This is a genomic window from Paenibacillus sp. NPDC057886 (genome assembly GCF_042796655.1).
GTDB lineage: Bacteria > Bacillota > Bacilli > Paenibacillales > Paenibacillaceae > Paenibacillus.
This window is the reverse complement of sequence record NZ_JBHVMZ010000004.1, coordinates 1-229212: the sequence shown is the minus strand read 5'-3', so window position 1 is coordinate 229212 and position 229212 is coordinate 1. Positions and strand designations below refer to the sequence as shown.

At 37.9% G+C, this 229212-nt stretch carries 297 protein-coding genes, 3 pseudogenes and 1 other annotated feature (1 of these 301 only partly in view); of the genes and pseudogenes, 239 read left to right on the top strand and 61 right to left on the bottom strand.

The window, feature by feature from the left end; all coding sequences use genetic code 11:
- The 5 genes from ACFVQB_RS15265 to tyrS all read left to right on the top strand — a co-directional run.
- Positions 1–161, top strand: the 3' portion of a protein-coding gene (locus tag ACFVQB_RS15265) for a PadR family transcriptional regulator (RefSeq protein ID WP_379440557.1). Its footprint begins 385 nt before the window's first position; only the last 161 of its 546 coding nucleotides appear in the window; the start codon falls outside the window, past its left edge; it ends in the stop codon at positions 159–161.
- A 33-nt stretch (positions 162–194) separates the two neighbouring features.
- Positions 195–494 carry a Dabb family protein gene (locus tag ACFVQB_RS15260; RefSeq protein WP_379440555.1) on the top strand — a complete coding sequence of 100 codons (300 nt, stop codon included), beginning with the start codon at positions 195–197 and terminating at the stop codon, positions 492–494.
- A gap of 349 nt (positions 495–843) precedes the next feature.
- Positions 844–2160 (top strand): nucleobase:cation symporter-2 family protein, encoded by a 1317-nt coding sequence (locus ACFVQB_RS15255; protein WP_379440552.1) that lies wholly within the window; start codon positions 844–846, stop codon positions 2158–2160.
- 475 nt (positions 2161–2635) lie between these two features.
- Entirely contained in the window at positions 2636–4108 is a 1473-nt protein-coding gene (locus ACFVQB_RS15250) for a protein adenylyltransferase SelO (protein WP_379440549.1), read from the top strand.
- Positions 4109–4376: 268 nt separating this feature from the next.
- Positions 4377–4598: a binding site (T-box leader), on the top strand.
- A gap of 120 nt (positions 4599–4718) precedes the next feature.
- Positions 4719–5978: a tyrosine--tRNA ligase gene (tyrS, locus tag ACFVQB_RS15245; RefSeq protein ID WP_063563092.1), complete on the top strand. Its 1260-nt coding sequence runs from the start codon at positions 4719–4721 to the stop codon at positions 5976–5978.
- Positions 5979–6073: 95 nt separating this feature from the next.
- Here the strand turns inward: tyrS and ACFVQB_RS15240 are convergent, their stop codons facing one another.
- From ACFVQB_RS15240 to ACFVQB_RS15225, 4 genes are all read right to left on the bottom strand, one after another.
- Positions 6074–6352 (bottom strand): YxcD family protein, encoded by a 279-nt coding sequence (locus ACFVQB_RS15240; protein ID WP_024630486.1) that lies wholly within the window; start codon positions 6350–6352, stop codon positions 6074–6076.
- Between the two features lie 5 nt (positions 6353–6357).
- Positions 6358–6864 (bottom strand): hypothetical protein, encoded by a 507-nt coding sequence (locus ACFVQB_RS15235; protein WP_090900138.1) that lies wholly within the window; start codon positions 6862–6864, stop codon positions 6358–6360.
- Positions 6865–6963: 99 nt separating this feature from the next.
- The gene (locus tag ACFVQB_RS15230; RefSeq protein ID WP_379440544.1) at positions 6964–7530 is read right to left on the bottom strand and encodes a PadR family transcriptional regulator; all 567 of its coding nucleotides are present in this window, start codon (positions 7528–7530) and stop codon (positions 6964–6966) included.
- Between the two features lie 174 nt (positions 7531–7704).
- A complete protein-coding gene (locus tag ACFVQB_RS15225) occupies positions 7705–8280 on the bottom strand; it encodes a beta-class carbonic anhydrase (protein WP_379440541.1) in 576 nt (191 codons plus the stop codon).
- 225 nt (positions 8281–8505) lie between these two features.
- On the opposite strand from ACFVQB_RS15225, the gene ACFVQB_RS15220 reads away from it, so the two are divergent.
- The 16 genes and pseudogenes from ACFVQB_RS15220 to ACFVQB_RS15145 all read left to right on the top strand — a co-directional run.
- Positions 8506–10020 (top strand): carboxypeptidase M32, encoded by a 1515-nt coding sequence (locus tag ACFVQB_RS15220; protein ID WP_379440538.1) that lies wholly within the window; start codon positions 8506–8508, stop codon positions 10018–10020.
- Positions 10021–10167: 147 nt separating this feature from the next.
- Positions 10168–11172 carry an ABC transporter substrate-binding protein gene (locus ACFVQB_RS15215; RefSeq protein WP_379440535.1) on the top strand — a complete coding sequence of 335 codons (1005 nt, stop codon included), beginning with the start codon at positions 10168–10170 and terminating at the stop codon, positions 11170–11172.
- Between the two features lie 30 nt (positions 11173–11202).
- Positions 11203–11997 (top strand): ABC transporter ATP-binding protein, encoded by a 795-nt coding sequence (locus tag ACFVQB_RS15210; RefSeq protein WP_379440532.1) that lies wholly within the window; start codon positions 11203–11205, stop codon positions 11995–11997.
- Positions 11998–12035: 38 nt separating this feature from the next.
- The gene (locus ACFVQB_RS15205) at positions 12036–12827 is read left to right on the top strand and encodes an ABC transporter permease (RefSeq protein WP_371121628.1); all 792 of its coding nucleotides are present in this window, start codon (positions 12036–12038) and stop codon (positions 12825–12827) included.
- Between the two features lie 454 nt (positions 12828–13281).
- The gene (locus tag ACFVQB_RS15200; protein WP_379440529.1) at positions 13282–14259 is read left to right on the top strand and encodes an aromatic acid exporter family protein; all 978 of its coding nucleotides are present in this window, start codon (positions 13282–13284) and stop codon (positions 14257–14259) included.
- A 75-nt stretch (positions 14260–14334) separates the two neighbouring features.
- A complete protein-coding gene (locus ACFVQB_RS15195) occupies positions 14335–14895 on the top strand; it encodes an outer spore coat protein CotE (protein ID WP_379440526.1) in 561 nt (186 codons plus the stop codon).
- 112 nt (positions 14896–15007) lie between these two features.
- Positions 15008–16255 carry a putative amidoligase domain-containing protein gene (locus ACFVQB_RS15190; RefSeq protein ID WP_379440523.1) on the top strand — a complete coding sequence of 416 codons (1248 nt, stop codon included), beginning with the start codon at positions 15008–15010 and terminating at the stop codon, positions 16253–16255.
- A gap of 199 nt (positions 16256–16454) precedes the next feature.
- Positions 16455–19256 (top strand): DNA mismatch repair protein MutS, encoded by a 2802-nt coding sequence (gene mutS, locus ACFVQB_RS15185; RefSeq protein WP_379440520.1) that lies wholly within the window; start codon positions 16455–16457, stop codon positions 19254–19256.
- A 20-nt stretch (positions 19257–19276) separates the two neighbouring features.
- A complete protein-coding gene (gene mutL / locus ACFVQB_RS15180) occupies positions 19277–21487 on the top strand; it encodes a DNA mismatch repair endonuclease MutL (protein ID WP_379440517.1) in 2211 nt (736 codons plus the stop codon).
- A gap of 17 nt (positions 21488–21504) precedes the next feature.
- Positions 21505–22290, top strand: a complete 786-nt coding sequence (locus tag ACFVQB_RS15175) for a class I SAM-dependent methyltransferase (protein WP_379440515.1) — start codon at positions 21505–21507, stop codon at positions 22288–22290.
- Positions 22274–23221, top strand: coding sequence for a tRNA (adenosine(37)-N6)-dimethylallyltransferase MiaA (gene miaA / locus ACFVQB_RS15170; protein ID WP_379441374.1), 948 nt, complete (start codon positions 22274–22276; stop codon positions 23219–23221). The genes ACFVQB_RS15175 and miaA overlap by 17 nt, the downstream gene beginning before the upstream one ends.
- Before the next feature lie 240 nt (positions 23222–23461).
- A complete protein-coding gene (locus ACFVQB_RS15165) occupies positions 23462–23683 on the top strand; it encodes a hypothetical protein (RefSeq protein WP_379440512.1) in 222 nt (73 codons plus the stop codon).
- Between the two features lie 233 nt (positions 23684–23916).
- Positions 23917–24159 (top strand): RNA chaperone Hfq, encoded by a 243-nt coding sequence (gene hfq, locus ACFVQB_RS15160; RefSeq protein ID WP_017687918.1) that lies wholly within the window; start codon positions 23917–23919, stop codon positions 24157–24159.
- Positions 24160–24327: 168 nt separating this feature from the next.
- A complete protein-coding gene (locus tag ACFVQB_RS15155) occupies positions 24328–26985 on the top strand; it encodes a PBP1A family penicillin-binding protein (protein WP_379440509.1) in 2658 nt (885 codons plus the stop codon).
- Positions 26986–27269: 284 nt separating this feature from the next.
- The gene (locus ACFVQB_RS15150; protein ID WP_076289087.1) at positions 27270–27833 is read left to right on the top strand and encodes a ribonuclease FAU-1 family protein; all 564 of its coding nucleotides are present in this window, start codon (positions 27270–27272) and stop codon (positions 27831–27833) included.
- Positions 27834–27942: 109 nt separating this feature from the next.
- Positions 27943–28515 (top strand): annotated as a pseudogene (locus ACFVQB_RS15145) (AAA family ATPase); the annotation flags it as partial.
- Positions 28516–28962: 447 nt separating this feature from the next.
- On the opposite strand, the gene ACFVQB_RS15140 reads toward ACFVQB_RS15145, so the two are convergent.
- The 50 genes from ACFVQB_RS15140 to ACFVQB_RS14895 all read right to left on the bottom strand — a co-directional run bounded on the left by ACFVQB_RS15140 (position 28963) and on the right by ACFVQB_RS14895 (position 81954).
- Positions 28963–29349, bottom strand: a complete 387-nt coding sequence (locus tag ACFVQB_RS15140; RefSeq protein WP_379440506.1) for a hypothetical protein — start codon at positions 29347–29349, stop codon at positions 28963–28965.
- 37 nt (positions 29350–29386) lie between these two features.
- Positions 29387–30295 (bottom strand): peptidoglycan recognition protein family protein, encoded by a 909-nt coding sequence (locus ACFVQB_RS15135; protein ID WP_379440503.1) that lies wholly within the window; start codon positions 30293–30295, stop codon positions 29387–29389.
- A gap of 4 nt (positions 30296–30299) precedes the next feature.
- Complete coding sequence (locus ACFVQB_RS15130; protein ID WP_379440500.1) at positions 30300–31067, bottom strand: hypothetical protein; 768 nt, start codon at positions 31065–31067, stop codon at positions 30300–30302.
- Between the two features lie 318 nt (positions 31068–31385).
- A complete protein-coding gene (locus tag ACFVQB_RS15125) occupies positions 31386–31910 on the bottom strand; it encodes a phage holin family protein (protein WP_379440497.1) in 525 nt (174 codons plus the stop codon).
- A 40-nt stretch (positions 31911–31950) separates the two neighbouring features.
- On the bottom strand, positions 31951–33885 hold the full coding sequence (locus ACFVQB_RS15120) for a DNRLRE domain-containing protein (RefSeq protein ID WP_379440494.1): 1935 nt from the start codon (positions 33883–33885) through the stop codon (positions 31951–31953).
- Positions 33886–33917: 32 nt separating this feature from the next.
- Positions 33918–36014, bottom strand: a complete 2097-nt coding sequence (locus ACFVQB_RS15115) for an SPRY domain-containing protein (RefSeq protein ID WP_379440492.1) — start codon at positions 36012–36014, stop codon at positions 33918–33920.
- A 48-nt stretch (positions 36015–36062) separates the two neighbouring features.
- Positions 36063–37250, bottom strand: a complete 1188-nt coding sequence (locus ACFVQB_RS15110) for a galactose-binding domain-containing protein (RefSeq protein ID WP_379440489.1) — start codon at positions 37248–37250, stop codon at positions 36063–36065.
- A 27-nt stretch (positions 37251–37277) separates the two neighbouring features.
- Positions 37278–38474 carry a discoidin domain-containing protein gene (locus ACFVQB_RS15105; RefSeq protein ID WP_379440486.1) on the bottom strand — a complete coding sequence of 399 codons (1197 nt, stop codon included), beginning with the start codon at positions 38472–38474 and terminating at the stop codon, positions 37278–37280.
- Between the two features lie 302 nt (positions 38475–38776).
- Positions 38777–39343 (bottom strand): hypothetical protein, encoded by a 567-nt coding sequence (locus ACFVQB_RS15100; RefSeq protein ID WP_379440483.1) that lies wholly within the window; start codon positions 39341–39343, stop codon positions 38777–38779.
- A 1-nt stretch (position 39344) separates the two neighbouring features.
- Complete coding sequence (locus ACFVQB_RS15095) at positions 39345–39956, bottom strand: hypothetical protein (protein ID WP_379440480.1); 612 nt, start codon at positions 39954–39956, stop codon at positions 39345–39347.
- Positions 39957–40030: 74 nt separating this feature from the next.
- Entirely contained in the window at positions 40031–40570 is a 540-nt protein-coding gene (locus ACFVQB_RS15090) for a hypothetical protein (protein WP_379440477.1), read from the bottom strand.
- A 25-nt stretch (positions 40571–40595) separates the two neighbouring features.
- Positions 40596–41750 (bottom strand): hypothetical protein, encoded by a 1155-nt coding sequence (locus ACFVQB_RS15085; RefSeq protein ID WP_379440475.1) that lies wholly within the window; start codon positions 41748–41750, stop codon positions 40596–40598.
- A 12-nt stretch (positions 41751–41762) separates the two neighbouring features.
- On the bottom strand, positions 41763–42236 hold the full coding sequence (locus ACFVQB_RS15080) for a hypothetical protein (protein WP_379440472.1): 474 nt from the start codon (positions 42234–42236) through the stop codon (positions 41763–41765).
- 8 nt (positions 42237–42244) lie between these two features.
- Positions 42245–42883, bottom strand: coding sequence for a hypothetical protein (locus tag ACFVQB_RS15075; protein ID WP_379440470.1), 639 nt, complete (start codon positions 42881–42883; stop codon positions 42245–42247).
- Positions 42884–42891: 8 nt separating this feature from the next.
- Positions 42892–43527 carry a hypothetical protein gene (locus ACFVQB_RS15070; protein WP_379440467.1) on the bottom strand — a complete coding sequence of 212 codons (636 nt, stop codon included), beginning with the start codon at positions 43525–43527 and terminating at the stop codon, positions 42892–42894.
- 15 nt (positions 43528–43542) lie between these two features.
- On the bottom strand, positions 43543–44079 hold the full coding sequence (locus tag ACFVQB_RS15065) for a phage tail protein (RefSeq protein ID WP_483874951.1): 537 nt from the start codon (positions 44077–44079) through the stop codon (positions 43543–43545).
- Between the two features lie 171 nt (positions 44080–44250).
- Positions 44251–44832, bottom strand: coding sequence for a hypothetical protein (locus ACFVQB_RS15060; protein ID WP_379440464.1), 582 nt, complete (start codon positions 44830–44832; stop codon positions 44251–44253).
- Positions 44829–45005: a hypothetical protein gene (locus ACFVQB_RS15055; protein WP_379440461.1), complete on the bottom strand. Its 177-nt coding sequence runs from the start codon at positions 45003–45005 to the stop codon at positions 44829–44831. Before ACFVQB_RS15055 ends, ACFVQB_RS15060 begins: the two co-directional genes overlap by 4 nt.
- A 305-nt stretch (positions 45006–45310) precedes the next feature.
- On the bottom strand, positions 45311–45988 hold the full coding sequence (locus ACFVQB_RS15050; protein ID WP_379440458.1) for a hypothetical protein: 678 nt from the start codon (positions 45986–45988) through the stop codon (positions 45311–45313).
- Between the two features lie 21 nt (positions 45989–46009).
- Entirely contained in the window at positions 46010–46753 is a 744-nt protein-coding gene (locus tag ACFVQB_RS15045; RefSeq protein ID WP_379440455.1) for an ankyrin repeat domain-containing protein, read from the bottom strand.
- Positions 46754–46839: 86 nt separating this feature from the next.
- Complete coding sequence (locus ACFVQB_RS15040) at positions 46840–50298, bottom strand: phage tail spike protein (protein ID WP_379440452.1); 3459 nt, start codon at positions 50296–50298, stop codon at positions 46840–46842.
- 47 nt (positions 50299–50345) lie between these two features.
- Positions 50346–55331 carry an NlpC/P60 family protein gene (locus tag ACFVQB_RS15035; protein ID WP_379440449.1) on the bottom strand — a complete coding sequence of 1662 codons (4986 nt, stop codon included), beginning with the start codon at positions 55329–55331 and terminating at the stop codon, positions 50346–50348.
- A gap of 416 nt (positions 55332–55747) precedes the next feature.
- Entirely contained in the window at positions 55748–57529 is a 1782-nt protein-coding gene (locus tag ACFVQB_RS15030; protein ID WP_379440446.1) for a phage tail tape measure protein, read from the bottom strand.
- A gap of 82 nt (positions 57530–57611) precedes the next feature.
- Positions 57612–58025 carry a hypothetical protein gene (locus ACFVQB_RS15025; protein ID WP_379440443.1) on the bottom strand — a complete coding sequence of 138 codons (414 nt, stop codon included), beginning with the start codon at positions 58023–58025 and terminating at the stop codon, positions 57612–57614.
- Between the two features lie 50 nt (positions 58026–58075).
- Positions 58076–59077 carry a tyrosine-type recombinase/integrase gene (locus ACFVQB_RS15020; protein WP_379440440.1) on the bottom strand — a complete coding sequence of 334 codons (1002 nt, stop codon included), beginning with the start codon at positions 59075–59077 and terminating at the stop codon, positions 58076–58078.
- A 69-nt stretch (positions 59078–59146) separates the two neighbouring features.
- Positions 59147–59587, bottom strand: coding sequence for a hypothetical protein (locus ACFVQB_RS15015; protein WP_379440437.1), 441 nt, complete (start codon positions 59585–59587; stop codon positions 59147–59149).
- Entirely contained in the window at positions 59577–60059 is a 483-nt protein-coding gene (locus tag ACFVQB_RS15010; protein ID WP_379440435.1) for a hypothetical protein, read from the bottom strand. Before ACFVQB_RS15010 ends, ACFVQB_RS15015 begins: the two co-directional genes overlap by 11 nt.
- Before the next feature lie 12 nt (positions 60060–60071).
- On the bottom strand, positions 60072–61043 hold the full coding sequence (locus ACFVQB_RS15005) for a CgeB family protein (protein ID WP_379440432.1): 972 nt from the start codon (positions 61041–61043) through the stop codon (positions 60072–60074).
- A complete protein-coding gene (locus ACFVQB_RS15000) occupies positions 61033–62046 on the bottom strand; it encodes a glycosyltransferase family protein (protein WP_379440429.1) in 1014 nt (337 codons plus the stop codon). Before ACFVQB_RS15000 ends, ACFVQB_RS15005 begins: the two co-directional genes overlap by 11 nt.
- 4 nt (positions 62047–62050) lie before the next feature.
- The gene (locus tag ACFVQB_RS14995) at positions 62051–62797 is read right to left on the bottom strand and encodes a glycosyltransferase family protein (RefSeq protein ID WP_379440426.1); all 747 of its coding nucleotides are present in this window, start codon (positions 62795–62797) and stop codon (positions 62051–62053) included.
- Positions 62798–62850: 53 nt separating this feature from the next.
- Entirely contained in the window at positions 62851–63588 is a 738-nt protein-coding gene (locus tag ACFVQB_RS14990; RefSeq protein WP_379440423.1) for a hypothetical protein, read from the bottom strand.
- A gap of 28 nt (positions 63589–63616) precedes the next feature.
- The gene (locus ACFVQB_RS14985) at positions 63617–64333 is read right to left on the bottom strand and encodes a hypothetical protein (protein ID WP_379440420.1); all 717 of its coding nucleotides are present in this window, start codon (positions 64331–64333) and stop codon (positions 63617–63619) included.
- Positions 64333–64803 (bottom strand): hypothetical protein, encoded by a 471-nt coding sequence (locus ACFVQB_RS14980; protein ID WP_379440417.1) that lies wholly within the window; start codon positions 64801–64803, stop codon positions 64333–64335. The genes ACFVQB_RS14985 and ACFVQB_RS14980 overlap by 1 nt, the downstream gene beginning before the upstream one ends.
- Before the next feature lie 18 nt (positions 64804–64821).
- Positions 64822–65331, bottom strand: coding sequence for a hypothetical protein (locus ACFVQB_RS14975; protein ID WP_379440415.1), 510 nt, complete (start codon positions 65329–65331; stop codon positions 64822–64824).
- Between the two features lie 11 nt (positions 65332–65342).
- Complete coding sequence (locus ACFVQB_RS14970) at positions 65343–66554, bottom strand: hypothetical protein (protein WP_379440412.1); 1212 nt, start codon at positions 66552–66554, stop codon at positions 65343–65345.
- 12 nt (positions 66555–66566) lie between these two features.
- Positions 66567–66971, bottom strand: coding sequence for a hypothetical protein (locus tag ACFVQB_RS14965; RefSeq protein ID WP_379440409.1), 405 nt, complete (start codon positions 66969–66971; stop codon positions 66567–66569).
- An 8-nt stretch (positions 66972–66979) separates the two neighbouring features.
- Positions 66980–67417, bottom strand: a complete 438-nt coding sequence (locus tag ACFVQB_RS14960) for a hypothetical protein (protein WP_379440406.1) — start codon at positions 67415–67417, stop codon at positions 66980–66982.
- Between the two features lie 72 nt (positions 67418–67489).
- Entirely contained in the window at positions 67490–68482 is a 993-nt protein-coding gene (locus ACFVQB_RS14955; protein ID WP_379440403.1) for a hypothetical protein, read from the bottom strand.
- A 30-nt stretch (positions 68483–68512) separates the two neighbouring features.
- A complete protein-coding gene (locus ACFVQB_RS14950) occupies positions 68513–68965 on the bottom strand; it encodes a hypothetical protein (RefSeq protein ID WP_379440401.1) in 453 nt (150 codons plus the stop codon).
- 25 nt (positions 68966–68990) lie between these two features.
- Positions 68991–70394: a hypothetical protein gene (locus ACFVQB_RS14945; protein ID WP_379440398.1), complete on the bottom strand. Its 1404-nt coding sequence runs from the start codon at positions 70392–70394 to the stop codon at positions 68991–68993.
- A 109-nt stretch (positions 70395–70503) separates the two neighbouring features.
- The gene (locus ACFVQB_RS14940) at positions 70504–72015 is read right to left on the bottom strand and encodes a hypothetical protein (RefSeq protein ID WP_379440396.1); all 1512 of its coding nucleotides are present in this window, start codon (positions 72013–72015) and stop codon (positions 70504–70506) included.
- A gap of 24 nt (positions 72016–72039) precedes the next feature.
- Positions 72040–73821, bottom strand: a complete 1782-nt coding sequence (locus tag ACFVQB_RS14935; RefSeq protein ID WP_379440393.1) for a terminase large subunit domain-containing protein — start codon at positions 73819–73821, stop codon at positions 72040–72042.
- Positions 73818–74672 carry a hypothetical protein gene (locus tag ACFVQB_RS14930; RefSeq protein WP_379440375.1) on the bottom strand — a complete coding sequence of 285 codons (855 nt, stop codon included), beginning with the start codon at positions 74670–74672 and terminating at the stop codon, positions 73818–73820. Before ACFVQB_RS14930 ends, ACFVQB_RS14935 begins: the two co-directional genes overlap by 4 nt.
- 217 nt (positions 74673–74889) lie before the next feature.
- Positions 74890–76104 (bottom strand): metallophosphoesterase, encoded by a 1215-nt coding sequence (locus ACFVQB_RS14925; protein ID WP_379440372.1) that lies wholly within the window; start codon positions 76102–76104, stop codon positions 74890–74892.
- An 11-nt stretch (positions 76105–76115) separates the two neighbouring features.
- Positions 76116–76310 (bottom strand): YonK family protein, encoded by a 195-nt coding sequence (locus tag ACFVQB_RS14920; protein ID WP_379440370.1) that lies wholly within the window; start codon positions 76308–76310, stop codon positions 76116–76118.
- A gap of 132 nt (positions 76311–76442) precedes the next feature.
- A complete protein-coding gene (locus tag ACFVQB_RS14915) occupies positions 76443–76718 on the bottom strand; it encodes an HU family DNA-binding protein (protein WP_379440368.1) in 276 nt (91 codons plus the stop codon).
- Positions 76719–76847: 129 nt separating this feature from the next.
- Positions 76848–77663 (bottom strand): hypothetical protein, encoded by an 816-nt coding sequence (locus ACFVQB_RS14910; protein WP_379440365.1) that lies wholly within the window; start codon positions 77661–77663, stop codon positions 76848–76850.
- Positions 77660–80413: a hypothetical protein gene (locus ACFVQB_RS14905; protein ID WP_379440362.1), complete on the bottom strand. Its 2754-nt coding sequence runs from the start codon at positions 80411–80413 to the stop codon at positions 77660–77662. The genes ACFVQB_RS14910 and ACFVQB_RS14905 overlap by 4 nt, the downstream gene beginning before the upstream one ends.
- Before the next feature lie 28 nt (positions 80414–80441).
- A complete protein-coding gene (locus ACFVQB_RS14900; protein WP_379440359.1) occupies positions 80442–81728 on the bottom strand; it encodes a hypothetical protein in 1287 nt (428 codons plus the stop codon).
- Positions 81729–81762: 34 nt separating this feature from the next.
- Positions 81763–81954 (bottom strand): hypothetical protein, encoded by a 192-nt coding sequence (locus ACFVQB_RS14895; protein WP_379440356.1) that lies wholly within the window; start codon positions 81952–81954, stop codon positions 81763–81765.
- 140 nt (positions 81955–82094) lie between these two features.
- On the opposite strand from ACFVQB_RS14895, the gene ACFVQB_RS14890 reads away from it, so the two are divergent.
- From ACFVQB_RS14890 to ACFVQB_RS14640, 51 genes and pseudogenes are all read left to right on the top strand, one after another.
- Positions 82095–83129 carry a tyrosine-type recombinase/integrase gene (locus ACFVQB_RS14890; protein WP_379440354.1) on the top strand — a complete coding sequence of 345 codons (1035 nt, stop codon included), beginning with the start codon at positions 82095–82097 and terminating at the stop codon, positions 83127–83129.
- Positions 83130–85370 carry an AAA family ATPase gene (locus ACFVQB_RS14885; RefSeq protein WP_379440351.1) on the top strand — a complete coding sequence of 747 codons (2241 nt, stop codon included), beginning with the start codon at positions 83130–83132 and terminating at the stop codon, positions 85368–85370.
- A 1069-nt stretch (positions 85371–86439) separates the two neighbouring features.
- Positions 86440–86580: a hypothetical protein gene (locus ACFVQB_RS14880; protein WP_379440349.1), complete on the top strand. Its 141-nt coding sequence runs from the start codon at positions 86440–86442 to the stop codon at positions 86578–86580.
- A 279-nt stretch (positions 86581–86859) separates the two neighbouring features.
- Positions 86860–87063, top strand: a complete 204-nt coding sequence (locus ACFVQB_RS14875) for a helix-turn-helix domain-containing protein (protein WP_379440346.1) — start codon at positions 86860–86862, stop codon at positions 87061–87063.
- A 517-nt stretch (positions 87064–87580) separates the two neighbouring features.
- Positions 87581–87829 (top strand): hypothetical protein, encoded by a 249-nt coding sequence (locus ACFVQB_RS14870; protein ID WP_379440343.1) that lies wholly within the window; start codon positions 87581–87583, stop codon positions 87827–87829.
- A gap of 114 nt (positions 87830–87943) precedes the next feature.
- Positions 87944–89089 carry a hypothetical protein gene (locus ACFVQB_RS14865; RefSeq protein ID WP_379440340.1) on the top strand — a complete coding sequence of 382 codons (1146 nt, stop codon included), beginning with the start codon at positions 87944–87946 and terminating at the stop codon, positions 89087–89089.
- Positions 89090–89564: 475 nt separating this feature from the next.
- Entirely contained in the window at positions 89565–89882 is a 318-nt protein-coding gene (locus ACFVQB_RS14860) for a hypothetical protein (RefSeq protein WP_379440337.1), read from the top strand.
- 57 nt (positions 89883–89939) lie between these two features.
- Positions 89940–90626 carry a hypothetical protein gene (locus ACFVQB_RS14855; RefSeq protein ID WP_379440334.1) on the top strand — a complete coding sequence of 229 codons (687 nt, stop codon included), beginning with the start codon at positions 89940–89942 and terminating at the stop codon, positions 90624–90626.
- Between the two features lie 188 nt (positions 90627–90814).
- Positions 90815–91156, top strand: a complete 342-nt coding sequence (locus ACFVQB_RS14850; protein WP_379440331.1) for a hypothetical protein — start codon at positions 90815–90817, stop codon at positions 91154–91156.
- Positions 91157–91274: 118 nt separating this feature from the next.
- The gene (locus ACFVQB_RS14845) at positions 91275–93221 is read left to right on the top strand and encodes a hypothetical protein (protein ID WP_379440329.1); all 1947 of its coding nucleotides are present in this window, start codon (positions 91275–91277) and stop codon (positions 93219–93221) included.
- A 29-nt stretch (positions 93222–93250) separates the two neighbouring features.
- Entirely contained in the window at positions 93251–96283 is a 3033-nt protein-coding gene (locus ACFVQB_RS14840; RefSeq protein ID WP_379440327.1) for an N-6 DNA methylase, read from the top strand.
- A gap of 100 nt (positions 96284–96383) precedes the next feature.
- Positions 96384–96536, top strand: a complete 153-nt coding sequence (locus ACFVQB_RS14835) for a hypothetical protein (RefSeq protein WP_379440325.1) — start codon at positions 96384–96386, stop codon at positions 96534–96536.
- Positions 96537–96558: 22 nt separating this feature from the next.
- Positions 96559–96774, top strand: coding sequence for a hypothetical protein (locus ACFVQB_RS14830; protein WP_379440323.1), 216 nt, complete (start codon positions 96559–96561; stop codon positions 96772–96774).
- Between the two features lie 55 nt (positions 96775–96829).
- Positions 96830–97108 (top strand): hypothetical protein, encoded by a 279-nt coding sequence (locus ACFVQB_RS14825; protein ID WP_379440320.1) that lies wholly within the window; start codon positions 96830–96832, stop codon positions 97106–97108.
- A 131-nt stretch (positions 97109–97239) separates the two neighbouring features.
- Positions 97240–97467 (top strand): hypothetical protein, encoded by a 228-nt coding sequence (locus ACFVQB_RS14820; RefSeq protein WP_379440318.1) that lies wholly within the window; start codon positions 97240–97242, stop codon positions 97465–97467.
- A gap of 25 nt (positions 97468–97492) precedes the next feature.
- Positions 97493–97675 carry a hypothetical protein gene (locus ACFVQB_RS14815; RefSeq protein ID WP_379440315.1) on the top strand — a complete coding sequence of 61 codons (183 nt, stop codon included), beginning with the start codon at positions 97493–97495 and terminating at the stop codon, positions 97673–97675.
- Positions 97662–98051, top strand: coding sequence for a DNA cytosine methyltransferase (locus ACFVQB_RS14810; RefSeq protein WP_379440313.1), 390 nt, complete (start codon positions 97662–97664; stop codon positions 98049–98051). Before ACFVQB_RS14815 ends, ACFVQB_RS14810 begins: the two co-directional genes overlap by 14 nt.
- Positions 98052–98421: 370 nt before the next feature.
- Complete coding sequence (locus tag ACFVQB_RS14805; RefSeq protein WP_379440310.1) at positions 98422–98601, top strand: hypothetical protein; 180 nt, start codon at positions 98422–98424, stop codon at positions 98599–98601.
- Between the two features lie 24 nt (positions 98602–98625).
- Positions 98626–99675, top strand: coding sequence for a hypothetical protein (locus tag ACFVQB_RS14800; RefSeq protein WP_379440308.1), 1050 nt, complete (start codon positions 98626–98628; stop codon positions 99673–99675).
- Positions 99676–99824: 149 nt separating this feature from the next.
- A complete protein-coding gene (locus ACFVQB_RS14795) occupies positions 99825–100424 on the top strand; it encodes an HNH endonuclease (protein ID WP_379440305.1) in 600 nt (199 codons plus the stop codon).
- A 78-nt stretch (positions 100425–100502) separates the two neighbouring features.
- Complete coding sequence (locus tag ACFVQB_RS14790) at positions 100503–100919, top strand: hypothetical protein (RefSeq protein ID WP_379440302.1); 417 nt, start codon at positions 100503–100505, stop codon at positions 100917–100919.
- 243 nt (positions 100920–101162) lie between these two features.
- Entirely contained in the window at positions 101163–101753 is a 591-nt protein-coding gene (locus ACFVQB_RS14785) for a hypothetical protein (protein ID WP_379440299.1), read from the top strand.
- A gap of 68 nt (positions 101754–101821) precedes the next feature.
- Positions 101822–102277, top strand: coding sequence for a hypothetical protein (locus tag ACFVQB_RS14780; RefSeq protein WP_379440296.1), 456 nt, complete (start codon positions 101822–101824; stop codon positions 102275–102277).
- Positions 102278–102588: 311 nt separating this feature from the next.
- Positions 102589–102906, top strand: a complete 318-nt coding sequence (locus ACFVQB_RS14775) for a hypothetical protein (RefSeq protein ID WP_379440293.1) — start codon at positions 102589–102591, stop codon at positions 102904–102906.
- A 44-nt stretch (positions 102907–102950) separates the two neighbouring features.
- Positions 102951–103376 carry a hypothetical protein gene (locus tag ACFVQB_RS14770; RefSeq protein ID WP_379440290.1) on the top strand — a complete coding sequence of 142 codons (426 nt, stop codon included), beginning with the start codon at positions 102951–102953 and terminating at the stop codon, positions 103374–103376.
- Between the two features lie 704 nt (positions 103377–104080).
- Positions 104081–104455, top strand: coding sequence for a hypothetical protein (locus ACFVQB_RS14765; RefSeq protein WP_379440288.1), 375 nt, complete (start codon positions 104081–104083; stop codon positions 104453–104455).
- Between the two features lie 45 nt (positions 104456–104500).
- The gene (locus ACFVQB_RS14760) at positions 104501–104857 is read left to right on the top strand and encodes a hypothetical protein (RefSeq protein WP_379440285.1); all 357 of its coding nucleotides are present in this window, start codon (positions 104501–104503) and stop codon (positions 104855–104857) included.
- Positions 104858–104902: 45 nt separating this feature from the next.
- Complete coding sequence (locus ACFVQB_RS14755) at positions 104903–105472, top strand: hypothetical protein (protein ID WP_379440282.1); 570 nt, start codon at positions 104903–104905, stop codon at positions 105470–105472.
- A gap of 95 nt (positions 105473–105567) precedes the next feature.
- Positions 105568–105942 carry a hypothetical protein gene (locus ACFVQB_RS14750; protein ID WP_379440279.1) on the top strand — a complete coding sequence of 125 codons (375 nt, stop codon included), beginning with the start codon at positions 105568–105570 and terminating at the stop codon, positions 105940–105942.
- Between the two features lie 31 nt (positions 105943–105973).
- Positions 105974–106201: a hypothetical protein gene (locus ACFVQB_RS14745; RefSeq protein WP_379440276.1), complete on the top strand. Its 228-nt coding sequence runs from the start codon at positions 105974–105976 to the stop codon at positions 106199–106201.
- Between the two features lie 101 nt (positions 106202–106302).
- Positions 106303–106446, top strand: a pseudogene (locus tag ACFVQB_RS14740) (ClpX C4-type zinc finger protein); the annotation flags it as partial.
- A 37-nt stretch (positions 106447–106483) separates the two neighbouring features.
- A complete protein-coding gene (locus ACFVQB_RS14735) occupies positions 106484–106645 on the top strand; it encodes a hypothetical protein (protein ID WP_379440273.1) in 162 nt (53 codons plus the stop codon).
- 62 nt (positions 106646–106707) lie between these two features.
- The gene (locus ACFVQB_RS14730) at positions 106708–106923 is read left to right on the top strand and encodes a hypothetical protein (protein ID WP_379440270.1); all 216 of its coding nucleotides are present in this window, start codon (positions 106708–106710) and stop codon (positions 106921–106923) included.
- Between the two features lie 498 nt (positions 106924–107421).
- A complete protein-coding gene (locus tag ACFVQB_RS14725) occupies positions 107422–107583 on the top strand; it encodes a hypothetical protein (RefSeq protein ID WP_379440268.1) in 162 nt (53 codons plus the stop codon).
- 37 nt (positions 107584–107620) lie between these two features.
- Complete coding sequence (locus ACFVQB_RS14720; protein WP_379440265.1) at positions 107621–107866, top strand: hypothetical protein; 246 nt, start codon at positions 107621–107623, stop codon at positions 107864–107866.
- Positions 107867–107893: 27 nt separating this feature from the next.
- The gene (locus ACFVQB_RS14715) at positions 107894–108061 is read left to right on the top strand and encodes a hypothetical protein (protein ID WP_379440262.1); all 168 of its coding nucleotides are present in this window, start codon (positions 107894–107896) and stop codon (positions 108059–108061) included.
- A 59-nt stretch (positions 108062–108120) separates the two neighbouring features.
- The gene (locus ACFVQB_RS14710) at positions 108121–108465 is read left to right on the top strand and encodes a beta barrel domain-containing protein (protein WP_379440259.1); all 345 of its coding nucleotides are present in this window, start codon (positions 108121–108123) and stop codon (positions 108463–108465) included.
- Between the two features lie 29 nt (positions 108466–108494).
- Complete coding sequence (locus ACFVQB_RS14705) at positions 108495–108833, top strand: hypothetical protein (RefSeq protein WP_379440257.1); 339 nt, start codon at positions 108495–108497, stop codon at positions 108831–108833.
- Positions 108834–108867: 34 nt separating this feature from the next.
- Positions 108868–109173 (top strand): hypothetical protein, encoded by a 306-nt coding sequence (locus tag ACFVQB_RS14700; RefSeq protein WP_379440255.1) that lies wholly within the window; start codon positions 108868–108870, stop codon positions 109171–109173.
- Between the two features lie 36 nt (positions 109174–109209).
- Entirely contained in the window at positions 109210–109671 is a 462-nt protein-coding gene (locus tag ACFVQB_RS14695; protein WP_379440252.1) for a hypothetical protein, read from the top strand.
- A 34-nt stretch (positions 109672–109705) separates the two neighbouring features.
- Complete coding sequence (locus tag ACFVQB_RS14690) at positions 109706–110014, top strand: hypothetical protein (protein WP_379440250.1); 309 nt, start codon at positions 109706–109708, stop codon at positions 110012–110014.
- Between the two features lie 27 nt (positions 110015–110041).
- A complete protein-coding gene (locus tag ACFVQB_RS14685; protein ID WP_379440247.1) occupies positions 110042–110230 on the top strand; it encodes a hypothetical protein in 189 nt (62 codons plus the stop codon).
- 49 nt (positions 110231–110279) lie between these two features.
- Positions 110280–110462 carry a hypothetical protein gene (locus tag ACFVQB_RS14680; protein ID WP_379440245.1) on the top strand — a complete coding sequence of 61 codons (183 nt, stop codon included), beginning with the start codon at positions 110280–110282 and terminating at the stop codon, positions 110460–110462.
- A gap of 265 nt (positions 110463–110727) precedes the next feature.
- On the top strand, positions 110728–111063 hold the full coding sequence (locus tag ACFVQB_RS14675; protein WP_379440242.1) for a LytTR family transcriptional regulator DNA-binding domain-containing protein: 336 nt from the start codon (positions 110728–110730) through the stop codon (positions 111061–111063).
- 112 nt (positions 111064–111175) lie between these two features.
- The gene (locus ACFVQB_RS14670; protein WP_379440239.1) at positions 111176–111601 is read left to right on the top strand and encodes a hypothetical protein; all 426 of its coding nucleotides are present in this window, start codon (positions 111176–111178) and stop codon (positions 111599–111601) included.
- A gap of 428 nt (positions 111602–112029) precedes the next feature.
- A complete protein-coding gene (locus tag ACFVQB_RS14665; RefSeq protein WP_379440237.1) occupies positions 112030–112236 on the top strand; it encodes a hypothetical protein in 207 nt (68 codons plus the stop codon).
- A 52-nt stretch (positions 112237–112288) separates the two neighbouring features.
- Positions 112289–112654: a hypothetical protein gene (locus tag ACFVQB_RS14660; protein WP_379440235.1), complete on the top strand. Its 366-nt coding sequence runs from the start codon at positions 112289–112291 to the stop codon at positions 112652–112654.
- Between the two features lie 688 nt (positions 112655–113342).
- Entirely contained in the window at positions 113343–114158 is an 816-nt protein-coding gene (locus ACFVQB_RS14655) for a zinc-ribbon domain-containing protein (RefSeq protein WP_379440233.1), read from the top strand.
- 24 nt (positions 114159–114182) lie between these two features.
- Positions 114183–114542 (top strand): cyclic-phosphate processing receiver domain-containing protein, encoded by a 360-nt coding sequence (locus ACFVQB_RS14650; RefSeq protein WP_379440230.1) that lies wholly within the window; start codon positions 114183–114185, stop codon positions 114540–114542.
- A 482-nt stretch (positions 114543–115024) separates the two neighbouring features.
- Positions 115025–115222, top strand: coding sequence for a hypothetical protein (locus tag ACFVQB_RS14645; RefSeq protein WP_379440227.1), 198 nt, complete (start codon positions 115025–115027; stop codon positions 115220–115222).
- A 40-nt stretch (positions 115223–115262) separates the two neighbouring features.
- Positions 115263–116456, top strand: coding sequence for an RNA-guided endonuclease InsQ/TnpB family protein (locus ACFVQB_RS14640; RefSeq protein WP_379441366.1), 1194 nt, complete (start codon positions 115263–115265; stop codon positions 116454–116456).
- Positions 116457–116589: 133 nt separating this feature from the next.
- Here the strand turns inward: ACFVQB_RS14640 and ACFVQB_RS14635 are convergent, their stop codons facing one another.
- Complete coding sequence (locus tag ACFVQB_RS14635; protein WP_379440225.1) at positions 116590–117078, bottom strand: hypothetical protein; 489 nt, start codon at positions 117076–117078, stop codon at positions 116590–116592.
- 223 nt (positions 117079–117301) lie between these two features.
- On the opposite strand from ACFVQB_RS14635, the gene ACFVQB_RS14630 reads away from it, so the two are divergent.
- Positions 117302–117670, top strand: a complete 369-nt coding sequence (locus tag ACFVQB_RS14630) for a type II toxin-antitoxin system PemK/MazF family toxin (protein WP_379440223.1) — start codon at positions 117302–117304, stop codon at positions 117668–117670.
- A 4-nt stretch (positions 117671–117674) separates the two neighbouring features.
- Here ACFVQB_RS14630 and ACFVQB_RS14625 read toward each other — a convergent pair whose 3' ends face one another.
- Positions 117675–117902 (bottom strand): helix-turn-helix domain-containing protein, encoded by a 228-nt coding sequence (locus tag ACFVQB_RS14625; RefSeq protein ID WP_379440220.1) that lies wholly within the window; start codon positions 117900–117902, stop codon positions 117675–117677.
- A gap of 574 nt (positions 117903–118476) precedes the next feature.
- On the opposite strand from ACFVQB_RS14625, the gene ACFVQB_RS14620 reads away from it, so the two are divergent.
- From ACFVQB_RS14620 to ACFVQB_RS14400, 45 genes are all read left to right on the top strand, one after another.
- Positions 118477–119790, top strand: a complete 1314-nt coding sequence (locus ACFVQB_RS14620) for a DNA sulfur modification protein DndB (RefSeq protein ID WP_379440218.1) — start codon at positions 118477–118479, stop codon at positions 119788–119790.
- A gap of 1 nt (position 119791) precedes the next feature.
- On the top strand, positions 119792–120811 hold the full coding sequence (locus ACFVQB_RS14615; protein ID WP_379440215.1) for a phage lytic cycle repressor MrpR family protein: 1020 nt from the start codon (positions 119792–119794) through the stop codon (positions 120809–120811).
- A gap of 115 nt (positions 120812–120926) precedes the next feature.
- Complete coding sequence (locus tag ACFVQB_RS14610) at positions 120927–121571, top strand: hypothetical protein (protein WP_379440213.1); 645 nt, start codon at positions 120927–120929, stop codon at positions 121569–121571.
- The gene (locus ACFVQB_RS14605) at positions 121568–122101 is read left to right on the top strand and encodes an accessory gene regulator B family protein (protein WP_379440210.1); all 534 of its coding nucleotides are present in this window, start codon (positions 121568–121570) and stop codon (positions 122099–122101) included. Before ACFVQB_RS14610 ends, ACFVQB_RS14605 begins: the two co-directional genes overlap by 4 nt.
- Positions 122094–122228 (top strand): cyclic lactone autoinducer peptide, encoded by a 135-nt coding sequence (locus ACFVQB_RS14600; RefSeq protein ID WP_379440207.1) that lies wholly within the window; start codon positions 122094–122096, stop codon positions 122226–122228. Before ACFVQB_RS14605 ends, ACFVQB_RS14600 begins: the two co-directional genes overlap by 8 nt.
- Before the next feature lie 63 nt (positions 122229–122291).
- Complete coding sequence (locus ACFVQB_RS14595; protein ID WP_379440204.1) at positions 122292–122675, top strand: hypothetical protein; 384 nt, start codon at positions 122292–122294, stop codon at positions 122673–122675.
- A gap of 291 nt (positions 122676–122966) precedes the next feature.
- Positions 122967–123335 carry a hypothetical protein gene (locus ACFVQB_RS14590; RefSeq protein WP_379440201.1) on the top strand — a complete coding sequence of 123 codons (369 nt, stop codon included), beginning with the start codon at positions 122967–122969 and terminating at the stop codon, positions 123333–123335.
- A 265-nt stretch (positions 123336–123600) separates the two neighbouring features.
- Complete coding sequence (locus ACFVQB_RS14585; protein ID WP_379440199.1) at positions 123601–124491, top strand: hypothetical protein; 891 nt, start codon at positions 123601–123603, stop codon at positions 124489–124491.
- A gap of 115 nt (positions 124492–124606) precedes the next feature.
- Entirely contained in the window at positions 124607–125638 is a 1032-nt protein-coding gene (locus tag ACFVQB_RS14580; RefSeq protein ID WP_379440196.1) for a single stranded DNA-binding domain-containing protein, read from the top strand.
- A gap of 102 nt (positions 125639–125740) precedes the next feature.
- Positions 125741–126727: an ATP-binding protein gene (locus tag ACFVQB_RS14575; protein WP_379440194.1), complete on the top strand. Its 987-nt coding sequence runs from the start codon at positions 125741–125743 to the stop codon at positions 126725–126727.
- 111 nt (positions 126728–126838) lie between these two features.
- Positions 126839–127711, top strand: a complete 873-nt coding sequence (locus ACFVQB_RS14570) for a hypothetical protein (protein ID WP_379440191.1) — start codon at positions 126839–126841, stop codon at positions 127709–127711.
- 78 nt (positions 127712–127789) lie between these two features.
- On the top strand, positions 127790–128305 hold the full coding sequence (locus ACFVQB_RS14565) for a 3D domain-containing protein (RefSeq protein WP_379440188.1): 516 nt from the start codon (positions 127790–127792) through the stop codon (positions 128303–128305).
- A 13-nt stretch (positions 128306–128318) separates the two neighbouring features.
- The gene (locus ACFVQB_RS14560) at positions 128319–128597 is read left to right on the top strand and encodes a nucleotide modification associated domain-containing protein (protein ID WP_379440185.1); all 279 of its coding nucleotides are present in this window, start codon (positions 128319–128321) and stop codon (positions 128595–128597) included.
- A 207-nt stretch (positions 128598–128804) separates the two neighbouring features.
- Positions 128805–129080: a DUF6440 family protein gene (locus tag ACFVQB_RS14555; RefSeq protein WP_379440182.1), complete on the top strand. Its 276-nt coding sequence runs from the start codon at positions 128805–128807 to the stop codon at positions 129078–129080.
- On the top strand, positions 129081–129356 hold the full coding sequence (locus ACFVQB_RS14550) for a hypothetical protein (protein WP_379440180.1): 276 nt from the start codon (positions 129081–129083) through the stop codon (positions 129354–129356).
- Complete coding sequence (locus tag ACFVQB_RS14545; RefSeq protein ID WP_379440178.1) at positions 129349–129684, top strand: hypothetical protein; 336 nt, start codon at positions 129349–129351, stop codon at positions 129682–129684. The genes ACFVQB_RS14550 and ACFVQB_RS14545 overlap by 8 nt, the downstream gene beginning before the upstream one ends.
- Positions 129674–129907, top strand: coding sequence for a hypothetical protein (locus ACFVQB_RS14540; protein ID WP_379440175.1), 234 nt, complete (start codon positions 129674–129676; stop codon positions 129905–129907). The genes ACFVQB_RS14545 and ACFVQB_RS14540 overlap by 11 nt, the downstream gene beginning before the upstream one ends.
- A 230-nt stretch (positions 129908–130137) precedes the next feature.
- On the top strand, positions 130138–130395 hold the full coding sequence (locus tag ACFVQB_RS14535) for a hypothetical protein (protein ID WP_379440173.1): 258 nt from the start codon (positions 130138–130140) through the stop codon (positions 130393–130395).
- Between the two features lie 34 nt (positions 130396–130429).
- On the top strand, positions 130430–130705 hold the full coding sequence (locus ACFVQB_RS14530) for a hypothetical protein (protein ID WP_379440171.1): 276 nt from the start codon (positions 130430–130432) through the stop codon (positions 130703–130705).
- A gap of 31 nt (positions 130706–130736) precedes the next feature.
- A complete protein-coding gene (locus tag ACFVQB_RS14525) occupies positions 130737–130931 on the top strand; it encodes a hypothetical protein (RefSeq protein ID WP_379440168.1) in 195 nt (64 codons plus the stop codon).
- Between the two features lie 42 nt (positions 130932–130973).
- Positions 130974–131285 (top strand): hypothetical protein, encoded by a 312-nt coding sequence (locus ACFVQB_RS14520; RefSeq protein ID WP_379440166.1) that lies wholly within the window; start codon positions 130974–130976, stop codon positions 131283–131285.
- Between the two features lie 44 nt (positions 131286–131329).
- Positions 131330–131509 carry a hypothetical protein gene (locus ACFVQB_RS14515; RefSeq protein WP_379440163.1) on the top strand — a complete coding sequence of 60 codons (180 nt, stop codon included), beginning with the start codon at positions 131330–131332 and terminating at the stop codon, positions 131507–131509.
- 217 nt (positions 131510–131726) lie between these two features.
- Positions 131727–132266 (top strand): PH domain-containing protein, encoded by a 540-nt coding sequence (locus ACFVQB_RS14510; RefSeq protein ID WP_379440160.1) that lies wholly within the window; start codon positions 131727–131729, stop codon positions 132264–132266.
- Positions 132263–132430 (top strand): hypothetical protein, encoded by a 168-nt coding sequence (locus ACFVQB_RS14505; RefSeq protein WP_379440158.1) that lies wholly within the window; start codon positions 132263–132265, stop codon positions 132428–132430. The genes ACFVQB_RS14510 and ACFVQB_RS14505 overlap by 4 nt, the downstream gene beginning before the upstream one ends.
- A 31-nt stretch (positions 132431–132461) precedes the next feature.
- Positions 132462–132710 carry a hypothetical protein gene (locus ACFVQB_RS14500; RefSeq protein ID WP_379440155.1) on the top strand — a complete coding sequence of 83 codons (249 nt, stop codon included), beginning with the start codon at positions 132462–132464 and terminating at the stop codon, positions 132708–132710.
- A gap of 3 nt (positions 132711–132713) precedes the next feature.
- Positions 132714–133082, top strand: a complete 369-nt coding sequence (locus ACFVQB_RS14495; protein WP_379440152.1) for a hypothetical protein — start codon at positions 132714–132716, stop codon at positions 133080–133082.
- Positions 133083–133115: 33 nt separating this feature from the next.
- Positions 133116–133703: a hypothetical protein gene (locus ACFVQB_RS14490; protein WP_379440150.1), complete on the top strand. Its 588-nt coding sequence runs from the start codon at positions 133116–133118 to the stop codon at positions 133701–133703.
- A gap of 53 nt (positions 133704–133756) precedes the next feature.
- Positions 133757–134470: a Gabija anti-defense Gad2 family protein gene (locus ACFVQB_RS14485; protein WP_379440148.1), complete on the top strand. Its 714-nt coding sequence runs from the start codon at positions 133757–133759 to the stop codon at positions 134468–134470.
- Positions 134471–134479: 9 nt separating this feature from the next.
- Complete coding sequence (locus tag ACFVQB_RS14480) at positions 134480–134926, top strand: hypothetical protein (RefSeq protein WP_379440145.1); 447 nt, start codon at positions 134480–134482, stop codon at positions 134924–134926.
- A gap of 723 nt (positions 134927–135649) precedes the next feature.
- Positions 135650–135820: a hypothetical protein gene (locus ACFVQB_RS14475; protein ID WP_379440142.1), complete on the top strand. Its 171-nt coding sequence runs from the start codon at positions 135650–135652 to the stop codon at positions 135818–135820.
- Between the two features lie 44 nt (positions 135821–135864).
- Positions 135865–136140 carry a hypothetical protein gene (locus ACFVQB_RS14470; protein ID WP_379440139.1) on the top strand — a complete coding sequence of 92 codons (276 nt, stop codon included), beginning with the start codon at positions 135865–135867 and terminating at the stop codon, positions 136138–136140.
- 31 nt (positions 136141–136171) lie between these two features.
- On the top strand, positions 136172–136582 hold the full coding sequence (locus ACFVQB_RS14465) for a hypothetical protein (protein ID WP_379440137.1): 411 nt from the start codon (positions 136172–136174) through the stop codon (positions 136580–136582).
- Between the two features lie 22 nt (positions 136583–136604).
- Positions 136605–136892: a hypothetical protein gene (locus tag ACFVQB_RS14460; RefSeq protein WP_379440134.1), complete on the top strand. Its 288-nt coding sequence runs from the start codon at positions 136605–136607 to the stop codon at positions 136890–136892.
- A 21-nt stretch (positions 136893–136913) separates the two neighbouring features.
- Entirely contained in the window at positions 136914–137945 is a 1032-nt protein-coding gene (locus ACFVQB_RS14455) for a hypothetical protein (protein WP_379440131.1), read from the top strand.
- A gap of 77 nt (positions 137946–138022) precedes the next feature.
- Positions 138023–138535 (top strand): siphovirus Gp157 family protein, encoded by a 513-nt coding sequence (locus tag ACFVQB_RS14450; RefSeq protein WP_379440129.1) that lies wholly within the window; start codon positions 138023–138025, stop codon positions 138533–138535.
- A 95-nt stretch (positions 138536–138630) separates the two neighbouring features.
- A complete protein-coding gene (locus ACFVQB_RS14445) occupies positions 138631–138843 on the top strand; it encodes a hypothetical protein (RefSeq protein ID WP_379440126.1) in 213 nt (70 codons plus the stop codon).
- A complete protein-coding gene (locus tag ACFVQB_RS14440; RefSeq protein ID WP_379440123.1) occupies positions 138840–139076 on the top strand; it encodes a hypothetical protein in 237 nt (78 codons plus the stop codon). The genes ACFVQB_RS14445 and ACFVQB_RS14440 overlap by 4 nt, the downstream gene beginning before the upstream one ends.
- 54 nt (positions 139077–139130) lie before the next feature.
- The gene (locus ACFVQB_RS14435; RefSeq protein WP_379440120.1) at positions 139131–139409 is read left to right on the top strand and encodes a hypothetical protein; all 279 of its coding nucleotides are present in this window, start codon (positions 139131–139133) and stop codon (positions 139407–139409) included.
- Positions 139410–139661: 252 nt separating this feature from the next.
- The gene (locus ACFVQB_RS14430; protein ID WP_379440117.1) at positions 139662–140111 is read left to right on the top strand and encodes a macro domain-containing protein; all 450 of its coding nucleotides are present in this window, start codon (positions 139662–139664) and stop codon (positions 140109–140111) included.
- Positions 140112–140122: 11 nt separating this feature from the next.
- Positions 140123–140386 carry a hypothetical protein gene (locus ACFVQB_RS14425; protein WP_379440114.1) on the top strand — a complete coding sequence of 88 codons (264 nt, stop codon included), beginning with the start codon at positions 140123–140125 and terminating at the stop codon, positions 140384–140386.
- Positions 140387–140435: 49 nt separating this feature from the next.
- Positions 140436–140741: a hypothetical protein gene (locus ACFVQB_RS14420; RefSeq protein ID WP_379440111.1), complete on the top strand. Its 306-nt coding sequence runs from the start codon at positions 140436–140438 to the stop codon at positions 140739–140741.
- Positions 140742–140842: 101 nt separating this feature from the next.
- Entirely contained in the window at positions 140843–141025 is a 183-nt protein-coding gene (locus ACFVQB_RS14415) for a hypothetical protein (RefSeq protein ID WP_379440109.1), read from the top strand.
- 19 nt (positions 141026–141044) lie between these two features.
- Positions 141045–141632 carry a hypothetical protein gene (locus tag ACFVQB_RS14410; RefSeq protein ID WP_379440106.1) on the top strand — a complete coding sequence of 196 codons (588 nt, stop codon included), beginning with the start codon at positions 141045–141047 and terminating at the stop codon, positions 141630–141632.
- Positions 141625–142029 (top strand): hypothetical protein, encoded by a 405-nt coding sequence (locus tag ACFVQB_RS14405; protein WP_379440103.1) that lies wholly within the window; start codon positions 141625–141627, stop codon positions 142027–142029. Before ACFVQB_RS14410 ends, ACFVQB_RS14405 begins: the two co-directional genes overlap by 8 nt.
- Before the next feature lie 199 nt (positions 142030–142228).
- Positions 142229–142840, top strand: a complete 612-nt coding sequence (locus tag ACFVQB_RS14400; protein ID WP_379440101.1) for a DNA-processing protein DprA — start codon at positions 142229–142231, stop codon at positions 142838–142840.
- A gap of 301 nt (positions 142841–143141) precedes the next feature.
- Here ACFVQB_RS14400 and ACFVQB_RS14395 read toward each other — a convergent pair whose 3' ends face one another.
- Positions 143142–143435 carry a hypothetical protein gene (locus ACFVQB_RS14395; RefSeq protein ID WP_379440098.1) on the bottom strand — a complete coding sequence of 98 codons (294 nt, stop codon included), beginning with the start codon at positions 143433–143435 and terminating at the stop codon, positions 143142–143144.
- A 190-nt stretch (positions 143436–143625) separates the two neighbouring features.
- Here ACFVQB_RS14395 and ACFVQB_RS14390 point away from each other — a divergent pair, with 190 nt between their 5' ends.
- From ACFVQB_RS14390 to ACFVQB_RS14025, 74 genes are all read left to right on the top strand, one after another.
- Positions 143626–144867: a DNA polymerase IV gene (locus ACFVQB_RS14390; protein ID WP_379440095.1), complete on the top strand. Its 1242-nt coding sequence runs from the start codon at positions 143626–143628 to the stop codon at positions 144865–144867.
- Positions 144864–145214: a YolD-like family protein gene (locus tag ACFVQB_RS14385; RefSeq protein WP_379440092.1), complete on the top strand. Its 351-nt coding sequence runs from the start codon at positions 144864–144866 to the stop codon at positions 145212–145214. The genes ACFVQB_RS14390 and ACFVQB_RS14385 overlap by 4 nt, the downstream gene beginning before the upstream one ends.
- Positions 145214–145576, top strand: a complete 363-nt coding sequence (locus tag ACFVQB_RS14380; protein ID WP_379440090.1) for a YhjD family protein — start codon at positions 145214–145216, stop codon at positions 145574–145576. The genes ACFVQB_RS14385 and ACFVQB_RS14380 overlap by 1 nt, the downstream gene beginning before the upstream one ends.
- A gap of 194 nt (positions 145577–145770) precedes the next feature.
- Positions 145771–146010, top strand: coding sequence for a hypothetical protein (locus ACFVQB_RS14375; RefSeq protein ID WP_379440086.1), 240 nt, complete (start codon positions 145771–145773; stop codon positions 146008–146010).
- 25 nt (positions 146011–146035) lie between these two features.
- The gene (locus ACFVQB_RS14370) at positions 146036–146260 is read left to right on the top strand and encodes a hypothetical protein (RefSeq protein ID WP_379440084.1); all 225 of its coding nucleotides are present in this window, start codon (positions 146036–146038) and stop codon (positions 146258–146260) included.
- Between the two features lie 77 nt (positions 146261–146337).
- Positions 146338–146520 carry a hypothetical protein gene (locus ACFVQB_RS14365; protein ID WP_379440081.1) on the top strand — a complete coding sequence of 61 codons (183 nt, stop codon included), beginning with the start codon at positions 146338–146340 and terminating at the stop codon, positions 146518–146520.
- A gap of 41 nt (positions 146521–146561) precedes the next feature.
- Positions 146562–146774, top strand: coding sequence for a hypothetical protein (locus ACFVQB_RS14360; RefSeq protein WP_379440078.1), 213 nt, complete (start codon positions 146562–146564; stop codon positions 146772–146774).
- Positions 146775–146816: 42 nt separating this feature from the next.
- Positions 146817–146999, top strand: coding sequence for a hypothetical protein (locus tag ACFVQB_RS14355; protein WP_379440075.1), 183 nt, complete (start codon positions 146817–146819; stop codon positions 146997–146999).
- Positions 147000–147214: 215 nt separating this feature from the next.
- The gene (locus tag ACFVQB_RS14350; RefSeq protein WP_379440072.1) at positions 147215–147517 is read left to right on the top strand and encodes a hypothetical protein; all 303 of its coding nucleotides are present in this window, start codon (positions 147215–147217) and stop codon (positions 147515–147517) included.
- 303 nt (positions 147518–147820) lie between these two features.
- Positions 147821–148054 carry a hypothetical protein gene (locus ACFVQB_RS14345; protein ID WP_379440070.1) on the top strand — a complete coding sequence of 78 codons (234 nt, stop codon included), beginning with the start codon at positions 147821–147823 and terminating at the stop codon, positions 148052–148054.
- A gap of 33 nt (positions 148055–148087) precedes the next feature.
- On the top strand, positions 148088–148297 hold the full coding sequence (locus tag ACFVQB_RS14340; protein WP_379440068.1) for a hypothetical protein: 210 nt from the start codon (positions 148088–148090) through the stop codon (positions 148295–148297).
- Positions 148298–148339: 42 nt separating this feature from the next.
- On the top strand, positions 148340–148528 hold the full coding sequence (locus ACFVQB_RS14335) for a hypothetical protein (protein WP_379440065.1): 189 nt from the start codon (positions 148340–148342) through the stop codon (positions 148526–148528).
- Between the two features lie 34 nt (positions 148529–148562).
- Positions 148563–148784 (top strand): hypothetical protein, encoded by a 222-nt coding sequence (locus ACFVQB_RS14330; protein WP_379440063.1) that lies wholly within the window; start codon positions 148563–148565, stop codon positions 148782–148784.
- 33 nt (positions 148785–148817) lie between these two features.
- Positions 148818–149585, top strand: a complete 768-nt coding sequence (locus ACFVQB_RS14325; RefSeq protein WP_379440060.1) for a SprT-like domain-containing protein — start codon at positions 148818–148820, stop codon at positions 149583–149585.
- 38 nt (positions 149586–149623) lie between these two features.
- Positions 149624–149977: a hypothetical protein gene (locus tag ACFVQB_RS14320; protein ID WP_379440057.1), complete on the top strand. Its 354-nt coding sequence runs from the start codon at positions 149624–149626 to the stop codon at positions 149975–149977.
- Between the two features lie 28 nt (positions 149978–150005).
- Complete coding sequence (locus tag ACFVQB_RS14315) at positions 150006–150218, top strand: hypothetical protein (RefSeq protein WP_379440055.1); 213 nt, start codon at positions 150006–150008, stop codon at positions 150216–150218.
- Positions 150219–150252: 34 nt separating this feature from the next.
- Entirely contained in the window at positions 150253–150534 is a 282-nt protein-coding gene (locus tag ACFVQB_RS14310; protein WP_379440052.1) for a hypothetical protein, read from the top strand.
- A 23-nt stretch (positions 150535–150557) separates the two neighbouring features.
- Positions 150558–151004 (top strand): hypothetical protein, encoded by a 447-nt coding sequence (locus ACFVQB_RS14305; protein ID WP_379440050.1) that lies wholly within the window; start codon positions 150558–150560, stop codon positions 151002–151004.
- Between the two features lie 12 nt (positions 151005–151016).
- Complete coding sequence (locus ACFVQB_RS14300) at positions 151017–151187, top strand: hypothetical protein (RefSeq protein WP_379440047.1); 171 nt, start codon at positions 151017–151019, stop codon at positions 151185–151187.
- A 56-nt stretch (positions 151188–151243) separates the two neighbouring features.
- Positions 151244–151534, top strand: coding sequence for a helix-turn-helix domain-containing protein (locus tag ACFVQB_RS14295; protein WP_379440044.1), 291 nt, complete (start codon positions 151244–151246; stop codon positions 151532–151534).
- 60 nt (positions 151535–151594) lie between these two features.
- Complete coding sequence (locus ACFVQB_RS14290) at positions 151595–152431, top strand: Gabija anti-defense Gad2 family protein (protein ID WP_379440041.1); 837 nt, start codon at positions 151595–151597, stop codon at positions 152429–152431.
- Between the two features lie 65 nt (positions 152432–152496).
- Entirely contained in the window at positions 152497–152715 is a 219-nt protein-coding gene (locus ACFVQB_RS14285; protein WP_379440038.1) for a hypothetical protein, read from the top strand.
- Positions 152716–152743: 28 nt separating this feature from the next.
- Entirely contained in the window at positions 152744–152965 is a 222-nt protein-coding gene (locus ACFVQB_RS14280; protein WP_379440035.1) for a DUF1653 domain-containing protein, read from the top strand.
- A gap of 186 nt (positions 152966–153151) precedes the next feature.
- Positions 153152–153991: an ATP-dependent DNA ligase gene (locus ACFVQB_RS14275; protein ID WP_379440033.1), complete on the top strand. Its 840-nt coding sequence runs from the start codon at positions 153152–153154 to the stop codon at positions 153989–153991.
- A gap of 67 nt (positions 153992–154058) precedes the next feature.
- The gene (locus ACFVQB_RS14270) at positions 154059–154601 is read left to right on the top strand and encodes a hypothetical protein (RefSeq protein WP_379440030.1); all 543 of its coding nucleotides are present in this window, start codon (positions 154059–154061) and stop codon (positions 154599–154601) included.
- A 58-nt stretch (positions 154602–154659) separates the two neighbouring features.
- Entirely contained in the window at positions 154660–156147 is a 1488-nt protein-coding gene (locus ACFVQB_RS14265; RefSeq protein ID WP_379440027.1) for a hypothetical protein, read from the top strand.
- A gap of 192 nt (positions 156148–156339) precedes the next feature.
- Complete coding sequence (locus ACFVQB_RS14260) at positions 156340–157191, top strand: hypothetical protein (protein WP_379440025.1); 852 nt, start codon at positions 156340–156342, stop codon at positions 157189–157191.
- A gap of 14 nt (positions 157192–157205) precedes the next feature.
- A complete protein-coding gene (locus ACFVQB_RS14255; RefSeq protein WP_379440023.1) occupies positions 157206–157361 on the top strand; it encodes a hypothetical protein in 156 nt (51 codons plus the stop codon).
- A gap of 107 nt (positions 157362–157468) precedes the next feature.
- Positions 157469–157711: a hypothetical protein gene (locus ACFVQB_RS14250; protein WP_379440021.1), complete on the top strand. Its 243-nt coding sequence runs from the start codon at positions 157469–157471 to the stop codon at positions 157709–157711.
- Positions 157712–157802: 91 nt separating this feature from the next.
- Positions 157803–158066 (top strand): hypothetical protein, encoded by a 264-nt coding sequence (locus tag ACFVQB_RS14245; RefSeq protein WP_379440018.1) that lies wholly within the window; start codon positions 157803–157805, stop codon positions 158064–158066.
- Between the two features lie 18 nt (positions 158067–158084).
- Positions 158085–158258, top strand: coding sequence for a hypothetical protein (locus ACFVQB_RS14240; RefSeq protein WP_379440015.1), 174 nt, complete (start codon positions 158085–158087; stop codon positions 158256–158258).
- Positions 158259–158286: 28 nt separating this feature from the next.
- Positions 158287–158439: a hypothetical protein gene (locus tag ACFVQB_RS14235; protein ID WP_379440013.1), complete on the top strand. Its 153-nt coding sequence runs from the start codon at positions 158287–158289 to the stop codon at positions 158437–158439.
- 55 nt (positions 158440–158494) lie between these two features.
- Positions 158495–159400: an RNA ligase family protein gene (locus tag ACFVQB_RS14230; RefSeq protein WP_379440010.1), complete on the top strand. Its 906-nt coding sequence runs from the start codon at positions 158495–158497 to the stop codon at positions 159398–159400.
- Between the two features lie 30 nt (positions 159401–159430).
- Entirely contained in the window at positions 159431–159664 is a 234-nt protein-coding gene (locus tag ACFVQB_RS14225) for a hypothetical protein (protein ID WP_379440008.1), read from the top strand.
- A gap of 19 nt (positions 159665–159683) precedes the next feature.
- The gene (locus tag ACFVQB_RS14220; protein WP_379440005.1) at positions 159684–159818 is read left to right on the top strand and encodes a hypothetical protein; all 135 of its coding nucleotides are present in this window, start codon (positions 159684–159686) and stop codon (positions 159816–159818) included.
- A 26-nt stretch (positions 159819–159844) separates the two neighbouring features.
- A complete protein-coding gene (locus ACFVQB_RS14215) occupies positions 159845–160198 on the top strand; it encodes a hypothetical protein (protein WP_379440003.1) in 354 nt (117 codons plus the stop codon).
- Between the two features lie 37 nt (positions 160199–160235).
- Positions 160236–160481: a hypothetical protein gene (locus ACFVQB_RS14210; protein ID WP_379440000.1), complete on the top strand. Its 246-nt coding sequence runs from the start codon at positions 160236–160238 to the stop codon at positions 160479–160481.
- A gap of 45 nt (positions 160482–160526) precedes the next feature.
- Positions 160527–160853, top strand: coding sequence for a hypothetical protein (locus ACFVQB_RS14205; protein WP_379439998.1), 327 nt, complete (start codon positions 160527–160529; stop codon positions 160851–160853).
- Positions 160854–160879: 26 nt separating this feature from the next.
- Positions 160880–161413 (top strand): hypothetical protein, encoded by a 534-nt coding sequence (locus tag ACFVQB_RS14200; protein WP_379439995.1) that lies wholly within the window; start codon positions 160880–160882, stop codon positions 161411–161413.
- 21 nt (positions 161414–161434) lie between these two features.
- Entirely contained in the window at positions 161435–161608 is a 174-nt protein-coding gene (locus ACFVQB_RS14195) for a hypothetical protein (RefSeq protein WP_379439993.1), read from the top strand.
- A gap of 35 nt (positions 161609–161643) precedes the next feature.
- On the top strand, positions 161644–162057 hold the full coding sequence (locus ACFVQB_RS14190; protein WP_379439990.1) for a hypothetical protein: 414 nt from the start codon (positions 161644–161646) through the stop codon (positions 162055–162057).
- A gap of 26 nt (positions 162058–162083) precedes the next feature.
- Positions 162084–162206, top strand: coding sequence for a hypothetical protein (locus ACFVQB_RS14185; protein ID WP_379439988.1), 123 nt, complete (start codon positions 162084–162086; stop codon positions 162204–162206).
- 165 nt (positions 162207–162371) lie between these two features.
- Entirely contained in the window at positions 162372–163868 is a 1497-nt protein-coding gene (locus tag ACFVQB_RS14180) for a DHH family phosphoesterase (RefSeq protein ID WP_379439985.1), read from the top strand.
- 39 nt (positions 163869–163907) lie between these two features.
- On the top strand, positions 163908–164129 hold the full coding sequence (locus ACFVQB_RS14175; protein WP_379439982.1) for a hypothetical protein: 222 nt from the start codon (positions 163908–163910) through the stop codon (positions 164127–164129).
- 5 nt (positions 164130–164134) lie between these two features.
- Positions 164135–164785: a hypothetical protein gene (locus tag ACFVQB_RS14170; protein ID WP_379439980.1), complete on the top strand. Its 651-nt coding sequence runs from the start codon at positions 164135–164137 to the stop codon at positions 164783–164785.
- Positions 164786–164797: 12 nt separating this feature from the next.
- Positions 164798–165043 (top strand): hypothetical protein, encoded by a 246-nt coding sequence (locus tag ACFVQB_RS14165; protein WP_379439977.1) that lies wholly within the window; start codon positions 164798–164800, stop codon positions 165041–165043.
- Between the two features lie 278 nt (positions 165044–165321).
- Positions 165322–165555: a hypothetical protein gene (locus ACFVQB_RS14160; RefSeq protein ID WP_379439975.1), complete on the top strand. Its 234-nt coding sequence runs from the start codon at positions 165322–165324 to the stop codon at positions 165553–165555.
- Positions 165556–165591: 36 nt separating this feature from the next.
- Positions 165592–165885: a hypothetical protein gene (locus ACFVQB_RS14155; protein WP_379439973.1), complete on the top strand. Its 294-nt coding sequence runs from the start codon at positions 165592–165594 to the stop codon at positions 165883–165885.
- A 157-nt stretch (positions 165886–166042) separates the two neighbouring features.
- Complete coding sequence (locus ACFVQB_RS14150; RefSeq protein WP_379439971.1) at positions 166043–166240, top strand: hypothetical protein; 198 nt, start codon at positions 166043–166045, stop codon at positions 166238–166240.
- 17 nt (positions 166241–166257) lie between these two features.
- Positions 166258–166425 (top strand): hypothetical protein, encoded by a 168-nt coding sequence (locus tag ACFVQB_RS14145; RefSeq protein WP_379439969.1) that lies wholly within the window; start codon positions 166258–166260, stop codon positions 166423–166425.
- A 2-nt stretch (positions 166426–166427) separates the two neighbouring features.
- A complete protein-coding gene (locus tag ACFVQB_RS14140; RefSeq protein WP_379439967.1) occupies positions 166428–166613 on the top strand; it encodes a hypothetical protein in 186 nt (61 codons plus the stop codon).
- 24 nt (positions 166614–166637) lie between these two features.
- Positions 166638–167093 carry a hypothetical protein gene (locus tag ACFVQB_RS14135; RefSeq protein ID WP_379439964.1) on the top strand — a complete coding sequence of 152 codons (456 nt, stop codon included), beginning with the start codon at positions 166638–166640 and terminating at the stop codon, positions 167091–167093.
- Positions 167094–167129: 36 nt separating this feature from the next.
- A complete protein-coding gene (locus ACFVQB_RS14130; RefSeq protein ID WP_379439961.1) occupies positions 167130–167513 on the top strand; it encodes a hypothetical protein in 384 nt (127 codons plus the stop codon).
- Between the two features lie 33 nt (positions 167514–167546).
- Positions 167547–167870, top strand: a complete 324-nt coding sequence (locus tag ACFVQB_RS14125; protein ID WP_379439959.1) for a hypothetical protein — start codon at positions 167547–167549, stop codon at positions 167868–167870.
- Between the two features lie 41 nt (positions 167871–167911).
- On the top strand, positions 167912–168208 hold the full coding sequence (locus ACFVQB_RS14120) for a hypothetical protein (protein WP_379439956.1): 297 nt from the start codon (positions 167912–167914) through the stop codon (positions 168206–168208).
- 95 nt (positions 168209–168303) lie between these two features.
- Complete coding sequence (locus ACFVQB_RS14115; protein ID WP_379439953.1) at positions 168304–169356, top strand: hypothetical protein; 1053 nt, start codon at positions 168304–168306, stop codon at positions 169354–169356.
- Position 169357: 1 nt separating this feature from the next.
- Entirely contained in the window at positions 169358–169771 is a 414-nt protein-coding gene (locus ACFVQB_RS14110; protein ID WP_379439950.1) for a hypothetical protein, read from the top strand.
- Positions 169772–170068: 297 nt separating this feature from the next.
- A complete protein-coding gene (locus tag ACFVQB_RS14105; protein WP_379439947.1) occupies positions 170069–170710 on the top strand; it encodes a hypothetical protein in 642 nt (213 codons plus the stop codon).
- Positions 170711–170764: 54 nt separating this feature from the next.
- Positions 170765–171142, top strand: a complete 378-nt coding sequence (locus ACFVQB_RS14100) for a hypothetical protein (protein ID WP_379439944.1) — start codon at positions 170765–170767, stop codon at positions 171140–171142.
- Positions 171143–171224: 82 nt separating this feature from the next.
- The gene (locus tag ACFVQB_RS14095) at positions 171225–171434 is read left to right on the top strand and encodes a hypothetical protein (RefSeq protein ID WP_379439941.1); all 210 of its coding nucleotides are present in this window, start codon (positions 171225–171227) and stop codon (positions 171432–171434) included.
- A gap of 13 nt (positions 171435–171447) precedes the next feature.
- The gene (locus ACFVQB_RS14090; protein ID WP_379439939.1) at positions 171448–171657 is read left to right on the top strand and encodes a hypothetical protein; all 210 of its coding nucleotides are present in this window, start codon (positions 171448–171450) and stop codon (positions 171655–171657) included.
- Between the two features lie 238 nt (positions 171658–171895).
- Complete coding sequence (locus ACFVQB_RS14085; protein WP_379439936.1) at positions 171896–172120, top strand: hypothetical protein; 225 nt, start codon at positions 171896–171898, stop codon at positions 172118–172120.
- Positions 172121–172200: 80 nt separating this feature from the next.
- Positions 172201–174531 (top strand): ribonucleoside-diphosphate reductase subunit alpha, encoded by a 2331-nt coding sequence (locus ACFVQB_RS14080; RefSeq protein WP_379439933.1) that lies wholly within the window; start codon positions 172201–172203, stop codon positions 174529–174531.
- A gap of 18 nt (positions 174532–174549) precedes the next feature.
- Positions 174550–175581, top strand: coding sequence for a ribonucleotide-diphosphate reductase subunit beta (locus tag ACFVQB_RS14075; RefSeq protein WP_379439930.1), 1032 nt, complete (start codon positions 174550–174552; stop codon positions 175579–175581).
- Between the two features lie 22 nt (positions 175582–175603).
- On the top strand, positions 175604–176047 hold the full coding sequence (locus ACFVQB_RS14070) for a dUTP diphosphatase (RefSeq protein WP_379439928.1): 444 nt from the start codon (positions 175604–175606) through the stop codon (positions 176045–176047).
- 59 nt (positions 176048–176106) lie between these two features.
- Positions 176107–176877 carry an FAD-dependent thymidylate synthase gene (gene thyX, locus ACFVQB_RS14065; RefSeq protein ID WP_379439925.1) on the top strand — a complete coding sequence of 257 codons (771 nt, stop codon included), beginning with the start codon at positions 176107–176109 and terminating at the stop codon, positions 176875–176877.
- Positions 176878–176995: 118 nt separating this feature from the next.
- Positions 176996–177499 (top strand): CPBP family intramembrane glutamic endopeptidase, encoded by a 504-nt coding sequence (locus ACFVQB_RS14060; protein WP_379439923.1) that lies wholly within the window; start codon positions 176996–176998, stop codon positions 177497–177499.
- Between the two features lie 181 nt (positions 177500–177680).
- Complete coding sequence (locus tag ACFVQB_RS14055) at positions 177681–177968, top strand: hypothetical protein (protein WP_379439920.1); 288 nt, start codon at positions 177681–177683, stop codon at positions 177966–177968.
- A 74-nt stretch (positions 177969–178042) separates the two neighbouring features.
- The gene (locus tag ACFVQB_RS14050; protein ID WP_379439917.1) at positions 178043–178609 is read left to right on the top strand and encodes a hypothetical protein; all 567 of its coding nucleotides are present in this window, start codon (positions 178043–178045) and stop codon (positions 178607–178609) included.
- A 13-nt stretch (positions 178610–178622) separates the two neighbouring features.
- On the top strand, positions 178623–178823 hold the full coding sequence (locus ACFVQB_RS14045; RefSeq protein ID WP_379439915.1) for a hypothetical protein: 201 nt from the start codon (positions 178623–178625) through the stop codon (positions 178821–178823).
- A gap of 1 nt (position 178824) precedes the next feature.
- Entirely contained in the window at positions 178825–179133 is a 309-nt protein-coding gene (locus tag ACFVQB_RS14040) for a hypothetical protein (protein WP_379439912.1), read from the top strand.
- 221 nt (positions 179134–179354) lie between these two features.
- Positions 179355–179705 carry a hypothetical protein gene (locus ACFVQB_RS14035; RefSeq protein ID WP_379439910.1) on the top strand — a complete coding sequence of 117 codons (351 nt, stop codon included), beginning with the start codon at positions 179355–179357 and terminating at the stop codon, positions 179703–179705.
- Positions 179706–179719: 14 nt separating this feature from the next.
- A complete protein-coding gene (locus ACFVQB_RS14030) occupies positions 179720–179944 on the top strand; it encodes a hypothetical protein (RefSeq protein ID WP_379439907.1) in 225 nt (74 codons plus the stop codon).
- A gap of 28 nt (positions 179945–179972) precedes the next feature.
- Positions 179973–180329: a beta barrel domain-containing protein gene (locus ACFVQB_RS14025; protein WP_379439905.1), complete on the top strand. Its 357-nt coding sequence runs from the start codon at positions 179973–179975 to the stop codon at positions 180327–180329.
- Between the two features lie 139 nt (positions 180330–180468).
- Here ACFVQB_RS14025 and ACFVQB_RS14020 read toward each other — a convergent pair whose 3' ends face one another.
- Complete coding sequence (locus ACFVQB_RS14020) at positions 180469–180717, bottom strand: hypothetical protein (protein ID WP_379439902.1); 249 nt, start codon at positions 180715–180717, stop codon at positions 180469–180471.
- Between the two features lie 195 nt (positions 180718–180912).
- On the opposite strand from ACFVQB_RS14020, the gene ACFVQB_RS14015 reads away from it, so the two are divergent.
- The 20 genes and pseudogenes from ACFVQB_RS14015 (at position 180913) to glnA (ending at position 198099) form a co-directional block, all read left to right on the top strand.
- On the top strand, positions 180913–181257 hold the full coding sequence (locus ACFVQB_RS14015; protein ID WP_379439900.1) for a hypothetical protein: 345 nt from the start codon (positions 180913–180915) through the stop codon (positions 181255–181257).
- 222 nt (positions 181258–181479) lie between these two features.
- Entirely contained in the window at positions 181480–182121 is a 642-nt protein-coding gene (locus ACFVQB_RS14010) for a sigma-70 family RNA polymerase sigma factor (protein WP_379439897.1), read from the top strand.
- A 57-nt stretch (positions 182122–182178) separates the two neighbouring features.
- A complete protein-coding gene (locus ACFVQB_RS14005) occupies positions 182179–182427 on the top strand; it encodes a hypothetical protein (RefSeq protein ID WP_379439894.1) in 249 nt (82 codons plus the stop codon).
- Positions 182420–182908: a hypothetical protein gene (locus tag ACFVQB_RS14000; protein WP_379439891.1), complete on the top strand. Its 489-nt coding sequence runs from the start codon at positions 182420–182422 to the stop codon at positions 182906–182908. Before ACFVQB_RS14005 ends, ACFVQB_RS14000 begins: the two co-directional genes overlap by 8 nt.
- Before the next feature lie 42 nt (positions 182909–182950).
- Positions 182951–183202: a hypothetical protein gene (locus ACFVQB_RS13995; protein WP_379439889.1), complete on the top strand. Its 252-nt coding sequence runs from the start codon at positions 182951–182953 to the stop codon at positions 183200–183202.
- A gap of 231 nt (positions 183203–183433) precedes the next feature.
- The gene (locus ACFVQB_RS13990; RefSeq protein WP_379439886.1) at positions 183434–183991 is read left to right on the top strand and encodes a hypothetical protein; all 558 of its coding nucleotides are present in this window, start codon (positions 183434–183436) and stop codon (positions 183989–183991) included.
- 183 nt (positions 183992–184174) lie between these two features.
- Complete coding sequence (locus ACFVQB_RS13985) at positions 184175–184666, top strand: hypothetical protein (RefSeq protein ID WP_379439883.1); 492 nt, start codon at positions 184175–184177, stop codon at positions 184664–184666.
- 174 nt (positions 184667–184840) lie between these two features.
- Entirely contained in the window at positions 184841–185785 is a 945-nt protein-coding gene (locus tag ACFVQB_RS13980) for a ParM/StbA family protein (protein ID WP_379439881.1), read from the top strand.
- Positions 185776–186051, top strand: coding sequence for a hypothetical protein (locus ACFVQB_RS13975; RefSeq protein WP_379439879.1), 276 nt, complete (start codon positions 185776–185778; stop codon positions 186049–186051). Before ACFVQB_RS13980 ends, ACFVQB_RS13975 begins: the two co-directional genes overlap by 10 nt.
- A gap of 94 nt (positions 186052–186145) precedes the next feature.
- Positions 186146–187126, top strand: a complete 981-nt coding sequence (locus ACFVQB_RS13970) for an AAA family ATPase (RefSeq protein WP_379439877.1) — start codon at positions 186146–186148, stop codon at positions 187124–187126.
- A 93-nt stretch (positions 187127–187219) separates the two neighbouring features.
- A complete protein-coding gene (locus ACFVQB_RS13965) occupies positions 187220–190423 on the top strand; it encodes a PHP domain-containing protein (RefSeq protein WP_379441362.1) in 3204 nt (1067 codons plus the stop codon).
- Positions 190424–190552, top strand: a complete 129-nt coding sequence (locus ACFVQB_RS13960) for a hypothetical protein (RefSeq protein WP_379439875.1) — start codon at positions 190424–190426, stop codon at positions 190550–190552.
- A gap of 15 nt (positions 190553–190567) precedes the next feature.
- Positions 190568–191143 carry a hypothetical protein gene (locus ACFVQB_RS13955; protein WP_379439872.1) on the top strand — a complete coding sequence of 192 codons (576 nt, stop codon included), beginning with the start codon at positions 190568–190570 and terminating at the stop codon, positions 191141–191143.
- Entirely contained in the window at positions 191133–191294 is a 162-nt protein-coding gene (locus ACFVQB_RS13950) for a hypothetical protein (protein ID WP_379439869.1), read from the top strand. The genes ACFVQB_RS13955 and ACFVQB_RS13950 overlap by 11 nt, the downstream gene beginning before the upstream one ends.
- Before the next feature lie 54 nt (positions 191295–191348).
- Positions 191349–193013, top strand: a complete 1665-nt coding sequence (locus ACFVQB_RS13945) for a recombinase family protein (RefSeq protein WP_379439866.1) — start codon at positions 191349–191351, stop codon at positions 193011–193013.
- Positions 192988–193404 (top strand): annotated as a pseudogene (locus ACFVQB_RS13940) (AAA family ATPase); the annotation flags it as partial. The gene ACFVQB_RS13945 and the pseudogene ACFVQB_RS13940, both read left to right, overlap by 26 nt.
- Before the next feature lie 115 nt (positions 193405–193519).
- Positions 193520–194806: a GTPase HflX gene (hflX, locus tag ACFVQB_RS13935; RefSeq protein ID WP_379439863.1), complete on the top strand. Its 1287-nt coding sequence runs from the start codon at positions 193520–193522 to the stop codon at positions 194804–194806.
- An 84-nt stretch (positions 194807–194890) separates the two neighbouring features.
- The gene (locus ACFVQB_RS13930; RefSeq protein WP_379439860.1) at positions 194891–196144 is read left to right on the top strand and encodes a methionine gamma-lyase family protein; all 1254 of its coding nucleotides are present in this window, start codon (positions 194891–194893) and stop codon (positions 196142–196144) included.
- Positions 196145–196227: 83 nt separating this feature from the next.
- Complete coding sequence (locus ACFVQB_RS13925) at positions 196228–196638, top strand: MerR family transcriptional regulator (protein ID WP_379441338.1); 411 nt, start codon at positions 196228–196230, stop codon at positions 196636–196638.
- A 132-nt stretch (positions 196639–196770) separates the two neighbouring features.
- Positions 196771–198099, top strand: a complete 1329-nt coding sequence (glnA, locus tag ACFVQB_RS13920; RefSeq protein WP_063562869.1) for a type I glutamate--ammonia ligase — start codon at positions 196771–196773, stop codon at positions 198097–198099.
- Between the two features lie 112 nt (positions 198100–198211).
- On the opposite strand, the gene ACFVQB_RS13915 is transcribed toward glnA, so the two are convergent.
- Positions 198212–198871 (bottom strand): CatB-related O-acetyltransferase, encoded by a 660-nt coding sequence (locus ACFVQB_RS13915; protein ID WP_379439856.1) that lies wholly within the window; start codon positions 198869–198871, stop codon positions 198212–198214.
- Positions 198872–199419: 548 nt separating this feature from the next.
- On the opposite strand from ACFVQB_RS13915, the gene ACFVQB_RS13910 reads away from it, so the two are divergent.
- Positions 199420–200721, top strand: a complete 1302-nt coding sequence (locus tag ACFVQB_RS13910) for an aldehyde dehydrogenase (RefSeq protein WP_379439854.1) — start codon at positions 199420–199422, stop codon at positions 200719–200721.
- Positions 200722–200832: 111 nt separating this feature from the next.
- Here ACFVQB_RS13910 and lexA read toward each other — a convergent pair whose 3' ends face one another.
- Complete coding sequence (gene lexA, locus ACFVQB_RS13905; RefSeq protein WP_024630400.1) at positions 200833–201459, bottom strand: transcriptional repressor LexA; 627 nt, start codon at positions 201457–201459, stop codon at positions 200833–200835.
- Positions 201460–201764: 305 nt separating this feature from the next.
- Between lexA and ACFVQB_RS13900 the strand changes: the two genes are divergently transcribed.
- The 8 genes from ACFVQB_RS13900 to ACFVQB_RS13865 all read left to right on the top strand — a co-directional run bounded on the left by ACFVQB_RS13900 (position 201765) and on the right by ACFVQB_RS13865 (position 208799).
- Positions 201765–202142 carry a LysM peptidoglycan-binding domain-containing protein gene (locus ACFVQB_RS13900; protein ID WP_379439850.1) on the top strand — a complete coding sequence of 126 codons (378 nt, stop codon included), beginning with the start codon at positions 201765–201767 and terminating at the stop codon, positions 202140–202142.
- A 97-nt stretch (positions 202143–202239) separates the two neighbouring features.
- Positions 202240–202449: a DUF896 domain-containing protein gene (locus tag ACFVQB_RS13895; protein ID WP_062325454.1), complete on the top strand. Its 210-nt coding sequence runs from the start codon at positions 202240–202242 to the stop codon at positions 202447–202449.
- A gap of 126 nt (positions 202450–202575) precedes the next feature.
- Positions 202576–203088 carry a hypothetical protein gene (locus ACFVQB_RS13890; protein WP_113052104.1) on the top strand — a complete coding sequence of 171 codons (513 nt, stop codon included), beginning with the start codon at positions 202576–202578 and terminating at the stop codon, positions 203086–203088.
- A gap of 28 nt (positions 203089–203116) precedes the next feature.
- Positions 203117–203923 carry an HAD family hydrolase gene (locus ACFVQB_RS13885; protein WP_379439846.1) on the top strand — a complete coding sequence of 269 codons (807 nt, stop codon included), beginning with the start codon at positions 203117–203119 and terminating at the stop codon, positions 203921–203923.
- 584 nt (positions 203924–204507) lie between these two features.
- A complete protein-coding gene (locus ACFVQB_RS13880) occupies positions 204508–205437 on the top strand; it encodes an ABC transporter permease (protein WP_379441335.1) in 930 nt (309 codons plus the stop codon).
- 12 nt (positions 205438–205449) lie between these two features.
- Positions 205450–206319: a carbohydrate ABC transporter permease gene (locus tag ACFVQB_RS13875; protein WP_024630394.1), complete on the top strand. Its 870-nt coding sequence runs from the start codon at positions 205450–205452 to the stop codon at positions 206317–206319.
- Positions 206320–206388: 69 nt separating this feature from the next.
- The gene (locus ACFVQB_RS13870; RefSeq protein ID WP_379439834.1) at positions 206389–208017 is read left to right on the top strand and encodes an ABC transporter substrate-binding protein; all 1629 of its coding nucleotides are present in this window, start codon (positions 206389–206391) and stop codon (positions 208015–208017) included.
- A 107-nt stretch (positions 208018–208124) separates the two neighbouring features.
- The gene (locus ACFVQB_RS13865; RefSeq protein WP_379439832.1) at positions 208125–208799 is read left to right on the top strand and encodes a GntR family transcriptional regulator; all 675 of its coding nucleotides are present in this window, start codon (positions 208125–208127) and stop codon (positions 208797–208799) included.
- 89 nt (positions 208800–208888) lie between these two features.
- On the opposite strand, the gene ACFVQB_RS13860 is transcribed toward ACFVQB_RS13865, so the two are convergent.
- Positions 208889–209434, bottom strand: a complete 546-nt coding sequence (locus ACFVQB_RS13860) for a cupin domain-containing protein (protein WP_163760002.1) — start codon at positions 209432–209434, stop codon at positions 208889–208891.
- A gap of 178 nt (positions 209435–209612) precedes the next feature.
- On the opposite strand from ACFVQB_RS13860, the gene metH reads away from it, so the two are divergent.
- The 18 genes from metH to ACFVQB_RS13770 all read left to right on the top strand — a co-directional run bounded on the left by metH (position 209613) and on the right by ACFVQB_RS13770 (position 229123).
- Positions 209613–213053, top strand: coding sequence for a methionine synthase (metH, locus tag ACFVQB_RS13855; RefSeq protein WP_379439828.1), 3441 nt, complete (start codon positions 209613–209615; stop codon positions 213051–213053).
- Between the two features lie 74 nt (positions 213054–213127).
- Positions 213128–214066: a ribonuclease Z gene (rnz, locus tag ACFVQB_RS13850; RefSeq protein WP_379439825.1), complete on the top strand. Its 939-nt coding sequence runs from the start codon at positions 213128–213130 to the stop codon at positions 214064–214066.
- A 355-nt stretch (positions 214067–214421) separates the two neighbouring features.
- Positions 214422–215231 carry a TIGR01457 family HAD-type hydrolase gene (locus ACFVQB_RS13845; protein WP_379439822.1) on the top strand — a complete coding sequence of 270 codons (810 nt, stop codon included), beginning with the start codon at positions 214422–214424 and terminating at the stop codon, positions 215229–215231.
- Between the two features lie 7 nt (positions 215232–215238).
- Positions 215239–216060: an Fpg/Nei family DNA glycosylase gene (locus ACFVQB_RS13840; RefSeq protein WP_063562854.1), complete on the top strand. Its 822-nt coding sequence runs from the start codon at positions 215239–215241 to the stop codon at positions 216058–216060.
- Positions 216050–216898 (top strand): deoxyribonuclease IV, encoded by an 849-nt coding sequence (locus ACFVQB_RS13835; protein ID WP_379439819.1) that lies wholly within the window; start codon positions 216050–216052, stop codon positions 216896–216898. Before ACFVQB_RS13840 ends, ACFVQB_RS13835 begins: the two co-directional genes overlap by 11 nt.
- Before the next feature lie 21 nt (positions 216899–216919).
- A complete protein-coding gene (locus tag ACFVQB_RS13830; protein WP_379439816.1) occupies positions 216920–217258 on the top strand; it encodes a cyclic-phosphate processing receiver domain-containing protein in 339 nt (112 codons plus the stop codon).
- Positions 217258–217575 (top strand): thioredoxin family protein, encoded by a 318-nt coding sequence (locus tag ACFVQB_RS13825; protein ID WP_379439813.1) that lies wholly within the window; start codon positions 217258–217260, stop codon positions 217573–217575. Before ACFVQB_RS13830 ends, ACFVQB_RS13825 begins: the two co-directional genes overlap by 1 nt.
- A complete protein-coding gene (locus ACFVQB_RS13820) occupies positions 217572–218351 on the top strand; it encodes an ABC transporter ATP-binding protein (protein WP_379439810.1) in 780 nt (259 codons plus the stop codon). The genes ACFVQB_RS13825 and ACFVQB_RS13820 overlap by 4 nt, the downstream gene beginning before the upstream one ends.
- Positions 218352–218357: 6 nt before the next feature.
- A complete protein-coding gene (locus ACFVQB_RS13815) occupies positions 218358–219407 on the top strand; it encodes an SAM-dependent methyltransferase (RefSeq protein ID WP_379439807.1) in 1050 nt (349 codons plus the stop codon).
- Between the two features lie 179 nt (positions 219408–219586).
- Entirely contained in the window at positions 219587–221065 is a 1479-nt protein-coding gene (locus ACFVQB_RS13810) for a serine/threonine protein kinase (RefSeq protein ID WP_379439805.1), read from the top strand.
- A 26-nt stretch (positions 221066–221091) separates the two neighbouring features.
- Positions 221092–222114, top strand: coding sequence for an SAF domain-containing protein (locus ACFVQB_RS13805; RefSeq protein WP_379439802.1), 1023 nt, complete (start codon positions 221092–221094; stop codon positions 222112–222114).
- Between the two features lie 69 nt (positions 222115–222183).
- Complete coding sequence (locus ACFVQB_RS13800) at positions 222184–222897, top strand: hypothetical protein (protein WP_379439799.1); 714 nt, start codon at positions 222184–222186, stop codon at positions 222895–222897.
- Positions 222894–223724 carry a CpaE/TadZ family protein gene (locus tag ACFVQB_RS13795; protein ID WP_379439796.1) on the top strand — a complete coding sequence of 277 codons (831 nt, stop codon included), beginning with the start codon at positions 222894–222896 and terminating at the stop codon, positions 223722–223724. Before ACFVQB_RS13800 ends, ACFVQB_RS13795 begins: the two co-directional genes overlap by 4 nt.
- 7 nt (positions 223725–223731) lie before the next feature.
- Entirely contained in the window at positions 223732–225558 is a 1827-nt protein-coding gene (locus ACFVQB_RS13790; RefSeq protein ID WP_379439793.1) for an ATPase, T2SS/T4P/T4SS family, read from the top strand.
- Positions 225548–227614, top strand: a complete 2067-nt coding sequence (locus ACFVQB_RS13785) for a hypothetical protein (RefSeq protein WP_379439790.1) — start codon at positions 225548–225550, stop codon at positions 227612–227614. The genes ACFVQB_RS13790 and ACFVQB_RS13785 overlap by 11 nt, the downstream gene beginning before the upstream one ends.
- Before the next feature lie 57 nt (positions 227615–227671).
- Positions 227672–228157, top strand: a complete 486-nt coding sequence (locus tag ACFVQB_RS13780; protein ID WP_111619553.1) for an ABC transporter permease — start codon at positions 227672–227674, stop codon at positions 228155–228157.
- Positions 228158–228173: 16 nt separating this feature from the next.
- Positions 228174–228572, top strand: a complete 399-nt coding sequence (locus ACFVQB_RS13775) for a hypothetical protein (RefSeq protein WP_379439786.1) — start codon at positions 228174–228176, stop codon at positions 228570–228572.
- On the top strand, positions 228569–229123 hold the full coding sequence (locus ACFVQB_RS13770; RefSeq protein WP_379441415.1) for a hypothetical protein: 555 nt from the start codon (positions 228569–228571) through the stop codon (positions 229121–229123). The genes ACFVQB_RS13775 and ACFVQB_RS13770 overlap by 4 nt, the downstream gene beginning before the upstream one ends.
- The last annotated feature ends 89 nt before the right edge of the window (positions 229124–229212 follow it).

Genomic DNA, 229212 nt, shown 5'->3' with positions numbered 1-229212 from the left:
AATATATTGATTCTCATACACCTCAGGAGATTGATGTGCAGGAGGATCTGAAAGATGCACTGTTGTTGATGCGAGATCACGCTTACCACTCGATTCAGAGTGATATGATCTGGCTTCAGAAGCTGCTGCATCATGTTCAGAGCAGAGTATTAGAAAGCTAAATAACTCGTTAATGGAATGAGGATGAGAAGATAATGTATGAACATTTGGTCGTATTCAAATTAAACGATACAATCACTCCGGTCAAACAGCAGGAATTGGTGGCTCAATTGCTCGCGTTACAGGAACAGATTCCTGGAATTGTGGATCTCACCGCAGGTATTAATGTAACAGAGGAGACAGATCATATTCAGGGCTTCACACTTGGCCTGAGAGTGACGTTTGAAGATCAGGAAGCGCTGCGTGCTTATGGCCCGCATCCTGCTCATCAGGCTTTTGTAGCTTCCTTGAATGAGTGGGTGGAAAATGTGATTGTGGTCGATTATCCGATCTGAGTCTGCGCCATTGTCCATAACCAATTATGCATGTGAAGTTGCCATTCGGTGACTTTCAAATGATCAGGTTAGCCAGAATTTTCTGGCTGGCCTTTTTTATGTTTTCGATTGGGATGGAATCGGGAGAAGCGAAGCTATGATTTTTTTATGTGAGATAATATAACAAGTGAAGGAGTTGTGCTCATTCCTTTTTGTACAAAATGCCCAACATAATGAGTTCTCTTTATAACCTGCAACAATTCTATGTTATGAATCATGGAACTTCCTCCAATTGTTTATATAATGTGAATCAACATAACATGATTTTTGCAGCAGTAAAGTAATTCTAAATTACAGGGGGCAGGTAGGGATGAGAGAAACCAAGAAAATGAGGGTTTTTTCACTGGGAATTCAGCACATATTGGCGATGTATGCCGGGGCGATTTTGGTTCCACTGCTTGTGGGAAGGGCGTTAAACCTGACAGCAGAACAATTGGCGTATCTGGTATCGATTGACCTGTTAACCTGTGGTATCGCGACATGGCTTCAAGCACGCAAAGGGAAATATTTGGGGATTGGCTTGCCAGCGGTTCTTGGAAGCTCATTTGTTGCTGTGACTCCCATGATTGCGATTGGATCACAATATGGAATTCCGGCTATTTATGGTTCCATTATTGCAGCAGGCATATTCATCGTTATATGTGCTGTCTTCTTTAGTAAAATCGTCAAACTGTTTCCTCCTGTCGTGATTGGAACAGTCGTAACGATTATTGGTCTGGCGCTGATTCCAACGGGCATCAAGAACATGGCAGGTGGAGCAAACAGCGAGAATTTCGGAAGTCTGGACAATCTGGCTCTCTCATTCGGGGTATTGCTTTTTATACTAGTGTTGAATCGATATGCTCGCGGCTTTGTCAAATCCCTCGCAGTTCTCCTCGGTATTATTGTGGATATCCTCGTTGCAGCCCTTATGGGGAAAGTGAATTTCAGCTCTGTATCGGAAGCCTCCTGGTTCCATTTGCCCCAGCCCTTTTACTTTGGATGGCCTACCTTCGAGATCGGTCCTATCATTACAATGATTATTGTCGGCACGGTTGTCATTATTGAGTCTACAGGTGTGTTTATGGCCTTGAGCAAAATCTGCGATCAGCCGATTAACGAAAAGGATCTGGCACGAGGATATCGTGCAGAAGGTCTGGCGTTTGTGCTTGGTGGAATCTTCAATGCTTTTCCTTATAACACATTTGCCCAGAATGTCGGTTTGGTTCAGCTCTCCAAGGTGAAAACGACCAATGTGGTTGTTGCAGCCGGAGGTATTCTGATTTTTCTCGGACTCATCCCCAAAGTTGCGGCATTCGCAACGATTATCCCCAGCGCGGTACTCGGCGGGGCAACGGTGGTTCTGTTCGGCATGGTGGTCTCATCCGGGATTAAAATGCTGCAACATGTGGATTTCAGCAAGCAATCCAATCTGTTAATCGTTGCTTGTTCGGTTTCACTCGGTCTTGGCGTCACGGCTGTGCCTGATCTGTTTGCCCAGCTGCCTCAAAGTATCCGCATTATTGTTGGTGATGGTATTATCACAGGCAGTCTGTGCGCCATCCTGCTCAATGTTTTCTTTAACCTCGGATTTAAAGAGGAGAGTCTGCCCGTACAGCCCGTACAGGCTCAGGAAGCACATACGTAAGATTGTCTGATTAACAGGCATATAATCTGAATAAATGAAACAGACCCAAGATGGTATTGATTGAGGTGGAATGATCGGAATGACTCCCCCTCGCCAATGAACCTCTTGGGTTTTTATGTTGGGTTGAACTGCTGAGAAGCAGTGGAGTGCTTTACACAACATGCCCCGGAAGCTTTTCACCTGTAATGAGTTCGAAAAGTTTTGCAGATTTCTGCTTAGTTAATTGAACATAAGTAGGCTGGCTTTCTCAATCTGATCCCCCCTTGAAACTTAAACAGTGCCCCGGGTATGAAAGTTACAGCAGGATGAATGCAAAAGGCATATAAATATGCTAAAGTTTCATCATGAACATGCTACATGTTCTTTCCGTTGAATTTCCATGCGACTACATAAATGAGCATTGGTTCACAAGGCTAAAATAAAAACGAAGGGATATCCTGATATCGCTTGGTTACAGAAAAGGAGTTGTGATCACATGCAACAAGACACACGAATAGAAGGATGGCATTTTGACAACAGTTATGCACGATTGCCGCAAACCTTTTTTACGAGTCAGGGAGCTGAGCCAGTTCAATCACCGAAGATGATTATCTTCAATACGTTGCTTGCTGCCAGCCTGGGCCTGAATGTTGAGGCTCTCAACAGTGATGAAGGAGCGGAGGTCTTTGCAGGTAACCTGATTCCGGAAGGAGCCGAGCCTCTGGCTCAGGCATATGCGGGTCATCAGTTCGGCAATTTTAACATGCTTGGTGATGGACGGGCTTTGCTGCTGGGAGAACAGATCACGCCACAAGGCGAGCGGGTGGATATCCAGCTGAAAGGTTCGGGGAGAACGCCATATTCCCGCGCAGGCGATGGACGTGCTGCTGTTGGACCCATGCTGCGTGAATACATTATTAGTGAAGCGATGTATGCACTGAGTATCCCAACGACACGAAGTCTGGCAGTGGTTTCTACCGGAGAAAGCATTATACGAGAAACAGAACGGCCGGGTGCAATCTTGACGCGAGTCGCCTCCAGTCACTTGCGTGTTGCAACCTTTCAATATGCAGCCAGTGGTGCATCAAAGGATGATCTCCGGGCACTGGCTGACTATACACTGAAACGTCATTTTCCCGATATTGCCGAAGCCGACAATCGCTATCTCCAGTTGCTTCAGGAAGTCATTCGGCGGCAGGCTTCACTTATCGCTAAGTGGCAACAGGTTGGTTTCATTCATGGCGTAATGAACACGGATAATATGGCTATTAGTGGTGAGACGATTGATTATGGACCATGTGCATTTATGGATGCCTACGATCCTTCGACGGTATTTAGCTCCATTGATACACAAGGTCGGTATGCCTATGGCAATCAGCCTTATATAGGCGGCTGGAATTTGGCCCGGTTTGCCGAGACGCTTCTGCCATTACTGCATGAGAATGAAGAAGAGGCGGTGCAAATCGCCCAGGATGCAATTGCACAATTTTCTGAATGGTATCACCACCACTGGCTCTCTGGTATGCGGAGCAAGCTGGGTCTGTTTAATGAAGAGGTTGAGGATGAAGCGCTTATCAGGGATCTTCTTGAACTGATGGAGAAACATCGTGCGGATTATACGAATACGTTTCTGGCGCTGACCTTTGATACACCGCTCAAGGGATCACCGTTGTTGGATACTCCAGAGTTTGCGGAGTGGAATGAGCGTCGCCAGGCAAGATTGGGCAGACAGCAGGAAGGGAAAGAAGAATCGCAGCAATTGATGAAATCTAACAACCCGGCGGTGATTCCTCGTAATCATCGGGTGGAAGAAGCACTGGACCGAGCGGAGAATCACGGAGATCTTAGTGTGATGGAGAAACTTCTTGCTGTCCTATCCAACCCGTTTGCACATTCTCCCGAACAGGCTGAGTACGCGGAACTGCCTGCACAGTGCAATACCTCCTACCAGACTTTCTGTGGAACCTGATTTAAAAGTGTTGTGAAGAGGCTGCCATTGGCAGCTTTTTCATTATCATGCCCACAGGAGCTTGAACAGCTGTATACACTGGATCAGCAATTTTGGAACAATGAAGATCAGATCGCAGAAAAGGCTTAAGCATATTATTATGAAAAGTTGAACATGATGTCTTTATAAACTTTGGCGCAGGCACTCATCTCTTGTTCTATCTGAAGATTAAATACTTGGCCTTGCAATGATATTAACGTTCGGCTATACTGGCTATAAATTGAATACATGATTTACGTTGATAGAGCGCAGTAGCGGCTTTGTCCCTGTTACAGAAAGTCAGGGGTTGATGGAACCTGATACATACAAGGGCTGCGAATTACACTCTGGAGTACTTGGGTAATGCCAAGCGGAATGGCAAACGATATTTTGCCGAAAGCGGTATGGACAGCGTATGAATTGTTGTCTGTGCAAGTTGGGTGGTACCACGGTTATGATAATCGTCCCTATGTCTATTGAAGACAAGGCGGCGATTTTTTTGTGTCCAAAAAAAGCCTCACCTGGCTTAGCTCCTTGTGAATTAACGTAGATCATGGCCTAATACCAATGCATTGAGAAGGGGTTGTTTGTTTTGAATATTATTGATGAACTGGAATGGCGCGACGCCATTAATCAACAGACGGATGCGGAGGGTCTGCGTGAGCTGACTGAGACAACGTCGGTTTCCTTGTACTGCGGGGTTGACCCTACAGGAGACAGCATGCATATCGGACATTTGATTCCGTTCATGATGCTGAAACGTTTCCAACTCGCTGGCCACCGTCCAGTGATTCTAATTGGTGGGGCAACAGGAACTATTGGTGACCCAAGTGGTCGTCAATCGGAACGTTCTCTGCAAACGTTGGAAGAGGTACAGGCCAATGTGGACGCTCTGACTGCACAAATGAAAAAGCTTTTCGTTACGGATGGCGACAATCAGGTACGTATGGTCAACAACTATGATTGGACACACAAAATCAATGTGATTGAATTTTTGCGTGACTACGGTAAAAACTTTAACCTCAACACAATGCTGGCTAAAGATGTCGTTGCGAGCAGACTGGAAGACGGAATTTCGTTTACCGAGTTTTCCTACCAGATTCTGCAATCGCTCGATTACCTGCACCTGTTCCAACACGAGGATGTACAGCTGCAAATCGGCGGTTCCGATCAATGGGGCAATATTACAAGCGGTCTGGACCTGATCCGTAAAAAAGAAGGACCAGAAGCTAAAGCTTACGGTCTAACGATCCCGCTTATGCTCAAATCCGACGGAACGAAATTCGGTAAATCTGCAGGCGGGTCCATCTGGCTTGATGCGAATAAAACGACTCCATTCGAATTCTACCAGTTCTGGGCGAACACCGATGATCGTGATGTAATCAAATACCTGAAATACTTCACATTCCTAAGCAAAGAAGAGATTGAAGCTTTGGCTGAAAAGGTAGAAACGGAGCCACATAAGCGTGAAGCACAAAAGGCACTCGCTGAAGAAATGACGAAATTTGTTCACGGTGACGATATGCTGGAGCAGGCCAAACGCATTACCGCAGCACTGTTCAGCGGAGACATTCGTTCACTTACAGCAGACGAAATCGAGCAGGGCTTCAAAGAAATGCCGACCTTCGAAACGGATGGTGAAGCGAAAAATATTGTAGACTGGCTCGTGGATCTGGGCCTGGAGCCATCCAAACGTCAGGCGCGTGAGGATGTCACCAAAGGGGCTATCTCCATGAATGGTGAGAAAGTTACGGAGCTGGAATTCACGGTCTCTGCAGAGCACGCCATCGGCGGTAAATTCATCATTATCCGCAAAGGCAAGAAAAACTACAGTCTGGTGAAATTGAAGTAGCAACAACACAAAAGGACCTTCCCCAATCATGTCAATGACATTATGGAGACGGTCCTTTTTACATTCCATCCGCAAATGGATTATGAGTTATTAATTTATTGATTCACAATCGCTGTGATCTCTTCATCCAGATCCAGTCTTACATTCTCACGGTAAGCCCGAATGTCGTATTCACTGTGCAGGTAGCGCAGGATCGCTTCAATCATGTTGGATTCGACCAGGTACTGACTGCGGCCCTGAATCCATACTTCAGCGGAATATCCCGTATCTTCTTCCCAGCTCAGTTCCACATTGACATCGGTTGGGCGAACACCCTTGCGTTCAGCCATGTGAATACAGATCGCGTTGACAATTTCATCCATGCTTAGAACCATAGAGATTAGTACCGTCCGTTTCTGTTACGGTCATCATCATCACGATCATTACGGCGGTCATAACGACCATCTGCTGCTGGTTTACGGCGATTCGTAATGGCTCTGAACAGGGCCATCGCGAGCATCACGATCAGCATGATTGCAGCCACGTTTACGAGCAATCCAAGAATGTTACCCAGAGCGCCCATGCCACCGAACAATCCGCCGAACATCATACCAGCAAGACCGCCCAGCATCATACCTTTCATAAATCCACCGCCACCGCCGAAGAATCCGCCACGGTTTGTTGTTGCTGCTCCATTGCTGGAGTTGTTATTCGTATTCGATTTGCTCACATTGCTGTTGGAATCGGATTTCTTAGGTGTGTTGGTATAGCTTTTTGTTCCCGATTTGAAACCGCCACCACGTCTAGCATCAGCAGAATCTGGATTTGCGACTCCGACTGTTGCAAACAGCAATGTAAAGGCCATGAAAACCATCATGAGATGTTTAATTCCGAATTTTTTCTTCATTGTAAAGATCGTAACCCCCCGATTAATTTGTTTGATTACCCCAAAAATGGGCCTTACTCAAGTAATACGGTCAACTTACAGGAACGTTTCAAATTTTGTTTAATTTTCTGAAATACTTGGACAAGGGTCCTGAATTGCCGCTTGACCATCGAGTAATTGGGTTACCCAGTTACACCATTCGATGCCCGTTTGTGCGTTCATTAACCCTTTTTGTACCAGAATGTAACTTCCGAATTCCCGACTGCCTACTCGCAAATTATCCTGAGGGATACGGGACTTCAACTCCTCGAAATAACGGATGCGTTCCATGAACCAATTTTTGCGCTCATTCAGAATACGTCTCATGCTTCCGTCTTCCGCAATGCCGACACATAAAATACGCAGATTGAACTCGTCACGTGTAACCGGAGCGGTAACGGGAGTGATCATCCATCCCAGCAGTTTTTCAATACCTTTTTCCGTGACTGCATACATTTTTTTGTCCGGTTTGTCAGACTGTTGCACCCAGCGGGAGGCTAAAAGCTCATCGTTTTCCATTTTGGAGAGGAGGGGATAGATCTGACTGTGCTTAGCCTGCCAATGGGGCTGGATCTTCAGCATTAGATCATAACCTGATGACTCCTCGCGGGTAAGAAGCCCGAGCAATCCGTAGGAAAGTATGTTCATGCACATGTCTCCTTAATATTAGGGCTGGGCCAGCGAAAACAATAAAAATTGCTTTCTTTGACCGCTTTCATAAAAGTGTACACTGAAACTGTATGGTTTGACAACCTGACAGAACAACTGCCTCAATTTAGACAAAAAAAGAGTGCGGACCTCGAGGTCCGCACCCAAAACCATTTAGAGAGATGTCTGTTGCCCATACCCCTCTGCGACAAGATCAAGTTCACCTGTGTAGGAGTCGATGACCATGCCGTGGACGGGTACATTGGGCGGGAGCAATGGATGTTTCTTGATCACTTCCACAGTATGTTTTACCCCTTCCTCAACGCTGTCAAACCCGCGTAGCCACTTTTGTAAACGTATGCCCGAGTTCTCCAGTGTACTCATGACTTCCTCGGATACACCCCGTTCGACCATATGTCCAATCATGGTCTCCGCGTGTAGGGAAGCCATACCGCATTCCGTGTGTCCAACAACCAGTACTTCGTCGGCACCAAGCTCATAAATGGCGACAAGAACACTACGCATAACAGACCCGAAAGGTTGAGAGATGATTGCGCCAGCGTTTTTGATAATTTTCACATCGCCATTCTTCAGGTTCATGGCCTTGGGCAGCATTTCCACTAGACGGGTATCCATACAAGTGATGATGACCATCTTTTTGGTTGGAAACTTGCCAGCCGTATACTTTTCGTATTCTTTGGTCTTGACAAATGTCTTGTTGTAAGCCAGAATCTCTTGAATGTTGTTCATGTCCATTGCCTCCTGTTATCCAATACGATGAGCACAGCCACTTACATCATATGCAGCTTGTCCTACGCCCTTTGGTTTCATTTATTATAACACGGTCAGCAAACGGCATTATTCCGCAGTTTGGAGGAATAATGCAATTTGCATCTGTTAAAAGTTGATTATACGCATTGCAAAAAGTATCATCAATAGGGAATCTAACATTTTTTGAAGAGGTGAACGTTAACAATGGAACAACAAACACAGCAACAGCTGGAATCCTTCCGTAATCTGGCTCGCAAAATTAAGAGTTATCATGAAGCCATTGGTTTGCTTCACTGGGATCTGCGCACAGGTGCGCCCAAAAAAGGAGTACCGACACGTTCGGAAACACTTGGGATGCTGTCGACCGAAGCATTCAAACTGCAAACCTCAGCTGAGATGAAATCCTACCTGGATACATTAACAAGTCCAGCGGTGTTGGAACAGCTGGAAGATATCGACCGTCGTCAAGTGGAAGATTGCCAGAAAGAATACAATCGCAGTCAGTCCGTACCACCGGAAAAAGTACAAGCGTATACCGTACTTACCGCCAAATCGGAAACGGCTTGGGAAGATGCCAAGCACAATAGTGATTTTGCAGGTTTTTCCCCCTACCTCACCGATATTGTGAAGCTTAAACAAGAGTTCATTGACTACTGGGGTGTGAAAGATACTCGTTATGATACCCTTCTGGACATGTATGAGCCGGAACTGACGGTAGAAAAGGTGGATGCGGTATTTGCCCGTCTCAAAGCCCGGTTGGTTCCACTGCAGGAAAAAATCAATGCTTCGGCGAACAAGCCAAACACGGAGTTCCTGAATCAGCTGTTTGACAAGGATCAACAGGAAAAATTCAGTCTGTTTATTCTGGGACAAATGGGTTATGACTTTGAAGCCGGCAGACTCGATGAGAGTGTTCACCCATTCGCAACAGGTCTGAATCCAGGTGATGTGCGGATCACGACGAACTATTTGCAGGATGATGTGACGAGTGCGGTATTCAGTTCACTACACGAAGGCGGACACGCCCTGTATGAGCAAAATATTGACGACAGCCTGGCTGGTACGCTTCTTGCCGAAGGAACGTCCATGGGTATCCACGAATCCCAGTCGCGTCTTTGGGAAAATATGATTGGCCGCAGTCTTCCTTTCTGGACGCGCTATTATAAAGATTTGCAACAACATTTCCCTCAATTAAGCGAGGTTGAGTTGGAAGACTTTTACCGGGCAATTAACCGGGTTGAAAGCTCTCTGATCCGGATTGAAGCCGATGAGCTGACCTACAATTTGCACATCATCATTCGTTATGAAATTGAGAAAATGCTGTTTAACGAAGGTCTGGAAGTCAAGGACCTGCCGGAGACCTGGAATGCTAAATACAAGGAATATCTTGGCGTTGTGCCGCCGAATGATGGTATGGGTGTGCTACAGGATGTTCACTGGTCGGGTGGTGACTTTGGTTACTTCGCATCATACTCGCTCGGCAATATGTATGCTGCACAGATTCTACATACACTGCGCAAAGAAATGCCGGATTTCGATGCCCATATTGCCGAAGGTAACCTGATTCCTATCAAGGAATGGTTGACTGACAAAATTTATCGTTATGGCAAAAGCCGTACACCTTCCGAACTGATTGTGGCTGTAACGGGTGAAGAGTTGAACCCGGACTATTTGGCCAATTACCTGGAAGCGAAATATACCGAGATTTACAAGCTGTAGGACAGCTATAACATCATCATCAAACTCTTGAAGAGCGGGGCATCATTGCCCGGCTCTTCTTTTGCATGCAAGTTCTTAACCTTTTGCTGGGCATCAGCATATCCATAGTAGAGAGAACAGTTGAAACCAGTGAAGGAGGGAAATATCATGAAATACACGCCCTGGTTCATCCGGGCCATCGTCATTTTGCTCATTATCATAGTGGCTCTCACCAGCTGCAATAAAGATAAGGATGAAACCAAAATTACGATTGGTGAGGTCACACGTTCAGTGTTTTACGCACCTCAGTATGTGGCCGTGGCCCAAGGTTTTTTTGAGGAACAGGGGCTTGATGTGGACATTCAGACGACGGCTGGTGGAGACAAAACGATGGCTGCATTGCTTGCAGGTTCAGTAGACATCGCATTAGTCGGTGCCGAGACGTCTATTTATGTCTATCAACAAGGCGCAGAAGATCCGGTCATTAACTTTGCCCAGCTTACACAGACGGACGGAACGTTTCTGTTTGCCCGCAATCCCGAAGGTGAATTCAATTGGGATCAACTGAAACAGAGTACATTCCTTGGACAAAGAAAAGGCGGCATGCCTCAAATGGCAGGCGAATTCACGCTGAAGAAACATGGCATTGATCCGCAGAATGATCTGGAATTGATTCAAAATGTGGATTTTGCCAACATCGCTTCTGCATTTGCTTCAGGTACAGGGGATTATGTGCAGCTGTTTGAACCTCAGGCGTCCATCTTTGAGAAAGAGGGTCGCGGCAAGGTTGTAGCCTCGTTTGGAACGGAAAGTGGGCATCTGCCTTATACAGTCTTCATGACCAAACAAAGCTATATCAACGACAATAAGGACATCGTTCAGAAGTTCACTAACGGCTTGCACAAAGCGCAAGCTTGGGTGGATTCCCACACCGCTGAAGAGATTGCAGAAGTCATCAAGCCCTATTTTAAAGATATCGATCCAGCCATTATGGTAAGCAGTGTGAACCGTTACAAGGAACAGGGCACATATGCAACCGATCCAATCATTGATGAGGACGAATGGAATAACTTGCTGGACGTTATGAGTGCTGCGGGAGAATTGAAACAGCGTGTCGATTCTCAAACGATTGTCGATAATTCCTATGCAGAACAAGCAGCATCATCGAAGTAACCAGGTATTCAGGAAAGGACGTGAGCAAGTATGCCTGAATCCGAAACGGTGATCAGACTGGAAGGGATATCGCAAGTCTATGTCAGCGAGCGTGAAGCATCACTGGTTATCGAAAATTTGAATCTTCAGGTCGAGCAAGGGGAATTCGTTAGTCTTGTTGGCCCAAGCGGATGTGGTAAAACGACATTGCTGTCGATCATCGCCGGGCTGCTCACACCGACCGCAGGCGAGGTCAAGGTTAAAGGGAAACGCATCGAAGGTCCGTCTGCCCAGATCGGCTATATGCTGCAACAGGATTATCTGTTTCCATGGCGTACCATTTTGGATAATGCCCTAATTGGACTTGAACTGACAGGTGCGCTCAATGAACAGAGTCGTGCGCGTACGCGTGAGCTGCTGGCAGGTATGGGTCTGGCTGGCACCGAAAGCCAGTATCCTTCCGAGCTATCCGGGGGCATGAAGCAACGGGTGGCTTTGGTACGTACACTGGCTACGGATCCGGGAATACTGTTGCTGGATGAACCCTTTTCCGCACTCGATTATCAAACCAAGCTGCAGCTGGAGGATCTGGTCTCGGACACATTGAAGAAATCCGGCAAAACTTCGGTGCTTGTTACCCATGATCTGTCTGAAGCTATTGCCGTTAGTGACCGCGTCATTGTGCTTGATCGCAATCCGGGTCGCATTCGGCGGGAGTTTATCATTCCCGAAGATCTGCGGAACGCTCAGCCTTTTCACGCGAGGGAGCAGCCAGGGTTCAATGAGCTTTTTCAGGCGTTATGGAGTGAACTGGATCAGTCCGGAGGAGGTGAGAAAAACGGGTGAATCAGACGAACCAGAAGCAGGAAATGCGTGATGATTGGATGAGACAGCTGCACCAAAGTCATATTCAGCAGGTTGCCAGATGGCGACATAAAGTGCTGGCGGTGCAGCTGTCCATGCTGGTGTTTATGTTTTTGCTGTGGGAACTGGCGGGAAGGCTGCGCTGGATTGATGTGCTCTTATTCAGTTACCCCAGCAAAATTTTCAATCAGATCTGGAAGGACATCGTCAGTGGAGAACTATGGGCGCATGTTGGGGTAACCGTAGGGGAAACGGCAGTTGGCTTTTTGCTGGGGACACTCGTCGGAACACTGCTTGCGGTTCTGATCTGGTGGTCTCCTTTTTTGTCCAAAGTGCTTGATCCTTATATGGTTGTGTTCAACAGCATGCCCAAAGTAGCGCTGGGTCCAATCTTTATCGTTATGTTTGGTGCAGGATTTACGGCTATTGTCATGACGACTTTGTCAATCACAGTCATTATTACTACACTTGTCGTGTATAACAGTTTTAATGAAGTAGATCAGAACTATATTAAGGTGATCCGTACGTTTGGTGGTGATCGCTCCGAGATTTTCAGCAAAGTCGTATTGCCCGCTTCCTTTCCCGCCATTGTCTCTACCTTAAAAGTAAACGTGGGCATGGCCTGGGTCGGTGTGATCGTGGGTGAATTTCTGGTCGCCAAGCAGGGATTGGGTTATCTGATCATCTATGGATTTCAAGTGTTCAACTTTACCCTTGTTTTATCGAGCTTGTTGATTATTGCGGCTGTAGCTACAGCGATGTACCAACTCGTTGTTTATGTAGAACGTAAGCTGCTGGCAGGACGCAGGTAATTTTGTAAAGCATGCGTGTGCAAAATAGAATGCTTCATGATATGTATACAATTTCACAAGAGGTGTCACGTTGCCCGAACCCGTAAAATCAAGTACCATACTAATACGAATATTCCGCGCAGTCCGGAATGAATGCGACGATTGGAGAAGAGGGCTTAGAGGCTTCCGTCGCATCAATCAAATTGCCAGCGTCCCTCATCCGGGGCGCGTTATTGTGACCGACATGCACATGCATGTCGGTTGATGCCGTTTATGAGTTTAGCAGCGAAATACGATATGCGATTCTTCCAGAATGATTCTTTTGATTAGATAAGAAATGGTTTTTGGCAGGATGTGTAATACTAGGGATATGATATATGACGGTACACGCTGTCAGGCATTGGACAGGTGTTCACCTGGATAGGCAGGGCTCGCTGGCTTTGACATTTTTGCAGCTTAGAGGAGAGGGAGTTAGATGGGTTTTAGGGTAATTAAAACCGCAATAGCCGCGCTGATGGCCGTGCTGATTGCGGACTGGTGCGGCTTGCCTGGACCAACGTCGGCGGGCTTGCTAGCCATACTTGGCGTTGATGTGACACGAAAAAGAAGTATTCGCACCATATCTGCCAGATTTTTCGCTTCCGTAGTGGGGCTTTTATTTGCAAGTGTACTTTTTCACTTTCTCGGCTTCCATTACTGGGTACTGGCGGTCTACATACTGATTGCGTTTCCGGTAATAGTTCGGGCCGGATTCAAGGAAGGCATTGTGACGGGTTCTGTCGTGGTGTTCCGGGTATTTGGCGGCGGTGAAATGGACGTACATGTGGTTTTGATCCAAATTGGACTGCTACTGATTGGTCTCGGTTCCGCGATGGTTGTCAATCTGGCCTATATGCCGGCTGCGGACCCGCAGATGCTGCGTATTCGTAAAAGAATTGATGAATTATTCTCGGTCATCTTCAAGGAGTTTGCAGCCACGCTGCGCAATCCAAATGAAGTGTGGGCCGGGAAAGAGCTGATCGAAGCCGACAAGGCTGTACTGGGCGGCATTGAAGCGGCCAAACGTTCATTGGAGAATCAGGTCATCCACCCGAACGAGGGATGGAGTGTTTACTTTTATATGCGCAAAACACAGCTGGATTCCATCCAGCATATGATGCATCTGGTATCCCAGATCTATCAGAAGATGCCGCATGCGGAAATGGTATCGGAGCTGTTCGACCAGCTCAGTCAGGATGTACTCACTGAATCTTACACCGGACGTACAGAAAAACTTCTCGCAGATGTGCAAGAAGAATTCAAGCGAATGGAGTTGCCGGATACAAGGGAAGAATTCGAGATTCGTTCCGCGATTCTCCAGCTATGCCGGGAACTCGCGCTGTATCTGAAAATAGCCAAGAAGGACAAAGCACCGTCTCCGGTATCGGACCGGTCCCAATCTACAAATGAATAATAGAAAATAGTTGTCACCCTAGACGGATGCCCTGCATACACTTGTAAAGAATGATTGTATGGAGGAGGTTTAAAGATGTCATTGAGTCATAAACATCAATGTAGAGAGATCATCACGAAGGCGATCTGCGGCAAAGGTCGTAAGTTCTCTACCGTAACACATACCGTGACTCCGCCACATGGTCCGACCAGTATTTTGGGGGCTTGGATTATCAACCACCAATATGAAGCCGTATCAGCGGGGGACGGAATTGAAGTTATTGGTACTTACGATATCAACATTTGGTATTCCTATGACAAAAATTCACAGACAGATGTAGCCAAAGAAACGGTGTCGTATGTAGAACATGTGCCTTTGTCCTATCTGGACCCGAAACACCGGGCCACCACTGTAGAGGTATCTGCGGATGCAACGCAGGAACCAAGCTGTGTGGAAGCCACGGTGTCGGCAGGTGGAGGCAGCGTAATTATCCGGGTAGAGCGGGAATTCGCTGTTGAATTGGTCGCCGAGACCAAAGTATGTGTGAAAGTGTGCACGGATGGCTGTGGAGATTACGAAGACAAGGATTATGACTTCGGCAGTAGCGATGGAGATTATGATGATCTCGATCCCGACCTGCTTGACGATGAGCTGTAAGCTCAGCGATCTGGATTCATAAACTTAAGGTATCATATGCGCCGCAAGCGGCATTGAAGAGGGCGTAAGCCCTCTTTTTTTATTTTGGGCTAGAATCGGGAGGAGGGACAGGATGAATGTGATAGATGAGGCCGAGGAGGCGGTGCGCCGATATGAACGCATGCTCCCTCGTGAACGGGCAGATCGCCTGAAACGATCCGGAATTGAAGTGCTGGCATCGCAAGGCAGGAACCGGGAGTTGGGTCTGCGTGTACGTTACGATGTGGAGATATGCTGTCTGCAAGCGATTCGCATCAAACGTCGGGACACCAGTGGCATGGGTGGAGCGCAAGAAAGTGTGCTGGATCCTGAAGCGGCATCAACGTTATTCAAACGCATTGAACGGCTTGCCACCAAAACATTGTATACGGTTGGACTGGATCACGGCGCTGTAAGACTGGAAGCGTCAGGAAAGAGCGGTTGTGCTGTCATCTCGATTGATCCAAGGCCATGGAAGGGCATGACTGATCTCTCTGCCATGTACCGTGCAGGCTGGAAACAGCTTCAGTCCGAACTGGATGAAGAGCGACATCGTAATACAGCCCCCATACTTGGAATGGACCCCGAGTTCCTGCTTGTGCAGATGCCAGAGTCCAAAATCGTGCCCGCCTCTAGATTTCTCGAACGAACAGGCGTTGCCGGCTGTGATTCGGTGACGATCGGTGGACGACGAATATATCCGGTAGCCGAACTGCGACCTGCCCCCAGCTCTGAGCCACGCGAACTGCTGGCTCATCTGATGAGAGCCTTTGCGGCCGCATCCCGCAGCATTAGTGATCATTCGCTGATCTGGCAGGCAGGGGGAATGCCCCAGCGCGGATTGCCACTCGGCGGACATGTTCATTTCAGTGGCGTTACGTTAAACGGGGAACTGCTGCGTGCACTTGACAATTATCTGGCATTGCCGCTTGCCGTTCTTCAAGACCCACGAGGTTCAGGCCGGCGTCCACGTTATGGGGCATTGGGTGATTTTCGACTGAAATCTTACGGTGGATTCGAATACCGTACTTTACCCAGTTTTCTAGTATCTCCTCTGGTTGCCAAAGGAGTTGTTGCTCTGGCTGGTCTTATCGCGAGAGGCTATCATCAGCTGCGTCAACGTCCTTTGGCGAAGGCTGCTATTCATACTGCTTTTTATGAAGGAAACCGTGAGGTGATGCAGGCGCATATTCCGGCACTGCTGGATGACCTGACGCAAATGGATGGTTATGAACGTTATGAACGTTACGCTGCTCCATTAATTAGCCAGCTAAGACAGGGTAGGACATGGGACGAGAGTCGGGATATACGTAAACTCTGGAATATTCGAGCAGGTTCATGAAGATTGGGCACTTTTTTGGTATAATGAGAAATAAGTCGATTTTGATCATCGTTACGAAGAAATGGAACAGCAACCTGTGAGGGAAGCGGCGGATGGCCGAAACATGAGGCGGTGGCACGAATAAGGTGCCTGACCGCCTTATTGCTCCTTTCCGTACAGCTTCTCTTCCTGACAACATTGGAACGGATGGAGGATACTCATGGCTCAGTATACGCCAATGATTCAACAATATTTGCAAGTGAAGGCCGAAGCGCAGGACGCTTTTCTTTTTTTTAGATTAGGTGATTTCTATGAAATGTTTTTTGAGGATGCGGTCAATGCTTCCCGTGAGCTAGAAATTACATTAACAGCACGCGCAGGAGGGGGAGAAGATAAAATCCCGATGTGTGGTGTGCCTTATCATTCGGCTGACAATTACATACAGCGCTTGATTGAAAAAGGATACAAAGTAGCCATCTGCGAACAGATGGAAGATCCAACGGTAACCAAAGGCATGGTGCGGCGTGAAATTGTACGAGTTATAACACCCGGAACGGTAATGGAAGGTAAGACATTGGGGGACAAGTCCAACAACTATATGGTTTGCCTGACAGGGAACCAGAACACACTAGCACTGGCTGCCTGTGACTTGTCCACAGGGGAGCTCTACGTGACTTCTGTTCCATACTCTCAAGAGTGGCTCAAGGATGAAATCGGGATCTATGAACCTTCGGAGCTGGTGGGGGATGCTGCGTTGCTGGATACGGTGGCAACCCAGGCATCTCCAATTGGTCGGCCTGTGGTGTATACACCATGGACGAAGAGCAAGGAAGATTTGGTGCGTCAGCAATTTGGCGAAGCGGTATGGGCCCGTCTGGAGCCTGAACGTCAAGCCTGTATAGCGCGTCTTTTCTCCTATTTAAGTGAGACACAGAAACGTTCACTTGGCCAATTGACACAGGTTTCAACGTATGAGCCGGATCACTTTATGATTTTGGACCCCTTTACTCGGCGTAACCTGGAACTGGTAGAAACCGTACGTGAGCGTTCAAAAAAAGGTTCGCTGCTCTGGCTGCTGGACCGCACAGAGACGTCCATGGGTGCTCGCATGCTGCGTCGTTGGGTTGATAAACCCTTGCTGCAAAAAGGCAAAATCAATGAACGTCTGGAAGCGGTAGATACGCTGTATAACCAGTTTATATTACGGGAAGATCTGCGTTCAGAACTCAAAGACATCTATGATCTGGAACGCCTGGTGGGTCGAATTGCCTTTGGTAACGCCAACGGTCGGGATCTGAATGCCCTGAAGATGTCACTGGACAAAATTCCGGGGCTACGTCAGTATTGTGCAGGTTCGCCTTCCACAACGCTGCAGCACATTGCAGGCGTTATGGATGATTGCAGTGATTTGCGTGATGCAATCGGTCAGGCAATCGTTGATGAGCCGCCCGTGTCGGTGCGTGATGGCGGCTTAATTCGTGAAGGATACCATGAGCGGTTGGATGAGCTCCGGGAAGCATCGGTAAATGGTAAGCAGTGGATTGCAGAGCTGGAAGCCAGAGAGCGTGAAGCAACCGGAATTCGCTCGCTGAAAATCGGTTACAACAAAGTATTTGGGTACTATATAGAAATTACCAAGTCGAATCTGGCTTCTTTGCCAGAAGGCCGCTACGAGCGGAAGCAGACCCTTGCCAATGCCGAGCGTTATATTACACCGGAGCTGAAAGAAAAAGAGACACTAATTCTCGAAGCACAGGACAAAATGGTCGATATTGAGTACGGTTTGTTTGCGGAATTGCGGGAACGCCTCAATCAGGAGATCGCCAGGCTACAGAAGCTGGCTGAGCTGGTCGCGGAGATTGATGTGTATCAATCCTTTGCTGTCATCAGCGCAGAGCGCAATTTCGTACGGCCTACTTTGACCGATGGATACGATCTGATCGTGGAACAGGGGCGCCATCCGGTGGTTGAAGCGGTGATGCGGGATGGTGCTTTCATTGCCAACAATACTGCGATGCAGAAGGAAGAGGCGCGCATTCTGCTGATTACCGGTCCGAATATGGCGGGGAAAAGTACGTATATGCGGCAGGTGGCGCTGATTTCGATTCTGGCGCAGATCGGCTGTTTTGTGCCGGCGGGACAAGCTGAAGTACCGATTATGGATCGTATTTTCACACGGATTGGTGCGGCAGATGATCTCATCGGCGGACAAAGTACATTTATGGTGGAAATGGCCGACATTCAGGTCATGACGGATAAAGCCACACCGCGCAGTCTGATTATTATCGATGAGTTGGGCCGGGGAACGTCTACCAGTGAGGGGATGGCGATTGCGCAGTCCGTCATTGAATATGTGCACGATATTATTGGGTGTAAAGCACTTGTATCGACTCATTTCCATGAGCTTGCTCATCTGGAAGAAAGTCTGGACAAGTTGGCGAATTACTCTATGGCCGTGCAAGAGAGCGGGGACAAGGTTAATTTCCTGCGCAAATTGATTGCAGGTGCTGCCAGCAGCAGCTACGGAATCTATTGCGCACGGCTTGCAGGTCTGCCGGACAGCATCATTGAGCGGGCGAATGGCTTGCTGCACGGTTTTGAGCATGCGGCGGCACAGGTTGCGGTTGGAAGCGAATTTGGCGGGAATGACAAGCAGCAATCGGGTGGTTATGTTCAGGGCGTGGAGTTCCAGGCAACAGATCATTCGTCATTGATTCGGGAGCAGGAATCTACCGAACCGGTTGAACTCATTGTTGCGACTGAAGATCCAGCACGGAAACCACAGGACAAAAAACAAAATGGTAAGCAGCATTCAGGCTCCAAACATGCTGATGTGGTTCAACTGTCCATCTTTGGGGATGAAGAGCCAAGTGTATCTCCCAAACCGGAGGTAGTTGCCCTTGACAAGCCTGCCCGGGAGTTTATTCGTAATATGAAAGATATTGATGTAATGAACATGACGCCGCTTCAGGCAATGCAAATACTGAATGATCTCAAATTGAAGGCACAGCAATTATCCTGAGTATAGGGGAGGGGAAACCTGTGGCGAAAATTCATGTGCTTGATGAACATATTGCCAACCAGATTGCGGCAGGTGAGGTGGTCGAACGGCCTGCTTCAGTCGTTAAGGAGTTGCTCGAAAACTCGGTGGATGCAGGCGCCTCCAAGATTGATGTTACGGTGGAGGAGGGCGGTCTGCTCCGTATTCGGGTCAAAGACAATGGTTCCGGTATCGAGCCGGAGGATATGGAAAAGGCCTTCTATCGTCATGCAACCAGTAAAATAGCTCATGGCCGCGATCTGTTCCAGATCACAAGTCTTGGATTTCGGGGAGAGGCTTTGGCGAGTATTGCCGCTGTCTCCAAGGTGGAAGTGTTGTCGGCCAGCGGGAATGACGGCCGAGGGCGCCGAATCGTGATTGAGGGCGGCAAACTCCTCTCACATGAGGATGAAACCTCACCCCAAGGCACGGACTTTGAGGTGAAAGAACTATTTTTCAATACGCCAGCCAGGCTTAAATATATGAAAACGATCCAGACCGAGCTGGGACATATCTCGGATGTTCTCTATCGTATGGCCATGTCCCATCCTAACATCTCGTTCACGCTGCGACATAATGAAAATACGCTGCTTCAGACGCTGGGCAATGGGGATCTGCTGCAAGTGGTTGCAGCGATCTATGGAACCAGTGCCGCCAAAGCGATGCTTCCCATTGAGGGGGAAAGTCTGGACTATCGTGTCAGCGGGCTAATCAGTTTGCCGGAATGGACTCGTGCCAATCGTGGCGGCATGTCGACCATTGTGAATGGACGATTTATTCGGAATTACGGGCTCAATCAGGCTATTCTGAAGGCGTATCATACGCTGTTGCCCATTAATCGGTTCCCACTTGTCGTGGTGCAATTGGAGATGCATCCGTCCTTGGTCGATGTGAACGTGCATCCGGCGAAGCTGGAGGTTCGTTTCAGCAAGGAAGCGGAGCTGTACGAGTTTGTGGAAACGACACTGCGTGGAATCTTGCGGAAGGAAGTGCTCATTCCACAGGTAACCAAGCAGCAAATCAGACGTGGAGATAACAGTTCCTTTATCCAGGAACAATTTCTGTTCCCCAGAGGTCCTCTAAAGGACGAACCGGAATCCGCAGGTTATGGGCAACAGGGTCCATTAGGGAAAAATGCTGGACTCGCTAAAATGATTTCGGAGGACGACGATCTGGACCTGGATGCTCCGGCTGATGTGCAATCAGCTCCTGATGGAAACGGTGAGGGTCAGACGCTGCCGTTGCCTGAAGCTCCACCCGAGATACCACCATCCTATGATCCATTTGGGATGTTGAGCGGGGACCTAGGATCTAATGTTATGAAGCAAAATTATAGTCATGACGAAAATTCTCATCGCGAACCAGCTTCTGCTGTGAGTGGAAGTACCGGTGCTACTACAGATCGTGCTGCGCAAGATGCAATACCTTCAACTGAGGATAAGGGGCCATCGACTTCACAGGCTCAGGCTTCTGTCTATCGTTCAAATTCGGTGAATTCTCCGGTTAGAGAAGGCCGTTCAACTTATAACCCATCTGCGGCGGGTGCAAAAGGAGAGCGAAGCTGGAAGGCTCCAAGTTTACCGGACCCGGCAAGGCTGGCTTCCGCCGTTAAGTCGGATGTCTCCATGCCTGCGTTTCCCGAACTAAGCCTGATTGGGCAGCATCACGGGACGTACTTGATTGCACAAAATCAAGATGGTTTATATCTGATTGATCAGCATGCTGCCCATGAACGAGTGAATTATGAGTATTACTACGAGCAGTTTGGCAACCCGGCTCAGGCTTCGCAGGAGCTGCTGCTGCCCATTACGCTGGAGTTTACACCATCCGAGACCGAAAAGCTCAAAACAAGACTGGCTTGGTTCGAGCAGGCAGGTGTTTACTTGGAACATTTCGGAGGGCAGACCTTCCGGGTGCGTTCCCACCCATTCTGGTTCCCCAAGGGGGATGAGAAAGACATTATTGAAGAGATGTCAGAATGGGTGCTGAGTGAACGTAGTATTGATGTTGCCAAGATGCGAGAAGCGGCGTCCATTATGTGCTCTTGCAAAGCTTCCATTAAAGCCAATCAGAAATTGACGGATCAGGAGGCGGAAGTATTGATTCAGCGTCTTGGTTATTGCCGTCAACCGTATACTTGTCCACACGGGAGACCGATTGTGGTGTCATTTTCAACCTATGATCTGGAGAAATTGTTCAAACGGGTCATGTAGCTGTTTAGGAGGAAGTTATGTATATTACAACCGGTGAAAAGGAAGCAGGCCACCTTGTGGAACGTGCACGAAACCTTGCGGAAACAACGGGAGGGATCTATGTACCGCGCAAAAAAATGTCTTTGCCTGCACTGGTCGCACATTATGGGATCGATGAGATTGTAGTTGTGCTTCAGGGTAAAGTTCGTTTGTTTCGTCCGGATTCACCGCTGCTTGAGTTTCACCCCAGTATGGGATTTGTTCGGGCCAAACGTGTGTTAAATGGAGAAGCTGATCCGATGCTGGAGGCGGGGGCGATTCTTGAAGGGGATACCGTTATCGATTGTACAGCAGGATTGGGCACCGATGCATTGGTATTCTCGGTTGCTGTAGGCAAAAGTGGTCGGGTCATCGCATGTGAAAGCTCCCTCCCACTGTACACGCTATTAGTAGAAGGGATGTCTCAATACGAAAGCATTAAGCCTGCGGTAAACGAAGCTTTCCGGCGCATTGAGCTGCGTCATGCGAATCATCTCGATTTGCTGCGTTCCTTGCCAGACCGAAGCTGTGACACGGTTTATTTCGATCCGATGTTCCGTGAACCGATGCTCGATTCAAGCGCCATCCAGCCTTTGCGAGATTATGCGAATCCAAGCGCACTGGATGAACAGAGTATTATTGAAGCGAAAAGAGTTGCCCGTAAGCGGGTAGTTATGAAAGAGAAGCGCGGCAGCGCGGAATTTACGAGACTCGGTTTTGAAGTACACGACCGGGGCAATGCAAAAACACTGTACGGAGTGATTAATGTTGAAAGCGGAAGTTAAACCGAAGCTGCTTGTGCTGGTTGGACCAACAGCTGTAGGCAAAACAAGAATGAGTATTGAGCTTGCACAGGCGTTTAATTGCGAGATTATTTCCGGGGATTCGATGCAGGTATATCGCGAAATGGATATCGGAACAGCCAAAATTACACGCGATGAAATGAAGGGTGTGCCCCATCACCTCATCGACATCCATGAACCAGAATACCCCTATTCCGTGGCGGAATTTCAGGAGAGCTGCACACGTCTGATTGGGGAAATCCATGAGCGCGGCAAGTTGCCTTTTATTGTTGGTGGCACCGGTCTGTATGTGGAATCGGTATGTTACGGCTTTCAATTCTCGGACAGCGGCTCGGATGAAGCGTTCCGGGATGAACAGTTTCGTTATGCTGAGAAACATGGCCCGCAGGCGTTACATGATAAGCTGAAGGTCATCGACCCGGTTAGTGCAGAACGACTGCATCCGAATGACCAGCGTCGAATTGTTCGTGCACTGGAGATCTATCACCTCACAGGTGAGAAGTTATCCGAGCAGCTGGCTTCCCAGAAAAAAGAGTCTCCATATGACCTGCTCATTGTGGGTTTGACGATGGATCGTCAGAAGCTGTATGCCCGAGTGGAAGAACGAATTGATCTTATGATCGAGCAGGGTCTGGTAGATGAGGTCAAGTCTTTACTGGAGCGCGGCGTAGCGAGAGGGCATATCTCCATGCAGGGACTCGGTTATAAGGAAATTGCGGCTTATCTTCAGGGTGAAGTAAGCTGGGAGGCTGCGGTAGAGTGGCTTAAAAGGGATACACGCCGTTTTGCCAAGCGGCAATTGTCCTGGTTCCGTCATATGAAGGACATTGAATGGGTGGATATGACGGATACCGAAGATTTTGCAGGGAATTATGCCCATGTATGTGAGATGATCAAAAGCAAGTTTGACTGAATATAGAAGGTGGATTTTGCCACCTATGTAGGACTTTAGAACCTCTATCTTTTAGAAATAAAAGGTAGAGGTTTTTACTTTTTAATGTGAAATGATGTCTTAAAACAGGAAATAATCGGAGGCGTACGCAGATTTAAGCAGAAAAATTCATTGTAAAAAAATAACATAAATATTAAAATGTATTCACATGACAGGCTATTTGATTTTGTTACTAAGGTGAATTGGAAAGGGGGAAATTTAATGATTGCAGAACCGAGCGGAGTGGCAAGTTTATACCTCTTTTTCTCAGGATTATTTGGAATTGGTTTCGCCATTGGAGGTCTTGTCGCCTTAATTTGGTTAATTATCGTTTTAATTAATACCAATACATACCTGAAACTCTTAATCAATGATAGAAAAATTCGGCATAATAGTACGTTAGTCAAAGAAGAAGGGAAACCGTATACAGACCCGGAAAAGTAGAAGGGAAACGTGAGAAAAGGTGGAATTTGTCCCTCTTTTGCAATTCTGACAAGCGGTGTATAATGGATAAGTCTTCTAGTTGCAAGCGAAGCTCAGGCATAGGTGCAAAATAGCAGGCAAGGGGTTTTTGTGGATTATATGAATCCGTTCATGATATAATAGCACGAAAGCTACTCAGCGATATTGAATATTACTTAAACACGAATTCAAATGAACCAATGGGGGTACGGCTAATGAACAAGTCCATCAACATCCAAGATACGTTCTTGAACCAACTGCGGAAAGAAAACATTCCAGCTACGGTCTATCTGACCAATGGCTTTCAAATCCGCGGAACGATCAAGGCATTTGACAATTTTACGATCGTCATTGACAGCGACGGACGCCAGCAAATGGTCTACAAGCACGCCATCTCCACGTTCACGCCTCAACGCAGCGTATCGCTGATGCAGCAAGATAATAGCGGCGAAGCTTAAAAAATTACGAAACCTTTTTATCAACCATTTCGTCTACAAGTATAGGAATTGAAACAGAGCAACCTGAATAAGGGTTGTTCTTTTCATTCCGGGCAAAATAAGCTCAATAGGAGCTTGAGCCAACAGACGAATAGAAATTATGCAACCGAAAGGGAGTCAGGAGGTAACATGCCAAACGATCCGTTGTCGAGGTCTAACAATCGCAACAGCAATAACAAGTCAACCAAAAAAGCGAAGCCAAAGACCTCTAAAAAGAAAAAAATTACGGGTAAACGCGTTGGATGGACACTGTTTTTCACCATGGCAATCGCCATATTCTGTGCACTGGGTGGATATTTATTTATTATGGTGAGTGGCGAAAATCTGCTCAAAGCCAACAAGGACAAAACAACAATCAACGAGACTTCAAAAGTATATGATCGTAACGGACAGTTAATGGGCGAATTGTCCATTCAAAAGCTGGAGCCTGTCAAAGAAGAAGATATTCCGGATTTAGTGAAGGAAGCCTTTGTTGCTACGGAGGACAAACGATTCTATGAGCATCAGGGCGTGGATATCTGGTCCATCGGACGGGCGGCAGTAAAAGATGTCATGGCCCGCTCCATGGTGGAGGGTGGCAGTACGCTGACCCAGCAGCTTGCGAAAAATATGTTCTTGTCCCGTGACAAGACCTTCTTCCGTAAAGCGACAGAAGTTTCCATTGCAATGGCATTGGAGCGCAAGTACTCAAAAGACGAAATTCTGACGATGTATCTGAACCGTATTTTCTTTGGTCATCAGCGTTATGGAATTAAGGCTGCGTCTGAATTTTATTTTGGGGTGTCTGACCTTAACAAATTAAAAATTTGGCAAATTGCCACGCTGGCAGCGATGCCTAAAGGGCCTTCTGCTTATAACCCGCTGAGCAATCCCAACGATTCCAAGGCACGTCGTGCTGTGGTATTGCAGCTGATGTATGAGCAAGGTTACATCACCAAGGCGGAAATGGATGAAGCCAAAGAAGTAGATTATAACTATACACCGCCTGAGAAAGAGCAGAAGTATCAAGCCTTTATCGATTATGTTCTTCGTGAAGCGGAAAAAGTGACTGGTAAAACGGAGGATGATCTGAATATCGGCGGGTACAAAATTTACACGACGATGGATGCTCAGGCTCAAACAGCCATGGAGAGTGCGTTCGCGGATGATAGCTTGTTTGAGTCAAGCAAAGATGATCAACCAGTTCAAGGCTCCATGGTAATTATGAATCATGAAAATGGCAGTCTCGTCGCCTTGCTGGGCGGTCGGGATTATCAAACGAAGGGCTATAGCCGGGTAACACAGAGTCGTAGACAGCCTGGATCGGCATTTAAACCGATTGTAACTTATGCACCTGCATTAGAATCAGGCGATTACAATGCAAACTCTCCGCTCAGTAATGAAAAGCAATGCTTTGGCAACTACTGTCCGGGTAACCTGCATGGGTATTCTTCTACCATTAGCATGACGAATGCCATTACAAAATCGGAGAACATTCCGGCAGTATGGCTCCTAAACAAAATTGGTGTGAATACAGGTGTTCAGTTTGCAAAAAGCGTAGGGATTCAGCTTACGGATGAAGACAAAAACCTGGCGATTGCGCTGGGTGGTCTTAGCAAAGGTACGAATACGTTGGAAATGGCGCAAGCCTATAGTGCATTCGCCAATCTGGGTGAGTACCAGCAGGCTTATGCCATTAAGGAAATTAAGGATAGTGCCGGAAAAACGACTTATAAACACGATAAATCGGATACAACTCGTGTCATGAGTGAGCAAAATGCTTATTCCCTGACTCAGATGCTGCAAAACGTAGTGAATGACGGTACAGGACGTTCAGCACGTCTGGATCGACCGGTTGCTGGTAAGACGGGAACCGTTCAAAGCGGTATTTCCGGCAACAGCGCCAACCGTGATGTTTGGTTCGTCGGATACACGCCAGAATGGACTGCTGCAGTATGGATGGGTTATGACAATCCGGATGCAACCCACATGCTCAAGAATAGTAGTAAGCTGTCAGCAGCGTTCTTTGCGAAAGTTATGGGGGATGCGCTGAAAGGAGTTCCTGTGAAGGACTTCAAAGCTCCAGCAGGATCCCAGACACCTCCGCCGGAAAAAGAACCAGAGCAACCATCGCTTTCCGTTAGTGGGTTGAATGGTTCTTATGATCCATCTACACAAACGGTGTCGCTGAACTGGACTGCAACGGGCGATTCGTCAACACAGTATCGGATTTATCGGAAAGAATCTTCCGAAGGACAGTTCACCCATCTCATTGATGCTGTAGGTTCGACCAGTGCGCAGGATCTAAGTGCGCTCCCTGGTCTCACTTATGAGTATTATGTGACAGCCTATGATCTGGCATCTGGACAGGAGACAGATCCGTCCAACATCATATCGCTGATGATTGAAGCGGAGGAATTGAAACCGGAACAGCCAGATACGGGCACGGAGCCAGGAACGGAACCGGGCACAGAACAGCCAGGAACAGAAAATCCAGACAACGGTTCGCCGGGGAATGGAAGTTCTGAGGGTAACAATGGCAACGGAAATGAAAATGGCAACAATGGTAACGGGAATAATGGAAACAACGGCGGGACAGGTCAAGGGAATGGACAGACCGGAGAAGGAAACACACCACCTGGACAGGGAACAACAGAACCTGGAGGTACGGGTGAGGGTTCCAATGATGGGGCTGTAACGACACCGGGCGAAGTAGTCACGCCACCAGATAGTGGAAACAACGGAAACAACGGTAACAGCGGAGAAACGAATGCACCGACAGATTCTCAAGCTGGAACTGGCGGTTAACAAGAAGAAGCCGCAATAAATAATTACAACCCAAAACCTGCTCTCCTCATATTGGGGAAGCAGGTTTTTTGGTTTGTATAACGTTTGGAGTGGAACCATAGCTCTAGAATAGATGGGGCAAAGCTTGATTTTGAGTGTATAACTTAAATATGGTAAGCTGTAACTATTCGTAATACGTTGTGCAAAGCGGATTCAGGGACTTGTAGAATCGGTAATGCGGACGTTATTCGCTGTTCACCAATATCAGCAGGTCACGGACCTGTGGTCGGCAAAGAGGGGTTCGTATGAAACGGAAATTCGGGGACCGCGCGAACTGGCGCCGGATTACGAACCGACAATTTACATGCCGGTTCGTTCAATCCAAAATTTTTACGGGTTACATTACGTTGTATACGATACAAGATTTGAAAGAGCCTTTGTGGAAAACCTATGGAGGAAGTACCTTCTGCATAGCGGATAAAGGTTATTCCTGGTTGCAGTATTATCCGAAAGGAGAGCACTTTGTTGTTACGGCCATGTTTGACGATCAGGAGCGGATCGTTGAATGGTACATTGACACATGCCGCAGTCAGGGCATAACCGATCAGGGTGTTCCTTGGTTTGATGACTTGTATCTGGATGTCGTTGTCCTGAAGGATGGAGAAATATTTTTGCTGGACGAGGATGAACTGGAAGATGCTCTTTCACGTAAGCACATTACGACGGGGGATTATGATCTGGCTAACCGGACAGCAAAGGAATTGTTGCATGCCATTGATGCACATGTGTTTCCATATTTCCAACTGTCTCTGAAGCATAGACAAACCCTGTTTGAGAATGGGGAGTTCAGAAAAAATATTCAGATTTGAGTCATGGAAAAGTCGTAGAATTCTTCGCCATCCTTCTAATATTAGAGCACCTGATAGAATACATTAATAATCAGGAGAGTTCAGCCCGATAAAATAGAGGTGATGGCGAATGAACGGACGGGTCATGGCTGCAGGAGGGCAACCGGGAGGCAGACCATCCAGACAAATTAATGTTGTTTTGCGTAACCAGGAACCTCAGATGCTGGTCAAAGAAGAAGAGACGGCAATACAGGCAGCAAAAGGCTTAGCCAAGCATGCGCATTTTCAGGAGATTCAAGGTGAATTGGAGCAGCTGGTTGGGCTCGAAAATATCAAGGATTTAGTATTTGAAATCTATGCTTTCTTACAGATTGCCCAGATGCGTACCGAAGCTGGACTCATAAGTGGGGCGCACGTGTATCATATGATTTTTAAAGGCAATCCGGGAACCGGAAAAACAACGGTAGCACGAATTGTAGCGAAGCTGTTTCAGAAGATGGGGGTATTGAGTAAGGGTCATTTGATTGAAGTGGAACGTGCAGACTTGGTCGGGGAATACATTGGGCATACGGCACAGAAAACGAGGGATTTGGTCAAGAAGGCATTGGGCGGAATCTTGTTTATTGACGAGGCATACAGTCTGGCTCGCGGAGGCGAGAAGGATTTTGGGAAGGAAGCTATCGACACACTTGTAAAATCAATGGTTTGGAATATTATGTGTTTGATTCACTCAGCTTTGATAAGCCAAAGTGGGGAGGTGAAACCTTTACCCACAAATGGAGCGAGATTGAACCTTTGTTCCCTGTGATGTTGGACAAGTATCAAAAGGACTTGCTTAGCTTTGAACAAATAGCAGAAGCCACTGAGACTGATTGGTGGACAATCAAGGAAATGTTTAAAGCAAAAGGGGTAATACTCGAATCAACTAAAGAAAGAGCCAAGAAGAGGCGTTCACGCGACTTTGAGAGGATATACAATCTTCACTATGTTGATGGACTATCTTTTACCAAGATCTACAAGCAATATGGTCTAAGCCCAACTTACTGTAAACAAGTACTCTCAGAAAACATACACAAGTTAAAAAAATGAAAAAAATACCCCTCAAGAGGAATTGCTTAGCCTCAAGAGGGGTATAGTTATATCTAATTCATTATTTAATCTGTTCTGATCGCTTCAAAGCTGCATCGATAATAATCTCAATAAGTTGTCTCTCCGAATCTGTTGGTATGACTGCGTTTTTCGCCAGTAAATCATCAATAATTCTAAGTGAAATTGCCCTTTTATCAACATTGTCATCCATATGTAAATCTACATATTTAACAACCAACTCAGCGATATCTATTGCAAATGATGCCTTATTCTTGTTTAGCCCTCTGACATTCATCACATCTAAAACAAGTCGAGTCACGATTAAAGCTTGTTGTAATCCATCAGTTTTATCTTTGTTGATCCAACCCTTTTTCTTAGCAAAGGGAATGAGAAATAACCCTCCCGCAACAGCAGCAAGGATGATACCAATAATATATACGTTATCCATTTAATCTAATCTCCTTTTATGTGTGATTACTACTTAATTACTTGCTTACTTTGATGTTATTATATTTACGGTAGTTAATCACAAGTTGCCTCCAGAAGTCATAGCTACCTGTGGTGTCAGAAATATAATCTTTGTAATACTCATATGCATCTTTAGCCCAAGATGGACACTCCATATTTGCCTTAACTTTCTCAGCTTTAATCCATTCAGATTGTGATTTTACTGTGTTCTCAAGTGTAGTCATTTGTAGTTTTTCTGCCTCAGTCATTGGTTCATCATCCTTTGGTTTTGTAGTTGTAATTGGATTCGTAATTCCACTTCTTAAACGTTCTAGTTCTGCTTTGACTTGAGGAATAAAGTTTTTATTGGCAGCAGCAATTGTATTACCATCGCCGAAATATGCTGTACCCGGACATGACTTGGAAGACTTACCAGGCGTGTAGTCTGAAAGTCGAGTACCGGACGCAGTAAACCAAGCGTGGTAAACAATCTTATCTGTATTGACAGGCACATAAAACTTCTCACACAATACAGCATACAAATGGATTGCAGCTTCCTTCTGAACAGCAGTCATTGTGTCTACACCCTTATCAAAACACCCAATAATCTCGATACCGACATAACCAGCATTGTTGTTATAGATACAAGCAGGGGTCATATTTAAATCTCTATCCAAAGATACCCCAACCTTGCCATCTTCGAACAAAGTTAGGTGTTGTCCAGTAGCTTTCCATTTATTCGTATTGATATGGAAATCACGCATGCCCTCTAAGCATTTAAAATGGTCTTGTTGTGCGATTCCATTAACCATTTTACGTGTAGTGTAGTTGGGAGCACCTGTATGATGTACTTGTAATCCTTTGATGCTTCTTGTTGCCTTTTGCTTTTGTAGCCAAGGCCTAAACTCTGATATCTCTAAAAGAAGGAAATTTCCTTTTTGAATCATTTAATCACTCCTTATTCTTATTTTGTTTAACCATGTAAATCTCTTCAAATTCTTTAAATTGCTCAATCGTATTATTTGTTCTACCGTATCTTGAGTGGAATTCATTATGTATTTTTTGATGTAGTGGTATCCCTAAACCATATTTGTAGTGATCTTCTAATAATTCATTGCCCATATCTTTAAGTAGAAGGGAGTCTATATTACCAATACTTTCTTTCCAACTGAGATTGTGTTTATTGACGATTCTCTTAGCTAAAGTTGAAAAATTAATATTTGCATGATGCACATGTAAGTCTTCTGTTTTTCTTGAAATTGCGCATTTAAAATCATACTTTGATAATGAGTCCAAAACCCACTGCCTTACTGACCCTATTAAATAAAGGTAAATAGGGGATGATCCGTATTCCCATAAATAATGATTTTCTCTGCTTCGTTTCTCTACGCCACATATCCAACATCCATGACCTTTAAGATAATTTCCAAGAATTGTTTTTGTAAGATGTCCTTCTGAGCAAACATAGTCAAGATGGTGATCTACAGATTTAAATTCTGTACTTAAAAGAGTTGCTCCATCACTATCAAATAGCTCTTTGATTTCTTCAATTTTGTATTTTCTAAGTTTGGAAGCTATCTTCTTCATTTTACAAGAAGGGCACGAAGCTCCTTTTTTAAAAGATTTCCAAGTCATCGTTTGGATACCATTTTCCTTGTGATGATTACAAATATAGTAGAGAGGCTGTAAATTGTTTGTATATATCTGATTTGCTATCAATTCCATATTCCTCTTGGTGAACAATGATGCCAATTCAATTTCATCTTTAAATCCTCGTTGCTGTTTTGAGGATTCTTCTGATGCGCATTTACTACACAGATACTTGCGTCTTTTTCTAAACATTTCATTTAGGTCAGTAGATATTGTGTCTTGTAAATGTAAATTGCATTTATAGTAACACTTCTTACTTTGATGATCATATGAGATGAAAGTACATTTAAAACTAGAAACTCTTCATTGATTTCTTCTACAGTATATTTGCCTTGTTTCAAACTTCTTCTCCTCTAAACAAAAAGGACAGATATATAAGCCTGTCCTTTACTGATTGTTTATATCGCTTTTATTATTTGTTTCACTTTTTGATTGAAAAACTGTGACTGCTTGCTTAAGTTGCTTGGGCAGAGGTACATCAAGCCTAACTAGGTTCTCAATAAAGCTAACTAATTCATTTCCTATATAAAAAAATAAGCCCCCCAACATAAATCCAAGGGAACCATCTAATCCCAACAGCAGATCTATACGGTGTAGAGTTGCTATCACCAAGAACATTAGTGATTTTTTAAAAATCCCCCAAAATCCTTTATTCGAACTTAACCCTTTCGTGGGATCTGTGGGAAACTTATTGCCCTCATATATAGAGGCTGCCATTCCTGTTATGTAATCAACAACACATAATATTGCCAACAATATTAATCCGTCTGACCATCCTCCGAACAGGTACGCACCAATGGTAACAACTGAACCCACCATAAATTTTTGAAAATTCTCCATTAGCGACATTGGAATGTCACCCCCACAATAAAATTTAAAAATTTGTCTGACACATCTTTTTCCTTCTCTCAAATGAAATAAAGACTCCCCAAAATGGAGAGCCCTGTAAAACTTACAATATGTAATAATAAGCGCCTGAAGATGCACCTCTAATAATTAGAGTGGAATTCATATCACTAACATCGCGTTTACGGATACTCACTAATCCTTCAATATCGTGCAACCCACTAACTCTTGGATACAAGAATCCACCAAGTTCAGGCTTAGATATGACTACTTCTGAATCAATCTCCGTAAATTGCTTAATCAAGATAGTCGATTCCAGATCGCTAAACTGTCTAATGTCAATTATGCTGTCTAGATACACTCTATCCTTGATATAGATGGCTCCATCTTGATCAGACACATATTTAACTTCAAGCATCGAATACATATCCGGTCTTGATATCGCCACATCAGAATCAAAATCCTCAAATGCTGGAACATCAATAAATGAGTCCACATCAGAATAGCCAACTTCCTTGACTATAAAGAATCCATCAATATCAGGACGTGATACTGAAATAGCGCCATCCTGAATATCAAATGTTGGGATGTCTATTGTTCCATCAATATCAGAATAGCCATTACCGCGAATAACTAAAAATCCTGATGTATCGGGCTTAGAAATTGTAATAAAAGATTCTAAATCCTCGTAATACTCATTTCTAATTGATAATTCAGAATCCATATCATTTCTAGTACGAGTATAGTTAGAAACGTTAATGAATGAAGAGAGATCGGGGTTGGAGATAACAATGCTGCTCGTTAAATCATCAAACATTCGATTAGCAATTGAAATTTCAGAAACTAAACTTATTTTAGGATCAATTGTTATCATTGATGCTAGATCTGGCCTAGACGAAGTGAGTATTGCGTCCAGATCTCTTACTTTGCTCTCAATTATCGCTATGTAAGAATCCAAGTCATCTTCTACACGAATACCAACTGTAAGAGATGAATATAGATCAGGATGACTTATTACTAATGAGCTACTGAAGTCGTTAAACAGTGGATCTTCGTATCTGTGTACATAAATTGAGGAATCCAAATAATTGAATCCACGATCACTTTTTACTGTCAGCGACGAGTTTAAATCTTTATAACCCCTTTGATAAATGAACAGTTCGGACTCTATATCAGAACGACCGTAAGATTGTACTGCTGATGTTATGTATTTGACTCTCAATATTGGAGGTTTGGTTGATTCACGAGTATTAAAGTAAATTGGGGTGCTATCAATCGATTTAATAATGAAGCCGAAGTTAATCAAGGAACCATCTTGCCATTGTTTTAGAACATCTAATACATCAATCTCAACATATTTCTCTGCTGTATTTAATGTGTACTGATTAGCCAATAATTCAATAGAGTGTGGCTTATTGGCATAAGTGATTCCATATTCTCGCCAAACAGTATTAGGCTGATAAATCTCAATGTTTGCACCAGTCTTAATAGTGCCAGTGTAATACAGTCTCAACTTAGCATCTTCAAGGTATAGTAGGTCAGGTATAGCAACGTTTAAGTCACCAAAGTTAACAAATGATTCAAACTCTTCGATGGGATCATGACCAATCATCATCCGTTGAGTGTCACCATAGTTAATTGTTTGTAAATCAATACGACTTCGAGTGGTTGCATCACCAATTGGCTTCAAGTCAACAGTTATACGCGGAGCCTCAATTAATTCAAATCTACCTTGAGCCCTATTGTGTGGTCTAATATTGATGGAACACTCTATCTCGCTAAATGCTACAGCCTCAATAGTTGAATCTAAATCACTATTGGATCGATGCATTATGTTAAGACTGCTTGAAATATCTTTATTTTGTATGGATGACTTAATAGAAATAGTTGACTCTAATATTGACTCTTTTCTAGACGCAACTATTAGTTCTGATTCCAAATCAATCTCATCTTGAACATACAAAACATACTTACTCGTAAAACGGTTGGAGGGACTTTTTACATATATAATCCCCTCCGTATCATGGTCATCATAGTACAAAAATGTCACTCCTCATCTCATTGTATTGAGATTTAAACACGATCAGCGTTTACCACTAACTCAAATAAGCCATTGGGATTTGGTTTAGCTCTCATGTCTGTTGCAATGCGAACATAAAAATCAATTGTTTCATCTGGTTGTGTGAGTCCATATGTCAGATAATCAATGGGGAGGAATGGGTTAGCCTGTCTGGATAGCTCGACCACAACGCCATCTCGTTCATACTTTTTATCCATTTCTAAATATATATTGTCAATTGCATAGCCTAACTGATTTTTGATTCGTACTTTTTGAGTTAGTGTAGTTTGTCCAGCAATGATGACTCCAAAATCAAGCTGCTTCAGAATCCCACCAAATGTATCTGACAAATATTCTCCCGATTCATCCATAAACATTAATCCAGAATATGTACCAATGAATGTAGTTTCCCAGTAATCCGTTTCTCCCCAATAATCTTGAAACTCCACTTTGAGTTTGTTTTGTTGATTGAATATAATATCTCGATCAGAAATGTTGATATCGATATCTTGAGGTGAAGGAGCTAGTCGTGTAAAACTGCCATCTGAAGGATAATATGCTTTGTCATTGAGAAGGATGCGATATTGAACTTTGCCTTGATCACTGTCATCTAGTATGCCAATCAGCTTGCTACCTGTCAGAGTTAATTGAATTGTGGCATTAGTATTTAACACGTAGAAAGCAACATTGTCCATTTTAATCGTTTCTGTAGCTGAGTTGATATTCAGTTTCATGCTATCAATTGCGATTCCGGGATCTGAATTATGTATGTTATCCTCAATGTAATAAGCAAATCGAATTTTATTACCCTTATTCTTCAAGGCAGTCGAATTAATCAAAGAAATATCATAATGACTCATTCCACTTTTCTTGAAAGTAGCCAAACTAGAGATGTCAATATTTCTCCATTTACCAAACTTACACACTACCCATGTACTGCCCTCATTAAATGAAACTGCATATCTAAGTGTTCCGTTTGATGAATTTAGTTTATCTACAATAGAGAGTAGATCACCATACATATAATAATCGTCTGTTTGAATAACTGATTGAGGAAAGGGTATAGATGTAGTTGTTACAATTTTGGGATTGTTATTGTCACTCCACGTAACCACGTCTAAATCTCCCTCAAGTTCATCCAATGGGGAGTAGTTAGTCGTAATATTTAATTCGGCTGACGTTTTGGATGGGTCATCTGTGTAGTATAAGACATCGACATTATCACCTAATTCATCGTATAGAGTAAAAGGTTCGGTTTCGATTGTGATCGTTGATTCAGTTTGATTAGGATCATCAGTGTATTCGATGATTTTGATTTCTTTGTCTTCCCACTCTTGCGCAAGAGTAAAAGGTTCGGTTTCAATGTTGAAGGATGTTTCTGCTTTTGTTGAGTCGTCCGTGTAGTGGCATATTTCAACTTCACCTTGAAGTTGTGACCATGCGGATTCTGGGATAATTGAAATATCATCCATACCATAATCAAGATAGTCTTTTTCGGAAGACACTGAGACATTAATCCATTTTTCGTTAATATATACTTTATATGAGTTAGAATTGAACACTAAATTTTTTTCGATTTTTATTCCGTTGTATGGAACAAATCCATTTGGAATCAAGTATTTAAAAGGGCTTGCTCCGAAATTTACAGTAATTGTTTTAGTTGTTGATGTGCCGCTATATATAAGAGGAAAAACTTCCCCCATTCCTCCTAGATTGGTGTGTGAAACGCCCATGCTTCCACCATTTTTATAAAACTCTAAAGTGCCATTATCCAAATCGAGTGCTACACCTATGGTATCTCCCACACCCCAAGCTGTTCCATATGGCACATCTTCAGGAAGTTTTCGACCATTGCTCCCTACATAGGCTCTAAGGTAGGGACTGTTCAATGAAGACGTGTACAAAAAATTCTTATTTGATATTCCTAGTTGAACAGCACTTGCACCACTACTATCCAATTTAATTTCCCAATACCATTTTCCAGTGATTTTTCCGTTTGTGGCACGTATGCCTGAGCTTGAAGCAGTATTTGTAAGTGTTAGGTTTCCATTGGATAATACATTTCCAGAGCTCATATCATTAGGGTTTAGCGTTGTAAGGGTTATAGCCATTCATCCATCTCCTTTCTAAATTCTAAATCAAACAATCATTTTATTCAGTTATGTGATCGACGCTTTCTTGATAGGTATTTTAGTTGTATCGACTTTTTGCTTGAAGACTTTGCCTGAACCAAGAGACTCTGAAGTATTATTAATGAACACTTTACTTGTAGTTGATTCATATAAATCTAAAGTGATTGATTTGTCTATTCCATATGAAATGAAGTCTTGCTCTGTACTTGATTTTAAGTGAATCACAACTGGACTGGAATGTTCTAATAATTCTATTTCATCTATAGAGTAATTGTTGACTGCTCCGTTGTTTGCTGTTGCATTTATTTGATAGTACAAAAAGACATTTGAATTTGTCGTAGAAAATTCTCTTATCTCTCCTACAGACCACCCGGTTTTACCTGTTTGGCTGTCTAATGTTATCCAATTTAATGCGTCATTGGAACCTTGAAGTGTCCAATCTTTTATCATTTCTGTGGCATGACCGCATTTCAAAGTGTAATTCGACACTTTTTTAGTAGTCGCTAGTTGTACTCTTATCCAAGAAGGTGTGGCTGTACTTGAGGACCACCTACTACTTGAAGCGACGCTCTTATCAAATGCCCTCCAACTATCAAACCCACTAACTTGAGATGATGCTGAAATTATAAATCCATCCTTTGTACTACTATTCATTGTGGGCACTAGAGTACTATAAATGCCTTTTCTATAAGACATCATTTTATCTTCTGATGAAATCAAGAATTTATTAAGAGGTTGCTTCTCATACATCATAAATTCGTTTATTTCTGTAAAACTACCATTTCCGTTGTTTGCACTCCAGTTCAATCTATACATTTTGAAGGACTTTTTGTTATTATTGGTGAATACCTTTAATATATTGGCTCCACCCCAACTTTGTCCTGATTGTATATCTAAAACTTCCCATGTACCATCTAATCCATTACTGCTATCGTTTGAGCCTTCAAATTTCCAATCTTTAGGCATTCTATTAATATTAGAAACATTTGCAGAACTCTTTAATGAGTATTTATTTATGGTTATTGGCTCTACAAATCCATAACCCAATTGACCTGAAATCCCACTTGCCACAAACCCCTCCGATTGGTCTACTTGATCAAAGGCTTTCCATGCGGGGTATGAACTAGTGTACTCTCTATTTGCAAAGACTAATCCTTTGGGCGTTGTATACCCTGTCATCTTTGGTATTACATTAATATCTGAATAAACTGTCATATTATAATCACCTCTCTCCTAACCCTTTTATCCTAATATAATTTTATCTACTCGGCGTTTTGACATGTCTATTGTATGTTCAAAGGTTTTGTCTGAACCGTTTTGATTTGAAACATCCATAATGTCAATAGTTTGGACAATTTTATTTGCAAAATAGATGTCTTGCGTTCTGTCTACACCATATCGATTGAAAGCGCCTTCGGATGCATTATTTATCTTGAATAGCTTTGAGTCAAACATTTTCAACTCATTAAATCCTGTATAATATCTTCCGTTATTACTAGTCCAATTTAGTCGGTACATTATATAAGGATTGAAGTTGTTGATAATATACTCTTTATCTGTATTGGTCGTACTCCAACTTTGATTGGTTTGAGTATCCAACACAATCCAAGTTAATCCGTCTTCGCTTCCTTCAAATGTCCAATCTTTAGGCATTGCATTAAGATAAGCTGAACTACTCATACTTCTTATCGCATATTTTCTAATAACTTTTTTACTTGTAAATTCATAGCCAAGATAACCCGAAACTCCAGCCGCGCGACCAGAAGCATATCCTTCCGTATCATCTATTCTATTAAAAGCGACCCATGCATCGTAACTATTGAGATTATCAAAAAAGCTACTGCAAAATGCTCTACCTGATGGAGAAGTGTTCGAAGTCATAGTTGGTATTATAGTTGATTCGCTTCTTTTGTTAGAGTACACCTTATCACCAGATGATAGTAAGATTTTATTCGAAATAATCAGTTCCATCATTTCAAGTTCAGCAAACCCCATGAAATTTGCATAACCTTGATTAGATGTTATATTAATCCTATAGTATCTATATGATTTCTGATTATCGAAGTCATATATTCGCTTTAATCCCGGAGTCCAAGCTTGTTCATTTGAGACAGTGTGAAGGACATCTTGCTCTCCAGAGAAAAGCCCAGTATTCGAGCCTTCAAGCGTCCAATTTTTTGGGTTTGCAGTAACAGGTAAGTTTGGTGTATCAGTAGAAGATGAGAGCGAATATCTCCCTAATTTCTTCTGTGAACCTAAATCAATTTTTACCCACCCTTGTACCCCTGCTGATGTCATCCAATGCGTTCCAAACGACCCATCGAAAGCTTTCCACGGTGCGAAAGTAGCACTGTACTGAGTAGAGCTGGACACTACAATGGGGCTGGGAGTAGTATTTGAAGTCATAGTTGGAATTATATTCCCGCTATATTGTGCCACACAATCATCTCCTTTCTAATTAAAATCATTATTTTACAGACAAATTTGTGATCTCTATGTATTTCTTTAGATTGACCGTTGATTTAAATACTTTCCCTGATCCTAAGTTGCCTGTATTGGTCATGTTCTGAAGAATAAGTGTGCTTTTCCGATCCAGTATATTCAGGTTGGTCATTCCTTCAGATATGAATATATCCTTGATGGGAAGAGTAGAGGCTAGGGTTATCCAAGTGTTATTTTTAAATGTTTTATAGTTCGCTGAGTCTTGAATTAATGAATAATTTGCCAAGTTATCACCTCATTTACTGGAAGACTAGAGTGTTAATTTTTTTGAATTTGCTGCGATCAATTTTAGTCCTATAGAGATATCCATCTGCGTTGCTCTCAACAGTAGGTGATAATTGAAAATTACGTTTAAGTCTTAGTACTCCATCTGAAGAACTTACATAATCGGTGTTATATTTGCCATCCGTAAATTCATCAACGGTTAACAGGGCAGGGGATGGAGTGGAGGACAATTCAATTTTAATTCTTGCGTATAGTCCCACTGGACTGTTGATTTTTCCTTCTACGTACGTTATTTCAACGTAATCAGACCAGACAATATTGTTGGTGGACGACTTTGTGTAGATCTTGTAATCCACATTTGAACCAGTACCAACCATAGTTTTGACTACTCGTTGAAAGGCAGTTACTTTATCTCCAATTGAAATAACAGAAGATTCCCAAGCCCCTTTTGAGGCGTAGACAGATTTTCCAGATGAATCAGTAGCGACTTCTTTAAGTTGAAGTTTTCCATCTTTGATTTCTGTACCATTATGTACACCCCCCGTTAAGGATATGGGAAGTCCAATTTCTTTTGTGCTCAATTTATCTCAACTCCCAGTTTATCAGTCCAGAATGATTTGCTTTCAATGGAGCAACAATTTGATCAACGATAATACCGTTTTTACGGATAATAAGTTGACCATTCAAATCTTGATCGGAAGTGATTTTAATCTGCAAATAGGGAATATTCTTATCCGGGAGAGAGAAGATGCATTGATAGTTGATATTTACATCATCAAGGTTCATAGTCTTCTTGTAGCCAAAGCTGAAACAATCAATGCTATTCTTGAATTTTCCTTCTTTGACTTTCGTATTCAGTGTGGCTTCAGAAGAACCATTTTTAAATTGAATGTGATCATTATATAGAAACGTTCTACCAGTCAGAGGCAATTCTTCATCACTTACGCTATATGAAATGGCGAATCGATCTTGATTAATATGGAAGACACCATTGGCAACGTTATAATATAGTTGTGAGCCTTGACCGATAATTCCGAAACTGATTAATTTGTCTCTATCGATGCTGTCAAAATCATTGGATTTCTTAGTCTGCAAATCATATTCTGTTAAGTTTGTGTCATCGTAATAATCCGCAACCCAAATATATTGCTGTGGAACTGGAGAGCGAGTATATTGTCTATTGCCTAGTATCAAAATTAAGCCTCCTTAAAATAAAAAAAGAGGACAGGAATTTAACCTGTCCAACTTCAAATAAATAAATGGAAATATTATACAAAACGATATGAGATCCTTTTCTTAAATGCCTGTTTGCCACTGCGTGCATTAAGCGGTACTTCACACTGAATGGACAGTGTCACATAGTTACCTGCTGCATCTTGTGGATTACCGTTGTTGTTTACACCAAGGATTTCTTTTACTCCCGGCTTAATTGGAGTTGTGTAATTCGCTCCAGAGTGGTCTTTCTTTGTTGTTCCTTTTGTGCCTATCGGCTTTGAAAAATCCTTACCTACACGAGAGCTTTCCTCATCAATATCTGTCTCATCTAGAGAGTCTACTTGAACATGAAACCAGTTGTTCTTCACCACTTCAACTTCATTGCCTACTGTATCACCTGTACCACCACTCATATCACGAGTAGTGATCGTGCAATCTTCCATTTTAGATACGTCAGTTACACCATTGTAATTGTTCCAAACATTAAATATGTAAATCGGGCTTTTGCTGTCTGCATCAATAACTCCATAGTCAAATGGGCCAGTAATTTCTTGCGTGTGAGTTGCATTTCTCCAGCTAATAATTGGCTGCATTTTTATTCCTCCAATATGTATTTTTCTATGTTCTTACTGTTACTAGGATTGTTAGGCTTTGCATATTAAGACCAGCCTTAAGAACATTGGCTCTAAATATATCTCCTGATGTTACTTGCTTATGTTTAATCGTTACTTGCTTGTCATCTTTCTTTTCGTTCGGGTTGAACTTGATATTTCGATCAAGGACATTGAGCCAAGTGTTAAAATCTCTTGTTCTTTCTATTGATATTTCACTTTCTGTCTCTCCCGAAGCAGCACAAACAGCCTCCACTTTTATGATCTCACCAGTGAAAGGGAAGGGAGCTAAAATTCCTATGGGTTCCTGAAATACGTATGAGGAGTTACACAACAAAATCACTCTGTCTTGCAATTCCAATGGCATATCTTTGAGTTTCATGTGTTCGGCTACACTCATAAGACCATCCTTAAACTCATTAACAGGTTGTAGGTTTGAGCCGAACACATCGATCTCAATCCAGTTCTTCCCGTCATATCGATATCGTTTACCGTCTTTATATGTCTGAGCTGTCCATCCGATTTCAGGTAAGGGATATTTAGCACGTAATTCAACTAAATCTTGTACGGGTTCTTTGTAGACAAGACGGGTAGTATTATAGGCATCCTTTGCTTTGATTGCAGACTGTGTTGCATCTTCAGCGGCTAAATTAGCTTTGTCGGTTGCTAACTTTGATAATTCAGTTTGTGCTTGCGATTGTTTAATGGCATCTTCGATACGACCCAGTGCAATCTGATTCTCATTAATTTTGGTTTGAATCTGATCAATATAATCCTGCAATGTCACAACCACATCTGGATTGCGACTCACCATTGCATATATGCGCGATGCAGGATACATGATTAACCCTCTACCTTTATATCTACACAAATGAGCTTTACCTTCTTGAGATGGATGGAATTGTATTACGCCCATACCATAGTGGACAAGAAATTCATGTTCATTGAGATATGGTCGATTTTCAAATACTTCTTGATCAATCTCAACGAATCCAGCGATGTTGACTTTATCAGTAGAAGAAGGTATTTCAAGGAGAGTAATAATTCCATTAATGACAGGCAATGAATCTGCTCTATCAACAAATGGATCTTGTGGAGTACCACTACGAGAGATGATTGTAACGGGGTCATTATATTGAAGATGTGTACTTAAATCTGGCAATTGTTCACCTCCTTAGTTGACGAATACATTGCTACTGCCAGAGGTAATGGGTGTTGTCGTGCTGAGATGTGTTGTCACGTTTTTAGTGATACTGGATACTGCTTTACCACCAACAAAAACCGTAGAACTACCTGTTGAAACCTGACCTGTTCCTGAACCAGATGTACCGGGACTGATAGAAATAATTGAGCCACCTAATTTAGGGGAAGGAGAGGGATCTGCTACCCATTGTTCTTGTGTGGGTGAGGAAACTGAGGCTATTGGTTGCCCATTAACATACACAGTAGAAGACGAATTGACCGTACCTGTTATTTTTGCTCCAGTTGTGTGAGTGGTTGTACTGTAAACAGGACTATAGCCTGTGCAGTTGCCGAATTGATCCCATGATGAGCATTCTGTTCCACTTTGATAGCGCTCAACATACGATACATGTCCACTTTTAGTCGATTCTTGAATTGTTGAACCTTTATATGCTACTCCAGCCATACAACCTCCTATTGCAACAGTGTGAATTGATATCTAAATTTGATATCTGCATCACCAGTTACTCTTAATATGTTTTTACCAACAGGGAAGGACAAATAATTGTTGTTAAAATCCTTGTATCGGTATGTGACCGCTAATGAAGTTTCGATATCTTGTTGCTCATTATCAACAAATACAGTTTCACCATGAATGAGATTCTTGAATTTGAATTCATCGTTGTTATGAGAAGAATTGACTATACTAAAATCTCCGTTACCTTGTTTTGTGATCCATATTTCAGGAGCACAATTCTTATCTCCTTTGTTATCGAAAACAAGAACAGGCTCAAAGTTAAATGTAATACTTTTGAATTCTGGAACTTCATTATATGTATTTCTCATAAACAACACTCTGAACATAATGCTCATGTTGTAAAATCCTACATCCTCAACAACATCGGGAATATGAGCACCGTTAATACAATTCTGCCATTCTGACCAATTAAGATTGTCTTTTGTAAATCTGGTTTGTACAACAATTTTAGATCCAACTGGCTCAATTGCTTCCCATGATACTTTACTTAGTACGCCATCTGCACTAATTGGAATTGGGATTGGTTCAGAAGTATAGTTACCTTTAAGATTGATAATAGAATTCCATGTAGTCATGTAATCACCTATCCAATCTTACCGAAGGGATAGAATAGAGCCGCACTACCAGCCTCTTTCCACCTACAAATTCGATATGTTGCCCAACTTGCATTCTTATCATATGTGGTTGCACCATCGACTTGTTGCCATGGAGGTTCAGTGTTACCTGATTCTCCAGCTTGAATACATATGTAAAATCGACCATTATCTATTGTAGGTAACACTATGTCATTAAGTTTATATTGTGTAGTGGCTGCCCATGTACTCGACATTCGTGTATCATTAAATTCTATTCCCGTGGAAACTGGGAAGATCGGCTCAGTAAAAGCAGATGTACCTGATTGAATACAAATATAGACATGTCCATTATCTACATTAGGTATAATATAGTCTCCGTTGACATATGTCTTAAGTGATTTCCACATAGGAGCTGCTTTACCTGTACGAACATTTATCCAACCTACAAATCCACCATATACGGGGGTGGTATTGTATAGGCGTTTTGTTCTTATGTAATCACCACTAGTAGGCGTAGCTGATACATAGTCATCAGAAATGAGATCAAGTATCTCAAAGTTGAATCCCATATCACGTACAAAATTCTCTACTTCATCAGAGTACGATGGTATCTTAAGTTTCAGTTTATTTGTTTCTGTGGACATATGATTCTCCTTTCTCTATAGATCGGATAGTCTTGTTCCTTTAGGAAAATCAGACCATTTAACTCTATTTGGATTTAAAACTAAATTGCCTTGTGGATTTATAATTGTTGATTGATGTGTACCTGTTGAGTAAGAATCCTTTTTGATTTCGAGTGGCTTATGGTTCCACTTGTAGAGACGAGAGGTCATAATAGGGGAGTAGGAGTAAGGGGAATCACAGCGAACAGTTAGATTGATGTATCCTTGCTTGAGACAATTGTGAACTAGAGTGGAGTCTTCAACAAACATTGCGCAGAATATTCGTTCTGCGCCTAGTCCATCTTCATTTACAAAGTATAACTCTTGATAATATTCATGCTGAGTTAGCCATCTAGTTATTTCACGGATCTTTTCAGTATTCCATGTTTCTTCAAACGCAAAAGAGACTGGAAACTTTAAAGGTTCAGTTTCAGTCCTCATAAAGTATGGTTTATCATTGCCCTTAACTTTTTCCTCAATAATTTCTCTTGAGGGGAAGAATATCTCTTCTTGCATTCCACTATTCAAATTCACATTGATGAGTCCATGTTTAACAGATGTTTCACCAGCAAAAGAAAAGTAGAGGGAGTCACGTATTGTAATCCAAATCACCTCCAATATAAAATTCGGACAAATAAAAAAAGCCCTATTTATAAGGCTTTTTGGTTGCTAATTTCTATGTAAAATCGGTATTTCACTTGAAGCTTATGATATGTCTTCGATGTAATCTTCCCCAGCAATTTCTTCATCATAAATGTTTAATCTCATGCTGAGAGTTCTTCCGGGTTTATATGAATGGTTTGGAACAAATTGATTCTTTTGATAGAACTCATTGACAGAAGGGTTGTTGTGAGTGTCGGCATCAACAGTAATGAATCGACATGCAACAGACTCATTGATATCCTCGGCAATACCACGTGCTAATTCTATCATTAGTGAGCCGATATTTTTTATTTCTGCTGCATGTCGATCATTTACTGCAAGTTTTGCGATTTTCATAGCTGGGTAACTAGGAAAGGATATTTCTCCTTGAAAATAAACATCGCGTTCATCTTGCTTCAATTTAATAGAATCGGAGATCAGAGACATATAGGCTACAACGTCAGCGTTCCATTTATTGATTAGCAAATATGTTCGTGATAAATTCAATTCTTGATGCATCAGCGCTTCGTTACAAAGGAACTCAACATATTCTGGGATTGAGCAATCAAAGTCATTAAGTCTGTATCCTTCAGTAAGATTAACTAAACTAAATTGCTCGACCAGTTCAAAAATATCGTCCTTCATTTCTTCATTCTTCTCAATAATTCTTGAGCTCTTTTGTTTCTCTGAATGGCGGATTGAGTTGGTTTCTTACCAATTTCCTTCATAAATGCAGCGGCATATTGACCTTTAAGCTCTGGAGTTTCCTGAATAGGTTTTAAAATTGCCATATGTAATACCTTCTTTCTCTTGGTCATTCAATCATCTCCTATCTAATTCAGATTAGACAGTTATAACTATGATTGAATCACTAGTAATATGAAATATATTTGTAACTAAAGCTGAATAATGTACTAGCTTTCATTAAATATAGCATATTTCATATAACATATACAATGTATATGCGACATCTTTTACCAACTATAATTTACCTATACGAAGTGGAAAGGGAGAAGTTAAGAGAAGTACTACCAAGTAAAAGTATGCTTTCATAGAAATAAAAAAGCACCTATATAATTAGGTGCTTCAAATTGGGATTATTTAATGTTAATTTATGTCTTCTTTAATTTATTGCATTCTGTTTTTCATTTCGACTGATTATTACATGTAGAAGATTGAACCAATGATCTAACTTTTTGATAGCCTCGACTACTTCATTAGAATCTTTAGTCAATGGAACACTAGAATTTAAAAAGACCATTGTTTCTAGTGGAGTCCTTAAACTATCAAAACGTAAATTAATCGTCATTTTTTTAACGTTAGCAGAACTGTTTTTATTTGCCGTTACTGCTCCAATCGCCAAACCTAGTCCGCCAGCTAACACTCCACCTACAGCCATTCCACCTAGTTGACTGCTTCGTGAGGTCTTAGTTATGGTTTCTTCATCTTGTTGTACTTCTACATGCAATAGGTCGTTAAAATTATAAACATTAATAGAATTAATATCTCCGATGGCAATTCTGCTGGAGTTTCCATCAATGCCAAGCATCTTACCTCTATATTCAAAATAGATGGTTGGCGTAAAGCTATCAAACTCATTCAGTTTTTCTAAAAGACGATCCAAGGCTTCTTTTTTTCGAGAAGTTTCAATGTCCTCAATTCGTGCGACAGATACTCCTCCCGAAATAAGTCCAATCAATGAAATAAATATGGGAGTCCATTCTTTATAAACAATTGCAAGCACTATTCCCAAAATAACTATCAAAAAAGAAGCTAGTAATAAAAGTCCATGTTTTAGCATCGTTAACTCCTGTTTCTCAGATTAAAGCATGTATGCTTCAAGCGAAATGTAATTAGGAGAATTTTTCTTTGCAAGGTCAATTGGCAAATTACCATCATTGTCTTTAATATTTGCGTCTGCCTTAAGGTCTTTCAGTTCACCAAGATAAAAACTGCTATTACTTAAAATTGCAATGTGTAGTGGTGTCTGTCCGAGTGAATTTTGAATATTTACATTAAGAGCATTACGTTTTAATGCTTTGAATGCCTCGAAGTTGTTTTCCTCAATGGTGTAGTGAAGTAGAGTGTTCCCAGTATCTTGGTCAACCGCATTAAGATCTAGGGTTTTATTATCAAGAGCAGACCGAATTTTTGTTGCATCTAATTTGCCTTCAGTTGAGTATGTTTCTTTCAAATTCTTCACCTTTTTGCTTGCGATTGTATTTGTGTTTGTTGGGTTGCTTGGAGTAGTAGATGTGTTATTCGTTGGTGATGTAACTGAACTCGAATTTGTTACTGATTCTTTTAGTGAAACTTGAGTACTGGTTACAGACTCAACAGAGTAGCCCATGGCATTTGCTGTGTCTCGTACAGGAAGGAAGAGCTTACCATTAATATTCATTGGACTTTCTGACAACTTAGCCTGAGAACCATCTACCACAATCTTTACACTTGATTGGGTTGCTTTAAAATATGTAGCTGCTCCTGCTACAGACCCTGCTGTAGCAACTACGCCTACGATTGCACCTAGCATGAATGTGGGGATTTTTGAAACTAATTTTTTCATTGTATGTACCTCCGAATTTATAGTAGATTTATCCTGTATAACTAGTTAAATTATACTATATATATCGGTAGTTTAATTGGAAAAGTTTAGTTTAAATCAATACGAGTACCATTGATTTTAACATTTTTACTGGCTTTAATCTCAATATCACCATCACTAGTCATTTTGATTGCAGATCCTGATTCCGTAATCAGATTGATTTCTTTGCCTTTAATATTTATTGGCCCCAATTCAGAGAGTAATGTCACTCCGTCATCTGTCAATCTTAAACTTTTTTCACGTCCATAGTTACTATTAAGATAAACAAAGTCAAAACTACCATTAGGCTTCTGAATACTGCCGCGTCCGTAGCCCCGTGAATCCCCTTCACCCATATCGATTATCGGATAGGCTTGTTCGCCATCTCCTTCAAAGAAGAGACGCATCTTAGTCTTATCTTCCATCTCATAAACGTAAACAGGCCAAGGAGTAACTTCAACTGTCATCTCACCTTTTTGCTCAGAAGATATCCAGTACAATTTTCGACCATCAGATAATTCCTTGTGAACTCCAGAACCTTTTACTTTACCAGTTAAGAATTTTATTTCTTTACCTTCAATTTTGACATAGTTAGACCAACCTTGAAGAGCTGCGTTTGTTAAAGTGGAGAGTTTACCTGCAACTAGAGAACTAATGAATCCATCTTCGGCAGTTAAAATGTTGGCAGCTAACAATTCTGTGTCAATTGCTCCCGCTCCCACGATGTCCCACCGATTGAGATGAAGCTGTTTTTTCTCAGAATCCATTAGTAGAGTATTGTTTCCATCTGTTACGATAAGTTTCTTGAATTTGGCCGTCCCATCCATAGAAATAGATGCTGGCGCTTCATCAAAGTCTTCACTGCCGAACCAAAGTCCCCACTCGGGGTACATTTTAATTACTCCCCCTTTAGTGTCACGCAGCTCCAAATCGGAACCACGAATATGTCCGTCTTTAAAGAGAGAGTTTTTAATTTCCGCATTGTTAGCAAATAGGGAATCTAACCAACAATTACCAAAATAATCCACTCTAAAGGGCGCTTGGTTCCAATTTTCGTGCCCAATACCAAATCCTAGCTCTGAAACGGTTATAACTTCATTGTTCTCACCAACTCGAAGTCTGAGATTTCCATCCTGCGCCAACCAAAACACGTTGGAAGTAACTCCATTTCGAATCTTATCAATGTAGAATCCACGACTATTATTTATCCCTGATATATTAGTAATTGTTCTATCATTACAATTACTCGAAGCGTATCTGTTTACATGTAATCCGAAGACATCTGGTTGTTCTGAAGTTAATCCCAAACGTAGAACAGGGCGACCACATCGATCATCAATCATTAATTTGGAGCCTTCAATGGTGAATACACCTGTTGTGTCACCAATAACGACCCGCTGTCCTAAAATTATTTTTCCAAGAACTTGTTCTGCGATCAGTCCATCCGCGGTCAGGGCAGACTCGTATTTTAAGCCTCCGCTCCGTGTGAGTGCAATAACACCATGAGTCGCCCTCAAGAATCGCAGGGGGTCATCTGGGTCAATTATCGTCAGCCCTGTACGATCCAGTGTAACGAATTCATTGCTCGCCATGTTAATCTCATTAGTAATCTTATTCCAAAAATTATCGAACAGTCTGCTCATCTCAGACGAGTCAACTACCGCTTTTGTCCAATCAGGTCTTCCATTGCTAACGACTACATTTGTGTTTTTAGTGTCTTTTAAATATTTTTCAAGCCGTTTACTCTCATCATTAACATTCTTAGCATTACTCAACGTTAACTTTATACTTGATCCACCAAAGTCATAATTAATCTCGCTAATCCTTGCTGTTAACTCAATCCCCAATGGTTCATATTTCACATTAACGAAATCACCAAGGTTTAACTTTTTCCAATTACGTTGCTCTTCAATAATCTCCAGAAAGTTAACTATATCAATCTCAACTGCTAATTGTGGAACTTGTAACTCTTTAAACTTTTCCATCGCTGCATCATATAAATCTTGCTCATCTATGTATACATCATCGTTAAATTCTCGTTCAATTACATAGTAGTTCAACTCTTGTAACTGTTCACTTGTAAAGTTATTCTCCGAATCCAACAACACTTGCAACGCCTTAGTCCGATTTTGTACATTTGTGATCTGATTTAACTTATTACTAATCTCAATTTGCTTAAGGTTGATCTGATTTTCCTTATTGTCTAGACTATATCTCTCTACAATCGCATTATCATTACCAGCCATCTGATATTCTTCAATTGAGATGGTGGCAACTTGCATAAATACGCCTGTAGATGATCCATTAACTGTAATAGTTGCTGTATCAAGATTGTTTAACTTGCCCAACATTACCCATCTACTCGATGTTACTGATTTAACAGATCCATTCAATGCAACAGTTAAGCCAGAAGAGGAATCAACTTTAATCATTGCAGCATAATTATAGCCCTTGTTTAATTTAAATGTTCTCGATGTACTACCACTATGACTGTATTTCTCAAAGAACATCTTATCGCCAAATTGTTGAGCCAATGTTACTTCCTGTACAACTTTTTCATCCTGTTGTAGCTTGTTTAAATCTACCTTCAATTGATTTAACTGTGTCTCGTAACCTTCCAATTCCTCAAGGTATTGTTTAAACAATCCTGTTTTGCTCTCAACCAACGCTTCATAATCCAATAGTGCATGACACAATGAATCACTCATATAAAAACTTGGTGAAATCACAGTTTTATTAGCATCTCGTTTAAATGGATAAATCCAATAACCATAGTTTTCAATGTAATTCTGACCAGTTGGATTTACTTTGTTAATTCCCAGTCCATCTTTACCAGAAGCGGAGAGACGTGTAACCATTTCCTCTGAACTTCTGTTACGACTCATACTCTTCATCAATTTGCCATATGAAACAGTGAGTCCCATATTGATACCTGTTAACTCAGGCTTAGTCATACTCAATGTTCTAGTATCTGTATCAAATGTGACTATCGCATTGTATACTTCCGCAATGGAATAGATAGCTTCGAGGACAGTAGAGGAGGGGAATTCAAACGCTCTTTTGCTTGACTTGAAATCAGCATCTATGTAATCAATATTCCAAATTGTATTACCCATTCGAAGCATGTCCTCAATTACTTTATCTGCTCCGTACGACTCAACCTCATAACTTTTAATCAACTTATCTGACAACTCACGAACCAATGAATAGCATTTAACTTGCATAATATCCGAATCATCGAGATTATCACTAATATCGTTCACAATAAACCATTCAACTTTAATCCCAGTTACAACTTTGATTAAATATCGTTCCTTGATTAGCTCCACATTCTTATTCGGGTTCAACTTGTGATACTTATCAATAAAGTAGGGGAGAGAAAATGACAACTCGCTCACATCATTTAGTTTGACATCTACGCTGTCATTAAAGATCTCTGATAATTTTCTGATAATCTCACGATTGGGCTTGGCAAGGAAGTATTGTGGTTGAATAGGTTTCCTATTACGATCAATTTCTCCTAACATATACATCCTTTCTGAAAAATAAATAGAAGAGGGGATTAACCCTCTCCTTAAATCGTTCTAGTTTTTAATTGTTTATTTACTGCTCCAAAGAATTTGTCACTTAAGCTTTGTCCAGTATCTGTGTCTTTAGCATGTATCTCAACCTTTTCAATTTGAATACGATTGTCATTAGTCGAAGGAGTTGGTGTCGCCTTGGAGAATAGACCAGAAAAATCAAGTCCACTCTTGATTTTATCGGTGATACCACGAACAACATCTACAGTCTTCAAAAGGTTTGATGTGTCTGATTTATTAAGGATCAATTCCTTCTCATGTGCTAATAGGAATTTACCATCTTTACCTATGCCAGCAGGGGTCATGCCGCCAGTTTCAGCGGAGAATATCTTCTGACTTACCAAGTCCTTAAAGCTACCATCTGGGAATCCATAAACTGAGCGCAGTTGGTCATTCTTGGACTTGAGAGTATCAAACTGTTGAGTGAGATTTTTGTATTGAGTAGATGACTTGTCCAGCTTAGCCATTTCTGCTTTAATCGACTCAGCAGATTGTTTATTGCTCAGATACTCAGTCCACGCTACACGAGCTGCAGTTGTGCCTTTAATTGTTCCCGTTGAGCCGGATGTACCGCCATTAGAACCGTTGGAAGAGCCAGAATCAGGAGCAGAGTAATCACCGCCAGAATATTTATTCAAACTCTCCATAGATTTCTGGAAGTCGTAAACCATATTCTGCATCTCTTTTGAAGTTTCAAAGACATGTTTATTTATTGTACCGAACAACTTATCATATTCACCGCTAATAATACCTAGAGTAGCTGTGACCACAATCGCATCATTACTCATCAATCCTTTTTTCAGTTCATAGAATTTCTTCTGATCCTCAAGAATATCCTTATATTTTCGTTCAGTTTCTTTCTTTTCCTTGTCTAACTTTTTAAGAGTGTCTTCATGAAGTTTATCTTCTTCATCCTTAAGTTTATCGTTGTAATCTTTATGATCATCCAATTGGTCTTGCAAGCCCTGTTTGACTAATTCGCGGTCACGGTCACGCTGAAATTTACGAATCTCCTCATCAATTGTTGTAAGTTGATCCTGCAACTCTTTACGTTTAGCCTTGCCTTCCATTGAATTATCAGCAGAAAGAGTGTTGAGCCTATCTTGAATTTTTTGGCGCTCATCCATTTTCTTCTTTAGCTCTTCTGTATAGTCAACGTTGGCATTTTCACGATCAAAAGCTTTGAGACGAGCATTGATATAGTTTTCGAACTGCTTTTGCTCTTTGTCGATGTTTTTAGTTCGCTCTTCGTGACGTTTATCTTCTTTTTCACGTTCTTGATCAATAGCATCCAATGCTAAATCACGCTGTTGCTCAATAACCTTTTTATACTCATCGATTATATTGTCGGCGGCAGACTCTTTAAGATCTTTGAGTCGATCATTAACATCTTTCAGAGCAGAGTTTGTTTCGAGTAGCTGAAGATTAAGCTCTTTGAGTTTATTAGTATAATCCTCTGTTTGAACAGCATTTAATTTGCCACTTTTCAGCAAACGCTCAGTGTACTCAATCTCACCTTTTGTAACAGTCTGCTTGTGCTCAAGAATAGGAAGTTGACTTCGAAGCTCTTTGTTGTACTCAACAGAACCCTCGGTCATGAGCTTCAATTTAGATTCAGAAAGAGATATTGCATTATCATCAGCTTTTGCTTGTTCCTCATAGGCTTTCCGCTGAGATTCATATACATTGTTTCTTTTTGATGCTATTTCAGACTCAATTTGAGCTTGCTCAACTTCATTTTGTGCCATGAGACGATCAAATTCACCAGAAGTGATTTGCTTGTTTTTTACTTCTTTTTCAAGCATGACTCGCTGCTCAGCTAGTTTCTTATTCTTTTGTTCAAGGTAGCTTATCTGAGACATTTCTTCTTTACGCCAATCGGCAGATGACTCACCATAAGTAGACTGCTTGGATTGAGACTTAGAAATCTTGTCGTCAATAATCTCAGCGGCTTCTTCATATACAGCAGACAAACTCTCAATAAACTCTATACGATTCGCGTACATCTCTCTTTGTTGAGAGGAAATGTTATCTTCTTCCCGTTGCTTTGCGTTAGCTATATCGCTAGCCGATGAAGCCTCTGTTTTAGTTGTAACATTTCCACTTTTTTGAGTTATAGTTGTTTTGCCACCATTAGTTGCAATAGAATCTACAGTTGAACTGCCTACACCATTAATACGTCTGGCGCTACGGTATTTTGGCCCCCAATAGCTATTATTTATATCTTGTTCTTTAAGACCAGAATCGCCCATCTGAACAAACTTGCCGTTACCAGTATAAATACCAACATGAGAAGCCTGTTTACCTTTTATTGTTTCGAAGAATACTAAATCGCCTTTTTTGAGATCTTTCTTATCTACAGCAGTACCTTGTTTAGATTGTTCGGCAGCGGTTCGTGGAAGATTGATGCCAAGAAATTCATCGAACATCTCTTGAACAAACTGAGAACAATCAGAGAGTGCTCTTTTTTTGAATTGATCGAATGTACCATCAAATTTACCAGTAATTTGTTTATAAGTGAATTTCCCCTGTAAACCAAGAGCATTGGAAAGCATAGTATCTAGTTTTGTGCTAGATCCAGACGAAGGGATAGAAGAGGAGGAGGAAGAAGATTTATCAGAAGTTCCTGTGGTGGTAGTAGTTGTTACTTTGGAAGAAACTAACTGACTAGGATTATTCAATCCTTCTTTGCTGAGATCAATCTGTTTTTGTCGTTCCTTATTTTCATCCATTAGAGATTGACGATACTCAGCAGAAGATTTCTTAAACTTATAACGTTCATTATTTATCTTTTCGAGCAATCGCTGAGACTCACGCATTTTCTTCTGCCATTCTGTCTCGACATCAATTACTTCTTTAACACTGTCAGCATTATCTTTGTTGGTTTTAGTTGCGTCCTTGGTCGCTTTGCTGGAATCATTCGCTGCTGTAGTGAGATCGCTTCTTGCACTTTCCAAGAGACTCAAATCGGTTAATAAATCTTTAAGCGCCGCTCTTTCCATCGCATAATCGGATATAGTGGAGTTATTGATTATATTTCCATTCGAATCGATACCAGACTGATTTCTTCTATAAACACCAAACATTTGCTCAGCTTGCTGTTCAGTTATTAGTCCCGCTTCAAGTTGAGAATTAATTTCTTTGATCTTTGCAGATGCTTCAACTTTTCGTCTACGTTCCCAAGCAGCCATCTCAATTTCGTAAGCAGCAATACGCTTCTTAGTCTCATCAATAGTTGTCTTGGTTTTTGCAATTTCATCATTGACAATGGAAATTCGCTCTTCTTTTTTAGCAGCAACATATTTCTTAATTGCTTCCTTACTTAATCCAGTAACTTTTATGAAATCGCCATATTTGTCGTTCATCTTCTTGATCGTTTCAGTTGATAAGCGATTCCCTTTTGCTAATTCAGATTGAGCAGTATTAAGAACATCGATTTCTTTTTTAGTTTCGGAGACAAACGTTGCTGTTTCGCTGATCTTTTGAGACATTTCATCTGTGCGTTCAACCGTTTCTTCCATTGTTAAATTGAATGAATTCAGTGCATCATCTACAGATTCTACACCTTCAACAACTGGAGCATAAGTGTATTGTGAGAGTATAGACATCATGTCTTTGTAGGATGTAGATGTGAGGTTGAGGACTCCAGGCATGTCTTTAAGAAGCTTCATGCCTTCTTCTGCGCTTGCAAGATCCTTCCCTTGAATAGAACGGAATACATCACTTAAATTCTTTTTAAACTGGTTAGCGGAAACTCCGCTTTCTGCTGCCGCATTAGCATAAATATCTAAAAATCCGCGAGTCAAACCTTTGATTTTCACGCTATTTGCTTCTTGCTCATCGACAAACGATTGACCAGCTTCCTTATAAGACAAGGCTTTAGCATTTAACGTGGTTTGAAATGAGGTTTTGGATTCAGATAAAAGAGCAGATTCCTCTTTTAGTGCCTGTGCTAATTGCTTATTTGCAGACTCAGCGAGCATGTTGGCATAACTGTCTGATGGATCTACTTTTGCCCATTCAACTTTATTTGCCTCATAAGCCGCCAATGCAGCATCGTATGCTTTTTCTCTCTCGATTAAAGCTTTCTTTTCCTTTTCAATATCATTATCTATTTTTTCAGCATTTGAATTATATTCAAGCTCGGCAACTAGTCTAGCAGCTTTCAACTCATCTTCTCGTAACCCAATCTGAGTTTGAATAGCCTTATTGTTTTCTTCATATGACTTCGTTTGTCCATCAACGCTTGTGGTTGTAACATTGTATTTACTTGATAATTCACTCTCTATTTGAGCTAATCGAGATTTTTCTTCAAAACTTAATTCAGTCTTTTTGGACAATTCGTCATACTCTTTAGACAGAGATTTAAGATTAGATAAATCATATTGTTTCTGATTCAACTCTTCAGTTTTATCTGAAAAATCTTCAGTAGCAGTTGTTGCGTCCGAGAACTTACCTACTATCCATTCGAGTGCAGAACCAAGCAATACGAACGCACCACCAATAATAGTTGAGGCGAGGAGGGCTTTAAGTGCGAATTTCAGCGCAGTTACTGCACCTCTGGCAATATTCATAGCTCCAGCTAAAGTCTTCATTCCTAAAGATGCGGCAGCGGCAGCAGGAGACGTTGCAAGCAGAGTAATATTTGTTTTAGTAAGATCCCAGATAAGCGCGGCAAGTTTGGGCCGCAGAATAGCAATGCCTATCCCGATAGCGCCCAAAACAACTGGAAGAGCACCAGTTTTATCTACTAAGACAGCGACACCGTTGAGCATACCAGCGAATAATGAAGTAAGAGTGATGATTGTGTCCGAAATTACGGCTTCACCAAAAGCAATTGACAAGGTTTCCCATGCTGTTTTCATCTTTTGGATTCGTGCCTCAAGGGATTGCATGTACTTTTCGTTTTCACGTACTGCTGAGCCTTGAGAATTCATAGCTGCTTCTGTTGCAGAAATTGCAATTGGAAAATTTTGCATTACGGCGAGGAACCGAGTGAGCTGGTAACGCAAAACTGTTACTTTCAGGCATTTTTCGCCCTACTGACTATATCACTAGGTATATAGCGGGATAGGTACTTCCAAAAGTGTCTTTACACTTGACCCATCCTCTCTATATTTCTATAGAGGTCAGACTATAACATCTTCTACTTTAATAGAAGGTCAACGTTTAGTCGTTACGGTTGAAACGTTTGTGAGAGGTTTAAAGATTTTATGTAATTTTGATAAGTCTTTTCGATATAAAGCTATAAATTCTATTTTAATCATTCTCCAATTCTAACTGTCTCTCTCACAAGACGCCTTACCTCGGTATTGCCTTCGCCATTATGCGTTAAGGTGTTCACCGATATGGTTGACTTTGCAACAGTCAATCACTTGACTGTGGGGCCGTTATTTTAACCCGCCAGATTCACTGCTGTGCTTTGTTGTGTTTCTTTGGATAATCCGTTCCATTTGCTTGCTAGTTCAGCCATAATGTCGGCTACTCCACGAGTTTCACCGTTTAAATCTTTCATTGAAACACCAGCAGCGTCCAATACTTCTTCAGATTTATCCATTGTGGTAATGCGAGAATAGATGGATTTCAGTGCGTTACCGATCACTGATCCACTTTCTCTTGTGGCTGTAGCAATTGCAGTAGTATGTCCTAAAAGTTCTTCCATAGATACACCGAAGGTATTGGCGCTGGCACCAGCTCTAGTCATGGACAATGCTAGGTTCTGGGTCGTCACAGCGAAGTTATTATCTATCTCGTTCAATTTATTTGCAATTTCAACACTTTTTCCAGCTTCAACGTTAAAAATAGTCATAGCTGCTGTTAATGTATCCACGGATTCTTGTGGTGTTAATTCAGATATATTTTGTAACAGAGTAGATGTGCGCGCCAGATTCATCGTGTCATCTTCATCGAATCCCATACGAGCAAAACCAATAGCATTCTCGTTGACTTCTGTAATGCTTCGACCCAACTCATTTGCCAACTGAATGCTACGACTCAACATACCCTCAAAATCAGTTGATGCATCCATTACACGTTTTAGTTGAGTCATTTGACTGTCCACTTGGATGATGACATTGGTCATATCTTTCAGCGCTCTAATAGTCATGTAAATGGATGATGTAGCGCCTGTCCATAATGCAACTTTTGAAGCCGCATCCCCAAATCTCTGTCCAAGCGTCTTAGCTTCATTTCCTGCTAATTTCGCTTGACTGGTAATCTGAGTAAGTTTAGTTTGCAATTCGGTCAATGCATTTTTATAGTTGCTAACCTTTGATATATACCCTAATTGAGCATTTAGCGCGGTTAACTCTGCAACAGCCGATGCGTTGCCTTTAAATTTAGATTGAGCTGCTGCGATTTTGGCTTCCATATCCGCAACAGCTTTTTGCCTATTTAAGTTCTCACTTATTGCCGCTGCATGTGCCTTATCTAATGCATCACGATCACGAGCTATTTTTTGTTCCTCAGCAAATCGAGTACGCAACTGAGCAAGAAACTGTTGATTACGCTGTTCTTCTTCTTTTAAGTTCTTATCTGCTAATGCCTTACGTGTTGCATATTCTTGTTGGGCTGCTTGTTCACGTTGCTTATTTATCGCTTGCTCTTTTTGTAACGCATCTTGTTGTTGTTTGAGATAATCTGTTATTTGACTATAATTCTTAACGTTTCCTTGGTTGTCTACGTTAACGCTAACTTGTTGACCAGTCTGATTTTTATATGTATTGGTTGTGCTATTGATCTCACCAAGTTTATTCTTATTAGCTCTTGTTCTTGCAAGTAAATAACCGTCTAACTCTTTTTCAAGTTGTTGTAATGTTTTCTTTTGCTCATTATATGCCTGAGTTTCTTCATTAATTTTCTTAGTTGTTTGAGTAATAATAGTTCCATTGGCTAATTGCTTCTGTGTTACCTTTTCTATTGATCCATCCAATAGTTTAGTCGTCTTAACCGACTCATTAATTACCTTCTGTTGCTGTTCCATTGCAGTACTCAACACTTTAGTTGCTGCAACAAATTCATTCATCGATTTAACGAATGATTTATCAATATCCACTTTCAAATTCAGTGATTTGAGGGAGGGATGACTAGCTAAAGCCTTGATATCATTATTTATGTTCTTAATTGAACTACCTACGTTTAACGCACTGTCAATTAAGATACGTAGATCCTGACTCATATTACTTAAATCACTTCCTTTTTGCTTCTAATATCTAAAGAGAAATAAAAAAGAAGCGATTCAAATGATCGCTTCCCAATGTTTACTCGTATTCAATTTGTTCAACTAATTCACAGATTCCGTCATAAATATCTGCATCGCTACCTTCAAACGAAAGGGGAGAATGGTTTGTAACACTGTCTTTAATCGATTCCAACATTTCTCTGTTATTCTCATTTTGTTCGATAATAAACGATTCCTTATATAGTTCATTGATGTCATTAAGACGTTTAACGTCATCCTTGAACAAGTACTTATCATCTTTCAGTAGCGGTTGATTGTTTTCGTCAAAGATCAAATATTCTTTATTGATCTCATTTACTTCATTCAAGACTGTTTGAAATTTTTCGAGAATAATGTTCTTGAATCTAGTTCTAAGTCTGGATGCTTTTCTCTCCAATTTAAGTGAGTGGAGGTATGTAGCTAATGTCTCAAGTTGATAATTGTATATTTTCATTTTTTACTCCCTATGTATTCAAATGAAATGGTAATTTTACAGTGAATAAATTAGAATATCTGATTCTTTTCTTCTTCGAAATCTCTCAAGTCATAAATCTGCGTTGTTGAAATATCGTTGTGATGGGCTACATATTTAGATACCAAATGCATCGGCACACCAGATTCGAGCAAATATGTAATACATGAGTTTTTAAATATATGTACGTTAATTCTACGCTCTAACATATCTGACAGCACATTAGTACAAAAATCATTCGCCCACGCCGAAGACATCGCTTTAATCTCATTCCCATATCTAGTTGTGAAAACATATTCACTTTCGTACCCTCGTGTATCAATCCACTTTTGCCAATATGGTAAAACCTCTAATGGAACCATATATTCTAGCGGTTTGCCATCGGTTGAAGGGCCCTTACCTCGAACTACGTGAGATAACACATAATTTTGACCTTCGGGTACTTTATAATCCATGATTTCTGACTTGAACTGAATGATCTCTGAACGTCTAGCACCTACAAGAAAAGCTGTAGCGAGCCATGCCATACCTAGCCAGTTTTGATCTTCTTCAAGAATCTTCATCATTGAGTCAAACTCATCTTTTGTAACTTTTACTTTCTCATAAACTCTATTACGTGCGATAGCAGGGAGTCCACGAGTAAAGTTTCTAAAACCTTTATAGTTTTCCTCTTCATCTGCGATAATATTTTCAATGTGGTTACAAAGGCTAGATACAACAGATTTTCTCAGACTGATAGCAGAGGAAGACATTTTACGATTGTCACGTATGAAACTCAGATATCGCAAAAAGTCGCGCTTAGTAATCTTATAGAATGGCTTGTCATTCATTGAACTACATAGATACCAACCAAATTGTCGAAGTACACTTGTATATTGTTTTCTTGAAGCTGGAGAGAGGTCTTGTACGGAGATAAACTCATCTACAATTAATCTATAATCCTCATTAACCTGTAACCACATTTCCTCGGTTACTTCTGCTTGTTTCTTTGCTGGTTCACGTAATGTGTTTTGCTTAACTTCTTTTTTACTCAATTAACATCATCCTTATGTATATTGATCGTAACTTTCCAATGCCATAATCAACACGCTCCCTGTGTTTTATTATTTCAAATTAATTCCTTGGCGTTTTAAGCCTTTATGCATAGCGGCTTTGTGTTCGCCACTGTTACGCAATTCCTCTCTTGTTGCCTCAGTAAATGGACGGGGGACACCAGCATACTCGAAGCTATATTGGTAACCCTGACCCGACTCCACAATTTCAGCTACATTTCTATCTCCATCTGAACGTATATTCTCAACAACTAAGGTTGTGTCATTGATTAATTCAGATTTCATACTTTCTTCGCTACCCAATAATCCTGTTCGTTTATATGAATATGCACTATTGGGGTCTGGAGTATAAACTTCATAGACTTCATCTTTAACATTTTCCTTCATGACTTTTTTAACAGTCTTAGCCACGTCATTACTTAACGCCTTAGCAATAGGCTGATTCAGCTTTTGTAGAAACTTAATCAAGTCTTGTTGAGTCTTAACTTGCATCTGAAATTTCCTGTGCTTGTGCTACTGAAGCAACTGCCATCTCAGCAATTATTTTAGCTGCATTTTGTTGTGCTACTTTGAATCGTTCTTCCAATTTATCAAGTTCAGATTTGGGAAACTCATTAATTACCTCATTAGTGATGTCATTGTCCATAAACTTTCGTGAAATACCAATCAAGCCACCCAAATCAATCTTTTTAGGGAAGGGGAGATCAGTAAACTTCTTCAACATTAGCACGTTAAAAAGACTAAGCGTTCCACGAATTAAAACATCGTCAATCTCTGTCTTAGACCTTAACTCATCAACTAGTGCAATATACTCCGTAACAACATCATCCATCAATGACTCACGAAAAAATGTGTGTATATTTACCTCATATTTTTTAGGGGTAACGTATATTGTTTTTCGCTTGTTGTTCTCGTTATCAACCGTATTTAATTTAGCTAGTGTTAGCTTATTTGATTTTGCCATTAGTTCATCTCCCTATGGTTTATGACCATGATAAGCATTAATTACTTGTTCCGCTCTCAGGTCATAGTTGTGATATTTGTATACAAATTGTTGAGCTTTTTTGGCTTTCTGACTCCTTTGTCTGTCAGTCATACTCAATACTTCATCAACCATCAATATCATCTCATCAGTATTCTTGGGTAGATAGACATGATCATGGAACAGATATTCCTGAGCAGGGGTGAAGGGGGAGACTAGAATACCACCACCAATTCCTAAACTTTCCGCAGGTCTCATTGATGTTTGTGTTATTGACTTATCATCTAAATTCTGTCCCAGAATTATTTTGCTTGAGGAGTATAAGTAAGGAAGATCTTCGTATGCACCATACCCCTTATAGGCTGAAGGATGGCTCAACAAATTTACTTCACGATTCGAATCCATCCACCACTCATTACCAAAGATACTCACATCGTAGCCACGTTCTACGACTGGCATAATAAAGTTGCGAGTTTGCTCAAATCTACGTTCGTAGTTATTAGCAATAAGCACAATATCTCTTTGTATACCTGAATCGACTCGTTTGTGAAACTCAGGATTACATCCAAATAGCATTAATTCAGCTTGCTTGCCTTTACTCCAGTAGTTAGTGAGACATTCAGCAGTTGTAGTAAAGATGTAGTCTGCATAATCAGACCAATAATCACCTATCCAATGATCAAAGGGGGTGTCCTCAATGGAAAAGAATGCATGGAAAATTCCTTTTTCTTTTGTGTGTTCAAATATACCCTCTGAAAAATTAGCAAAGCACTCGGAAAACACCAAATCTACAGGATTACTTTCTATGTATTCTTTAAATAGCTCGACTTGAGCTTCCTTGTCTTTATCCCATAATTGATACTTGCCATCCATGATATGCACTTCATGTCCAAGGTTTTTAAAGCCTGAAGCAATTCCATATTTTATCAGCGATGAATTATTGGTAAATAATATCTTAAGACCCAATCACAACACCACTTTTCAGTGTGAATTCCTCAATAGCTTTCTCAATTTGCTCAAAACGAACTTCCCAGGTGTTCTTTTTTGCTACTTTTTTTGTGATCTCAGCTACCTGTTCCCTATTGTTAATTGAAAACTGAATTGCTTTGTCTACTTGAGATAAAAATTCCACGTCGTCTTCTGCCGTTAATACTGCATCGGGATAAATTTCAGTTTCTTCCCATTTTGTAGCTACGGATAGTGTACCAGATGCCATAACTTCAAACAGCTTGAGAGGGCAGGATGATTGAGTGATGCCATCCTTTAGATTAAACGGGATCAAAGAAACGTCAGCATGTTGATAATATGCATGAAGTTCATCATGACTTTTAACACCTAAATTAATAACATTATCGGGGCAGTGTTTTCCAAATTCTTGTCCTACTAAAAAGGTCTTGTATTTATCTGCTACTTTTTTAATTAAGTTTGTTGAAATCCAAGAACCAATAGCACCAGAAAACATTACAATAGGCTCATTAACCTCTTTATATTCTTCAGGAACATTTGAGTTTTTATCGATGTATGAATCTGGACAGGCGTTCCTAATTAAGTATGTAGGTTTAGATTCCTGAGTCTTAGCATATAGTTTTTGGCTTGTGGTAAATATGATATCTGCCTTATTCATTGCTTCTTTTTCATATGGAATCCAATCTGGAAACTCATCAACACGATTATAGATATTGATATTTGCTTTAATGTTTTCAACATATTGGGCAGATTTGGCCCAAGTGAAGTAAAAGACATCCACCTTGATTTGTTTGTGTTTAATCTTTCTTAGCACTTCTTGAAAATTGTGATATACAAAAACATGAGGATATACTTCTTCAACAGGTTTGTTTGATTGTTCGTTGTTACAGAAAATAACATCGTAGCCGTTATTGGCGAATTGCTCTGAAATTTGCTGTGGAGTTTGCTTTAAGAATCCCCAATTTAATGTTGGTGGATAAAGCATTACTTTACGTTTGGTCAATTTCTTATCTCCCTATTTGATTTAATTGTTCTGGTGACATGATGTGTTGACAGTAAACGTGTAAATCACAAAAAAGCTCAAATCCTTTGTCTTGAGCCATCTTGCAAAAATATGCGTCTTCTCCTTGTGGATGAAATCCGTATTTTATAGACTTATAAACTGACTTATCTAATAAAATGACTGCTCCAGTTAAATCCACTCGTTGCAATTTAGAACAGAGTAGGGCAGGGGCAGTCTTAACATGATAATTATTGATGTGTGTATATTGACCTTTATCATCTAAATTCATAATGTTTGGATATAGATATGGCTTATCTTTATTGGTCAAATATCCATTGTAAATCAATCCCGATATGATCTTTTTCCCATGCTTGAGTAACTTAGTAATAACATCAGGTTTTACAAGGATATCTGTATCGATAAAAATCAATTTATCGGTTCGAACTTTGCTCATAATGTAATTCTTTAAGTTGCTCAAACTCTTATATATGTATTTATTTCTTACCGAAAACTCTCGTTCATCTTCGGGTGAATTATTGTTGATTAAATCGATTCTAATATTATTGTACAAACCTTTATTGTCTTTCTTAAATTCCGTCAACAACTCAAATGTTCTGTCTAAACTATCATTAACAATAAAGTGCAGATCGATTAATGATTTTGGATAATTGATTTCAAAAATTTTCAGTAAATATTGAGGAAGTATCCATTCTCTATTTCTAACTGGTGCAGCTATTGTAATTGTCTTCATGTTTACCCCTATAAAAAATAGGGCTAAGCCAATTAGACTCAGCCCTATGTATTTTAATCTTCCAACAAATCAATGATAACCATTGCAGTTGATTTTGTATCTTTCAATACTTCACATGTAAATGTGAATGGTTGCGGATCTCCAGTAGAAGCCATACCGATAGAGAATCCCGGCAGAACTTTTAGTTTAGGAACAGTGTATAGTGCTTCAACATCTTTTCCATCTTCATTTCTCCACATAGTCGTTCCTTCCAACAGGTAAGTTCCGGGGAACACGTCTGAAGCAACGGTCATGCTTTGAGTAGTGTCAGGAGCACTGTAGTAATAATCAGCTATCACTTTCTCGCCCACCGCCAATCCGGTAAGAGTAATTTCTTGTGTGACAGGCGTTGCAGAAATCAACTTTTCACCCATAGACGATCCATCTACTGTGCGATAGAAGAACGCTGGTTTAGTTGTCAAAGGTTCTTTCTCTAGAGTTAGCGTATCCAATTCTTTAACTGTAACTACTTCTTTCTTATGTACAGCTTTAACACCTTTTTTGAATTCTGAACCTGTAAGTACCCCTAGAGATTCCTTGGAGATCAAAGCATCCTCCATATTAAGTGTTACGTCTTTCTCAGAGTCCCAACCGATACGCTTTGGATGTCCTTTGCCTCCGCGAGCATATACTGTCGAGCCTTGGAACTCAAACGTAGAAGTCGTAAGACTCTCAAGGTATACTTTTGGTTCTCCTGTTGCTGGGTCTTTCAATACTACGTCCATAATTTCGCGTGAACCATATTGAGTCATGTATTATTTCCTCCGTTTTTATAATTACTTATTTAACACCGGAAATCCAGTGTGTTAATTTGATATTCTTTGAGTCGGCTCCATGGAGAAGTGCTTGGACGTTGACTGCGTATTCATCTATCATTCTCATACGATTAAATTGGTCATTGAATTGAAAAAAGTTTAAATCAAATGCATTGAATATGTTTATACCGTTTGCATTTGAACATAGAATTGAAATAAGATCCTGAAGTGATAAACCATTTTCCACATCCTGATCTTTCTTCAACTGTTTTAATTTATTTTTTCTTGCCAATATCTTCTCTCTAAGCGCTCTAACTCGATCGTTAAGCGGATTAAAGTCATCATAACTTTCAGAGACATAACAATTTTGAGTTTTGACTATCTCGCTGATTTGATCTAAAATATCGAATGCATAATCCCTGTCCGCAATTATTAATGAGTTTTGTCCTTGAGATAGGGATACATTCGCTCCTAAGAAATATGAAAAGGAGGTAAGGTATTCGACAATTAAATCACTTCCGTCTGTTTGAAGCAGAAAGAAGATGAGAGGGTAATCAAATTCACTAAAATCTACATCAACAAAGATATCCTCTTTTTGTAAGGAAATTAGTCTCAGCTTTTGATTGAACTGGTCATATCCTAAATCAATGATCTCATTTAGTGTTTTTGGCTTTATTGTTAAGCCATCAAGCACAATAGATTGATTCGCCAAAGTCTTTAATTTCACATATTCTTTATCCATCACTGGAAATCACGAACTTTATATGTAATGTATGATCCATGATAGTCAGTATTTACACTTAAAGCATCCATCTCGTAAAACTCAACTTTGCCAATTCCAAGACCACGCTCACTATTGAATAATTCATCAAGTTTCGTGATAATGTAATCTGTTCTTAGACATCCGTAATCCGTCCTAAATAAATCCTGATGCGTGAAAACGTTGAACTTTATAAGACCACTTCTGAAAACATTTTTTATTGGAAGATACCTTTCAAACGAAATAGCTATGTATGTTTTCTTTTCCTCAGATGTTTTGGGAATAAACCTATGTGGGAAAACTCTATCGAATAAAATATCTTCTGGGATAACATCTGGTTTATCAAGAAAGTTCATTTCGTTGTAAGTTAGAGCTTTAAGAATTTCCTGACTGGAAAAAATCTTATCTAAAACAATGAGCTTATCTTCTGCTAGGTTTCTAAATCCTGACACGTATACACCCCTCAGAGGTTAAGTAACCCGATAATCCCGTACAATTTGATAACTCAAGAATCCACTCACATCAACTGAACGTGTGTCATCAAAAGTTGAAATAACGTTCTTTAGTTGATCTAGTGTCTGTGGGACAGTACGATGCACTTCTTCCCCTAGACTGTTTCTGGCAATCGCAACATACAGTCCACCGTTTGCTTCAAGATGTCCCAGTTCATAAGTGATGCTGATGCATTTGAGCGTTTCGATTGCGGATGCTTTATTATACTTAGTCTTATCAAAAGCCATCTTCAACTTATTATCAGTGCCGATTGAATAGGTAAACTCATACTGAGGATTGATTGCTACATCCAAATCAACATCAACAATCTCAATGGTTGGAGTAGCACTGATTGCAATGTCACCATCAATCCCAGACGAGTGTTGGCGTGAATAGGGAAGGGGGGAGAATGTAATCCAGCCGTTAATCAAACCCTCTGTGTAATTCTCTGGTTTTAGTTCCCCAAAACGAATAATACTTTGACCCATGTACACACTCCTTATATTAGTGATTTAATTTTAATTTCTTTTTGCCCAAATGATAATCCATTGGCATTCTTAACGTGCAAAATAACAGTACCCAGCTTGCGGTTACTGTTTGCTTTGACTACACATGTATTTTTAATCGGATCTTGTGAGGTTATTGTAGCGAGGAGAGTAGGAGAGCCATCTCCAGAAGTTAATGAAAACATACTTTCATCAGATAGTGGCAGTCCATTATTCCAAAATGCAGCGACATATTCAGACTGGCGATTTGAGTAAATTTCATTTGCTCCGTCTATAGTAGCAACATAATCATAATGACTAGTGGGGGCGACATAAATTTTCAACGTCTGAGTCAAACCATATGCCGAAACCTTAATCTTTGCATCACCGGATTGGAGGATTGTTAAATTCCCATTCAAGTCAACTTGAACAATATCAGGGGTTGTACTTTCATAAACAACTTCAGGCTGTAACACCGGAGTATCATTTTTAGCCACTTTAACATTTACCTTTGCGCTCTGATGTTGACTAATTGAGAGGGGGTTGTCATTAATGATTTGTAGAGTGTATTTGGTCAACTTGTGATAATCTGCGATACCCAACTCTAAATTGTCTGTGGTCACATTTATCTGATCGGACTGTAAGCTCAAATTTACTAATCCATCATCAGACATATAATCTGTATCAATCACCTTGAATGCTTCGTTACCAATTATGAAACGTGTATCACGTTGTATTGCTTGAGTTTCATTATTTTTACTCACTACAATCTGTCTTCGTCCCGCAGGTAAATTCATAACCTTATCTTCTTCAGTACCAAAGTTGGAACGAGCATTAAAGTAGAGTATGGATGGGAAGTTTTGAAGTTGTCCTTGTTTGTTGATCCACTTTAAACCAAAGTTGCATCTTTCAATTTTCCCACTAACATATACATCGTTGGGGTCGTCACTAAGACAAAGCCAAGCCTCGTCACTAGATCGTTTAACCATTTGTCCTGCTCTTATTGTATTACCCGGCTCCATCAATATAGTCTTTACAGTTGGTATTTTTGCATCAGACACAATCTGAACCGGAACTTTTACTTCATCATTATTTAACAAGACTTCCTCAAAAGATGGTGAGTGCCGAAAAAAAGTTTTGATTGAGTGTTTTGCATGTTTGACTGTCGCAGACTCAACATTCTTTTGTTTACCAACTCTTTTTTTGTAGTCGCTAATTGAATTCAATAGCAACACCTACTAACTGTAATAATAAAAAACCATATCTTGATTAACTTCTGCCTTGATATCGTTTTTCATTTTACTGATTTTATCGAGGAAGTTTGCAGGAGAATACAGTTTAAAGTCTTTATTGCCCAACTCATTCCTGACGTTTTCAAGTCGTAAAATTTGAGGAGTTAACCAATGTATGATCATAAACTTGGCTAGGATCTCTTGTTCGAGATCGCTTAATTCTCTTAAAAAGACAAGCTGAGAGTCGTCTCTTTCAGCAAGTAATTTTGAGGCGTATTTAAAATCTGAAATCGCGCTACGCAAATACTTCATAAGTTGAACTTCAAGTTCTTCGTCTAAAAGCTCTGCCATTTCGTAGTCAGTGATTTTGGTAAGAAACCTATCGTATATTGAATCGTAGCCTGTATACATATTCCCACCTATTCGGGAGAAATAAGTTGATCAAAATCGTATCCGCTAATTTCTTGAATGATTTTAAGTTTACCAGTAGCCAAATCTTCGATTTTCTTAGAAACTTCAATTACTCGACCAATCACTTGTTTATCAGTGATTCCAGAAAGATGTTTTTTCATTGTCATGATGTTTCCTTTAAGCAGTGTCTCAATTTGCTCATCAGTCATGCCTACAACATCTGTAGATTCTGAAATCAATCCAAGCTCCATATTTACCTCGTCATCTTGCACCAGCAATCTACGTTTACTAAAAATACTAGACATATTGTTGATGTAGAAGATTTCTTCTGAGTCCAACATAATAAAACCTTTAGGGTGCACAAGGACTTCTCTCATGCCGTCCATGAGGCGTAATCCAACTGCACTCGCATATGGATTAGTAACTTTAACTTTTTTCGTCTGCATATATTCCTCCCGAAAAGATAAGAGGGAACATTTCTATTCCCTCGTTTAAGTATTATATATTTTTATTTACTATTAAAGAGTGGAGAGAGTCTCGTCTTTGTAGATTGCCAAAGTGTGACGACCCGCATCAACCAAACCAGCGCCCATATGCTTGTCAAAACGCATTGTATAAGAACGATCCTTAATTGTTTGTTCTTGCATAGGAACAACGTCGCCAGCAAATTGAACTTTTAGAGTTTTAAGGTCATCCGAAGCTGCTGGAACGATATAAATCAATCCTTTATCGAGCGCAGTCTCATATCCTTGGAATCCAACATAAGGATTATCCAATTTGATAACTGGAGCGCCTTTATATGTACCAATCAAACCATTGGAATTTACCTCATCGATAATGTTGTCACTAGTGCGACCTTGGATGGCTGTCAAACTAGGAAGTTTTTGCAACGCTTCGTAGTCACCAATGATTGCAGCACGACCACCAAAGCGTTGCATAGCAGTAAGCAATGGATCAAACGCATTTGCAATAACGCCGTTACCTGAAGCATAAATTGGAGCAGCAAGACCTTCATAACCAGCATACAGGGTGCTTTGTACTTTTTGAGCTGCTTTGATTTCAAATTCATTTGCTGTGTCACGAAGCAATTCTACAAAATCATAACGACCAGCAGCAATTTCAGCCCACTCAGCTACTGGCATTGCAGACAGCTCTTCAATATCCAATCCAGAATATTTGTGTCCTACTTTAGAACGATCCGCAGTACCGCCAATTGCCTGCCAGTAAGCTTTAATTCCTTCTGTTTTTGTTTTGAATTTTGGACGTTCATTGAAATCTGTTCGTTTAACTTCGGCAATCATTTCAATGTACTTAAGTCTAGTGTCCAAAATAGTATCTACAGAGTAAGCAACAATTTGGTTGAGTTCATATAGGTTCATCGGGTTTGGATTTGAAGCCAATTCCTTGATTAACTTAACAGAACTCTCGTAATCCATTTCATCATATTTTTTATTGGTAGTAGCTTTGGACATTGTTTCGATAATTACTGATCTTTTGTTAATATTAGACATGTATTTTTATTCCTCCGAATTATGTATTATTTAAACAGTTACTACTTGAACTTTAAGAGCTGGCTTACCATATAGAGTTGTTTTCTCTTTTACAACAAAAGTCATTGCTGGGGTGCGAGATCCCACTGCTTCTAGTTTGCCCCCAGCACCAACAGCCATAATAGCATTTTCATTGAAAGTGGAAATGTCTCCATTGATTTGGTCAGTGGTAAAAGCGTTACTTGGAAGGAAAGGCTTAAGCCGTAAAAATTTGTTGGTAGGAACAACGAAGTCGGCATCAGCTACAAGTTCTTGGTCAATGTGTGTATTTTGGTTGTAAACCATCAACAAACCTGCTTTGTCACCAGCAGTAGCGTCCAATACGGGTGTTGCTGATTGAGTACTATAATTCGGTGTAACAAAGACACCGTTAGCTGTTTGTACAGTTGATTTGAGATTTCCGATATATGTATTATCTGTTGATTGATTAATAATTGCGGACATTTATAAATCCTCCTAGTATTCTAAATTAGTTTCGTGGTGCGTAAAGACGTTCTTTTGCTGATTGAGGGATAAGATCTTGCTGTTTTGAAGCAGTAACAATTACAGTTTCTTCTTTTTGTTCATCCATTTCCTCTTTAGAAGACTTACTCAAAATCTGTGCAACAACAATAGCATCTAGTTTGCTGGAGTTTAGTTCATTAATTGCTTGCACTACTTCTTCAGACTGCATTGACTCTTCAGTAAGTACTTTTTGATATTTGCTTTGCAGTTCATTTATTTGCCGTTCTTTTTCTGCTGTTTCAACTTTAGATTTATAAGGTTCCAATTCTTCAATTATAGAGTTCAACTCTTTTTTGCTTTCCTCAAGACTCTGAATCTCTTCTTGTTTACCAACTAGAGCGCTATTGAGTTCTTTGACCTGTTTATCTAGTTCTTCAATTTTACTGTTTAGCTCTTTTACTTCTTCTTCCATTTTCTCAGTTGCCTCCTTAAGTTTTGCATTTAGTTCGGTAGCGACGGTCGTTGCCTCTGATTCTTCTTTTTCTCTTGCTTCAATTAGTTCATCTACATTCACGCCTTTTGGGATGAACCCTTTATATCCTTCAATCCAGTTTTCCTTGTCGTCCAGAACAACAATATCGTTCTCAATCTTATAGTTGATCTTGAAAAGAACTTTGTAATCATCCTCATCTTCAACAATTACATGGTCAATGTACATTTCCTGAATATAGTAGTTATACGAACGATAGTTACTTCGAGGATTGATAGGATTAAGGATGTTGTAAATTTGATTTGAAACATCAGAGAATTTTAGTGACGAGAGCTCCAGTTTTCCATGGTACGCAATTTCAATATCTTTATTAAATCCAATATCTGTTTTAGTCATCTTTATTTCTTCTCCCAAATCTTTTTCTAGAGCCTGTGCTACCAATAGAGTTGGTTTCGATTTTACCTCAGCTGGTTCTGATACAATACATGAACCAAACAAGGAGTTTACCTTACCTTCAAATTCGTAGTCTACAGTTCGAATACCCGTCTCATCGTCGATGGATTCATATCCATACACCATTGCTTCACAACTAAACTCTAGATCGCCTGATTCATATAGGGCGATAATTGATTCGCAAACAGTAGGGTATCGTTTAAGTATCCTTACATCACCCATAAGTTTTAAAGCACCATCAGCGTCTGTTTCTTCACGAAAATCAACAAAAGCACCTATTGTGTCAGTTTTGAGTAAACTTGTATGTTTATCTAGTTCGTGGTTAAGGCTTGCAAAAAATCCATTCTCAAGTTTTGTACGATTGACAACTAACGGTATACCAATAAATCTGTCTTTATTCGCAACTACACCCTTAATGTAACTCTCTTTAAACTTCAGGTTGTTGAGATTTGGTTGATCAGTCAGGATACACATACTTAATTCCATGTATACATCATTTGAGGTGCTGTTCAGTTCTAGATTTTTTGATTTGAGGGAGATAACTTTCTCTTTATTTATTTTTATCACCTCCTTAGCTAGTTATTTGGAGAGACATTTAAGTATTGCTTGGGAATGGACTATCATTGGCATTGCTATTATTATTCTTATCTGATTCGTCTGTTGACTTGTTCTCACTCTTTCTTCCAGAAGAGTTGTCGCCACTCTGTGTGAAACTAGTAGCATGAACGGGGAGTTCGTCAAGTTTCAGAACATCATTTTCATATTTAACCTGAGCAAGCCAGTGGTCGAAATTATATCCGGCTGATTCAACATAGTCTTTTAGGCTGCCACGACCTTTAAGATATAGGGATTCTGCCTGTTTGAAGCCAGTCTCCTTATCTAAGATCGTTGCGCGGCTGAATCGAATAGAAGGATTCAAGTTATCATTTGTTGCTATCTGTTCCATGTAAAAATTCAAAGCTTCTTCAATATCCTCTAACATATAGAAGATAGTGGAGTAGATTTTTTCTACATTAATTGAAGATGAACCAAAGCTTTGACCATTAGCGCCGCCCATGTTAAGCGACATTGAATAACCTAATTTTTTATAAATATCTCTTTCAATTCTTTCCCACACCTCTTTTGGAAAGGTATTCATATTGACCTTGAGTTCTTCTATGTTGATAAATGAAGGGACTGTAAGGGGAGCGGTAGAGGAGCTATCTGGAGAGTGATGGTCGTGCTTTTTTTGAACCAGATTTTTAAGGTTATTATGATAACCTTGAGTGGCATCTTTTGACACAGGAAGTTGAGTTTTTCCATCTTGACTGGGAATGGTTCCGATTTTCTGAATGATGATTTGGTTGGTAACTCGATCAGCCAGTGCCTTTTCAGTCTTCTCTAATAAATCTCTATGGAGAATACTTGCTACAGCAGGAATACAGTAGGGGATACTGTAAGGTTCATTCCTTGAGCCGCGAAGTTTAAACACTTGAGTTTTGTGAATATCAAGAGGCACGAAACGTTCACCTTTACCAGCCTTATAGTCTAAGTATTTTCTAGTTGTGACCTCGTCGGGTGCTGCATTTATTTGCTGAGCAAGCCCAGCGTTGAGCTTATAACTAGACAAGTATTCTAAGTCATAAAGCACTTGCCAACGACCATTAATCATATATTCGATGCATATTTGGTCAGTCTCTAAAAACTGTATGTATTTATTCCCTCGGTTGTACCAGACACAAACACCTTCGACTATTTGTGTAAAAAGAGTATCTCTGGCAAGCTTCTTGACGTTTATCTTCTTAATGAATCCGTTTATCTGAGTCTTATTTTTTTTATAGGCTGTTGCCTCATTATTTAAGTTTACTGAGTAGTTTAAAACTGGAAGGGTTTTGAAAAGATCGTAAATATCAGTTACAATACCTTCTTTGTTGTAATAGTATCTACTCAACTTAATAAGATTTTTTCGATGCTGTAGCGGATTCCTGAGCCAAAGATATAGATCTTTTAAATTCACATCGATGACTGCGCTCTGCTGGCTGTACTGAGACAAGAAATCGTGAAAGGATGATAGTTCGAAATAGCTACTGTCTACTAACCCATTGTGATTATCAGTTATTTTTTTCACCTTCTCTCTACTTAAAACGTAAACTTAGCCATAAATAAAGAAATGATGATCATCGTTATTCGTTTCTCTAAATAGACTTCTTTCTAGTTCGGTTGCAATGTAATTTCCGTATGTAACTGAGCTGTATCTGTCTTTTCTTTTTGTCTTTGGTTCTCTGAGTCGGACGAGTCCATTATCTGTGATTTCACCTTCTAGATTGATCATCTCATTAATCAATAGAGTGGTCTGGTTGAAAGGCATCTCATATTTTACTTGCAATTCTACTGGGAGGTCGGAGTAGCCTTTTAGTTTCTTAAGATATTCTCTTCCTTCCATATCGTTAAGCAAGAGTTTAACTTTGCCCTTCTTGAGTCCATCTCTAAGCAAGATAGCGCATTGACTGTTGAATACTTGATTACCCTTTATACTGTAGATAACCTTTGGAGCGGTTGGGTAAGTGCATCTCTCAGCCATCTTCTCATCGTTAATACAATTCCAAGGATCGTACTCAATATTTCTATCCTGATCGAAGAGAGGTTGAACTAAGGAATCATAAATACCAAGTCCCATACTTTGTGTATCTAAAACAAGATAGTCACAGTCAAAATCATTAAATAATTGTCTGATCCTAACTGCCTGAGTGGTGGTATGTCCTCCAGAAATACTTTCCATGTAAATGATATGGCGATCAAAACCTTTTGCACTTGGAACTAATCTAAAAATGGTGTAAACACTACTATCATTTTCTTTCCCAGCCATACCCGCAATGTCACAACTGACCAATCTGATTTCCCCAAGTTTTTTAGTTTCATATTGGAATGTTTTATCTTTAATCAGACCGTAATATTCTCTGGGATACAGGGGTTTGTTAAGTCTACGATTTTTATTTAAGTCTTCATATTTAAAGAATGCCTTTTCAGATTCACCGAAGAACATGCATTCCATTTCCATGAAAAATGCTGTAGCATCGAAATCCTCTTCTGACATTTCGTCTTTAACTTGATCTTCCATCAATAGGCTCTCTTTAATTGCCAATTGATAGGGTAGACCGCAAACAAAATAGCTTTTGCCGGATACCATGGATTTATAAAATGACTTTAATTTTGCCCAAGACCAGTGAACGGTGTACCAACAGGAGGAGAGGTAAACTTCTTTGTTTCTCTCTTGTAGATGTGCGTATTCAGGCTTATTAAGATACTTGGGTTGACGAGGAGCAGTGAGGAACTTACGGAGAACTTTATTTATGATATCTAGATCAATCATACGGAACTCGTCTGCTATCAGAAGATTCGCGCGTTTACTTCGAGCACCGTCATTTGAAGCAACAACCTTTATCCAACTGCCATTGTGAAACTCAACTTTTGGATCATTTGCCGAGGTGGATAAATCAGATATTTCCCTAGCTAAGTTAGAAGAGTTTTTCCTCAGATCGTCAATCTTTTCTATTACTTCTCTTGCCTGACCTTTAGTTCCTGATGCTATAATTATTTTAGTCTCAGGATAAAGAATGGCTCTAACACAGCAATATATTGAGGTCAAAAATGTCTTTCCTTGTCCACGACTAGCAAGGTACATAAAATAATGAGACAAGTTCATCATGAAAATAAGGATCATCTGAAACATCTTCAGATTGATTCCTAAATATTCTTTTACAAATCTTTGTGGATTTGCTCGATAAAAACTTGCCCAGATGCCAATTCCTTGGTTCAATCTGTCAGATTTAGATAAATTGTCAGAATGCTTGTTGTAATTTCTTCCCTTTTCGAAAAGGTTATTTCCCTTTGTGGATTTATTTCGTTTCACTTGGAAGTTTTTATGTCCACTCATGAGCTCACCGTGTCATCGTCTTCGACATATTCGGGTGCATCGACCTTGTACTTCGATATCTCATCTTCATACATTTGCGCATATTCATTGTTAATTCCTAGCATTCTGCATAGATGACCCAAAAACCAAATTTGCACATATTTTTTGATTCCGTCAACATCAGCCCACATCGGATCTGGTTCAGGAACTGGTCTCTCATTCTCGTACTTTTTAATCAGTGTTCCAAAGGTCGCCTGTTCTGTTGCGTTTGCTCCAGTTTCTTGAACTGGTTTGATATTAGACGAACCAAGTAGTTCTTGTAGTGTTTTAAGTAGCTTTTCTGTGGGTTTGTTAGCTTCTCTTGCTTTTCTAATGGATAATTTTTCATGAGCTATCTCTTGAAAAAGCATCTCTTGAGCATAAGAGTCACATTCATATGAACTTAAGAGAGTTTCATATTCATTTTCCAAATATAAGTAGTCATCAATTTCATATCCTTTTCCCCAGAAAGACACATATTTATTTTTTTCATCATCGTTCAGAGTAACCTGTTTTTCTGAGTATTCATTCATATTCAAATCATCAGAAGTACTATATTCTGAAATTGAATTAAAGACACTATCGGAAAAAGTCTTTCCTTTATAATGTGATAACGAAGAGATTTGAGGGATGTACTTACTCCAATCTTTATCGCTACTCACCCATACATCGTAAATGAAGGGCTTATCCATAATTGCCAGTACAGATTTAATTCGATCCTCATAGCCATTTGACCCTTTTGATCCAATGTGATCAGATATACATTTCTTACATATTTGAATCTTATCAGTGGAGAACAGCGGATTCGTGTTCACATAGAAAGTAGTTGGCATTTTCAACTCATTACACTTTAAACATTTTAATTTTATATTCTTTGAAGCAGTAATTCTGCATCACCTTCCTAAACATGCTCCTTAATGAAAAAACCATGGGGTAGGAGGGAGCGTCCGGTTTAAAGAACCTTATGGCAGGATCTCCCCATGTAAAAATAAATAAGAAAAAACCCGATTCTATATTTAATCAGGTAGTCGATTTATGTATTCTTTGCTATTACAGTCTTATGTTGTAGGTGAGTGTACGTCCTTTTTCTTCTTCAAGTATCATCACTTTAGCGCCAGCATTTGAGGTCTTTTTGAGTTTTAGTGAATAGTCATCAATACCAATAATAGAAGGGGATTGAACATATTCAATGTCTCGACTTCCATTCATGCCAATAGTCTTCTCGTGTGAATGATGTAAATGTCCGCTCAGTAACAAATGAATTGGCTTACTATACGTCAAAGAGTAATCCTTAATACTGTTTTCTAGATTTTTTTCGTTCTCTCCATGTACTCCTAGAACTTTTGTACCAAGGATGTCTAGATACATAAATTCGTTGCAATTAGTTACTGAAACATTCTTGTTGTCCTTTAGATTTGCCGAGATCAGTTTAGTGATCCACTTTTGAGCATTTTCATGTGGGAATTCATCTCTTTTACCTGATAAGAGTCTAAGTTGATCATGATTACCAAAGATTGAGTAGTAATCAACTAAACAATATTTAGATAGTTCATTTAACCATTGACTCATAAATTCAGCGAAATGGATTGCCGAATCAGTGACTCCCATTTTTAGGCTCATTAACTGACTCATACGAAGAATGCCATCAATGCTATCACCTAAATTAGGAAGGGTTACGTGGTTAATTCTTTGTTCATCGTTGATGGAAACAAACTCTTCGAGCAATTTCCACATGCGTTTCTCTAGAATCTCTGGGCTGTATTCGTTAAGAAGTTCACCTTCCCATCCAAACAGTTTAAATGATACGCCGTCATGCATGTCCGCGATAGGTAAGAGGAAGTCGCGTTTTGCGTTATTCTTTTTGATATGAATATCTGGAATATGTATAGTTGGACGATTATTTACTGCTTCTATAATCTTCTCATCAAGCAAATCCGCTCTACACTGCTCACGAATCATCTTATTATACTCAATCTTTTCAGTTTGAAGCTTAATACGTTCTTTTTTTGATTCTAATGTAGCATCTCTAATTTCATCTACGACTTCATTAGTTGCATATTTTTCAAGGATAATGGGCTTCCATTTAGAATATGAAGCATAATCTTTACGCCATCTTGATTCTGAAAACTCTTCGCCCGACTCTTTGTTAAGTAGATCAGCAATTTGAATCCAGTTTAAGCCATATAGCTCCTGATTGTCTCCCAATCTAACTAGGTAGTCATTGATCCCTTCAGATGTTTCCCTGAATAGTATATTTGGAGTCATTAACTCACTCCTTACTCTTCAACTACATGACTTGGATTAAAGTCGGAAGCTAGTGTGAAGGAAATTTGTTCACCATCAAACTCTTGAAGCAAAGCCTTTACATCGTAGGTGTAAATACCGTTTTTATCTTCAGCGGTAATTTGCATTTTATCCATATCAAACGTACCTGTACGATTAACTGTTTTACTATCTTTATTCTTAGCCATATTATATTGCCCCCGTATGCATATTATTTAAAACTAAAACAATAGAAGAGAGGAGACTTTAGATGTCTCCCTAATTTTATTCTAGTTATATGTATTTAATAATGTTATTTTATTATAAAAAAGACTATGAAATTACTCTTTTACAGCCTCTTTTAGTGAAGGTGCAGATTTAAAAGCCGGGGCTTTGCTGGCTGGAATATCAATTTCTTCTCCAGTTTGTGGATTTCTTCCTTTTCGCGCAGCACGATCTCGTACTTCAAATGTACCAAAGCCTTTAATTTTCACCGAGTCTCCATTTTTGAGTGCCTCTGTAATTGCTGCCAACAATGCATCGATGCTTGCTTCTGTGTCCTTTTTTGTCATTTCCGTTGTTTCTGATACTGCTACAATCAAACCTGCTTTATCCATGTTTAAAGTCTCCCTTTTGGTTGTATATTATTTTTGATAGACAAAGGAAATTTATGTCCCTTCTATCACTATATAAAGTTTTTAGTGGTGCCTTGAAATCACTGCGGCCCAACGATTTTGAGCATTTTTCTAAAAAGTAACGTTTTTTGATCTCATTTTTTGCATTCTGTTTTTTGCATCCATACGATTAATTTCAGCAGAACAAAGCTTGCAGTACTTTGTTCTGTTAGAAGTAATACGAATTAATGTTTTACATGAGTCACATTTTTTTACTTTAGTGTCCTCGATGTAGTAGTCGAAATATAATCCAATGTTGTCGAATGTTTCCACTCTAATTGCAATTGAATCGTTTTGTTTGATTTGATCAAGAAATACAAGTTTAACCTTACCATTATCTTTTCTGAATCCTGTCTCGATGTCGAGGTATTCTTTTTTGTAAAGATTATGTATTATGCTTGCTATATTTTCTTTCCCATGCAACTTAGAAGCATTTAACAAGTCTCTAAAATGAGTCTTTTTTCCTCCAAATTTGTGATGTTTTGATTCTACACCAAACATTATCGTACTTATTTTTTTATTTATCTTGTTCATTACTATTAGCGTAAATAAAATCTTTTTTTCATTTAAAGGTAAACCTGAATTTATAACAAAGTCTAATTCAGCCTCTGTAATATCGATATTTGGAATATCGACCAGATTACTTTCTTTTTTATTTGAATAATTTATTACAGAATTTATCGTTTTAAAATAAAGCACCCTGTTGAATTTCTCTATGTGTTTTTGGCAAAATTTATATATTAATTCCTTTCTTTGTTTCGGTTTGAATCCTTTATGCTTTAAATACTTAGCTAGAATTTTCAACTCATAAACGTGATATTTTGTAACAAACCCAGATTCTAGTATCTTTAACGCATATTTTGTTTCATTGTATCTATAATTGATCAAATTCTTACCTCTCTAAGTTCATATTTTTTGTTTAGATAGTTTAATTCTCCCTCTTGAGAAGGGAAAGGGAACAGAGTTGTATTATTTAAGCTGTTTGTTTTAATATTGTTGAATAAAACTTTACCGTAAATATCCCACAGAACTTCTTTTCTTAATTTTGGCTTATCTGCATATGCAATCTCAATTAAATAATTAACGAGTTCTTCGGGATTTGAACAAGTGTCATTCATTATATTTGCAAGGTCTTCCGAATGGACAGTTTTCTGATTGTGAATATCTGAATCGTATTTACCATTAATACCATATGAATGCTGATTTGTGTTACCTGAGTCGTTGATTTTTTTGTTGTATATTCCTATATTTTTCTTAACTTTCTTGAATGTGTTCTCATCCCAAGTGACTCTTTTGGATTTAATCAAAGAAGAGGTGTCTGTTTTTTTGTTATTCAATCTTTTCTTGATTGCGAAGTCTATGGATTCTATGTATCTACACAAATTATTCATCACGCAGTCAGACTCAATCACAGGAGAGTTTTTAACATACTCCTTTAAGAACTCTCTTTCTTCAAGATTCTTTCTTTGTTTATTTTTCAAATCGGAAAGCGTTAAATTGAATTTATGAAGAGATTCCAGATTTTTACCTTCGAGATACTTTTTATATTTCCGTTTTGTATCCTTGTATAGATATATGAAAAAGTAGGGGTGTTTATCTAAAAGCAACTTATTCAATAATTCCTTCTCGCTTTTAGATTCTTCTGTATCACTCTCTTTTATTTTCTGAAATGATGTCCAGTTCATTGGTATTCCTTTAACATTTCTCCCTATTTTAGCCTTATCAATCTGGGCAGATTGTAACTTTGTGCACATCTTAAGCCTATTAATGGTTTTTTTGTACTCTGCCGAATCTTTTTCTAAAAGAGGAAGTAGGGCAAAGGCAGATGTGCTTTTGTTTGTGATTGATCCTATTTGTGACCCGAAAGAGAACTTGTCTGACTGATATAGGTCATCGTCAGTTACAACAATTTTATTGGGCTTAGGAGGATCATAGGTTATGGGAAGTTCATCCTCATAGACACTGTTTAAGATGGTTATATCGCTTGTTGTAGCGATTTGATCATAATCCCAGTCACTACCAGCCCAGTTCACCGTTTCCTTTCCATGAACATTTACAATTACGCCAGTGTAACAATGGCTGTACCAATCTAATGATTCTTCTTCACTAACTAAATCTAATTTAAGGTGTTCGCTGCGATACGTAAGAGGAGCTCTCATCGAATTTACAACTTTCACATTTTTTTTGTTCCAGTAGCTTGAATAATACTCGTTCTCATTTAATAATCCAGTAACCTTCATCCCGCAAACGTGTTGCATCATAGCATAAGGATCACTGACTAAAGTTTGAAAATTGCCATCAACAATAATCTCGCCTAGACATGCATTTTTAATTTTTGTTTTGATCATGTCATAGATCTTCTTTTTGATGTATTCATCATTAATTAAAGTGTGATTAGCTACTAAACTCTTAATCCAATACTTATCACTACTTGAGAAAAATTGATTGATTTTTGTTTCAGTGGTATTAGTCCCCAAAAGGAATAGGAGAGTGTAATAAATGTTGTCAGAACTAACCCCAGATACCCAGTTAATAAACTTGTCGCACAATACCTCAATGTCTTGAGAGGACAAATTTAAGGTCTGAAGAAACTGGTAGTTCATTCTCAGGATATCCTTAGTCTCCTTTGGAGTATATAAAGAAACTCCCCACTTTAAGTTGTTTTTATGGCAATTTAACTGATACTCTTCAAGGTTGGAGAATGAATCCCATAACTTAAATTGGCTTTCAGTAAGTATCACATCTATGTCTTTTAAGTTAACCCAGACCTCCCCACCTTGCGCGTCTTTATAAAGGGATTTAATATAGTAACTATTATTGTTTTTAGTCTCACAGAACTTATGTATGTCAAATGTACACAACATTCCTTTAATAAAATTCTGACGTATACACCATTGAGCAGGAACGTAGTCAAGGTCAAGATCTTCAGCCCATTTAGCTGCCATCCAAGGGCTTATCAGTCCTTGACCATCAAATCTGTTAAACTCTTGTGTGATTTCTCTAAGTTCTATAATATCGTCATCTTCAACACCTGTTTCTGTCACATAATTGTAGAGCATTTTCGTTTCACTGTAATAATCTGCAACTACACAAAATCTAGGTGCGGTTACTGTCTTTGTGGCTGATCCAGAGAGTCCAAAATATGCGTTAAATTTGGATGGTGCAATCTTAACATTTTTATTTCTTCCATTATCTAAAACCGAACACAGCTTTTCTTTTGTTTCTTTTTCACAGAATACAACCGTGGATTGTCTTGCTTGACCAGCAGAGCTTGATAATCTCACATATTGTTTATTATTCAAGATTAATCCGTTTTGAAATAGATAATCATAATGGCTTCCATGCTCAATTTCTATAGTTATGTATTCTGGGATAAAAAGTTCTCTATAAATTCTTTTTTGTAATTCATCAAGCAGACGTGAATTTTCTTGTGAATTGCTTTTTTTGCGCAGCCTGTCTCTTTCTATAAACAGTTCCTCGACCTTGTTTTTTTCAAAACTCCTATTGGTAATATCCCTAATACTTCTAAGAAACTGATTGTCGGACAAGGCTATGATTTCTCCAAAAGACTTAGCTTCATCAAATGACAAGGTTATATTATATCCAAATTCTTTAAGTCTGGATGTCTTAAATTTCATCGTATAAAACTGCCTATTAACCAAATAATCATCCCTTCTGCTTATTCTCTTTTCTACAGATTTTACATCTCTTTGGCACATTTAAGCCTTTTTTTGTAAAATAGTTTATTTCCGAATAGGTTAAGTAAAACCTACGCTTACAAAGCTTGCATTCATTAAATTTCCGCTTATTACTAATGATTTCTTTGGTTTTGAAAATCAAACTCTTTATTTCTCCAAAAGACATTTTCATTATTCTATTGGTTATTGAAATTTTATTGATAATCTTTTTTTCATTAAGAATTAGTACATCGTATGTATAATGAGAAAACGATGTTCCGTATTTTATAGGATGTCGTCTTGAGCCATGATAATAGCTGTAGCCAACATATTTTCTTTTATATTTTAGCTCTGTGTCTAGGGGGATAGGCGTTATTTTTAGCTTTTTGATCTCTTCCTGAATAAACATGATTTTTTCATTTTCCGATGCTTCTTCTTTAAATTGAGCTTTTTGATCTAATTGTTTATATTCAAGATAATCATTGTAAAGCGCGCTACACATATTCTTCTTAAGAATTTTATTGACGATTTCCTTGTCTCTATGATCGATCGAATCAATCAAGATCGAAATATCGGATATTGAAACTTTGTTTTCAGAGTATCTTTTCACATCATCCCAGAACCAATCAAGTTTCTTTGTTCTCTCTTTTATCTCAATTGCATTGTGCTCATAAGAATGGCTTAAAATATACTCTTTATGCTTTCCTATGTTGTGATAATAAGTATCTTTATTTTTAATATTGAAACATTTTCCACTATAGTAGAGTGCCTTGAAAACTTTCTCTTTTTGCAGCATATTTTTAATGTCTATTTCTACTACAATTCTGTTTAATTTTATCCAGATATCTAAATATTCTCGCGTACTTTTCTTGTTTGAATAGTTCATCTCAAAGTAGATGGTGTTACCGCAATCTGTTGTTATGGTTACATCTGGTCTATAATTTATACCATCAATTATTAATGTTTGTTCAACATCAATGTTCTTGCAAGTATATGAGTGTAGTTGATCACTTTTAATTCTAATTTCATCACCTATTTGAATAAAAGCATTTTTAAACCACCAGTGAATCATAGATTCTTTATTACACTTACTGACATCAACATGAGCGAAGTGGGGTGATACTTTCTTCGATTGTATTGCTTTCGGCTTCACATCAGAGTGACACATTGGACATTTATAAGTACAATTGCTGGAACTTTCATTTATTTCATCTATGTATGTTATTACTCCATCTTTATCTCTAGCGAACCAAAGCTTAATACTACTAAAATTCAAATGTCCTATTCTCCTCTGATCTTATTTATATGTATTATTTATTTATAATATTTTTGTACCAAAGAACCTCACTATCTACAGCGCCCATATACTCGATGCAATCCTCAGTTCCATCTCGCATCCAATCTGACACCATCTTCGTTTCATATGTATCTACTTCAAATCCATCATAGTATCGATCCTCCCAAGTGATAATTGAATGATTACCTTTATGAATGTTTTTCAAATTGCTGCTCCTCTATGTGTATTTTGTATTTGGTGTTTATCACCATGTACTCATATTAAGTTTATAATAAAAAAATGTCAATATGTATATTTACTCTTTAAACGTTATAGTATATAATGAAACACAGGAGGGATGTACAAATGGAAAACGTAAAGGTAGTGAGACTTCACAGTGGCTCAGTATATGATGATATGACAAACTTTTTTAGAAAATATAATAGTATACATACACAAAAAAATTATGAACGTTCACTAAGGAATTTTTTTATGTGGTTTATTGGTAAGGAAATTGAGGTTGTTCAAAAAGATGATCTCAAAATCAGAAATGCGGATATGATTGGGTTTCAAAATTATCTCAAGGAACACCCTGTTGAATATTCCAATACGACTATAAACAATATTCTAGCAGCCGTTCAAAGTTTCTATGAATTTTTAGAAATTAACGAATATGAAGTGAATTCAATAGTTACGAAAGTAAAAGTACTTCCCGATGATTCTGAACGATGCGGGGCGCTATACTATGATGAAGCTGAGAAGATGGTATCCATACTTAGATTGGACAAAGTTAAGGGACTAGAGAAGGCAGTGTTCGTAAGATTGGCCTATACAACAAGTTTTCGTAAAAGCACATTGCTCTCAATTAAATATTCCGATATTAAGTTAGATGACAATAGAGGCTATTATTATATAAATGTGGTAGGTAAGGGCGGTAAGAAGCATGTCGTTCCAATTTCTAAAAATTTGTACGAAGAACTATTGTCTATTAAAGAGTTAAATTACTATAAAAGATACAATGATAATAAAATTTTTCATTTATCTACCAAAACCATACAAAAAATGATAGATAGTTTAAAAGAGAAAATGAGTATTGATTCAGAGCGCAACATTAAATTTCATAGTTTGCGAAATGTGGCTGCTGGATTTGGAACATTAGAAGAGGCAAAAAAACACTTGAATCATTCAAATATAGCGACTACTGAAACTTATTACAGACATATTAACGAAGATCTCTCTAATAGCATCAGTTTAAGAATGGAAGAGAAGATTGATGATTCTATTTTCGAAAAATTAACAAAAAATGAGTTGATTGAACTAGTATTAAACCAATCCTACGGAACACTAACTCAAATTAAAAAGGAAGCTAAAGAGAAGTTATTGAATAGGAGAGATGTATAATTGAGTATTGTTGATTTAAAGCTGACCCCAGAAAAAATGATGTTCCCGCGTAAAGAATCTGAAAATAAAAATGATTTCAGGATATACTCCTGTAACACAAATAGTCATAATGTAATCTTAAATTCCTATGGAAGTCTAAGTATTAAGGGAGTAATGCAGCGATTAGAATTAGGAGTTGAATATACTGCCCAAATCGAGCTTGAGAAAGTAGATGCAAAATATGGTGCAAGCTATAATGTGTTGTCCATTTATCAAGAAGTTCCTGAAACAATGGAGGGACAAAAAGCCTTCCTTGCTACCTTAATGACGGAGTTGCAACTTAAAGAGGTGTATAAAACATATCCTAATGAGGATATTGTAAAAATGATTATTGATGACAAATTCGAACACGAAAAAGTAAAACAATTTGGATCTAAAACTTACAAGAAGATAAGGGATCGAATTCTTGAAAATATCTCTTACCGAGACATATTGAGTCGCCTTGGAAAATACGGTATCACCTATGACATTATACTTAAACTTGAGAAAACATTCGGGTCTAAAGAGTTAGCAATCCAGAAAATTGAGGACAACCCCTATGAATTAACTCAGTTATCTGGTTTTGGATTTAAACGGGCGGACAAAATTGCGCAGTTAATGGGATTTAAGAAGGAAGATCCTCAAAGAATCAAATATGGTATTAGATTCACCATTGATGACAACCAACAGCAAGGGCACACATACATGCTGAAGGGTGAGTTATTGCGCAATGCTTCTGAGAAATTGGAACTTATGGAAGTATTAATTGAAGATAATCTTCATGAGACAGATGGACTGGTATTTATAGACGACAAAGTTTCGCTTACTCGAACCTACAATGCCGAAAAGTACATAGCAAAACGACTAGCTGAGATAATGAATTGCGGGGATAAGATGAACTTTGATCCAGAGAACTATATTGCTGAAATCGAAGATACATATAAGAATTTGATCCCAAAAGGATTATCACATCAACAGAAAGAATTTTTTAGGAATATAAATAAATACCCAGTAAACTTATTGATTGGTTACGCCGGAACAGGAAAGAGTCAACTTCAAAAATTCCTTGTGGATCTACTAAATAAATTGGGACTTACATATGTTTTGCTGTCCCCATCTGCTAAAGCAGCTAAAGTTACACGTACATATACTGGTGTCAATGCTCAGACTATTCATAGAAGAATTGGCTTTGGAATGGATAAGGAAGAAGATATGATGCATGAGATTCATGAAGACTATGTTATCATCGATGAATCTGGTATGACTGATGTATTTATATTGTCATCTTTACTTTCAAAGATAAAAAATCCAAAAACAAGAATACTGTTTGTTGGAGATGATTTTCAGTTATTATCAGTACAGGCAGGGAATTTTCTACATGATGCTATTGAAAGCGGAGTAATGCCAATGACTAAATTGGACATCGTGTTTAGACAAGGGGATGGAGGAATCCTTGATGTTGCAACTAAGATAAGAGAGGGTAAGCAAATTGTAAATAATGATTTTGAAGGTAAACAGTTATTTGGGAATGATTTTTTATTGCATTGTGTAGATCAGGTTCAAATTGAAAAGGGTTATAAACACTATTATAATTTGTTGTTAAATACGTATAAACCTGAAGATATTATGGTGCTTTCTCCAACAAAGAAGGGGAAATTAGGAACTTTAGAATTGAACAAGTACATACAAGAGCAAGTTAATCCTTTTGATACAACAAAGAAACAACATGAATATGGATATGATGGACTAATTAGAGTTGGAGACTACATCCTTAATACGGTTAATATGTACCAGATTGCAAACATGTCTGAAGAAGGAACGGATATAGTAAATGGAGATTCAGGAAAAGTAATCGATATAAAGCTGGAAGATGATAAAAAGAATAGTGACGATGAATTAGCGGAAAGTGAAAGAAAAGGAATTATAATTCAGTTTGATGATCAACTGGTTAGATTAGACATAGGTTTGGCAGCTCAATTATTATCTGCATGGGCATTAACAATACATAAGAGTCAAGGAAGCTCTAGCGAAGCAACGTTAATAGTAGTGGATAGATCCAATAAGTTTCAGATTAGTGCCAACTTGATTTATACAGCAATAACGAGAAGTGTATCTAAGTGTATATTCTTAACTCAGGCAGAGACATTAAACTTTGCCATTAGAAAAGTAGAAAGTAAGAGAAGAAATACACATTTGTGTAGACTACTGCAAGAAAATAATTAAATAATTGAATTGAAGCCTATTGGATGAATATATCCGGTAGGCATTTTTACGTTTTGCGATTAAAGGGTAATCGTGATTTGAGTAGCTGTAGTGTGAAACATAGATATACCAAGGGAAAATGAGAGAAATGGTATTAGGGGGTAAGTTGATCAGTGATGTGTATCGCAAAACCCTATACATACCAAGGAAAATAGCGTGAAATCGGACAGAATATGCCGTGAAATGAGTTGGTTACAGTAATGTAATAAATTTATAAAGTTAGATGGGAGTAAGAAGAAAAGGATTAGTTACGATTGAGATTATGATTGATATTTGATGAAAATAGAGTATATAGTTACAAAAGTATTACAAATAAATGGAAATAAAATGGGAGGGGATGAATATTAAATCAGGGTGTGGAAGTGGAAGTGCTAGGCCACTATTTTCCAATTTAACCTCTTTTCTGGATTTAAAATAGCCCCCCATACCCTTACTAGATACTACACAAGATATATTGTGTGGTATCTATGCTATCTATTCAAGCTGCATTAACCGATCAGCATAGTCAATAAAATGTCAAGATAGTTTTCAAAAAAATATTTCAAAAACTCAAATTTCCAATAAATTTTTACCTAACTCACAATATACCCATAGGGGGTATAATATAATCATTGGGTAACAGTGTTTCCATAAATCATGACTTATTATAACTAATTGATATTTGTCCACTATATATTAACTCTCATCTTTACTATATCCATCATCTATCTGTCTCAGCATCAATACTCATATCACTACTCATACTGTGCTAACTCAATGTTTCCACTCTATTCATTGTCTCACATGGCACAATCCACTTACTCAAATGTACCTATCCAAGTTTACTCATTATCAAAAGTTAAATCTCAATTTGAACTTTGAAATGCAATTTCTAAAATCCCAATTATAAATTTGATATCTTCATTAACTATTCATTGTGCTTTAAGTAATATCACCATACTGTTTTAAAATAAAAATACAGATTATTAAATAAAATATTGTAATCCGATATCGGACATGGTATAATTATATATGTAAGGAGGTGATACATATGGACATATGGGGAAAGGTTGGAGTCATCATTGGTACACTAACCTTCATCAGACTTATCACCAAAGACATTATCGAATGGAAGGAGAAAAAGGAAAAGGCGAAAACGTCCAAAAAGAAACGTAATCGCCGCAAGAAGTAAACTATCAACCGAGAGAGGGAGCCACGAACTCCCTTTCTCACCAACATGATACAACACTCCTTACAATAGAGTCAACTCATCCAATACACAGAAGGGAATGAACATATAATGAGCAAGCATAAACGTGAAGGTATCGAACGCTTTGTATTAACAGGTGTGCTATCCACAATTGCTCTATCCATTAATACTACTTGGGTGACTACATTACTCCTTATTGTTGCTGCATACTCGCTCATCTCAGGTATAGTGTATATTACACGTAAATAAAGGAGGGATAGTATGTCTGACAATCCATCTAATGAACAACTAAAGACTAAACTCGATGAACTCATGTCTCAGCTCATGACTACTGAAGAAGCAGCAGAATTGTGGAAACTATCTCAAGACCATATTAAGCGGCTATGTTCTGATAAGCTGATTGCCTGTAAACGTGGTAAGACTTGGCTCATACTCAGAGACCAGCCCAATCCCAAACAATCATGACATAATCACTCGATGGATCTTTAAATGGATCTGTCGAGTCTATTTAGAATAAAGATATGTACAATAAATTAATAATGTGGTATAATATCTATAACAGGTTAAGGAAAGAGGTGACGACACATTGAACGAAGTTATAGAATCAGAAGAACTTATGACACTTATACCTCAACTAGCATCACAAGGCAATATCGAACTATCATCACATGCTGAACTAAGACTTAATCAGCCTGATAGAAATTTTACTTTTGAAAGGTTACTTTTCATACTACGACATCCTAAGACTATATCACATGAGTGGGATGAAGAGAGGAGGACATACAAGTATAAGGTACAAGGTTACAATAGGAGACATGCAGTAGTTAGCCTTATCATAAGCAATACATATATCAAGGTAGTCACGGTGTTCTAACTGTGGCTACTGATTCATCTATTTAAATTACATACGATTGGGGTATAATACATTATGATTACATATAGCAATAGAGTAGCCAATACAATGAATGAGGAGGTAACACATATGAGCAGCTTTAACGATGCATATAATAAGGATAAACAATATAAAGAATCATTGATCAGTAGTGTAATAACTCCAGACAAAAAAGAAGCATATGAGCAAGCAGTAGACTATGCAATTGAAGACATGATAGGAATTATGGAAGCATATAAACATGGATCTATTACAGATGAGAAAGAAGCACAAAAACAAATTAGACTATTCTTAGAAGAATATACTGTTAGGCTATTTAATGTTACTAAAGGGGAATGATAGTTTATTTCCTTTTATTAAGTATAAATATAATATTTCAATATTTTAATTAAGTTACGATTCCACTCTAGAAATAGGGTTTTATATATAAGGTTCTAACTAAGAAATCGGGAGATGATAGGAGTAGATACAAAGAAATTAGTCAAAGGTCAGGTTTATAAAAATTATAAAGAGATCTGTTTAAGTCTTAACGAGAAAGTTAAAACAGGAAATGCAAAGATCTCACAATTGAATTTATGGGAAAGCTTTTTTGACTACTCCAGAGATGGCAATAAATTTATCATCAATGAGGTATACAAAAAACCAAAAGGAAAGCAAAGCTCTAGATATGGATTCATAAATAATATTGAAGAGCTGGTTTTGGATTTGCTTGTACAAGATAAACATAACGGGAAAGTGTTTTTCCCTCGATCTAGACTTCTCAAAAATTTAAACATGGTCAATAGCAATTATAATTTTGGAAGATATAATATTCCTAAACTGTCTGAACTCTTAAAGGTAAATGAATTAAATGTTAGAGAATTTTATGATCTGTCTAATACAGCATTAACAAGAGCACTGGAAAGATCTCTAAACAATCTCCAAGAGAAGTCTTTAGTTTTTTGGCATTTAGCTAAGACAGTTGTATATGTGGAACCACAAGTTGAAACAAATAGAAATGGAGATTTAAAAGTTATAAGAAGTTATATTGGAAATAATGAATTTGATGAAGAAATATACGATTATGGATTAAAATATAATGTTCGACGAGTCTATAAGGAAGCAACAGAAACAGAAATTCAGTATATACTAGATGCAGAACGTCAGGTAATGGACGAATTAAACATAACTGATAAAAAGGGATTAGTCACATCTGGTAAATGGGATGAATACACCAGAAAAGTTGGGCATATATTATTGGAAGACTACAACATCCATCATTACTTTGATTCCTACAAGATAATTTGTAATGAGAGCTATATTTATACTTTGTGGGATGAACTGAAAATGCTTAGTCTTACAGAAGAAGAAAGGAACATCTTACAATCCGAATCCAATTCAGAGGTTAAATCAAACTTATTAAATAATGCTAGAAAGAGACACAGCAAAGCGAGTTCTATTGACACATTCTTATCAACTAATGTAGATATAAGACGTTCAGATCCTAATTACATAGAACAATATATTGATTTACTGAATAATCTAATTGATCGAGATAATAGAGATATTAGACAAGATATAAAGATCGTTAATTTACCTAGAGAAATCAAATCAAAATAAAAAGTTGTCCATTTCGTGGGGGATATGATTATAATACATATCCTGCATGAGATGGACAACTTTTAAAAAAGTACTTATAGATCAATGATTTTGAATCGCCAATAGATACTATAATAATAGGTGGCGAGATCCATTCCGTTTCACTACATGGCTGTCGCTCACCTTCATCCACAACAAAAACCGTTGTGTATGTCATTAGTATTATTCCTTTGACTAACTCTAAAAAAGTTGGTCTATTTCTCATTAAGAATGAAAATATGTATTGTAATTTATTGATTTATCGTTTATAATAAGTATATAAGGTTAAGGAAAACGAAACAAGGAGTTGAAACCAAATGAGTCAATCTAAATTAGCAGTACTGAAGTCACAATGGGCACGTAAGCAAGCACTGAAAAGTAAAACAATCGTAGGAGCATTGATCCTTCGTTAATATAAAGAATAAAAATAATAATAAAATTAAAAGGTGGTAATAATATGAGTCAGCAAACCCGAAATGAAGTTCAAGCTATAAAAAATAAATACAACGCAGTATTAAGATGGGAAGAAGAGTTTGCAAAAGAGATCGAGGAACTTAATAAAATTGAAGAATCCGATATCGAAGCCAATAAGATTGCGATTGATATTCTAAAAGCATGGGATGATAGAAAGAGTATTTCAGGTAAAAGAATAAATCTTAGTCTTTCTTCAAATGCAAAGAGAATTAAGAGGTTAGAGTCTAAATTAAGAGAAAAGGGATACGAACTTTTAAAAGAGGATTTTTCTATTGAAACTCATATAAATAAACTTGCTTAAGAGTCCATGAAAGGGGCCTTTCACATACATAAATTAAACTAAAGGGGATTGATTATAATGACAAACTTTAACCAAATGGATATGGAATACAAATTAGACTACCTGTCTGATTTACTGGTTGAACAAATCTTTCAATTTGGTGATACATACGATAGCTTGTCTGATGCAGAGAAAGGTTCTGTGAAATTGGGATTTCATCTTGATTTAGCTGATAATAATGTTGATGTTACCAGTGAATTAATCGAAGCTGTTAAAGAAGAATTCTCATCTTCTCCTATGGCTGATATGCTTATTGAATACATAGAAATTAATAATACTACTGAAGAAGTTACAACATCTCATAAGGAAGCTTTGTCAATTCTTACAGTAGGAAGCAAAGTGACCATTGTAAAGTTCAGTGAATTTGGTTTCCCTCAAATGATCCACACTGTCATTGAGTCAGTGAAGGCTGATAAGTACGCTCAATATGATGATGCGTTATATATATCACATAAACCAAAGCGCAAACGATCAGTTTGGACTGATATCATTTTACCTTATCAAGATGTGACAGTATTTAACGGATGGATTGATTTTGATGTTGATTCTTTATCTACGGTGACTGTTAAATCAGATCAATTTGTAACAGTTAAGCAATCTAAATATACAAGTTTTGACCCTAGATATATGGATGATATTAAGTCTTCACTATCTATCACACCGCTACTTACAATTAAATCGAGAAAGGAGACAGTAACATGTTAAGAATCTATTACATACATCCAGTACATAAAACTAATCCATATGCAGCGTTTAAGCAGCCAGAGCAAAGATTAAACTCACAAAATCATACTAAACGTTCGTTGGCAGGGTTATCCTTCAGTCAGCACCTTGAACTTGTTGAATCCTTGATTAAACAATAAAAATAATAAAAGGAATGGATGTGTTCGCGAATGAAAAAGATTACAATGGTGTTAATGGTGATTGTATTAAGTTTGATGGTGGCTAGTGCAGCTTTAGCTAATGGAGTTGAGCCAGTTACTAAACAGGCCACAATGAAGATTGAAAAGGTGTATTACATGAAGGGCAGCGGTTACTATGTTGCTCATACCACCAAGGATCAGGATGGACACTTCTGGGTGTTACAGGTTACTGATATTGCTACACCTAAAGAAGATAAAGCATTTAGTCAGGTGCTACGTAAACAGTATCAAGGAAAACAAGTTGTTGTAACTTATGTTGAACCATCAGATAAGGACGAAGAAGTAGACATTTGGGATGTTAAATTAAAATAGATAATGTAATGAGATTCCTAAAAAGGGATCTCATTTTGTTTATAAGAATAAAAATATGTATTGTATTAATTATGAAAAAAGTTTATAATTAAGGTATCAAATAGATGAGGTGATTCGGATGCATTACTTAGACAAACAAGAAGCTAAAGTTAACATTATGTATAAATTGGTGGATGCGGGTTGGCAGATTTTTGGTTACAAACAAGACGAATCGGATTCAATGGTTGATTATTATTCTCCTGCTTCATGGTCTGGTGTGGCAACTAAGAACGATTATGTATTGTTGGTTGATGTATGCAAATATAATCTTTCTGATTCTGGACGTGAAGTCCGTAAATATGATTACAATAAACAATCATATGTTGCAAACTCTCGTATTGAGAAACTAACAGCTATGATGAATGACGCAGCATCTACTGAGAATGAGAAGTCTTCTTGTGCTGTGTTTATCGAGAAAGAAATGGAAAAGGCTAACGTTGAACCATCTTATACAGTTATCGAGACTTATCCAACATTTGCTTTTGCCAATCCCAAAGGAGCAAGCTGGCACATTGAGAAAGACGGTCAAATTATTGCAAAAGGAAACGGTGTATACGCTACTAATACATATGACTTGGAAAATAAAGAAAAATCTGCGACCCAACAAAAAGAAGAGAAAGTTATGTCTTTGGTTAAACGTATTGAAAAAGCGCTGACTGATGCAGACGCCCTTAAACCTGAAATTGTTAAGGTCCCAGTTAAAACTATCCAAGCAGTTGAAAAATCCGTTTCTGAAGTTACTGAATCGGATATTAAAGAGGAGCTTACCTTTGTAATGAAGGTTGGTTATACTCGTGGAGCGAGTAAAGGAAACAGATATACATTAATTCACATTGATCAACAGTTTAACAAATATCACACTTTTGCAAAATTAGGTAAAAATAATAAACCATCTAAAAGCATTGATAAATCTTGGAGTTTGTCCGTTGAAAGAATTAATGAATTATTGAGCAAAGGACATATTGCTATTGTTGAATTTGTTGAAGTTACTGAATACGTAGAGAAAACAGTATATAAAAAGACGGTTCGTAAACAGACTGTTTCAGATGTTCCAACTATTGAGACCACTCAAAAGAGTGAGCATGCTGAGTCACTTGCAGTAGACCAGAAAGAAGAACGAAGCGTAGTGCAACAAAAGGGATCTGAAACGGCTACAAACCAAAACAATGATGCTATCCATCAGAATACAGGCAATAATGAAAACCATGCACCTCAGGAGGATGAATTCATGAATAATACGGACAATAATATCAAAAAAACATTTTCACTATTTGATCATATCGAAATTACCAACGATCAAAGAATTTCTTCTGAAGATTATGATTTTTGTCAAGAGCAAGAAACTAATTATAGGGCAATCCTCAAAGCCTATAGAAATTTCAATGATGAGCTTGATAAAATCTCACACGGTTCTTTTTATGGAGTTATGAGCTCATATGAATATAAAAATAGTTTGGTGAAAATTAAAGAAAGTTTTATCATAAATATCTGTTATCACTTTAAGAATAAATATAAAGTAACTATTGATAATGATAAAATAACCAAAAATTTAGATTTTGAGGGTACTTTTCAAGATGTTTTAGACAATATCTTTACTCAGTTGGACGGGTATTCTTTTACTGAGAAAGCAGAAAAGGAAATCAAAGATAACACTAAAGAAATATTTAAATATGGAGATAAAATATCAATCAAAAACAACAAACTTATACTTGACGGTTATTTTGCACATCTCGATTCAATTTGGAAGGAGTATAGATTGAGCGATAAAGTAGATAAAATTTTCAAATCATTGCAACTTTTTGATAGTGGAACGTTTGTGGAAAATGAAGAGTTAAAACAAAAATATTGTGGATATGATAATTCGAGAAAATTGGACAATTACGAACGATATGCCACGCAAACATTGAATAAAGTAAAATCAATTAAGTTTTTCAAAAACGGTAAACTGGAAATAGAATTTAATACCAATCAAGAAGCGATGATCTTCGCATCTGATTATTGCGGATATAAAAAAGTAGCTGTGTAACAGCGAATCAAGAAGGAGTTTGTTGCAAAATGGTTTATCAGATAAACAATACATTTGTCCCGCAGCTGAAAAGAGAAGATATAAACAATAAAATAATTCATATAATTGATAATGACTTAACTGCTAAATATGGAATAACTCAGCAGAATATTTATGATACATATACTGGCAATGGTGGCCTACATGGATTAAACTTTTCTGATTATGATAGTTTTCATGAATACTCTAACGCCAAAAGATTAATAGAAGAGGGGCAGTTTTTTACACCTCATCTTCTATCTAAATTTTTAATTGATTGTCTTAAACCTTCTAAAGATGATTTAATTGCAGATTTGACTTGTGGGATGGGAAACTTTTTTAATTGGCTTCCAAATCATCATAATGTATACGGAAACGAACTTGATATTAAAGCATTTAAGGTAGCCAAATATCTTTACCCAGATGTAAACATGTCGCATGATGATATTAGAAATTATGAACCAAATGTAAATTTTGATATTGTTTTGGGCAATCCACCTTTTAACTTGAAATGGAAATATAATAGTGATGAGTATATAAGTCAATTGTATTACTGCATTAAATCTTTCGACATTCTTAAGCCTTCGGGAATTCTTGCTCTAATTGTTCCGGTGTCGTTTTTAGTCGATGATTTTGCAGATGGTGGGATGATCAAGACTATAAACGATATGTTTAATTTCATATATCAGGCTGAATTACCTTCTAATTCTTTTGAGAATGTTGGTGTAAGTAGTTTTCGAACTAAGGTAATGTTTTTTCAAAAGAAAAGCCAATATATTGAAGGTAATAAACCATATGAAAGTACTATTTCATCAATTCAAAACATAAACGATTCAGGCAGTGACTTCATTTTTAAAACATATATAGAGCCAATTGTTAAAGAAAAGGATAGGATTAAGCATAAGATATTTTTGGAATCATTGAGAAGTGGAAGCGATGATACTAATTATCAGGCCACAGTGAAAAAGTTACTGTTTGACATCAAGTGTAATCCTAAAATTAATGATAAATATGCAAAATCTTTGGAAAAGGTTAATCAGTTAGCTACACAAAAACAACCTGAATCTATGAAATATGAAGAATGGGCAAAAGTGAGATTGACGCCAAACAAAGTATTATCTTATCTAAATCGGATAGTTAAAAATCAACATGTAAAAGAAACTGATAAAATTGTACTAGTTAAAACGGCTTCAGGCTTAAGATATAAAGCCTATTCTCACAAAATGAAATTGCAACTATCTAAAATTGAGAAAGTTAAAGAAGTATCATTTGTAGATATGATCATCAATGAGGCTTATCCGTTTGAAGATCAGAATTTTAAGAAACTGCAACAAAGGAAGATTTATGCATACAAGAAACAAACAGAACCTTTCAAGTCAATATCGCAAGATAAATATATAACTAAATGGCTAAGCAAGTTTGAACTAAATGACACACTCAATGACCGTGTAATCAGGCTTAATGATATACAACGTGATGACATGGGAAAGATACTACAAAAACATTATGGGTTGCTACAGTGGGACTGTGGCGGCGGGAAATCTCTTGCAGCGGTTGCCTATGCTCAATATCATTTGCAGCATAACAATGTAAGAAACATGTTTATAGTTGCTCCAGCAATTGCAATTACAGGAACATTTGAAACTATACTTACTAGCTATGGCATTCCATTTGTAAAAGTGGATTCATTACAAAGCATGTATACCATTAAACCGTCTGACATTGTGTTAGTTACATTTAATATGCTCACTAAGTATCAAAGGCAGATTAAAAAGTTTATCCGCTTAAACGCGCGCAAAATCGGCCTAGTGGTTGATGAGAGCGACAGCATTGCTAGTATGACGAGCAAAAGAACAAGAGCCACGTTAAACGTATTTAGGAATGCAAAGTACAAATTGTTGACAACTGGTACGAGCGTTAGAAATTCAATAGGTGAGGCATTCCCACAATTTCAATTGCTCTATAATTCTTCAGTTAATTTCTTAAACCAATGTAAAGAAATATATATAGAAGATAAGAAAACAAAAGAATTAAAAACTGAGACAAATAGTTATTATCTTAAACCATATCCTCAGTATCACAAAGGTCAAAAACTTTTTAAGGAAAGTCACATACCTGAAAAAATAACTGTGTTCGGGGTGTCACAAGCCACACAGCACATTTACAATTCCGATACACTAAAGACATTGATTGATTCAACAATAATTACAAGAACCTTTGAAGAAATCACAGGTAGATCTATTTCCAATATTGTTCAAAGTACTTGCAGCTTTAATAATCATGAACATCAATTGTATAAAAAGATTATAGAAAAGTTTTATGAAATGACTAGAAATATTAATAAAACAGGCAATAGCAGAAAAGATAGAATGTTAGAAATAATACAACAATTGAACATGTTAATTAGAAGTTGTAGTGCACCACATTTATTTAAAGAGTATGAGGGCAAAGGATATTCATCTAAGTTTGAAAATGTATTTGCAAAGTTGAGCAAGTGGGACAATGAACCTGTTGTAATTGGATGTAGATTCAAAAAGACAGTTTATAGCTATGCGAATTATATTGGTAAACTGTTTCCAGAACGTAGATTGTTTATTGTTACTGGGGAGGATATGAGCCTTAAACAGAGAAAGCAAATGATAATTAAGATGAAGAAATACACAAACCCAATCTTAGTATGCACTCAGCAATCATTGTCGAGCAGCATCAGTATAAACTATGTCAATAAAATTATTGTACCTGAGTTGGCTTGGAATGGTGCATCTTTACATCAGTTTACAGCTAGATTTGTACGTTTTGATTCTGAGTCGGACAATAAAGAAATTCATTATATAACCTATGAAAACAGTATTGAAAGTAATCTATTGCAGTTGATCTTGAGCAAAGAGAAGCTGAATTTATTCATGAAAAATGATGATTTGAATGATGATGAACTATATGAACGCTTTGGAGTTGATTTTGATATTCTTAATATGCTAATGACAAAAGAAAAAGACCAAGATGGATATACAAGATTAAAATGGGGAAATCAAGATATTGTTTAATTTAAAGAATAAAAATATGACTTGAAATATGTTTTATCATGATGTATGATATATGTATAAGGGAACGACAACATATAACTAATAAACGGAGGTATTCACAATGAAAAATAACAAAAGAGAAACATTCGATGAAATGCAAGCAAGATTAAGAAAAGATATTTTAAAGTTTGTTGATACGACAGAGAAAAGCAATGGTAAGAAAGCAGCAAATTACGTTAAAAGGAAATTCGCTGTCGATTCTTGGGATAAATAAAGAATAACACTAGGAGGATACTATGAACAAATACATAGCATATATAAAATGGCACTCTGAAATCAAGTATGCAAATGGTGAGTTTGCAGAATATGAAAATATTATAAATTTTGAATCTGAAAATGCTGAGAAAGCTAAAGAATATATTTTAGAAAAAAACTGGATAACTCCATCTGATGGCAAACTCATCACGATTATTCATTATTATTTACAGATCAAACAACTGGGTGAGAAGTGAACAAAAAACATTATCAAAGAGTGATTTTACTGAGAAAACAAAGGGAGGATTTACTATGAAAACTATCACTAATGAAAATAGCAAATTAATTGATTATTTCAGAAATAAAAGCTTTGAAAGTATGATAAATCTAGCGGAGAATTTTTTATTGCGTCCAAACGATACTATGAAACTTATGGGCGAGGAAAAATTTTATCAACGTAAACAAGCATTCGAAACTGTTTTAAAAAATAATTACAGTGCAACTGATTTGCACAAATATTATTATGAATTACCTACAATCAAGCATGGTTTCTGTACATTTAAGCGCTGGAAAAATAAAATGTATTTTTAATAAAATTCTTGTTTCACTTAGTCTTATTTGTATGAATATTCAATATAAAAAGTATAGCACTCGCATTTTATGATAATCACATTCACAATATCGCATAAATATAAATTTAATATGATTGGAGAATGAAAATAATGAAGATTGATAAATTAGTTAAGCAAATCACTAAGAAACTTGATGCTGAAGGATTGAACTATGAAGTAACAGGGGATCAACATACATTTGCTATCTCACCTACATGCACTATACATACTAACCAATGCACGATTGAGATCGTAAAGGATCGGATTACAGTTAATGAGCACCCAGCAGAAGATATTGAAGAGATGATGGAAATGATTTTTGAGGTTGAATATACATAATCCAATTGCATAGGAGGGTAATTGCATGGCTATTGTTTACATAGAAGAAGATGAATCAATCTTTACTGGGCAATATGAAAAGCGAGAAGGTTTTGGGAAGTGCTACATTTGCTGTCAACTGTCAGCGATTACTTTTGTAACAAACAACAAAGGACAAGTTACGAAAGAAAGTAAAGAGTGTTATTCTTGCAAAGATGAGTTTGAATGAAATGCTTACTTTAAAAGACATATTAGAACAGAATGTTGCTAGGAAGTATTACTACGAACAAACATATGAGCCACTAGATCTATCCAAAAAAATAGTAACAAGGCTTCACTTGAACACACATGACCTACTAAAGAGAGTTTACAACGAGAATAATAAGTGTGCCACCTTAACGGCCTGTAGAGGCGGCTACAAGCAGAAAAAAGTATACATAGAACGAGAAAACAAAGTAAGGCGATTAACACCGTTGGAGTACGAGCGACTCCAGACAGTACCAGAAGGATATACTGAAGGAGTAGCGGAAGGTCATAGATACAATATGTTAGGTGATGGATGGACTGTAGATGTTATAGCACACATATTAAGTTATATGAAATAAAAATACATATATTAACATTATTAAGAATTAGGAGAGAAAATATTATGAAAACACTCAATAACTGGATTGCTGATGTCCCGAACGAAGTTTTTTCTAGATGGGAGAGATTTAGAAAATAAAACGTTAGCAGAAGCAATTGAGGATTCATTACACGTTCTCTCCGTCATTAATGAAGGGGGGGGAGTTATTATGACGAAGAAGATCCAGATGACCTAAAGACAATGAAAAATCAACTTAAACGATTTATAAGAAAATATAACTAAACTGTGAAACACTATGAAAATTCAGAGTGCACATATGCAGCTGTAGAAGAAGTGAGATAATTTTTTTTAACTGTTCATTAAAATATATTTTAAGGAGGTGAACACCAATGACTCTTAAAGAGAGAACGCAAATCATCATCGATACTTATGGAATCAAGAAATCTTTTATTGCAAAGAAATTGGGGATTAGCAATGCACTATTCTCATTATTCATAAATGGGAAGCAGCCTTTACAAAAGCCTGAAATTATGAAACTTGAGGACTTTATTTCTACTTATAAACAATAAAAATAACTTTGGAGGTTTTTTATTATGAATGAAGCATTACAATTAAACCATGATCAGTTTACAGAAAACAAGAACACGAACTTTAGAGAACAATACATAGGCAAGGTTAATATGTTGGATAAGGTAAAGAAGGTGTTGCTATTACCTGATGGAGAAAGTATGACTGTAAAGATGGCATCGGAATTTTATGAGGTTGATTATAGTGCAATAGCTCAGATACTTTCTAGACATAAGGCAGAGTTTAAAAAGGACAATGTTAGAACCCTTTCGAGCAAACAAGAGGGTTTTGACATCTTGTCAAAAGCCTTAACACCGGGACAATTCATTGTGAAGTTGTTGACTAAGAAGGCTGTTTTAAGAATTGGAATGCTTTTGAGAGATAGTAAAGTTGCTATCAAGGTGCGTGATTACTTGCTTCAAATGGAAGAGGAAGTGCCGAAAGAGATTAAAACTGAAATTATTGGAAGTTGGACTGATAATGATTTATATGTTCTACATCAAACAATGAACGAGGAAACAAATAAAGGAAAAACTAAATTGAGCGCATTAAGAATGGCAGCGGGCAAGTTAAACCGAAACGTCAACAATGTGCAGCAGAAGTATTATCAAATTAAAAAGAAATACGGATCACTTCAGGATTATATAGTCAAACATAATGTGATATACCTAGAGCCTTCACATGACAGCCAAATGCCCTTAGATGACAGTCAGACCCAAAAGGAATACAGTAACGAATCAGCACTAACAGAGCGCTTAGAGAGTGTTATAAAAGCAGTTAAAACAGAATCACATTTATTGTCTCAGATCAACGATTTAAGACTGGAGGTTATGGATCTTAAGAATCAACTTAAAATGAAGGAAGTTGTTATCGAAGGTCAAGAAATTCAGTTGAGCAATAAAACAAAGTTAAACAGTAAGCTCAAAAAAGAAAAATCTGATTTGGAACACAAGTTAAGATTCATTTCGCAGATTCTCAATAGCAGCAAAGTTGTTGAGAGTACTCAAACAGAAATTCAGGATACTAGGAAGTATGTAATTAAAAATGGTGTTATCGAAACTGAAAAGAGAGCCTAATAAAAATGACCAGAGTCCATGAGGACTCTTTTTTACTCTTGAATAAATCCTTATCTCAACGGAATCATGCATTTCTAACTCAACTTACTCTCAGTTTCATGTATGTTATAATGATATATACAATATAATCTGAAATGAGTGGACTGATTGTGTTGAGAGAAGAGCCCAAAGACTATACTGAAGGCATTTACCCAGATGTAGGTTATTGCCCGTTGTTTATTATATGTCATAATTGTGGAGAGTCTAAACCGACATCAAACTATATTAAAAAAACAGGTAAAGGAAATTTGGTTTTAAAAAAGAGTTGTGACAACTGTAGAAACAAGATAAATGAAAGTAAAAACTTAGCGATAGAGGCTACACGATTATTGTCATTGGATTCAAATTATGATCCAAATTTTAAAATTTGCGCTAAATGTGGAATCTTGAAACCAATTACTAATTTTTCTCCAAGAAGAACCAACAAGCAAGGGATCACAATCAGATCAATTACTTGCAGAAGTTGTTCCGTACAAGGTGGCGGTACAGGAATGACCAAAGAAAAGAAATTGAAGGTTTTAAAGCGAGATAGTTATGTGTGTCATTATTGTGGGGCATATGGAGATACAGTTGATCATGTAATACCAATGTCCAAGGGCGGTAGAAATGCTTTAAGTAATCTAGTTTGTGCCTGTGAGAAATGTAATAGGGAACGCGGGAATATGGACTATGAAAGATATGTTGCTTTTAAGAAACAGTCGACCCAATAAAACCAGTCTTTCAACAAGATGCATGTAGTGATAATCTAGATATTGCAGGGAATCACGTAAATGTCAGGAGGGATAATATTGAACCTATTTTCAATAACACCTGTTGGAATTTTAGAAACAAAGGCAAAAGACTTGATTGTAGGTGTTTTTCCAAATGTTCTCAATCAAATTAGTTATCTAGTTCAATCTTACATTCCTGAAAAGGCACATCAGATAGCTAACGAAGAAAACATGATTGCAGATGGAGCCTATGAAAATCGAGTCATATATTTGTATCATGGGTCTACTGTGCGTACAGCAGTACATGAAATTGGCCATGCTGTGCATTATCAATTATTTGATGGTACTAATCTTAGCTTAAGCAATACGTACCGAAATCATAAAGAAGAGTTTGCGGAGATATTTACAAATATAATCTTTAAGTCATATGATGATGAGCCTCTAAATAATGAAGAAAATAAACTAAAAGAAATTATAGCTCAACGATGCAATTGAATTCTTTTAGTTTATAGTTGAGTCAATGTGCCTCCAACAGTAGCAACAGTTAATAAGCAGCCTTATTGGGCTGTTTTTTATATACTGATGAAACAAGACTTTTACCCTGAAGTTTAAATATATAAATATGTTTATGGAATAATTGCATTTATAGTAATACTTGAATTATTCACTTAGATTTTAAGTGATATGGCTTGAAAATTAAGTGTTTGTATGCTATTATTTATTAAAGGAGGCAGATGAATGCTTGGTTTATTAATTAAAAAGAAACTTGAAAACAGTGGACGATCCATTGCTTGGTTAGCAGATAAGTTAGATATAAACGAAAAAACACTAGCAGGAAAATTGAAACGTGAAAGTATATCAGGAGAAGAGATACTGGTTATTACAACAATCTTGGGAATAGATATTAGAGAATTACAGAAGGAAGTTTATAAAAAAAGATTCGATACTGGAGGGAATTTTATGAATGGAGAAAAAATTATCAACTTGTTGGAAGCTTTCAGAAAAGATGGGTGCGTGTTTACCAAAAAGCAAATCAATTATATAAAGAATTATCATGAAATGGATGGCGAGCATATTAAGTGGATGTTCAACAAAGATCAACAAGAAGTATTTTTTTGGTCAGATAAAAGTTCTTTTGATAGTTTTGCCGATTCCGAGTTTTATTTGGGCAAAGATGAGTCATTCATCTTTATTGAATTTGAAAATGAAGTAATATGGGGATATAAAGAATATGAAAGTAGTCTTAGATTTTTTGAGATGCTCGAAACAATTGAGTCAGATGATGAGGTTAGTGAAGATGGGGAACACATATGGGATGATGAAGATTAAGACATAAAATCATGAATAAACAGTTCATAAAATACAATTTAAAAAATTTAAGAAAGAGGGCGCAAACAATGCCAACTTCGAAAAAAAACGTAAAATTATTACATCTTGGAAAAGTTAATCAAGAGCTTAAAAAAATAGCTACTTTTTATTCAAACAGGATTTGGGGAGTTGCATATGACGGTGAGATTAAATATTCAACTACAGTCCCAGAATCATATGGACGCTTAGAAAATGATAACTATTTAATCACGATTAATACATTGTTCATAAAAGAAGAGTTAATCTTTATGTTGCATCATATTGTATTTGAAGAGTTGTTTTTTTGGTGGAATAGTCGAAACAACATAAAATATAATAATGCAGATCTATATAAAGAGTTAAGAAAATATAAAATTTGCTCAAATGAAACAGTTTATGTGTACAAGGGTAAACCGCATACTGGCATAGTAGATCCAGTTGAGTGGGAACCAAGAATAGGATTGATCCAGATTGTTTCCGAATATGAGGCGCATAGTAACTCTTAACATTAGGAGGAGTAAGAGTTATACAAATAATTATAATAAAATAATACTTGTATATGTATATTTATTGTTTTATAATTATATTCAGATAGAGAAGTTAATACATAAAGAGGTGTTAGGATTGAGTGCAAGAGATTTACTGAAAAGTCTTAAGGAAGACTATTTAATGAATGATAACTTAAACTGGGAAGAAAGAATGAATCTGAAGAATAGGATTCGAACAATTGAAGACAGATTGGGTATTCCATTGAACTTTAGATTCATGAGATAATAAAGTCACAATAAAAAATTTAGGAACGGGAGATGAGTTGCAAATGCCTTTTAAAAAAGTTAGAACGTTTATCACTAATGGAAAAGGAAAATGGGTTGAGTTCCCATTGACCAGTGAAGACAAAGTTGAAATCAAAAGCTACTTTAAGGATGATTATGAATTATTGCGTGTAAGTCCAACTTTGACATACTATCTGGATAGTGAGTTCAAGAGAAGCATAGAGGTTAACGTCAAAGATTTTACTTTAGACCAACTAAATGAATTGGCAGTAGCCATTCAATATTATACTGAGAAAAAAAGAAAGAATGCTTACTTGAAAAAAATGGAGCGGTTTGGTGATCTAAAAATAGGTAGGAGCTAAGACCATATGAAATTTTAATTTTAAATAAAAAGGAGTTGCCAATTTTGAATCTAAATCTGTATTCAATAACTCCTGTGGGAATACTGGAAAATAAGGCAAGAATGATCATATCTGAAACTTTGCCTAACCTATTAGAAAAGATAAGTTACTCAGTTGAATCCTATATCCCATTAAAAGCAAAAGAAATAGCAAGGCTAGAAGACACTATAGCAGATGGTGTATATGAGGATGGTGTGATTTATTTACATAGTCAATCGTTAATTGAGACTGCAATTCATGAAATAGGACACGCTATACACTATCAATTGTTTGACGCAAAAGATCTTAAACTATCCAAAAAACATTTTAAAAATCATAAGGAAGAATTTGCGGAGTTGTTTTCAAGCATGGTTCTAAAATTATACAACAAACAAACTCTGAACGTCCCTGAACACAAACTAAGGAATCTTATATTCGAAATCATACAATGAAATGTTACTTTTACATACAAGAAACTGGGTAGTGAGAAGTATTGTCAAGCGAAACAGTTGAAAATTATTTTTTTATGAACATTAGATATTGTAATGCGTTACATTTGAAGTTAAAATTGAATTGCCACTTGTTTCAGTAAATTATATTTCACAAAGGACAAGAGCGGTAATAGTTTTTCTGTGAGATAGCCGCAGTCTTTGGCGAGAGGGCGGTTATTTCTGTTTCTTACGAATGATTAAATATTTTGACTAAGAGTCGCTAACCGCACGACTCTTTTTTACTTTTTCTTAATTACAAAATAAACAGATAATATAAGTAGTATTGCAGCTATTAAAAGTACTCCTATTGCGTATTCAACCTTTGATGTGACTTTGTAAAGTATGTATCCAACTAATGCTAGCATGTTACCAATCAACCAAAATATTGTACTTCTATTCATAAATCATCACTATTCTACAAATCTCCTTCTAAAGTACTAGGCCTTAGGAATATTTTAGTCGATGAAATTATCTTTATCAAGTAAATACACTGTTAAATGAAGCATTTCTTAATAAGAATAAAAATATGTATTTACAGAATAATAATAATAGTGTATGATTATCTTAGGTTGAAGAAACGATGTACAACAACCAGCAACAACGTACCGTAACGATACATAAGACTAAGTGAAACAACGATATTATAAAGAAAAGGAGAGAGAGAAATGTCAATTGAAAAGTGGATTGGTGAAAAGGATGATACAAGTGGAAGCTATTATGAGAGAGGAACACCGGAGTTAAGAATTCGGAAAGGAGGTAGCATTAACTCAAAGAGACTGTATAGATTTGAGAGTCGATTTAATGAGACTTATTACATAACAGAACCAGAGACTATTGATGTAATTGAAAATTTAATGAAGACAGAAGATTGTGGTGCAGAGATGGTTGAATATTTGTACGGTTTAGTAATTCGAAAATTTGGTGCAATTGAATTTATCACTATGATAGGACATAAGATCTCTGAACAGCGTAACGAAGGATATTTACAAGGAAAAGCAGCAAAACAAAAAGAGATAATTAAGGCATTGGGGTTGGATTAAAAGTTAATCAAAACAGTATTTCTTATAGAAATGGAGGCGAAATATTTGAAAAATGAAGCTTATAAAAGAAAGGTCCCGAGTGGTGTTATAAATACTCCAGCTTACAGAATACAGTCTAGAGTTATGGTATTGAAAGGTGGCAGTGATGCGCTACATCTAATGGGCAACATTGGAAGAGAAGAGGACGATCTAATCAATGTAATCGCAGAGGATGACAGTTATTATATCGGTACTTTCTGTGAGGGGTTTGGATTCTTTGATGTACATTTCTTAAAAGAGAATGTTCGACCAATGAATAAGGAAGAAGTAGAAAAACTAAATAGGACTTATCACACAATAAGCGGCAGAGTACTGGGTAAAAATCATTACGACTATGATGGATATTGGATAGGCAATCAATAAAGTTGATCAAAGCAGGATTTCGTTTAGAAAAGAGGTGATGTTTGGATGAAGATTTTTAATTATTACAGTCGAAGTAAAAAGAAGTGGATTGTGGAGGTTAAGGATGAAAGCAACAGTTCTTATATTGCGGAATCATTTATCTGTGATAGCAAAAGCGAAGCTGAACAACAGGAAGAGAAGATTCTTCAGAAGTATGGACATTTCTGTCTCTACTCTTGGATGACTGATAATGGCATTAGGGAATTACTTCATACTCATTCAATTGACTGTAAAGTGAAAAATGTGATGGGCAGTAAAGTAAGAGTTATGTTCTACAATCCAACTGAAAATTATATAGGCTTTAACAATGATTATATAAAAAGATTTTGTTTAAATAATTTACTGCCAGTAAACGAAGCCATAAAAGCTATGACATATCATGAGATTGGACATTGGATTGATTGTAAGCTAAATCCAATTACATCTGAAACTATTACCAATAAAGAGAGAATTGAAAGAGAAGTCCGCGCCTTCAGGTATGTAAGATATCTTGTACCTGATGATCTATTGCTGCTATATGATGATATAAATTACTCAAACATAAGAAATTATGAAAACAAATATAAAATCATATAAGGAGGTAGTGTGAGATATTTGCCTTAATGATAGTTTTACTCATTTTAATTCTCATCTTAATTTTCATAACAATCAGTTGGGGCGTTCACTTATCTATGACTGCAAGTGACGCGAACAAAACTGGTTGGGCCAGTTATTCAACTTTTAAAAAATGGTTCCATAATTATGAGTGGGAAGGCAGTAATGTTTTCAAAGGGAGTCTTTGGAATAGAGAGATGAAATGTACATATCATGCAGGGATTATTAAATTTGAGGGTATGGGCATGAAGATCAGTGATCCTTTCAGTTATTTGCTTGTACTGATTTATGTTCGAAGATACTCAAAGAATTATAAAAGAGATAACATTGTCAACTTTCAATATGAAATGATGAAGAATAAGCCGAGAAGAGATGGTTACAATGTAAGTCTTCCTAGTGGGGAAGTAATTTATGTTTCGATGGAAGAGATATACGGGAAAGATTTAGAATGAAACAGTTATTTTACAAGGAGATGAAACGAGCATGTGTTATTCGATTTTACAGGAACAAGAGACTGGGGAATATTTGGTTTCTATAGTTAGTGCTGAAAAAGGACTGTGGCACAAACTTGAGTCATTAGAAAATGAAATCGATAAAGCGTGGATCGAACATAAACTATCTTCAGGTTCTGATTACGCTGTCTACAAGGTATATGGACAAAATGCTGACAAACTAATTATGAAAGTTGAATCATTATTAGAGAAGTGTTAATAAAAGTTGAATTTTAATTAGATACATAAGGAGAATTTACAGTGATAACAACAGAGCAATTTTACGAGATAACCGATAAAGCAAAGAGGTATGATGATCTATTGAAGTTCTCAGGTAAAAACCCTGAGTTGTGCTGTTCCTTTTGTGGTAAGGCACAATCAGAGGTGTCAAGGATCGTTGCTGGCCCCAATGTATATATCTGCAACGAGTGTATTGAGGTTTGCAGTGAGATTTTAGAAGAGAAAGGTGATGACAATGGGGCTACTGAAGGAACTAATAGAAATGAGTCGTGAAGAATTAATGGAGTTATTAGATGGAAAGTTAAAAGAGCGTAAGAAAGATCATGATATAGCCGTTCAACTAGGTTCTGCGGGTGTTTCACCTAATTACTTTAATATGTACTTAGAGGTAACTGATAAGATTAAAGAGTCGTTGAAAGTCTGATTTGATTAAAATCTATGCTGTAGACGTGTTAAAATAATTAGGTGAATAAAGGAGGTGACAACATGCTGATGGTAACAGAGCAGGACTTCAATAATGCGAAAGTAAAAACTTCCATTATGGAGTTAGATGGACGAACTTACATAGTTCATTTGAAGTATTCAGGAGGGTATACATGCTATCTTGAAGATTTCCTTTCGAAAGTAAGGGCTATTTCTAAAAAAAGTGATAGTGCACATGAAGCAATTGAAGATGCTTGGAATAATATCATCAAAGAGTAGCCTTCGGGCTGCTTTTTCTTTTGAAAGATTAATTTTACCCAGATGGGCAGCGATGTTAAAATATATGCACGTATAGCATCTTAGAACTGACTGGACGGTGGACATGTGAGTATTATTAAATGTTCGAGGGAAAAATGTAACAACTATAGAAGTAGTGGTAATGAGTCTGGAATGTGCATAGTGTGTGAAGAGCGTAGACTAAATGATTTGGAAAAGATTGCAGCTAAGAAAATTAAGAGAGCTACAACGTTTAAGACTAAAGAGGAAATAGATAGTTTTGACTATGATGTCTGCACAGTGAAAAGTTGTAGAGCAAGAGTTTTTATGAGAGGTAGATGTAAGAAAGACTATATTGAGTTTATGAGCAACAATACTAAAAAGTAATAATAAGACAGAGATGCCATGTGTGCATCTTTTTTATTTTAAAGAATAAATATATGTATACAAACAAAATATAATGTGATAATATAAGATTATCAAATAGAAGAGGTGATCACGATGTATCAAGTGGTTGTCGTTGAAAATTTTTTTGGTATAGTTACAGAGAATACATATGGATTTCCAACTGAAGAACAGCGAGATATGTTTAAGGAATTATGTGAACAAGATGGGGATGTAATCGTCATCCCTCCAGCAATACATATGACCAGTACTGTTTAAATGAAACTATAATTTGATCAAGAAAGAAGGATATGTGATGAGTATTGAAGCAGCATTGGAAAAATTAGAATCGCTGGTTTTAAGTGATAAGAATGAAGAATTAGAAGGTGTATATCTTTCTCTATTATCGGGAATAGACAGCTTGAAAAATGAACTTGAGATAGAAAGATATAAAAGAAAAGAAATTGAAGATGAGCTTGAGGAAAAGAAGACATTTATTTGGAATAATCCTTCATTGAGAGTACAAGTTACTCAGGACATTTTGAAAGTGGCCTCACAATAAAATGAATAGATAAGAAGGGGTGTCCCTGTGAACAAAGATGATTTAATTGAACAATTGCGTGAGGATTTCCCTAGTAGAAGGTATTTTGATTGTATGGGTTGTGATAATTCTTTCTCGACAGACGACAACAAATTACATTGTATGATTAAAGATAGAATTGTTGAGGAAGAAGAACTTTGCGAACAGTTTGGGTAAAATGATCCTTTCATGAGGATGAAAAGTTAAAAATATCGATATAGAAAGAGGTAGTCAAAATGAAAACAGGAGATACTGTGTTTCTTAAAGCAGTCGGAAATAACGCAAGATATCGCAAGGAAACTCACATTGTCGAATATAAAGTAGGAAAAGTTGGAAGAAAGTACTTAGAAGTGCATCCAGAAGGCTTTGTAAATAACTCAGTTAAATTTAACATGGAAACTAAAAGGCAACACACAAATTTTCAACCTGACTGGGAACTCTATTTCTCAATGCAAGAAATTTTAGATGAAGAAGAGTTTAAAAGGTTAAGCAGAAATATAAAAAAGAAGTTTGATACTTATAGCAAGGTCGATCTAACCCTTGATCAACTCAGAAGAATCAGTCAGATCATTAATGAATAAATTTAAATTACAAATTTGGAGGAATTAATTTGAAAGCAAAAGTATTCGTGGACGAGGGTTTTGACTTGAGCTCAGAACAGAAAGAGATTCTTACAACCAATTATGAATCCTATGTAACATACGCTGTTCCATTGTTAGTTAACTACAAGGATCTAATTGCATTAGATCAAAATTTAGATATGAACGAATCACTTGATTATGTTTTTGCTTGTTCAAACGTAAAGTTTTTAAATTTCTTTATGGTAAGGCTCGCAAAAGAGGCTGGAAGACAAATTGCTAACAGTCGGTTCGTAAACATAAAGACACCAATTGGAGTTGTCGCATTTGTTCACGATGAAACGATTGATCGGTGGACATTGGTAAATTAAGATAAATTTAATATTTTATAAGGAGATGGAAACTTTGATGAAACGATACTATCTATTTGCTTTAGAAAAAAATGAGGCTATTGGTGGATTAAACGATTTAAAAGAAATATTTAATAACATTGTGGATATTAACAAAGAATCATTGATGGAATTAATAGATGACGTTGGTTTTTTTGATGAATTTCAGATTTTAGATACTTTGACTAGTGATCAGTATTTTTATACTTCTAATGATATGCGTGTTAATGAGTTGGATGAAGAATATATTAACAGATATTTTGTGGAATTGTATGATTGGATTGAATCGGTAATCTCTACCAATGTAGTGGGAATTGAATAGTTAATAAAAAGATTATTTCACTAGGAGGGGAAATCTATGTCGATGTATTCACAGGTTGAAATTTGCATAAGAGTTGAAAAAGATGAAATAAATGATATAAAAAGTGAGATATCCAAACTTCCTTGCTGCGGTCACGATGACATTAGTCATGTAGATAGTAACACCTTAAGTGCAAAAATAACATTGAACTATGGTATCGATAAATTAACTGAATTTTTATTGTATCTTGAAAAGAAAACAATAGAAGATAATTTTACGTTTGTTGGATACTTCTCATCAGAAGAAAGAAATATTAATAAGACTAATCTATATAGTTTCTATAATCATTTGTATTTAGTTGATTGCGAAAGGATTAACGGTTATGGATATAGTGACACTGAATACAAAATCATGGATCTAAATTATAAGTACAAATCCTATTTTCAGAGTGACTATGAGCAAGAAAAAGACAAACAATTTTTTGTTGAAAAATACATAGAGGATTCTAAGACACTATAAAAGGATTCTTTCATTTTAATAGGGGAGGGAAGCAATGGATTACCTTAAAATCTTATCATCAAAGTACGATATGATAGAGGAATGGACAAGACATGGTGTAACTGTTTTGAAGAGTAGTGACTTATACATTCAACTAATAGAGCCACATCATGGCACAGGTTTTCAATATTGTTTAAGAGCTGAATTTCCAGAGACATTTGATAGATGGAGTGTGGCGCTGCTTGAAGAGGAATTCGTAAACGATGGGGGATTCTTGCAAGTATTAGCGGCAATTGATACTTTTATAAAAGATAAAATAATTATAACTAACGATGTTTTATCAAAAGGCATGAGATTGGAATAAAGAAGTATTTCACAAGGAGATGGGTTAATGCTATGTATCTGGGATAAAAAAGAGAACAAGACCGTACCTATAGATGATTATAATTTATATATAGGTGCAGACGGAAAAGTATATGAATTAGAAGCCGCTGCTATGGGTGGAGATGTTTGGTTATCGCGTGAAGATGCTTCTATTAGATATGAGGTACGATATTGGTTGGATCAGTTGATAAAATAAGTCTTTCAAAAACCTTTACAACAATAAAAATACGAAAAGAGGAATTATAATGAACACTTATAACTTAATTGCTAACGGAGAAGTTGTAGAAACTATCAAAGAAGAAGGACGCTGCAAAGACACTATGGCTTATGTGCTTATGGATAGAGTCTATTCACTAACAAGTCAATTAAAGGAGCAGATCAATGTAATCGTACAAGAAACTGGAAGAGAGCACTATTACAATGTTTAAGCATGGGAGACGCTTTGCAGATGGGACACTATGGGTTATGAATCAGAGCGGAAAATGGATTACCCTTAAAGAAGCAGCACGAATACATAAATATATGTGAACACCTAAAGAGGCGACTAACAATCGTCTCTTTTAAGAATGAAAATATATATTGCAAAATTTATAATATGATGATATAATCCATATATAAGGAAACGGCGTACTCGAAACAGTAACTTCGTATTGTAAATGAAAAAGACTTTTTCTCACGTGAGGTGAAATCATAATGAACATTCCTGTTATAGATATAGAAACTAAGGAAATAAAGATGATAAGCGTAGATGAAGTGCTGTATATCCTAAGATCTGGGATTAACGGTTCAATACAAAAAGTCTCAACAGAAAATGGAGAGTACCGCTTACTTAGTGAAACAGAATTTGTTAAGTATCTAACTGATACAGGACATTTGAAGTTTTCTGATGGTGGGGTTGCGGTAAACCTAAAGAAAGTCAAAAGGATTGATCCAATGAACAGAAAACTTGTGTTCAGCGAAGGGATAGAGGCATCGGTATCTACAGCAAGATTCAAAGAGATTGAAGAAGACATATTGAATCTTACCTAGTTATCTGTAACATGTCGCCGTATAATAGTGTTATAGATTTGCGGCGTCATCGCCGACCACATATGTTCAATTGAAAGGTTTATTTCATTTAGAATTAAGGAGTGGAACAGAAATGAGCGATTACTTTTTAGCAATTATCCAACAAGGAAGATGGTTCGAAGTCAAAAGCGCTTATGGTGGAAAGTATGCTGTGAAAATGAAAGCAAATGCGAATCAAGCAAGTTCCATAGATGCTTTATGGCTTTCAGATTATGATCACGAATCAATGTCAATCGAAGAGTACAGCAAGGACAATTGGAAGTATGAACATGGGACGTTTGTAATTTATGGAGCTGGAGTTTTTAATTTTGGATCTTTTGAAATTGATGAAGAAAACATTTATGACGATGGGTGCAATTTAATTGAATCCAAACTGTATGATGTTATATTGAAAAATGCTCCAGATGGATTTGTGAAGGAAGAGGAATTGAAGGGTGTATGGAGCAAATTAGTTAATGGTGTGAAACTTGATATAGGTGTACTAGAAGTTCAAAATTAAATTTATGATTTAGAACGGGGGACGTTAATTCAATGCTTATGTTTTCTGGTGGTTGGGACATAGTTGGAGCAATTGTTGCAATTGTTGGATTGTTTATAGCGCTAAGAAAGAAACGATATCTTAGTGCTGGAGGATTTGCATTGTGTATTACTATTCTTGTATATATTATGGTTTCATCTCCAGAGCCTTTCAGTATATATTAATTGAAAAAATCAATAGAAGTGAGGTGCAAACAGTGTATGTTCTAATATTAACCCTTGTGATAGTCGTAATCGCTATTCTAGTTGTCACTCCGATGTTTATATTGAATGAACGTTTAATTATGAAGTACAGAAAAAAGAGGGTAAATGAAGCTATTGACGATTACATAAAGAAGAATACCAGTAAGTGAAATAACTATTTTAACTGAACTAGAAGGAGGAATTTAAATGAATCAAGCTGGAATTTATAGTTTAGATGCTTTAAAAGAAATTTCAAAAGTACTAAAAACGAAAGGTGTATCCTTGAGCGGAGATGAAAAATTACTTATTTCTGAAATAATTGGAAAACAGATCGAACAGGCACAAAAAGATGCTCAAATTTTTACTATTAATAGCCAAATTAATCGATTAATTGATCTTAAAGAACGAATGTAGTGTTTATGTAAAATGACTGTTTCACAATATCAAACTAGAAAAGGGGATTTATATGTCTGAAGCACCTTACGGATATCATTTTGTAAATGGAAAATTAGAGACACATCCGTTCGAATCCAAAGTAATTATGTTGACCAATGGACTGTCACAAATGGGACTTGAATCTCGTGATATCCAGTATCTGCTGAAAGAGTTTGGAGTCCCGAAACGTGGAGAAGATTATAGCTATGACATTGATATGAATTTACATAAAATATATGTTGCTGGAGCCAAGACTCTTGTTGAACGAATTCAAGAGAATATCGAAAACGAGATAATTTATTTGCCATTCGACAAAGAGAAGACACAACCAATTGTAACGGCTATCGATCTGTCAGAAATTTTTAATAGATACAGAAATCTAGATGAGACGTTGTGAAATGGCTATTTTAACTGAAAGCTTATACTAACTTATATTGAAAGGTGTGATCATATGTTTCCTTCAAGTCAATATTCAGATGTTATGTGGGAATTGCTAATGTTGAAATTAAAGGAGTTCAAAGAGCAAAAATCAAACAGGAAGAAAATTGCAAAAGAAATATCTATCTTAGTGCTACTTCCATTAGGGATTTTATCAGTAACAGTAATAGTCGTATGGACGCTTATTCACTTCTTACCTATGTATCGAGTCCTAATGATCCTTCTAATTTTTTGCTTATTGTCGACAATCCTTCTATTGCATCTTTGTCAAAGCAAAGCGCGCAAAAATGATCCTAACGCATAAAAATTGTTAGTGAGGAGGGATTTGTTTGTTCTATAGTAAAAAACTCATTAATATTTCCGATCTATTAACCAAGGACAAGAGAGAGCGGAGAAAAAGATTAAAATTTTTATTTAAAATTGTTGGTTTGCCAGCTATTCTTTTTGCACTGATAATTCTTACGCCCTTTGTGATTCCTCTGGACATGATGAGCACAGTAGTCGGAATTACTGGCATTATTCTGTTGGTAGCTATCTACACAATCTTCAAATAGAATTAAGTCAGTAAAAGATGTGTTTCATAATTAATGGAAATTATTTTACCCCATCATAAATGATACAATGAGGTGATAAAGAGAGGTGTGCTTATGGAGCGCTTAAGACGTGTTACTCCAAAATCAGGAGATGATTTTTTTGCCAATATGAATGTGGGAGATAAGTTTTCATATTCGATTTTTTGGGGCTATGTTGTAGATAAAGCCCATAAAGGTGGAGCAGTAATAGATAAATGTGGTTTTGAAATGGGAATTGTAACTGAAAAACACGAAGTAAAAAGTAATGCCTCAACTTTTATAGAAGACAAAGTTAGTGTGCCAGAACATCTGAAAAAGCAGAAGAAGAAATATCTTAAACACGAGCGACCAGATATATTTAAGCAACTACATCCGACCAAAAATCAAAATATTGACATAGATGAATTATCTTTGGGAAGTAACAAGAGGGTTTGGTGGTTATGTGAGAATGATCATGAATGGGACACTACTGTTTCAACTAGAACGCAGATAGGCAAAGGCAACTGCCCATATTGTTGGAGAAGTAGAGAGTTTAGCGGGAATAATTTTACCAAGTCTCATCCAATACTATCGAAATTCTGGGATCGCGACAATAACGGTGATTACAGACCAGAAACATCGACAACTAGAGATGGCATAAGAATAAACTTCACATGTGATAAAGGACATAAGTTTAGTAGAATGCTATACAATAGTTTACCTGATTTGTGTCCAAAGTGTAAAATTCAAGTCAATCGTAAATCAAGAGTACTGAGTAATAAGGATGCAGCTAAAGTAAAACAATTATATAGAGAGGGTATGAAAAAGATCGATATAGCCAAAAAATTGGGAGTTCATTATGGAACTATTAAACAAATAACACTTGGCAATACTTACAAGGATATTGAGTAACTCTTAAAGGAAGGATGTGTGACTATGAAAGATAAGATCAACCTTTACGTAGACGACCTCAGAGACTGTCCAGAAGGCTTTGTGGTAGCTCGTACATACTATGAAGCAATACATATTCTTGAGACCAAAGAGGTGGCTATTCTTACATTAGACCATGATCTAGGTGAGGATGTAGATGGTAAAGAGTTGCCCAATGGATATGAATTGGTGAAGTACTTCTGTGAGCATGGGCTGAAGGCTGATAAGATCTACATACATACTGACAATCCTGTAGGACGACAGAACATGTATGAGACATTGCTAGCAGCTCAGCGGAGAGGGTTCATTAATGAGGATATCGAGATTTATCATTATCCGATAACAGTGAATAGGTATTCGGGCTAACTCAGGATAGGGAGAGGAGTGTTTGTCAATGGGGGAAGATGAAAATCTGGGGTTCCATATTGTCTGTGAAAATTGTAAAAGTGAAGACATTTCATTTAGCTGTAATCCGGGTGAATTTGAAAATGAAGTTTTTATAGAGTGTAAGCAATGTGGTAACAGACAAACAGAATACTGTTAGTTGATCCAAACTTAGTTTATTAAGTGATGCTTGAGTAAGGAGGGGTGAGATATATTAAAAAGACATGCCAGAGTTGTAAAGCGCTACGAGTAGAACATGGAACAGTAAATCCGTATAGTTGCACACTGGGCTATAATGTTAATAGAATAGGCGTTCCTTTGGAGAAATGCCCCAAACCAAAAACCTATTTGATATTGAACGAATTGAGATCGCTCAAAGATAAATATGAATTGGATAAAAGTCAATTAGCAAGCTGGAAGTTCATGTAAAAGGCATGTTTCATTTAGAGGAGGGGGATATTAGCATGGAAAACAATAATGAAGTGATTTTTCAATGTAGAAAATGCGAACACAATCTGTTTGTAGAAGATATAAATTTAAAGTTAATTGACAGAGTGTCGAAGATGGATTGTCCTAATTGTGGGCAAAGGCCCTATGGTAATTGGTTATTAGTTGGTCTAGGAAACTCAGAGGAACAGAGAGAAGACTATAATTGGCAATGAAATGCAAGTTTTACGGAGAAAGAGGAGAGGAGGATAGAGTATCCATTATAGAACGCTTAAATTAAAAATATCTTGTAGTAATTCAGACAGGAACAGACTGCGGTTGTGCAATGAAGAGTCAGCAAAGGTGTGGAATCATTGCATTGAGTTGAATGCAGAGTCCTTCAATAGCAATAAAACAATACTTAAAAAGAATGAGCTATATAGCGGTACGAAGAAATTTATTACTCAGATAATATGCTCTAATAATAAACGAACTGTTTGCAACAGGGTGTATGATGCCTTCAAAGCCATAATGAAAGCAAGGGGCTCAAGAAAAGAGTTGAATTATCCATATAAGAAAAAGAAATATTACCCCACTGAATGGGACAATCAATTTATGAACATTAATTATTTGAAGAATACTATATTATTGACAGCTGTTAGATATGTTGGTGATGATGGGAAAAAGCATAATGGAAAACAGATCAGAATATGGTTTAAGTTTCGTCTTCCCGAAAACATTAAGACATTAAAGTTACTCTATGAACATGGCAACTATTATGCATGCCTATCTTACACTGTTGAAGTTAAAAACCGAGAAGTTTCTTCTGATATCTATTCTGCGATTGATCTTGGAGAGATTCATTCGATAACATCAATTGATAATCATCAGAACCAATTGATAATTACAGGAAGAAAGATTCGCTCCATAAAGCAATTGCGTAATAAAAAACAGGCAGAGCTGCGTTCTAAAATGGATAAATGTGAAAAATTCTCAAGAAGATATTGCAAATTAAGAATTGCTTTATCTAAAATCAAATCTAAGTCGCGAAGACAACTAGACTATCATATTCATAAGCTTACACGCATGTACACTAATTGGGTTATAGAGAAAGGTATCTCTCTAGTATATTGTGGAGATGTGACTGGAATAGGATACAACACTAGCTCTAAAGGAAGTAGCATTACTAGGCAAAAGATAAACCAGTGGGAATATGGAAAGATTATGAGTTTACTTGAATATAAGCTTGAATTAGATGGGATACAGTTCAGGAAGGTAAATGAGGCTTATTCTAGTCAAATTTGTCCAAGCTGTAGTATGAGGAATAAACCTAAGAAGCGAAATTATTCTTGTTTAAATTGTAAAGGTTCATTCCACAGAGATATTGTTGGTGCTTGGAATATACTCAACTTTAATCATAAATTAAATTTCACTCCAAATAAAACATTAAAGTATCTACGGATCTCCTGAAAATGGATTGAATTAGTAGATGGCGACAATTCCGTCCACACTATATGTGTGTTGCTCATATTCACTTATGAGAAACAAGTGAAAACTTGATGAATTGTAGATTTCAAATAGAGACAATATTAAAACCCACCAATTAAATGGCGGGTTTTTTATTGTGTTCAAATAATCCTAGTTCTGATGCTTTAGCCATTAGAGCTGCAAGAGCGTCTCTATTTTGACTCGCATTTAGAGACATCTCAGAACGTCTAGAATCGATCTCTAATGATACATCCTGTATCTTTGATCGAATCAGTTTGATTTGGGCTTCAGACTGCAACATAGCTTGTCTGAGTGCCTTCAAATATTGAATGACATCTTCTGTATTAAAATTAAACTTCGAAACAATATTTTTTGAAATGAGCTTTCTATTTAATTTTTTACTTTTGGCCTCTAGAATCTCTTTTAAGTGTTTGTTTCTAAGAAAAGAATTCCATCTGAAACCACAGGCAGCAGATGTCCGCTCAAGTTTCAAACCAACTTCATCAAATGCTTTCAATTGTGTTTCTCCAGACGATATATAGGTTAATACAATTGTAGTTAAGTAATTGTCATCCTCTTTACTCCAAGCATCTTTTCTTGTCATGAGATCACCCCAGTTAACTTTTAATTACATATATATCCTTATTGTCAATAGATTATACCTTGATTTGGAAATATTTAACCCCCCGACTAATTATTCTTGACTTATGCTTAATGGAACAAACGTTCTCTATTGTTATATGAACTATGAACGATTATAATAATAAATATACAGATTACAAACGAATATGAACTATAAATATAATGAAAATGCGGAGTGTGATATCATGGCAGTGGCTATGGATCGAATTATGAATAAAGAAGTTAAACGACTTGATATGTGGAACGCCAATTTAGGAAGAAATAAAGGTAGTGTACAAAGTGGAGAGAGACCAGTAGTTGTTTTGGGGAATGATAAAGGAAATAAATTTAGTCCAGTAGTTATTGTTGCTCCTGTTACTAGTAAAGTAAAAAAGCCAATGCCCACCCATGTTAGAGTAGAGGCAAATGAAATTGAACTTTATGACGACAGCATTATTCTATTGGAGCAGATAATGACCATCTCTAAAGATCAGTTAGATTTTAAAATTGCTACTCTTCCAGAAAAATTTCAACAGCCAATAAGTAAAGCATTGTCAATATCTTTACAAATGTAAAAGTCTATTTATGTAGTTTAATTAGATCGTTTAAATTGGTAATATTTAACGCTTCACATATAGAAGCTAAATTACTTAAAGGGATTTGTTTGACTTTATTATTACATAAATCATTAATAGTAGAATGTCTAATTCCAGTTAACCTAGACAGCTCTCTTTTAGATATATTTTTTGAAGCAAGAATTTGCTCTAGGGTTATCTCAAACCACCAATTAGTATTAGAACTTGACATGTAAAAAGTCTCCTTTTATAATAATAGAAGTAAGGTGGAACGAAAATCGTTCCAATATTTCCGCATAACAAAAGACTCCCAAACAATGGGAGTATTTCTGAATCTTCATTTTAACATGTTAATTATTGTAGTAACAGAGGGGTTTAGTTTGTATGAAGAGGTATTGCTTAATGAAGTTGGTTAAATATGATTTAATTTCGAAGCTAGAGACGTGGAAGTTTTTAGGTATTGGAACCAACAAGCCTCATGAACTAAACAATTTTATGTTTAACGGTTATAGAATTTATGATAATAAGAACAACTCAATAATAAAAACTAATTTAAATCTAAAACAATGGATTGAAGATAATGAGAAGCCTCAAGTATTATGAGGCTTTTTTGCTGTATAAACGTTTTGCAATAGCAATAAAATTGTAGTAAATTAGTTATCAGAAGTTAAGTAATAGCCTTTTACTGAGATATAATTGTTAAAATATTATGAAGCAATAATAAAGATATATTGTTATCCCTTTAGATAATGTATTATATTTATTCTTTTATGCTATACTTATTCTAAAGGAGAGTGTACATATTTATGAAATTTGAAAGAATTGAAATTGAAAAAAGGATTATAATCTCTTTGAATGGAATTAAGAATTCAAGAAAGTCTTTAAATGAATTAAATATTATATTATCTGAGTACAATGTACCTTTTGGAATTATCGAATCTATAAACTCAAATGCTCATGTTATAACTGAATTAGAGTTACCAGTATTAATCGGAATATCTATTGCACTTTATGATTTAACTAAAGATAACGACTTACATACAGAGTCCTTGTTCGGAGATAGAGAAATAAGAGATGCTTTAGATATTCTAAATAGTACACTTAGTGAAAAAATATATCTTCCATTGCCTTTTAGTGATGTAATAAAAATTAAAGATGATAGTTACGTTACGAAAATTTCAGTTAAGCAATTAGTCAAAATGTTCGAAAGTCAACTGATAATATACGATTACGAAGCACAGCGTGGAGCAAATTATAAGGTGAATAAGTCAGGTGGTATTGTTAAAACCCCAGTTTTGAATAAGGCTAGCGTTAAGCGAATTGCAGGTAAGATGTCTACTAATGATTATTTTGAAGATATGATAACCTTAAACGTTTATTCAACAGAAATTGAGCCCTTAACTTTTCATGAAGAACAGAGAACCTTGATTATCAACAATGGATCTATTATATCAATAGTTGATGGATTTCATCGATTACAAGGAGCAGTTGCAGCTCTTCACTTAAATCCAAATTTAGAATTAGACTTAATATTATCAATTAGATCTTATGATCAGCCAACAGCGCAAAAGTTTTTTGGTCAATTAAACACAATTAATGTTCTCAATAAAGTAAGAAGAAATGAGTTATCTCAAGTCAGAATGTCAGATAAAGTGGTATCAAACTTACAACGTAAATCTGAATTTGGTAAGAGAATTGTATCTTCAACCAAAATAAATGAATTAAATGGAGATTTAACAACTTTTGATATACTTTCTTATGCAATAGATAAACTATTTAAAATAGAGAAACAATTTGATGTGCTTCAAACGACAGATTATTTAGACAACTTCTTTGTTTATCTTCTTGGGATATACTCTGTAGAATTCTCCCAAAGAGCTAAAGAAAGTACAGGTATATTGATAAACCATCCTTTAATGTTTATTGGATACACTGTGATTGCAAAGTATATGCAAGATAATAAAATTGCCTTGAGCGAAATTAAGGATATGATTAATAAAATTGATTTTGAAGACGAAAATTTAAAGTCATTACTTAATGAAAAGGGTATATCTGGAAATTCTAGGATTCGCAATAACATAATCGAATATTTTGAATCTGTAATTAGAGGTGTAAAATAAAATGAATAAAATATATGATGACGAATTTTTCAATCCGCTACAGAAAGAAAGGTATTTAAAAGATCAGACAGAGTCAACTAAGAGAGCATACAAAAGAATATTGCTAAGAGCTTCGAAAATCGAGAATAAGCTAGGTAAAGATCTTTATGATTTTAATTTAAGTGAGATTGGTCAACTACTTTATATTTTAAAAGCTACAAAACTTAGCACTGTTATGCACTCTGGGAATATAATTCAGAATTATATTAGATGGGCAATTGCACAAGATCTGCGAGTGGATAATATAAATCCGTTAGATGCTGTTGCTTCAGGTGAATATTATAAGCAATTCTTAGATACCAGTGAACCAAATATTTTCCACCACAATCGTATTATGAAATGGGTGAAAAATTGTATTAACCATCAAGATAAGTTGGCTATCTTGGGGATATTTGAAGGGATCTACGGAAGACAGTATAGCGAACTGCTAACACTTAAAATGAACAGAGTTAGAGAGATAAGTGAAAGTCCCCCATCATACGAGGCAGATCTAGTGAATGAGACCATTAATGGTAATGAAATAAGAACAATACCTATATCAAATGAGCTATATAATATAATGAGAACTGCAAACAATGAAGAGGTCAATTATAAAAACAATGGTGATGAGTTTGAAGGAATGAGGAATAATAAGAACTATTTGACCAAAACAGATTATGTGGTTCGTGCTGCTGAAGACTCGCGAACAAGAGTACAGGGAAATACTCCAGCAGCCCCAGCTTTAATTAATCGAAGAATAAAGAAGATCGCTGAAATATATCAAGTTCCAACTCTTACTCCAACTAATATTCGAAATAGTGGGATGCTATATATGGCCCACAACTTACTCGAAGAGAGAAACAAGTTGGAGAAAGAGGAGTATGCTTTAGTATGTGAAAGGTATAATGTTGGACGTACAAAGAATGGTGATTATGTTTATGGTAGATTAAAAGCAGACTTTTTAAATATTGAAAATATACAAGCAATTTATGGAGAAGAATAAAGGATATCTTTATTCTTCTTTTTTTTAATAAAATGATTGACGAAGGTATTTTTACATGGTATATTAGGTTTATCAAATACATATATTCATTCTTAAAGAGCGGAGAGATTAGAAAATGAAAAGCGATCTAATGTATGCCCTGATGTCGTTTTTGGATGGAATAACAATTTTTATGTTTGCCTTCGGTTGTTTTAAAGTAAGTTTTAAAGATTATTGGAAAGAAATCTTAGTAAGCAATGTGTTAATTTCAGTAGGTACATTTTTGATGAGATCTAACGATGCAATTTCGGGGGTCATTCCATTAATATGTTTCGTATTATTGGCAGTACTGTTGACATTTTATTTTAGGATTAGACCGGGGAGTAGTATTAAATTAGCAATCTATGGATTTGGAGCTCAATTCATATCACAGATATCTGTAGCAATATTAATGATGTTTGCTTCTGGATTAAGTTATTCAGTAACACTAAGTAGTTTCGGTTTTTATATTCAGATCATTGGAGATTCAATGTTGATAGTACTAACTATAGTATTGCAAAGAAGAAGAATTTGGTACACTACGATGCCCTATGATTACACTTTCAGAATTAAAATTAACAAAACAAACGTGATTAGTATCGTCATTGGATTATTGGCAATCGTTTTACTATACAATGTAAAACAAATTGAAAATGTATATCTTGGTTTGTTGTTTTGGATGGTCTGCTTAATAAATATTATCTTTATAGATGTCGTTAAAGAAAAGAGTGAATCAATATGATCGATAAATATGTAAATGATCTTTCTCAATCACTAGTTACTCGATATCCTGAAGAGTTGCCACCATATGGAATCACTAGATACGGTCTTAAGTTCATAATTACCAATATTTTACCTATCACGCTATTGTTGCTTGTCGGTTTAATGCTAAACAACTATAATAATGTTTTAATAAGTATTTTGTCGTTCTCACTTCTCAGAATGACATCTGGCGGATATCACAGTAAATATCCAGAAATATGCATGATTTATTCAACAACAATTATACTTTCTATAGCTTCATTAGGTAGTCACTTTGAAGGTTTTGAATGGATCATTTCTGGTATAGCTTTAATTTTAGTTACGAAATTTGCACCATCAAATATTGATAACCAAACTAAGATTCTTAAAAAGTATTTTAAGTACTTAAAGTACATATCAATTCTAACAGTGATTGTTGGGTCGTTATTTCAGAATCCGATAGTTAGTTGTTCAATGTTAGCACAAAGCCTCCTTTTAATTCGCCTGAAGGGAGGTGAAAAAAATGATTAAAATGAACTTTATGAAATTTGCAATGACAGCACTTGGTTTTATGTTGACTGCAATTACTATTGCTGGTGTAAATACAGCTAGTTGGACGCTGATCCACAGCGAGCCAGTGCCAGAAGAAATGAAATAATAATATTGCCTCTCATTGCTGTAAATGATGGGGGGCAGATTTTTAAAAACGAGGTGTAAGAAAATGAAGGAAATTATAGTGCAAAGGAAAGAGGGAAAAAAAATAAGTGACGAAGCTGAATGGTTGCCGTTAGCAGATATAAAATCAACCAGTAGATGGCAGTTTGGTGCTAAACATGTGTTTAAAACGGTATTCCATACTGCCGACAAAAATGAATATGTATATTGTACAAGTAACGATGCTATTATGCATTTATTACATAAGGATAATGGATTAATTGTTGTTGATCGTGGAAGAATGGGGAATTTACATCATGCTGAAGCTATTGACTATGAAAAAGGGAAAATGTTCTTTGATGTAAAATCAGATGATTACATAGAAATAATTGGAGAAGCCAGAAAGAGTGCAGTGAAAGAGTATTTCCAAAAATTATTTGGTAAAAAATAGTAAGAACAGAATAGCGAAGAGAATAAAAATAAGTAAAAAAAAGCTATTATTATATTTTGTATTTGTTCTTTGACGTAAGGTCTTTATGATGTATAATGAAATGAGAACATAGGTTCTGGTTAAGATATATTCGACACACATCGACATTATGATGGGTTACTTTCCAATATTATCTACTTGTCAAGCATTTTTAGTAGGGGGGTTAAAGTGTTTGTCAAGTGCTAAAAGATGGATTAAAATATGAGTTAAGGAAGTTAACTACAAAGTGATAACATGAGAGGAAATGGGTATATGAAAAATAGCATTGATATCAGTAGTAAGTCCATTGGACTTTTAACAATAGCCGAATTCTTTTTCCCAGATTGCTTGAATAACGAAGATTTTGTCAGTAAGTGTAGTGGTATGAATGGATATCAAATCAATGAATATCTGGATAGTTACAGAGTCTCAATGATCTCTGAAACACGATTTGATTCATGCAGCGAGTTTGTTAATACATATAGAGACGATGAAACTTCTGCATTGGAGAGGTTGTTTCAAGAGAAAATAAACAGGACTAAGCTGGAGACATTGAGATGTAAAAAACCAGAAACTATCTATGAACTTCATGTTCAAGATCCTACTGTGCCATTCAATCATTTTACAGGATATTTCATGTAGCCGGATTTCCCGGCAACAACTAAAGAATAAAAATACATATTTACAATTTAAACATCTTGGATTATACTGAGCAAGTAAGCCAAACAAGTTAATCAAATAATAGTTTCATCAAGAAATTGGATTTGGAAAGTGAAGTATACAAGAGCATATGAAAGAATGACGGAGATTAAAATAACACGCTTTGCGTGATTATATAAATACATCATTCAGGAGGCGTGACTATGAGAAATAGAGCATCACCAGTAAAGAATGAGATGGGTTATGAATGACCTTAGAGCCTACATATGGATACTTTCAACTTAGAGGTCAAGTAGTTGGCATGATGAGCGATAAGGCTTATACAGAGGGTGACAACGGTACTTGGAATAGAATCCAATTCGGCGTCAAAGTTAGCAGCAACTCTATAGTGTATGTTGAGCTGATGGGCTCTAAGCAAGACAGAGTTAAGATGTATAAGAAGATTGGGAAGAGAGTGGACAAGGATGATTCAATTACAGTTCCTTGGTCTGACAGATATAATGAAAAGTATTGCTCGTATAGGAATTCGTTTAATGTTCGATTAAACATTGATGTGAATCGAGAAATGTCATTGTTGCCTCATGATTCAATTAAAAGTATCCACGAGAACCTGAGCGATGGAACAATTGTTTTGGTCAAAGGGTCTCTTCAGATAGATGAGTATAAAGATAAGATACAAGAGAAGTTTGTAATTAAAGAATTATATGATTGCGAATCTTCAGAAGAGATACATGGTAATGAGGAAGCTTATTTTAATCAAGAGATTGTATACTTGAGCGCGAATAACGGGAAGATCCAAACCAAATTGATTTACCGGAAACATGGGGATATAGAGATTGTTCCTTATGAATTCAGCGCTAAAAATGATAAGTTGATTAACTATTTCAAAGAGAATATCCAACCCAATTCAACTCTTAGAGTTCATGGAGTTATTAAGCATTACGTCCCTACGGAGACTGTTGATGGTTATGAAGTCATTACAGGATCAGCAGTAAAGGAATTAGTTATAACAGGTGGAAGCACGAACTCTATAGTCCAAAGCAGATACTCAAACGAAGAACTTGAAGATGATAGAATTATAGGAAGCCCATTTGAAGAAGAGAAGCATGACGAGAAAGTTAATGAATGGGGCTTTTGAAAGGATGTGAGAGCATAGATAGCTTATCCATGCGCAGCCCACCAAATTAATCACACTCACAGTGGAATGATTATATTAAACAATTAAATAATACATATTAGGAGAGATTAATTTAATGACAAACGAAAAACAACAACTTCAAGAAGGAATTAACAACATTCACATCGAGGGCATCGTAAAAGAGATTCGTATTGAGGAAACTGTGATTAATGGAAAAGATGCTATTTCAGGAGAAATTGACATTCAAGAAACGCCTGAGTCTACACATACCATCAACGTATTCTCTTATAAGATGACTAAGGATAACAAGCTGAATAGACTTTTTGAAGCAATCTGTACAATTAGAGATGAATATAAAACAATTGAAAAAGATGGAGTTGATAATGCTGATAAAGTTCGCATTGAGACAACCAAAAAATTCGATAATGGTAAAGTTGCAAAAAATGAATATGTAGGCCAAGACGGGGAATGGAAGTCTTATCCACAATTGAACGCGAAATTCATTAACCGTATCACTCCAAGTGATGTGTTTGAACCACAAGCGAAATTTACTCTTGAGATTGTGGTTGCGGCACTCAAAGATGAAACACGTAATGGCGAGGAGACTGGAAGATTGATTCTTAAAGGTTACATTGTTAACTATCAAGAACAAAAAGACGATTATAAGAAAATTGTTCCTTTTGATTTTATCGTAGATAATCCAACTTCAGTAAGCTACGTTCAGAATACATATGAAAAAGGTCAGACTGTTAAAATTTTCGGGAATATTGTTAATCAAACGATCATTACCAAAAAAATGATTGAAGTTGGTTTTGGAGAACCACAAGAGCAAATTGACCGCAAAGATGTTCGTGAATATGTGATTGTCGGAGGAACCCCACCTTACGATGATGAAGATAAGAATGCTTTTGATACTGGTCTTATTCGAGAAGCACTAAAAAAACGCGATGCAGCAATTGAAGCCAAGAAGGAAGAGAAGAAGAAAAAGGGAAATAATTCATCACAATCTTCTAATGGTTTCGGCAACACTTTTGATAAAAAAGATCCTTTTGGTCAAGAGAGCACTAAAACAAAACCTAAAAATGATGATCCTTTCTCTGATGATGGTAAGCCGATTGATATTTCCGATGATGATCTTCCGTTTTAATTAACAAAAATATATAAATTATGTAAATTGACTTACAAATAAAAGGAGACTGTAAAAGTCTCCTGAAATAAAAATACGAAATCATAGGGAGAGATAATATTAATGTCATTAGATCCATTCGCACCAGAAATCTCAGTAGTAGCAAAAGGACTAGAAGGTAAAATTATTACAATTTACGGAAGCAATAACCTAGGTAAAACAAAGCAGGCTACTCGATTTAAAAACCCGTACTACCTTGGATTTGAAAAAGGTCTTGGTGCAATTGCGGGTGTTAAATTTGCAGCAATTAATACTTGGGCAGATTTCAAAAAAGTAAATAAGGCACTTACAAGCAAGACAACAGTAGCCAAAGCGAGAGAGTTATATCAAACAATCATCTTTGATGAGGTGGAAGTGTCTGCGCGCTACTGCTCTAAGTTCATCTGCGACAAATACGATGCTGATACAATTGCTTCAGGTAACGATGGGTTTGGTCTGTGGAAAGAATATGAGACTGCATACTTTGAAGAAATTGATAAACTAATTAGCGCAGGATTTACAGTAGTGTTTATTGCTCACCAGACAACAGATAAGGCTGGCAAGGTGTGGGCAAAGGGAGACAAAAGAGCTTTGGCACCCATCATTGACAATAGCGATATTGTGGTTCATCTTCGTTCAAATGGAACGAATGAGAAAAATGAGGTAATCAAATCTTCTGCTTACTTGGCTGAGACATCGGAGTTCTTTGCTCGTAGTCGTTTTGATTACATTCAAACCTATTTGCCAGAATTCACTGCTGAAGCTCTAGAAGAAGCAGTCATTAAAGCCATTGAGCTTCAAGAAGAGATTGAAGGTATTACAGCAGTTACATATAGCGAACAAAAAGAGACTCTTAAATCAGAAGAACTAGACTTCGAGACTCTATACAAGAAAATCGTTGATGCTGGTAAACTACTTCATTCTAAAGATAAAGGTGAAGTAGTAACGGGAATCATTGAAAACGGTCTTGGTAAAGGGAAAAAAGTTACTGACTTTACAAAGAATCATGTGGAAATGATGGTTGGAGTTCTCGATGATTTGAGCGATGAAGTTAAGGCGCTTGGGAATTAGAGACATAATACATAGAGTTTGAATCAAAGACAGATTTGATTAAAATATTGTATCTATATGTAGATATAAATCTCGTTTCAAAATCTACATATAGATAAAGGGAGATGTGAGATGACGGTAAATATTAACTTGTACAAAGATGATATTAATAAATTATTGGAGCTACTTACTAACTTTAGGAAGCGAGATCAAACAGAGGACTATAAGACAGTTGTCGATAGCATTGGGTTACTTGTTAGCTTAATTGTATCTAGCCCCAAGAACTTTGATTCGGTTGAAAGTAATAATTTTTTCGATAATCTAGACCAGTCAATTGAGATAGAAATTGAGAGAGTTCAGAAAGAAACAAAAGAGGATATTAATAGCGGCAACATGAAGAACTATCAAAGCAAGCTACGATTAATTAAGCAATTAAAGAGTGTAAAATCCAGTTTTCCTCTTAGAGTGAAAGTTGACGTAATCGAATATTTTCACGGCAATGACTCAACAAAAAAAGTATTACAAAGAGTTGCTGATAAAATGAGTGAAGGTTTTTTGCTCTCAGGTCTTGAGTCAAAAACTAAAAGTGAGAGCTGTTTGAAAGATAAAGTTATAGAGCGCATCGTGCAACTCAATGGTGACCCTGATATCAGTAAGCACATTACGACATTGTATTACAAAGATGAGAATAATGAGTGGCAATTTGTAAACGACTACACATCATTTATTCAATACATGTCTGATGAACTGCAAGATTATATGAAGTCGGGCAGGACTTTGACTAAGAAATTAGAGAATGAATTGAAGCAATGGCATCGTGAAAGTATTTACGAACCTGTAAACAAGAATGATGTTTCTCAAATTAGCGATTCCACTGAAACGAAAGCGCAGTCTCAACTTGAGAAACTATCAAAACTTCACAAGAATGAATTGATTTTATCGGATAAACAAGCACACGAACTTTTAAAGGCTATTGAAATACTAAGGAATATGAAGATGCTTTAATCGGTAATTCGAACATGCATACAGCCTCACTTGAAATAGTGGGGCTTTACTATAAACAAAAATCAGGAAGGTGATACGTTGGAAGTACTCCTATCTCTATTGTTGGCACTGTCCATTGGTAATATTGGTCAAGTTGGATATGAAAGTGTCACTCAAGCACGAGAAGCGAAAAACACGACTAAGATTGAGAGTGTTAAAGTTGACAAGTCGGCTGAGGTTAAGAAAGTTGTTCAAAAGGAAGTTAAGCAAGTAAAAGCAACATCTAGTAAAAGCAACGACGAGCACGAGTGGATGTATTTCGAGTTAACTGCATATTCCAATCACGAAAATTCCACTGGCAAGAATAAGGGAGATGTAGATTACGGAATTACCGCAAGTGGAGAAAAGACAAAAGAAGGCGTTACAATAGCTGCTGACTGGCGAGTGCTTCCGAAGGGAACTCGTGTTTACATAGATGGGGTTGGCGAAAGAATTGTGCAAGATAAAGGTGGAGACATTAAGAATAAACGGATTGACGTGTATTTTGAAAGTGAGAAGGAAGCTTTAAATTTTGGTCGTAAAAAACATGTGAAAGTTAGAATTATTGATTTGTAGAGGATGAATACATATGAAGGCACAAGAGCAACGAATTGAAGAAGTTTGTAGAGATGTCGAATCACTACTAAAGAAAAAGAACAACGACTACGGGAACTCTTTTAGTATTCAGTTTGAGAAGTATGGAGTAATGAGTGCAATGATTCGCATGGACGATAAAATGCGACGACTTGAGAATCTAATGAAAGGTACTCTTGCACAGGTTGATGAATCGATTGAAGACACTCTTCTTGACTTGGTGGGTTACGGAACTCTCGCTTTAGTTGAGTTGAGAAAGCAGAAAGAATTTTAGGAATGAATAGGCTTAAAACAGTTAGATACATAAGTGAAACTTCTGTGGATGAGATGGTCAAACAGATCGTCTCTAAACAGAGTGATATTGGTAAGGTTATAGAGTCAGCAAAAGCAAGTAGAACAGAATATGGATTAAAGGTACAAGAGCTTATAGAACAATTAGAGGCACTGTAAAAGATGTATTTTATGGGAAGGGAATGTAGAAATGAAGAAGTTGTTCATATTGATGCTATTGAGCATTGCATTGGTTGGTTGTTCCTCAAGAAGTGTTCAAGACAAAGCACAAGAAATTGATTACAGATTCAAAGTAAATAGTACAAGCAATATTGCTGGTAATCGGTATGTTGCTGTTCTAGAAGACAAAGAAACGGGATGCAGATATATATACGCCTATGCCGCAAACAACAGTGTGGGAACAGCATTAACCCCACTTCTTACTGAGAAAGGCGCACCTGTATGCGGAAGCGATAAAGGTGAATGAGTGGAAATTGTCGATAAGAGAATTGCAGTAGAGACAAATGCAGAACATGGTGATGTGCTCGTCACTGAACTAGGCAATTATGTATTCATCACTCATGACGGTAACAGCGGTTCATACGGCTTTGTATGGATCGGAGATGGTCTTGAGATTAGAGATTGGAAAGATAATCTAGATGACATAGCAGTGGGGGACAAGATTAGAGAAACGACTATTGTATCAATTATCAAGAATAAAGACATTACAATTTCATTTAACAAGGAGAAATCGAATGAGTAAATTTAAAGAATTCATCAAAAAGGTAGCAAGTAAATTTAGTACACCAGTTAAACCATTGGCCGCGGAAGTGTTTGAGGAAGAATCTAATTTGGACATCAAAAATAATTTAAAAGAAAAGTTGAATATTCAAATTGAAGATTTGTCGTTTAAGGATTCATTTGAGAAACTTAAAGAGGCAATTAATAAATTTACAATCAATGTTGATCGAATTAAGAGCATCCATCAAGAGAATGAAGAAATAAATAAACTTCAGAAAATCAAATTCAAGACGAAAAGTAGTCGAATTAAAAAGAAGATTCAGAAACGGATCGATACATATGGAAAATAAGTTCATTATTGTAGCTCTTGATGATTGGGAAGGTTTGTATTACAAAAATGAACTTATCTCAGAAGGACACGAGATTGGTCGTAGTGAGCTAATTGGATTAATGAAGCAACATAAAGTATGGGATGTAGATTTTAAGTATCTTAATAAAGAAGGCGAAAATATTGTTCAGGCATATGCGAGTATGTTCAATAAATATGAAGAAGCGAAACCTTATTTAGAATAGGAGTGACAAGTATTGAACAATAGATATGACTGCTATTTTGAATTGCCTCGTAAGGGAATTTACTTTGAAGTCGATACTGAGGGATCGCATGTGTCCTTCTCCAATTACAAAGACTCTACGTTTTTGACGGAAGTATGTCTTAAGAAAGATGATGTAATACGTTTAATTGAGCAGCTTCAAAGTTATATTTCAGTAAAATAAAGAATTCTTTTAGAAACGAGGAGTGTACCATGAAAGCACATCTTAAAAAAAATTATTTAAACTATATTTTGGTAATCATTGCAGTAATAGCAGCTTCACTTTTGGAAGAGAGTGTACTTAAGCTTAGCTTTCAAGGTATCTGGGTATGGTTTATATTACTGCTGGTTTGTCCCATAATTTTGGCTCATGTTGTCGTCTATTGCTATATGTTGATTATGGGAGGTAGTTATACAGTTAGTAGCGAAGGCATTGTTAAGAAATTAAGGAAACTAAAAAGATCTAAGTAAAATTGATATTTCACATAGAAAGGAGAATGGCAAGTTGACACAACCAACAATTGACCAGTTGGCAATCATCTCATATAAGGATGGGCATTGGAAATATGGATATGTAACAGAAATATATGAGCAAGGGTACGTATTGAAAATGGAGAATGGAGGAAGAATTCTCCGAGAATACAATGATAATGAATCAACCCAGAACACTGAGAATAATAAATCACCAATTGAAGTTTTGCTTTTAACAGATAGAGAAAGCAGTCCTACTCTAATTAAAAGGAATTGGCTTGGTAAGCGGATATTTAAAGGATTGATATAATGGCTTACTGTAAGGGAAAGAGGCGAAACTATTGAACAAAATTTTGATTCGAGACTATTACTATAGTTGCTCAGATGGTTGTTGTGGTGAATGGGGAACAGAATTAATTGTGAATGATAGGTTGGCTGGCACATATACAGATGTTGACATGGATGTTGTAAAGAATTTATTAGAAGCATTAGATGTGGAGTTTGAACTTGAATACATATATGACCATCAAGACTAAAAGAAATCGATCATTTACTGAGAAATGAGGTAGAAGTTTAAATTGGAAAAACTTAGATGCAATGACCCAGAATGTATTGAGCTTTATGAAAGTGCGTGGGAAGATATTGAATTGATTTTGTATGTAGAAGAAACAATGACTACTCAATATAAGATTCTCGAAAATGGAGTGTTGAATCTATTTGATTCTGATAATGATGGGCAGAAAGTTTGGTTGTGCTGCCCTTGTTGTGATGGGAAGTATGAGTTTAAACAGGAATATGTTGAGGTTGAAAAATGTGCAAGGCTAGACTTTGACATTAAAGATGAAGAAAATCTTCAAATTGAACGGGTTAAAGAGTCTTGGGAACGTTAATATTTGAATGATATCAGCATTTGACGAAGAAAGGGAGATAGAATATGAATCAAGATTTAGTGAATGAGCTTGTGAATATTATTAAAGGATACAAAGAACTGTCTGATTTCATTGAAAACGATGTACCCTACAAATACGCAGAGGACATTCGCCAAGAACTTTATCTGAATACATACTTGGACGATGTAGCTTCTCGAATTAAAGACTTAGCAGTGAGTGAGTGATATATTGCAATTCTTAACTGTTTGCGTAGTAGTTTATGTAGCCTGTGGATTGACATATTTATCATGGGCTATAGCTTCTGAAGGGTGGAATTGGGATGTAGGGAATGGGTGGGTTCCTAATTGGATGGCTTATCCCTTAGCTATCATGCTTTGGTGGCTATGGTTGTACAGATATTTGATGAAATGAAACTTTTACTCAAAATGAAAGGGTGATTAAATGAAAGCAAAAGTGATAGGTTTAGTAAAGAAGAAACAGTATTTTATGGAACGTCTTAAGCTACAAGTAGATTGGTTCTCGTTAGCGATTAATGGAGATAGCGAAAGTAAGGAATTTAGTTACGATGAAAACAGCAAATATCATGGCAAACTTTCATATAAATGGAGCAACCCGGAAGAAGTAATTCTGAGCGAGAGATGTCATTTTGCAAAATTACTTAAAGAAAATGAGGATATTGTCCTTGGTGCTCAGACATATAGTATCAGCAAGGTGAAATACATAGAAGATGGATCAGTTATTTATTATGTTGAAATTGAAATTGATGATGAAAAAAGTAAAAAAGAAGCAGAAATGCAATTGGCTCTAAGGGAAGCTTATCTATTGGGTGTTGATACATGGGGTAAGTGTATTCATGAATTACAAGTGGAATGTGATGAACTTAAATTGGAGAATTGTGAAATGAAAAACAATAAAAAGGCAAATGAACAAAAACGGAATAGTATTTTGATTTGGAATAATAAACGAGGGACGAAACGATGAATTGGTTTAAAGATATCCCTGTTTTCGAATGGGACGATCTAGAAGGCAAAACTTTACTTATACGCGTAGAAGAGTCTGAAGGTGTAAAGATTTTAGCTGGATACGATCCAGTGGATGGTAAAATATATGTTTTAGCACAAGAGTTTAATAAAGGAGAGATGTAAACTGTCATATACAGCAGAAGAAAGAGAAACAGTGATTACTTCAAACGACGAAACCAAGCTTTGGGATGTATTCACATTACAACAGACTATCATTACAAAGCTCCGTAAGGTAGGGGCAGAGCCTTACAAAGTAGATTCTGATGGGGCTCATTATTATAAAGACCTCAAGTTTAGCCAAGTGTCATTTAGATCTGGCAAAGAACGTGTAATGAGCGAGGAACAAAGACAAGCAGCTAGTGAACGATTTAAGAAAATGCATGAAGAAAAGAAAGCAGAATAGATTATGAATAGAGAGACAATAGAACGAACAGAGACTCAAAGGGATAAGATTATTGCAACTTTGAAACGAGCTGGTGGGACAGGAGTAACAAATGTAGAGTTAAACAAGATTGCGCTTAGATACAATGCACGCATTCAGGAATTATATGTGCGAGGATATAAGATACATAGTGAAGAATTAGATGGTGGAGTTACTAAATACATATTGATTTCAGAACCAACAGAACCATTTAAGAAGCCAGATAAGGCAGTGGACATTTTAATTGAAGATATTGAGAGTAAATATAATGGAAACATTAGCGCGCGCGAATTGAACGAGTATTTGGAAATGCAAGGATTCACAGTTAGACGTAAAGTTGGATCGTATTGTTAAACAATAAAATAATAACTTGGAGTGATGATTTATATGGAGTTGTTCTTCAACAAACTTAAAAAATTTATGTCTGAGTGTGAAGACTTAGAAAGTTCAAAGGTGGCGGGTTATTACCGCACCATAGAACAGATGAGCGATAAATTGAAACAATTGTTTGAAGAGTGCGAGAAATATAATTTTTCGTTTACATTCTATAGTTCTTCGGAAGGACATTATTCACTTTATGAATCTGAAGGAATAGATGTTCAATTTTTCGAAAAAAGTGATGGAGGCAGTGATCAATGTGAATGGGATAGGCATCTGAATTTTATTTATACAATTGAACTAAGCGACGATATGCGGGGCAGTTATTGTACTTGCGAAGAGTCTGATATTGGATTTGATTATAGGTATAAATGTTGCGGAGTAGGGTGTGATTGGTATGTTCCCAATGTCACCGTAAAAAGACATGAGACAGTGGCAACAGATTCGTTTGGTGGGTATGAAAAAGACATGTGGAAACTTCAAGATAATTGGAATGGAGATAAAAACGATGCCGAAGCCCAACAAAAAGAAGCCCAGAAAAGATACATTCAAGAACAAATCGACAGATTGAATAGCCAAATGCAGTCACTAGATTAATACATAGAATACCTCATGAAATGAGAATTTTAAATAGAAATGGAGCTGAGTTGTTGAACGTATTTAAGCGGTTATTATTGAAGAGTAATTTATTTAGAAAGACAATACATAGAGGTAGCGAAGAAATACATAAGCAAAAATTGAACGACATTAGTAATCACTTAAGAGAAGTTAAAAATGAATTGATCAAATTACTACCAACTCAGATGTGGCAGCGGTTTGAAGGTGAGGCTTATATCTCAGGTGGATGCATCTATAGTCTATATCATGACAAGCAGCCAAAGGATTACGATTTCTTCTTGGTAAATCAATCGCTCGTTGATGAGCTTAGAGAATATTTTATTGAACGTGCTGGATATCATGGCAGTGATATAAGTGGTGGAACATATCACGACTTGCCTTTAATCATCACAAACAATGCAATTTCTATTGGCAAGTATCAGATTATTACTCAGTGGGTGGGAGATCCGCAAGAAGTGATTATGGAATTTGATTTCAAACACAATCAGTTCTACTGGAAGAATAAGAGAGTGTATACGTTGAGTGACTGGACTTACCTGAAGGGAAACGCATTGGTTTACAACGAACAGAGAGCACGAGACATTGTTGGGACTATTGTTCGGGTTCCGCGATTTATCCAGCGTGGGATGACTATAACACAAAAAGAAATGAGTAAGGTGTTATTGAAATTACATAGCGTAGGTTTTACTGATAAGGAAATTGAGATTTTGAATAGTAATAAAGCAGATAGACATTTTGGATCATAGGGGGATTTTATGACTAAGAAAATAGAGATCAAAACTCCGGTTTTTGAAAGTGTACAAGTCGGTGAACATGTGGAAGTGAAATGGGAAACAAGCAATGGACAGAAATTTGATTATGAACATCAAGCTGAGAGTTACGAATTCAATTACTGCAAAATCAAACGTAGAGGTGTACATTTGTCAGTCGAAGATGCTGAAGTACTGGACTTTGAAAGCATTGAAGATATGAATCGACACGAAGAGGAAAGTATATATGGTGGCTATATCAAGAAATACGATAAGAGTATTATGAAATTCCCTAATACATTTGTACACTACACTTGCTATGATCCTGAGCGGGAATTCGAAATTGACGATGAAAGCGGATATTATCACAGTGAACCAGACACACACGTTCATATTGTTACACTGAGTGAGTATAAAAAAATGCTAATTAGTGAAGTTGAAAATCTTAAATGATATCGTGATTTCATTTAGAGAGGGGTAAGATCTTTATTAAGAAATTAGTTAAAAATGCAAACAACTATTTGAAAGACTTTTATTATGCTACAACAAGATGGATTGACGTATCGCACTGCAAAATGAAATATCCAGACTATGCTGACAATGAATACAATCAGGGAAGACTTAAGCACATTTGGGGCGTAAAGTCATCGATAGATAATCGTTCTAACGAAGCTAATATGTATACATTAAATGATATTGAAATAGTTTACGACAGAAAGAACAAATGGTACTTCTTACATATGCAAACTCAACGCTGCGAAAGTAAAAAAGAAGAAAGAGGCTATCTTCAATCATTGCTATTATCATTCAAGGATTATATGGACGACAATGGCTTTAATACGAATTATCAAAAGAAGTTTCTATATTCTTTACCTAATGTTAATAGTCATGCTGAATCGATTGAAGAACTCTACATAAATTTCAAGATGTATGTCGAAGGTTACTGCTCTGTTTATGGGAAGGGTGATTAAAGTGTCTGTATTCTGCGATAGTGAATGTAAGATGGTCGGTGCGATTTGTGACTTTTGTATACATTATCAAGATGATAATACACATGGTAAGTTTCAGAGTGAAGGCATATGTAAAGTAAAAGGTATTCAAACTGAAGAACATTTTTCGTGTGATGATGATTTTCACTGTTTTCAAGCCAAGTCGTGATAAAGGAGAGTTAAGAGTATGAGAAAAGCAATCATCAGAGGGTACATCATATTTGACGAAGAAGAATTGGGACATAAAGATAATATTATCGGACAGATTGATCATGAATTGTTCAACCTAGAAGGCGTTGTCGAATGGGAGTTTGATTATGAGTTAAACGAAGAGATTGAATACATACAAGAAGATTAAATCTTGATGAAATCGCAATTTCATTTAGAAAGGAAGAGGAATAGATGGTTAAGATTGAAAGAAAAGTAGCTCAATTAACACCTATCGCTCTAGAAGCAGGAGATGTAGTGATTATTGGTGAGACTCCTTACTTAATTTCTTGCTACAACAACGAAGGAGATTGTCTGCTCATTGGTTTGGACGATGGGAACAGATGGAATGACAATGCTTTTCCAGAAGGTATTGATATGAGCGAATTATTAAGGTACACAGGCGAAACGTATTTGACATTTGAGTTAATTAAGAAAAACCAATACGAAATGACAATCAATATAAAATAGAAATTTCATTGGGACAGAAAGGAGTTAGGAAATGGAGCATGTTCTTAATGAGTTGAAACAAAGAGACAGAAAAATAATCAAACATGGACAATTAGATCATAAAGTAATTCTTGAATTAAAAATGATGACATCCTTTTATGATTACATAGAAATAAACACCACTTATCATGATGATATGAGTGATCAAAACCTTGTTACATGGATGGATATTGAGGGTATGGGGTATGGATGGATCTGGGCAAGTTATGATGAAAAAGACTGGTTTAAAATGATGCTTCGACTTGTCTACGATGAATGTAGATTACTAAAAGAAGAAATGAGCCATGCATATTACTTTGTATATGAATATCAAAATATATTGTTCTATCACTTTGTTGTTAAAGATGGGAATGTTCGGAGAGATAGAATCGTTCAACTTTCAAATGAGGAACTGTGGGGATAATTTACCGAGAGGAGGAAGGGTGGTGAATACTATTATAATCAGAGCAAAAGAGATGGATAGTAAATCAATTGAAGAACAGCTTCTCTTCTATAAACAACAGTTTGAAGAAGGAAGTTGTGTTATGTCTGGTTCGGAACTACGTAATGATTGGGTTATTTATAACGATCAAGCGTATAGTACAGAAGCATTTGAAATAATAATTGCAAAAGAAAAAGCAGAATTAAATGAACGTATTGAAAGTTTAAATAAACAGATTAAACGAGCTGTGTCAGAATTGGATAGGTTAGAAAACGAGTTTGATGAAAACTAATTTACTAAGGAGAGATCTGAATTGTATTCAAATTATGAAGATGAGAATGAGCAGGGTTTTGAGAGTAGATTTATGGCACTGGTAAATTTAGAGGTTGAAAAGAGAGTAAAAGAGCATTCTGATGAATTGGAATCGCTAAAAGAAATGAACAAGTTATACCAGCAAAAAATCACTGATTTGAGACTATCAAGCAAGAAGCTTGAACAGATTGGATTGTTTGAGGCTCTTAAGTCTAAGATAAATAAAGAAAACATCTCTGAATTGATAAAACATTTAGACCTTAAATCAATCTCAATTAGCTTTGATGGAATGCACAATGATGAAGTTCCACAGTGGTTTAAATTAATTGTGAAATACTATCCAGACAAAGATAAAATTTTTGCGTTGTTTGACCTTTTTGATATTGAATATCCGCAATGGGCAAAAAGCTACAAGCTCCCCTTTGACTATGGTAAAGATGAGTTAAATATGATTTTTAGTAAACTTCATAAGATGTATGTGTGTAATGGTTGTATCTATGATCATAATATGGGGTTTCATTATACTTACATTAGTCGCCACAAAGGTAACTTAGAAAATTTATTTGAAAAGGAATCGTATGTTGAAATACCATGGAATCTACTTTTGCTAAACCCACTGTTGATTCAAGATGAATATTTCAAACTGATAATTGATTCCATAGCTAAGAAAGAGAGTCAGTCGGAATACTTTTTCAAGATTCAAGACTACCAACAGATCAGTGACAAGCAAGCAAAGGAACTATTCAATTATCTGCCAAAGAAGAAGTTATTTGAGGTACATAGGGTGTTTGTTAAAAATAATGCTTCACTTATCAGTACAAATTCTGATTTAGCTGAACAATTTAAAGATCAGATGACAGACAATCAGTATGGGGATTTCTATTATCTGAATTTTCCTTTTAAGTATCAAAAAGAATTCATCCTGAAAAGCAACTTTAGAACCGATTCAAAAATTGAAATGATCAATAAATTAAATATCTCCAAAGATGAAAAGCTCAAATTGATAATCGAGATGTCTAGTAAGTTAATCTAGAGTTTTAAAAATGTCCATGAAACATAGATTTTACTTGAAATAAGGCGCAGCGATACATAAAAGAGGAGGAAATTTTAATGAGTAAATTGTATGCACTAGGGGAAAAGTATAAGACGTTTAATCAATTCATAGATGCAGCACTTGAGAGCGATGAAAATGCCGAAGATGATTTGCAAATGTACATTGATACTCTAGAGGCAATAGAGGATGAGTTCGGGAATAAAGTAGAAAATATTGCAAAGTTTTTAAAGAACATCCAAGCCGACATTAAGGCATTTAAAGAAGAAGAAGATCGACTAAAAAAGAAACGGGGCTATTTAACGAATAAGTTCGAAGGACTAAAGAGTTATACTCAAAGTGTTCTTGAAGTGAACAAAATTGACCATGTAAACGCCGGAACTTTTAAAGTGAAATTACAGACAAGTCCACCTTCTGTTAACATTATTGATGCATCTAAGATCCCAAGTAAGTATAAAGCTGAACAGGAACCTAAGATTGATAGCAAGGGACTGCTGGCTGATATGAAGAATGGCGTAAAAGTTGAAGGTGTAGTACTTGTAAGTGACAAAAAACATTTAAGAATCAGTTAATTAAGAATAAATATATATACAAATATTAAAAATAGTGATATGATGACTTTAACAAGTTGTTATACCACTATTTTTATTAGGAGGCGATACATAAATTGAAAGACAGCAAACCAGTTGATTTAGAAAAGATGATGATATTAGCTGAAGAATTGGGCATAAAAGTAACTAAGAACAGTCAAAACCCTGGCTTCTACATCACAACTAATGGGGAGCGCAAAAATTTAGATGTAATAGATTTATTCGTGGCAATTTTCCCTGAGGTAGCAGATATTAAACATAAAAAAGAGCTAGGAGGGCAAGTGCATTGAGTAATCATATTTATGCTGAAATGTTAATCCAGTACATAACCGATGCAACGCCTTTAGAGGAGAACTTAGTAAGAGTAATCGTTAGCCATTCTTCATTTGCAGAGATGTTAAATGAAGATGAAGAATTTATTGGACACTATCCTTTGGAGTATTGGGCACAGCAAGTACTTGACGAAGCCGTACAAAGGGTGAGATCCGCACTGGATGCTTTAGAGAAAGACAGTGAAGAGTAAATATAATAGAATTTTATTGTAAAAGATCTGTTTCATAAAGAAAGGAGAGTGTGTATGAGTCAACTGGATGATGTAGGTTTTAAAAGAAACAATAGGGTTTTAATTGAAAATACAGAAAATTGTCCACCTTCACATAGTAAGTATCTAGACAAGGTTGGAACAGTTCAAATTCTTGACAATCTAACCTCCAATGAGGCAACTCACATTGGGGTGTCATTTGTACTCGATGAAGAATTGCATGCAGCTTTCTATTGGGAATGCAAACAAAATAATTTAATGCCATTAAAGCCACACGTTGCAATTTTCCAACCGGAGAATTTAAGAGTCGTATAGTTTTAATAATTCATTGTAAAAGGCACGTTTCATAGGCAAAAGAAAGAAGGGAATGAGTGTTAAAGAAGTGGCTTCAGGTAAATTTAATTGGTTTGTCTGTAATAATGTTCTTTTTACTGATCGAAACAGTAAATCCAGACGTTAGACTTCCCTTTCATCCATGGAAAATTATGTTGGTATTTAGTTTTAGTATGACGATTGCAGTACTTGTTGTTAAAGTTCTATTAAAATATCGTAGGGAGTGGTTTGAAGATGATCAAGTTAATTGAAGGAGACCTCCTCACTGCACAGGAGGGCATCATTGGACACCAAACAAATACCAAGGGCGTATGGGGCTCTGGAATTGCCAAAGCAATCAAACAGAAGTACCCAGATGCTTATCCGTTTTACCAGTTGGCATGTCATGAATATGGTGATAGATTACTGGGCCTATGTTGGACGACCAAGGTAAACGAAAAGAGAGTTGTTGCAAATTTATTCGGACAGACTACATATGGAAGAAATAAAAATATCATATATACAGATTATAATGCATTGAAAACTGCGCTTGAATCACTGAAGTTACGAGCAAAAAAGTTTGGTTATAGTGTGGCGTTACCATATAACATTGGTTGTGGATTAGCTAATGGAGACTGGAAAGTTGTTTATGAGATTATTGAAGAAGTATTCAGTGATTATGAAGTGACACTATATCGATTGTGAGGTGAAAGAGTTTGTATAAGAAATATTGGAGTGAAGATGGAAAGAAATACAGGCTGGAAGTAAAAGAAGAGCGTGTAAATACAAGAAGAATTAATGGTATGAATTTCTATAAAACTGTCTATAAATTAAGGATTTTTGAGAAGCAGAAATGGTTCATGGGTTGGAAAAGTATATACCGAAACCAGTGGGATGCCGATAGTGAAATGGATATTGAAAGTAAAATACATAAGTGTGTCGGAGATTGTTTTCTAGGAAATCGGTCAAGCAAAGTTTGACTACTAATACCATATGAAAGGTCTATTTTATGAGAAAGAGGAGATATCAATGACCGAGAAACCGCTATTCTTTATCTATCAATCTGGATTTCGACAAATATCGTTACCGCCAGAAAATGAACATATGAATAACTTACAAATTATAAATATAACATCATGTGATGGTGGTTGCCGAATTACTACAGATACCGATACGAGAGAAGTATGGACAAAATTAAATAAGTTTAAAGGCAGAAAGATCGTTGAGATATGGTGTGACACTAACGAGATTCATGACGGAGGAGTATTCGAAGAGGCAGTTCTCAGAGATGATGGTTATGGATCACATTCTATAAGTCTTAATTTCAATGAGTAGAAAAATAGAAACCATACGAAATGCGTGTTTCACAAAGAAATGATAGGTCGTATAACGTAGCAAACGAGAGAAATTGAGAGTATGAGGGAGGTTGAAGTTAGATGAAAGTAAACACAGATAGCATCTGTATAAAATGTAAACACTTTTGGCATGAATGTGGAGATCCAATGCAGCAAGATGTATATGAATGCTACGAAACGTGTGGCAATCCAGATGAAATCATTCGGCGCGCTTTTGAAGATACCTATGAGATTAATGAGTGCAAAGGATTCACTGAAGATTAAAAATAACAGGAGGTAGAAAATGCAGCTAATAGAGATGAAAAATGAGTATAAACAAGCAAAAATGGATTACAGGAATGTAAATAGCAAAATAGCAAAAAAAGGTATTGGCGAAGAGATATACAAGTTGAAACATAAGATCGATGAGGAAGAGCGACGATTAAACAGTAAACTTAAAACAGTAGATATTAATGGTGTTCAATACGAAATCCCAAAGAGCTTCAACTATGTTCCCAATACAGATCGATATACATACGAGGTTAAAGATGACTGCCTTTATCAGTTTAAAAAAATGAGAAGAGATCCAGACGGAAGTTTCCACTCACATCATTATGTTTGGATTCCTCAAGCAGAAAATAAATACGCAGAATTATGCATTAGAACACTGGGTGGAGATAGGTTTGGAGAAAGATACTTCTTGAGAGTTAATTATTACAAGCACCCCTCTGACAACATTTCGTATCTAAGTAAGGACATTAGAACAGATAATTACAACTATAGAGCTTATTATGATTATGTTCTTGCGAAGCTGGGCTTTAAACATAAGAAAGATAGAGATCATACAAATTACCTTGAGTGGGTGACTGATGAGGAAGCAATGCATGTTTAGCAATGAGATAAAGGTTGACGGTAGATTTATAAAGGGGAGGATAGTAAAACAAATAGGATTCCCACATCGACTTATTAGCAAAATCAGCTTAACAAATAACACATGGAGCGCCGAGGATCTCAAAAGTATTGCTGATGAGTTTTATCAAGTATCAAACGAACTGGATAAGCAAATTAAGGGTAAAGATAAATGTAATGAAAATTGTAGATACTGCATTGATAAAATTTCTACTGATAGAGAACCCTTAATGAAGGCTCAGTTAAGTAATTATAGTGTGTTTATTAACAATGTAAATTACTTAGAAGACAGTATTGCTGGGGGAAGTGCACCCCACTCACTTTATGGTGTAAAGATAAACTACTGTCCTGTTTGTGGTAGAAATTTAAAAAGTCTTTGAAATACATACTTTACGTAGAAAAAGGGGATATATATGAACTTCAGTTTTAATTTTGATATTGATGTGTTTGCAGTTTTGGGAATTGTGAGCAGTGCTATTTATGCCTTAATAAAAAAAATGGAAATACGAACACTTGTATTGTCAAATGATATTTAGGTTTTGTCATAATTATCTTAATGATATGAACAATTCATGAGGAGTGATCATAATTAAAATATCAGGTTTGAATATGGATCTTACTCAAAGAGACAAATGGGTTGCAGTTATTGGTCCAAGAAAAGCAAGTTCAGATGAATTAAAGACTGCACATGATTTCGCCTGTAATTTAGTAAGACATGGATACATAGTTGTTTCTGGGTTAGCAGAGGGTATTGATGCAGCCGCTCATAAAGGAGCTATAACTGGAAAAGGGAAGACGGTCGCAATTGTAAACACGCCTATTGAGCAAGATATATATCCATGGAAAAACCGTACCTTTGCTGAAGAAATTAGAAACAATGGATGCATTATTCATCCATACCTTACAAAGTCACTTGAAAGCACTGAGAGAGGATTGAGTCAGTTCTCCAAGCGTTTGATTGAACGTGATCGGCTACTAGCCGCACTGTGTCCAAAAGTCGTTACAGTGAAAAATCAAGGAGTAATTGAGGGTGGTACAAGGTACGGTATGAATTATGGGAAGGTTTATGGTCAAAATGTTTCTAAATTAGACAATGAAATGAATCTTCAAAAAGATCCAGAAATAAAAGAGGGTAAGATTTGGTGGGACATAGAAATGAATATTGAAGATCTAATGAGCAAGTATTTTTGATAAAATTGGGCTTTATAGAAAATTGACTTACACCTAAATTAATAATCTTTATAGGGTGTAAGTCAATTTAGTTAACTGTTAACTGGAACTGGGGAGCTGTTTACTGCTTCTTTTAGAAGTGTCTTCATAATCTCACGATATTGTTCTGCAACATGTTTTCTAATAAAGTCATTAGGTCTGTCACTTCCCCCAGTAGTCACTGTCATTCGTGTTATTTCTACTGTCCAGTTACTATCCTCACCTGCATGAAAGTGAAATTCAATTTCACCTGCTGGGTGAATACTTCCCCAAGGATGGTCAATTAAAACTCCACCGGGGATGGTGTATTTTCAGCACTTGTTTGAGCATCAAAGCCATAAACAACATTCAGTTCGGCTCGATATCCATAGCCATCAAACATGGGGGCCTTTTCGATTTTGCCATCATGGGATTGAAAAGAACTTATTGTCATGCTGCCGGAAGCATTAGTTCTATCTCCAACTCCTAGTGAATTTACGCTTTTATCAATTTCCAAGCCATTTTCTGAAACTCGTTTTCCCACAAAAGTTGATTTTAAATAGTCAACAACGTGATCTGTAATATCAATTATTGCCATTGAAATATTCCTCCTAAATTTTTTTCTTATTTAGAATCCCCTACTTTGTCGAGAATAATCGTAGTTTGATTTGGAAGGTCTTTCATTTCACAAAGAAAGTTAGAAAATACCTGTTGCATAAGGAACGTCTGTTCGGTGTATAATACTAATACAAACAAACGTTCTTAATTTGTATATAGGAGTGATTTTAATGGGTAAAAAAGAGCGGACAATCATGTTAATTGACATGCAGTCGTTTTATGCCAGTGTTGAAAAGGCTAAAATGCCACAATATAAAGACAAACCATTGGCAGTTGCAGGAGATCCAGCAAGACGATCAGGAATAATACTTGCTGCATGTCCTCTAGCTAAAGCAAAAGGCGTGTCAACCGCTGAACCATTATGGCAGTCACTTCAAAAGTGCCCTGAGCTGATTATTGTAAGACCACATATGCAAGAATATATAGAGGTTTCAACACAAATCATGTCCATTATTGAGGAGTTTACTGACTTAGTGGAACCCTATAGCATCGATGAACTTTTCGCGGACGTGACCGGATCTCTACATCTTTTCGGTAATGACCCAATTGATTTAGCAAGGCAGATCCAAGACAAGATATACAATGCTACGGGAGTGTATGCCAGAGCAGGTATCTCGACCAACAAAGTGATGAGTAAACTTTGCTGCGACATGATCGCAAAGAAAATTGAAGGTGGAGTATTCTTCCTTAAAAAAGAAGAACTTCATGATCATATAGGTGATAAGCCTATCCGTGATATGTGGGGTATTGGGTCTAGGATGGAAAAGCACCTGTGGAAAATGGGCATTCGAACAATAAGACAGCTTGCGAATACTCCTCTGTCAAAATTGAGAAGCAAATGGGGCGTAAACGGAGAGGTTATTTGGAGAGTAGCAAATGGACTGGATGACTCTCCTGTAACCATAAATACCCATAGTGTACAAAAGGATATTGGGAACGGTATGACGCTGCCTAGGGATTATACAGAAGCTTGGGAGATTGAAGTAGTCATTCAGGATATATGTACAGAAGTTTGTAGACGTACACGTAAAAAGGGATTAATGGGTAGTGTAGTTACAATGAGTTTATCGGGAGCAGATTTTGATCATCCTACAGGTTTCAGTCGACAAATTAAGTTGCAAGATCCCACCAACATAACAGTTGATGTTTGCAATATAGCTAAGCGTATTTTTCGTCAACACTGGGACGGTCAACCTGTTCGAAGAGTTGGGATATCTCTGTCCAACCTTTCCAATGCTGAGACATATCAACTGTCTTTATTTGATGATCAGGAACAAAAACGTGCGATTGATAAGGTAATGGATGACATCAAGGATCGATTTGGCGACATTGCTATACTACGAGCGAGTTCCATCACCTCTGCTGGTCAAGCAATCGACAGATCAAATAAAATTGGAGGGCACTATAAATGAGTAAAAAACTTGAAGCGAATGGATTGTGGGAATCAAACCGTATGATGTTACCACAGCATAAAGAGAGAATCATTGAGCATCGATCAAGAGATAACGATCTAACTAAGCCTCTTTTACACGAAGACGAGTTAGAAATTATTTACCAAAATATTGGAGTATCATACAGATATACAGAAGAGGCTGAATTTGAAGTGTTTGATTCGAATGCGATAAGACTGGTCTGCGGAATAATTTCAAATATTAATGAAATAGGGAAGAAAATAAGAGTTGAATGGGAAGACAATTACGAGTGGATTGATATACCGAAACTGATTGCGGTTAGATTAAAAGGAGGAGTATTTGAATAATGAAACAAAGTGCTGAAGAGTTGGAGTTGGTGAAAAAATATGCTGAGATGCCGTTATTGTTAGATGTCATAGAGGAAGACAAGAAGAGGATAGATGAGAGCAGTGTCATATTAAAAAAAGAATTAAAATCATATTTGAGTGCATTACAAGATAGAATAACCGCTGATATATATGAGCTGAAGAAAACACTAAGAGACCGTGACATTAAAATTATCGAACAGAAAAGAACTAAAGACAATTTGTTTATTTCCTACTCAATCCGTAAATATCAGCATCAAATGAATCCGCTAATGAGCAGGGTTAGAACAGATGTATTAGTAATGTTAGCGGACTACATGAAAATAGATTTAACTAAAACTTGAATTGATTTGTTACTTGACTTTTAAGAGTAAAAATAATAAAATTAAATTATAAAATAACAAGTGATAAATTGTTAAAAACAAGAGGCACAGTTCTTTTATACATGAGATATGGTGTTGAACAGGATGGTCAAAGGATTATAATGGTAATAAGAGAAAGTAAAATTAGTCTTTCACGGAGAAAGGAGATAGATGTCTTGAAGGTTACTAAGGGAATTATTAAAACATTTGAGCAACATATGGCTGTTAAATTTAAGGAACAGAAACTTCTCTCTGAATTATATGAATGGATGGAAGCACAAGGAATTGATACTAGATCTGAGGACTTTGCTGATGCAATAGCAGTTAGGATCGGAAATAATGAATTTGATTCTGCTGACCAATTCTTTGATGACTTAAAACGCTTCATGGATGGGGAACAGGTCGGATACGGCTAATTTGATAACGAGGAGATGAAATAGCATGATTGGTTTCGATACCGGACACAAAGATGAAAATGGTAAAGCATACATAGTTGGAGCTACAGTTGATTGGATTGACGATGAGACGTTTCCCTGTAGTGCGAAGATTGTTCTAATTGATGGCTGTAAAATCGGAGTAGAGAGTCACGAGGGATTTGTATTTGCATGTGATCTAAAAGATGGCGGATTTATCGTAAGTGACAACGAAGTTGGTATGAAAGAGTAGTTTCATTAAGTATAGTTTTTGCGTATTTGTTCATATAATTAAATATCACACAAAACTAAATTCGAGGAGTGATAGACGTGGACAATATTCGAACTAAAGAAGCTGCGGAAATCAGAAAGCAATGGAAGGAAAAGCACGGAGATGAATCCTGTGATCACCCATACTTATTAAGAGAATACGAAAAAGGGTCATCAACTGGTGATTATGTTTGTGTTAAATGTGGGGAATCAGATTGGGGAGCTCGCTGGAATGAGAAGTAACAGTCCAAATGGGCATAGAAGATTGGAAAGGAGGATTAAAAATGAGTAAAAAAGGTGGAGAAATCCTCGTTGATTTATGGAGTAGAGTTGACCAAGCTGATTATGATTTAATGATTGAAGAAGCTTTTAGACTACTGCCAACAACTGCTCAAAAGAGATTCATAGCAAAACTTTTAGATAATGACCGATGGGATCTTGCTGGAGAACCTAACGAAGAAGAGAAATTTATTTTTCGGAACTTCGTTAATACATAAACTGTTGGTAAAACGAATCTTTCATAAGGATAGGAGAATATAATGAATATTTTCGAAGCATTTAATATGATGAATTTAGGGCACATAGTAAAAGACAGTTATGGGAACTGGTTTAAGAAAGAGGGGAACACACTAGTTGATTCTGAAAATCAAGGCAAGACGTGGTATCCCACAGATGAGTTTCAATTTGGATACATAAATCAAGAATGGGAGCTAGTTGAATAGTTTGAGTTTAAAGGAGTGTTGGCAGTGACAAATGAATTTCTAAAAGATGTTGAAAAAGAGGCAGAAAAAAAAGAGTTAGAGAGATGGGAGTAGATTGGGTGGCAGATGGGTTTACTCCACTACATTCGTATTCGTATGTATATATGCAGGTTTTTACGGAGAAAGCAAAAGATCATGAAAGTAAGTAAGTTTGATTAAAAGAGGAGTTGGTTGAGTTGAACCAATCAATGTCTGAAGAAGAGAAGCAGTATTGGATAAATTATTACGAAGAGAACAAAACGAATAAAGCTGAAGCAAGAAAGTCTGTGGTAGATGTAAATCCAGAAACTATGTGGGAATATGAATATCAAGCCAAGCATTTCAATGGTATTATCATCGCTTCTGACTCCTTAAACAATTTAAAAAAAGAAGTGAAAAATCGGAAATGGCTTTATGCTGACATAACTTGTACCAATGGAAGTTTCTCCTATGGTCAAAGAGTCGTGGATGAATATCATTATGAACCAAGATACAGATGAAATGTGAGTTTGATTAAAAAAGAAAGAAGGTGTCTATTTGAAGTTAAACTGTTCGTGTGGGCAAGAGTCTGAATTCAAAGTTGCAGGAAAGGATTGTTTGTATACAATTCATGGTGAAATAACATTCAATATTCATGAAATTGAGAATTTTTATTTTTCTTTCAATGATTACAATGGAGTATTAACAATCGAGTGTAAGGGTTGTAACAATCAAGCGAATTTATCGGTATAAGTTTTTATAAAATAATACGTTCTTAGAGAAGCGCTGGTCTGTTTGTTGATTTAAAAAGGAGAAGGTGAAATATGGATCAGTCACTGTATGAAGAAATATTGAACGAATTGGAAGAAATCCAAGTGGAATTTATGGATGAGGAAGAATTAATGAGTGAGTATTGTGATGACCATGCCATTGAGGAGATCACTTTAGAGTTAAATAATAAGTATGGAATCAAAATAAATTTAGATTGGCTGAAGATATATTACATGAAGGTAGATGAGTTTATAAAACATGTAATTACGCTTATCGAATCTAAGTAAAATATGACTTTCCTAGAGAAGGGATTGAACAACTTGATTAAACATGGGCTTGGTAATTTGTACGGTCAGTTAAAAGATATGGAAACCAGACTACGTGAATCAGAAAGAAGAATTATTGAATACACCATTGTCAATAAGAATCCTAACAAAGATGTTTCTGACAAATTGATTGAAGATTATAGACAATTAAAAGAAGAGTTCGACTCTTGGATGCTTAAGTGTGTCTATGAGGATGAAAAGTAGTAGGTAAAAATAAATATTTTACATGAAAGAAGGAATCGCTAAATGGTTGGCTATGTAATAAAATACTCAAATGGAGATTACGTAACAAGTATTGATTACTCCTTGGAATTTGATAGAAGTGCTAGATGGCAAGAGGCCGAGATATTTGATGATTTTATTAAAGCAAGTGAATTAGCGGCAACTATTCCTAATTGCTCAGTATTAGTATGGAGTATTTCTGAAGGTCAATGAAACGTACATTTTACAAGGAGGGAGAACGGTATCTATGAAGTTGATATTTAACATACCTAAATGCAGTGATGCAGATTTAAATTCTTTTGTTGATAAACCTTTCATTCATCAAGAACGAGCAATTGGAATAGTAACAAATGTACAAAAACAAAAATTTCATTATGAATTAACTGTACACGTTTGGGATGAGTTTATTGAGTCAGCGCCAAGTTTTTTGAATGGTGAATTTAGTTCGGTGTCATTTGCGTTTAAGTGAAATTTTCCTTTTACATAGAAATGGAGTGATAGCATGCCAGATGTGTCATTAGATTGGTTAAACAAAAATGCAGCTATGTTAGTTAAGAAGCATTGGGGTCTTAAACACATTCCCAAAATTGAAATTGATTTGGAACGAGACAGTTTCGATTGGAAGAGAAATGTTGGATATTATTGCAACGATATTGAAACAATTGTATTCAGTAGCCAAGTGAACAAAAGAAAAAGTGAGAGAGAAATTAAAAAAATACTATTGCATGAACTGGTTCATTGGTACTTACATACAACAGGTCAAAGGTTTCGTGATTCAGATGAAAGGTTTGCTAGAGAACTGATTAGAGTCGGTCTAGGGAAACAACATAATTCTGATGAACAATCTGTATTGGCGGCAAAAGCAGCATGGAAACGGAAAAAAGACGAGCGCTTTGAAATTATCGAGGAAAATGAAGAAGGTATTATAACTGCACGATTAAGACATCACCGGAAAAACGGAGAAGATTTTAAAAGGGATTTGGCGAATACTTTAATACGTGCCCATAATGAACGTGAAGAAGATATCACAATTTATCCGGGTGATATCGCAGATATGATGTGTGAGTGGTATGGTTATAAACTTGAGCCACTTGCAAGAGTAGCAATTAGAATTAGCAGTCGAGGAAGCTATTTAAGTGGTGAGATTGGAGATCGAGACGATATATCTGAGGTTTTGCATCATGAATTAGACATGACATATAGTGAAATAGACTTGAAATTGAAGGATTTTGAAGAGGAAGAGCTAGAGGCAGCGAATGAAGATTCTTGATCAAATCTTTCTTTCATATGGATTTAGGGGGGGACAACTTGCATACAAAGAAAAAGGAAGCATTAACGCAATTAGAGACGATATTTAGTTTACTGCTGAAGGGCTATGATGACATGGCTAAATTTCTCATACAACGGGGAAGTGATAACGATAGAGAAAAAATTAATGATCACATTACTAGGTTAGCTGCTGTGGAAAATGAATTTTCAAAGAATATTCAGATTATCTCCAAAAGCGAGCGAAAGAAAAAAGATACAGTTGTGCTTCCCAAAGATACTCTAGAAAAACTTTATCAATTTGCTTCCGAAGAAATTGAAGTTGAGAATGAAGATGATATTGGATACATAAGAGCACAAAATACTGTCAGAGAAATATTGAGCAAAATCAAATAAAATCATTCTCATAGATAGGAGCATATAGATGGATAATGAAAAGATTGACTATTATATTAAGAAATTATTTGGGGAGGGCATTGTTAAAAGAGCTTACAGTGATAACCTGAATGAGTATCTTGAAAATTATGATCTTATCTATGAAGAAGAAATTAATCTGGCTAAAATTAAAATTACAGTGGAATTAATTAACGGCACTGTTTTAAAGATTGAACGGGACAGTATCTATAAGTCTACGTAAAAGTTTACTTTTACGGGAAAGGAGATTAGCTAAGATGGGTTGGAGCATTGATTTGATCTCAGATAGAAAGATAACAGATAAAGAAGTTGATGAGCTAGTAAACAACCTACCTCAAGAGCTGTCATTTACTTTGGGAAACAGCAAGCAACCATGGGGGTGGTCGACAGCGGTAGATATATCAATTAAAGATGATAATATTGTGTGGTTAAGTGGATCATATGGTATGTCGGGTAAAATAGCAGAAGAATTTGCAGCACATATGAAAAATGAGTTAGAGAAATTGGGTCACGATATAGCTATTAATTATAGATGGTAGACTAATAGAAAGGAGGTTGTTTAATGCAACATTACCATTTATTTAAGAAACTTAAAGCTGATTCTTGGGATTGGCTCAGCGATGAAGATGATGAATTATGGGAAGAAATTAGAAAAGAGTTCGACAACGACAAGTGGAAGCCAGTCATGGAGCTTCTGGTCAATCAGAATATGAGTAGAGGGAATAAGGCTTTAATTACCAAAACTTCATACAAACTAGCCAAGAGGATTAAAGAGGAACAAGACGTAGATGTTTTCCCTGCAATCGTTAAGATTGACTACGGCTCAATGGCAAAGATGGAACGTTTCGGATGGAAAATGTATTCAATCTTTGGCGATCATATGAGAAACGTTTATTCAAATTGGTCTCCCAAAGATTTATTGCCTAAGAAATATGAAATTGAATCAGAAGTATTTGGAGCTCTTGATTTGGAGTTACATAGAAACTTGAAGATTAAAGACAAAAAGTAGGGGGTGGCTGGTTTGAATGACGATAAAAAGCTATACAAAAAAGCTATAGAGCGTATCGACGAACTTGTAGATGAAGTATTGCAGACATGTAATGAAGTGGCTGACGAAAATCATTACGACCGAGATTGGGTTTTAGATCGGTTCAGAGCGCATTTCAACAGAGCAAGAAAAGAATCGGTTTAGTACGTTAAAGAAGAACTCTATAAAAGGTTGATATCATATAGAAATGAGGATGAAAAATGGAAGTTAAAAGTCATAAAAGATGGGCCGAGATTAAAGAATCACTCAATTATGCTTCGGAAGTTAGGAAAAAGATGATCTCACTGTCTGCCAAACTAACCGTAGCCATACTGAGAAAGCAGGAAGACGAGGGAATTAGTAACAAGGATCTTGCCCTGAAAGCTCAGGTTAGTGAGGTATCCATTATTAAATTGACTGAGAATGATAATGTTCCTAGTATCGAAGTATTGATTAAGTTAATGCTAGCATTGGATATAGAGCTAGAGATTAATTTAAATACACAAAAATAATACTTGAAGAATAAAAATATGTATGGTAACATAAATTTAAAGGAGGAATTAAATACATATATGAACTTAAAAACAATCAAACGAAAACTGCAAGATGCACACAGAGACTTTATTGGTTCTATTGATGATGAGTCAATTGTAAAGCTTGTCAATGAAAATTCATTTATTACTGGAGGAGCTATTGTATCGCTATTACTCGATGAGGAACCAAATGATTATGATTACTACTTCATGGATAAAGAATCATGCAAGAAGGTAGCAGAATACTACACTAAAAAATTTAATAAGAGAACTAATAATCACTACGATGTTAAGGTCGAAGAGAAAGAAGATAGAATTAGGGTTATTGTCCCAAGTGCGGGAGTAGCAGGAGCGAAATACAAAGAAGGATATCTTCCAGTCTTCGTATCTTCTAATGCAATCACTCTTTCGGATGATGTTCAATTAGTAAATAGATTCTATGGAAACCCTGAAGAAATTCATAAGAATTATGATTACGTTCATTGCACATGTTACTTCATCCCAAGCAAGAATGAGTTAGTTTTGCCACAGAAAGCACTTGAGTCGATTGTCACTAAGGAATTAAAATATGTGGGATCTAAGTATCCATTAGCATCAGTAATTAGATCGAGAAAATACATACAGCGTGGATGGAATATCAATGCAGGACAATACTTAAAAATGATTTTACAATGCGGAGAATTGAATCTAAATGATGAGACTGTACTAGAAGAGCAGTTAACCGGAGTGGACTTAACATTATTCAAAGACATTATAGAGCAAGTTAAAATTAATTCTGCAAAGCCCGACTTTGTGATCAGTACGGAATGGATATCTGAAGTAATTGATTCAGTTTTTGATGGAGAGGGAGTTCCATCGGAAGATGATGAAGAGTAAGTAAAAGTACAGTTTCATCAAAATATTGATGTAGTAAATGAGAGATATCGAGAGGTTGAGCGAGTATGGTGAAGGTATCTATGGATGACAATATGAAATTATTTCTGGAGAAGTTAAATCAGATCACAGAAGACACTGGAATCTACATCAAAGTATATGATGACCAAGGGTATTGTCCAACTTTAGGTCAAATTGATAATCCAGATGAGGAAAGTGATACATGGATTAGCTATGACATTGATAAAAAAGAATATAGAGTGGTAGTTGGCAACCCATATAATTAATCAATAGAGAAATGGAGGCTTGAAGTAGATGATTTATGATGTAGCCAAAGGTCAAAGATTTAAGCATTATAAAGGTGGGACTTATCAGTTTGTATGTTTTGCAACGCACACTGAGCAGGAAGAAGGTCTAGTTATTTACACAGATGAGAATAATCAAGTATGGGCAAGACCCATAGATATGTTCTTTGGATACACAGTAGAAGGAACAAAGCGATTTGTAGAAATAAATGAATGGGAAGAAAATGAATAAATAAAGATTGGATTGATTGTAAGTGGAAGTAGAGTTTAAAACAGTAGATGATATATTAAAACACTATAATAATAAAGATAAAGAAAGTAAGGATTCAGAAGCTATGGAGAAGAATAAGTAAGTATAGTGTATAAAACGATACATATATTACCGCTAAAACTTCAAACACCTGTTTGATATACTTAAATGGGTGATAATATGTTTACTTCTCCAATGCTACTATACAAAGCACCAAATAACTTACCATTCGATAGTGATTTGCACCTAACAGAGCTTAAACTTGATGGCATACGAATCATTGTCGACTATAGAGATAAGGTCAAAATCTATACCAGACACAACAATGACGTTACAGCCAAGTTTCCTGAGTTGGTTGAAAACATCCCAATACAAAAAGGGACAACGCTTGATGGAGAACTGATTGTAACTGACTCGGACGGTAAGCCGAACTTTGAATTTGTGATGGAACGGTTCATGTCTAGGAAGAGTAGGCACAAAGTTACTTTCTGTGCTTTCGATATTATAAATCATAATGGTGAAAGTGTAACATCTAAACCACTTATGGAGCGCAAAGAGATACTGTCTAATGCCTTCACAGACAATGATTACTATGCAAAGTCGATCTTTATAAGAGGAAATGGAATTGAGTATTTTAATCTAGCCAAGCAGCAAAAGCTTGAAGGGGTAGTTTTAAAGGATATACGCTCAAAATATGAGATCGATAAGCGTTCTGATAAATGGTTGAAGGTAATTGCCTATGAGATTGGTGAGTACTACATTGCTGGATATAAGAAGAATGAGTTTGGATGGCTTTTGTCTGATGGTAAACGAATAATAGGAGTTATGAGTTTAGCTGTAGGAGCAAAAGAACGCAAAGCGGGATACAAGGTATTCCAACAACTTAAGAAAAGCGAAACTGAGGATACAGTCTACATTGATCCTGTTATCAAGTGTGTAGTCAAGCATAGAGGATACACCAAAAACAAGTTGTTAAGATTGCCTGAGTTCGAGAGTTTTGTATTCTAAGGAGGTGATTAAACTGGCTAGACCAGTTAAGTGTCCTATCTGCGCCCAGTATGGTCAGAAGGAAGATATGAAATATGGGGAAGATAAGAGATATTACCATGTTGAGTATTGTCATAGTAAGTATTTGAAAGGCAAAGAGTTTAAAGCCAAGGAGCGTCTTGAAATGGATCAGTTGGCAAATACGATAGCGAGAATCCATAAATTAAAGACTGTTAGCACAATACCGAATACCTTCTACCCATACATTCAAGAACTAAGGAATGATTCTGTGTTGTTTGGTAGGATCAGTAAGCGTTACAAACAAGGAATCACATATCAAACAATTGAAAATACATATGAGTACTGCTCTGAGAAAATTGAATGGGCTAAAGGTAATAAAGAGTTTAAGAATTTAATGAGTGAACTTAAATATTGCTTCGCTATTGTTAGAAATAATATTGAAAACTGCTTAAGAGATGAAAGTAAATCATCAAAACAGAAAGCAGAAACAGAGATATTAATGAACCATGTAGATTCAATGAGAGATGTAAACAAGGTCATTAGCAATGCTCAAAATAAGAAAATTAATGATAGCAAAGACGCTCTAGATATTACTACATTGTTTGATTAATTAAGGCGGTGAGATTATTTCTGAAGAAGTATCAAAGATTGAGGATTTAGCAACCGAGATGTTGATTGTTGGTAGTATGTATTTAAATCCAGATTTATTCCTAGATTATAGTGAGTTAATCAAATCGAATTATGACTTCAACCAAGCATCCAATAAATTTCTTTATGACTCACTTATGGATCTCTATAGCCAACACGCTGGTACTGAAATAAATGAAGTTAAGATCAATATCTACATGAATTCAGATCCAGATAGGAAAGCAAAATACGATTATCTAAAAGGTTACAAGTGTATAGATAGGTTGATGAAGCTTGTAGATTTGGATGATTTTACAGTCTACTATGAAAAACTTAAAAAGTATTCTCTACTTAGGGAGTTTGAAAGGAAAGGTTTCCCTGTACAAAAACTAATGGGAAGAAAAGATTTTGATAAGATTGGAACAGAAGAGATTATCAAGGGAATGGAATACCAGATCAACACCATTGGAACTATTGTAGGTGGAGTTGAAGATAGTATTATACTTGGTCACAATATGCCTGATAAGATAGAAGAGTGGAAATTGACTCCTGATGTTGGCATACCTGTACCATTCGAGATCATCAATGGTTTGATTAGGGGGCTTAGGGGCAAGAAATTTAATTTATTTGGGATGCACAGTGGATGTGGCAAGAGTAGAACTACTAGTAAAATTGCTTGTTATTTGGGCATTAAGCTCCAAATACCCGTATTAGTTCTGGTCAACGAACAGGACGAAGCGGAATGGCTGGGAATGCAAATTAGTTGTGTGCTTAACAATCCTGAGTTCGGTTTTGATGTTCAAATGAAACGAAGAGGGATTGACGGTATTGATGAAACAAAAATTGTAACAGGAACATTGAATGAAAATGAAGAAGCAATTGTAAAAGAAGCAGCACAATACATAAAAGCAAACAGTAAGATCTATTTCTTGGAATTGAATAAATACGATGAAAACACTCTTAAAAGACAAATCAAACGTCATAAATTGAGAAATTGCCAGTTGATTATTTATGACACGATGAAAGCACCAGATCATGACTGGATGACATTTGTAAGAACAGCGGACATGTTGAAAGAAGTTGCAATTACTGAAGATATCCCTGTTTGGTCGACCTTTCAATTGACAGACGATAGTTTGTTTAACGATATGCTGACTAGTCAAGCTATTGCAAACGGCAAGCACATCAAACACGTTGCAGACTCATTAATGATGGCAAAGCCAATTTCACGAGATCAGTATGATAAATTCGTGATTTATAATCCAAATGACCCGTTTATTGGAGAGTCTACGACACAATTAGAAATGCATATCAACTATTACATGGTAGTAATTGATAAGAACCGGGGTGGCAAAGACAAGGATATTCTCTGCTTTGAAGTAGACAAAGGGAAGAATTTATGGATTGAAAAAGGATATTTGGTTCCATCACAAGGTGAGAAAGAGCTCAAGCAACTCAAGAAAGAAAACAAAAAGCTTAAGACAGAAAAAGAAGTTGCCAATTTACGTAAGGCCTTAAACAAAGAGTAATACGAGAGGTGATATAAAATTGATGCCCAAACTTTAAAGGAAAACATAATACGAGACAATAAAGTTGCTGATATTTTAATCTCTCTTGGGTGTCATATCAACGATAGAATGTCAGATCATAATGAAATACGCTCTACAAGGCCGGGAGGAAATAATCCAACAAGTTTGCAAGTGTTTAGGGACAATTTGTTGGTGAATTGTTATAGTAGCCCCCTACCAAAACCAGCAGATATAATAACTCTTGTGCAACACTATAAAGATATTTCATTTTCAAAAGCAATGTATTATATCTGTGATGTATGTGGATACAGCTATTACTCAGATTATAAGAATGTTAAAGAAGAGACAGATCCTATTCTTTCGTTTCTTGATTCAATTGAGCCTAAAACGGAAATTAAAGATGAAGTCCCTCTTCGTAAGATCGATGAATCAGTTTTGAATATGTACATATCAATGCCAAATTGGAAGTTCTTAGAGGAGGGGATATCATGCGAAGCACAAAAACTATTTGAAGTAGGCTACTCTCTTAATGACAACTGTATAACCATACCTGTTAGGGACGATCTTGGCTCTCTAGTAGGAGTAAAGGGAAGGACAACTCTTGATTACGAGAAGTTGAAAATCTCAAAGTATTGGTATCCTGTACCTACACCCAAGAGCTTAATCTTATATGGACTGGATAAGACTTATGAGCATATTAAGTCTACTGGACGCGTGTATGTGTTTGAGGCTGAAAAAAGTGTCCAGAAGGCATGGAGCTATGGAATTAAAAATAGTATCAGTATAGGTGGGCATGAACTAAGTGAAACTCAAGTACTAAAACTGGAACGTTTGGGCGTAGAGATTGTATTGGCATTTGATAACAACGTAACAAGTGATGAGATCAAAGACGAAGCTAGAAAGTTTGTATTACGCGATAATATATACTGTTTATTTGCTATTAAAAATACAGGTGTAATGGGAGAGAAAGATGCTCCTATAGACCACGGCATTGAATTTTTCACGAAAATGGTACATGAAGACAAATACAAAATAAGAGTATAATTAGGAGATTTTCAATGTTTACTGTGAAGCAGCTTGAAGAACTTAGCTTTCTATCTTGGTGGGATCTGGAGTGTCCACCCTTAAAGTTTTTAGTGAGTGATTGGAAAGAAGTCAATGGATTGAATGATGAGGCTATTGAAGCGATGATGAATATTTTGACTGATGTATAAGCAGATAAAATATAGTTTTCACTAAGACATTTTAAGAGTAAAAATACATATTGACATAGTGAAAAATGATAGTATAATAACAATATAAGACTGAAAGGGATGGTCGAATGTATGAGCAGAGGATGGACGTATCTGATCTTACGCCCACACAAAATGAGGAGGAAGCCACCCATGTCAAAATACTAGCCTGCATAAGAAATGTACCAGTCACTATCGGGGGAATGTACAAGCTTTACATTATGAAGTATGACGATTGTGCAGCAGTTGAAGAAGAAATATACATATTGGATGACAACGGAGATGAGAACTTTTCATTTTGGATCTGCTGCAAAAAAGAGTTTTACAAGTAGCCCAATGATGTTCGCTTTTATTAGGCTGAAGAAGGTCTGGTGAAAGTGAACGTGAAAGTTGGATTTCATCAAAACTACGGAGGTATTAGAAATGAATAAACAAGCAAAATTCGGAACTTACGCTGCCCACCAACCAAACTATGAAGCGTTCAGAGAGAACGGAAAACTTGATGATTATGCATATCAGTCACTGGTTCACATGCAGAACGCCTCACATCAGCTTTCTTGGGCATTGACTGTCTTAGATCATGCCAATATTCCTGTGGAACTGCTTGAAGAGGTACGGTTAGCTGTAGTCAAAACATCTGGTACATTTGGGGACTTACAAGAAAAGCTGCGAGCTTATAAAAAATAATAAGGGAGAAACACAACAATGAAGAATTGTGACCATATTAATTGCGATTTGCAAGCAACATACACGGGACATATCTATGGACGTGTAAGTGGTTCTGATGACAAAGATAGTTTCATTCCTGTAAATGCCTGTGATACTCATAGTGAGGATGATGGTTTCTATCCTGATAAACCTTTGAGTGAAACTGAATAACAACACAGTACTGAGGAGGCGATTATAAGTGGATATTGAAAAATTTACTGAAATACTCGATGAGAAGATATTCGAGATTGCGAAAGAGTTGCGTGATGAGTTTGGGTTATCAAATTTGATCATTAATCAGGATTCAACTTACTCTACAGGTCAAATCACAATCAGTTTGACTGAGAAATAAAATCTAAGTGAAATTTGAATTTCATTAAAAAATACATATTAAAGGAGATATAAATATGGAATTTAAGAAATATCAACATCTCGAAAGATTTGGAACACAGGAAGTTGATGGAATTGAGCTTGGTGAGTGTTTGGTTTTCCCCAAGGTCGATGGTACAAATGGATCAATCTGGCTTGACAATGGAGTTGTAAAAGCTGGTAGTCGAAATAGAGAGTTGAGTGTTGATAAGGACAATGCAGGTTTCTACTCTTACATCCTGTCAAATTCAAAATTTAAGAGCTATCTTGAGAAACATCCCACTCATAGACTTTACGGTGAATTTCTTGTACCTCACACGTTAAAAACGTATCGAGATGATGCATGGAGAAAGTTTTACATCTTTGATGTGGTAATTGATAAAGACGAGGATGGTGTAGAGTATATCCCATATAGCATCTACCAAGATTTGCTTGAAGAATTTGATTTAGAGTATGTCCCACCACTCTGCACCATCAAAAACGGTAGCTATGATAACTTTATTAAATCACTTGAGGCAAACAATTTCTTGATTAAAGACGGCGCTGGTAACGGTGAAGGTGTGGTATTGAAGAATTATGACTTCTACAACAAATACAAGCGACAAACTTGGGCTAAAATTGTCACTTCTGAATTCAAAGAGAAACATCATAAAGCAATGGGATCACCTGTTATTGAAGCAAAAGAAATCGTTGAGCAGCAGATTGTAGATGACTATTGCACTGAAGCTTTTATTGAGAAAGAATATGCAAAAATTGTGAATGACAATGAGGGATGGAAAAGTAAGATGATCCCAATGTTGCTTGGACGAGTTTATTCTGAATTGGTTAAGGAAGAGATTTGGAACATTCTCAAGCAATATAAAAATCCAAAAATTGATTTTAAGACACTACATGCACTCGTAGTGAGAAAGATTAAACAAACCAAACCAGTGATTTTTGGGTAAATATGAAAATCATAAAGAGAGTGAGATAATATGACAGAGTTTATCTACGAGACTAAGGACGGAAAGTATTCATTTGAAGATACAGGAAGTTGGATATCGGTTTGGAGAAACGGTAAAGAATGGGGTGTGCCTCAGATGGATGGTGCACTTCGAGCAGTAATTATGGATTTAAAAGAGCTAAAATCAGAAAATGCAAGGCTTCGTGGGAATGTGATTAGTGGAGAATTACATAGTCACATTCAAGAATTGATAGACGAAAGTTAAGTGAGAAAGGATTTTTCAAATGAGAGCTGACAATGATTTTCTTGTAGCAATGGCTAATAAGCTTAATGAAATTGCTGAAAAGACTAATGACATTGAAACCGAAAATGAACTAGATGAGCTTGTGCAAGTAATTATTAATTCAATGGGACGATAAACGATAGAGTTGAGGTGGGACACAAGATGAACAGCCCTAAATTATTGGAAGTCGGAGACGTTGTTGAGTTGAAGATTGGTCAGAAAGTCTACTACAAACCAAAAGAAAAATCATACACATCAGATGTAAAGGTTAGTGAACAAAATTATGAAGAACTGGTCAGAGAATATGTCGTCGTAAAGACTGAGTTTTCTGGTGGTGGCTATGGACATGGAATGAATGACTATTATCCTAATGGTCACAAGGTATACTGTAGAAAATTAAACAATCAACGGTGGGATGCGAATGAGATTGAAGTCAATTTCTATCAAACAGGAAGCTTCACGGCTATGATTCAAGATATTGTCCCAATTAGAAAAATGAATATGAGCTTTAGTTGATCAAAGAAGAGTTTGATTAAGAAAGGGGATAAACTAAATGAAAAAAGCAATTATTAAGAAAGATTTTCTAGGATTATTTCTTTATGATCATGAGATAGAAGATGGGCAAGTTGAAGTTGACTATGAATGTTTGGCTGAATTTGATGAAGGGACAGAAGTAGAAATACTTAAAGAAATTCCTATTGGTGAATTCGCATTAAGCCAAAAGAGCTATGTAATCCTAAATCCAATTAGCAATGAAAGTATCACAGTAGCCGAGTCGTTCTTAGAGTTGATTGATTGAATCTAAACGAAAATATACTTTTACCTACAAAAGGAGAGGATATAAATGTTAATTGCTGGGTTCTTGATTGTCTATGCACTAATTTCAATTCCATGTATTCCTTGGCTAGGCCATATCTCTATGTCTCAAAGTAGCACTAAGAGCTGTGGTTGGGGAAACTATGAGAAATTTAAAGAAAATTGGAACAAATACGAATGGAAGCCACTAAGGTCTTATCCGAAGAGTTTCGAAAATGAAGAAGCAAAGTGCTACTTTCATGCAAATATTATTAAGTTTGAAGATAAAGGAATGAAGATTCGTGATCCAATTAGTTACTGGCTAGTGAAAAGATACGTTAAAAAACTACATAGGTTGCCAAGTGTTAAGTGGTAAAAAATCAAACTAAAGGAGAAATACATATGAGCGAAATGAAGTATTACAAAATTAAACGAGGAACAAACTATGATCAAGCAGTAAAGAAACACTTTGAACTCAATAATCAATGGAAGCAAGTGTATGGAAAATTGAGTGAAACATTGGGTGAGACAATTACAAAAATGGTGCAACATCCGAAATTCCTGACTATCGATCCAACTGAACTTACTAAAGATGAGAACAAGAAAGCGTTCAAGAAAGATGGAAGTTTGAAAGGCAACTCTAAGAAAGCAAAAGAGATTGGTGAAAAATACAAGCAAATTATCGAAGAATGCGGTCTTGCTGATTATGAGAATTTGGGAACCATTAACTTTATCTATGGTGTGATGAGATATCAAGGAGAGACACTTAAGACTTTTAGAACAAGTGAATTTGATTTATATTATAAGGCTGATTTTGATATCGATGAACGATCTAAGCGGTCAAATGGTGGAGAAAGTCTGGTGGGAGAAATTACAGAAGTGGAGTATACAGAGAAATATCTTGAAGAAATCAAGAAAAAAGACCAAGCTGCTTAATACATATAAGGAGGAATATAAATGAAAAAAATTGGATTGTTTGCTGGTGGAACGCTATTGAGTGTTTATCCCAATGAACCAGATTATCAAAAAGAAGCACTTGAGGACTGTAAGTTTGCAACCGAGGAAAGTGGAGTAATGCACGAAATTATGTTAATTGATGAAGAAGATATTAAATCTGGAAAGTTTAAATGAAACTGCTCTTTCACTAACTTAAGGGGGTGAACAATGTGACTAAAAATTACATTACAGAAACAATAACAAAAGAAGTCTCGAAACATATCAGTTCAACTTGCAATAAGTGTGGAGTAGAAAAGGAATTTGAGCAAGTAGATGATTACATTTTCAATAATTACTCTCATAGAATAAACGTAGAATTTGAAGAAGGAAGCATTTATGAGAATCAAAGATGGGCTTTTGATCTATGTGAAGAATGTTTAGTGGCTTTGGTTAGAACTTTTAGTGAAGCTCCAGAGGGGATTCAAGCAAATAAATATCCCAGAGAATCATTTGAGCATTTTAAGTTGACTGGAGAGTTTGATGAATTCTCAGGATACAGTGAGAGCGAGAAAGAAGAAGTATTAAATAAAAGAAAAGAATATCTAGCAAAACAACAAGCCTTCATTGATAGATTTAAATGTTAAAAATTCTGCAACGAGGAGTGATTGATATGAAGAAACCAAATATTCAAATCATCAACAAACGTACAGGATTGACAGACAAATGGTTAACTTTTGAATACATCAGTGACAATATCACATTACCTGAAAAATTCAAAATAGTAATTCAATAATCCGTCAAAAGGAGTGATTTTGCCATAGCATGGAAACAAAAGCAACCAAAAATTCCCTTTGAACCATACGATAATACATATTCAAAATTAGCCAAGATAAACGGGATTGAGAATATTGATGAGTTCCTTAACCCACTCTCCAACGTCGTGCACAGTCCATATCTATTGAAGAATATTGAAGTGGTTGGATTGAGGATTAAACATGCACTAGAGAATAATGAAGTTATCACATTTTCAGGTGATCCAGATTTGGACGGTGTGACTTCTCTTGTTATTTTATACAAATATCTAAAAAATTTCACTGACAACTTAAACTATGTTTGTAATGAGAGATCTGAAGGTCACACTATTGATAAATTGATTAAGAATATACCCGAAGATACTAAACTGTTTATTGCACTAGATAGTTCCTCCAACGATACAGAGTCAATGATGCATTTGACTGAAAGAGGAATAGATTGTTTGATTGTCGATCATCACACAATTACGAACGAAAATCCTTTTGCTACAATCGTGAATCCACAGCAAGTTGATTGTGGATACCCAAACAAAAACGCTTGTGGAGGACTTTTAACTTTTAAGCTGTGTCAGGTGCTTGATGATCTGATGAAAGTATCCCATTCAATTGAATTAAGCGATTTACCGGGCTTCTCACTTATGGCAGATATGATGTCGATGATGGAAATGGAAAATAGATATTACGCTAAATTGTCACTGAGGGGATTGCGACATGAGGGCCTAAAACAGCTATTTGAGGCAATGAATTCAGATGTAAAAAATCTTACCTCAACAGACTTCTTGTATGGCGCTAGTCCAGCAGTAACAGCAGCGACGAGAGCAGACAATATCAAGTTAGCAATTGATTTTATGATGTGCGATAAAGCAAATTCAGAAACTAAAGGCTATGTAAAAGAACTAATCAAATTAAATGAAAACCGTAAAGCAGTTCAAGCTGAAGCGCTCGAAGCTATGAAGACTGGGCTATGTATGACGGACAAGGTGATTATTGTTTTTGACCCAACTGTTGGTAGGGGGCGAAATGGTCTGGTGGCACAAGAGATTGCCAAAAAGTACAACAGGCCAGCGATTGTACTTGGATTTGGCGATAATGAAGACACATATTCGGGAAGCTTCAGGGGATTAGATGATTTTTCAATGCTAGATCTACTAAAGAGTTGTGAGAATGTGGTTTATGCCGCAGGGCATGATGGTGCAGGTGGTGTGGGTGTATCAATAACTCATCTTGAATTGCTTCGCCTTGAACTTAACTCTAAACTCCGAGATTTTGTACCTGATGAGACTCTGTATTACGACTTAGAGTTTAGCGCTGATAGCGTTAGTGAGAATCTAATTAACTATCTTACAGAGTTTTATCGATATTCAGGCAATAACTTCAAGCCCGGAACATTCTTAGTCAAAGACTTGTTCATCTCAGACAAGAAACTGATGGGTAAGACCAGTAACACAGTAAAGATTGATTGTGGAAAATTGCAATTGATGAAGTTTAAGACAGATGAAGAGTATTACGACCAAGTACCAGTATTCACAGAAGTTGAAGCTGTAGGTTCACTTAATATGAACGTTTGGACTCAGTATCGACCAAAGAAGAAAGTAATTAAGACATGCCAATTGTTCATTGAGGATTATAGAGAGATCAATTAAACACTAAAATAATACATATACGAATGGGGAAATATACATATGAAATTTTACGGAATTGCAACTACAAACAACAATCAAAGCGTGGTAATCGACAATTTGCCAGCAGACTATCTTGGTGCAGTTAATGCAGCAAAACAACAGGCAGCTAAAAAAGGTTACACATTCCAATACGTCAAGCCAGCAGAAAATGGTCGGAAGGAAGGATCTGTGTTGACTAAATTCAAGAAACTACGTACTCAACGCAAATCTATTAAACGGTAATATACATGGGCAAACCATTTGTAAATTTAGAAGGTAAAAAATTAGGTGAACTTACAATTCTAAAAAGAGTGTATCCAAAGACGAAGCAAACATGTGCTCATTGGTTATGTAAGTGTAATTGCGGAAAGAAATTTATATCTCAATCAGGTGCTTTAATTGGGGGACATACCAAGAGATGCGTTAAATGCAGGCAAGGATTAAGAAGAAAATGTGACAACAAAAGAATACTTAACACTTGGAATCACATGATTCAGCGATGTTACACCATGAAGGCTACTCACTACAATGACTATGGTGGAAGAGGGATCAAGGTGTGTGACGAATGGAGAAATAGCCCCCAAGAATTTGAAAAGTGGGCGATGTCCAATGGATATAGTGATGTACTCACTATTGACAGGATTAATGTTGATGGAAATTACGAACCAGATAATTGTAGATGGGTTGACCAAAAGACTCAGGCGAATAACAAGAGAAATAATAGATATGTAGAATACGAAGGAATAAGAAAAACAATTAAACAATGGTCGGAAGAATTGGGGGTTAGTGAATATCGCATTAGATATCGAATGAATCAAGGAATTACCGATCCAAAGATTATATTGTCAAAAAATAAACTATATAGATTAAAACCATATCTAGACAATACAGAGAGTTAGGAGGAGATTAATTTGAAAGTGCGTATAAAAATAAGTAAGCATGCTAAGCTACGCTGTGAGCAAAGTAATATTGGAGTAGGATATCTCATTAAGATGATATCCTCCATTCCAAATGTACAAGGAAAATTAAGATGGATGACTGAAAAAGGTGTAATTGTAATTGAAAGAGTGAATGAAGGATTGATCTTGATACGCACATTCATTGCTCGATTTAAGTATAGAGGTAAGAGATACCGTAAAGGGTGTATGACTTTTTAATACATAGATAGGTGATCAATTGGACAATGAAGCACAAGAATTTATTTTTGGTAGAGTCGTATTTAGTAGACCAGTAGCTTATGAAAGACCGGAATTTGTAGTCAGATATATAGAGAGACATAAAGAGTATGACAGGATGAACAAGTTTTATGATTTGAGAGATAGACTAATTGAAAGACGAATCAGAGGAATTAAAAACTATTGATGTATCAAGATTTGTAAATCAGATATCTATGTAAATGAACTGTTTGATCAAAACCTACAAGGAAGTGAATATATTGAATTTTATTATCTATATTAATGAAGAATTCGAAGACGAAAAAGCGCTATTTGATTTGGATGAGAATAAAGTTCTATTGCAAGGAGATCAATATCATAATGGAATAGGAAGTCGCATTGCTGGTTACTTGGAAGCATTAGATGATTTTAATGTGTATTCAGATGGTGCTGATAAAGAATGGATTAACAAAGATCACGAACACTTCAAATTAGTTGGATTTTATTCTGAGTAAAATACAAGATTTATTAAAAATGAAAGGAGAATTCAAGTGTATTATTTACGCAAAGAACCAGAAGAAAGGGTTATCCCTGAGATTATCAAAACTGATGATACAGTAATCCCCGAAAGAAAGTTTATGAGTGATGATAGAGCTATCTACAAACACCATGATTTTTCACGTTTTTATCGAGGCACATTTAAAGGGATAACTGAAAAACATCAAGGCATGAAGGTATACCAATGCAAGACGCTCAAAAGAATCATTGAATTGAGAGAAAGCATGTATCAATACTGTGGAGAATATTTTGATGCTTATGATGAGAATGGTAAGGTTGCAATTTAAATATTTAAAAAGTGGCTTCACAGAGAAGGGGGATGAGTAGATGAACGAATTGGTTTCGCACATAAACAAAGTAATTATTTCTACAAGGGAGTCTGGATTGATTATTGGAGAAGCATTTAAAAGTATCCTGAAGAGATTAAATGAAGGAGGTAAGTAAATGTATCCTGAGTTGAGCTACCTAGATATTACGAAGAAGCTTGAAGTTCTACGAACAAAGCAGCGGCAAACCAATATTGAGATTGCATCTTTAGAAGAAATGAAAAGTCGAAAATTATCTGAAGCATTTTATAACTGGAACTTGTATCAAAGTAGAAAGAAAGATATTCACGATCCTTATCCAACTGTTCGCTTCTAGAAAGGAGACATACATATATGGAAGAATTGATTGAGAAGATCAGAGAAGAAATAGAACTGTCAATTAATTACTACAAGGACACAGATCCAATTGGTCATGATGGTGAAATTCTTGGTCTACAGGAAGCATTAGATATTATTCACGACCAATATGAAATTAGCAAACTATACACAGGGGAGAATTAAGTATGTTGATTATTGATCTAGAGAACGGAGAAGAATTATTTACGGAAGTAGATGAGGCTGTAGAATTTTGCGAGAAAGAGTTTGGTTATAAAGGTTTTATCTGGGATGCAATTAAACGCAAGTGTAATCTAAATCAACTTTGTGAATTACTTCGTGAAGATGAGATTTGTGCTTGGATTCATCCATAAAAAAATTAGGAGTGATTTAATTATATGATGATTTTTCTGTCTATCTTATTCTTTGTGATTAACTTGAGTACAATTTTTAGAGGCCCACTCTTTTCAGAAACAAGTCGTAAATTAAAACTACTTGGGATTGAGCAAATACAAAGTAATGAATCAATTGAAAAAAGAAATGAAGCCTACCTAAAAGCAGGCTGTCTGCCTTTGATTGGAGCTTTAACTTATATCATTTTTGAGATTACCTTTCTTGTGAATGCATTCAATTATGATCTTTCTAAGTGTCCAACTTTGTTCATCGTAATGATCTTAGCTTTGTCTTTCGTTGTTGGGTTTTCCAAGAAAAACATCAATAAGATGAATAAGGAAGAACTGTCCGCTGCAAAATTTAAAATATTGAACACTAAAAAAGTAACTTTTAAAAGTATTATTAGAGGCTTGATTTGGACTACATACTACGGCTATATGACTTACATTTTAGTATTTTAAGTGAAAGATATATTTCTTTGAGAAAGGAGTGTTGAAATGCTAATCAGTAAGATTGAATTTGTACATGTTAAAGAAAATACATTTTTACCATCAGAGGAAACCGTTGTATTGAGTTTGAATGGAGTTAATATATTCGAGCATTCCAATCTTGACAGTCGACACTATGAAGAAGTGTTTATGATTTTTATGAATGAGGGACTATATGGTGACTTGGCAAACAAGTTTGATGAGTTGCGTATTAAATATAATACACTAGAGATTCGGTTATTTATTGAAGAGGTTAAAGTGCATACTCTCTATGGAGAAATATCTAGTATAGGACAAGAAATTGGAGTAGACAAACCATTAAAAGTATCTATTTGTCTAGACAAAGAGAAGTGTAATGAAGTTATCCCGATTTATTATAGTAGAAGAAAGTGAAAGTGAGATTTCACAGAGAATAGGAGGATTGTATTGAATATAAATGTAGATTTTATGCTTTTGGCAAAATTAAAATGCATTGATTCACTGACAATTTATGGGAGAAATCCTGATGGCAGTCCAGATCATTGCTTTAAAGAGGGAAGGGAATATCTTTTCTGTTTTGATACAAAAAAGGGTGAATTATTTACATATAACGATGTGAAAGAAATGCACTTTTTTAGTTTTAGTGATTACTTCACAGATAAACATTTTTCTGTGATTGAGATAAACAAAATGGAGAATTTCGGATTAGACCAGTTTGACTTGGCTAGGTATAGGAGGATGTTTAAAGACAAAGGTAGTTATTCTGAATAAGTCAGTGAAAGGCGTATTTCAATTAGAAAGGAGAACGATCAATGTCTTTTTTTGAACAAGTCAAATATCATGAGAAAGAAGCTAAAAGATATCGCGAATTAGCTGAAAATGAAAATGAATCCAAGAAACAGATTAGTATTGGTGTATACATTTTTGACAAAGAAGCGGGTAAAGTGGCAAGAGTAAGTGGATTAGAAAAAGGATCTATAGATTTTTCGGCTGACTATTTAGATGAAAGCTACAGCAGGGACTATCAATTCGTAGTTAATAATTGGAGACTGGCAACAGTTGATGAGATTGATTGTGCGCTGGAAAATGAAAATCTTAGTATGAAATAACTAGAAAGGAATGATGAGAAATAAAAACGAACATATTTGTACCACAGAAAATTAGGGTTGGATTCCAAAACAGAGAAAATACATACACGAAAACATTGGCTTACGTTACTTACTATGATGTAAAAGGAAAGGTCAGAAAAGAGACCTCATGGGAGAATTGGCGTGATAAGAAAATTGATCCTGTTGACCACGATAACATCCCAACGTCAGACTTTGTACTGAATAAGAAAGTTGGAGATTATGTATCTGACTGGAATCATCGTCAAGCATATGTACGTGTTTATGATCCAAGAGGTTTTGAGTTTGAGATTACAATTGAGAATTTGTTATACATTTTGGAGAATGCTAACTCAATCAAAGGTAAGGGATTAGAGGGTCAATTCATTTATGGATGGGACGGTAAAGACCTTGTGCTACTTCCAGTGGATTCCCCAGATTATAAAGAGATTAGTACATTCAATAAAATATTGCATAGCAAGAACTTTGTTAAGTCAAAAGATTTGTCTGTTGGTGGGACATATAAATCTAAGGACAATAAAGAGTGGATCTATATGGGAAGATTTGATTTAAAAGATACTAAATCAGAGAGAGTCGAAGAGGAGAGAAAGTCGAACGATTACTGGAATAGAACGAATTACAGTTATATTTATCATAAAATTTCTAAGGGGAAATACTACTTTTTTGTACGTGAAGGCGAATATAGCTGGGATATTAAATCTCTCAAGCTACTTACGATTAAATCGTTGGGCGATAGATTTATTGAATGCGTTTCTAGTGAATGTGCGTCTGAATATTCCGAGCATTTCGATTGGCTAGAAAGACAGACAGAATATTCTCACCGAGATGAATCTAGGGATGAGTGGATTAACTATTCTTTAGATGAGCTTGTAGAACGAGTGAGTACAACTAAGTTCACAGAAAGTCGATGGGGAAGTAGATTTGACATCTACAAAGCCCCTGAAATTAGGGAAGAACTTCGCTACGATGTAAAGACCAATCAATTCTATAAAGAAGGTAAATGGGATAAAGATAAGAATGAGTATGAAAAACTTTATGTAGGTAATGTATTGGATGTATTTAATCTATATGAGCCAGTTTACAAAAACGAATATTTAGAAAATGGAAAAATTTTTAGGAGGGTTAAATAAAATGGCAAACTTGAATGACAGTAAGATTCTTGAACTGAAAAAGCAGATTGAAGAGAAGAAGAAATCAGTAGGTAAATCTAAGAAGTTCTCTCCAGTGACTAACTGCTCTATTGAACTGGATGGAGTTCGAATTAACATCCAAACCCTAACAAAAGAACATATCATTGCACTGTTGATCAGACTTAATTCATATGCAGCATCTGCAAAAGAATTAAGTCTACTTGAGCAGTATGTTATCAGCGGATATGGAATTAACGACTGGATTGATGACCTGAAGTCTAAACTTGATTTCATCAACAGGAAAGATGAGGAACATAAACTGAAGATTATGGAAGCTAAGTTAGATAAGCTGCTATCTGAAGATAAGAAAGTAGAGCTTGAACTCGATGAAATTTCAAAAATGTTGAATACTTAAAAGCATTGACGCATAAGGGTTTTTAGAAGTAAAAATGTATGTGAAAGTCAAATTTTATAAAGAAAAGAGGATATTAAATGAGCATTGCTGTCTGTATAGACAATGGTCACACATGGAGGAGCAGTCTTAGTTTGAACAAGCTTTATGAAATATTGCACTCACATAAAGATAAATATGCCAAATATGACGTTGTTGATATTGTTTGTGATGATGGGAAAATAAGAACATATAGAGCCAACAGATTTGATATTCAAACAACTCAGTAAAATGCACATTTGACAGAGAGGTGAAGGAAATTTGAGTGAATTATATTTGTATAATGTAAGCTGCGGTACATGGGATATAGATTACGAAGATTATTACGTGGTATCAGATCAAAAATATTCTACCGAAGAGTTCGAATCGATGTGCAAAAAGATTATCGAAGAAAAGCAAAGAGTGAATAGTCCAAAAGACTTGAGTTTGCTATTGGCTCAAAAATATGGATTCTTTGTACCCTCAACTATAACTGATTTTCATCTTAAAGATTTTTCACAGAAGCAAATTGAAAAAGAAAAGGAACTCAAGAAAGTAAGAAGATTGGCACAAGAATATGCTAATAAACCGAAGAATTATTTTATGTACACAATGGATGAGTTATCGGAAGAGCTCCAAAAAGCGGACATGGGCAAATTCAAATGCTTCATGTTGGAAACTGTAGATGTTGGCGACTTTTATTGTTATGAAGATCATCAATACGTCACGACCGAATTTCTGATTAGAACTAATAAAAGCATATTAGACCCCAATACTATTGCTAAGGAGCTATTTGATGGTGCAAAAATGTACCCTGTAATTGATACATACATGAATGGAGAAATCTATAAGGTAGCTCTTAATTCAAACTTTGGTAACTACCATGTAGAGCAACGTGGAGTGTTAATCGAACAAATACAGTGAAATATACCTTTTAAATAGAATTATATAAATTTAATCATAAATACATCAAAGGAGATGGGCAATATAGCTACATACGGACAACAAGTTTGGGGATCGTCGGATATTAATAACCAAGTAACTATTACTTCAAGTAACAATGCTTTTACTTTTAGTGTAGATGGTACTGCATATACGATTACTTTGCCCAATGGCACATATAAAGCAATTAGAGAAAAGCACGAATCGGAACTAGTACAAGCAATTACTTCAGCAGCATCTTCACTGAGTATTCCTGTGCAATTTAAGCTTGGTGGTATGCACTATGACCAGAAATACAATGTACTAATTATTGAACATACTGATAAAGACAATGAGCATATGCTGGATAATTTTACTGGTAGTGCAAATAGCACTTTGTTTGGTACGATTAAGTTCAATCTTCCTCCACGTTAATTTAAAGAATAAAAATACATATTGACTATTATTGTATTTTGAATTAAACTGATTATACAACAACAAAGAAGAGGTGTTGAAGATGGATAGAAATAATCGGCTTCAAGTATCGTTAGAAAAATTAAACAAAAGTTTAGAAGCTTTGAATATGACTATTGATCGACAACATCTCGCTCAAAAGGCTGATGACATTGATCAGTCAGTTAAAGAGTTCTTTGAAGTAAAGACTTTCTTAGCAATGCAAAAAATGAAAAAGAACGATAAGGGGTGGAAAAGTAATTCAACTAAATGAGGCAACGCTGAGTTTGTCTAGAGTGCTGATCGAATGCTTTAAAGATGACATTGGCACAGATAATGAGCACTTATTGCATGAAGACAAGTACATTAGTAAAACGATGAAAAAGAAAAAAGGAAAAAAGCAATTCGATGAGTTTGATAAGTATGGTGAAGAGGTGTGGAGTAATGCTTGGAATGAGTTTAGTCGAGTAGTATTCCACACCAGAGTTAGTGAGTGATTACAATACATAGAAGGTGAAAAAATGTATTCTAAATATGGATGGCGAATTGAGAAACATTGTTAGGACAGAGGAACCTTTCTTATTGGTATGAACTTCAACACCAATAATGAGTGGGGCGATAATGAAAGAGAGTCATACGTCAATATATATCTTGGTAGATACAGTTTAACTATTGGTAAATTGCATTATAGAGTTGATTGAGTTCTGTGACGATTATTTCAAGGAGGTGATGATAGTGCAGTTTAATGTAATTCTAGAACGAGATTATGGAGAGCAAACAGAAGACCTTGACTTTTGGGTAAATGTAGACGAGGAAGATTGCTATGAAATGGCAGGAGAAAATCCAGTCACAATTAGCGAGATGAAGAAAGTAGCAGTGGAATATGCTATGGGACGATTCTTCAAACAAAACTACGTATTCGATGTTGGAGATATGATTAGAGTTGTAAGTGTTGAATAGAAATACGTTTATACAATACATATTATTATAATAAAATAATTCTTTTACAAAGATAGAGACATTTGAAAGTGAGGATTTTAATGCCCCGACTAGTAAACAAACCAAATAACAGACAACTAGCTTTTGATGAAAATAGAATTAATACATATGCAGATAGAGTGATGAGTGGATTTGAATTAGACAAGGCAAAATTAGTCAAAGGTGTTAATAGCAAACTAAGACGTGATGAAGTAACGGCGGAAGAGATTAGTGAAGCTTTCTCGATGACAGCTCTAGACTTGATCACGAAAGAAGAACCAGACTGGAAGTTTGTTGCTGCAAGAGGACTACTGACAAAGCTCTACAAAAAGGCCGCAAACAATCGAAAATATAAGTCATATGTTGAAGAGCCATACGGTTCGTTTTATCCTCTGATTCAAACTCTGGTAGATAAAGGGATCTTCAGGGAAGAACTACTCTCTTTCTATACAAAGGAACAAATTGAAGAGCTAGGTGAATACATAAATCCAGAACATGATTTACTGTTCGATTACATTGGACTACTTACTCTAACAGAGCGATACTTGACACATGATTTCGATGGGAAACTAATGGAACTGCCACAACAGAGATATATGGTTATCGCAATGTACTTGATGCACAAAGAACCTGAAGACAAACGTATGGATCTAGTTAAAGAAGCTTATTGGGCTATGAGTAATCTATATATGACTGCTGCTACACCTACACTATCCAATGCTGGCAAAAAGGTTGCTGGTCAATTGTCTAGTTGTTTTATTGATACAGTGGATGATTCATTAGAGGGTATTTTTGACTCTAATACAGATGTGGCACGATTAAGCAAAACAGGCGGAGGAATTGGAGTTTATCTAGGCAAAGTTCGAGCTAGAGGATCTGATATTCGTGGTCACAAAAACACCAGTTCAGGAGTAGTACCATGGATTCGACAGTTGAATAATACTGCTGTGAGTGTTGACCAAATAGGAACCCGTAAAGGTGCTGTAGCGGTTTACTTAGATGTTTTCCATCGTGACATTTTAGCGTTTCTCGACTTGAAACTTAACAACGGTGATGAACGAATGAGAGCACATGATATTTTCCATGGAGTGTGCTTACCTGACTTGTTTATGGAGAGAGTGGAAAGTCGTGGAGAATGGAGTCTGTTCTGCCCGCATGAAACGAAGTCAATTATGGGATGGAAAGATAACAATGGGCGACCACTTGGATTGGAAGATTTCTATGATGAACAGCTTGGTAAAGGAAGCTTCAGAGAAAAGTATGAAGAAGCGGTAAATCATCCGTTATTACAAAGAATAACTGTTCAGGCAATTGATATCATGAAGCGCATTATGAAGTCACAATTGGAGACAGGTACACCATACATGTTCTACCGTGATACAGTGAATCGGGCAAATACCAATAATGTTCATGGAATGGTATATTCCTCGAATCTTTGTACGGAGATCATGCAAAATCAATCCCCAACGGTTGTTGAGTCGGAAGAGCTGGTAACCAAAGATGGTCAAACCCGTATTATTATTTCCAAAGTTCCCGGTGACTTTGTAGTATGCAACCTCAACTCAATCAACTTATCAAAAGCAGTACCACAAAATGTTCTTGAGAGACTTATTCCAATTCAAACTCGTATGCTGGACAACGTTATCGACATCAACAATATCGATGTGTTGCAAGCTCAATATACAAATGCACAATATAGGGCGATTGGATTGGGAACGTTTGGGCTTCATCATTTACTTGCCCTTGAGGGAATTCGTTGGGAATCGGAAGAAGCGGTAACATATAATGATAATCTATATGAAAAAATCAACTACCTGCTTGTAAAGGCCAGTATGGAGTTGTCCAAGGAAAAAGGACATTACCCGAAATTCAAAGGTTCGGATTGGGAAACCGGAACGTACTTTGATAAGCGGGAATATGTTTCAGGGAATCGAGAAGGTAAATACATTACGACTGAACAATGGATAGAGTTACAAGCAGATGTAAGAGAGAATGGCATTCGTAATGCGTGGTTATTTGCTATTGCTCCAAATGGCTCAACATCTATTATTGCAGGCTCAACAGCCACTATTGATCCATTGTATGAATTGATTTCTTATGAAGAGAAGACTACATATAAAGTCGCAAATCCCGCACCTGATTTGAACGCGAAAACCATGTGGTACTATAAAACAGCTTTTAACGTTGATCAGCATTCGAGTATAAGAATGGCTGGAGCAAGAGCAAGGCATGTTGATCAAGGCCAAAGTTTTAATCTGTACGTTAGACCAGATATTAAAGCAACTGATTTTTTGGATCTGCATTTATCTGTGTGGAAAGAAGGAATTAAGTCTAGTTATTATATCAGAAGTCAAGCTTTAACTATTGAAGAATGTGAATCATGTAGCAGCTAACAAAGGAGAAAATTAAATTTGAAAATTCAGAAAATCTTCAACACAGAAGCACCAAATAAATCCACACGTATTATTGAGGGGGAAAATTCGGGTATCCTTAACTGGAACGATATCCGAATGCCCCACATGTATAAACTATACAAAGTATTATTACTCAATCATTGGATCGCAGACGAGATTCCCATGTCTAAAGACGCTTCCCAATTTACTCAACTTAGTAAAGTTGAACAGGACACATTCAAAATTAACATTTCACTACTTGCAGTATTGGACTCAATGCAAACAATGTTTGTTGGTGATGTAAAACGTTACTTTACTGATTCTTCGCTTGAAGCAATATCTGCAATCATTGGGCAGCAAGAAGTAGTACATAATCAGTCTTATTCATATGTGCTTTCTTCAATTGTATCTGATCAAGAACAGAAAGAAATCTTTGAGTATTGGAAACATGATCCCGTATTGCTTGAGCGGAACCAATTCATTTCAGATATTTATCAGGAATTCCGTGACAACCCTAATCCACAAACGTTCTTTAAGTCAATGGTTGCCGATTTGATTCTGGAAGGTATCTTCTTCTATAGTACATTTGCTTTCTTCTATAACTTAGCTCGTGATCAGAAAATGATGGCGACAAGTCAGATGGTCTCTTACATACAAAGAGATGAGAATCAGCATTGCTACTTCTTCGCTGAAGTGTATAAACAATTGCTGGTGGACTTTCCTGAACTGAACACACCCGAGAACATGGAATATGTCTATAATACGATTGAACAAGCAGTTAAACTTGAAACAAATTGGGGTTTTTATACTCTCAAAGACGTTCAGAGTATTGATCTGGATGAGTTGAGCGATTATATCAAGTACACTGCGAATAAACGTCTGAAGTTAATGGGCATGGAGAAGTTATATGAAGGTGTAGATGTGAATTGCATGCCGTGGATTAAGCCATTTTCAGATGAAGCTTTGAATTCTACTAAAACAGATTTCTTCGAAGCTAAATCACGTAACTATGGTAAGGTTGGCGATGATAACGGGTTTGATGATTTGTAAAAAGGGAGATAGGGACATAAAAATGACAAACAAAAAACCGCTACAAATTAAGGTAAAATACTTTACTGACATTGAACCAATTGAAAAAATCTCGAAGGGAGACTGGATCGACCTACGAGCAGCCGAAGATGTTGAATTAAAAGCAGGAGAAAGTAGGATGATCCCACTCGGCGTTGGAATGAAACTTCCCAATGGATATGAAGCTAATCCAGTACCAAGGAGTAGTACTTTTAAAAATTTTGGTATTATTCAAACTAATCATTTCGGTGTAATTGACAATTCATACTCTGGAGATGATGATCAGTGGCATTTTCCTGCATACGCTATACGTGATACACGTATCTATAAAAATGATCGTATCTGTCAGTTTAGAATTCAAGAGGTAATGCCAGAGGTAGAGCTTGTAACAGTTGATCGTTTAGATGATGTTTCTCGTGGTGGATTTGGAAGCACAGGAGTAAATTAATACATATGGGCGGTGGTTAATCCACTGCCTTTTAATTTGATATTATAAGGAGGTAAATAATGAACATTAAACTCATTGCCCACACACAACTTTCTCATGAATTCTATGATACAATTGCAGACGACATTAAAGACCTTCTGGACAGTGATATAATCAAGGATAGTCAAGTTGTTGCCTTGACTGCTATTCGTACATGCTACAGTCCAAATAAACCTTCAGAGATTGTCGATATCGAAGGAGAAAAGTATTTTAAAAGTAAAGCTAGTGATGGGAAAGGTGGAACAGAAGCCGATAGATTGTTTAGACACATTACTGGCTCAGGTCACACCTCCACTCTAGAACACATCAGTTATACTTTTTCTGTAGAGGGGGTCAGCAGAGCACTACTGGCACAACTAACTCGTCACCGTCATCTCTCTTTTAGTGTTCAAAGTCAACGCTATGTACGAATGGGATCAGACGACAAGATTGGTGGATTTGAATTTGTTAGTCCTCCAAGTCTAAACGGAAAAGTGTATCCATCAAACAACGAACAAGATTATTATGAGAACTGCCCGGCTACTGCTTTATATGAGGAAGCAATGTTAGATGCTCAATGTGCCTATGATCGATTGAGAGAGGCAGGAATTCCAGCAGAGGATGCCAGAATGGTGTTGCCTAATGCAGCAACTACAAATGTTGTATTGACGGGCAATCTACGCACATTCCTTGAATTTTACAAGAAGCGTAAGCATGGGAAAGGGGCGCAATGGGAAGTTGCAGATTTAGCTGAGGGAATTAAGGAATCAATCTTATCAGTAGATTCATGGGTGAATAAATATTTTGAATAATAAGAATAATTATATGTACAAACTAAATAACATGTGATATGATGAGTACAGGTTAAAAGAACCTGTACTTTTTCTTATTTAGGGAGATGTGATATGAGAGGAGAAATGATTAGTTTAAATGAAAGTATTGCTACTGCTGCCAACAATATTATTAGTTGTAATTATCAGAAATCACAGACATTGGGTCACGCATGAGAAAATAAAAGATATCGTCACTTTGAATTTTTGGAGGCGCGTTTTCTATGCTACAGCATTATCATTTATAGGGTTCAACATTATAACGTCTTTGACAAGTTCAAATGATACCGCCACCCAAACAATCATTGGTTTACCAATTGTTTACGTCTACAGTATATTATTTAGTCCCTTAACTGAGGAGCTTATATGCAGAAAATTCATATTTGGATGGTTGGATAATAGGTATGGATTTTTTATAGCAGCCCTAACAAGTTCATTGGTTTTTGCAATTCCACACTTTAGTCTTTCATTAGTTTTAGGGTACATTTGGTTGGGAGCTGTATGGTCGTGGCATTACAAGAAAAGTGAAAATATCTTAGTAACAATAGTAAGTCATTCCATTTATAACCACATAACAATTTTATTGATGTCGATGGGAGGATAGTAAATACATATGATCAACAAATTAATTCAATATCTGTTCTGGAGTAAGGCGTTTGAGGGAATCAGAGAAGCACACAAGAAAATGTGCTATGAGTTAGGTAGATATGATGAAGAACAAGAATACTGTTATACATACATAGATGAAAAGTATCAAAAATAAAATAATAAGAGGTAAAATACATATGAGAATTAAAAGTGTGGTTATTGAGAAATATGCAGAACACTGTCCCTTGAGTTATATGAAATGCGACTCATTTAGTGAGGTGGAATATAAAATTGAGAGAAGCATTACTCTAGGTCAAACAATTAAGCGAAATGGGAATGAGAGACATGTACAATACTATCACAATTGTTTCATTCTTGAGGGAAATGTAGTAGTGGATATGTACAAGGACTTGAGTAAATGTGTTGATGTTAGAAAGTCAGTTAAAAATGCCTATGATTGGAAAGCTGGAAAAGCAATAGTTTAAGTAAAAGCCGTCTTTTATCAAAACTATAAATACATATAACAACGTATTTACAACCCAATAAGGAGATGAATAACATGGAATATCCAAGAAATATTGAATTGTCTACTCACGCATTCGAAAGAGTACAGGAGCGATTCCCTGACTATGGAAAAAACAAAAAAATGGCTACAGATTATATACGCTCAATATTGAAGAATTCTGAATACATCGGAGTTGTTCCCGATCAAGATGGTAAGGATTCGCATATGTATGTCTTTAATCATAGTATTGCTGTACACATTAGTTACGAAATGGAAGCAATTACAACTATATACCGAATTGAAGTAGACACAGTTAAACGCAACAAGCAAATTGGATTCAGGAGTAAGGTAGAAGAGTTGTACAAAAAAGAATTCCGCAAAATACATAGAACAGAATCTTCGAAACGCAAACAGATGAAATACTCTAAGGCAAAAAATGAGGCAGAAATTGCTGCGCTAAGATATAAGCAGTTGGTAACACGTTCTGAAAATGTAAGAGAGGCATGCGCAAAAAGAATTGTTGAGTTACAAAACGAGATTCTGATTAAAGAGAATGAGATAAAAGACATGCAAGTATTGAAACGCAGCGTTGCCTATGCAATCGCAACAGCGAGTTATTAAGGAGGTAGACCCGATGAACATTCTTGAAGCAGCTCAATATAATGCAAATGGATTTACAGTTCTATCGAATCAAGGTAAGAGATATTCATCAGACATGCTTAGAATTAAATGGATTGGGGCTCACTATGCATCTATGGATAGTTGTGGAATGACAGATGAAGAACGTAAGGGTGAATGGGAAGCAGTAATTAGTCTGAAATCGAAGGAGATATGAAATGAAGAACTATCGTACAGAGACTGCAACTGAAGAGAAAGATGTTCATGAATCAACAACTTGTAATAAATGTGGCAAAACAACGAAATATGAACAAGTAGATCATTACGTATGGGAAAATTTCGCTTATGAATTTTACGTGAACTTCAAAGAAGGGAGCATTTATGAGCGAGAGAAGTGGAAATTTGATCTTTGCGAAGAATGTGTAATCGAACTGATCAAGTCGCTTAAAATTGTTCCTGAATGGTTTGCTGTAGGCCATAATCCGCAAGATGCCTTTGAACATTGGAAAGCTACAGATTTTAAATAACTCAAAGAAAATCTAATTTCATAAGGAGAGGGAAGCATGAGAACGGTGTTTGGTGGTAAGGGTCAAATGAAAAGTAAGGATTGGATTTTTCTACGAAAACACAAGTCTATTCATGGTTGTTCTCGAAAGACTAAAAAGAGAGTAAGATGTTCAGCGAGATTGCTACGAGGTGCTGATAAGTGGGGAGAAATACACCATGATTTATTTTTTGAAGGGATACTATGAAAATAAAGAAGAAACATTTTAACTATGCTTCAAAACCATCGGCTAAAGTGTCACGTAAAACTAAAAAATACATCCGAAATTATTGTGACTGGTTGGTTACTGATGCGGATGAAATTGACCCAAACCTTCTCCTGTTCGACCTTCCAGATTGTGATGAATGCGAAGGTCAACGGCGTGTGGAGTATGGATATCCTTATGATCCATGGAACTCATATGATTGCCCGGAATGTGAAGGTACTGGCAAATATGGTTGGGAATACGACAAGGATGGCAACAAGGTACGAATGAGAGAATTTGTTAAACCAAGCAATAATGCAATCAGATTAAGCCGAAGAAAGTCTAATTAAAGGAGGAGTAATAGATGAATCAGTATCTTGTGTGCTTCAAAACAAAAACTGAATGGGAAGTCGGTCTAATGTTTAAGATTGATGTGTCAGTCAACAGACCTAATAATCCTTCTGATGATGAGATCATCAATGATTATCTGAAATTGAATTATGGTGAATCCATTGATTATGAAACTTTGCAATATCATGTTCTGGACGATGTTATACATATTGATGAAGACTATTGTGTAGAAACTTAATTGGATTAAAATAATAGGAGGTTTAATAATGAGAAACATTGAAGTTGGTCAGACGCTTTATGTAAACATCAGTGGATTCCTATATAAAGAGGCAAATTTAAAAGAATATAAAGTACAAAAAGTTAACACATCTAGTGTATATGTTGCTCAAGAAGGAGACAAGCATCCTCTTAGATTAGACAAGAGAACACTGACTAACAATAATGGAGTCTTAGGTCATTACAAGGCATATGTTAATGCGGAAGATTACTGGGGCAAGATCAATCGGGCAAAAGAACATCAAGATCTGACAGCCAACATTAAAGAGAAAATTGGTTCATTGAGTCTAGCACAATTAAAAGAAATTGAGACTCTTATTAATCAACAAAAGTCTGTGAAAGTCTAGTTTGATCAAAATAAGGAGAGGGAGTTTAAAATGGTAAACAACATGATAAGAAGATTGGAGCTGTTAGAGGCTGCCTATGAGACTATTGAAAGTGATGTTCGTATCTACAGACGTGGCCTCGTAACAGACCCGAAAAACCTTAATTTCGAGGAGTATTTATTCTCTTTAGTTCATTGTGATAATTTCTTAAGACCCTTTCTAGTACTTCCCCTACTTCTACCAGCAATAATTGGTTGGCTCGTTTCTTTTTTTCGATAAATGAGAGTCTTTTCTGGGAGAGTACCTTATCATACTTTTGTTGATATTCTAAATTAGCTTGTAGTAGAGTCATTTCTTTATCAATCTCTTGTTTAAAATCAAAAGAAAATCGACTGAAATCTAAACTCATTCTGATCACCTATGTATTGGATTTGATTCTATATGACTAACTAGGGTGACTATTGAACCAGTACATTAATACTATGACAAATTTCTACATACAGCAATCGGAACGTCAGTTCTTGTCAAGTGTTTTTAGTCAGGGGGTAAAAGTTCTTGACAAATCAAAATGTTTTGTTCTCTTTAGAGAAAGAAAGGAGTGCGAATGCTGAAAATCAAAGATGAATACTTCGAAAATATTGTTAACTCTATCAACAACAGGGCTTTGTATTTTGACGCTGAAGGTGGATGTGCCTGTGGACGAGTAGAAGTTAAATTAAGTGAACATTTATTTCTAAGCGTATATCGAAGTTGCCGTAAATCAAGTTCAACTCCAAATGATAAACTTTGGCACATTGAGAGTGCTGAATTTCATAGGCAGTCGTTCGACTTTATTGAAGATGGTTATCCAGAAGAAGTCAAAATGAAACTCGACAAAGAGCAAGAACGCATATTGATTAACGCTTTAAGAGTACAAACACAAGAGGTTTGGGGAGACGAATTTAGATAAATTACCTGTTTTAAGAAGAAAAAAAAGAAATCGCTCCAAATAAGGAACGACTCTTCATACGATTCACCATCTATTATACCCTTGCAGGTTTAATTTTACTTTGAAGAGTCACTTTAATCAAGATAAATAGTGCTAATTGAGTCTACAAATAAAAAAGGAAAATCACATCCAACAATACAAAAGAAAGATTCTACATTCAACATGTAGTCAATGGTGGAGACAATGAAAATAAGCATAAAACTGGAGAAACGTATTCCGAATTTTAATAATGAAGAAATGATTAAACTAGCAAAAGAGACAGGAGACAAAGAATTAAAAGACAAAATTATCAAAAACAACATGCATTTTGTAGTCAAATTGGCTAACAAAACGTTAACTAGCGGCTCACCTGAAGAACCAGATGAGTTAGTTAGTATGGGGATGGTTGGACTCATAAAAGCTTATGATACATATGATCACACTAAGAATATTAAATTCTCCACTTATTTAGCAAAGGTGGTAGTAAGGGAGTTCTCAGCAAATGCCAGAGCCAAAGGTATGAAGTGTCGTAGCAAATATAGCAGCATTAGTATGGATAACAATCTTTACAAGACAAACTCTGGAGGCAGCGAAAAATTATTGTCGGAAATATTGGCAGATGATAGTCATCTTGACTTGATTGCCATTGAAGACTCCATGTTCGACAATGTACTAAATGGATATATCGAACGTAAACTTACTCCAAAAGAGAAGATTGTTTCTCGTAAGTATTTCTTTGAGAGTATGAGTATTTCTGATATTGGCAGAGAGATGAATGTATCTAGACAAGCCGCACATCAGTATTTTAAAAGTAGTGTGAAGAAATTAGCTCCAGTATTCACCTAATACATAGAACACATAGTTTGAATGAAACTTATATTTTACATAGAAAAGAGGAGTATTTTGAGCGCAAACAAAATCATTAAGTACCATGTACGTGATAATGTCACATATAAAATCATATATAAAAATAATTCAAAATGGAATGAAAGAATGGGATTATTTCATTGCCACAATGTAAAAATCAAAAAGAAAATATGTCCTCTAGTATACCAAACAGTATTCAATAGGAATTATGCATTAAATATTGGAAAAAGCTATATTGAGAAGGCGATTGAAGAATATTTCGGAGAGGAAGATGTAAATGGATAATTCGCAACTTAAGGAACTATTCTACTCAAAAGAAATGGAGCAAATTCGAAAGGCTTATTACGACGAAGCTTATAAGCAAGGCAAGTTTGATGAAGCAGCAAGTAAAGGGTGTGTAGAAGAGGTTTTTGATTGGCAAGGTGACGACTTTAGTGTTTGGAAAGACAAGGTTTGGTACTCAGACAAAGATCAGTATCATGTCGGAGTCGAGGGATACATGGGATTCGAGGATATGACTCAAGCTATTGATTGTTATGAACAATTTAATGAAGCATTTAAACAATACATAGAACAAAATTGTGGATTAAAGGAAAAGCATCTAGGATGGCATAAAATCTATAGTGTTAGAGCTGTCAATGTGGCGTATGAGAATGAGTGTTATTGGATTTTTCTTGACGGGCACAAGTCTGAGGAAATAAGTGACCTGTATTGGTACATGTTTGATGTAATAGAGCAACTAAAACAAGTGAATGAGTCTCTGTAAAAGATGCATTTCATTCTTATTCAGAAAGGAATATTGATATATATGGATGAAAGTGTAATTCCCAAAGGAATGTACTGTTATGATGACCAAGGGTATTGTCCTTATTCTCGTGAAGACAAAAGATATAAATATGATGCCTATGGTTATGGCAATGTATCATCTACTTGGTGTGATTATTTAAAGCTTAATAGTGCTCAATTAGATTTTGAAGGTAGATATGAGAGAGATGGAAGTAAATGTTGGGCCGCTCATCTCATATACGATCTATGCAAAGTATGCGAGATAAACAAATGAATGAAGTAAGTAATCACTTAGGGATATACGGCTATAAGCCATCTGCAAGAATACATATAAATATTGACAGTTTATATTGTAGCAACTGTAAACTCACACCGAGATTTACCTCAACAAAAGAATACTTTGTGTCCACTAAATGGTATCAGTTTTCAAATTGCTTAGACATAAGTGCATGGATTATTTGTTCAGATTGCTACACACCTTTAAAGGTAAAGGAGGATAAGTAAATTGTCAGTTTGGTACACATCGGACAGCCATTTCTCACACAAGAACATTATTTCGCATGAGAACAGACCATTTAATACAATTGAAGAGATGGACGAATTCTTAATTGAGCTATGGAATAACACAGTGAACAGCAACGACAAAGTTTATCATCTAGGTGACTTAGTATTTGGCGGTATCACTAAATGGGAGAAAATCATCCCACGACTAAAAGGTAGAATCCATTTAACAGTAGGCAATCACGACAATGCTAATGCTGTAAAGAAAATGGCTCATCATTTTGAAGAAGTTGAGAATATGATTATTAGAAAAATTGATAAGCAGCATCTATTCCTGTTCCATTATCCGATTGAGATTGGGCTGACTCCAAATGCATACTCAATTCATGGTCATATTCACAGCAGACCATCGAACCATGTTAATCAGATCAATGTTGGTGTTGATAGCCAGTTCACAAGGGATACAGTTGGGTTTGGCAATTTGATTCCTGAAGAAGTAATTTTAGAAGAATTGAAAATTAGAAAAGAGCAAGTATTAGAGTTACGTTCAAATAGAGAGTAGAGGTGTTAGATTATTAAAGTTCAATATTACAAAATAATGCTTAAAAGAAAACTTCTAGATGAACTCATTGAAAAAGAAAAGTACGAAAAATACTTAGATAAATTATCTGAGTGGGAAACGAATTACGACTTAGAATATTACCAGAGCGAGCACGATCCATATTAAGCAGGAAGGTAAATAACTATGATTGAATTAAACGATAAGGAATTATTCTTGATATTTGAGAAGCAGCTAAGAATGTTTTACCCATCATTTAAAGATAGAAAGCTAAACTTAGAATACATTTTTGATATGGACTATGCGTATTATGATTATATAGAAAGAAAGCTCCACTTTAATAATTACATTATCTGTTTTCAGTTTGAGGGAGATGGCTTAAGAAAGATTAGCTACCAAGAAGCAGTCAGAATGGTTAAGTGCGAACATCCAGAAACAAAAGTGAAGTTAAATCTATACATAGATAATGAACGAAACGATATAGAAGATGAGAGCAGCTATCATAAATTTGTAAAGTTTAATTGCTTTGTAGATGTTGACGATGTTGAGCTTACCAAAGATCAGATTAGTTCAATGATTGACCTTGCCTTGGATACACGAACAGAAAGATGCAATAATGAAGAATGGCTAACTGAATTATCCTTGAAACATAAGGCTTTTATGAAGGGCAATTCCTGATGAAACATCAATTTGATGAGAACTAAATATAGATAAAACAAGAATAAAAATATGTACATTCTAAGTATTTAGTGTTATAATCATACTCATAGAGGCTACAAACGTACACAAATATACCAGTATGGCTTAATTGCGAACACTTGTGTACATGACTTTAGAGGAGGTTGTATCACTTTGAGTAATATACTGAACTTAGATCTGGGTTTTAAGTGGACCAAAGCAGAAAGAGATGGAAAATTTTATCGTCAGCCCACAATAGTAGGAGAAGCAAAAGACATGTTTGATCAAAATATTAAATCAGATCATTTCGTCTACAATGATGAACTATTTGTGGGAAATGTTGCGCTAGAATTCAGTGATATAAAGTATTTCTCACTAAACAACAAAAAGGCTGAAGCTGAAACTAGCGATGTTGTTATGAAGACCACTTTGGGATACTTGGCAAAGAAAGATAGAGTGAATTTGGTTAGTGGACTTCCCATTAACTTTTACTTCACACAAAAAGCTCCATTCGAAGAAAAACTACTTGGTCTAGCCGATCAAGGGGAATATAAAATTCGCAAGGGTAAAGGGAAGAGTTATCCTGTGCAACCCATCGTTGAAAGGTGCAAGACGGTTCCGCAGGGTTTGGGTATTACAATGGACTATTTACTAGACGATGATGGAAAGATCGTCAGATTAAAAGAAGCAAAGAAAAAGATACTTACGGCAGACTTAGGGTTTTACACTCTAAACCTATTGGGATTTGATAAGTCAACAATAATGAAAGAATCGAAAAGTGTATTGGTTGGTGTCGAGAAAGCCTACACACTGTTGCAAACTTACATACAAAAATTAACTGGACATACACCTGCAATTTATGAATTAGACCCATATGTGATTTCAGGTAAATACCAAGGCCATAACATTGTTCCTTTGATTAGAAGAGCATTCAAGTCATTGGCTTTACAGATTAAGAATGAAATCGAAAGTCTGAACACGGAATTTGACATATATTTAATTGCTGGTGGAGCTGCACGATATATCTTTGATTACTTAGATCTACCTAATAAAGTCTTGATGGATCAATTGGCTCAAGTGAGGGGATACGGGAAGATAGGTAGAAAATCATGGAAATAGCGGCAAGAGCAAGATTAAGACCGATTAAAGATGAAGATCTACGCGAAGCTTGGAAAAATCTGCCTCCACACGAAGATAAGAGTGATGTCGTAAGGAGAGCGCTTAGGTTGCTGTTCTTTGGTAGTACCCCTTATTTAAACAACACTCATTCCAACCACCCAGCCAATGAGGAAACTGTTGAATTCATTGTTCAGAGCAAAGTCGAACAATCAGAGGACGCAGAGCTATACGAAGAAAAGTTAGACGAGCTGTTCGAATCATTTTAATGTAGGCTTCGGCCTACTATACATAGATTATAATCAATAAAATCAGATGTGCATTTTGCACTTACACAGTCGCATATACTGTCTTAACGAGGTGATGACTGTGGACGAGAGCGTCAGAAGAATTACTGTTAATGATTCAAGGATCAATATTGTTTTTAACGCTGATGATGGACTAAAAGCACCATTAGAGCTAAGTGAGGAGAAGTCATTAACAAGTAATCATAATGAATCCGCAGCAGACATTTTTAGTGAGATGGGCGAAATGATTGGGCTGGATAAGGTAAAGGATCTCATTTACGAAATTTATTCTTTGATCCAAATAAACAAGTATCGTAGTGATGAGGGTTTAAAGAATAGTAAGCAAGTATATCACATGATATTTAAGGGTAATCCCGGAACTGGAAAAACTACAGTGGCAAGAATTATCTCTAAAATGCTTAACAAAATGGGTGTACTCAGTAAAGGCCACTTAATTGAGGTTGAACGTGCCGATTTAGTTGGGGAGTACATTGGTCATACAGCCTTGAAGACTCGTGACCTTGTTAAGAAGGCTATGGGCGGGATACTATTCATCGATGAGGCATATAGTCTTGCCCGTGGTGGAGAAAAAGATTTTGGAAAAGAGGCCATAGACACACTTGTGAAAGTTATGGAGGACAAAAGTGATGACCTGATCATCATATTAGCTGGATATCCCATAGAGATGGACGACTTTCTTCAAATCAATACAGGATTACCCTCTAGGTTTCCTATTCAGATCAACTTTGATGACTACTCTACAGATGAATTAATGTTGATTGCTCTAAAAATGGCATCAGAAAAAGATTACAACTTTACAGGTGATGCAGCAGATAAACTGAAGAACATAATACAAGAGGAAAAGGATCTAAGAATACACTTTAGCAATGCTAGGTATGTGCGTAATGTCATTGAGAAAGCAATTCGCCATCAAGCCGTTAGGCTAATGAGGAGACGCGAGAAGATATCTCGTCAAAGTCTGATGGAGATCGCTGCGCGAGATATTACATCTAATTTAAATGAGACTAAGAAGGTAGAAGGAATATATACAGTGTAGAGTCTCTAATGAGACTTAAAGGAGGTGATGATTATGTAAGCACATTACTAAAGTTGTTGTAAAATCAATATTTGATCAAGATTAAGGAGGTCGATAACCATTTGTGTATTTTGCAATTATCACAATCACAGGGACTACTCTAACATATTTACTCCAGACTGTTCAGTTAAGATAGATGATTATGTAAGAAGATCAAAGGAGCTTGACCATAGAATTCTATCTAGTATGGAACATGGATTTCAAGGAAGGTATTTTGATACCTATGATGTAGCAAAAAAAGAAGGTTTGAAATTTATCTTTGGAACAGAAGCATATTGGGTGAAAGATCGGTTTGAAAAAGATAATACAAATGGTCATATGTGTTTATTTGCCAAATCAGAAAAAGGGCGGCGTGATATCAACCGAATACTTTCTGAAGCAAATGAGACAGGCTATTATTATAAACCTCGCATTGACTTAGATTTGATTTCTACATTAGATCCAAACGAAGTTTTTGTAACAAGCGCATGTATAGCATTCTGGCAATATGAAGATGTAGAGAAAATCGTTCTTGATCTAAACTCTTACTTCGGGAAGAATTTTATGTTAGAAGTTCAAACACATCATACTGAGACACAAAAAAAATTACATCACAGAATATTGGATATTTCGGCAAAGCATAATATTGAATTGATTGCTGGATGTGATAGTCACTTCATATATCCAGAACAAGCAAAAGATAGGGATGCAGTTCTAGAGGCAAAAGGGATCGTATACGAAAATGAAGATGGTTGGTTTATGGACTATCCTGACGGTGAGACACTAAAAAGGCGTTTCATGGATCAAGGTGTCCTTAATGAGGAACAGATTGATAAAGCAATAAAGAATACATTGGTCTTTATGGATTTTGATGATTACGATTCTGATCTAATTAAGGTATTTAGTAATGACATTAAGCTTCCTACGTTATATCCAGAGCTGACACAAGATCAACGTGACCATAAATACAAACAGTTATTGAATGAAAAGTGGAGAGTAGCCAAGGACAGCATTCCAAAAGAGAAGCATTCTAAATACATAGAAGAAATTAGAAAAGAAGGATCTGTGGTTGTAAACACTGGAATGTCGGATTACTTTTTAATTGACCATAAAATCGTAGAAGAAGCCGTAGACATGGGTGGCATCATTACTCCAACTGGTCGTGGATCAGGCGTATCGTTTTATACAAACACTTTATTGGGATTTTCTAAGGTAGATCGAATATCTGCTCCAGTACATCTCTATCCCGAACGTTTTATGAGTGAAAGCCGAATCTTGCAAACAAAATCACTACCAGATTTAGATTTAAATTTGGGCAATCCTGAAGTGTTTATTGCAGCACAGAATAAAGTATTAGGTGAAGGGCATTCATATCCTATGATTGCTTATGGAACTTTCAAACGAAAATCAGGATTTAAGCTGTATGCTAAGTCGCAGAATCTTGATTTTGACATAGCAAACGAAGTATCCAAACAATTAGAGGAGTATGAAAATGATTTAAAATATGCTGAAGATGACGAGCAAGACTTGATAGATGTATATGACTATGTTGATAAAAAGTATCATCATCTCATTAAAGAGAGCGAAAAGTATACTGGCATCATCTCTGATAAGAAACCACATCCATGTGGACATTTAATATATCAAGGCAATATCAAAGAGGAAATTGGACTCATCAGGATTAAAAGTGAATCAACAAAGAAAGAAGTTATAGCAGCTCTAATTGATGGTGATATCGCAGAGCGTAAAAAATTTCTCAAGAACGACTTACTAAAAGTTGATGTAGTTAAAACAACCTATGATACGTATAAAAGAATTGGACTACCAATACATACAGAAACTGAACTATTAAATGTCATTAAAGACAACGATAAAGTATGGGATGTTTATACTAAGGGATTAACTGTCGGCATTAATCAGGTAGAAAAGTATTCTACGACTCAAAAGGTAATGAAATATAAACCAAAAAACATCTCAGAGTTAACAGCATTTATAGCGGCTATTAGACCATCTTTTAAGTCGATGTATCATACATTTGAAAGCAGAAAACCCTTTGCTTATGGAATTAGCAGTTTCGACGACCTCATACAGACTGAGGAAATGAAGAATTCATTTGTACTGTACCAAGAACAGACCATGGCAACACTCGCTTATGCAGGATTTCCTTCTGATGAAACATACGGGATCATCAAGGCAATTAGTAAGAAAAAACCAGCCGTAGTTAAACCATTGAAAGTACGATTCTTGAAAGGGTTCAGCAATAAGATACTTGAAAGAGAAACTGTATCTCAACAGGAAGCTTTTGATATGAGTGAAAAAGTATGGAAAATAATTGAGGATTCAAGCGGTTACGGATTTAATGCCTCTCATGCGTATAGCTATGCGCTTGATTCTGTATATTGTGCATATCTAAAAAGCCACTATCCAATCTATTTCTATGAATCATTGTTAAGACATTTTTCAGAGAAGAAGAATAAAGATAAGGTTGGACTTCTTAAAGAAGAAATGCAAAAAGGATTCGGAATTAAGGACGGAGGTATCAAGTTTGGAACAGATAATCGAAGCTTTGTGGCAGATGAGGGGCAAAATTCAATCTATGCTGATTTATCGGGCATAAAGTTTATGAACGTAAAAGTTGCTGAAGAACTTTTGGAGATTGGTAAAAATACATATGGAAGCTTTATCGACTTATTAGTTGATATAAATCTAAAAACTTCAGTTAACGCTAGGCAATTAAAAATACTCATTATGCTTAATTACTTCGATATGTTTGGTAACAATGGATATCTTGCTGCTTTGTTCAAGGAATTCTCAGATGGTAAATATAAATATAAAAAAACATATGTAGAAAAAACAATAAAACAACGACTCATAGAGTTAAAGAAAATTGAGATTGAATTAAAGAATCAAGAAGTACCAGCCATTCTTCCAAATGAAACAGTTATGTTTCAGATTGAACACATGGGTTATGCAGATGTCAGATATCCTGATACAAGTTCTGGATGGTGTGTAGTAACGGATATTGATACAAAGTATTCACCCAAATTGACTTTGTATGGTGTTCAAAAAGGTGAAACCAGAATCTTCAAGATGAGCAAAAAAACATTCAATGTGAAAGATCGCAATTTGAGAATCAATATTGGCGACTTAATTGAGATTACTGAGTTCAAGAAAAAAATGAAGTCTGTACCTGATGGAAACGGTAATTTCGTTGAAACAAATCAGTCTGAGACTTGGATCACTGGCTACAACAAGTATAAGAATAAGGAGAATACATAGATGGAAAACAAGCTTAGCAAGTCAAAGATTGAACAAATTATTGGACGTAAATTGACTAATGAAGAATATAAAGAAGTAATTGATACCGTGCTAAATCAGTTACTGGCTGATAAACAAGAAGGTAGATAAGAGAGGAATGATTGGTTGGCTACAAATCAAGGGCGAGTATTTGAAGAAGACTTTCAAAAATCTGCTGCGCAAGGTAAAGAGAAAATATTTTTCACCAGAATCAAGGATACTTTCATACCCCCAGATTTACGCAATAGAGTTAGGATAACAAGAAATGACTATGATTGCATGATGTTTGCAGAAAATCATCTTTTCACTTTAGAACTTAAATCAACGAAACTTAAGTCGATTAGCTTTGATGAGAGTATAGTTAAACAGCACCAGATAGATAAACTAGCAGAGGCAAATACATATGAAGGTGTAATATCAGGTTTCATTATGAACTTCCGAGAGCCTGAGAACAAAGTGTACTTTATACATATAGAAGAATTTTTGAAGTATCAAAACATAGCTCAGAATCAAATCAAGGAACATACATATAGAAGCAAAGTAAATAAAAGTAGTATTTCGCATGCGATTTGTGAAGAAATTGGGATTGAGATTAAGGGATTTAAGCCACGTACACGATGGCACTACCACTTAAAAGATTTTATAACGGAGGCAATCAATACATATGGAACCCAGTTGAAAGGAGTCACAATTGAACATTAAACTCAGAGAAAAGAGAATGGCTGAATACACAGTTGTAGACAGTTATATAGATAAAAACGATTATGCCCAATCCAAAGAAGAGATTGAAGGAAGACTTATGAGTTGGATTGAAGATATTCTCAATAAATACTCAGATGAAGATGGTCTTTAAAAAAAATTAGTGATATAATTATAAAAGTAAAAATAATAAATAAGGTGATGTTATATGATTGTTTTAAAGGACATGGAAAAGCTAAATCGGAGTGAAATTGAGGCCTTGATCGGAAAGATCAAGGCTATTGTTTATACCCGTGTATCATCTGACATACAGATAGACAACTATTCTTTAGAATCACAGATAGAGATATGTGTAAATGAAGCAAAAACGAAGTTTGATATTAACAAAGATGAAATTATTGTACTCAGAGAAGAAGCAGAATCAGGAGATAATCCTAATAGACCTATGCTCAACTACATTTTGTTTCTATTAGAAAAGGGTTTAGGGAACAAAGTAATTTTCTTGCATCCAGACAGACTAAGTAGACATCTCCATTTACAACAACAAATAACACATAAGATATGGGAACTTGGATGCGATCTTCATTTCGTTGAGTTTGATTTACAAAAAGACAATGCAGAATCGATGTTAAATTACAATATCCAAGGCTCTATTGCCCAGTACAATAAAGCTAAGATTCTTGCTAACACGAAACGTGGAAGAAGAGCTATGGTTGCCGATAATAAGATTCCCGGAATGAACAAAATCTACGGTTACGATTATGATAAAGATCTGAATACATTAATAGAGAACAAAACTGAAAAAGAAGGCTACTTAATCATGGTAAAAATGATTTTGGAAGGTTCAACATGCTCTGAGGTTGCAGAGTATTTAGCAAATAAAAAATACCTTGCTCCAAAGGGGGATGTTTGGTATCAAGCAACGATCAGCCGTATATTGAGAAACGAAACATACAAAGGAATTTATTATTATGGCAAGACCGAAGTAGTTCAGGTATCTGGAAAGAAGAAACAAGTTCCGAAGCCCAGAGATGAATGGCAGGAGATTATCATTCCCCAGTACATAGATGAGGTTCGATATAAGAGACTACAGAAATGTCTTGATGACAATAATAAAAATAGTGGCAAGCCATCAGAAGACTACTTATTGAGAAGTATCGCTAAATGTGGAAGATGTGGAGCAGCAGTATCATCTGGAATAACAACTAAAACTCAAAGTGGCACTCTTAAGTATTACACATGCACAAGAAAGGCTAAGAAATCCTATAGTGTTGAAACTGGTCAGTCTAACTCTACATGTAGAGGAGATAACTGGCGTGTGGATATGATTGATACTATAATATGGAAAGAAGTACTTAAGATCATCAACAACCCCAAAGAGCTGATCGATAAAATTTTAGAAAGGGCTTCTGATGCATCAAAAATTACTGAATTGCAAAAGAATCGAGATAATTTAAATAAGTTAATAAGAGAGAAAGAGGCCTCAAAAGCTAGATACATTGACCTTTATGCTGATGGATTTATCAAATCTAAAGATGAGTTAGCAAACAAGATTAAGCCAGTTGAAGATGAGATTGAAGTACTTAATAAGGAACATGCTGCAATATCCTACAACATTCAAATTGCTCAAGATAGTGATGAGAATATTAATGTAGCCGTTTCAATACTGAGTAAATATCAAAAGATAATAAAAAACAATTTAAAGATGGAAGATAAGAGAAAGATATTGCGTGTCTTCGTAGATAAAGTGGTACTCCATGACAATAAAAAACTAGAGATTGTCTATAAGTTCATCTCAGATGATAAACAGTATGAAAGTGACTCTACTAATTCTTATTCCGATTCTATCAATCGCCAAATCAATGGAAGATAATAAGAATCAGTTTATCCTCATCTTGGCGGGATACTCGGAAGAGATTGATTTTTTTCTGCAGACGAATCCCGGATTACCTTCCCGTTTTCCGATCCAGGTTGAATTTCCAGACTATAGCATTGATCAATTGATTCAAATTTCCGAGATTATGGCTAAGGAACGTGACTATATTCTCATGCCACAGACCATACTCAAACTAAAGCAGCATCTGCTTCAGGAAAAAAATGAATCTCTTCACGCGTTCAGTAACGCCCGATATGTTCGAAATGCCATTGAACGATCGATTCGTCATCAGGCAGTTCGACTATTGGAACAGTATACCCAGGGGAATCCGGGAAAACTGGAGCTGATGACCATTCGCACAGAGGATTTGAAGTTTGAGCAAAAGTAAGCGATAATATAATTTTTAACGCAGCCGGCCGGGTTAACCGGTTCGGCTTAAAGCATGCCATCTAAGGTGGCACAGAATATATGCGGAAACGTAGTAGAAGGAGTGAATATACACGATGACAAATGGAACACATGATACAGATATGGTTAAGAAGGATCGCGCCGTATTGGTGAGTCTGATTACCGATGAGGTCAAACGTTCGGGTATTAACCCGGAGTACTCCCTTGAGGAGTTGGTAAAACTCGCCGAGACGGCAGGCGTGGAAGTGCTGAGTGTATTGTCACAGAACCGGGAAACCCGGGACACCAAATGGTTCATTGGTAAGGGGAAAGTGGAAGAACTCCGTGCAATAGCTGAAGAAATGGGAGCAACAACAGCTATCTTCGACCAGGAACTGTCTGGTGCTCAGGTGCGCAACCTGGAAGAAGCGTTAGATCTCAAAATTATTGACCGTACCCAGCTGATATTGGATATCTTCGCGCAACGTGCCAACACGAGAGAAGGTATTATCCAGGTTGAATTGGCTCAGTTGAGCTATTTGTTACCACGTTTGTCGGGTCACGGGAAAAATTTGTCCAGACTCGGCGGCGGAATTGGAACGCGGGGTCCAGGTGAAAGTAAACTGGAGACAGATCGTCGACATATTCGTGGCCGCATAGATGACCTGAAGCGTCATTTGGAAGAAGTGACACGTCATCGCAAGCTGCACCGGGAGCGTCGCAAAAAGACGGGGATCGTTCAGGTAGCCCTTGTAGGTTATACGAATGCGGGTAAATCAACCTTGCTTAAACAATTAACTGCAGCAGATGTGTACATTCAAGATCAGCTGTTTGCCACACTGGATCCAACTTCACGGACAATGGAACTGCCAAGTGGTAAAGAAATCGTACTCACGGATACGGTTGGGTTTATACAGAACCTTCCTCATGATCTGATTGCAGCTTTCAGGGCAACACTGGAGGAAGTGAATGAAGCGGACCTTATATTGCATGTGGTCGATGCATCGTCTGCAATGCGTGAAGATCAGATGAAAACGGTACACACGATTTTGCAGCAACTGGGTTCAGGGGACAAGCCTCAATTGGTATTGTATAACAAAAAGGATGCTTGTACACCGGAGCAGCTTGAAATGCTTCCTTTGGATAAAGAACATATCAAAGTGAGCGCACTGGATGCGGATGACTTGCTGAAAATTCGGGAGCTTATCCAGGCCGAATTGACTGGCGACACAAAACGGTTCCGTATTCCGGCTGAGCGTGGGGATCTTACATCGGTACTTTACAAAATTGGCGATGTTGTTGAGACCACATTTGAAGATAATGATGTAATTTATGAAGTGGAACTGCAAAAAGGCGAATATGAGAAATTCGGTTATTTACTTGAAGATTTCATACAACTGTAACATCGATGACATATTTGTATGATAAGTTGACACGATAATTGATGTTTGACGTCAGATTCGTGCTATGAAGGGGAATGAAGCAAGATGGCAAGCTTTGATTCAGAGATTATTGAACTTCAACGACAGGTTGAACGTCAGATTGAAGGGCAATTACAACAGATTGACCGGATCACCGATCAAAACCAATGGAAAGTAATCAATGCTTTTCAGCGTAGAAAAGTCAGCGATTTTCATTTTGCGGGTTCAACGGGGTACGCTTATAACGATCGCGGGCGTGAGGTGCTTGATGAAGTATATGCCGATGTGTTCGGTGCAGAGGCGGCACTGGTGCGTCCCCATTTTGCATCAGGTACCCACACCATTGCTACAGCTTTGTTCGGTGTACTCCGTCCAGGCGACGAGTTGTTGTACATTACGGGTAAGCCCTATGACACATTGCATAAGGTCATTGGCAAGCCTGGCGATGGAACAGGATCGTTACGCGATTTCGGCATTGGCTATCAAGAGACGGCATTGCTGGAAGATGGCGGAGTAGATTGGACAGCAGTAGAGAAAAGTATCAATGCAGCGACAAAAGTCATTGGTATTCAACGGTCCAGAGGATATGATTGGAGATCTTCCTTCTGTATTGAAGAAATTGCGGATATGGTTGCACGTGTGAAGGCGATCAAGGAAGATGTCATCGTATTTGTGGATAACTGTTATGGTGAATTCACGGAGGAACGTGAACCGACTGAAATCGGGGTAGATCTGATGGCAGGTTCACTGATTAAAAATCCCGGTGGAGGTCTGGCAGAAACCGGTGGATACATATGCGGGAAGGAAAAGTACGTACAATTGGCAGCCTATCGTTTGACTGCGCCCGGAATTGGCGGTGAGGTTGGCGCAATGTTAGGCACGACTCGTGGCATCTACCAAGGACTTTACATGGCACCGACAATTGTTGGACAGGCCATTAAAGGGAGTACATTCGCTGCAGCGATGTTTGCCGCATCCGGGTTTGTGACCAAACCGGCATGGAATGAGACACGTACCGATTTGATTCAGGCTGTTCAATTTAGTTCAGCAGAGCATTTGATTGCCTTTGTACAAGGAATACAGCGGGCAGCTGCAGTAGATAGTCATGTGGTTCCTGAACCGTGGGACATGCCTGGTTATGAGCACCCTGTCATCATGGCGGCAGGTACGTTTATACAGGGTGGGAGCCTTGAATTGTCTGCAGATGCGCCTATCCGTGAGCCTTTTATTGGCTATATGCAGGGTGGTTTAACGTACTCTCATGTTAAATATGGCGTTTTGATGGCATTACAGACTATGAAAGATCGCAAATTATTGTGAGTTTATCTAACACATCATTGACACTTAGCAATAACTAAATGTACAATAGAGTGAAGAAATGATGACTGGAAGGTTGATGAATGATGGGTGACGAAATTCGCAGAAATATGGCCTTATTCCCGATAGGTATTGTAATGAAACTTACGGATCTGTCCGCACGTCAGATTCGTTATTATGAGCAGCACAGTTTGATTGTTCCTGCGAGAACGTCAGGTAATCAGCGTTTGTTCTCTTTCAATGACGTAGAACGGTTGCTGGAAATCAAGGCTCTAATTGAAAAAGGAGTTAACATCGCGGGTATTAAACAAGTGATGAATCCTGTATCCAAAGAGTCAGAAGAAGCGACTGTTATTACAGCTGATACGGAAGTGAAACGCAGAGAGCTGTCGGACTCCCAACTGCACCGTCTGCTTAAACAACAACTAGTGTCAGGTAAGAGACCTGGACAAGTATCTCTCATTCAGGGAGAGCTTTCCCGTTTCTTTAATAAATAATAAGTTCGTATAACCTCGTAGGTCAGGGGAAATCCTGCTTTTGGGTAGGAGGACTCCTTGACCCATGCAATATTCTAATGTACAAATATAACAGGCAAGCCAAATACGCAGAGAAGAAAGGGAGAGGGTATCGTGAGTTTTACTAAAGAAGACATACTACGCATCTCAAAAGAAGAAAATGTACGATTCATTCGTTTGCAATTTACCGATTTGCTTGGAGCAATCAAAAACGTTGAGATCCCTGTGAGTCAGCTAACCAAGGCTCTGGATAATAAAATGATGTTTGATGGTTCTTCCATTGAAGGTTATGTGCGTATCGAAGAATCCGATATGTACCTCTATCCGGATCTCGATTCTTGGCTGATTTTCCCTTGGGTAGCCGAGAACCGTGTTGCTCGACTGATTTGCGACGTATATCTTCCGGATGGTAATCCGTTTCCAGGAGATCCGCGTGGCATCTTGAAACGAAACCTGAAAGAAGCCGAAGAAATGGGATTCACTTCCTTCAACGTCGGTCCTGAACCAGAGTTCTTCTTGTTCAAAACAGACGAAAAAGGAAACCCGACTAACGAACTGAATGACCAAGGTGGATATTTCGACCTTGCGCCTACGGATCTTGGTGAAAACTGTCGTCGTGACATCGTTATCACACTTGAAGAAATGGGCTTTGAGATCGAAGCTTCCCACCATGAGGTAGCTCCAGGTCAGCATGAGATCGATTTTAAATATGCTGATGCTCTAAAAGCAGCAGACCAGATCCAAACGTTCAAACTCGTTGTTAAAACGATTGCACGTCAGCATGGTCTACATGCTACCTTTATGCCGAAACCGCTGTTTGGTATGAACGGTTCCGGTATGCACTGTAACCAATCCTTGTTCCAAGGCAAAGTGAACGCATTCGTAGACGAGTCGGACGAGCTGGGTCTGAGCAAAACTGCACGTCACTTCATGGCTGGAACTTTGAAGCATGCGCGTGCGTTTGCAGCAATTACGAACCCAACTGTGAACTCATACAAACGTCTTGTACCAGGTTATGAAGCTCCTTGTTATGTAGCATGGTCCGCCAGTAACCGTAGCCCAATGATCCGTATTCCAGCTTCCCGTGGTTTGAGTACACGTGTTGAGGTTCGTAATCCGGATCCGGCTGCGAACCCTTACCTTGCCTTGGCTGTTTTGCTGAAAGCAGGTTTGGATGGAATCAAACGTGAGCTGTCCTTGCCAGCTCCAATTGACCGTAACATCTACATCATGTCAGAAGAAGAGCGTGTGGAAGAAGGCATTCCAAGCTTGCCAGCTGACCTGAAAGAAGCATTGAACGAATTGATCCGCAGCGAAGTCATCTGTGATGCTCTCGGCGACCACGCCTTGGCTCACTTCTATGAGCTGAAAGAAATTGAGTGGGACATGTATAGAACACAAGTCCACCAATGGGAACGCGATCAATATATCACGTTGTACTAATAGCTGAATCCCTTGGCGCTCTAGCGCTGAGGGGTTTTTCTTTTTGTGGGCGAGGGAATTTAAAAAAAGCCAGGTAGAATACTATTCTACCTAGCTTTATATCTATAGGATCTCAATCCTTAATTTCTGATAAATAGTACTCATATAACTCATTAATTGAAGAACTAGAAAGTAAGTGAGTGACTGCTTCAATCGATTCTCTATTCCAATCAAACCAGCGTATTTCTTTTAATTTCATGATTTCTTCTTCTGAGAAACGCTTCCTAACTTCTTTTGCAGGATTTCCACCAACTATTGTGTAAGGAGCGACATCTTTTATTACAACTGAGCCTGCTGCAACAATTGCACCTTCACCAATGGTAACACCCGGCATAATCATTGCATTCATGCCGATCCATGCATCGCTTTCTATAATGGTATCTCCTTTGGGTGAGAAGGAATGGCTAATTTGATCAGCAAACGGATAAAAAGTGATCCACTCCGCATGATGATTGTTATTTCCTCCCATAAGAATGATGACGCCGGCTGCGATGCATACATAATTACCAATAATTAATCGATCTATTTGCCATCCAAATTCCTCAATTGGGTTGAATAAGCCCCTCGATTTTTCATCTCCCCATAAATATCTCACACATCCGTCTTCAAAAGAAGAATTGCTATCGTAATAACCGGAGTAATAGGAGTAATCGCCGACTTCGATTAATGGATTGGTTACAATGTCCTTTAAATACTTAATTTCAGACCAGTGATTAAATTGGTTTATATTCATTTTAATTTCCTCGCTTCTAAGTTATATTTCCGAGTAACTTAGAAGCGTGATGCGGTAGCTACATTCTTTAGTTTTTTTAGACGACGAATCATCTGAATCATCCTTCCTTAAGATATGAGGGCCATTGTAGCAATCACTTCTTTTTTTGTCAATCCTATTCTAATAAAGAGATGTCAGTAAGTACCCTAGTTCAAAGTGTATATAATGAGGAAAAAAATTCAGGGAGAGAAAATATAAACAGAAAGGGTGTCCACCATTTGGAAGGATGATACATCACGTTGGAGTAAAACAGGGACGGGAACATGAATGTAAAGAGGAAGCTGGCAGGCGTAGCACAGTCTTGGCATATTAGTGTTATGGCCTTTTATGTAGTCAATAAGAAATAGAATGGTTAATTAAATTATGATCATATCGTTGAAGCGAGAGTACGTTGTAATCGTTTTCTCTATTTTCACAGTATCTATATGTTGATAGTTTCATATAATTGCGTTATAATTCATTTGTGTTTTTAGAAATTAAATTTTGGGCAATTAATTGGAGATGTTAATATGGAACAAGAGAAACAACTCGTTGCCGCACAGCGGGCATTTTTTTATACAGGTCAAACTAAGTCTATTGAGTACCGTATCCGTGCTCTTCAGCAATTAAGACAGGGAATCGAAAAATATCAGCAACGTATTCTTGACGCACTTCGTGCGGATCTAAATAAATCTGAAACAGAGGCTTATGGCTCCGAGATTCGGATCGTGTTGGGTGAACTGGATTTTGCATTGGAACATTTGGAGGAATGGGCTGCACCGAAAGCTGTGCCTACAAATTCTGCTATACCTGATGGCACAAGCCTGATCTATCCTGAACCTTATGGAGTTGTTCTTATTATTGCACCATGGAACTATCCGTTCCAACTGGCTTTCGGCCCTCTAATTGGAGCCATTGCTGCGGGTAACTGTGCCATTATTAAGCCGTCTGAATTAACCCCAGCCGTGTCACGTCTGACTTATGATTTGATTCATGAGGTATTTCCTAGTGAGTATCTAGCTGTTATGGAAGGGGAAGTCGAGACAAGTACAGCATTGCTGAAAGAAAAGTTTGATTACATTTTCTTTACAGGCAGTACAGGTGTTGGCCGCATTGTTATGAAGGCAGCTGCTGAGCATTTGACTCCCGTTACGTTAGAACTAGGTGGTAAGAGTCCGGTCATTGTTCACCAGGATGCGGATTTGAAGCTGGCAGCTCAGCGCATTGTTCGCGGTAAATTCCTGAATGCTGGGCAAACCTGTGTCGCTCCGGATTACTTGCTTGTGCACGAAGAAGTGCATGACAAATTACTGGAATTGATCGGTGTAGAAATTCAGGATAAATTTGGAGACGATGTGATGAGAAATGCTGATTTTCCGCACATTGTCAACGCACGTAACTTTGATCGTTTATCGCAGTTACTCCACGATGGAAAAGCATTGATCGGTGGACGTTCTGAACGTGATCAGCTGCTCATTGAACCAACAGTACTAGGGGAAGTGGATTGGAAATCCCCTGTGATGCAAGAAGAGATCTTTGGTCCAATTCTTCCTGTATTTAAGTATAACGACCTCAATCCCATGCTAGATGAGATCGTTCGCCGTCCAAAACCACTGGCATTATATCTCTTCACTCAGGATGAGGATCTGCAGAAACAGGTTCTGACTCAAGTATCTTTTGGTGGTGGATGTATCAATGACACATTGTCTCATATGACATCACATTATCTCCCGTTTGGAGGCGTAGGAGAAAGTGGAATAGGTTCCTACCATGGTCAACAGAGTTTTGATGTGTTTTCTCATCATAAAAGCATTCTTAAACGCAGCGAATAGTCGGCTAATGTAGAACAATATAAGTAGTATGAGAAAAAAAGGTTGTCCCGTTGAACGGGACAACCTCTTTAAGTATCTTATTGTGAAACATCTGAACAACTTCAATACATTTTAATGAATATCACGGAAAAGGCCAATGACTTTGCCCAGGATGCTAACGTGTTTCAAACGCAATGGTTCAAAAGTCGAATTTTCCGGTTGAAGACGAATATGATCTTTCTCTTTGTAGAACGTTTTTACCGTTGCTTCATCGTCTTCAGTCATGGCTACTACGATATCGCCGTTATCTGCAGTTTGCTGCTGACGTACGATAACATAGTCTCCGTTAACAATGCCTGCTTCAACCATACTGTCTCCCACGACCGAAAGCATAAATACTTTCTGTTCGCCTACATAATGCGTAGGAAGAGGAAAGTAATCTTCGATATTTTCTGTTGCTGTGATCGGAACCCCTGCAGTAACTTTACCCACGACAGGAATGCGAGCAACGCTGTGAGCAAACTGATGTGAATGCTCTGACTCTTCCTGGCTGAGAAGTTCAATGGCTCTTGGTTTGGTTGGGTCACGTCTGATTAGACCTTTCTTCTCCAAACGATCCAGATGTCCATGTACTGTAGAGCTGGAAGCCAATCCAACGGCTTCACCAATTTCGCGTACGGAAGGAGGATACCCCTTCAACCGGACTTCATTGCGTATAAACTCCAGAATAGCCTGTTGCCTGCTGGATATCTTCGACATACCGTATCAACCCCATTTTAGTAACGTTTGGGAAAATTATAACATAGAACCTCCGTTCGTACAAACATAAGTTCTAAATAAAATGCCATAAAATCAATGTTATTTTGCAAAGTAAGATGAAAATTTACTTTGAGTCTAATCAAATACTACAAATGGCAGTTCCCATACAATAGAAGAAAGATAATAGAATGTAGAAAGTATCAAAAAAAGCGAACAATTGTTCTAAAAAAGTTGTTGTACAAAACAAGTGTTCGTGTTATATTGATTTCAACGGATAGGAACAAACGTTTGGAGGTCGATATTTAATGAGATATTCTACTTATCAAAGTATTTACGAACCGGTGCATTCAGAAGTGGTTGAAACTAACATAAGAAATTTTAAGAAGGTTTTTGCAAAAGGTAATGTCCCAACATGGGTGCTGAAATTAATAATTGTATCATTAATTATATTGATTGGATGCAGTACAGTACTGACTGTATTTGCAGGCAATGAGAGCGATCTGTTACCTGGAGGGAAGATGGCAGTTTCACAAGGAGATACGCTATGGAGTATATCATTGGATCACAAACCGGAAACGATGGATACACGTGTATATATAGAAGCAATCAAGAAAGTGAATCAACTCCAGTCAACTTCAATACAGGTGGGGCAAGTCTTAATACTGCCTCAATTCACAAAATAAAAACTGCATATCCACACGCGCTAGTGCGTGTCAGCTTGACAAGCTGCCCTTATCATGTCAAAGTTAATATGACTTTGTATTTTTGGAGGGGACAAGCTTGGATATAGATAGTCTGGTAGCACGTATTAATGAATTGGCTCGCAAGCAAAAATCCACTGGATTGACAGAGGAAGAGCTCGCAGAACGTGCCAAGCTTAGAGAAATCTATTTGAATAACATTCGAAGCAATTTCAGACAACAACTGGATTCGATTGAAATTGTAGATGATGAGAATGATCAAGGCCACCAAGGCAAACTCAAACATTAACGAAACCTAATGATATCATTATGATATTTAGGTTTCTTCCTGTTATCTAGAGGTTGCAAATTATAGGGGGAACTGTTGGTTTGCAGTTATGTAAGCCGATACAAAGAACATCTAAGGGGGATTCTCATGTCGCGTTCGTTCGAGAGAACGGTTCGGAAAAATTCTAAGCAGTTGAATCAGCAACGTAAAAAAAGCGGTCAACCGGTTTCCGGTACACCAGGTGAGGATGTATTTAAAGGACGTAGCCTTCTGTTTCCTATTTTTCTGATCGGACTAGCTTTCTTGTACCTCTTTATGAGTACATTTCTTGTCAAAGCTCCGATGACCACTTGGGACTGGGTGACCATGTTGCTGTATGTATTTTTGGCAGTCATCTTCATGCTCCGTCGTCCTTATGTCAAAATAGGAAGTAATCGGATTTTGACGACAAAGGGGAACCGTGAGCGTTCAATTGGAGTCGACGATATCGTGAAATTCAGAATTGAGCCAGGCACAGTTGTGATTGAGCATAATGCTCGAGGTAAGAGATGGGTATTTACCAAACTACTCAATCGTTATGATACCGATGCAATTACTGAACGTCTTCTGAAATTCGCCAAAGCACATCAGATCACCGTGGAAACATACGAGAAAAAGTAATTATTGCATAAAGGGGAAGATGACCGAAATGGCGTTAAAAGCGATTTTGTTCGACCTGGATGATACTTTACTGTGGGATGAGCGCAGTGTTCGAGAGGCCTTTCATGAGACTTGCCTGATCGCAGCTCAAGAGACTGGCGTTAAACCCGAAGACCTTGAAGAAGCTGTTCGTAATGAGGCACGTAATCTGTATGAGTCTTATGAAACTTTTTCGTTTACCAAAATGATTGGGATCAACCCTTTTGAAGGCCTCTGGGCTAACTTCACGGGTGGGGATCAGCCGGAGTTTCGCCAGTTGGAGCAGCTTGCACCCGCATATCGTAAAGAGTCATGGCGTCGTGGCTTGTTAAAGCTTGGTGTTGATCGTGAAGATCTGGCGGAACAACTCGCCTCACAATTTGGGGCAGAGCGGAGATCGAGACCCCATGTCTATGAAGAAACGATGGAAACGTTGAGTCATCTACAAGGGAAGTTCAAGCTTTTGCTTTTAACCAACGGCTGTCCTGCTTTACAACAAGAGAAACTTGATGGCGTTCCTGAATTGGCTCCTTTTTTTGATGAAATTATTATCTCGGGTACGTTCGGTAAAGGAAAACCTGATCCTTCGATCTTCGAGCACGCATTGAATAAGTTGGGAGTACAACCTGAGGAGAGTATGATGGTTGGAGATAAGCTTACGACTGATATTCGTGGAGCGTTGTCTGCAGGTATTCAGTCTGTTTGGATTAACCGAGAGAATAAAGTGAATACCGAATCGTATGTGCCTGACCATCAAATCAAGCATTTATCCGAATTGGAACGTATCATTGCTGAATTCTCAATTAGTGCATCATAAATAAATCGTATTTTTGTGTTCTGTCCAGACATTGTTAGATTCCATGAGATGTATTTCATCCATGAAACCTAACAATGTTTTTTTGTTTTGGGGCAGCTTGTACTATACCGTATTAACGTAATATAAAAATTTTTTACTAAAAGTTATTGAAATTATAGAACTGCTGATTTAGAATATAACTAACATACTAGTATGACTAGTATGCGAATGAATGCAGCGAATATCTGTTGACTTACTCGAATGAAGTGGAAGCGGGAGTTATTCGCTATTATTTTCATATCCATTGTAAGCGCTTTACATAATTGAAGAAAACCATTTAATTCTGGAAATACAGTAGGTCATGGTTAGTACCAAATGAAGGTAAACACCTTAATCGATATGTATCTCTAGTGATCGCCAGATTTGATATCGCTTACATTATCTGTTTTGTTTATTCTGCAGGTGGGGGTGAAGTTCATCTGATTACTTGTCTTCTACAAAAAGAAGAGATGATGAGAATTGATCGAAAACGCTTTTATTTTATCAAGCTAAGGATCGGAGTGAAATAACATATGGAGTCGGAAACCGCTAAAACTACGCTAACGATGACATCTTTACGTAAAGAAAGCAGATTAAGAACGGCTGGAGCTCTACTTCGCAAAGATTGGCAGCTGTACTCACTGTTAATTCTTCCAATTATCTATCTTATTATTTTCAAATACGGGCCAATGCTTGGTAATGTAATCGCCTTTAGACGATTTGTACCAGGAGGCAGTATTTTTGGAGAGACGTGGGTTGGATTCAGGTATTTTCAGATGTTCATTCAAGACCCAACCTTTTGGAAAGTATTTGGAAACACACTGATGCTCGGTGGACTTGCGTTACTTTTCACCTTCCCAGTTCCGATCATTTTTGCATTGCTACTGAATGAGGTGAAAAGCAAACGATTCAAAAAGTTTGTTCAGACCGCATCTTATCTTCCACACTTCTTGTCCATCGTCATCGTTGCCGGAATGATTCTGCAATTAACGGCAGTTAATGGCTCCATTAACGGGATGGTTTCATTTTTTACCGGAGACAGCATTCCTTTCATGCAGCGAGCGGAATGGTTCAGAACAATCTACATCACCTCTGAGGTTTGGCAAGGTATGGGGTGGGGAGCCATTCTATATTTAGCTGCATTGACAACAATTGATGATTCTTTGTATGAGGCTGCGCGGATCGATGGTGCGAACCGTTGGAAGCAAACCCTGCATATAACCATACCGGGCATTTTGCCAACAATCGTTACGTTGCTGATTTTGAATATGGGTAATTTCCTTGCGGTTGGATTTGAGAAAATCTTGCTCCTTTACAATCCGCTGATCTATGAGACATCTGACGTGATTTCTACTTATCTGTACCGGGTAGGTTTGCAGTCCAGCAATTTCAGTTATGCTACCGCCATCGGTTTGTTCGAATCCATTATTGGACTGATCCTGGTATTCTCGGTTAATGCAATTTCACGCAGACTGACACAACGAAGCTTGTGGTAAAGGAGGAGCAATATGCTGGAATCAAAATCATACAAAGTATTTAAAGTTTTCAATGCGATCTTTTTGCTGCTTGTGGTGTTCATCACGCTCTATCCGTTTCTGAATGTCGTGGCCCAATCCTTCAGTAGTGAGGCTTATATCAACTCAGGCAAGGTGAGCATTATCCCGAGAGGATTTAATGTTGAAACCTACAAGACCATCTCTCGCGATAGTATGTTCTGGACCAACTATAAAAACACAATTATATATACCGTTGTAGGTACTTTGATTTCCATGTTCATGACGACTATTTTCGCTTATGCCTTATCCAAGAAAAGATTAATGGGACGGAAATTTTTGACGATGTTCGCCGTGTTCACGATGTTTTTCAGTGGCGGCTTGATTCCTAACTATGTCCTGATTAACTCTCTGGGCTTCAATAATACGATGTGGGCATTGGTTGTGCCTGGTGCAATCAGCATTTATAACATGTTAATTATGAAATCATTTTTTGAGAACATGCCTGAGGAGCTTGAGGAAGCGGCAGCTATCGACGGTTTGAATACCTATGGCATTTTGCTACGGATCATTCTACCACTGAGTAAAGCTGTCATGGCAACGATGGTTCTGTTTTACGCTGTGGGACACTGGAACTCCTGGTTTCCAGCCTTCTTGTATCTCGACAAAAAGGAACTGTTTCCCGTTACGATCTACTTGCGCAACATGATTGCAGGTGCAACTGGTGGTGCGTCAGCTGGTGCGTCAGCGGATAATCTGACTCAAATTTCTGCAAATATCAAATCGGTCACCATGGTACTCACGATTTTGCCTATTTTAACAATTTATCCATTTGTTCAAAGGTACTTTGTAACCGGTATCATGTTGGGATCTGTAAAACAGTAATCCTAACCCGATATAGTTCAACATCTTGATTGTAAGGCCAATCTAAACCACATGCAGGGGGAGAATTGAATGAAACAGAGACCACGTAAGCTGGTAGGCAAGTTGGTATTGGCAACAATGATGAGTGTCGTATTGGCAGCATGCAGCAGCGGTGCTGGTGGAGAGAAAGTCGAACCAGAATCCAAGGGGGCCATGGAATCCTATGGTGTAGGGGAGACCTTCAAAGCCACTGAACCGTTTAATCTATCTATTCTATACAGTGACCAGCCTGCATATCCGTACAAGAAGGATTGGCTCCTATTCCAAAAAATCACGGAAAAAACCGGAGTTACGCTGGAGCCTACCATCGTTCCGATGAGTGACTATTCCCAGAAAAGATCCCTTCTGATTAGTTCTGGAGATGCCCCACTGGTTATTCCGAAAACCTATCCGGGTGAAGAATCTGCTTTTGTATCGTCTGGTGCGATTTTGCCAGTGAGTGACTATGTTGATTTGATGCCTAATTTCAAGGATAAAGTAGAGAAATGGGGACTTCAGGATGAGCTGGAGAGCCTTCGACAAGAAGATGGGAAATATTATGTGCTTCCAGGTTTACATGAAGAGGTTTGGCCGGATTATACCCTTATTGTGAGAACTGATATTTTGGAGAAAAATAACATTGCCATTCCAAAGACATGGGACGAATTGTATGATGCAGCCAAAAAGCTGAAAGAAATCTATCCAGATTCAGTTCCGTTCTCGGATCGTTTCCAATTTAACAGTACATTAAATATTGCTGCTACCAGTTTTGGAACGAAAGCTGGTTGGGGATTCGGCAATGGTTTAACCTATAAAGAAGATAAGGATGAATTTGTATACACATCGACCACGCCGGAATACAAGGAGATGTTAACTTACTTTAACAAGCTTGTATCAGAGGGGTTGCTGGATAAGGAAAGTTTCACCCAGGACGATGACCAGGCTATTCAGAAATTTGTTTCCGGAAAATCCTTCATTATCAATGGTAACTCGCAAACGGTAGTACTTCATCGTAACGACATGAACAAAACGTTGGGAGAAGGGAATTTCTCCATCGCCAAAATTACGGTTCCTGGTGGTCCAAAAGGCCAATTGATGTCTGGCTCCAGACTTGAAAACGGTGTCATGGTTTCCGGGAAAATTAAAGACAACGAGAATTTCAAAGCAACCATGCAATTTATTGACTGGTTATACTACAGTGATGAAGGACAGGAATTTGCCAAGTGGGGTGTAGAGGGCGAAACCTTCACCAAACAGGATGGCGTCCGCAAGTTGGCAGAAGATGTAAACTATAACGGATTGAATCCAAAGGGCACGAAGGACTTGCGCATCGATTATGGATTCTCCGGTGGTGTGTTTGCCTATGGAGGAACGACAGATTTGTTGCACTCCATGTTTAGTGAGGAAGAACTGAAATTCCAGCAAGACATGAAAGATATCAAAGAAGTGGTTCCTGCCGAGCCGCCAATTCCTTACTCGGATATCGATCGTGAACAGGTGACGCTACTTAGTACCCCACTCAAGGATTTTTCGGATCAAAATACGCTTAAATTCATTTTGGGAGAACGTAATCTTTCTGAGTTTGATGCATTTGTAAAAGAGCTGGAGAGCCAAGGCTTGCCTCAGTATATGCAGCTTTCCAATGATACGTATAAGAAGTACAAAGAAAACAAGCAATAATAGTTGTAAACTGAAATTTGCCCATTGCCGTTTCACTGAGGGAATTTTAGTGGAGCGGCAAATTGTGCTAAGATGGATGAATATGGCTGAGAGGAAGAGGTTAAGGAATGTCACTTAATCAAAAGATTAGAGGTTCGACCCGGGCTTATTCATACAATCTGATAAAGGAACGCATTCTGCACCTTGAACTTGAGCCTGGTACCAAGATTTCTGAGAAGGAAATTGCGGATGAATTGCAAGTAAGCAGAACGCCAGTACGTGAAGCATTCATGAAGCTTGCCGAAGAAGAATTACTGGATATCATTCCACAGAGTGGAACCATTGTCTCCCATATTAATCTGGAGCATGTTGAAGAAGGCCGGTTTATGAGAGAGAAGATGGAGAAGGAAATTGTTACTCTAGCTTGTGCTTCTTTTCCGGAAGAATTTAGATTCAGACTGGAAACCAATATCGCCATGCAGGAAGTATGTATAGGGAAAAATAATTTCTATCGGCTTTTTGAACTGGATGAAGAGTTTCATCAGATATTGTTTCAAGGCACTGGAAAAATGAGAACATGGAAAATGCTACAGCAACTCAATATTCCCTTTAATCGCCTTCGTTTATTACGCTTATCTGAAGATTCCGATGCAGAGGTTATTATTTCACAACATAAAGAAATATACCGACTCATCACGGAACGTGAGACCGATCGAGCTGTTGAGGTTATGGAAGCTCATCTCAGACTAGTTGTTGTTGAACAAGAGAAGATGAAGGCAAAATATCCGCATTATTTTATATAAAACATCAAATATTGTATACTATCTCAATATGCAGAAACCCCTGTTCGAAATGAACAGGGGTTTGTTGAGCAAATAATAGAATTTGCTTATTATGCTTGTTTGATAAACGTTGGATCCGGGTAAGGATCTGCGATCCAGCCATCTTTTTCAATGAATAGACGCACGGCAATGATTTGTTTGTTCTCCATCAATGTGAAGAAGTGTGGGGTGTTCTCAGGTACTGAGATAACGTCTCCAGGAGACAATTCTACATTAAAGTAACCTACATCATCTGTAGCTTTGATGACAAAGATTCCTTTGCCGGCTACAATAGCACGGATTTCATCCTCAGCATGAGTATGAATTTCTTCAAATTTGGCAAGCTTCTCTTCAATATCTGGTGTTTGTTCAGACAGCGTAATTACATCCCAGATTTGGTAGCCGCGACGCGCAGCCAAGTCTCTGATTTCATAGTCATATGTTTTTAGTACTTCTTCTTTTTGTTCATCGGTGAGTCCAAAGTTATTTTGCAGATCAGTGTTTAATTTGGACGCGTCCCACTTTTCAAATAATACTTCATATTTGTTTAAGAAATTTCGAACATTTTCGTCTCCAGTGATACGTTCGTTCGTATTTCGGATTACAATTTCAGCCATGTTCTTTCCCTCTTTTCCACTTGGTTTAATCGCTATTATATCGGATTCCTCTATTTTTGTCGATTCACAAATTCATTCGACCTACATAAAAACCGCCAGGGGACTGATAAAACCCGATCTTTCACATTAAGTTAGTTTCTGTTAAACTAATATTTAACGTTTTGCGGAGGTGACGATATTGGACAAGCTTAGCCTACATGATGCATTAAAACAACGAATATTGATCCTCGACGGTGCAATGGGGACCATGATTCAACAAGTTGATCTCACAGGCGCAGATTTTGGCGGAGAAGATCTGGATGGATGTAATGAAATGCTTGTACTTACACGTCCAGAGCTAATCCAGCGTATTCATGAGGAGTATCTGGAAGCCGGTGCTGATTTAATTGAAACAAATACGTTTGGTGCAACTTCTGTTGTACTTGCTGAATATGACATTCAGGACCGTGCACGTGAAATTAATCTCGAAGCAGCCAGAATTGCAAAAGCTGCCGCGGATCGATTCTCGACGCCGGAGTCTCCACGCTATGTGGTGGGTGCCATGGGACCTACCACCAAAACGCTGTCTGTAACAGGTGGAGTAACGTTTCAAGAGCTCATCGACAGTTATTTCGAGCAAGCGCTTGCTTTAATTGAGGGAGGCGTTGATGCGCTGCTGCTTGAAACCTCACAAGATACGCTTAATGTAAAAGCAGGTAGCATTGGAATTCAACAGGCGTACGAGCAAAGCGGTATCAAACTTCCATTGATGATCTCAGGAACGATTGAACCGATGGGTACAACCCTCGCAGGTCAGAATATTGAGTCTTTTTATATATCCTTAGAACACCTTAACCCAATTTCAGTGGGACTAAACTGTGCTACAGGCCCTGAATTCATGCGTGACCATATTCGCTCGCTTTCCGGGATGGCTTCAGTTGCGGTAAGTTGTTATCCAAATGCAGGTCTTCCGGATGAAAACGGTAATTACCATGAATCCCCTGATTCGCTTGCTCAGAAGATCGGTGCTTTTGCCGAACAGGGCTGGTTGAACATCGCGGGTGGCTGTTGTGGAACAACACCTGCACATATTCGAGCAATGCGGGATACACTTGCCAAGTACCCTCCAAGAGAAATGAACGGAACACATCCACCAGCATTGTCGGGAATAGATCCAGTCTATGTTGAACAGGACAATCGCCCTTACATGGTTGGGGAACGTACAAACGTACTTGGATCACGGAAATTCAAGCGTCTTATTGTTGAAGGGAAATATGAAGAAGCTTCGGAAATTGCTCGGGCTCAGGTGAAAAATGGGGCACATGTTGTCGACGTTTGTGTTCAAGACCCGGACCGCGAAGAAGCCGAAGACATGGAGAAGTTCCTAGAACTTGTTGTCAAAAAAGTTAAGGTGCCACTTATGATCGATACGACAGATGCAGCCGTCATCGACCTTGCACTGCAATACTCTCAAGGTAAAGCAATAATTAACTCCATTAACCTTGAGGACGGTGAGGAAAAGTTCGAGCTGGTCACTCCGTTGTTGCATAAATACGGCGGTGCTGTCGTTGTCGGAACGATTGATGAACGCGGTCAGGCCATTAGTCGTGAGGACAAGCTTGAGGTAGCCAAGAGATCTTACGATTTGCTGGTGAACAAATATGGATTAAAAGCCGAAGACCTGATTTTTGATACCCTGGTATTTCCAGTAGGTACGGGCGATGAACAATATATCGGTTCGGCCAAAGAAACCATTGAAGGTATTCGTATCATTAAAGAAGCGATGCCTGAATGTCATACGATACTGGGGATCAGTAACATTTCATTTGGATTGCCTGAAGCAGGGCGTGAAGTGTTGAACTCTGTATTTTTGTATGAGTGTACCAAAGCGGGTCTCGATTATGCCATCGTTAACACAGAGAAGCTGGAGCGTTATGCATCCATTCCGGAGGAAGAGCGCAGACTCTCGGAAGAGCTGTTATATAATACGAATGACGAAACACTGGCTGCTTTCGTAGCGGCGTTCCGTAACAAAAAGGTTGAGAAAAAAGAAAAAATTTCGAACCTGTCGTTGGAAGAACGTCTCGCATCGTATGTTGTTGAAGGAAGCAAAGAAGGCTTGCTGCCCGATCTGGAGCAGGCACTCGCCAAATATACAGCCCTTGAAGTAATCAATGGCCCGCTGATGCGGGGGATGGAAGAAGTAGGGCGACTGTTTAACAACAATGAGTTGATTGTAGCAGAGGTGCTGCAGAGTGCGGAAGTCATGAAGGCTTCGGTAGCTTATTTGGAACAGTTCATGGAAAAGAATGAGACGTCAGTTAAAGGAAAGATTATTCTAGCAACGGTCAAGGGCGATGTACACGACATCGGCAAAAACCTTGTGGAGATCATCCTTTCCAATAACGGTTACCGGATCATTAATTTGGGTATAAAAGTACCACCAGAGCGAATTATCGAGGCGTACAGAGAAGAAAAAGTCGATGCGATCGGTCTATCCGGTCTGTTGGTAAAATCGGCGCAACAGATGATTCTTACCGCTCAGGACTTGCGCACAGCAGGTATTGATGTACCTATTATGGTTGGTGGAGCGGCATTGACACGCAAATTCACCAAGAACCGTATACGCCCGGAATATAACGGAATGGTTGTATATGCAAAAGATGCGATGGACGGTCTGGATTTGGCCAACAAGCTCATGAACCCAAGCACGCGTGAAGTGATGCAACTGGAGATGGACGCTGAAAAAGAGGCGGACGCAGCTGGTGCAGAAACCGTTAAATCACTTCCCGAGCTTACACGGGTAGAGCGTTCGGATATTGCAATAGACAACCCGGTTCTCGTTCCACCGGATCTGGAACGACATGTCATGCGGAACTATCCGCTATCACACATCTTACCGTATGTGAACATGCAGATGTTGCTCGGACACCATCTTGGTTTGCGTGGCTCGGTAGAGCAGCTGCTTGCTTCAGGTGATCAGAAAGCCACTGACCTGAAAGCGGTAGTGGATGATATTATGCAGGAGGCTGTTCGTGACGGGATTATTCAGGCGCACGCTATGTATCGTTTCTTCCCGGCTCAGTCCAGTGGTAACAGCGTCATTATCTATGACCCTGAAAATACAAGCAATATCTTGCATACATTCACGTTCCCTCGTCAAAAAGTTGAACCATTCCTGTGCCTTTCTGATTTCTTGAAGCCAGTAGAATCCGGACAAATGGATTACGTTGGTTTCATGGTCGTAACTGCTGGTCACGGTGTACGAGAATTATCGACGGCTTGGAAGGAGCAAGGTGATTATCTTCGTTCGCATGCTCTGCAATCCGTAGCGCTTGAAGTAGCAGAGGGATTAGCTGAGCGGGTTCATCATATGATGAGAGATATCTGGGGATTCCCGGATCCAGCACAGATGACCATGAAGCAACGTCATGGAGCACGCTATCAGGGAATCAGGGTATCATTCGGATATCCGGCATGTCCCGATTTGGAAGACCAAGGGCCACTGTTTAAGTTGTTACAGCCTGAAGATATTGGTGTGGAACTGACTGAAGGTTTCATGATGGAACCTGAAGCATCCGTATCGGCGATGGTATTCAGCCATCCACAAGCGAAGTATTTTAACGTGGATAAGGCATAAAAGTAAAAGGTCAGGCAAAGCCCTCCGCATTGTCGGAGGCTTTTTGCTGGCAGCAGAAAGAGGTGCGATCCAGAGTGGAACTATATTTCCTGGGAACTAACGCTGGTGTACCTACGCTTCAGCGGAATGTAACGTCCATAGGGCTGCGTATGTTGGATGAGCGCAGAGCCTTGTGGTTGTTTGACTGCGGGGAAGGAACCCAGCATCAGATTTTAAGTTCTCCGCTTAAATTGAGCAAATTGGAGAAAATATTTATCACCCATTTACATGGCGATCATGTATTTGGACTTCCAGGTCTGCTCTCCAGCAGAGCATATCAGGGTGGCACTACACCGTTAACGGTGTATGGCCCGCCAGGAACTGAACGAATGATCAAGACAACCATGGAGCTAAGTCAATCACGTCTAAACTATGATCTAAGCATTGTGGAACATACAGGCGGAGTGCTTTTCGAAGATGAGAGCTTCATTGTTGAATCCGCGTTGCTGGAACATCGTATCGACAGTTATGGGTATCGGATTACCGAAAAGGATCGTCCAGGCAGTCTGGACCCTGCGAAACTGGCTGAATATGGCTTGAACCCAGGGCCGCTATTTGGTCGCCTAAAGCGGGGAGAAACGATTACCCTCGACAACGGGGACTTCCTTCGCCCAGAAGATGTGTTGGGTGCACCCAAGCGAGGGATGGTCATTACCATCTTGGGAGATACACGCCCATGTGACAATGTACAGCCACTTGCACTAAATGCGGATGTTCTTGTACACGAAGCTACGTTTCTGCATGATTTGGCTGATACGGCTCATGAGTACTATCATAGTACATCGAAGCAAGCGGCTGAGGCGGCGAGAGCGGCAGGTGCAGGACAGCTGATCATGACCCATTTTAGCTCTCGTTACAAAGATGAGGATCAGTTGCAGCCACTTCTGGAAGAAGCGCAGTCGATATTCCCGAATACGAAACTTGCGATTGAACACGAGCTTATTCCAGTTGTTCACCGTAAGAGCGAATCCTAATGGTGGATGTGCGAAACAGTACAGCCAAACACGACGGGAGAACAAGCCGTTAATTGCACGGGACTGAGGGGAAGTTACTCCCGAGGTCCCTTTTGCAATCTGGCCGGAAAGCGTGTAGGATGGGCAATATGAGCAGGGAAATGATTCAAATTATTTTCCGGGAAAGCGCAGGAAATGACAAGCTTGTACAGAAGACGCGCGGGGCCAAACGTCCGTGTTCGATTCGATTCGACGTGTTGCGTGCAGATGCGAGTAAGCCATTTTTTTGTACTGTATACATAGGTTGGCATTGAAGTTCGAGGCAAATGGTTAAGGACATGAAATGTTAATGGAATAAAGAAAGGAAGTGCTGTATATGATTAAGGCCTATCTGATCGACCTGGACGGTACGCTCTATCATGGCAGACATCGCATCGAAGGAGCCGATAAGCTTATTCAGACATTGAATGAACAAGGCATGCCTTATTTGTTTGTGACTAATAACTCTTCGCGTACACCGCAAGGCGTGGCAGATCATCTGAATGGGATGGGGATCCCCGCCGATGCATCACAGGTATGTACTTCTGCGGTGGCAGCTGCGGAATACGTGGCCAAAGAGGCTCCAGGTGGGAAAGTGGCTTGTATCGGAGAAGAAGGGCTGTTGCAAGCGATTGAGGCTGCAGGGCTTAAACTAACGGACGATGAACCTGAATACGTTATACAAGGAATTGATCGTGAATTTTCCTATCATAAATTGACCAAAGCGCTTCGCTGGATCAACGGCGGCTCTAAATCGGTCATGACCAACCCTGATTTGCAGCTTCCATCTGATGATGGACTTACGCCGGGAGCGGGAACGATCGGGGCAGCGATAGAAGCAGCAACCGGAGTCCACCCTACCGTCATTGGCAAACCGTCAAGTATTATTATGAAGTCTGCTATTAGCCGATTGAACTTAAAGTCTGATGAAGTTGCTGTAATCGGAGACAATATGCGTACAGATATTGCGGCAGGAGCAGCAGCGGGATGCGAGACCCTGCTGGTTCTTACCGGAATAACGACAAGGGACAATATGGATAGCCACATCCAGGCGACCAAGGTTCGTCCTGATCATGTGTTTGAAGATTTGCATAAACTGATTGAGTGGCTGTCGCAGACGACAAGCCAAGCATCCAAGAAGGGGTAGATGTACGATGCCGGAATTGCCGGAAATGGAAAACTACCGGACCTTGCTGTCCGAGAAAATACTCGATTTGCCGATTACAGGTGTGGTGGTTAACCGTGAAAAGTCGATTAATACCGATCCTGATGTGTTCACCCGTGAACTGACAGGGAATCGTATCATATTTGTAGAGCGCAGGGCCAAACATCTGATCTTTCATCTGGCTAATGGTAAGCGGCTTGTGCTTCACCTCATGCTGGGCGGAATGATTTTCTGGGGCACGGAAGCTGAACGTCCTGATCGCTCCACTCAAGTGGAAATTCAGTTTGGAGAATATACGTTATTCTTTATTGGGCTCCGTTTAGGATATCTGCATCTGCTTACTTCCAAAGAGACGGAAGAGGCTATGTCTGACCTTGGACCTGAACCTCTTGATCGGCGCATGAATGCAGAACGTTTTGCTGCCCTGTTGAAAGGACGTCGGGGTACACTTAAAACTACACTGGTCAATCAACACATTATTGCAGGCATCGGAAATTGTTATTCGGATGAGATTGCATTTGCAGCAGGCCTGAGACCAAGCTCCAAGACGCAAAATATTGCTGCTTCGTCTGAACTCACAGCACGTTTGTACCATTCTGTGCAATCCGTGTTGCGGGAAGCTGCTTCGGAAGGCGGTTATATGGAAATGCCGTTGATGCAGGGAGATACCAAGACGGGAAGTTTTGACGAGCAGTGCCGGGTGTATGATCGTGAAGGGGAAACTTGCCCTCGCTGTGGGGGAACGATAGCGCGCGTGGAAATTACGGGCAAGAAGGCATTCTTCTGTCCGGATTGCCAGCATGAGGCCTAAAAGCGGAATCGGGGCACATGTCAGCACCAGAGGCGGATTCCTTCAGGCAGCCAAGCGTGCATATGAGATGGGGGCTACGGCATTTCAATATTTTCCGAAGAACCCGCGGAGCCTTGGCTTGAAAGAACTGGACCTCAAAGATGCTGAACAGTGTCGGGATTGGTGTGAGAAGCAGGGGATTTCTTCCATTGCCCACTCACCCTATCCCACGAATCCAGCTTTGGGCAAAACCCGAGGAGAGGCGGGTTTTCATGCAACCATCGCATCGATACAAAATGATCTGCATATTGCAGATGCCTGCGGTTCAGTAGGGACTGTAGTTCACTTTGGACATCTCAAGAGCAATGGACCACTTGAAGGATATCAGAATCTCATATCCTGTCTGGATACCGTTTTAGCAGATTGGGATGGACAGGCTAAGGTTCTGCTTGAAAATCAGGCTGGAGATCATGGTCCCATAGGTACGACGATGGAAGAGTTGATACAGATTCGTAAGCTAAGCCGGTATCCTGAACATATTGCTTTTTGTTTTGACACATGTCATGCTTTTGCATCAGGCATGTGGACGTCAGGCAATGAGGCATCGATGCTGGAGAAAGGCAGACTGCTGGGATACTGGGATGCTCTTGCGGCTGTTCACTTCAATGATTCGAAATATCCTTCCGGTTCATGCAAGGACAGACATGCACGGATTGGACAGGGTTATATAGGAAAAAAAGCGATGCAGGAACTGTTATGTGCGCCTGAATTTCAGCAAGCGGTAGTTGTGCTGGAGACCGAATCAGGCGAAGATGGAACACACCGTGGAGACATTGAGCTCATGCGTTCCTGGCTTTAAATGGGGAGAGGAGCGATTGTAATGCATGTTTTTTTGGATGATTACCGGGCATGTCCGAAAGGGTTTGTTTTGGCTACCAATGCAGAAGAATGCCTGATGCTGCTTAGAGAAGGTGACGTGGACATCCTATCCCTGGATTATGAATTGGGTCCAGAGTCGCCGAATGGCGGTGAGGTTGCTGCTTCGATCGTCCGGGAAGGTTTATTTCCACGTCAGATCTATTTGCACACGTCCAGCATGTATGGCAAACGTCAGATGTACGAATTGTTGTACAGCAATAAACCAGACTCTGTCACCGTCCATAATGGTCCGATGTCGGGTGAGATTATGCTTCGTGTTGCTGCGGGAGAAGAAAGCTGATGAAGCCGATTACGACGAAAATGTTAATGCGTGGTGTATGGGAAGGCATGCCTCAGGCTGTATTTATCTATACCCCGCTATGCGGAACTTGCGTGGCAGCACGTCGAATGCTTGAGATTGCCGAGCATTTGCTGCCCGAAGGGCTTTTGACCGAGATGAATATTCACGATATCCCGGAACTTGTGCAGCAATTTCAGATTTCGAGCGTTCCTGCGGTTATGCTGTTTGATGGAGAACATGATGTGCCCAGAATGGTCTATCGGATGAACTCTGTTGAGCATCTGTTAGGGGAAATCCGAAAGGCGGTGCTAAAATGAGTGTAATCTCGATGGAGCATGTCTCTCTTAGACGGGAAGACAATCAGATTCTAGATGACGTCCATCTGCATGTTAAAGAAGGCGAGCATTGGGTGATTCTTGGGCGAAATGGTTCAGGTAAAACTACGCTGCTGGAAATGATGAATGGATATATGTTTCCAAGTAAGGGGCGTATTGAAGTATTGGGCAACATGTATGGTCAATGTGACGTGCGGGAGGTTCGGAAAGAAATTGGTTATATCAGTCAGACATTGATTGAGAAACTAACACTTCGAGATCCGGTATGGGAAGTTGTCGCAACAGGAGCTTATGCTTTTTTGCGTTTCTATCAAACGATCCCGGATGATGTGAAGGCCAAAGCATTGAACCTGCTTGATGAAATGGGCTTTGCAAAACTGGCTAATCATCCGCTCGGCACCCTTTCTCAAGGGGAGCGCAAAAAAGTAATGCTGGCTCGTTCATTGATGGCAGATCCGAAATTGCTGATTATGGACGAGCCTTGTGCCGGGCTCGATCTGTATGAACGCGAGAAAATGCTGGCCGAAGTTGATCGACTGCGTAAGCGTAATATCACAGTCGTTTATGTAACTCATCACGTCGAAGAGATCGTACCCTTGTTCACACATGTGGCCTTGATCCGCGATGGGCGTATTGCTGCGGCAGGTCCCAAACATGAAGTTTTAACACAAGATACAATTAAGCATACGTACGATGTTCCGGTTGATATCCAGTGGGATAATGGACGTCCCTGGATCCGCGTACGTTCTGGAGGGTAACACAATTTGAGTACACAGTCATCTTGGGGTGAAGGAGACTTCTCCCGTTTTATCTGCACAGCCAATCATGGCTTTGCGCCCTATGCTCAGGAGGAATTGCGCCGTACGTTTGGGGCAGTCAAGAGCACGGTACTCGTACCGGGTGAGATTCTGCTTGCCGGTCTTCCGATTGCGGAAGAAGAGGTAGCGATTAAGCTTTTGGAAGTTTATCCGACGTTTTTACGTCATATTCAACCTGTTCAATTTCAGGAAAATACGGAAGATTCAGCGCAAGCAATGGAAAAATTGATTTCATTTGTGTTGAACCATACGGAGTTAATAGGCACTAAAGTTGCATTACAAGTTCGTAAAACTGAAGGGGCCTTTTGGCAGGAGAATGCTGCTTCTTTGAAACAGCTGTTGACCGAGAAGCTGAATGACCTTGGCTGTGAGTGGGTTGTCCGTGATGCGGATCATGTTATATCTGTCTTCGTTGCGGATGACATGTTATATGCCGGCGTATCCAGACCTGATCAAAATTTGTCGGACTGGAGTGGCGGAGCAGTTCGTTTTCAGAAGGAAGAGGGGCAAATCTCTCGGGCCAAATTCAAATTGCTTGAAGCGGAGCAGACTTTTGGCATCGACTTTACTTCTTTTCACAAAGCATTGGACATCGGTGCTGCACCAGGTGGATGGACCTCTTTCCTGCTTGAGCGCGGGCTTGAAGTTACAGCTGTTGATCCGGCCAAGATGGATGCGACCTTGCTGGAATCGCCCAAACTGACCTTTTTGAAAAAAAATGCAGGTGATGTACGTTTCCGCGAAGGGGAATTCGATCTGCTCGTATGTGATATGAGCTGGAGCCCCAAGCTGATGAGCCGTCTTATATCGGACCTGCTGTATAGCCTCCAATCGGGGGGGACAGCAGTTGTGACAGTGAAGTTACTGCATAAGAAGCCGCTTGCGTTGATTAAAGAAGTCATCGATACATTTGAGCGCTCCCGGATGCAGATTCAACGTTCCAAACAGTTGTTTCACAACCGTGAAGAAATTACGCTATATATGATTAAGTATTAAGATATTAAAGGCATTAAATTTTATGCTTTACAACACCTTATTTCCTATACTATAATGATACCAATATTAACCATAACAAGTTGAGGGAAAGCATCCCGAAGTGAAGAGTCCGGATATCCGGTCTGTTCCGCTTCGGTGAAGCTTTCCCTTTTTTGTTATGCACACAAGGAGGAGTCTATATGAGACATCCGGCCAGGCTCGAGCGTGGAAGCCTGCTGGGAGGAAGGTATCGTATTGTGTCCATTCTAGGTTCAGGTGGAATGAGCCATGTATATGAAGCTGAGGATTTGAAGTTGCCAGGCAAAACCTGGGCGATCAAAGAAAGTGTGACGGCGATGCCATACGAAGGCAGTATGGAGTCAGAAGCTGCTCTTCTTACATCTCTGAGGCATCCCAGATTGCCGCAAATCGTAGATTTTTTTGTTCCTGATGAGCACGGTTATACCTATCTTGTGATGGAGTACATTGAGGGATTGACACTTAGTGACTATTTCAAGCAATGTCGTGGGAAGATTCCGCTTGAACATATGACGGAGTTTGTGCTTCAGTTGCTGGATGTATTAAGTTATTTGCACAGTCTGGACCCACCTGTCATCTACCGGGATTTGAAACCATCCAACATTATGATTACACCAGAACATGAAGTCAGACTGATTGATTTTGGGATAGCGCGCAGTTATAAAGCACAAAGAGTCGATGATACGGTTAAATTGGGAACGGCTGGCTTCGCTGCACCAGAGCAATATGGTTCAGGGCAGACTGATGCGCGTTCTGACCTGTACGGGCTTGGAGCATTGCTGCTCTATCTCATGACTTGTGGAGCTTATACGGAATGGATTCAGGGAGTAGAGAGTTCCATTCGCAGCGACGTTCCACGTACCTATATTCCTGTTGCGAGAAGGTTGTTGCGACTGAATCCGAATGAACGCTTTCAATCGGCTGATGAAGTTCGTAAGGAGCTGCTGCGAAGACCGGGAATAGCTGCTGGTGGTTCAGAAACGACGGTGACGATAAGCGGAGGAACAAGAGTGATCGCTTTGACGGGGGCATCATCCGGTGTTGGAGTTACGCATACGGCCATAGCCATCAGTCACTATCTGGAGCGGCAGAACTTCAAAGTGGCCATAATCGAGATGTCGCCACGTTCCCAATCGTTTGCACGGATTCAACAAGTGGCCCAAGCAGGCAAACCCATGCCAGCAGGCAGACAGTTTGCAGTAGATGGTGTGCATTACTGGAAACAATCAGGACGCGCAGACATCCTGTCTTTACTGGGAGGCAGCTATCAGTTCATTGTGATGGATCTGGGCAGTGGTCAGGATCAGAACCGGCTTGAAGAGTTTCTTAGAGCCGATCTGCCCATTGTTATAGGTTCTGGTGCCGAATGGAGACAGGCGGAGATTGGATCTTTTGTCCGTTCACACAACCGGTACCCGAGAGACAAATGGATCTACTGCCTGCCACTTGCAGCAGCTGACGCCGTTCAGCGCATGCGCAAAACGTTGGACACTTCCAGTGTCTACGGTCTGCCTTTGCATATCGATCCCTTTGATCGGGAACCGCACATGGATAAGGTTTTTGCTCATATTCTGACTCATATGATTGGACAGCTTCCCAAGAAACGTTCATTCTTTGCAAGAAAAAGAGTACATGATTAGAAGAGATTGCGAAAGGAGAGCCTCTTTTGTCTAAATTAAGAAAACAAAGCCGTCAACTGATTTACGCTGGATTGACGGGAGCAGGAGCAATCGGTTTGTTGTTTGGGGCATATGTTATTTACAATGTCAAAACCATGAGTGATACGAGGTCTGAAGTGGAGGCTCGATACTCATCAGCCTACAAACAAAAAGAAGCTGAATTGATGCAACAATGGAACTCGGGGGCACAGGGCTGGGTAACTATACGGGATGTTGAAGCAGGAGAGCCGATATTGCCCGAGGATATCAAACTCATAGCCGTTCCAGATGCACAGGCACCAAGGAATCTGTGGTCCAGCTCCAAGCAAATGGATGGTCAAGTGGCGAAAATAGAATTAAAAAAGGGAACAGCTATTACAACTGAAATGGTGTATGAAGATACCCCGGCACCGCCGGATTTAAGAAACCGTGAACTACAGGTTGTGTTATTACCTTCTTCACTTGCTAAGGGAGACATCATTGATATTCGTATTCAGTTTCCAACGGGTCAAGACTACATTCTCCTGTCCAAAAAGAAAGTCGAAAGATTAAATGCAGCTACGCTATGGATTACGATGACGGAGGAGGAAATCCTGTCCCTTTCAAGTGCAATTGTAGATGCCTATTTACATAAAGCTTCAATCTATGCTCTAACCTATGTAGAACCACAGTTCCAGACTCCAGCAATCCCGACATACCCTGCCAACAATGAAGTGTTAAAACTGTTGGAGAGTGATCCTAATCTAGTGCGTCGGGCTGAAGTGGAGTTGGCGCGGCAGGTACGGAGTTCGCTAGAAAGCTCACTCGCCGCATCCATGTCTGCGCCATCCCAAGGTGTGGAGCAGGATGTTGCGCAGTCCTCCGTTTCATACAATAATCGCCCCGGAGCGAATAACTCTTCATCTACCGATGGTGTTATCTGGAATGACGGTTCAGGTAGCGGTGGAGCCTCTGGTACGGGGAGCAATGATTCTTCTGCGTCCACTACGAGTACGGATGAGCAGAAAAGCTTGCTGACGGGCGGGGAGTAAAACGCAGGACAAACAAGTTATTATTCATGTAACAACGTGTAAAAGAACTTAAAAGGAGATTCGATAGCTATGCGAACATGGATCTTTGCCGGGTTATGCGAGAAGAATGACCTGATGCTGTACCTTTGCAAAATACTGGCGTCCTCCGGTAAACGTGTCTTGCTTGTTGATGGAACATTACAGCAGAAATATGGATACGGTGTAGGGGAAAGTCAGCAATCTCTGCGTATTACAGAGTTTGAAGGTTTTGATATTGCTTGTCAGTTCGTAACTTCAACAGCGGTTGAGAGTCATCTTGAAGCGAGTGGCGAGAAATTGGAGACCTATGATTATGTCCTTTACGATATGGAAACATCACACTTTGCATCACGTGATTTATGGCTCACGGCTGATATCCGTGTCTGGGTCAGTGATTATGAACGTTACAATCTGGAACGGGGTAAAGGCTGGCTCAAGCGTTTGCTTGAAGAACAGTCCCTGCCAGCAGAACTGCCATTTCAGCGCATTTTGATCAATGCCGTTGATTGCAAACTGGAAGCTCGATATTTGTGGGCGTATCTGGAAGGTAGTCCATTTGTATGGACAGGAGAATCGCTGATGTTGCCTTGGGATGAACTGACCGCAGCAGTCAAACTGGAAAACGAGCATCATCGTCGGATACGCCTGGGGCCATTATCTCGGAACTATAAAAAATCGCTATGCAGGTTAGTGGAGCAGTTGACCGGATGGGAAAATGTCCAGAGTCGCCGGGCCATTAAAGAAGCAGAAAGGATGAGGGCATGAGCACCATTACGTTTTGGAGTCCTTTTGCAGGATCAGGCAGCACCTCAAGTGCATTAATCGGGGCCTATGCGATGGCGCTTCAATATAGGACAAGAATTTTGCTTGTAAATACTGGTCCAGTCGGGAGCGGCACAGAAGCTGCCCTTCCACCTAAAGAAATAGAGGACACGGGATCAGCATTTACATTTGAGGAAGGGGGATGGGATGCTGTAGAGCGGCTGCATATCAGCGGAAGTCTGAACAAGCATAATTTGAGGGATTATACTAAGCCGCTCCTTAAAGACCGTTTGGATTTATTGACTGGCAGAATTAACCGGTTGGAACGTTCAACAGAAGAGCATGTGGAGACATTAAAAAGGCTGCTGCACGTAGCCAATGAATATTATGATCTGGTTCTTCTGGATGCAGATCGCGCAGGCACAAGTGCCCCGGTTCTGCTGGATCAAGCCGACTATGTTGTAGTGAACCTGAATCAAAATATGAGGGATCTGGAGTATTTTTTTGAGAAAATCAGACCCGAGCGTATGAGTGAGCAGAAGCTGCATGTTGTACTGAATAAGTATGATCCACATTCACGCACAACCATTACCAATATTCGTCGGCGTTTTCGGTACAAAGGATCGATATCGGTGTTGCCGTATACCACCGGATTCCTGGATGCCTTCAATCGCCGTGATGCTGCTGCTTACTTGCAATTGGAAGGTCTGAGCAACAATAAAGATACTCGTAAAGGGAGCTTTGCCGCAAGTATGGCTGAACTTGCTCGTCTTATTATGGACGGGGCAGGAATGCGAACCGTACTAAAAAGGCTGGAAAGGGGAGCCTGAACCTCCGATGCTCTTGAATACCCTATGGTTAATTTTAATTTTGCTGTTATGCCTTGCGTATGTTTGGTTCAAATATAGAGCTTTCCATCGTGAAAAGAATAACCGTGCTCCTGAGCGAGAAACCTTCACGATTGAAGTGCTGACAGAGAAAGTAAAGAATTCGCTTCATGAGCTTAGTCATAGTCAACTTGCTGATGCCGGATTGCATGAAGAAGAATATCGCCGAAGAATCAATCAGCGCGCCGAGATGCGTAAGGCGCTTAAAGGTTGTGTATCAGGAAGCATCAGTGACAAAACGTATGTCAAAAATCTGATAGGTGATTTGCTTACTCGTAGCATAGGACTGAATAAGTCGAACATCGATGAGGTCATTTATTTTGGTGAAACGGAGTTGCTGACGGTTCAAGATCAATTCGAAATTGTGTTTTATCTATACCGGCAGCAATTTGGTGTCGATGCCTTGTCGCGCATGATTGACACTTATGATCTTGGCAGACTGAGGCTGGGTGAAGATGCAGACGACGGAGGAAGTTACTATATCTCCGAAGAGGACATCCGATATGTGTTTGAGTGTGAGTATAGAGAGCTTGGATTCAGTGAAAAAACGGATATCATCGTTCAACGTATCTACCAGCATTACAAAGGCTTCTCGGTGGTTGATGAAATAAGGGATCAGCGAATAGATGGCGTTAGTGGTGGAGTGAGCGGTATGCTGGATGCCGTTCAGGATATGGGGCTACGGCAGCCAGCTTCGTGGAACGATCTATTGGAGGATGGACTTGAAGATGCTCCCTTTGAAGAACCACTTAGTGGAATGGAAAGTGTCTGGATTTTCTATAAAGGTAAGTCCATTCATCTGTCCTTCCTGTCATTTGGCAGTATCCGTGAACTGAAGAGGGTATGTCAAAATATTTATAAATACAACTATCCAGGGCAGCTTTCGGAAGCGAATGGATACAAGGTGAACGAGATGAAGGATGGATCACGTGTCGTTGTTGTGCGTCCTCCCTTTGCTGAATCATGGGCATTCTTTGTCCGGAAATTCGATATTCCCAATGCTTCACTGGAGCAGCTGATTACTGGAAACAACGCAGATCTGCCAATCACTTTGCTGCAATATTTGATGAAAGGCAGTCGAATTACAGCTGTAACAGGAGCACAAGGGTCGGGTAAAACAACGCTGCTTATGGCGATGGTGAAGCATATTTACGCTTCGTATACCCTGCGTGTACAGGAGATGGCTTTCGAGCTACAGCTGCGGCGTATATACAGTCGGCGTAACATTCTAAGCTTCCGGGAGACCGAGCACATTTCAGGTCAACAGGGACTGGACTTACAGAAAAAGACGGATGGTACTGTAAATATTCTTGGTGAGGTCGCAAGTGACGAAGTAGCCGCATGGATGATTCAGATGTCCCAGGTTGCCAGTCTGTTCACCCTGTTTACCCATCATGCCAAAACGTTTCGCGATCTGGTCTTCTCCCTCCGTAATTCACTGCTCAAAACAGGTATGTTCCAACATGAACATATTGCCGAGGAGCAAGTCGTAAGTGTCATTAATTTCGATGTACATATGAAAAAGGACGCAGAGGGACGAAGATATATCGAACGAATCACGGAGTGTCTGCCACGTGCGAATAAAGGGGACAGCGTGGAAGAACGGGCGGGCTTTACGTTTCGCAATGTAATCGAGTACAGGGATGGCAATTACGTCGCCACAGCTCCGATCTCCATAGGGAGTATCACGGATATGCGGGATCAGATGACACTGCAGGACGCTGCGCTGTTCGAACAGTTCATCAAGCAACATTGGGGTGATACCTATGACCGTTAAGTTTGTTCTTCTTTTGGTGTTGGGGATATGTGCAGGTGGCCTGGTGATCACGCTACTTGTACTGAATCTGTTACGTCATAGAGGAGTTGACACTGCAAGTAAATCTATAGGGAGCGCTACGCTGAACGTAAAAAGTACGCTGCGGTGGGGATCGTTCCTGTTAAAGTCTTATCGCTGGGGCATGAAAGTGCCGCTGCTCTCTGCGTATATTCTGCAAGTACAGAAACGAATCTCATTCCGGCATGTCGGCGACGAACCAGCATTAAGACGAATGACTATGAGCGTTGTTCTAATGATCTTTGGAGGATACGGGAGTATCAGTGTAGTCCTTTTCCTTATGCAGCCGGGTATCGCCTTTGTCATATTGTCGGTACTCTGCGCTGTAGTTCTAAATAGCCTTGTACTGGATATGTGTCTGAATCGTATGGAGAAGCGACTGTTGGTACAGATGCTGGACCTGTTTGCCGATGTGAGACATCGGTATCATCAGCATGGAATGGTAGAGGAAGCACTGTATGAAGCAGCGGAAGCAGGAAAAGGAGAGGCTGCTAAGCAAGTGCTGTTGATCTATGAAGCATTAACTTCTCCGGATCCGAACGAAGCTTTGGAACGTTACTATGAGATTGCGCCAAATCGCTTTCTTAAAGGTTTTGCCGGTATTTCATATATGGTGATGGAGTTCGGGGATAAAGACAGAGCACAGGGTTCGATTTACTTGAAAGGTCTGGGGAATCTGACGCAGGAAATTCATCTTGAGATTTTGCGGCGGGACAAATTGGACTATCTGTTAAAAGGGTTGAATATCATTGCCCTCGCCCCCGTTCTGTTCACTGCTCCAATTGAACGTTGGGCCAGAGGAAGTTTCCCAACGATGGATGAATTCTATCGCAGCAAAATCGGGTTTGTAACCAAAATATCGATCTACGTCATTATCATACTTGCCTACCTGCTTTTGCAAAGACTTCAGCAATATGATGAAACCCGTTATCGGACAGGGCGCAAACACTCCCGAATTGATCAGTTCCTATACAAGCAGACGTTCATTCGTAAAGTAGCGATGTTGTTCGCGGCTAAACCTGGCAGTAACAATTACAGTCAAACTGTAAGACTGATGCGGGAAAGTAGCTCGGAATTGAAATATGAATGGCTGGCTATACGAAGGCTGATGTTATTTGCAAGTTGTTTTGTCCTGGCCATTGGCTGTGTCTTGTTGCTGCATCAGGTTGAACGAAATCATATCTTATATGATCCTGTGAGAGATGACCGGATGTTTGGCGCGATGGGAGAGGCGGAGTTGAAGCAGGCTACAGAAAAGACAAGCTTGGATCAAGCTGTACTTGAGCACATCGCAATGAAGCGAGGAGCAACTTTTGATGAGATCTCCAATGCATTGCAGTCCGTGAATCCCGTTCAACTGGATCATGATACACAGACTGAAACTATTGCACGCATCCTGCAGAAGCTGGAAGGATATAACAAACAATACCTCCACTGGTGGGAGTTAATTATTGCGATGATGATAGGTATAGCGGGTTATCACATGCCGATCTGGCTCATGATGTTTCAGCGGAAGATGAGAAGTATGGACATGAGGCATGAAATTTATCAGTTTCAGACGGTTATATCGATCCTGCGAGAGATGGATCGTATGTCTGTAGAGGAGATACTGGAATGGCTCAATCGCTTTGCTGTCATTTTCAAAAGGCCTCTTCAAAAATGTCTGTTGCACTTTGAACATGGGCCGGAGTATGCACTTGAACAATTGAAAGAGGATGCAGGCCTGCCTGAATTTCAGCGTTTGGTTGAAAAACTGCAACTTGCACTTGGGAAAATTTCGATTCGAGAAGCATTTGATGATTTGGATAGCATGATGGCCTTTTATTTTGAACAACGGAAGCAGGAATACACCAAGATGATTGATGTTAAAGCATCTTGGGGAAGAATGATCGGTTTTACACCGATGTATGCCCTGATCTTCCTCTACCTGGTCATTCCGCTGGTAGGTATGAGTTTCCTGCAAATGAACATTTATTATGAACAGATTCAGAAACTGTAACGACCACTTTACGTCACAGTCTGAAAATAAATTAATAACGATATAGGAGGATTTATCATGAACAATGCATCAAGCGCTTTAAAGGTGGCAGCAGGAATTTTTCTGACCATCGCCCTTATTACAATTGTGGTTCTGTTGTTTATTTCGGCTCAGGAGGCGACCAAAACCGCGCAAAATAATTTTGCTGATATCCAGACCGAGTTGTCCCAGGCTGCATTTACCGTGTATGACGGAACAACTATTAGCGGCTCACAGGTCACCAACGCGTTGCGTAAATATGCGGACAAGGATCAGTTCGGTATTCAAGTTATTACAGGTAAAAATAAAGGTGGCCAATGGTATGGCAATCAGTTAAACATTTCTCAGGATCTCAATAATGCGGATTATGGCTCTGTTATTACACCTGATGAGAAAGTGGGCGTAATCAACCAGACCATGAGTGAAAAAGACAACCAATATGTCAATCCAAGTGGTAAATTCAAAGCAATTATCGTAAAAGACAGATCCAATGTGGTAAGAGGGCTTATTTTCCAGCAATCCTGACAGGAGTTGGTTTAACATGTCCCAGAATTCACAGCAGCTCATGTTGTTCTGTACGGCGGTTGTCCTTTTTGTGACAGCCTGCCTGTACGGGCAACAGAATGTTAGGGTTCTATCAGACGCTTTGAATCACTTGGTGCAGACGACAGCAAACATGGAAGGACGGCTGAATACCACTCTGCGTATAAGCGAGCCAATCCGTTATAGTGGTGCGGAAGTCTTACACACTGTAAGGCAAATGACAGGAACAACGGTCAGCGTGTATGTGGACGGGAATGCATATGTCATTGATCCCCTTGTAAACAGAAGAGGAACCATACCTGTCCAGCTTGCTGCATCGTATAGACCTGAGTTCATAAGAAGTGAGGCTGGCGAACTGCTAAAGATTGCATTTTGGAAGGAGGCCAGTACACCTTGATTAATGCGGCATCCAAGCTGCTTGCTGTTTTGCTGGCAGTGATTTTGGTTTATGTATACCCGGCAGCAGAAACTGCAGATCGACAGGATGACATGGCACGCATGACCGTTGTTCAGACGATTACCCGTTTTGTTGATGCGGTCAGAACAAAGGGATATATTTCCCCTGGCATGTATGCAGAGTTTGAAGAACAGATGGCTCGAACGGGCAACGCCTATGAGATTTCCATGGAACATTTGCACAAAAAATATGTTCCTCATTACTCAGATCCGATGGATCAGAGCACATTTTCTGGTACCTATGAAACGGTACAAGATGGCTATTATTCAGCCCAAATTAAAGCAAAACTTTTTCCTTCGTCCGGTGTGCTGGCTTTAGACGATCCTGGGCGCAGATATACACTGGCAATGGGGGATTTCTTCACAGTAACCGTCAAAAATACCAATCGCACACCTGCCATGCTGATTCGTGAGTGGTTGAACGGGTCTACACAGGCTGCAGCCGTGTTTACCACATATGGGGGTATGGTGCTTAATGAAGATTACGTGTGACTTGTTCCGCTATAACCGAACAACTCGGGAAAAGCGGGGACTTAATTAAATAAGTCCAACTTTGCGACCGAGAATTGGAAAGAGGGAAC

Coding starts and splice junctions, on each gene's coding strand:
- ACFVQB_RS14420 (WP_379440111.1), top strand. CDS start 140,436: ATGACCGAGAAACCGCTATTCTTTATCTATCAATCTGGATTTCGACAA.
- ACFVQB_RS14280 (WP_379440035.1), top strand. CDS start 152,744: ATGATTTATGATGTAGCCAAAGGTCAAAGATTTAAGCATTATAAAGGT.
- mutS (WP_379440520.1), top strand. CDS start 16,455: ATGGCTCAGTATACGCCAATGATTCAACAATATTTGCAAGTGAAGGCC.
- ACFVQB_RS14985 (WP_379440420.1), bottom strand. CDS start 64,333: ATGGATAAAGAATATGTGAAATTAAAGACTTTGGCGAATCAATCTATT.
- ACFVQB_RS14945 (WP_379440398.1), bottom strand. CDS start 70,394: ATGGAATTAAGTATGTGTATCCTGACTGATCAACCAAATCTCAACAAC.
- ACFVQB_RS14270 (WP_379440030.1), top strand. CDS start 154,059: ATGAAATATGGGGAAGATAAGAGATATTACCATGTTGAGTATTGTCAT.
- ACFVQB_RS14390 (WP_379440095.1), top strand. CDS start 143,626: ATGGGTAAAAAAGAGCGGACAATCATGTTAATTGACATGCAGTCGTTT.
- ACFVQB_RS14255 (WP_379440023.1), top strand. CDS start 157,206: ATGTTTACTGTGAAGCAGCTTGAAGAACTTAGCTTTCTATCTTGGTGG.
- ACFVQB_RS15260 (WP_379440555.1), top strand. CDS start 195: ATGTATGAACATTTGGTCGTATTCAAATTAAACGATACAATCACTCCG.
- ACFVQB_RS14775 (WP_379440293.1), top strand. CDS start 102,589: ATGCCTTTTAAAAAAGTTAGAACGTTTATCACTAATGGAAAAGGAAAA.
- ACFVQB_RS14555 (WP_379440182.1), top strand. CDS start 128,805: ATGAAGAAGTTGTTCATATTGATGCTATTGAGCATTGCATTGGTTGGT.
- ACFVQB_RS13790 (WP_379439793.1), top strand. CDS start 223,732: ATGCTCTTGAATACCCTATGGTTAATTTTAATTTTGCTGTTATGCCTT.
- ACFVQB_RS14495 (WP_379440152.1), top strand. CDS start 132,714: ATGAATAGAGAGACAATAGAACGAACAGAGACTCAAAGGGATAAGATT.
- ACFVQB_RS13970 (WP_379439877.1), top strand. CDS start 186,146: ATGACTGTGGACGAGAGCGTCAGAAGAATTACTGTTAATGATTCAAGG.
- ACFVQB_RS13945 (WP_379439866.1), top strand. CDS start 191,349: ATGATTGTTTTAAAGGACATGGAAAAGCTAAATCGGAGTGAAATTGAG.
- ACFVQB_RS14505 (WP_379440158.1), top strand. CDS start 132,263: ATGAATTGGTTTAAAGATATCCCTGTTTTCGAATGGGACGATCTAGAA.
- ACFVQB_RS14330 (WP_379440063.1), top strand. CDS start 148,563: ATGAAGTTGATATTTAACATACCTAAATGCAGTGATGCAGATTTAAAT.
- ACFVQB_RS14880 (WP_379440349.1), top strand. CDS start 86,440: ATGGACATATGGGGAAAGGTTGGAGTCATCATTGGTACACTAACCTTC.
- ACFVQB_RS14450 (WP_379440129.1), top strand. CDS start 138,023: ATGAGTAAATTGTATGCACTAGGGGAAAAGTATAAGACGTTTAATCAA.
- ACFVQB_RS15040 (WP_379440452.1), bottom strand. CDS start 50,298: ATGTTAGGAGAAATTGATCGTAATAGGAAACCTATTCAACCACAATAC.
- ACFVQB_RS14785 (WP_379440299.1), top strand. CDS start 101,163: ATGCTTGGTTTATTAATTAAAAAGAAACTTGAAAACAGTGGACGATCC.
- ACFVQB_RS14020 (WP_379439902.1), bottom strand. CDS start 180,717: ATGAGTTTAGATTTCAGTCGATTTTCTTTTGATTTTAAACAAGAGATT.
- ACFVQB_RS14120 (WP_379439956.1), top strand. CDS start 167,912: ATGTCTTTTTTTGAACAAGTCAAATATCATGAGAAAGAAGCTAAAAGA.
- ACFVQB_RS15220 (WP_379440538.1), top strand. CDS start 8,506: ATGGAACAACAAACACAGCAACAGCTGGAATCCTTCCGTAATCTGGCT.
- ACFVQB_RS14845 (WP_379440329.1), top strand. CDS start 91,275: ATGCATTACTTAGACAAACAAGAAGCTAAAGTTAACATTATGTATAAA.
- ACFVQB_RS14140 (WP_379439967.1), top strand. CDS start 166,428: ATGTTGATTATTGATCTAGAGAACGGAGAAGAATTATTTACGGAAGTA.
- ACFVQB_RS15150 (WP_076289087.1), top strand. CDS start 27,270: ATGAAACGGAAATTCGGGGACCGCGCGAACTGGCGCCGGATTACGAAC.
- ACFVQB_RS15045 (WP_379440455.1), bottom strand. CDS start 46,753: ATGAAAAAATTAGTTTCAAAAATCCCCACATTCATGCTAGGTGCAATC.
- ACFVQB_RS15115 (WP_379440492.1), bottom strand. CDS start 36,014: ATGGCTATAACCCTTACAACGCTAAACCCTAATGATATGAGCTCTGGA.
- ACFVQB_RS14205 (WP_379439998.1), top strand. CDS start 160,527: ATGTTAATTGCTGGGTTCTTGATTGTCTATGCACTAATTTCAATTCCA.
- ACFVQB_RS15030 (WP_379440446.1), bottom strand. CDS start 57,529: ATGAGTCAGGATCTACGTATCTTAATTGACAGTGCGTTAAACGTAGGT.
- ACFVQB_RS14935 (WP_379440393.1), bottom strand. CDS start 73,821: ATGAGTGGACATAAAAACTTCCAAGTGAAACGAAATAAATCCACAAAG.
- ACFVQB_RS13900 (WP_379439850.1), top strand. CDS start 201,765: ATGAGATATTCTACTTATCAAAGTATTTACGAACCGGTGCATTCAGAA.
- ACFVQB_RS14515 (WP_379440163.1), top strand. CDS start 131,330: ATGAATCAAGATTTAGTGAATGAGCTTGTGAATATTATTAAAGGATAC.
- ACFVQB_RS14915 (WP_379440368.1), bottom strand. CDS start 76,718: ATGGATAAAGCAGGTTTGATTGTAGCAGTATCAGAAACAACGGAAATG.
- ACFVQB_RS13785 (WP_379439790.1), top strand. CDS start 225,548: ATGACCGTTAAGTTTGTTCTTCTTTTGGTGTTGGGGATATGTGCAGGT.
- ACFVQB_RS14150 (WP_379439971.1), top strand. CDS start 166,043: ATGTATCCTGAGTTGAGCTACCTAGATATTACGAAGAAGCTTGAAGTT.
- ACFVQB_RS14355 (WP_379440075.1), top strand. CDS start 146,817: ATGAATATTTTCGAAGCATTTAATATGATGAATTTAGGGCACATAGTA.
- ACFVQB_RS15055 (WP_379440461.1), bottom strand. CDS start 45,005: ATGACCAAGAGAAAGAAGGTATTACATATGGCAATTTTAAAACCTATT.
- ACFVQB_RS13800 (WP_379439799.1), top strand. CDS start 222,184: ATGCGAACATGGATCTTTGCCGGGTTATGCGAGAAGAATGACCTGATG.
- ACFVQB_RS13845 (WP_379439822.1), top strand. CDS start 214,422: ATGATTAAGGCCTATCTGATCGACCTGGACGGTACGCTCTATCATGGC.
- ACFVQB_RS14805 (WP_379440310.1), top strand. CDS start 98,422: ATGACTCTTAAAGAGAGAACGCAAATCATCATCGATACTTATGGAATC.
- ACFVQB_RS14620 (WP_379440218.1), top strand. CDS start 118,477: ATGAAATTTGAAAGAATTGAAATTGAAAAAAGGATTATAATCTCTTTG.
- ACFVQB_RS14600 (WP_379440207.1), top strand. CDS start 122,094: ATGATTAAAATGAACTTTATGAAATTTGCAATGACAGCACTTGGTTTT.
- ACFVQB_RS15090 (WP_379440477.1), bottom strand. CDS start 40,570: ATGCAGCCAATTATTAGCTGGAGAAATGCAACTCACACGCAAGAAATT.
- ACFVQB_RS15155 (WP_379440509.1), top strand. CDS start 24,328: ATGCCAAACGATCCGTTGTCGAGGTCTAACAATCGCAACAGCAATAAC.
- ACFVQB_RS14865 (WP_379440340.1), top strand. CDS start 87,944: ATGATAGGAGTAGATACAAAGAAATTAGTCAAAGGTCAGGTTTATAAA.
- ACFVQB_RS13925 (WP_379441338.1), top strand. CDS start 196,228: ATGGGTGACGAAATTCGCAGAAATATGGCCTTATTCCCGATAGGTATT.
- ACFVQB_RS13840 (WP_063562854.1), top strand. CDS start 215,239: ATGCCGGAATTGCCGGAAATGGAAAACTACCGGACCTTGCTGTCCGAG.
- ACFVQB_RS15025 (WP_379440443.1), bottom strand. CDS start 58,025: ATGAAAATATACAATTATCAACTTGAGACATTAGCTACATACCTCCAC.
- ACFVQB_RS14295 (WP_379440044.1), top strand. CDS start 151,244: ATGGAAGTTAAAAGTCATAAAAGATGGGCCGAGATTAAAGAATCACTC.
- thyX (WP_379439925.1), top strand. CDS start 176,107: ATGAACATTAAACTCATTGCCCACACACAACTTTCTCATGAATTCTAT.
- ACFVQB_RS14870 (WP_379440343.1), top strand. CDS start 87,581: ATGAGCAGCTTTAACGATGCATATAATAAGGATAAACAATATAAAGAA.
- ACFVQB_RS14560 (WP_379440185.1), top strand. CDS start 128,319: ATGAAGGCACAAGAGCAACGAATTGAAGAAGTTTGTAGAGATGTCGAA.
- ACFVQB_RS14965 (WP_379440409.1), bottom strand. CDS start 66,971: ATGTATACAGGCTACGATTCAATATACGATAGGTTTCTTACCAAAATC.
- ACFVQB_RS14850 (WP_379440331.1), top strand. CDS start 90,815: ATGAAAAAGATTACAATGGTGTTAATGGTGATTGTATTAAGTTTGATG.
- ACFVQB_RS14225 (WP_379440008.1), top strand. CDS start 159,431: ATGACAGAGTTTATCTACGAGACTAAGGACGGAAAGTATTCATTTGAA.
- ACFVQB_RS14040 (WP_379439912.1), top strand. CDS start 178,825: ATGAAGAACTATCGTACAGAGACTGCAACTGAAGAGAAAGATGTTCAT.
- ACFVQB_RS14100 (WP_379439944.1), top strand. CDS start 170,765: ATGGGCAATATAGCTACATACGGACAACAAGTTTGGGGATCGTCGGAT.
- ACFVQB_RS14110 (WP_379439950.1), top strand. CDS start 169,358: ATGGCAAACTTGAATGACAGTAAGATTCTTGAACTGAAAAAGCAGATT.
- ACFVQB_RS15010 (WP_379440435.1), bottom strand. CDS start 60,059: ATGGCAAAATCAAATAAGCTAACACTAGCTAAATTAAATACGGTTGAT.
- ACFVQB_RS14480 (WP_379440145.1), top strand. CDS start 134,480: ATGACTAAGAAAATAGAGATCAAAACTCCGGTTTTTGAAAGTGTACAA.
- ACFVQB_RS13995 (WP_379439889.1), top strand. CDS start 182,951: ATGGATGAAAGTGTAATTCCCAAAGGAATGTACTGTTATGATGACCAA.
- ACFVQB_RS14185 (WP_379439988.1), top strand. CDS start 162,084: ATGAAGAAACCAAATATTCAAATCATCAACAAACGTACAGGATTGACA.
- ACFVQB_RS14780 (WP_379440296.1), top strand. CDS start 101,822: ATGCCAACTTCGAAAAAAAACGTAAAATTATTACATCTTGGAAAAGTT.
- ACFVQB_RS14275 (WP_379440033.1), top strand. CDS start 153,152: ATGGGTGATAATATGTTTACTTCTCCAATGCTACTATACAAAGCACCA.
- ACFVQB_RS15070 (WP_379440467.1), bottom strand. CDS start 43,527: ATGTCCACAGAAACAAATAAACTGAAACTTAAGATACCATCGTACTCT.
- ACFVQB_RS14875 (WP_379440346.1), top strand. CDS start 86,860: ATGTCTGACAATCCATCTAATGAACAACTAAAGACTAAACTCGATGAA.
- ACFVQB_RS13975 (WP_379439879.1), top strand. CDS start 185,776: ATGGAAATAGCGGCAAGAGCAAGATTAAGACCGATTAAAGATGAAGAT.
- ACFVQB_RS14995 (WP_379440426.1), bottom strand. CDS start 62,797: ATGAAGACAATTACAATAGCTGCACCAGTTAGAAATAGAGAATGGATA.
- ACFVQB_RS13780 (WP_111619553.1), top strand. CDS start 227,672: ATGAACAATGCATCAAGCGCTTTAAAGGTGGCAGCAGGAATTTTTCTG.
- ACFVQB_RS15250 (WP_379440549.1), top strand. CDS start 2,636: ATGCAACAAGACACACGAATAGAAGGATGGCATTTTGACAACAGTTAT.
- ACFVQB_RS13910 (WP_379439854.1), top strand. CDS start 199,420: ATGGAACAAGAGAAACAACTCGTTGCCGCACAGCGGGCATTTTTTTAT.
- ACFVQB_RS14415 (WP_379440109.1), top strand. CDS start 140,843: ATGAAAGTAAACACAGATAGCATCTGTATAAAATGTAAACACTTTTGG.
- ACFVQB_RS14990 (WP_379440423.1), bottom strand. CDS start 63,588: ATGACTCAATATGGTTCACGCGAAATTATGGACGTAGTATTGAAAGAC.
- ACFVQB_RS14475 (WP_379440142.1), top strand. CDS start 135,650: ATGAGAAAAGCAATCATCAGAGGGTACATCATATTTGACGAAGAAGAA.
- ACFVQB_RS14680 (WP_379440245.1), top strand. CDS start 110,280: ATGAACACTTATAACTTAATTGCTAACGGAGAAGTTGTAGAAACTATC.
- ACFVQB_RS15035 (WP_379440449.1), bottom strand. CDS start 55,331: ATGCAAAATTTTCCAATTGCAATTTCTGCAACAGAAGCAGCTATGAAT.
- ACFVQB_RS13860 (WP_163760002.1), bottom strand. CDS start 209,434: ATGGCTGAAATTGTAATCCGAAATACGAACGAACGTATCACTGGAGAC.
- ACFVQB_RS14175 (WP_379439982.1), top strand. CDS start 163,908: ATGAAATTTTACGGAATTGCAACTACAAACAACAATCAAAGCGTGGTA.
- ACFVQB_RS14250 (WP_379440021.1), top strand. CDS start 157,469: ATGTATGAGCAGAGGATGGACGTATCTGATCTTACGCCCACACAAAAT.
- ACFVQB_RS14380 (WP_379440090.1), top strand. CDS start 145,214: ATGAAACAAAGTGCTGAAGAGTTGGAGTTGGTGAAAAAATATGCTGAG.
- ACFVQB_RS14855 (WP_379440334.1), top strand. CDS start 89,940: ATGACAAACTTTAACCAAATGGATATGGAATACAAATTAGACTACCTG.
- ACFVQB_RS14545 (WP_379440178.1), top strand. CDS start 129,349: ATGAGTAAATTTAAAGAATTCATCAAAAAGGTAGCAAGTAAATTTAGT.
- ACFVQB_RS15140 (WP_379440506.1), bottom strand. CDS start 29,349: ATGGATAACGTATATATTATTGGTATCATCCTTGCTGCTGTTGCGGGA.
- ACFVQB_RS14370 (WP_379440084.1), top strand. CDS start 146,036: ATGATTGGTTTCGATACCGGACACAAAGATGAAAATGGTAAAGCATAC.
- ACFVQB_RS14710 (WP_379440259.1), top strand. CDS start 108,121: ATGAAAACAGGAGATACTGTGTTTCTTAAAGCAGTCGGAAATAACGCA.
- ACFVQB_RS14955 (WP_379440403.1), bottom strand. CDS start 68,482: ATGTCTAATATTAACAAAAGATCAGTAATTATCGAAACAATGTCCAAA.
- ACFVQB_RS14750 (WP_379440279.1), top strand. CDS start 105,568: ATGACTGCAAGTGACGCGAACAAAACTGGTTGGGCCAGTTATTCAACT.
- ACFVQB_RS14860 (WP_379440337.1), top strand. CDS start 89,565: ATGAGTCAGCAAACCCGAAATGAAGTTCAAGCTATAAAAAATAAATAC.
- ACFVQB_RS14630 (WP_379440223.1), top strand. CDS start 117,302: ATGGCAGTGGCTATGGATCGAATTATGAATAAAGAAGTTAAACGACTT.
- ACFVQB_RS15015 (WP_379440437.1), bottom strand. CDS start 59,587: ATGCAAGTTAAGACTCAACAAGACTTGATTAAGTTTCTACAAAAGCTG.
- ACFVQB_RS13775 (WP_379439786.1), top strand. CDS start 228,174: ATGTCCCAGAATTCACAGCAGCTCATGTTGTTCTGTACGGCGGTTGTC.
- ACFVQB_RS14590 (WP_379440201.1), top strand. CDS start 122,967: ATGAAAAATAGCATTGATATCAGTAGTAAGTCCATTGGACTTTTAACA.
- ACFVQB_RS14920 (WP_379440370.1), bottom strand. CDS start 76,310: ATGGCTAAGAATAAAGATAGTAAAACAGTTAATCGTACAGGTACGTTT.
- ACFVQB_RS14825 (WP_379440320.1), top strand. CDS start 96,830: ATGAAAACTATCACTAATGAAAATAGCAAATTAATTGATTATTTCAGA.
- ACFVQB_RS14925 (WP_379440372.1), bottom strand. CDS start 76,104: ATGACTCCAAATATACTATTCAGGGAAACATCTGAAGGGATCAATGAC.
- ACFVQB_RS14835 (WP_379440325.1), top strand. CDS start 96,384: ATGAAAAATAACAAAAGAGAAACATTCGATGAAATGCAAGCAAGATTA.
- ACFVQB_RS15235 (WP_090900138.1), bottom strand. CDS start 6,864: ATGAAGAAAAAATTCGGAATTAAACATCTCATGATGGTTTTCATGGCC.
- ACFVQB_RS14395 (WP_379440098.1), bottom strand. CDS start 143,435: ATGGCAATAATTGATATTACAGATCACGTTGTTGACTATTTAAAATCA.
- ACFVQB_RS13865 (WP_379439832.1), top strand. CDS start 208,125: ATGTCACTTAATCAAAAGATTAGAGGTTCGACCCGGGCTTATTCATAC.
- ACFVQB_RS14285 (WP_379440038.1), top strand. CDS start 152,497: ATGGTGAAGGTATCTATGGATGACAATATGAAATTATTTCTGGAGAAG.
- ACFVQB_RS13870 (WP_379439834.1), top strand. CDS start 206,389: ATGAAACAGAGACCACGTAAGCTGGTAGGCAAGTTGGTATTGGCAACA.
- hflX (WP_379439863.1), top strand. CDS start 193,520: ATGACAAATGGAACACATGATACAGATATGGTTAAGAAGGATCGCGCC.
- ACFVQB_RS13830 (WP_379439816.1), top strand. CDS start 216,920: ATGCATGTTTTTTTGGATGATTACCGGGCATGTCCGAAAGGGTTTGTT.
- ACFVQB_RS14025 (WP_379439905.1), top strand. CDS start 179,973: ATGAGAAACATTGAAGTTGGTCAGACGCTTTATGTAAACATCAGTGGA.
- ACFVQB_RS15240 (WP_024630486.1), bottom strand. CDS start 6,352: ATGGTTCTAAGCATGGATGAAATTGTCAACGCGATCTGTATTCACATG.
- ACFVQB_RS14975 (WP_379440415.1), bottom strand. CDS start 65,331: ATGGGTCAAAGTATTATTCGTTTTGGGGAACTAAAACCAGAGAATTAC.
- ACFVQB_RS13795 (WP_379439796.1), top strand. CDS start 222,894: ATGAGCACCATTACGTTTTGGAGTCCTTTTGCAGGATCAGGCAGCACC.
- ACFVQB_RS14245 (WP_379440018.1), top strand. CDS start 157,803: ATGAATAAACAAGCAAAATTCGGAACTTACGCTGCCCACCAACCAAAC.
- ACFVQB_RS14665 (WP_379440237.1), top strand. CDS start 112,030: ATGAATCAAGCTGGAATTTATAGTTTAGATGCTTTAAAAGAAATTTCA.
- ACFVQB_RS14345 (WP_379440070.1), top strand. CDS start 147,821: ATGGATCAGTCACTGTATGAAGAAATATTGAACGAATTGGAAGAAATC.
- ACFVQB_RS15190 (WP_379440523.1), top strand. CDS start 15,008: ATGAATGTGATAGATGAGGCCGAGGAGGCGGTGCGCCGATATGAACGC.
- ACFVQB_RS14655 (WP_379440233.1), top strand. CDS start 113,343: ATGGAGCGCTTAAGACGTGTTACTCCAAAATCAGGAGATGATTTTTTT.
- ACFVQB_RS14755 (WP_379440282.1), top strand. CDS start 104,903: ATGAAGATTTTTAATTATTACAGTCGAAGTAAAAAGAAGTGGATTGTG.
- ACFVQB_RS15135 (WP_379440503.1), bottom strand. CDS start 30,295: ATGATTCAAAAAGGAAATTTCCTTCTTTTAGAGATATCAGAGTTTAGG.
- ACFVQB_RS15230 (WP_379440544.1), bottom strand. CDS start 7,530: ATGAACATACTTTCCTACGGATTGCTCGGGCTTCTTACCCGCGAGGAG.
- ACFVQB_RS14905 (WP_379440362.1), bottom strand. CDS start 80,413: ATGAAATTTAAGACATCCAGACTTAAAGAATTTGGATATAATATAACC.
- ACFVQB_RS14645 (WP_379440227.1), top strand. CDS start 115,025: ATGGAAAACAATAATGAAGTGATTTTTCAATGTAGAAAATGCGAACAC.
- ACFVQB_RS14610 (WP_379440213.1), top strand. CDS start 120,927: ATGAAAAGCGATCTAATGTATGCCCTGATGTCGTTTTTGGATGGAATA.
- ACFVQB_RS14130 (WP_379439961.1), top strand. CDS start 167,130: ATGCTAATCAGTAAGATTGAATTTGTACATGTTAAAGAAAATACATTT.
- ACFVQB_RS13890 (WP_113052104.1), top strand. CDS start 202,576: ATGTCGCGTTCGTTCGAGAGAACGGTTCGGAAAAATTCTAAGCAGTTG.
- ACFVQB_RS14685 (WP_379440247.1), top strand. CDS start 110,042: ATGCTATGTATCTGGGATAAAAAAGAGAACAAGACCGTACCTATAGAT.
- ACFVQB_RS14430 (WP_379440117.1), top strand. CDS start 139,662: ATGATCAAGTTAATTGAAGGAGACCTCCTCACTGCACAGGAGGGCATC.
- ACFVQB_RS14060 (WP_379439923.1), top strand. CDS start 176,996: ATGAAAGTATTGCTACTGCTGCCAACAATATTATTAGTTGTAATTATC.
- ACFVQB_RS14135 (WP_379439964.1), top strand. CDS start 166,638: ATGATGATTTTTCTGTCTATCTTATTCTTTGTGATTAACTTGAGTACA.
- ACFVQB_RS14585 (WP_379440199.1), top strand. CDS start 123,601: ATGACCTTAGAGCCTACATATGGATACTTTCAACTTAGAGGTCAAGTA.
- ACFVQB_RS13825 (WP_379439813.1), top strand. CDS start 217,258: ATGAAGCCGATTACGACGAAAATGTTAATGCGTGGTGTATGGGAAGGC.
- ACFVQB_RS14725 (WP_379440268.1), top strand. CDS start 107,422: ATGTATCAAGTGGTTGTCGTTGAAAATTTTTTTGGTATAGTTACAGAG.
- ACFVQB_RS14615 (WP_379440215.1), top strand. CDS start 119,792: ATGAATAAAATATATGATGACGAATTTTTCAATCCGCTACAGAAAGAA.
- ACFVQB_RS14435 (WP_379440120.1), top strand. CDS start 139,131: ATGAGTCAACTGGATGATGTAGGTTTTAAAAGAAACAATAGGGTTTTA.
- ACFVQB_RS14605 (WP_379440210.1), top strand. CDS start 121,568: ATGATCGATAAATATGTAAATGATCTTTCTCAATCACTAGTTACTCGA.
- ACFVQB_RS14200 (WP_379439995.1), top strand. CDS start 160,880: ATGAGCGAAATGAAGTATTACAAAATTAAACGAGGAACAAACTATGAT.
- ACFVQB_RS14230 (WP_379440010.1), top strand. CDS start 158,495: ATGGAATTTAAGAAATATCAACATCTCGAAAGATTTGGAACACAGGAA.
- ACFVQB_RS14360 (WP_379440078.1), top strand. CDS start 146,562: ATGAGTAAAAAAGGTGGAGAAATCCTCGTTGATTTATGGAGTAGAGTT.
- ACFVQB_RS14470 (WP_379440139.1), top strand. CDS start 135,865: ATGGTTAAGATTGAAAGAAAAGTAGCTCAATTAACACCTATCGCTCTA.
- ACFVQB_RS14045 (WP_379439915.1), top strand. CDS start 178,623: ATGAACATTCTTGAAGCAGCTCAATATAATGCAAATGGATTTACAGTT.
- ACFVQB_RS14595 (WP_379440204.1), top strand. CDS start 122,292: ATGAAGGAAATTATAGTGCAAAGGAAAGAGGGAAAAAAAATAAGTGAC.
- ACFVQB_RS14570 (WP_379440191.1), top strand. CDS start 126,839: ATGACGGTAAATATTAACTTGTACAAAGATGATATTAATAAATTATTG.
- ACFVQB_RS14325 (WP_379440060.1), top strand. CDS start 148,818: ATGCCAGATGTGTCATTAGATTGGTTAAACAAAAATGCAGCTATGTTA.
- ACFVQB_RS14215 (WP_379440003.1), top strand. CDS start 159,845: ATGAACAGCCCTAAATTATTGGAAGTCGGAGACGTTGTTGAGTTGAAG.
- ACFVQB_RS15075 (WP_379440470.1), bottom strand. CDS start 42,883: ATGACTACATGGAATTCTATTATCAATCTTAAAGGTAACTATACTTCT.
- ACFVQB_RS15225 (WP_379440541.1), bottom strand. CDS start 8,280: ATGAACAACATTCAAGAGATTCTGGCTTACAACAAGACATTTGTCAAG.
- ACFVQB_RS14720 (WP_379440265.1), top strand. CDS start 107,621: ATGAGTATTGAAGCAGCATTGGAAAAATTAGAATCGCTGGTTTTAAGT.
- ACFVQB_RS14265 (WP_379440027.1), top strand. CDS start 154,660: ATGTTGATTGTTGGTAGTATGTATTTAAATCCAGATTTATTCCTAGAT.
- ACFVQB_RS14535 (WP_379440173.1), top strand. CDS start 130,138: ATGAAAGCACATCTTAAAAAAAATTATTTAAACTATATTTTGGTAATC.
- ACFVQB_RS15110 (WP_379440489.1), bottom strand. CDS start 37,250: ATGACAGTTTATTCAGATATTAATGTAATACCAAAGATGACAGGGTAT.
- ACFVQB_RS14820 (WP_379440318.1), top strand. CDS start 97,240: ATGAAGATTGATAAATTAGTTAAGCAAATCACTAAGAAACTTGATGCT.
- ACFVQB_RS14405 (WP_379440103.1), top strand. CDS start 141,625: ATGTTTAGCAATGAGATAAAGGTTGACGGTAGATTTATAAAGGGGAGG.
- ACFVQB_RS14310 (WP_379440052.1), top strand. CDS start 150,253: ATGGGTTGGAGCATTGATTTGATCTCAGATAGAAAGATAACAGATAAA.
- ACFVQB_RS15215 (WP_379440535.1), top strand. CDS start 10,168: ATGAAATACACGCCCTGGTTCATCCGGGCCATCGTCATTTTGCTCATT.
- ACFVQB_RS14510 (WP_379440160.1), top strand. CDS start 131,727: ATGAAAGCAAAAGTGATAGGTTTAGTAAAGAAGAAACAGTATTTTATG.
- ACFVQB_RS15195 (WP_379440526.1), top strand. CDS start 14,335: ATGTCATTGAGTCATAAACATCAATGTAGAGAGATCATCACGAAGGCG.
- ACFVQB_RS14800 (WP_379440308.1), top strand. CDS start 98,626: ATGAATGAAGCATTACAATTAAACCATGATCAGTTTACAGAAAACAAG.
- ACFVQB_RS14195 (WP_379439993.1), top strand. CDS start 161,435: ATGAAAAAAATTGGATTGTTTGCTGGTGGAACGCTATTGAGTGTTTAT.
- ACFVQB_RS14830 (WP_379440323.1), top strand. CDS start 96,559: ATGAACAAATACATAGCATATATAAAATGGCACTCTGAAATCAAGTAT.
- ACFVQB_RS14145 (WP_379439969.1), top strand. CDS start 166,258: ATGGAAGAATTGATTGAGAAGATCAGAGAAGAAATAGAACTGTCAATT.
- ACFVQB_RS14580 (WP_379440196.1), top strand. CDS start 124,607: ATGACAAACGAAAAACAACAACTTCAAGAAGGAATTAACAACATTCAC.
- ACFVQB_RS14490 (WP_379440150.1), top strand. CDS start 133,116: ATGGAGTTGTTCTTCAACAAACTTAAAAAATTTATGTCTGAGTGTGAA.
- ACFVQB_RS14745 (WP_379440276.1), top strand. CDS start 105,974: ATGTGTTATTCGATTTTACAGGAACAAGAGACTGGGGAATATTTGGTT.
- ACFVQB_RS14410 (WP_379440106.1), top strand. CDS start 141,045: ATGCAGCTAATAGAGATGAAAAATGAGTATAAACAAGCAAAAATGGAT.
- ACFVQB_RS13985 (WP_379439883.1), top strand. CDS start 184,175: ATGATTGAATTAAACGATAAGGAATTATTCTTGATATTTGAGAAGCAG.
- ACFVQB_RS15060 (WP_379440464.1), bottom strand. CDS start 44,832: ATGAAGGACGATATTTTTGAACTGGTCGAGCAATTTAGTTTAGTTAAT.
- ACFVQB_RS14220 (WP_379440005.1), top strand. CDS start 159,684: ATGAGAGCTGACAATGATTTTCTTGTAGCAATGGCTAATAAGCTTAAT.
- ACFVQB_RS15175 (WP_379440515.1), top strand. CDS start 21,505: ATGTATATTACAACCGGTGAAAAGGAAGCAGGCCACCTTGTGGAACGT.
- ACFVQB_RS13810 (WP_379439805.1), top strand. CDS start 219,587: ATGAGACATCCGGCCAGGCTCGAGCGTGGAAGCCTGCTGGGAGGAAGG.
- ACFVQB_RS13880 (WP_379441335.1), top strand. CDS start 204,508: ATGACATCTTTACGTAAAGAAAGCAGATTAAGAACGGCTGGAGCTCTA.
- ACFVQB_RS15200 (WP_379440529.1), top strand. CDS start 13,282: ATGGGTTTTAGGGTAATTAAAACCGCAATAGCCGCGCTGATGGCCGTG.
- ACFVQB_RS14690 (WP_379440250.1), top strand. CDS start 109,706: ATGGATTACCTTAAAATCTTATCATCAAAGTACGATATGATAGAGGAA.
- ACFVQB_RS14305 (WP_379440050.1), top strand. CDS start 150,558: ATGCAACATTACCATTTATTTAAGAAACTTAAAGCTGATTCTTGGGAT.
- ACFVQB_RS14660 (WP_379440235.1), top strand. CDS start 112,289: ATGTCTGAAGCACCTTACGGATATCATTTTGTAAATGGAAAATTAGAG.
- ACFVQB_RS14000 (WP_379439891.1), top strand. CDS start 182,420: ATGGATAATTCGCAACTTAAGGAACTATTCTACTCAAAAGAAATGGAG.
- ACFVQB_RS15050 (WP_379440458.1), bottom strand. CDS start 45,988: ATGCTAAAACATGGACTTTTATTACTAGCTTCTTTTTTGATAGTTATT.
- ACFVQB_RS14050 (WP_379439917.1), top strand. CDS start 178,043: ATGGAATATCCAAGAAATATTGAATTGTCTACTCACGCATTCGAAAGA.
- ACFVQB_RS14670 (WP_379440239.1), top strand. CDS start 111,176: ATGAGCGATTACTTTTTAGCAATTATCCAACAAGGAAGATGGTTCGAA.
- ACFVQB_RS14950 (WP_379440401.1), bottom strand. CDS start 68,965: ATGTCCGCAATTATTAATCAATCAACAGATAATACATATATCGGAAAT.
- ACFVQB_RS14015 (WP_379439900.1), top strand. CDS start 180,913: ATGCTGAAAATCAAAGATGAATACTTCGAAAATATTGTTAACTCTATC.
- hfq (WP_017687918.1), top strand. CDS start 23,917: ATGAACAAGTCCATCAACATCCAAGATACGTTCTTGAACCAACTGCGG.
- ACFVQB_RS14080 (WP_379439933.1), top strand. CDS start 172,201: ATGCCCCGACTAGTAAACAAACCAAATAACAGACAACTAGCTTTTGAT.
- ACFVQB_RS13915 (WP_379439856.1), bottom strand. CDS start 198,871: ATGAATATAAACCAATTTAATCACTGGTCTGAAATTAAGTATTTAAAG.
- lexA (WP_024630400.1), bottom strand. CDS start 201,459: ATGTCGAAGATATCCAGCAGGCAACAGGCTATTCTGGAGTTTATACGC.
- ACFVQB_RS14930 (WP_379440375.1), bottom strand. CDS start 74,672: ATGCCAACTACTTTCTATGTGAACACGAATCCGCTGTTCTCCACTGAT.
- ACFVQB_RS13885 (WP_379439846.1), top strand. CDS start 203,117: ATGGCGTTAAAAGCGATTTTGTTCGACCTGGATGATACTTTACTGTGG.
- ACFVQB_RS14695 (WP_379440252.1), top strand. CDS start 109,210: ATGTCGATGTATTCACAGGTTGAAATTTGCATAAGAGTTGAAAAAGAT.
- ACFVQB_RS15255 (WP_379440552.1), top strand. CDS start 844: ATGAGAGAAACCAAGAAAATGAGGGTTTTTTCACTGGGAATTCAGCAC.
- ACFVQB_RS14540 (WP_379440175.1), top strand. CDS start 129,674: ATGGAAAATAAGTTCATTATTGTAGCTCTTGATGATTGGGAAGGTTTG.
- ACFVQB_RS14625 (WP_379440220.1), bottom strand. CDS start 117,902: ATGTCAAGTTCTAATACTAATTGGTGGTTTGAGATAACCCTAGAGCAA.
- ACFVQB_RS14010 (WP_379439897.1), top strand. CDS start 181,480: ATGAAAATAAGCATAAAACTGGAGAAACGTATTCCGAATTTTAATAAT.
- ACFVQB_RS15205 (WP_371121628.1), top strand. CDS start 12,036: ATGAGACAGCTGCACCAAAGTCATATTCAGCAGGTTGCCAGATGGCGA.
- ACFVQB_RS14070 (WP_379439928.1), top strand. CDS start 175,604: ATGACAAACAAAAAACCGCTACAAATTAAGGTAAAATACTTTACTGAC.
- ACFVQB_RS15210 (WP_379440532.1), top strand. CDS start 11,203: ATGCCTGAATCCGAAACGGTGATCAGACTGGAAGGGATATCGCAAGTC.
- ACFVQB_RS14735 (WP_379440273.1), top strand. CDS start 106,484: ATGAGTCGTGAAGAATTAATGGAGTTATTAGATGGAAAGTTAAAAGAG.
- ACFVQB_RS14890 (WP_379440354.1), top strand. CDS start 82,095: ATGGAAAACGTAAAGGTAGTGAGACTTCACAGTGGCTCAGTATATGAT.
- ACFVQB_RS14765 (WP_379440288.1), top strand. CDS start 104,081: ATGTCAATTGAAAAGTGGATTGGTGAAAAGGATGATACAAGTGGAAGC.
- ACFVQB_RS14030 (WP_379439907.1), top strand. CDS start 179,720: ATGAATCAGTATCTTGTGTGCTTCAAAACAAAAACTGAATGGGAAGTC.
- ACFVQB_RS14335 (WP_379440065.1), top strand. CDS start 148,340: ATGGTTGGCTATGTAATAAAATACTCAAATGGAGATTACGTAACAAGT.
- ACFVQB_RS14650 (WP_379440230.1), top strand. CDS start 114,183: ATGAAAGATAAGATCAACCTTTACGTAGACGACCTCAGAGACTGTCCA.
- ACFVQB_RS13930 (WP_379439860.1), top strand. CDS start 194,891: ATGGCAAGCTTTGATTCAGAGATTATTGAACTTCAACGACAGGTTGAA.
- ACFVQB_RS14815 (WP_379440315.1), top strand. CDS start 97,493: ATGGCTATTGTTTACATAGAAGAAGATGAATCAATCTTTACTGGGCAA.
- ACFVQB_RS13835 (WP_379439819.1), top strand. CDS start 216,050: ATGAGGCCTAAAAGCGGAATCGGGGCACATGTCAGCACCAGAGGCGGA.
- ACFVQB_RS14675 (WP_379440242.1), top strand. CDS start 110,728: ATGAACATTCCTGTTATAGATATAGAAACTAAGGAAATAAAGATGATA.
- ACFVQB_RS14465 (WP_379440137.1), top strand. CDS start 136,172: ATGGAGCATGTTCTTAATGAGTTGAAACAAAGAGACAGAAAAATAATC.
- ACFVQB_RS14290 (WP_379440041.1), top strand. CDS start 151,595: ATGAACTTAAAAACAATCAAACGAAAACTGCAAGATGCACACAGAGAC.
- ACFVQB_RS13820 (WP_379439810.1), top strand. CDS start 217,572: ATGAGTGTAATCTCGATGGAGCATGTCTCTCTTAGACGGGAAGACAAT.
- ACFVQB_RS14055 (WP_379439920.1), top strand. CDS start 177,681: ATGAGAATTAAAAGTGTGGTTATTGAGAAATATGCAGAACACTGTCCC.
- ACFVQB_RS14840 (WP_379440327.1), top strand. CDS start 93,251: ATGGTTTATCAGATAAACAATACATTTGTCCCGCAGCTGAAAAGAGAA.
- ACFVQB_RS14635 (WP_379440225.1), bottom strand. CDS start 117,078: ATGACAAGAAAAGATGCTTGGAGTAAAGAGGATGACAATTACTTAACT.
- ACFVQB_RS14035 (WP_379439910.1), top strand. CDS start 179,355: ATGAAAATAAAGAAGAAACATTTTAACTATGCTTCAAAACCATCGGCT.
- ACFVQB_RS14170 (WP_379439980.1), top strand. CDS start 164,135: ATGGGCAAACCATTTGTAAATTTAGAAGGTAAAAAATTAGGTGAACTT.
- ACFVQB_RS14960 (WP_379440406.1), bottom strand. CDS start 67,417: ATGCAGACGAAAAAAGTTAAAGTTACTAATCCATATGCGAGTGCAGTT.
- ACFVQB_RS14575 (WP_379440194.1), top strand. CDS start 125,741: ATGTCATTAGATCCATTCGCACCAGAAATCTCAGTAGTAGCAAAAGGA.
- ACFVQB_RS13960 (WP_379439875.1), top strand. CDS start 190,424: ATGGAAAACAAGCTTAGCAAGTCAAAGATTGAACAAATTATTGGACGT.
- ACFVQB_RS15080 (WP_379440472.1), bottom strand. CDS start 42,236: ATGGCTGGAGTAGCATATAAAGGTTCAACAATTCAAGAATCGACTAAA.
- ACFVQB_RS14730 (WP_379440270.1), top strand. CDS start 106,708: ATGCTGATGGTAACAGAGCAGGACTTCAATAATGCGAAAGTAAAAACT.
- ACFVQB_RS14385 (WP_379440092.1), top strand. CDS start 144,864: ATGAGTAAAAAACTTGAAGCGAATGGATTGTGGGAATCAAACCGTATG.
- ACFVQB_RS14095 (WP_379439941.1), top strand. CDS start 171,225: ATGGATAGAAATAATCGGCTTCAAGTATCGTTAGAAAAATTAAACAAA.
- ACFVQB_RS15165 (WP_379440512.1), top strand. CDS start 23,462: ATGATTGCAGAACCGAGCGGAGTGGCAAGTTTATACCTCTTTTTCTCA.
- ACFVQB_RS14810 (WP_379440313.1), top strand. CDS start 97,662: ATGAGTTTGAATGAAATGCTTACTTTAAAAGACATATTAGAACAGAAT.
- ACFVQB_RS13875 (WP_024630394.1), top strand. CDS start 205,450: ATGCTGGAATCAAAATCATACAAAGTATTTAAAGTTTTCAATGCGATC.
- ACFVQB_RS14210 (WP_379440000.1), top strand. CDS start 160,236: ATGAAAAAAGCAATTATTAAGAAAGATTTTCTAGGATTATTTCTTTAT.
- ACFVQB_RS14315 (WP_379440055.1), top strand. CDS start 150,006: ATGGATAATGAAAAGATTGACTATTATATTAAGAAATTATTTGGGGAG.
- ACFVQB_RS14240 (WP_379440015.1), top strand. CDS start 158,085: ATGAAGAATTGTGACCATATTAATTGCGATTTGCAAGCAACATACACG.